Annotated in this window: 134 protein-coding genes, 5 pseudogenes and 1 riboswitch (1 of these 140 only partly in view); of the genes and pseudogenes, 89 read left to right on the forward strand and 50 right to left on the reverse strand. The window is 72.5% G+C overall.

Annotated features, from left to right (window positions below; translation table 11 throughout):
- A protein-coding gene (locus tag ABFY07_RS13900; RefSeq protein WP_346174795.1) for a trypsin-like serine peptidase crosses the window boundary here: on the reverse strand, nucleotides 1-344 show its start. The gene continues 883 nt to the left of window position 1, outside the view; 344 of the gene's 1,227 nt are visible here — the first part of the coding sequence; its start codon is at nucleotides 342-344; its stop codon lies beyond the left edge, outside the window.
- A 236-nt stretch (nucleotides 345-580) separates the two neighbouring features.
- Here ABFY07_RS13900 and ABFY07_RS13905 point away from each other — a divergent pair, with 236 nt between their 5' ends.
- The 3 genes from ABFY07_RS13905 (at nucleotide 581) to ABFY07_RS13915 (ending at nucleotide 5,628) form a co-directional block, all read left to right on the forward strand.
- Nucleotides 581-2,767: an IucA/IucC family protein gene (locus ABFY07_RS13905; RefSeq protein WP_346174796.1), complete on the forward strand. Its 2,187-nt coding sequence runs from the start codon at nucleotides 581-583 to the stop codon at nucleotides 2,765-2,767.
- Nucleotides 2,768-2,816: 49 nt separating this feature from the next.
- Entirely contained in the window at nucleotides 2,817-3,515 is a 699-nt protein-coding gene (locus tag ABFY07_RS13910; protein ID WP_346174797.1) for a GNAT family N-acetyltransferase, read from the forward strand.
- A gap of 112 nt (nucleotides 3,516-3,627) precedes the next feature.
- Nucleotides 3,628-5,628 (forward strand): ATP-dependent DNA helicase, encoded by a 2,001-nt coding sequence (locus tag ABFY07_RS13915; protein WP_346174798.1) that lies wholly within the window; start codon nucleotides 3,628-3,630, stop codon nucleotides 5,626-5,628.
- A 95-nt stretch (nucleotides 5,629-5,723) separates the two neighbouring features.
- Here ABFY07_RS13915 and lexA read toward each other — a convergent pair whose 3' ends face one another.
- On the reverse strand, nucleotides 5,724-6,527 hold the full coding sequence (gene lexA, locus ABFY07_RS13920) for a transcriptional repressor LexA (RefSeq protein ID WP_065965347.1): 804 nt from the start codon (nucleotides 6,525-6,527) through the stop codon (nucleotides 5,724-5,726).
- Nucleotides 6,528-6,958: 431 nt separating this feature from the next.
- Between lexA and nrdR the strand changes: the two genes are divergently transcribed.
- The 3 genes from nrdR to ABFY07_RS13935 all read left to right on the forward strand — a co-directional run bounded on the left by nrdR (nucleotide 6,959) and on the right by ABFY07_RS13935 (nucleotide 11,273).
- A complete protein-coding gene (gene nrdR, locus ABFY07_RS13925) occupies nucleotides 6,959-7,480 on the forward strand; it encodes a transcriptional regulator NrdR (RefSeq protein ID WP_346174799.1) in 522 nt (173 codons plus the stop codon).
- Nucleotides 7,481-7,590: 110 nt separating this feature from the next.
- Nucleotides 7,591-10,458 carry a vitamin B12-dependent ribonucleotide reductase gene (locus ABFY07_RS13930; protein WP_346174800.1) on the forward strand — a complete coding sequence of 956 codons (2,868 nt, stop codon included), beginning with the start codon at nucleotides 7,591-7,593 and terminating at the stop codon, nucleotides 10,456-10,458.
- A 209-nt stretch (nucleotides 10,459-10,667) separates the two neighbouring features.
- The gene (locus ABFY07_RS13935; RefSeq protein WP_346174801.1) at nucleotides 10,668-11,273 is read left to right on the forward strand and encodes a YdbC family protein; all 606 of its coding nucleotides are present in this window, start codon (nucleotides 10,668-10,670) and stop codon (nucleotides 11,271-11,273) included.
- A 46-nt stretch (nucleotides 11,274-11,319) separates the two neighbouring features.
- Here the strand turns inward: ABFY07_RS13935 and ABFY07_RS13940 are convergent, their stop codons facing one another.
- Nucleotides 11,320-11,943, reverse strand: a complete 624-nt coding sequence (locus ABFY07_RS13940) for a TetR/AcrR family transcriptional regulator (protein WP_245738232.1) — start codon at nucleotides 11,941-11,943, stop codon at nucleotides 11,320-11,322.
- A gap of 101 nt (nucleotides 11,944-12,044) precedes the next feature.
- On the opposite strand from ABFY07_RS13940, the gene ABFY07_RS13945 reads away from it, so the two are divergent.
- From ABFY07_RS13945 to ABFY07_RS13965, 5 genes are all read left to right on the forward strand, one after another.
- Nucleotides 12,045-13,655 carry an ABC-F family ATP-binding cassette domain-containing protein gene (locus ABFY07_RS13945; RefSeq protein ID WP_346174802.1) on the forward strand — a complete coding sequence of 537 codons (1,611 nt, stop codon included), beginning with the start codon at nucleotides 12,045-12,047 and terminating at the stop codon, nucleotides 13,653-13,655.
- A gap of 9 nt (nucleotides 13,656-13,664) precedes the next feature.
- Entirely contained in the window at nucleotides 13,665-14,339 is a 675-nt protein-coding gene (locus ABFY07_RS13950) for a histidine phosphatase family protein (protein ID WP_346174803.1), read from the forward strand.
- Nucleotides 14,336-15,226 carry an ADP-ribosylglycohydrolase family protein gene (locus ABFY07_RS13955; protein WP_346174804.1) on the forward strand — a complete coding sequence of 297 codons (891 nt, stop codon included), beginning with the start codon at nucleotides 14,336-14,338 and terminating at the stop codon, nucleotides 15,224-15,226. The genes ABFY07_RS13950 and ABFY07_RS13955 overlap by 4 nt, the downstream gene beginning before the upstream one ends.
- A gap of 182 nt (nucleotides 15,227-15,408) precedes the next feature.
- Nucleotides 15,409-16,110: a ribonuclease HII gene (locus ABFY07_RS13960; RefSeq protein WP_346174805.1), complete on the forward strand. Its 702-nt coding sequence runs from the start codon at nucleotides 15,409-15,411 to the stop codon at nucleotides 16,108-16,110.
- Between the two features lie 60 nt (nucleotides 16,111-16,170).
- Nucleotides 16,171-16,824: a hypothetical protein gene (locus tag ABFY07_RS13965; RefSeq protein ID WP_346174806.1), complete on the forward strand. Its 654-nt coding sequence runs from the start codon at nucleotides 16,171-16,173 to the stop codon at nucleotides 16,822-16,824.
- A gap of 12 nt (nucleotides 16,825-16,836) precedes the next feature.
- Here ABFY07_RS13965 and ABFY07_RS13970 read toward each other — a convergent pair whose 3' ends face one another.
- Both ABFY07_RS13970 and ABFY07_RS13975 read right to left on the reverse strand, forming a co-directional pair.
- Nucleotides 16,837-17,460, reverse strand: a complete 624-nt coding sequence (locus tag ABFY07_RS13970; RefSeq protein WP_346174807.1) for a hypothetical protein — start codon at nucleotides 17,458-17,460, stop codon at nucleotides 16,837-16,839.
- A gap of 218 nt (nucleotides 17,461-17,678) precedes the next feature.
- Complete coding sequence (locus ABFY07_RS13975) at nucleotides 17,679-19,868, reverse strand: RecQ family ATP-dependent DNA helicase (protein ID WP_346174808.1); 2,190 nt, start codon at nucleotides 19,866-19,868, stop codon at nucleotides 17,679-17,681.
- A gap of 109 nt (nucleotides 19,869-19,977) precedes the next feature.
- Between ABFY07_RS13975 and ABFY07_RS13980 the strand changes: the two genes are divergently transcribed.
- The 6 genes from ABFY07_RS13980 to ABFY07_RS14005 all read left to right on the forward strand — a co-directional run bounded on the left by ABFY07_RS13980 (nucleotide 19,978) and on the right by ABFY07_RS14005 (nucleotide 29,262).
- The gene (locus tag ABFY07_RS13980; protein ID WP_346174809.1) at nucleotides 19,978-21,306 is read left to right on the forward strand and encodes a DUF4192 domain-containing protein; all 1,329 of its coding nucleotides are present in this window, start codon (nucleotides 19,978-19,980) and stop codon (nucleotides 21,304-21,306) included.
- A 117-nt stretch (nucleotides 21,307-21,423) separates the two neighbouring features.
- Nucleotides 21,424-22,185: an NUDIX hydrolase gene (locus tag ABFY07_RS13985; RefSeq protein WP_065965359.1), complete on the forward strand. Its 762-nt coding sequence runs from the start codon at nucleotides 21,424-21,426 to the stop codon at nucleotides 22,183-22,185.
- Nucleotides 22,186-22,314: 129 nt separating this feature from the next.
- Nucleotides 22,315-25,107, forward strand: a complete 2,793-nt coding sequence (locus ABFY07_RS13990; protein WP_346174810.1) for an ATP-binding cassette domain-containing protein — start codon at nucleotides 22,315-22,317, stop codon at nucleotides 25,105-25,107.
- A gap of 168 nt (nucleotides 25,108-25,275) precedes the next feature.
- Nucleotides 25,276-26,226: a FadR/GntR family transcriptional regulator gene (locus ABFY07_RS13995; protein WP_346174811.1), complete on the forward strand. Its 951-nt coding sequence runs from the start codon at nucleotides 25,276-25,278 to the stop codon at nucleotides 26,224-26,226.
- Between the two features lie 454 nt (nucleotides 26,227-26,680).
- A complete protein-coding gene (locus tag ABFY07_RS14000) occupies nucleotides 26,681-28,246 on the forward strand; it encodes an RNA polymerase sigma factor (RefSeq protein WP_281182490.1) in 1,566 nt (521 codons plus the stop codon).
- A 185-nt stretch (nucleotides 28,247-28,431) separates the two neighbouring features.
- Nucleotides 28,432-29,262 (forward strand): S1 family peptidase, encoded by an 831-nt coding sequence (locus tag ABFY07_RS14005; RefSeq protein ID WP_346174812.1) that lies wholly within the window; start codon nucleotides 28,432-28,434, stop codon nucleotides 29,260-29,262.
- Nucleotides 29,263-29,447: 185 nt separating this feature from the next.
- Here the strand turns inward: ABFY07_RS14005 and ABFY07_RS14010 are convergent, their stop codons facing one another.
- Nucleotides 29,448-29,678: a DUF7455 domain-containing protein gene (locus ABFY07_RS14010; protein WP_346174813.1), complete on the reverse strand. Its 231-nt coding sequence runs from the start codon at nucleotides 29,676-29,678 to the stop codon at nucleotides 29,448-29,450.
- Between the two features lie 442 nt (nucleotides 29,679-30,120).
- Between ABFY07_RS14010 and ABFY07_RS14015 the strand changes: the two genes are divergently transcribed.
- The 5 genes and pseudogenes from ABFY07_RS14015 (at nucleotide 30,121) to ABFY07_RS14035 (ending at nucleotide 36,688) form a co-directional block, all read left to right on the forward strand.
- Complete coding sequence (locus tag ABFY07_RS14015; RefSeq protein ID WP_346174814.1) at nucleotides 30,121-32,253, forward strand: DNA gyrase/topoisomerase IV subunit B; 2,133 nt, start codon at nucleotides 30,121-30,123, stop codon at nucleotides 32,251-32,253.
- Between the two features lie 211 nt (nucleotides 32,254-32,464).
- Entirely contained in the window at nucleotides 32,465-33,616 is a 1,152-nt protein-coding gene (locus ABFY07_RS14020; RefSeq protein WP_346174815.1) for a sensor histidine kinase, read from the forward strand.
- A gap of 46 nt (nucleotides 33,617-33,662) precedes the next feature.
- Nucleotides 33,663-34,385, forward strand: a pseudogene (locus ABFY07_RS14025) (response regulator); the annotation flags it as partial.
- A gap of 252 nt (nucleotides 34,386-34,637) precedes the next feature.
- Nucleotides 34,638-35,084 (forward strand): DUF485 domain-containing protein, encoded by a 447-nt coding sequence (locus tag ABFY07_RS14030; protein ID WP_346174912.1) that lies wholly within the window; start codon nucleotides 34,638-34,640, stop codon nucleotides 35,082-35,084.
- Nucleotides 35,081-36,688 (forward strand): solute symporter family protein, encoded by a 1,608-nt coding sequence (locus ABFY07_RS14035; RefSeq protein ID WP_346174816.1) that lies wholly within the window; start codon nucleotides 35,081-35,083, stop codon nucleotides 36,686-36,688. Before ABFY07_RS14030 ends, ABFY07_RS14035 begins: the two co-directional genes overlap by 4 nt.
- A 72-nt stretch (nucleotides 36,689-36,760) precedes the next feature.
- On the opposite strand, the gene ABFY07_RS14040 is transcribed toward ABFY07_RS14035, so the two are convergent.
- The 4 genes from ABFY07_RS14040 to ABFY07_RS14055 all read right to left on the reverse strand — a co-directional run bounded on the left by ABFY07_RS14040 (nucleotide 36,761) and on the right by ABFY07_RS14055 (nucleotide 44,071).
- Nucleotides 36,761-37,462 carry a response regulator gene (locus tag ABFY07_RS14040; protein WP_346174817.1) on the reverse strand — a complete coding sequence of 234 codons (702 nt, stop codon included), beginning with the start codon at nucleotides 37,460-37,462 and terminating at the stop codon, nucleotides 36,761-36,763.
- Nucleotides 37,463-37,561: 99 nt separating this feature from the next.
- A complete protein-coding gene (locus ABFY07_RS14045) occupies nucleotides 37,562-39,232 on the reverse strand; it encodes an ATP-binding protein (protein ID WP_346174818.1) in 1,671 nt (556 codons plus the stop codon).
- 307 nt (nucleotides 39,233-39,539) lie between these two features.
- A complete protein-coding gene (locus ABFY07_RS14050) occupies nucleotides 39,540-40,529 on the reverse strand; it encodes a sucrase ferredoxin (protein ID WP_346174819.1) in 990 nt (329 codons plus the stop codon).
- Nucleotides 40,530-41,617: 1,088 nt separating this feature from the next.
- Entirely contained in the window at nucleotides 41,618-44,071 is a 2,454-nt protein-coding gene (locus ABFY07_RS14055; protein ID WP_346174820.1) for a DNA gyrase/topoisomerase IV subunit A, read from the reverse strand.
- Between the two features lie 213 nt (nucleotides 44,072-44,284).
- Here ABFY07_RS14055 and ABFY07_RS14060 point away from each other — a divergent pair, with 213 nt between their 5' ends.
- The 4 genes from ABFY07_RS14060 (at nucleotide 44,285) to ABFY07_RS14075 (ending at nucleotide 49,308) form a co-directional block, all read left to right on the forward strand.
- The gene (locus tag ABFY07_RS14060) at nucleotides 44,285-45,649 is read left to right on the forward strand and encodes a M16 family metallopeptidase (protein ID WP_076970695.1); all 1,365 of its coding nucleotides are present in this window, start codon (nucleotides 44,285-44,287) and stop codon (nucleotides 45,647-45,649) included.
- A complete protein-coding gene (locus ABFY07_RS14065; protein WP_346174821.1) occupies nucleotides 45,646-47,052 on the forward strand; it encodes a M16 family metallopeptidase in 1,407 nt (468 codons plus the stop codon). The genes ABFY07_RS14060 and ABFY07_RS14065 overlap by 4 nt, the downstream gene beginning before the upstream one ends.
- Nucleotides 47,053-47,283: 231 nt before the next feature.
- Nucleotides 47,284-47,481: riboswitch (cyclic di-AMP (ydaO/yuaA leader) on the forward strand.
- A gap of 14 nt (nucleotides 47,482-47,495) precedes the next feature.
- Entirely contained in the window at nucleotides 47,496-48,320 is an 825-nt protein-coding gene (locus tag ABFY07_RS14070) for a M23 family metallopeptidase (protein ID WP_346174822.1), read from the forward strand.
- A gap of 277 nt (nucleotides 48,321-48,597) precedes the next feature.
- Nucleotides 48,598-49,308 carry a GntR family transcriptional regulator gene (locus ABFY07_RS14075; RefSeq protein WP_346174823.1) on the forward strand — a complete coding sequence of 237 codons (711 nt, stop codon included), beginning with the start codon at nucleotides 48,598-48,600 and terminating at the stop codon, nucleotides 49,306-49,308.
- Nucleotides 49,309-49,539: 231 nt separating this feature from the next.
- Here ABFY07_RS14075 and ABFY07_RS14080 read toward each other — a convergent pair whose 3' ends face one another.
- Nucleotides 49,540-49,821 (reverse strand): HPr family phosphocarrier protein, encoded by a 282-nt coding sequence (locus tag ABFY07_RS14080; protein WP_065965382.1) that lies wholly within the window; start codon nucleotides 49,819-49,821, stop codon nucleotides 49,540-49,542.
- A gap of 200 nt (nucleotides 49,822-50,021) precedes the next feature.
- On the opposite strand from ABFY07_RS14080, the gene ABFY07_RS14085 reads away from it, so the two are divergent.
- The 4 genes from ABFY07_RS14085 to ABFY07_RS14100 all read left to right on the forward strand — a co-directional run bounded on the left by ABFY07_RS14085 (nucleotide 50,022) and on the right by ABFY07_RS14100 (nucleotide 55,564).
- Nucleotides 50,022-52,877, forward strand: coding sequence for a bifunctional acetate--CoA ligase family protein/GNAT family N-acetyltransferase (locus ABFY07_RS14085; RefSeq protein WP_346174824.1), 2,856 nt, complete (start codon nucleotides 50,022-50,024; stop codon nucleotides 52,875-52,877).
- 51 nt (nucleotides 52,878-52,928) lie between these two features.
- Nucleotides 52,929-53,525, forward strand: a complete 597-nt coding sequence (locus tag ABFY07_RS14090) for a DUF5998 family protein (protein WP_065965384.1) — start codon at nucleotides 52,929-52,931, stop codon at nucleotides 53,523-53,525.
- Complete coding sequence (locus ABFY07_RS14095) at nucleotides 53,525-54,754, forward strand: alkaline phosphatase family protein (RefSeq protein WP_346174825.1); 1,230 nt, start codon at nucleotides 53,525-53,527, stop codon at nucleotides 54,752-54,754. The genes ABFY07_RS14090 and ABFY07_RS14095 overlap by 1 nt, the downstream gene beginning before the upstream one ends.
- A gap of 93 nt (nucleotides 54,755-54,847) precedes the next feature.
- Nucleotides 54,848-55,564 carry a thymidine kinase gene (locus tag ABFY07_RS14100; protein ID WP_346174826.1) on the forward strand — a complete coding sequence of 239 codons (717 nt, stop codon included), beginning with the start codon at nucleotides 54,848-54,850 and terminating at the stop codon, nucleotides 55,562-55,564.
- Here ABFY07_RS14100 and ABFY07_RS14105 read toward each other — a convergent pair.
- Complete coding sequence (locus ABFY07_RS14105; RefSeq protein WP_346174827.1) at nucleotides 55,561-56,370, reverse strand: VOC family protein; 810 nt, start codon at nucleotides 56,368-56,370, stop codon at nucleotides 55,561-55,563. The genes ABFY07_RS14100 and ABFY07_RS14105 overlap by 4 nt on opposite strands.
- A 275-nt stretch (nucleotides 56,371-56,645) precedes the next feature.
- On the opposite strand from ABFY07_RS14105, the gene ABFY07_RS14110 reads away from it, so the two are divergent.
- Entirely contained in the window at nucleotides 56,646-57,482 is an 837-nt protein-coding gene (locus ABFY07_RS14110) for a sulfurtransferase (protein WP_346174828.1), read from the forward strand.
- Nucleotides 57,483-57,558: 76 nt separating this feature from the next.
- On the opposite strand, the gene sepH is transcribed toward ABFY07_RS14110, so the two are convergent.
- The 3 genes from sepH to ABFY07_RS14125 form a co-directional block, all read right to left on the reverse strand.
- On the reverse strand, nucleotides 57,559-58,647 hold the full coding sequence (gene sepH / locus ABFY07_RS14115; protein WP_428836923.1) for a septation protein SepH: 1,089 nt from the start codon (nucleotides 58,645-58,647) through the stop codon (nucleotides 57,559-57,561).
- Between the two features lie 464 nt (nucleotides 58,648-59,111).
- Nucleotides 59,112-60,437 (reverse strand): D-arabinono-1,4-lactone oxidase, encoded by a 1,326-nt coding sequence (locus ABFY07_RS14120; protein WP_428836924.1) that lies wholly within the window; start codon nucleotides 60,435-60,437, stop codon nucleotides 59,112-59,114.
- A complete protein-coding gene (locus tag ABFY07_RS14125; protein WP_346174831.1) occupies nucleotides 60,391-61,647 on the reverse strand; it encodes an MFS transporter in 1,257 nt (418 codons plus the stop codon). The genes ABFY07_RS14120 and ABFY07_RS14125 overlap by 47 nt, the downstream gene beginning before the upstream one ends.
- 127 nt (nucleotides 61,648-61,774) lie before the next feature.
- Between ABFY07_RS14125 and ABFY07_RS14130 the strand changes: the two genes are divergently transcribed.
- Together ABFY07_RS14130 and ABFY07_RS14135 are read left to right on the forward strand one after the other, a co-directional pair.
- Nucleotides 61,775-62,929: a ferrochelatase gene (locus tag ABFY07_RS14130; protein ID WP_346174832.1), complete on the forward strand. Its 1,155-nt coding sequence runs from the start codon at nucleotides 61,775-61,777 to the stop codon at nucleotides 62,927-62,929.
- A gap of 164 nt (nucleotides 62,930-63,093) precedes the next feature.
- Complete coding sequence (locus tag ABFY07_RS14135; protein WP_346174833.1) at nucleotides 63,094-63,921, forward strand: inositol monophosphatase family protein; 828 nt, start codon at nucleotides 63,094-63,096, stop codon at nucleotides 63,919-63,921.
- Between the two features lie 126 nt (nucleotides 63,922-64,047).
- On the opposite strand, the gene ABFY07_RS14140 is transcribed toward ABFY07_RS14135, so the two are convergent.
- Nucleotides 64,048-64,218 (reverse strand): hypothetical protein, encoded by a 171-nt coding sequence (locus ABFY07_RS14140; RefSeq protein WP_170066589.1) that lies wholly within the window; start codon nucleotides 64,216-64,218, stop codon nucleotides 64,048-64,050.
- Nucleotides 64,219-64,542: 324 nt separating this feature from the next.
- Here ABFY07_RS14140 and ABFY07_RS14145 point away from each other — a divergent pair, with 324 nt between their 5' ends.
- The 4 genes from ABFY07_RS14145 (at nucleotide 64,543) to ABFY07_RS14160 (ending at nucleotide 67,904) form a co-directional block, all read left to right on the forward strand.
- Nucleotides 64,543-65,196 (forward strand): response regulator transcription factor, encoded by a 654-nt coding sequence (locus ABFY07_RS14145; RefSeq protein WP_065965394.1) that lies wholly within the window; start codon nucleotides 64,543-64,545, stop codon nucleotides 65,194-65,196.
- Between the two features lie 6 nt (nucleotides 65,197-65,202).
- On the forward strand, nucleotides 65,203-66,441 hold the full coding sequence (locus ABFY07_RS14150; protein ID WP_346174834.1) for a sensor histidine kinase: 1,239 nt from the start codon (nucleotides 65,203-65,205) through the stop codon (nucleotides 66,439-66,441).
- 438 nt (nucleotides 66,442-66,879) lie between these two features.
- Nucleotides 66,880-67,182: a DUF4193 domain-containing protein gene (locus ABFY07_RS14155; protein WP_065965396.1), complete on the forward strand. Its 303-nt coding sequence runs from the start codon at nucleotides 66,880-66,882 to the stop codon at nucleotides 67,180-67,182.
- The gene (locus ABFY07_RS14160) at nucleotides 67,092-67,904 is read left to right on the forward strand and encodes a hypothetical protein (protein ID WP_428836926.1); all 813 of its coding nucleotides are present in this window, start codon (nucleotides 67,092-67,094) and stop codon (nucleotides 67,902-67,904) included. Before ABFY07_RS14155 ends, ABFY07_RS14160 begins: the two co-directional genes overlap by 91 nt.
- Before the next feature lie 30 nt (nucleotides 67,905-67,934).
- Here the strand turns inward: ABFY07_RS14160 and ABFY07_RS14165 are convergent, their stop codons facing one another.
- Nucleotides 67,935-68,381: a DUF3093 domain-containing protein gene (locus ABFY07_RS14165; protein ID WP_346174835.1), complete on the reverse strand. Its 447-nt coding sequence runs from the start codon at nucleotides 68,379-68,381 to the stop codon at nucleotides 67,935-67,937.
- A gap of 99 nt (nucleotides 68,382-68,480) precedes the next feature.
- Here ABFY07_RS14165 and dut point away from each other — a divergent pair, with 99 nt between their 5' ends.
- The 7 genes from dut to ABFY07_RS14200 all read left to right on the forward strand — a co-directional run bounded on the left by dut (nucleotide 68,481) and on the right by ABFY07_RS14200 (nucleotide 75,686).
- On the forward strand, nucleotides 68,481-68,996 hold the full coding sequence (gene dut / locus ABFY07_RS14170; protein WP_346174836.1) for a dUTP diphosphatase: 516 nt from the start codon (nucleotides 68,481-68,483) through the stop codon (nucleotides 68,994-68,996).
- A 1-nt stretch (nucleotide 68,997) separates the two neighbouring features.
- Nucleotides 68,998-69,786 (forward strand): DUF3710 domain-containing protein, encoded by a 789-nt coding sequence (locus ABFY07_RS14175; protein ID WP_065965399.1) that lies wholly within the window; start codon nucleotides 68,998-69,000, stop codon nucleotides 69,784-69,786.
- Between the two features lie 221 nt (nucleotides 69,787-70,007).
- Nucleotides 70,008-70,874: a hypothetical protein gene (locus tag ABFY07_RS14180; RefSeq protein ID WP_346174837.1), complete on the forward strand. Its 867-nt coding sequence runs from the start codon at nucleotides 70,008-70,010 to the stop codon at nucleotides 70,872-70,874.
- A gap of 219 nt (nucleotides 70,875-71,093) precedes the next feature.
- Nucleotides 71,094-73,679 carry a DUF4118 domain-containing protein gene (locus tag ABFY07_RS14185; protein ID WP_346174838.1) on the forward strand — a complete coding sequence of 862 codons (2,586 nt, stop codon included), beginning with the start codon at nucleotides 71,094-71,096 and terminating at the stop codon, nucleotides 73,677-73,679.
- Complete coding sequence (locus tag ABFY07_RS14190; protein ID WP_346174839.1) at nucleotides 73,676-74,359, forward strand: response regulator; 684 nt, start codon at nucleotides 73,676-73,678, stop codon at nucleotides 74,357-74,359. Before ABFY07_RS14185 ends, ABFY07_RS14190 begins: the two co-directional genes overlap by 4 nt.
- A gap of 88 nt (nucleotides 74,360-74,447) precedes the next feature.
- Nucleotides 74,448-74,858: an OB-fold nucleic acid binding domain-containing protein gene (locus ABFY07_RS14195; protein ID WP_346174840.1), complete on the forward strand. Its 411-nt coding sequence runs from the start codon at nucleotides 74,448-74,450 to the stop codon at nucleotides 74,856-74,858.
- Between the two features lie 3 nt (nucleotides 74,859-74,861).
- On the forward strand, nucleotides 74,862-75,686 hold the full coding sequence (locus ABFY07_RS14200; RefSeq protein WP_346174841.1) for a DUF3159 domain-containing protein: 825 nt from the start codon (nucleotides 74,862-74,864) through the stop codon (nucleotides 75,684-75,686).
- A gap of 64 nt (nucleotides 75,687-75,750) precedes the next feature.
- Here ABFY07_RS14200 and ABFY07_RS14205 read toward each other — a convergent pair whose 3' ends face one another.
- Nucleotides 75,751-76,425, reverse strand: coding sequence for a potassium channel family protein (locus tag ABFY07_RS14205; RefSeq protein WP_346174842.1), 675 nt, complete (start codon nucleotides 76,423-76,425; stop codon nucleotides 75,751-75,753).
- A complete protein-coding gene (locus tag ABFY07_RS14210) occupies nucleotides 76,422-77,090 on the reverse strand; it encodes a potassium channel family protein (RefSeq protein WP_065965406.1) in 669 nt (222 codons plus the stop codon). The genes ABFY07_RS14205 and ABFY07_RS14210 overlap by 4 nt, the downstream gene beginning before the upstream one ends.
- Before the next feature lie 600 nt (nucleotides 77,091-77,690).
- Here ABFY07_RS14210 and ABFY07_RS14215 point away from each other — a divergent pair.
- The 7 genes from ABFY07_RS14215 to ABFY07_RS14245 all read left to right on the forward strand — a co-directional run bounded on the left by ABFY07_RS14215 (nucleotide 77,691) and on the right by ABFY07_RS14245 (nucleotide 85,697).
- Nucleotides 77,691-79,214, forward strand: a complete 1,524-nt coding sequence (locus tag ABFY07_RS14215) for an ATP-binding protein (RefSeq protein WP_346174843.1) — start codon at nucleotides 77,691-77,693, stop codon at nucleotides 79,212-79,214.
- Nucleotides 79,211-79,639, forward strand: coding sequence for a roadblock/LC7 domain-containing protein (locus tag ABFY07_RS14220; protein ID WP_065965408.1), 429 nt, complete (start codon nucleotides 79,211-79,213; stop codon nucleotides 79,637-79,639). Before ABFY07_RS14215 ends, ABFY07_RS14220 begins: the two co-directional genes overlap by 4 nt.
- The gene (locus tag ABFY07_RS14225) at nucleotides 79,636-79,992 is read left to right on the forward strand and encodes a DUF742 domain-containing protein (protein WP_346174844.1); all 357 of its coding nucleotides are present in this window, start codon (nucleotides 79,636-79,638) and stop codon (nucleotides 79,990-79,992) included. Before ABFY07_RS14220 ends, ABFY07_RS14225 begins: the two co-directional genes overlap by 4 nt.
- Entirely contained in the window at nucleotides 79,970-80,581 is a 612-nt protein-coding gene (locus tag ABFY07_RS14230) for a GTP-binding protein (RefSeq protein ID WP_346174845.1), read from the forward strand. The genes ABFY07_RS14225 and ABFY07_RS14230 overlap by 23 nt, the downstream gene beginning before the upstream one ends.
- The gene (locus ABFY07_RS14235; RefSeq protein WP_346174846.1) at nucleotides 80,578-82,062 is read left to right on the forward strand and encodes a cytochrome P450; all 1,485 of its coding nucleotides are present in this window, start codon (nucleotides 80,578-80,580) and stop codon (nucleotides 82,060-82,062) included. Before ABFY07_RS14230 ends, ABFY07_RS14235 begins: the two co-directional genes overlap by 4 nt.
- A 93-nt stretch (nucleotides 82,063-82,155) precedes the next feature.
- Entirely contained in the window at nucleotides 82,156-84,279 is a 2,124-nt protein-coding gene (locus tag ABFY07_RS14240) for an APC family permease (RefSeq protein ID WP_346174847.1), read from the forward strand.
- A gap of 74 nt (nucleotides 84,280-84,353) precedes the next feature.
- Nucleotides 84,354-85,697 (forward strand): class I SAM-dependent RNA methyltransferase, encoded by a 1,344-nt coding sequence (locus ABFY07_RS14245; protein WP_346174848.1) that lies wholly within the window; start codon nucleotides 84,354-84,356, stop codon nucleotides 85,695-85,697.
- Between the two features lie 322 nt (nucleotides 85,698-86,019).
- Here ABFY07_RS14245 and ABFY07_RS14250 read toward each other — a convergent pair whose 3' ends face one another.
- Both ABFY07_RS14250 and ABFY07_RS14255 read right to left on the reverse strand, forming a co-directional pair.
- Nucleotides 86,020-86,244 (reverse strand): hypothetical protein, encoded by a 225-nt coding sequence (locus ABFY07_RS14250; protein WP_346174849.1) that lies wholly within the window; start codon nucleotides 86,242-86,244, stop codon nucleotides 86,020-86,022.
- 35 nt (nucleotides 86,245-86,279) lie between these two features.
- Complete coding sequence (locus ABFY07_RS14255) at nucleotides 86,280-87,992, reverse strand: DUF262 domain-containing protein (protein WP_346174850.1); 1,713 nt, start codon at nucleotides 87,990-87,992, stop codon at nucleotides 86,280-86,282.
- Between the two features lie 302 nt (nucleotides 87,993-88,294).
- On the opposite strand from ABFY07_RS14255, the gene ABFY07_RS14260 reads away from it, so the two are divergent.
- The 17 genes from ABFY07_RS14260 to ABFY07_RS14340 all read left to right on the forward strand — a co-directional run bounded on the left by ABFY07_RS14260 (nucleotide 88,295) and on the right by ABFY07_RS14340 (nucleotide 117,589).
- On the forward strand, nucleotides 88,295-90,571 hold the full coding sequence (locus ABFY07_RS14260) for a hypothetical protein (RefSeq protein WP_346174851.1): 2,277 nt from the start codon (nucleotides 88,295-88,297) through the stop codon (nucleotides 90,569-90,571).
- An 837-nt stretch (nucleotides 90,572-91,408) separates the two neighbouring features.
- Nucleotides 91,409-96,715 (forward strand): hypothetical protein, encoded by a 5,307-nt coding sequence (locus ABFY07_RS14265; RefSeq protein WP_346174852.1) that lies wholly within the window; start codon nucleotides 91,409-91,411, stop codon nucleotides 96,713-96,715.
- A 732-nt stretch (nucleotides 96,716-97,447) separates the two neighbouring features.
- Nucleotides 97,448-99,001 (forward strand): TIGR02677 family protein, encoded by a 1,554-nt coding sequence (locus ABFY07_RS14270; protein WP_346174853.1) that lies wholly within the window; start codon nucleotides 97,448-97,450, stop codon nucleotides 98,999-99,001.
- Nucleotides 98,998-100,284 carry a TIGR02678 family protein gene (locus tag ABFY07_RS14275; RefSeq protein WP_346174854.1) on the forward strand — a complete coding sequence of 429 codons (1,287 nt, stop codon included), beginning with the start codon at nucleotides 98,998-99,000 and terminating at the stop codon, nucleotides 100,282-100,284. The genes ABFY07_RS14270 and ABFY07_RS14275 overlap by 4 nt, the downstream gene beginning before the upstream one ends.
- The gene (locus ABFY07_RS14280) at nucleotides 100,281-104,414 is read left to right on the forward strand and encodes a TIGR02680 family protein (RefSeq protein ID WP_346174855.1); all 4,134 of its coding nucleotides are present in this window, start codon (nucleotides 100,281-100,283) and stop codon (nucleotides 104,412-104,414) included. Before ABFY07_RS14275 ends, ABFY07_RS14280 begins: the two co-directional genes overlap by 4 nt.
- Nucleotides 104,411-105,661 (forward strand): TIGR02679 family protein, encoded by a 1,251-nt coding sequence (locus ABFY07_RS14285; protein WP_346174856.1) that lies wholly within the window; start codon nucleotides 104,411-104,413, stop codon nucleotides 105,659-105,661. The genes ABFY07_RS14280 and ABFY07_RS14285 overlap by 4 nt, the downstream gene beginning before the upstream one ends.
- Nucleotides 105,662-105,932: 271 nt before the next feature.
- Entirely contained in the window at nucleotides 105,933-106,088 is a 156-nt protein-coding gene (locus ABFY07_RS14290; RefSeq protein ID WP_346174857.1) for a hypothetical protein, read from the forward strand.
- A 513-nt stretch (nucleotides 106,089-106,601) separates the two neighbouring features.
- Entirely contained in the window at nucleotides 106,602-107,012 is a 411-nt protein-coding gene (locus tag ABFY07_RS14295) for a nuclear transport factor 2 family protein (protein ID WP_346174858.1), read from the forward strand.
- A 147-nt stretch (nucleotides 107,013-107,159) separates the two neighbouring features.
- Nucleotides 107,160-108,332: an AAA family ATPase gene (locus ABFY07_RS14300; RefSeq protein WP_346174859.1), complete on the forward strand. Its 1,173-nt coding sequence runs from the start codon at nucleotides 107,160-107,162 to the stop codon at nucleotides 108,330-108,332.
- Nucleotides 108,298-108,669: a nucleotide pyrophosphohydrolase gene (locus ABFY07_RS14305; protein ID WP_428836925.1), complete on the forward strand. Its 372-nt coding sequence runs from the start codon at nucleotides 108,298-108,300 to the stop codon at nucleotides 108,667-108,669. Before ABFY07_RS14300 ends, ABFY07_RS14305 begins: the two co-directional genes overlap by 35 nt.
- A 159-nt stretch (nucleotides 108,670-108,828) precedes the next feature.
- Nucleotides 108,829-109,302, forward strand: a complete 474-nt coding sequence (locus tag ABFY07_RS14310; protein ID WP_065965431.1) for a DUF6099 family protein — start codon at nucleotides 108,829-108,831, stop codon at nucleotides 109,300-109,302.
- Nucleotides 109,303-109,320: 18 nt separating this feature from the next.
- Nucleotides 109,321-110,244, forward strand: a complete 924-nt coding sequence (locus tag ABFY07_RS14315) for an LLM class F420-dependent oxidoreductase (protein ID WP_346174860.1) — start codon at nucleotides 109,321-109,323, stop codon at nucleotides 110,242-110,244.
- A gap of 113 nt (nucleotides 110,245-110,357) precedes the next feature.
- Complete coding sequence (mmuM, locus tag ABFY07_RS14320) at nucleotides 110,358-111,284, forward strand: homocysteine S-methyltransferase (protein WP_346174861.1); 927 nt, start codon at nucleotides 110,358-110,360, stop codon at nucleotides 111,282-111,284.
- Nucleotides 111,285-111,464: 180 nt separating this feature from the next.
- Nucleotides 111,465-112,427, forward strand: coding sequence for a quinone oxidoreductase family protein (locus ABFY07_RS14325; RefSeq protein WP_346174862.1), 963 nt, complete (start codon nucleotides 111,465-111,467; stop codon nucleotides 112,425-112,427).
- A gap of 111 nt (nucleotides 112,428-112,538) precedes the next feature.
- Entirely contained in the window at nucleotides 112,539-113,186 is a 648-nt protein-coding gene (locus tag ABFY07_RS14330; RefSeq protein ID WP_346174863.1) for a TetR/AcrR family transcriptional regulator, read from the forward strand.
- A 33-nt stretch (nucleotides 113,187-113,219) separates the two neighbouring features.
- Complete coding sequence (locus ABFY07_RS14335) at nucleotides 113,220-114,893, forward strand: 3' terminal RNA ribose 2'-O-methyltransferase Hen1 (RefSeq protein WP_346174864.1); 1,674 nt, start codon at nucleotides 113,220-113,222, stop codon at nucleotides 114,891-114,893.
- A complete protein-coding gene (locus ABFY07_RS14340) occupies nucleotides 114,890-117,589 on the forward strand; it encodes a polynucleotide kinase-phosphatase (protein WP_346174865.1) in 2,700 nt (899 codons plus the stop codon). The genes ABFY07_RS14335 and ABFY07_RS14340 overlap by 4 nt, the downstream gene beginning before the upstream one ends.
- Before the next feature lie 69 nt (nucleotides 117,590-117,658).
- Here the strand turns inward: ABFY07_RS14340 and ABFY07_RS14345 are convergent, their stop codons facing one another.
- The 4 genes from ABFY07_RS14345 to ABFY07_RS14360 form a co-directional block, all read right to left on the reverse strand.
- Nucleotides 117,659-117,925 (reverse strand): DUF4235 domain-containing protein, encoded by a 267-nt coding sequence (locus tag ABFY07_RS14345; RefSeq protein WP_065965486.1) that lies wholly within the window; start codon nucleotides 117,923-117,925, stop codon nucleotides 117,659-117,661.
- A gap of 75 nt (nucleotides 117,926-118,000) precedes the next feature.
- Nucleotides 118,001-118,549 (reverse strand): phosphatase PAP2 family protein, encoded by a 549-nt coding sequence (locus ABFY07_RS14350; RefSeq protein ID WP_346174866.1) that lies wholly within the window; start codon nucleotides 118,547-118,549, stop codon nucleotides 118,001-118,003.
- 60 nt (nucleotides 118,550-118,609) lie between these two features.
- On the reverse strand, nucleotides 118,610-119,635 hold the full coding sequence (locus ABFY07_RS14355) for a YihY/virulence factor BrkB family protein (RefSeq protein ID WP_346174867.1): 1,026 nt from the start codon (nucleotides 119,633-119,635) through the stop codon (nucleotides 118,610-118,612).
- A 49-nt stretch (nucleotides 119,636-119,684) separates the two neighbouring features.
- Entirely contained in the window at nucleotides 119,685-120,662 is a 978-nt protein-coding gene (locus ABFY07_RS14360) for a GlxA family transcriptional regulator (RefSeq protein ID WP_346174868.1), read from the reverse strand.
- A 72-nt stretch (nucleotides 120,663-120,734) separates the two neighbouring features.
- On the opposite strand from ABFY07_RS14360, the gene ABFY07_RS14365 reads away from it, so the two are divergent.
- From ABFY07_RS14365 to argF, 6 genes are all read left to right on the forward strand, one after another.
- A complete protein-coding gene (locus ABFY07_RS14365; RefSeq protein WP_346174869.1) occupies nucleotides 120,735-122,312 on the forward strand; it encodes an MFS transporter in 1,578 nt (525 codons plus the stop codon).
- A 174-nt stretch (nucleotides 122,313-122,486) separates the two neighbouring features.
- A complete protein-coding gene (locus ABFY07_RS14370) occupies nucleotides 122,487-123,179 on the forward strand; it encodes a Crp/Fnr family transcriptional regulator (RefSeq protein ID WP_065965438.1) in 693 nt (230 codons plus the stop codon).
- Nucleotides 123,180-123,517: 338 nt separating this feature from the next.
- Nucleotides 123,518-125,785 carry a hypothetical protein gene (locus tag ABFY07_RS14375; RefSeq protein ID WP_346174870.1) on the forward strand — a complete coding sequence of 756 codons (2,268 nt, stop codon included), beginning with the start codon at nucleotides 123,518-123,520 and terminating at the stop codon, nucleotides 125,783-125,785.
- Nucleotides 125,786-125,802: 17 nt separating this feature from the next.
- Nucleotides 125,803-126,585 (forward strand): hypothetical protein, encoded by a 783-nt coding sequence (locus ABFY07_RS14380; protein WP_346174871.1) that lies wholly within the window; start codon nucleotides 125,803-125,805, stop codon nucleotides 126,583-126,585.
- A gap of 102 nt (nucleotides 126,586-126,687) precedes the next feature.
- Nucleotides 126,688-127,911 carry an arginine deiminase gene (locus ABFY07_RS14385; RefSeq protein WP_346174872.1) on the forward strand — a complete coding sequence of 408 codons (1,224 nt, stop codon included), beginning with the start codon at nucleotides 126,688-126,690 and terminating at the stop codon, nucleotides 127,909-127,911.
- A 122-nt stretch (nucleotides 127,912-128,033) separates the two neighbouring features.
- Complete coding sequence (argF, locus tag ABFY07_RS14390) at nucleotides 128,034-129,038, forward strand: ornithine carbamoyltransferase (RefSeq protein WP_346174873.1); 1,005 nt, start codon at nucleotides 128,034-128,036, stop codon at nucleotides 129,036-129,038.
- Between the two features lie 25 nt (nucleotides 129,039-129,063).
- On the opposite strand, the gene ABFY07_RS14395 is transcribed toward argF, so the two are convergent.
- Nucleotides 129,064-129,543 carry an ATP-binding protein gene (locus tag ABFY07_RS14395; RefSeq protein WP_346174874.1) on the reverse strand — a complete coding sequence of 160 codons (480 nt, stop codon included), beginning with the start codon at nucleotides 129,541-129,543 and terminating at the stop codon, nucleotides 129,064-129,066.
- A gap of 232 nt (nucleotides 129,544-129,775) precedes the next feature.
- Here ABFY07_RS14395 and ABFY07_RS14400 point away from each other — a divergent pair, with 232 nt between their 5' ends.
- The 3 genes and pseudogenes from ABFY07_RS14400 to ABFY07_RS14410 all read left to right on the forward strand — a co-directional run.
- On the forward strand, nucleotides 129,776-130,603 hold the full coding sequence (locus tag ABFY07_RS14400; protein WP_346174875.1) for an enoyl-CoA hydratase family protein: 828 nt from the start codon (nucleotides 129,776-129,778) through the stop codon (nucleotides 130,601-130,603).
- Complete coding sequence (locus ABFY07_RS14405; RefSeq protein WP_346174876.1) at nucleotides 130,600-132,882, forward strand: bifunctional salicylyl-CoA 5-hydroxylase/oxidoreductase; 2,283 nt, start codon at nucleotides 130,600-130,602, stop codon at nucleotides 132,880-132,882. Before ABFY07_RS14400 ends, ABFY07_RS14405 begins: the two co-directional genes overlap by 4 nt.
- Before the next feature lie 31 nt (nucleotides 132,883-132,913).
- Nucleotides 132,914-133,234: pseudogene (locus ABFY07_RS14410) on the forward strand (mycothiol transferase); the annotation flags it as partial.
- 112 nt (nucleotides 133,235-133,346) lie between these two features.
- On the opposite strand, the gene ABFY07_RS14415 reads toward ABFY07_RS14410, so the two are convergent.
- Both ABFY07_RS14415 and ABFY07_RS14420 read right to left on the reverse strand, forming a co-directional pair.
- Nucleotides 133,347-134,201 (reverse strand): PaaX family transcriptional regulator, encoded by an 855-nt coding sequence (locus ABFY07_RS14415; protein ID WP_346174877.1) that lies wholly within the window; start codon nucleotides 134,199-134,201, stop codon nucleotides 133,347-133,349.
- Between the two features lie 4 nt (nucleotides 134,202-134,205).
- Complete coding sequence (locus ABFY07_RS14420) at nucleotides 134,206-135,876, reverse strand: AMP-binding protein (protein WP_346174878.1); 1,671 nt, start codon at nucleotides 135,874-135,876, stop codon at nucleotides 134,206-134,208.
- 167 nt (nucleotides 135,877-136,043) lie between these two features.
- Here ABFY07_RS14420 and ABFY07_RS14425 point away from each other — a divergent pair, with 167 nt between their 5' ends.
- The 3 genes from ABFY07_RS14425 to ABFY07_RS14435 all read left to right on the forward strand — a co-directional run bounded on the left by ABFY07_RS14425 (nucleotide 136,044) and on the right by ABFY07_RS14435 (nucleotide 139,569).
- A complete protein-coding gene (locus ABFY07_RS14425) occupies nucleotides 136,044-137,168 on the forward strand; it encodes an acyl-CoA dehydrogenase family protein (RefSeq protein ID WP_346174879.1) in 1,125 nt (374 codons plus the stop codon).
- Between the two features lie 104 nt (nucleotides 137,169-137,272).
- Nucleotides 137,273-137,665 carry a RidA family protein gene (locus ABFY07_RS14430; protein ID WP_346174915.1) on the forward strand — a complete coding sequence of 131 codons (393 nt, stop codon included), beginning with the start codon at nucleotides 137,273-137,275 and terminating at the stop codon, nucleotides 137,663-137,665.
- Between the two features lie 248 nt (nucleotides 137,666-137,913).
- Nucleotides 137,914-139,569 (forward strand): N-6 DNA methylase, encoded by a 1,656-nt coding sequence (locus tag ABFY07_RS14435; RefSeq protein WP_346174880.1) that lies wholly within the window; start codon nucleotides 137,914-137,916, stop codon nucleotides 139,567-139,569.
- Between the two features lie 21 nt (nucleotides 139,570-139,590).
- On the opposite strand, the gene ABFY07_RS14440 is transcribed toward ABFY07_RS14435, so the two are convergent.
- From ABFY07_RS14440 to ABFY07_RS14455, 4 genes and pseudogenes are all read right to left on the reverse strand, one after another.
- Nucleotides 139,591-141,726 (reverse strand): UvrD-helicase domain-containing protein, encoded by a 2,136-nt coding sequence (locus ABFY07_RS14440; RefSeq protein ID WP_346174881.1) that lies wholly within the window; start codon nucleotides 141,724-141,726, stop codon nucleotides 139,591-139,593.
- Nucleotides 141,727-141,762: 36 nt separating this feature from the next.
- Nucleotides 141,763-143,076: an McrC family protein gene (locus ABFY07_RS14445; RefSeq protein WP_346174882.1), complete on the reverse strand. Its 1,314-nt coding sequence runs from the start codon at nucleotides 143,074-143,076 to the stop codon at nucleotides 141,763-141,765.
- A gap of 14 nt (nucleotides 143,077-143,090) precedes the next feature.
- Nucleotides 143,091-143,321 (reverse strand): annotated as a pseudogene (locus tag ABFY07_RS14450) (DUF4357 domain-containing protein); the annotation flags it as partial.
- A 25-nt stretch (nucleotides 143,322-143,346) separates the two neighbouring features.
- Complete coding sequence (locus ABFY07_RS14455) at nucleotides 143,347-144,621, reverse strand: tyrosine-type recombinase/integrase (protein ID WP_346174883.1); 1,275 nt, start codon at nucleotides 144,619-144,621, stop codon at nucleotides 143,347-143,349.
- A 468-nt stretch (nucleotides 144,622-145,089) separates the two neighbouring features.
- Between ABFY07_RS14455 and ABFY07_RS14460 the strand changes: the two genes are divergently transcribed.
- A complete protein-coding gene (locus ABFY07_RS14460) occupies nucleotides 145,090-145,260 on the forward strand; it encodes a helix-turn-helix transcriptional regulator (RefSeq protein ID WP_346174884.1) in 171 nt (56 codons plus the stop codon).
- A 158-nt stretch (nucleotides 145,261-145,418) separates the two neighbouring features.
- Here ABFY07_RS14460 and ABFY07_RS14465 read toward each other — a convergent pair whose 3' ends face one another.
- The 8 genes and pseudogenes from ABFY07_RS14465 to ABFY07_RS14500 all read right to left on the reverse strand — a co-directional run bounded on the left by ABFY07_RS14465 (nucleotide 145,419) and on the right by ABFY07_RS14500 (nucleotide 153,444).
- The gene (locus ABFY07_RS14465) at nucleotides 145,419-146,219 is read right to left on the reverse strand and encodes a hypothetical protein (RefSeq protein WP_346174885.1); all 801 of its coding nucleotides are present in this window, start codon (nucleotides 146,217-146,219) and stop codon (nucleotides 145,419-145,421) included.
- 155 nt (nucleotides 146,220-146,374) lie between these two features.
- On the reverse strand, nucleotides 146,375-146,638 hold the full coding sequence (locus ABFY07_RS14470; RefSeq protein WP_160310979.1) for a hypothetical protein: 264 nt from the start codon (nucleotides 146,636-146,638) through the stop codon (nucleotides 146,375-146,377).
- Nucleotides 146,639-146,782: 144 nt separating this feature from the next.
- Nucleotides 146,783-147,031: a hypothetical protein gene (locus tag ABFY07_RS14475; RefSeq protein WP_346174886.1), complete on the reverse strand. Its 249-nt coding sequence runs from the start codon at nucleotides 147,029-147,031 to the stop codon at nucleotides 146,783-146,785.
- 53 nt (nucleotides 147,032-147,084) lie between these two features.
- Nucleotides 147,085-148,212, reverse strand: a complete 1,128-nt coding sequence (locus tag ABFY07_RS14480) for a PD-(D/E)XK nuclease family protein (protein WP_346174887.1) — start codon at nucleotides 148,210-148,212, stop codon at nucleotides 147,085-147,087.
- Nucleotides 148,213-148,763: 551 nt separating this feature from the next.
- Nucleotides 148,764-149,708: pseudogene (locus ABFY07_RS43140) on the reverse strand (ISAzo13 family transposase); the annotation flags it as partial.
- Between the two features lie 22 nt (nucleotides 149,709-149,730).
- A pseudogene (locus ABFY07_RS14490) lies at nucleotides 149,731-150,603 on the reverse strand (IS256 family transposase); the annotation flags it as partial.
- 307 nt (nucleotides 150,604-150,910) lie between these two features.
- Nucleotides 150,911-151,645 carry a DISARM system phospholipase D-like protein DrmC gene (gene drmC, locus ABFY07_RS14495; RefSeq protein ID WP_346174889.1) on the reverse strand — a complete coding sequence of 245 codons (735 nt, stop codon included), beginning with the start codon at nucleotides 151,643-151,645 and terminating at the stop codon, nucleotides 150,911-150,913.
- Between the two features lie 269 nt (nucleotides 151,646-151,914).
- Nucleotides 151,915-153,444, reverse strand: a complete 1,530-nt coding sequence (locus ABFY07_RS14500) for a helix-turn-helix domain-containing protein (protein WP_346174890.1) — start codon at nucleotides 153,442-153,444, stop codon at nucleotides 151,915-151,917.
- A gap of 134 nt (nucleotides 153,445-153,578) precedes the next feature.
- On the opposite strand from ABFY07_RS14500, the gene ABFY07_RS14505 reads away from it, so the two are divergent.
- Together ABFY07_RS14505 and ABFY07_RS14510 are read left to right on the forward strand one after the other, a co-directional pair.
- Nucleotides 153,579-154,547: an SdpI family protein gene (locus ABFY07_RS14505; protein WP_346174891.1), complete on the forward strand. Its 969-nt coding sequence runs from the start codon at nucleotides 153,579-153,581 to the stop codon at nucleotides 154,545-154,547.
- Between the two features lies 1 nt (nucleotide 154,548).
- Complete coding sequence (locus ABFY07_RS14510) at nucleotides 154,549-154,911, forward strand: GntR family transcriptional regulator (protein WP_346174892.1); 363 nt, start codon at nucleotides 154,549-154,551, stop codon at nucleotides 154,909-154,911.
- 15 nt (nucleotides 154,912-154,926) lie between these two features.
- On the opposite strand, the gene ABFY07_RS14515 is transcribed toward ABFY07_RS14510, so the two are convergent.
- Nucleotides 154,927-155,493, reverse strand: a complete 567-nt coding sequence (locus ABFY07_RS14515) for a Uma2 family endonuclease (protein WP_346174893.1) — start codon at nucleotides 155,491-155,493, stop codon at nucleotides 154,927-154,929.
- A 91-nt stretch (nucleotides 155,494-155,584) separates the two neighbouring features.
- Nucleotides 155,585-156,412: a ribonuclease BN gene (locus ABFY07_RS14520; RefSeq protein WP_346174894.1), complete on the reverse strand. Its 828-nt coding sequence runs from the start codon at nucleotides 156,410-156,412 to the stop codon at nucleotides 155,585-155,587.
- Nucleotides 156,413-157,011: 599 nt separating this feature from the next.
- Here ABFY07_RS14520 and ABFY07_RS14525 point away from each other — a divergent pair.
- From ABFY07_RS14525 to acnA, 3 genes are all read left to right on the forward strand, one after another.
- Nucleotides 157,012-157,257 (forward strand): hypothetical protein, encoded by a 246-nt coding sequence (locus ABFY07_RS14525; protein ID WP_065965466.1) that lies wholly within the window; start codon nucleotides 157,012-157,014, stop codon nucleotides 157,255-157,257.
- A gap of 45 nt (nucleotides 157,258-157,302) precedes the next feature.
- Nucleotides 157,303-157,782: a hypothetical protein gene (locus tag ABFY07_RS14530; RefSeq protein ID WP_346174895.1), complete on the forward strand. Its 480-nt coding sequence runs from the start codon at nucleotides 157,303-157,305 to the stop codon at nucleotides 157,780-157,782.
- Nucleotides 157,783-158,244: 462 nt separating this feature from the next.
- Nucleotides 158,245-160,962 (forward strand): aconitate hydratase AcnA, encoded by a 2,718-nt coding sequence (acnA, locus tag ABFY07_RS14535; RefSeq protein WP_346174896.1) that lies wholly within the window; start codon nucleotides 158,245-158,247, stop codon nucleotides 160,960-160,962.
- Nucleotides 160,963-161,085: 123 nt separating this feature from the next.
- On the opposite strand, the gene ABFY07_RS14540 is transcribed toward acnA, so the two are convergent.
- A complete protein-coding gene (locus ABFY07_RS14540) occupies nucleotides 161,086-162,030 on the reverse strand; it encodes an aminoglycoside phosphotransferase family protein (RefSeq protein WP_428836927.1) in 945 nt (314 codons plus the stop codon).
- A 14-nt stretch (nucleotides 162,031-162,044) separates the two neighbouring features.
- The gene (locus ABFY07_RS14545) at nucleotides 162,045-162,932 is read right to left on the reverse strand and encodes a GNAT family N-acetyltransferase (RefSeq protein ID WP_346174898.1); all 888 of its coding nucleotides are present in this window, start codon (nucleotides 162,930-162,932) and stop codon (nucleotides 162,045-162,047) included.
- A gap of 6 nt (nucleotides 162,933-162,938) precedes the next feature.
- Between ABFY07_RS14545 and ABFY07_RS14550 the strand changes: the two genes are divergently transcribed.
- Together ABFY07_RS14550 and ABFY07_RS14555 are read left to right on the forward strand one after the other, a co-directional pair.
- Nucleotides 162,939-164,135: a sulfotransferase gene (locus tag ABFY07_RS14550; protein WP_346174899.1), complete on the forward strand. Its 1,197-nt coding sequence runs from the start codon at nucleotides 162,939-162,941 to the stop codon at nucleotides 164,133-164,135.
- A 125-nt stretch (nucleotides 164,136-164,260) separates the two neighbouring features.
- Nucleotides 164,261-165,292: an NAD-dependent epimerase/dehydratase family protein gene (locus tag ABFY07_RS14555; protein WP_346174900.1), complete on the forward strand. Its 1,032-nt coding sequence runs from the start codon at nucleotides 164,261-164,263 to the stop codon at nucleotides 165,290-165,292.
- Nucleotides 165,293-165,353: 61 nt separating this feature from the next.
- Here ABFY07_RS14555 and ABFY07_RS14560 read toward each other — a convergent pair whose 3' ends face one another.
- Nucleotides 165,354-165,893, reverse strand: a complete 540-nt coding sequence (locus ABFY07_RS14560) for a carboxymuconolactone decarboxylase family protein (protein WP_346174901.1) — start codon at nucleotides 165,891-165,893, stop codon at nucleotides 165,354-165,356.
- A 133-nt stretch (nucleotides 165,894-166,026) separates the two neighbouring features.
- Between ABFY07_RS14560 and ABFY07_RS14565 the strand changes: the two genes are divergently transcribed.
- Complete coding sequence (locus ABFY07_RS14565) at nucleotides 166,027-167,025, forward strand: pirin family protein (RefSeq protein ID WP_346174902.1); 999 nt, start codon at nucleotides 166,027-166,029, stop codon at nucleotides 167,023-167,025.
- Between the two features lie 117 nt (nucleotides 167,026-167,142).
- Here ABFY07_RS14565 and ABFY07_RS14570 read toward each other — a convergent pair whose 3' ends face one another.
- The 5 genes from ABFY07_RS14570 to ABFY07_RS14590 all read right to left on the reverse strand — a co-directional run.
- A complete protein-coding gene (locus ABFY07_RS14570) occupies nucleotides 167,143-168,384 on the reverse strand; it encodes a serine hydrolase domain-containing protein (protein ID WP_346174903.1) in 1,242 nt (413 codons plus the stop codon).
- A 137-nt stretch (nucleotides 168,385-168,521) separates the two neighbouring features.
- On the reverse strand, nucleotides 168,522-169,004 hold the full coding sequence (locus ABFY07_RS14575; protein WP_346174904.1) for a hypothetical protein: 483 nt from the start codon (nucleotides 169,002-169,004) through the stop codon (nucleotides 168,522-168,524).
- Nucleotides 169,005-169,173: 169 nt separating this feature from the next.
- Nucleotides 169,174-171,471, reverse strand: coding sequence for an ATP-binding protein (locus ABFY07_RS14580; RefSeq protein ID WP_346174905.1), 2,298 nt, complete (start codon nucleotides 171,469-171,471; stop codon nucleotides 169,174-169,176).
- A gap of 787 nt (nucleotides 171,472-172,258) precedes the next feature.
- Nucleotides 172,259-172,747 (reverse strand): hypothetical protein, encoded by a 489-nt coding sequence (locus ABFY07_RS14585; RefSeq protein ID WP_346174906.1) that lies wholly within the window; start codon nucleotides 172,745-172,747, stop codon nucleotides 172,259-172,261.
- Nucleotides 172,748-172,761: 14 nt separating this feature from the next.
- Nucleotides 172,762-173,759, reverse strand: a 998-nt coding sequence (locus tag ABFY07_RS14590) for an alpha/beta hydrolase (RefSeq protein ID WP_346174907.1), incomplete at its 5' end; no start/stop codon positions are given.

Raw genomic sequence — 173,759 nt, forward strand, 5'->3', positions numbered from 1 at the left:
TTCCAGAGGTCCTTGATGATCGGGTTGATGAAGTCGCCGGCCTCACGCAGCCAGTCGTCCTTGTCCCACTTGTTCCAGGCGCCGTTCTTCCACTTGTCCAGGTCGATCCCGAGCTCCTTCAACTTGTCGTTGAGGTTGTCGGGAAGGGTGACGTCGGACGCGTTCTGCGACGAGGAGGCGCTCGGCTCGGACCCCGCGTTGTCGTCCGAGGGGCCGCACGCCGTGGCGGTCAGCGCCAGCACCGAGGCAATGGCCGCGGCGGCCAGCACGGGGGAGCCGCTGCGGGCACGCAGCGCCCTCCACCTGGAGCTTGGCCGGGAGGCAGGCTGGCGATTGGGTGACATGGGCGGAACTCCCCCTGACGTTCTGGGCTGCTCTGAGTACTGCTGTGAAATTGTCATGCACCGCCCCGTCGACGGGACGGCCCCCACTATGCCGGTGCCGGCTACGACGGCCGAAGCCGGGTCCATGGTTCCCGGCGGTGTGGATCTTCCGCTTGCCCGTGATCCCGCGCCCCGCCCGTCGTTGGTACGTGCGGGGGACAGGCGAAAGGCGTTCAGCAGCAGGAGGACCGACAGCCGTGCCCGCACCCGACATGCCGCACTCTCCCGGGGAACCCCACCCGCAGCTCCCGCCGGCCCCGCGGCCCGCCGCCGTGCCGACCCGGACCGACGAGCCGGCGGCCGTCCCGCGGCAGGGCCGCCGCGTCGACGACACCCCCGGCGGCCGGACCCCGGCGGACCGCCCGGACCCGCTGGCCGACGCCCCCCGCGCCATGCCGCCCGACGGCCTCGACGCCCCCCTGCACCACCCCACCCGGCTGGCCCACCACGACCCCCTCCACCACCCCAAGCCGCTGGTGCACCCCGGCCCTCAGGCCCATGCCGCTCCCCTGGTCCATGCCGACCCTGTGGTCCGTGCCGATCCTGTGGTCCACGCCGACCCTCTGGTCCATGCCGACCCTGTGGTCCGTGCCGATCCGCTGGGCCACCTCGACCCGTGGGACCATCCGGACCCCTGGACCGCCGCGGACGCCTGCGCCACCGAGAACCTGCTGCGCTGCTGGGTGCGCGAGAGCGGCGCCGTGTCCCATGCCCCCGGCCACGGCACGCTGCGCATCCCGCTCCGGGCCGCCGGCACCGCCCTGTCCGTGCCCGTGCGTCACTGGTCCGCCACTGGATGGCACCGCTTCGGCCGACCCGTGCTCGACGGCGGTCCCCAGGCCGCACCCGCCCTCGACGCGGTCACTCTCGCCGCCCTCCTCGGCCGGGAGGTGGCGCACGGCGCCGAGTGGCCCGGCGCCCCGGCGCGGATCACCGAACTCGTCGGCCGGGTCGCGGACTCCGTACGACGCACCGCCCAATTCCTGTCCCGTCGGCGAGCGGCACCGGCCGACCCCGTGACGGACACCCCCTTTCTGGTCGCCGAACAGTCCCTTCTCCTCGGACATCCCCTCCATCCCACGCCCAAGAGCCGCGAGGGGCTCTCCGACACCGAATCGCCCGTCTTCTCACCGGAGTCGCGCGGCTCCTTCCCTCTCCACTGGATCGCCGTCGACACATCCGTCCTGGCCTGCGACTCGGCCTGGACCGAACGCGGCCGGACCGTGCCCGCCGAGCGGCTGGCCCTCTCGATCGCGGGCCCGGACCCCGAACGGCCGCCCGGTACCGTGCCCTTGCCGCTGCACCCCTGGCAGGCCCGGGAGATCCGGTACCGCCCGGACGTCGCCGCGCTCTTCGACGCCGGGCTGCTGCACGACCTGGGGCCGGCCGGCGAGCCCTGGCACCCCACCTCCTCTCTCCGCACCGTCTACCGGACCGGCGCCCCCGTGATGCTCAAGCTGTCGCTCGCCGTGCGGATCACCAACTCCCGCCGTGAGAACCTCCGCAAGGAGCTGCGGCGCGGCGTCGAGATGCACCGGCTACTGCGCAGCGGCCTGTCCGGGCAGTGGCGCGCGGCCTGCCCGGGGCGCCCCGGCTTCGACGTCGTCCGCGACCCCGCCTGGCTCGCGGTCGACAAGCCCGACGGGACCCCGCTGAGCGGACTCGACGTCGTCATCCGGCACAACCCGTTCGGCCCGGGTGACGAGGCCGTGTGCCTGGCCGGCCTCACCTCCCCGCGCCCCTGGGCGGACCGGAGGACGATGTGCTCACGGCTCGCCCGGATCATCGCCCGGATCGCCGCCCGCACCGGCCGCCGCCCGGCAACCGTCGGCGTGGAGTGGTTCCTCCGCTATCTGCACACCGTCGTCCGGCCCGTGCTCTGGCTGGACGGCGAGGCCGGTATCGCCTTGGAGGCCCATCAGCAGAACACCCTGGTGCTGCTCGACCCCGACGGCTGGCCGGCCGGCGGCCGCTACCGTGACAACCAGGGCTACTACTTCCGCGAGTCCCGGCGGGCGGACCTCGAGCGGCGGCTGCCCGGTCTCGGCGCCCACAGCGACACGTTCGTCCACGACGAGGTGGCCGACGAACGCTTGGCCTACTACCTCGGGGTCAACAACATCCTCGGTCTGATCGGCGCGTTCGGCTCCGAGCGGCTCGCCGACGAGCGCCTTCTGCTGGCCGCGCTCCGCCGTTTCCTCGCCGAGGCCGCGTCCGGCCCCGCGAAGACGCGCTCCACACTGCCCTCCCGACTTCTCGAGACGCCCACCCTGCGCTGCAAGGCCAACTTGCTCACCCGGCTGCGTGGTCTGGACGAACTCGTGGGCCCGGTGGACACCCAGTCCGTCTACGTCACCATCGCCAACCCCCTTTCCGGCCTGTGACGGCATGACATCCACGACGCACCGATAACGACGAGAGGAGAGCGTCGCCATGCCGCCCACCGACTCCGGCACCAGCTCCGGCGCCGAGGACGACACCCTGGACATGCGGCCCTCCGAGGAACCCCCCGCGCGCCTCGCCGAGGAGCACCTCGCCGGGCCCACGGCGCCGGGTCGGCCGGACCTCCTCGACCAGGTCGCCCAGTGGGGGCCCGCCGGCACCGTGGTGGGCGCCTTCCAACTCGTGCCCGTCCACCTCGAGCGCGATGTCGAACTCATCGCCCGATGGATGAACGACCCGGCCGTGTCCGCCTTCTGGGAACTGTCCGGCCCGGACGAGACCACCGCGCGTCACCTGCGCGCCCAGCTCGACGGCGACGGCCGCAGCGTGCCCTGCCTGGGTGTTCTGGACGGGGTGCCGATGAGCTACTGGGAGGTCTACCGCGCCGACCTCGACCCCCTCGCCCGGTACTACCCGGCCCGCCCGCACGACACCGGTCTCCACCTGCTCATCGGCCGGGTGCGCGACCGGGGCCGCGGTATCGGCACGGCCCTGCTGCGCGCCGTCGCCGATCTGGTCCTCGACCGGCGCCCGTCCTGCGGTCGGGTGGTCGCCGAGCCGGATCTGCGGAACACCCCCTGCGTGGCCGCCTTCCTCGGCGCCGGCTTCCGTCTCTCCGCCGAGGTGCGGCTGCCCGGCAAACACGCGGCCCTCATGATCCGGGATCGCACCCTGCGCCACCTCCTGTGATCGGCCGGCGCCTGTTCGCGCCTCTGTCTTCCATACACCGCCCGCCCCGTTCAGGTTCCCGCGCCAGGAGTACGCCCGTGATGTCAGTGCCGCCGCGTAGGCTGACAGTCCTATGACTGCATCGTCCCCGCCTCCACTCGCCGACCTGCTGCACGCCGCCGTCACCGCCGTCGGCGGCACCGAGCGCCCCGGCCAGATCGCCATGGCCGAAGCCGTAGCCGAGGCGATCGACGACAATTCCCATCTCCTGGTCCAGGCCGGCACCGGCACCGGAAAGTCCCTCGGCTATCTGGTGCCCGCCCTCGCACACGGCGAGCGTGTCGTGGTCGCGACGGCCACCCTCGCCCTGCAGCGTCAGCTCGTCGAGCGGGACCTGCCGCGCACCGTCGACGCCCTGCACCCGCTGCTGCGCCGCCGACCCGAGTTCGCCATGCTCAAGGGCCGCTCCAACTACCTGTGCCTGCACCGGCTCCACGAGGGCGTGCCGCAGGAGGACGCGGACGGGGAGGCCGGGCTGTTCGACCCGTTCGAGGCCGCCGAGCCCACCAGCAAGCTGGGCAAGGACCTGCTGCGGATGCGCGACTGGGCCGATGAGACCGAGACGGGCGATCGCGACGATCTGACCCCCGGCGTCTCCGACCGGGCCTGGGCGCAGGTCTCCGTCTCCTCCCGGGAATGTCTCGGCGCGTCCAAGTGCGCGTACGGCGCCGAATGCTTCGCGGAGGCCGCCCGGGAGCGGGCCAAGCTGGCCGAGGTCGTCGTCACCAACCACGCCCTGCTGGCCATCGACGCCATCGAGGGCGCGCCCGTCCTGCCGAGCCATGAGGTGCTGATCGTCGACGAGGCCCATGAGCTCGTCTCCCGGGTCACCGGGGTCGCCAGCGGCGAGCTCACCCCGGGCCAGGTCAACCGCGCCGTGCGGCGCGCCGCCAAGCTGGTCAATGAGAAGGCGGCGGACGCCCTGCAGACCGCCGCCGAGACCTTCGAGCGGCTCATGGAGCTGACGCTGCCCGGCCGCCTCGAGGAGATCCCGGAAGATCTCGGCTATGCCCTGATGGCGCTCCGCGACGCCGCTCGTACGGTCATCTCGGCGCTGGGCGCCACCCGTGACGCCTCGGTCCAGGACGAGGACGCGGTGCGCAGGCAGGCTCTGGCCTCTGTGGAGAACATCCACCAGGTGGCCGAGCGCATCGTCGACGGGTCCGAGTACGACGTCGTCTGGTACGAGCGACACGACCGTTTCGGCGCCTCGCTGCGTGTCGCGCCGCTGTCGGTGTCCGGGCTGCTGCGCGAGAAGCTCTTCGAGGACCGCTCCGTCGTTCTGACCTCCGCCACCCTCAAGCTCGGCGGCGATTTCAACGGGGTGGCGGCGTCGCTCGGGCTCTCGCCCGAGGGCGTCCGGGACTCCGAGGAGGAGGGCGCGGCACCCCCCTGGAAGGGGCTCGACGTCGGCTCGCCCTTCGACTACTCCAAGCAGGGGATTCTCTACGTCGCCAAGCACCTCGCCCAGCCCGGCCGCGAGGGCAGCCGCTCGGACATGCTCGACGAGCTCGCCGAGCTGGTGGAGGCCGCGGGTGGCCGGACGCTCGGGCTCTTCTCCTCGATGCGGGCCGCCCAGGCGGCCGCGGAGGAGCTGCGCGGCCGCCTTGACATGCCCATCCTGCTTCAGGGCGAGGAGACCCTCGGGGAGCTGATCCGTACGTTCGCGGCCGACGCCCGCACGTGTCTGTTCGGCACGCTCTCGCTCTGGCAGGGCGTCGATGTGCCCGGTCCGAGCTGCCAGCTGGTGGTGATGGACCGGGTGCCGTTCCCGCGCCCCGACGACCCGCTGATGAGCGCCCGCCAGAAGGCCGTGGAGCAGGCCGGCGGCAATGGGTTCATGGCGGTCGCGGCGACGCATGCCGCCCTGCTGATGGCGCAGGGGGCGGGTCGGCTGGTGCGCGCCTCCGGGGACCGCGGCGTCGTCGCCGTGCTCGACCCGCGGGTCGAGCGGGCTCGCTACGGCTCCTTCCTGCGCAAGTCCATGCCGGACTTCTGGTACACGACCGACCGCAATCAGGTGCGGCGCTCGCTGGCCGCCATCGACGCCGCCGCCAAGGCGGCCGAGGCGTAGCCGAGCGCGGACACAGCAGGGCCCCGGAACCGGCGCAGTGGTCCCGGGGCCCGGTCGCTGGGCGCGGAGGATCGGCGCGCCTGGAGCCGCCCTGCTCAGATCCGGCGCAGCACCGCGACCACCTTGCCCAGGATGGTCGCCTCGTCGCCGGGGATCGGCTGGTACGCGGCGTTGTGCGGGAGCAGCCACACATGGCCGTCCTCGCGCTTGAAGCGCTTGACCGTCGCCTCTCCGTCGAGCATCGCCGCCACGATGTCACCGTTCTCCGCGACGGGCTGGCGGCGCACCGTCACCCAGTCGCCGTCACAGATAGCGGCCTCGATCATGGAGTCGCCGACCACCTTGAGGACGAACAGCTCACCGTCGCCGACGAGCTGGCGCGGGAGCGGGAAGACGTCCTCGACCGACTCCTCGGCGAGGATGGGGCCACCGGCCGCGATCCGGCCGACGAGGGGAACATACGACGCGGCGGGCTTGCCGGTGGTGTCCGGCGGCTGGGTGCTGGGCTGGTCGGAGCCGCGCACCTCGTACGCCCGGGGCCGGTGCGGGTCGCGCCGCAGGAACCCCTTGCGCTCCAGCGCCATGAGCTGATGGGCGACGGACGAGGTGCTGGAGAGGCCCACCGCCTGACCGATCTCACGCATGGACGGCGGGTAGCCGCGCCGCTGCACGGAGTCGCGGATGACCTCGATGACACGCCGCTGCCGATCGGTCAGCCCGGAGCTGTCCGCCCGGATTCCTGGAGGTCGGCCGGGTAGGGAACGCGTGGGCTTCTGCCCCTCCGGGTTCGTGGCTGCGTCATTCATCGGGTGGCCCTGGTTCATCGCGTGCGTGTGTTCGAGTCGGCTCTGGGAGCGCTCCTGGGCGGTGATGGTGGCGCTCTCTGTGGTGGTTGTCACGACGGCCCCTCTCGAGATGTTCTCCCTAGTAGGGCAACGGTAGTTGCTTTCGAAAGGTTGCGCCAAACACACGTTCGAGTGAAATTTCGCAGATGAGCTGACGTGATCACAAGGTTCGGTGTATGGGGCGGTTGGTTCGGTGGCCTGCGGCGCGGGGCCCAGTGTGTCACCCTCACCCCCGTGGCGCGGCGACCGGTCGGCTTCGCGTAGTCTCGTGCCTGCTCGCGGATCGGGACACGCCGTCGCTGCGGTTGGATGCCAGACACCACATCTAGTGGTTTGATGGATCTCAGCCACCCACAGGTTGTGGTCCTCGGTTATTCAGGGCCGAGCGCTTCGCCTATGCTTGTGGCCGCTTCGAGAAGCCCGCGAGGGCTGGTCGAGGCATGTCAGCCATGCGTCGTTCTTGAGGGTGAGGAGGGTTCGGAGTCATGCACTGCCCCTTCTGCAGGCACCCCGACAGCCGAGTCGTCGACAGCCGGACCACCGACGACGGTTGTTCGATTCGCAGGCGCCGCCAGTGCCCCGACTGCTCGCGCCGCTTCACGACCGTGGAGACCGCGTCACTGATGGTGATCAAGCGGAGCGGGGTCACCGAGCCCTTCAGTCGCGACAAGGTCATCTCCGGGGTGCGCAAGGCGTGCCAGGGCCGCCCGGTCACCGAGGACGCCCTGGCCAAGCTCGGCCAGCAGGTGGAGGAGGCCGTACGGGCCACCGGCAGCGCGGAGCTGTCCACCCACGACGTGGGGCTGGCCATACTCGGTCCGCTCCAGGAGCTCGACCTCGTCGCTTACCTCCGCTTCGCCTCCGTCTACCGCGCCTTCGACTCCCTCGAGGACTTCGAGGCCGCGGTCACGGAGCTGCGCAACCAGCAACGGCCTCCCGCGAACGACCGCGGGCCCGGCGCCGACGGGGACGCGGAGGTCCCCGCGCCCGCCACCGCCGCCGACTGACGCGGCGGTCAAGGCCTGCCGGGGCGCGATGCCCCGGATGAACGACACAACACCGTGCCATGGGAAGAAAAGGGCACATCAGGGCGTTTTCGCCCGTACAGGGAGGCGGAATGACAGAGACGACGAGCGGCCCCGCACGAGGCTCCCGCTCCAAGGGAAGCAAGGCGGCCAAGGGACTGCGTATCGAGCGCATCCACAGCACCCCCGGCGTGCACCCGTACGATGAGGTCGTCTGGGAGCGCCGTGACGTCGTCATGACCAACTGGCGCGACGGTTCGGTCAACTTCGAACAGCGTGGCGTCGAGTTCCCCGACTTCTGGTCGGTGAACGCGGTCAACATCGTCACCAGCAAGTACTTCCGTGGCGCGGTGGGCTCCCCGGACCGGGAGTCCAGCCTGAAGCAGCTCATCGACCGGGTGGTGCGCACCTACCGCCAGGCCGGCGAGGACAACGGCTACTTCGCCTCTCCCGCGGACGCCGAGATCTTCGACCACGAGCTCACCTACGCCCTGCTGCACCAGGTCTTCAGCTTCAACTCCCCGGTGTGGTTCAACGTCGGCACCAAGCAGCCGCAGCAGGTCAGCGCCTGCTTCATCCTCTCCGTCGACGACTCCATGGAGTCGATCCTCGACTGGTACAAGGAAGAGGGGATGATCTTCAAGGGCGGCTCCGGGGCCGGCCTGAACCTCTCCCGCATCCGCTCCTCCAAGGAGCTGCTCTCCTCCGGCGGCAACGCCTCCGGTCCGGTCTCCTTCATGCGTGGCGCCGACGCCTCCGCCGGAACGATCAAGTCGGGCGGCGCGACCCGCCGGGCCGCCAAGATGGTCGTCCTCGACGTCGACCACCCGGATGTCGAGGCCTTCATCGAGACCAAGGTGAAGGAGGAGGAGAAGATCCGCGCCCTGCGCGACGCGGGCTTCGACATGGACCTGGGCGGCGATGACATCACGTCCGTCCAGTACCAGAACGCCAACAACTCGGTCCGGGTGAACGACACGTTCATGAAGGCCGTGGAGTCCGGCTCGAAGTTCGGGCTGCGCGCCCGTATGAGCGGCGAGATCCTCGAAGAGGTCGACGCCAAGTCACTCTTCCGCAAGATGGCCGAGGCGGCTTGGGCCTGCGCCGACCCGGGCATCCAGTACGACGACACGATCAACCACTGGCACACCTCGCCGGAGACGGGCCGGATCACCGCCTCCAATCCCTGCAGCGAGTACATGCACCTGGACAACTCCTCGTGCAACCTGGCCTCGCTCAACCTGATGAAGTTCCTCGACGACGACGGCGCGGGCCACCAGCGCTTCGACGCCGAGCGCTTCGCCAAGGTCGTCGAGCTCGTCATCACCGCGATGGACATCTCCATCTGCTTCGCGGACTTCCCGACCGAGAAGATCGGCGAGACCACCCGCGCCTTCCGCCAGCTGGGCATCGGCTACGCCAACCTCGGCGCGCTCCTGATGGCCACCGGCCACGCCTACGACAGCGACGGCGGCCGGGCCCTGGCCGGGGCGATCACCTCGCTGATGACCGGCACCTCCTACAAGCGCTCCGCCGAGCTGGCGGCGGTCGTCGGCCCGTACGAGGGCTACGCCCGCAACGCCGACGCCCACAAGCGCGTCATGAGGCAGCACTCGGACGCCAACGCCGCCGCCAAGCGCGTGGACGACCTGGACACCCCGGTGTGGGCCGCGGCCACCGAGGCCTGGCAGGACGTGATCCGCCTCGGTGAGAAGAACGGCTTCCGCAACGCCCAGGCGTCGGTGCTCGCGCCGACCGGCACCATCGGCCTGATGATGGACTGCGACACCACCGGCATCGAGCCCGACCTCGCGCTGGTCAAGTTCAAGAAGCTCGTCGGCGGCGGCTCGATGCAGATCGTGAACAACACGGTCCCGAAGGCGCTGAAGCGGCTCGGCTACCAGCCGGAGCAGGTCGAGGCGATCGTCGCCCACATCGCCGAGCACGGCAACGTGATCGACGCGCCGGGCCTGAAGCCCGAGCACTACGAGGTGTTCGACTGCGCGATGGGCGAGCGGTCCATCTCGCCGATGGGCCATGTGCGGATGATGGCCGCGGCCCAGCCCTTCCTGTCGGGCGCGATCTCCAAGACGGTCAACATGCCGGAGTCGGCCACCGTCGAGGAGATCGAGGAGATCTACTTCGAGGGCTGGAAGCTGGGTCTGAAGGCGCTGGCGATCTACCGGGACAACTGCAAGGTCGGCCAGCCGCTCTCCGCCAAGAAGAAGGAGGAGAAGCCCGTCGAGCAGGCCGAGCCCGAGGCCGAGAAGGTCGTCGAGTACCGCCCGGTCCGCAAGCGCCTCCCCAAGGGGCGCCCCGGCATCACGACCTCCTTCACGGTGGGCGGAGCCGAGGGCTACATGACGGCGAACTCCTACCCGGACGACGGTCTGGGCGAGGTCTTCCTGAAGATGTCCAAGCAGGGTTCGACCCTCGCGGGCATGATGGACGCCTTCTCGATCGCCGTCTCGGTCGGTCTGCAGTACGGCGTGCCGCTGGAGACCTACGTCTCGAAGTTCACCAACATGCGCTTCGAGCCGGCCGGTATGACGGACGACCCGGACGTGCGGATGGCGCAGTCGATCGTCGACTACATCTTCCGCCGGCTGGCGCTGGACTTCCTGCCCTTCGAGACCCGCTCGGCGCTCGGCATCCACTCCGCCGAGGAGCGCCAGCGCCACCTGGAGACCGGTTCGTACGAGCCGGCTGAGGACGAGGTGGACGTCGAGGGCCTGGCACAGTCGGCCCCGCGCCACCTGGAGGCCCCGCAGGCCGCCACGTCCAAGCCGCGCGCCGTCGCCCCGGCGCCGAAGCAGGCCCACAGCTCCACGGAGCTCGCCGAGATCCAGTTCGGGCTGAACGCCGACGCGCCGCTGTGCTTCTCCTGCGGGACGAAGATGCGCCGGGCGGGCAGCTGCTACCTGTGCGAGGGCTGCGGCTCGACCAGCGGCTGCAGCTGATCACCGCCCCTCGCGGGTGAGCCCCTGAGGCGGGGTCCGGGCTTCGGCCCGGGCCCCGCCTCTGCCGTTCCCCCTGCGCTGTCCCCGAGCGGGTGCGCGGGGCGTACGGCCGCGCCGGGACTCGAACGTGCTGCCGCGGGGCGACCCCTGCGCGGCCGGACTCCTTCGGCCCGTGATGCGGGCCACCTTCGGGGCCGTACGATAGCGCGGTGCTGGTCAAGTGGATTCGCTGCACCGTGGTGGACCGCCGCGGTTTCGAGCGGGGGCAGCGGAAGTGGGCGGGGTTGCCCGGCGAACCGGGATTCCGGGGGCAGGGCGGTGGCTGGAGCCGGGGGCGGCCGAATGTGGCGCACGTCTTCGCGTTCTGGGAGAGCAGGGCGTTCTACGACTCCTTCATGGCGCGCTCGCACGACCGCCTGGCGGCCGCGCAGTCCGGCACGTACAGAGACATGCAGGTGCGGCTGTTCGAGCACCGCTTCGATGTGAAGGTGGGGTTCCAGCCGCGGTTCACCGACGCGGACGTGGTGCGGGTGGCTCACTGCCGGGTGCACGCGGAGCGGGTGGAGCACTTCACGCTCATGCAGGAGAAGGTGTGGAATCCGGCGATGGCCGGGTCGCCGGGGATGCTGCGCGGGGTGTTCGGGGAGGCGCCCGGCAATGAGTTCCTCGTGCTGTCGTTGTGGGATTCGGCCGCCGAGCACGGCAAGTACCGGGCGGAGCGGGTGGAACGGCTCGCGCTGCGTGCGCAGACCGAAGCGGACGTGGCGGCGATCGCGGGGGACGTGGTGGGGGTCGAGCCCTCCTGGACGGTGTGAGGCGCGACCGGCGCCTGTCGTCGGCGGCCGGGGCCGTGTGGCGCGCTCAGGGGGCGGGGGAGTAGGCGCCCGCCCGGACCGCGGCGGCGACCGCGGCGGCGCACTGGTCGGCCAGCGCCGTGTCGATGGGCTCTCGGGTGATGAAGACCCGGAAGAACAGCGGGGCCGAGACGGCGCGCACGACCGCCGCGGCGTCGGTGTCCGCCGGGGCCTCGCCGCGGTCGACGGCCCGCGCGACCACGGCCGCGCAGCGGGAGAACCGTTCGGCGTAGAAGTCGTGGAGGGCCGCCGCGGCGCGCTCGGACTGGAACGCGGCGGCGATGAAGGCGGAGGGCGCGGCGGCCGACGAGGCGTCGGCGAAGGTGTCGGTGACCTCGCGGGCGAGGGCCCGCAGGTCGCTGTCGAGGCCCCCGGTGTCGGGCGGCGTCCAGGTGTCCTCGCCGGCCAGGTCCAGCGCGTCGGCGAGCAGCTCCTCGACGCTGCCCCACCTGCGGTACAGGGTCGTCTTGTGGACTCCGGAGCGCTCGGCGACGTATTCGACGGTCAGCCCGGGATAGCCGTGCTCGGCGAGTCCGGTGAGCACGGCGTCGCGGACGGCGGCGCGGGTGCGGGCGGTGCGCCCGCCGGGGCGGACGGTGCCGGGGGCGTGGGCGGCGGACTCCGAAGGCAATTGCAACTCCAGTTGTGTTAGTGGGTTTGCTGTGTCATGATCAGGGTAATGCAACTGTAGTTGTGTTTACTTGGGGTGTCCGCCTGTTCGGAGGTTCGCTTTTGCCCACTCAGATCTCGCTGCGCGGTGTGACCCTCTCCCGCGGGGAGCGCCTGCTGCTCGACGGGGCGTCGTTCTCCGTACGGCCCGGTGAGCGGGTCGGCATCGTGGGGGAGAACGGAGCGGGCAAGTCCACACTGTTGCGATTGCTCTCCGGGACCGAACGGCCCGATGACGGCACCGTCGTCACAGTGGCCGACGGCGGGATCGGCCACCTCGCCCAGACGCCGGAGCTGCCCCCGGACCGCACGGTCCGCGACGCGGTGGACGCGGCCCTGGCCGAGCTGCGCGCCATGGAGCGCGGGCTGCGCGAGCTGGAGGAGCGCCTCGACTCGGCCGGACGCGACACCCTCTCCGCCTATGGCGACCTGCTCACCGCCTTCGAGGCCCGTGGTGGCTACGAGGCGGACGCCAGGGTGGACAAGGCCCTGCACGCCCTGGGGCTGGCCCACATCGCCCGGGACCGGTGCCTGGGCAGCCTCTCGGGCGGCGAGCAGGCCCGGCTGGGGCTGGCCTGCCTGATCGCCGCCGCTCCAGAGGTGATGCTGCTCGACGAGCCGACCAACCACCTCGACGACGGGGCGCTCACCTGGCTCGAGGACGCCCTGCGGGCACACCCCGGCACGGTCGTCGCGGTCTCCCACGACCGTGTCTTCCTGGAGCGGGTGGCCACCACGATCGTCGAGGTGGACGCGGACCGGCGCGCCCTGGTGCGCTACGGAGGCGGGTACGCCGGGTTCCTGGCCGAGCAGGCCGCCGCCCGGCGCCGCTGGGAGCAGACCTACGAGGAATGGCGGGCGCAGACGACCGAGCTGGCCGAGGCGGCCACGACCGTCGCCCGGCGCGTGGCCCCCGGCCGGGCCATGAAGGACGGCAACAAGATGGCGTACGACCGGGACAAGGGGCGGGTGCAGTCCTCGGTCTCCAGCCGGGTGCGCAACGCGCAGGAGCGCCTGCGCAGGCTCCTGGCGGACCCGGTGCCGCGTCCTCCCGAGCCCCTGCGGTTCGCGGTCCGCCCGGAGACGGGCACGGCGGAGGGGGTCCTCATCGGCCTCGACCGGGTGCGGGTGGGTGACCGGCTGGCGGTGGACGGGCTCACCGTCGCCGCGGGCGAGCGCCTGCTGGTCCACGGGGCCAACGGGGCGGGGAAGTCCACCCTGCTGAAGGTCATGGCCGGAGTCCTGGCACCGGAGACGGGCACCGTGGTGCGCCGGGGCCGCATCGGCTACCTCGCTCAGGAGATACCCGTCACCCGCCCCGGGGAGCGGCTGTCGGAGGCGTTCGGGCGCGGGATACCGGGGGGTCCCGAGGACCACGCGGCGCTGCTGTTGTCCTTCGGGCTCTTCCGCGAGCGCGACCTGGCGGTACCGGTGGGGGCGCTCTCGGCCGGCCAGCGGCGACGCCTCGCGCTGGCCCGGCTGCTGGCCCGCCCGGCGGATCTGCTGCTGCTCGACGAGCCGACCAACCACCTCGCCCTCGGCCTCGTGGAGGAGTTGGAGCAGGCTCTGGCGGCGTGGACCGGCGCGCTGGTGGTGGTCTCGCACGACCGGCTGCTGCGCCGCCGGTTCACCGGCCGCCTGTGCGAGATACGCGCGGGCAGGCCCGTGGCCTAGGGTGGCCGCATGGCACGACCCCGGCGCATCGTTCTCGTACGGCATGGCGAATCGGAGGGGAACGTCGATGACTCGGTGTACGAGCGGGTGCCCGACCACGCTCTGGGACTGACGGAGGCAGGGCGGCGGCAGGCCGCGGAGGCGGGAAAGCGGCTGCGCGAGACCTTCGCCGACGAGCGGGTCTCGGTCTACGTGTCGCCGTACCGGCGCACCCACCAGACCTTGGAACTGCTCGGCCTCGACCCGGCGCGCACCCGCGTCAGGGAGGAGCCGAGGCTGCGCGAGCAGGACTGGGGAAACTGGCAGGACCGGGAGGACGTCCGCAAGCAGAAGGCCTACCGGGACGCCTACGGCCACTTCTTCTACCGCTTCGCCCAGGGCGAGTCGGGTGCCGACGTCTACGACCGCGTGGACGCCTTCCTGGAGAGCCTGTGGCGCAGCTTCGAGGACCCCGCCCACCCGCCGAACGTGCTGCTGGTGACCCACGGACTGACCATGCGGCTGTTCTGCATGCGGTGGCTGCACTGGACCGTCGCGGAGTTCGAGTCGCTGTCCAACCCGGGCAACGGCGAGACGCGGGCCCTGCTGCTCGGCTCCGACGGGCGCTACCATCTCGACCGGCCCTTCGAGCGCTGGTGCGTCCCCGAGCCGTACGGCCTCACCAGTTGGAGTGCGAGGCGATGACCGGCGACCGATTCCAGCGGGCCCTGCGGAGCCTGCACGGCCTGGCCGTGGGCGACGCCCTCGGCTCCCAGTTCTTCGTGCCCGCCAACTATCCGCTGCTGGGGCGGCGCGAGCTGCCGCCGGGCGCCTGGCAGTGGACCGATGACACCGAGATGGCCGGCTCCGTGCTGGCCGTCCTGGTCGCCCACGGCCGTATCGACCAGGACGCGCTCGCCCGGTCCTTCGCCGAGCACCACGACTTCGACCGGGGCTACGGGCCCGCGGTGAACCGGATGCTGAGGCTGATCAGAGAGGGCGGCGACTGGCGGGAGCTGGCCGCGGGGCTCTTCCAGGGGCAGGGCTCTTGGGGCAACGGCGCGGCCATGCGGATCGCGCCACTGGGCGCCTGGTACGCGGGCGACCCGGAGCAGGCCTCCCACCAGGCGGAGATCTCCGCGTACACCACCCACCAGCACCGGGAGGCCGTGGCGGGAGCGATGGCGGTGGCCGCGGCGGCGGCGCTGGCCGCCGACCCGGCGGGCGCCGGTGGGCCCGAGGCCCTGCTGGACCAGGTGATCTCGCTCGTCCCGCGCAGCGCCGTCCAGGCGGGGCTGCGTCGCGCCCGCGACATGCTCGACTACGCGGACGCGGGGACCGTCGCCGCGGTGCTCGGCTGCGGCCGCCGCACCAGCGCGCACGACACCGTGCCCTTCGCCCTGTGGGCGGCGGCCCGGCACCTCGGCGCCTTCGAGGAGGCGTTCTGGACGACCGCTCAGGTGGGCGGGGACGTGGACACCAACTGCGCCATCGTCGGGGGCGTGATCGCGGCCGGGGCGGGCGGCGCGCCGCCGGGCGAGTGGCAGGACCGCACCGAGCCGCTCCCCGGCTGGGTCCCGACCTCGGGATGACCGGCCCCGACACCGGCTGACACCCCGTGCCACCTCGATCTTCGCCCCGGCGAGCGACCCGTCGGCCGAACCGCTCGACAGCGGTGTCGCGTTGAGCGGGGCGGCCCGCGAAGCCGGTCGCGGGCCGCCAGGCGGAACCCGGTGCACGCGTGGTGCCCGGGCGGCGTAATCTGGTCCTCGCCATGGCCTACGAACCGCCCACTCATCGCGTCGAGCGCTCGCTCCGCGCCACCACAGGAGCCAAGATCGTCGTCGGGATCGACGAGGTCGGGCGTGGGGCCTGGGCCGGCCCGGTGACGGTCTGCGCGGCGGTCACCGGACTGCGGCGGCCGCCGGCCGGGCTCACCGACTCCAAGCTGCTGAGCCCGAAGAAGCGCACGGCCCTCGCCGGTGAGTTGGAGACGTGGGTCACCTCGTACGCCCTGGGACACGCCTCTTCGGAGGAGATCGACGCCCTGGGGATGACGGCAGCCCTCCGGCTCGCCGCCACTCGCGCGCTCGACGGGCTGCCCGTGCGCCCCGACGCCGTGATACTCGACGGGAAGTACGACTACCTGGGCGAGCCCTGGAAGGTACGCACCGTCATCAAGGGCGACCAGTCCTGCGTGGCCGTCGCCGCGGCCTCGGTGATCGCCAAGGTCCGGCGGGACGCGCTGATGGCCGAACTGGGAGCCGCCCACGCGGACTTCCGCTTCGGCGACAACGCCGGGTACCCGTCACCCGTGCACCGCGCCGCCCTGACGAAGCTCGGCCCCACCCCCTACCACCGGCTGTCCTGGTCCTATCTGGACGGTCTGCCCCGCTGGCGGCACCTCAAGCGGGTCCGCAGCGTCCCTGAACCAGCCGACGCGGAGGATTACGCCCAACTCGGCTTCGACTTCTGAACGGACTTTTCCACCCACCCGCCGATGCGACTCGCACCGACGTTTGATAGACATCACCCCATGCCTCTCATCCCCGAGGAGCCTCAGATTCACGAGAGTGTCCCGGGTCCTCGCGCGACACCGGCCGCAGGCCGCACCGCGCCGACCCCTCGTCCCGTCCCTGGTCCCGGCCCCCGGCCCGCCCCTCGGCGGCCCGGCAGCCCCGGGCCCAACCGCGGCTCCGCCGCGACCCCCATGACCCCGGCGCAGCGCACCGCGGGTGACGCGGCGAAGCCCGGCCCTCCCGCCGCGCCCAAGCCCGCCCCGCCAGCCGCCTCCGCGCCGGCCGGTCCGCAGATCCAGCTGATCCCCGCCTCGCCGGAGGGGGCCCTGGACGCGGCGGACGAGGCCGTCGACCTGCTGCTGGACTCCGGCCGCGCGCCCGGCGAGATCCTGGTGCTGACCACCGGGGAGCAGCATCCGTGGGCGGCCCACGAGCTCTCCTTCGGCGAGGCGTCGTACTGGGAGCAGCAGGACGCCGGTGACGACGTCTTCTACGCCGCTGCTACGGCCCGCCGCGTCACGTCCCGCCCGGTCGTGGTGATGGCGGTCAACGGGGGAGCCGACGACGCCGTCGCCCGCGCGCTGCCCGAGGCCACCCGCCGCGCCGGAACGCTGCTGATCGTCTGCGGGGACCCCCAGCGCGTCAACGCCCACATCACCGCGGGCGTCTGACCGCGGGGCCGCTCACACGGCCGCGGAGCGGCGCAGCGCCTCGCGCGCCTCGCCGCGGGGGTGCGGCACGGCCGCCGTGACGCCGTCACCGGTGGCGGTGCCGACGCCGAGGCGGCTGCGGAGGGAGGCGGAGTGCGGCCGGCGGCCGCCCCGCCCCTCGCCGAGCACCTGCCAGCCCGAGCGGGTCAGCGTGATGTAGGCACCGCAGCGCAGGCCGTGCAGGGTGCAGGCGTCGCGCAGGCCCCACATCCAGGCGCCGTCCTCCTCCGTCCACTGGCTCTCGCCCTCTCGGCAGTAGAGCAGCACGGCGGTGCGGACGGGCGTGCGGCGCCGCAGGTCGTGCGGGATGACCCGGCGCAGCTGGGCCAACAGCGCGTTCCGGAATTCCCAGCCGTCGGCGGCCGAGGAGCCGCGCCGGGTGAATGAGGCACTGGCCGCCAGCCGCTCCTCCGGGTCGAGGACCGCGACGACGGCCGTCGACGGTGTCGGCAGATGGCGGCTGTGCAGGCCGGTGACGACCTCACGCGGATTGCGCAGCAGCGGGATACCGGCGGCGGCCCACTCGGCGGGTTCGAGCAGCCTGCCCAGGCGGGAAACGGGGTCGGTGGCCGGCGGCGGAGCGAAGCCGAAGGTCATGGCCCTCCCTTCGTCTGCGCGCCCACGGTCCGTGCGAAGGTCGGGCACGGGCGCACGCCACGACCTGGCTCCGGCGCACCACGGGTGGCCCGGGAGCGGCGAACTGCTTCAATTCTCGCGGTCGTACAGGCGCGCGGCAACGAGCAATTGGCGCGGCTGACCGGTTTGCGCCGGTGCGCGGTCAATATTCCGCGCACCCCTCCCACCTGCGGCGGCGGTCATCCCTGCACGGCGAGAACCAGGGGGAAGACCGCCTCCGCGCCGGCCCGGCGGAGCAGCCGGGCGGCCACCGCCAGCGTCCACCCGGTGTCCGCCATGTCGTCGACGAGGAGCACCGGCCCCGCGGCCCGCTCCAGCGCCGCGGCCAGCGCGGGCGGCACGGTCAGCGCCCCGTGCAGCGCCCGCAGCCGCTGCGCGCTGTTGGTACGCGGCACCCGCGTGTCGGCCCCGGCGTCGACATACGAGACGGCGCCGAGCAGGGGCATCCGGCCGACCGAGGCGATCCGCTCGCCCAGTGTCTGGATCAGCCGCGGGCGGGTGTGCGAGGCCACCGTGACCACGCCGACCGGGCGCGCCGGGGCGTCCGGCGCCCCCGACGCCCAGCCGCCGGGCCCCTTGGCCCAGTCGGCGAGCACGGTCACCACCGCGGCGGCCACATCGTCCGGAATCGGCTCATCCGGATTCTGCGGGGCGAGCAGCGGCCGCAGCCGGTTTCCCCAGCCGATGTCGGAGAGACGGCCGAGCGCCCGCCCCGGAGCCGCCTGCTCGCCCACCGGGATCCGGCCCTTCAGCTCCACACCCACCGCGGGCAGCCCGGTCGGCCACATACGGCGCGGCTCCACCTCGACGCCCGGGCGGCCCAACTCTCCGCGCGCCGCCTCCAGAGACGCGGCGGACACCTCGGCCGTGAACCGGGCCCCCGAGCAGTTGTCGCAGCGCCCGCACGGCGCCGCCGCCTCGTCGTCCAGCTGCCGCCGCAGGAACTCCATCCGGCAGCCGGTGGACGAGGCGTAATCCCGCATCGCCTGCTGCTCCGCCTCCCGCTGCCGCGCCACCCACGCGTATCGCTCCGCGTCGTACGTCCAGGGCTGCCCCGTCGCCGTCCAGCCGCCGCGCACCCGCCGCACCACGCCGTCCACATCGAGGACCTTGAGCATGGTCTCCAGGCGCGAGCGGCGCAGATCGACCTGCGGCTCGAGCGCGGGCAGGGACACCGGACGGTCCGCCGCCGCCAGCACGTCGAGCGTGCGGCGCACCTGCTCCTCGGACGGAAAGGCGAGCGAGGCGAAATACCGCCAGATGGCCTCGTCCTCACGGCCCGGCAACAGCAGCACCTCCGCGTGCGCCACGCCGCGCCCGGCCCGCCCGACCTGCTGGTAGTAGGCGATGGGGGAGGAGGGCGAGCCCAGGTGCACCACGAAGCCCAGATCCGGCTTGTCGAAGCCCATGCCCAGCGCGGAGGTGGCCACCAGGGCCTTGACCCGGTTGGCCAGCAGGTCCTCCTCCGCCTGCTGGCGGTCGGCGTTCTCCGTCTTGCCGGTGTACGAGGCGACGGTGTGGCCCCGCTGCCGCAGGAACGCCGCCACCTCCTCGGCGGCGGCGACCGTGAGGGTGTAGATGATCCCGGAGCCGGGGAGCTCGGGGAGGTGGTCGGCGAGCCAGGCCAGCCGGTGAGCCGCGTCCGGCAGCCGCAGCACGCCCAGGCTCAGGCTCTCCCGGTCCAGCGGCCCGCGCAGCACCAGCGCGGGCGAGCCGTCCGCCCCCGCGCCGTCCCTCCCGGGCCCGCCCGTGCCCAGCTGCTCGGCGACGTCCGCGGTCACCCGGGCATTGGCCGTCGCCGTCGTGGCCAGCACGGGCACGCCCGGCGGCAGGTCGGCGAGCATCGTGCGCAGCCTGCGGTAGTCGGGGCGGAAGTCATGGCCCCAGTCGGAGATGCAGTGGGCCTCGTCGACCACCAGCAGGCCGGTGGCCGCGGCGAGCTTGGGCAGCACCTGGTCCCGGAAGTCGGGGTTGTTCAGCCGCTCGGGGCTGACCAGCAGCACATCCACCTCACCGGCGGCCACCTCCGCCTGGATGGTGTCCCACTCCTCAGTGTTGGCGGAATTGATGGTGCGCGCGTGGATACCCGCCCGCGCGGCGGCCTCGACCTGGTTGCGCATCAGCGCGAGCAGCGGGGAGACGATCACCGTCGGGCCCCCGCCGCGCTCGCGCAGCAGGGCGGTGGCGACGAAATACACCGCGGACTTGCCCCATCCCGTGCGCTGCACGACCAGCGCCCGGCGGCGGTCGGCGACCAACGCCTCGATCGCCCGCCACTGATCCTCCCGCAGCCGGGCGGATCCGGAGGGGTCCCCGACCAGACGGGCCAGGACACGGTCGGCCGCGATGCGCAGATCTTCGTCGCTCATGCCCCCATGCAACCCGATCCCACCGACATCGCGCGAACGGGACCCGGGCCTGTGGATAAGGTTATCCACAGGCCTGGCGGGCCTGGCCGGACTGGGAGACCGTCGGGCCATGACCCGACACAACGAAGCGGCCGGCCTGTCCGGCGATGAGCAGATCACCCTCCGCAGCCCGGCCGAGCTCGCCGACGCCCTGCCCTATGTCCTGGGCTTCCATCCGGACGACAGCATCGTGATGATCGCGCTGCACGGCCCACGCGGCCGGTTCGGCGGGCGGCTCAGGCTCGGCATTCCCGAGGCGAGCGAGGAATGGCCGGAGGTCTGCGACCAGCTCGCCGAGTGCCTGGTGACGGGCAGCGAGCGGCGGGCGGGCCGGCCCGACGGGACGGTGCTGTTCCTGTGCCAGGAGCCGGGCGAGGGCGAATCGGGGCAGGACGTGATGGAGCGCCTGCGGCCGCTCGCGCAGCGGCTGCGCACCGCGTGCGGCGGGCTGGAGGTGCCGGTCTTCGAGGCGCTGTGCATCTCCGACGGCAGGTTCTGGTCGTATGTGTGCCCGGACCGGCGCTGCTGCCCGCCGGAGGGCGTCCCGCTCACCCTGCCCGGCACCTCCGTGATGGCGGCGGCCGCCACCTACGCGGGCGTCCATGTGCGCGGGTCGCTGCGCGAGATGGAGGCGAGGCTGGCGCCGCTCGCCCCGCCCAGGGCCGAGGAGCAGGAGCGGGCGCTGGACACGGCGGGCTGCGAACTCGTGCCGAGGATCCTGGGCGGCACGGACTGCGCCGCGGTGCGCGAGGAGACCCTCGTCCTCCTCGGCGGCATGCTGGCCCGGTTCCGCGCCGCGCCGCCGATCGCCGACCAGGTCGCGGCCGACCTCCGCGACGACGGGCTGATCGGCGACCAGGAGGCGGCCGCGGTCATCGTCGGGCTGCAGGACCGGCTGGCGCGCGACCGGGCCGCGCAGTGGATGGAAGGACCCGACGCGGAGCCGGCCCTGCGGTTGTGGCGCGCCCTCTCCCGCCGCTGCGTCGGCTCGTACGCGGAGCACGCCGCGGCCCCGCTCACCCTCGCGGGCTGGGTCGCCTGGTCGATGGGGGACGAGCCCGCGGCGCGCGTCGCGCTCGGCCGAGCGCTGTCCGCCGATCCCCACTACCTGTTCGCCAGGCTGCTCCACCAGGCGTGCAACGAGGGGCTCGACCCGGAGCTGTTGCGCCGCTGTCTGCGCCAGGACCGTGCCGACCGGGCCCTGCAGACCGCGGTGCGCGGCGAGTTGGAGCGCCTCGGGGCCGCTGCGGCCGGAAGGCCCGGCGGACCCGGGAGGCCGGGGCGAGGGCCCGGCGGGCGGGCCAAGAGCCCCAGCGCGCAGGCGGCCCGGCGGCGTCCGGTCGGCCGGACGCGGGCGCGGCGCAGGCCCGGCCGGCGAGGGGCCCGCAGCCGCCCCTGAGCCGCCATCGAGCCGCCGGGCGCCGGGCCGCCGGGGCGGTTCCGTCGCCCTCCCTCCACCATCGACGATCAACCGGAAGGGACTGATTATCGTCAGGCAGACGACTATGATCGCGGCATGCCCTACGATCCAGCGGCCTTCCCGCCTTTCGCCGTCACCGTGGATCTGGTCGTGCTGACCGTCCGGCGGCACGCGCTGTGCGCGCTGGCCGTCCGCCGCGGCGAGCCGCCCTTCCAGGGGCGCTGGGCTCTGCCGGGCGGCTTCGTGCGGGCCGATGAGGACCTCACGGCGGCGGCCGCCAGGGAGTTGGCCGAGGAGACCGGGCTGCTCGTCCACGACCCCGCGGCTCCGGCCTCTCCCAACGCCGCCCACCTCGAACAGCTCGCCACCTACGGGGACCCGAAGCGCGACCCGAGGATGCGGGTGGTGAGCGTCGCGCACCTGGCGCTCGCGCCGGACCTCCCGGCGCCCCGGCCCGGAGGCGACGCGCACAGCGCGCGCTGGGCCCCCGTCGAGTCCCTGCTCGACCAGGACGGGTCCTTCGGCCGCGACGCCGACCTGGCCGCCCCGCTCGCCTTCGACCACGCCCGCATCCTGGCGGACGGGGTGGAGCGTGCCCGCTCCAAGATCGAGTACTCCTCGCTGGCCACCGCCTTCTGCCCCCAGGAATTCACGGTCGGCGAGTTGCGCCGGGTCTACGAGGCGGTGTGGGGGGTGGCCCTCGACCCCCGCAACTTCCACCGAAAGGTCACCGGAACGCCCGGATTCCTGGTGCCCACGGGCGGCACGACGACCCGTCAAGGCGGTCGCCCGGCCCAGCTGTTCCGGGCCGGGGGCGCGACGCTGCTCAATCCGCCCATGCTTCGTCCCGAGGTGTGACAGCCCATGACACGACGACTCGACAGGGGGTGTAGATACCGACGAAATAGGACATAGCGGGTTACCGTGCTCCGGTACGTCACCAGTCCCCACGTGCCACGAGCGGTTCCATGCCCCGCGGGAGAAGCCATGATTCAGGCCACCGGACTGACCAGCACCCCCCGCCGCAACCGTCCGCCTGTCGTCGACGATCTCACCTTCGAGGCCCCACCGGGCCGTGTGACCGCCCTGTTCGGCGGTCCCGGCGCGGGCAAGACCAGCGCGCTGAGGCTTCTGCTGCAGCTCGACCGGGGCCACGGTGCCGTCTTCTTCCGGGGCCGCCCGCTCCACCGCATCCGGCGCCCGGCCCGGGAGATCGGGGTCCTTCTGGAGGACGTGCCGGGCCACCCCGGGCGCACCGCGCGCGGTCACCTCAGGATGCTCGGGGCCGCCGTCGGGGTACCCGCGGCGCGCGCGGACGCAGTGCTGGACGCGGTCGGCCTCACCGAGCTGGCCGACGAGCGCATCGGGGACCTGGCTGCCGGCATGGAGCGGCGCCTCGGGCTCGCCACGGCCCTCCTGGGAGACCCGCACACGCTCGTTCTCGACGCGCCCACGCGCGGTCTGTCCACCCGGGAGACCGTCTGGATGCACGGCCTGCTGCGGCAGTTCGCCGGGAAGGGTGGTGCCGTCCTCGTCACCGACCGGGACCCGGAGAACGTCACCCGCCTCGCCGACCAGGTCCTCACCCTGGAGGGCGGTCGGCTCATCGCCGACCAGCCGGTCGAGGAGTTCGCGCGCACCCGGCTGCGCCCCCGCGTCGCCGTGCTCTCGCCGGTGGCCGGGCGGCTGGCCGCCGTGCTGGAGGAGGAAGCGGGCGCCGCCGAGCCGGCCGTCCAGCCGCCGTGCCCACCCGGAGCGGAGGCCGGCGAGGCCGACAAGGGGAAGGCCGCTGCGGCGAGCGGGGTGGAGCCGCTGAGCGGTACTGGGGCCGGGGAGGGGTCCGGTCCCCGCGCCCACCGTGCCAGTGAGGCGGGGGCAAGCGTGGAGGGGCCGGAGCCCGAGGCGGCGGCCGGAGGAGAGGCACAGGTCGGGGCGTCGGCCCCGGCGGGGGGTGAGAGCGCCGCGGGGGAGCCCGGTGCCCGGGCTGATCACGGGACCGCGTCGCCCGGTGCGGCAGCCGCTGACGGAGCGGCGGGCGAGGGTGTGGCGGAAGGCGGATCCGGTGTCGCCACCGGATCCGCCCCCCGCAGCGCGCAGTCGCGCGCAGCCGATGCCGCGCCCGTCGCCGGCCCAGCGTCTGCGGGTGGGCCCGCGCCTGCCGCTGCACCGGCCTCCGCCGTCGGCCCCGCGCCCGCCGCTGCATCGGCGTCCGCCGCGGGCCCCGGCTCGGTAGCCGTGCCCGCGCCGGCTGCGGACGCGATGCCGAGTGCCGGGCCCGGGCCCGTGCCTGCGCCCGTCGCTGATTCGGCGCCTGCTGCCACGTCCGCGTGCGCCGCTGCATCGGGGTCCGCCGTGGGTTCCGACTCCGTAGCCGTGCCTGCGCCTGCCGCCGACGCGATGCCGGCTGCCGGGTCCGTGCCTGGTGCCACGTCCGGCCCCGCTACCGGCCCCACCCCCGCCGCTGTGCCTGTGCCTGCCGTCGATTCGGCGCCTGCTGCCATGTCCGCGTGCGCCGCTGCATCGGGGTCCGCCGTGGGTTCCGACTCCGTCCTCGTGCCCACACCCGCCGCCGACGCGATGCCGGCTGCCGGGCATATGCCTGCTGCCACGCCCGGCCCCGCCACCGGCCCCGCGTCCGTCGCTGTGCCTGCGCCTGCCGCCGATCCGGCGGGCGCCGACGGCCCGGCGCCCGCTGCCGTGTCCGCGTCCGCCCCCGGCTCGGCGTCGGCCGGCGGATCCGCCCCTGCCGCCGTGCCCGTGGCCGTGTCCGCGCCTGCCGCTGGGGCCCCGGGGGGTGGGCGGCTGTCGGTGGTGCGGGAGGACGAGACACGCATCTCCGTCTACGGGCTGTCCTGCGCGGCCGTCGGCGAGACCGCGTACCGCCACGGCATCGTCGTGCACCGGCTGGTCGAGGAGACCGCCGACCTCGGTCCGCGGGCCGTGGGCGGGGACACCGCCGCCCGCGATCCCCGGGCCACCCCGCCCCGGGCGCTGCCGAGGCTGCCGCTGCCCGGCCCGGCCTGGCCGCTGCGCTATGAGCTGCGCCGCGCCACCGGCGTACGCACCGGCTGGCTGATCGCCGTCGCGGCCCTCGTGGCCTCCCTCCTGGGCTCCGTGCTGCTCGCCCGGGCGGGCGGGGCGGGGGAGCTGCACCGGATCACCGGCTGGCCCACCGACGTGCCCCTGCCACCGGTGGCGATCGCGGCCGGGCTGCTGGGCGCGCTGTCCTTCGGGGAGGAGTTCCGCTACCCGGCGCTGGCCCCGGCCCGGGACACGGTGCCGCGCCGGCTCGGCCTGCTGATGGCCAAGTTCCTGGTGTGCGCGGTCGGCGCCCTGCTGCTCTGCTTCGCCGTCCTCGCCCTCGACGGTGCGGCGCTCCTGCTGCTGGTCGGCGGGGACGCGGTGCCGCTCCCGGGCGACTGGCCGCTGCTGATGGCGAGCGTGTGCGCCCTGGCGGTCGGCTCGAGCTGGGCCGGGCTGATGGCGGCGGCGGTCTTCCGGTCCACCGCGCTCGGCCTGGCGACGCTGCTGGCGGTGCCCATCCTGGCGGTGCCGGTCGTACAGCGCGCCTTGGCCGAGCCGTCGGTGCGCTCGCTCGTCGGGCTGCCGCACCGGCTGCGGGCGGAGGCGCTCGACCAACCGCACTCCATGGTCGACCGCCTCCTGGCGCTCGCCCTGCGGCTGGCGTCCCAGCCCGTGGGACAGGCGCTCGTGCTCTCGCTGGCCGTGCTGCTGTGCGCGTACGCCCTCACCGGGTTGCGCGGCCGGGCCCGGCAGTAGCGCGGACCCCGCCCCCGACACCGCCCCGCCCGGCGCGGGCGGGGCGGTGGACCAAGCCGGGGGCGGTTCCGCGGGCTCATCGCGGGAAGTGGTCGCAAGTCCCCGAAGGTTGCCGGTTTCTGTCCGATTCAGCGTCAATTATGAGGTAATGGGCGATCACCCTTTCGTGTGCTTTTCACCAAAGACCTCAAGGGCTTCCGGAGCGTCGCCGACAAAGGATGCGTGAGTACCCTTGCGCACACCACGATGACCGCGGCTCGCCCCGCCGATTCCGGCCTCGCCGGCCCGGGCGAGCTTGACCGCTACCCCTTCGCCGACACCCCCATGGGCGACCGCGGCAGCGCCCCCTCCTGGGACGGCGCCGACGCCGAGATCGGCCGAGTGGGCCGACGCGCGGCCGGCAACCGGGGCCGCGGGCTGCACGGCCAACTCGTCCAACAGCTGGGCCAGATGATCGTCTCCGGCGATCTGGGGGCCGACCGCCCGCTCGTCCCCGAGGAGATCGGCCAGCGCTTCGAGGTCTCCCGCACCGTGGTGCGGGAATCGCTGCGCGTCCTGGAGGCCAAGGGCCTGGTCAGCGCCCGCCCCAACGTGGGCACCCGGGTCCGCCCCGTCAGCGACTGGAACCTCCTGGATCCGGACATCATCGAGTGGCGGGCCTTCGGGCCGCAGCGCGACGACCAGCGCCGCGAGCTGTGCGAGCTGCGCTGGACCATCGAGCCGCTCGCCGCCCGTCTCGCCGCCGGCTCGGGCCGGGAGGACGTGCAGCAGCGGCTCGCCGACATGGCCGAGATCATGGGCCATGCGCTGGGGCAGGGCGACGCCCTGACCTTCTCGCGCGCCGACGCCGAGTTCCACGCCCTGATGCTGCAGGTCGCGGGCAATCGGATGCTGGAGCACCTGGCGGGCATCGTCGCCGCCGCGCTGCACGTCTCCGGCGCCCCGGTGACCGGCTGCGACCGGCTGACCGAGGCCGGGGTGGGTCACCACCGCCGGATCGTCGAGGCCATCGGGGCCGGTGACGCCGCGGCGGCGGAGGCCGCGATGCGCCAGCTGCTGACCGTCCACCCCGATCTCGACCACGCCGAGGTGGGGGTGCCCGCGCCGCGCGAGCACTGACCCGCGGACCGCGGCGTACGGCGTACGGGCGCGGCGTCGCCGGAACCCGCCCCGCGGGTTCGGCGACGCGACGCCACGGACGACGCCATGGGTGATGCCGCAGAGGCGATCACGCCGTGACGCCATGGATGGAGCCACAGACGTGGGTGCGGCGGTGCGCGGCGGTGTGGGGCGGTGCGGGAGCGGAGCATGATCAACTGGCGCCGATCTGTCCGTTGGGTAGGCATTACGGCCGTTATGGGGTGTGACTCGGGACACGAGGAATGGGCGTAACGCTCTTTGGGGCAGCGCGATGATTAAAGAGGTGGCAGCCGCAGAGGGAATACCGGCGTCGCTCGCGACGCTGTAATCCACCCGCAGCACTCCGCCCGCGCCGTCGGTTCATCCTGCCGGCGGTCGTCGGCTCCAGTCCCCAGCGGACCGGGCCGGAAGCCGTTTCCATCGTTCCGAGAGGTTGTTCGTGTCGGCCAGCACATCCCGTACGCTCCCGCCGGAGATCGCCGAGTCCGAGTCTGTCATGGCGCTCATCGAGCGGGGAAAGGCTGAGGGGCAGATCGCCGGCGATGACGTGCGTCGGGCCTTCGAGGCTGACCAGATTCCGCCAACCCAGTGGAAGAACGTTCTGCGCAGCCTCAACCAGATCCTCGACGAGGAGGGTGTGACGCTGATGGTCAGTGCCGCAGAGGCGCCCAAGCGCACCCGCAAGAGCGTCGCAGCGAAGAGTCCGGCAAAGCGCACCGCCACCAAGACCGTCACGGCCAAGACGGTCCCCGCGAAGAAGACCCCTGCCGCCGCTCCGGCCGTCCCGGCGGCCGACGCGGGAGACGGCGTGGCCGGCGAGGCCGCGGCGACCCCCGCGAAGAAGGCCGCGGCCAAGAAGGCCACGGCCAAGAAGACGGTGGCCAAGAAGACCGCCGCGAAGAAGACGGCGGTGAAGAAGACCACCGCCAAGAAGGACCCGGACGAGCTCCTCGAGGGAGAGGACGTCCTCGAGGACGCTCCCGGCAAGCCCGGAGTCGAGGGCGCGGAGGGCGAGCCCGAGAACCAGGGCTTCGTGCTCTCCGACGAGGACGAGGACGACGCCCCGGCGCAGCAGGTCGCCGCGGCCGGCGCGACCGCCGACCCGGTCAAGGACTACCTGAAGCAGATCGGCAAGGTCCCCCTGCTCAACGCCGAGCAGGAGGTCGAGCTCGCCAAGCGCATCGAGGCCGGTCTGTTCGCCGAGGACAAGCTCGCCAACTCCGACAAGCTCGCCCCCAAGCTCAAGCGCGAGCTGGAGATCATCGCCGAGGACGGCCGCCGGGCCAAGAACCACCTCCTGGAGGCCAACCTCCGTCTGGTGGTCTCCCTGGCCAAGCGCTACACCGGCCGCGGCATGCTCTTCCTGGACCTGATCCAGGAGGGCAACCTGGGTCTGATCCGCGCCGTCGAGAAGTTCGACTACACCAAGGGCTACAAGTTCTCCACCTACGCCACCTGGTGGATCCGTCAGGCGATCACCCGAGCGATGGCCGACCAGGCCCGCACCATCCGCATCCCGGTGCACATGGTCGAGGTCATCAACAAGCTCGCGCGGGTGCAGCGCCAGATGCTCCAGGACCTGGGCCGCGAGCCCACCCCGGAGGAGCTGGCCAAGGAGCTCGACATGACCCCCGAGAAGGTCATCGAGGTCCAGAAGTACGGCCGCGAGCCGATCTCCCTCCACACCCCGCTGGGTGAGGACGGCGACAGCGAGTTCGGTGATCTGATCGAGGACTCGGAGGCGGTCGTTCCGGCCGATGCGGTGAGCTTCACGCTGCTGCAGGAGCAGCTGCACTCCGTTCTCGACACGCTCAGCGAGCGCGAGGCGGGCGTGGTCTCCATGCGCTTCGGCCTGACCGACGGCCAGCCGAAGACGCTCGACGAGATCGGCAAGGTCTACGGCGTGACGCGCGAGCGCATCCGGCAGATCGAGTCGAAGACGATGTCGAAGCTGCGCCACCCGTCGCGGTCCCAGGTCCTCCGCGACTACCTGGACTGATCCCGCACCGACGGACCGCCGCTGCACGGCACAGCGCGAAGGCCGGGCCCTCCTCAGGGCCCGGCCTTCGCGCTGTGCCGTGCTGTTTGTGGGCGCCGTCCCCGTTCGGCCGCTCCCAGGATGCGGAACGGCGGGAGCTGGGTGACTGTGGGTGTGCGACGCGCTCCTTACGGTCAGGAGGCTGAATGCGTAGGTCGCTTTCCGCCCTGTTCGCCTTTCTCGCTGCCCCGCTGGTCACCGCCCTGGCCATGCTGGTGATCCTGCCTCCCCCGGCGACCGCCGACCGCACGGTGGTCGGCGGTCAGCCCGCCCATACCGCCCTGGCGCCCTGGGCGGTGGCGCTGGGGAGCCGGGAGCGCTTCGGTGAAGCGCGCTCGGGCCAGTTCTGCGGCGGGGTCGTGGTGGGCCCCACCACGGTGCTCACGGCGGCGCACTGCCTGAGCCGCGATGTGCTCGGCGTGGACTGGCGCGAGGTCCATGACCTCCGCGTGATCATCGGCCGGGACGATCTGCGCGGCAGCGGAGGGGTGGAGATGGCGCCGCGCTGGGTCTGGATCAATCCGGGCTACGACCGGATCGGCAGGTCGGGGGATGTCGCGGTGCTCACCCTCCCCAGACGGCTGCCCCGGATCTACGGCATCGCCATGGCACCCGACGGGGACCGGGCCTATGAGCCGGGAGCGCGGGCGGCGGTGTACGGCTGGGGCGATACGCGGGGTAACGGCAGCTACGCCTCGACGCTGCGGGCCACCCGGGTGCGGGTGCTGCCGGACGAGGCGTGCGAGGAGGCCTACCCGGGAGACGTGGAGGGGGAGTACCGCGCGGATTCCATGATGTGCGCGGGGTTGCCGGCCGGCGGCCGGGACGCCTGCCAGGGGGACAGCGGCGGGCCGCTGGTCGCCCGGGGGAAGCTGGTGGGGCTGGTGTCCTGGGGAGGCGGCTGCGCGGAGGCGGGGCGGCCCGGTGTCTATACGCGCATTTCGGCGGTGCTGTCGATGATGACCGCCTCGGGGTGACGCCTGGGGCTGACGCCTCAGGGTGACCTCCTGGGGCTGACGTCTCGGGGTCTCCCCCTCGGGTGATCGTCTTGGCGATCGCCGGACAGACCGAGAGACGAGGACGGGCGGCCTCCCATGGGGGAAGGCCGCCCGAGGTCCCGGCCCTGGGCCGGTGTCGCTCGTCGTCGTTCGGATGTGAGGCGTCAGCGTTCGTCGTCGGACGCGGACGCCGGGACGGCGGTCAGCCGCTCGGTCTCGTCCTGTATCTCCACGGCGATCTTCTTGAGTTCCGGCTCGAACTTACGCCCGTGGTGGGCGCAGAAGAGCAGTTCACCACCGCTTGCCAGCACGACGCGCAGGTACGCCTGGGCGCCGCAGCGGTCGCAGCGGTCAGCGGCCGTCAGGGGGCTCGCGGGGGTCAGAACAGTAGTCACGTCGCCTCTTCTCTAGCTCGACGAGCTGTCGTACCAGGGTCAACATCCAACCAAGCCGAAAACGTTCCCGCTCGTGGCTTTTTCTCAAAAATTGCTTCTGAGTAGACCGGATGGTGACGGTTGGCGGCGAATGAGCCGTATTGCGTGGGTTTACGGTTTCACGTCGCTTGTCGGATTTGTCCTCCCGGCCGGGTTGCCGGTTGTTGGTGAGGACGTGCCCGGAGCCTAAATGGTTCATGCCTGAAAGGGAACGTGATGTTTGTGTCACCCCATCGAGGGATCGAACGTACGAGCGAGAGTCAAGGAGTCTGGACTAGCATGGACGTTCCCATGGGTGGCGGCACAAAGGCTCTATCAGGCCTCGGTACGCTCTGACGGGCGACCCTGCCACCAAGTCGGCCCGCAGCCGGGCCAATCAGAAATTCAGCGAGGAGCGAACCGCGTGACCGCCGACACGTCCGTGCCGTCCACTGCGCTGCTGACCGGAGCAGACCGGGGCGGCTCCAACTACACCGCGCGGCACCTGCTCGTCCTGGAGGGGCTCGAAGCGGTACGCAAGCGTCCCGGCATGTACATCGGCTCGACGGACAGCCGTGGCCTCATGCACTGCCTCTGGGAGATCATCGACAACTCGGTCGACGAGGCGCTCGGGGGCTACTGCGACCGCATCGAGGTGATCCTGCACGACGACGGCTCGGTGGAGGTCCGGGACAACGGCCGCGGCATCCCGGTCGACATCGAGCCCAAGACCGGCCTGTCGGGCGTCGAGCTCGTGATGACCAAGCTGCACGCCGGCGGCAAGTTCGGGGGCGGCTCGTACGCGGCCTCCGGCGGTCTGCACGGCGTCGGCGCCTCCGTGGTGAACGCGCTGTCCTCCCGGCTCGACGTGGAGGTGGACCGGGACGGCAAGACCCACTCGATCAGCTTCCGCCGCGGCGTCCCCGGCATCTTTACCGAATCGGGCCCCGAGGCGCCCTTCGACCCGTCCAGCGGTCTCCTCAAGGGCAAGCGGATCCCCAAGACCCGCACCGGCACCCGCACCCGCTACTGGGCGGACCGGCAGATCTTCCTCAAGGACGCCAAGCTCTCCCTGGAGACGCTGTACGCGCGTGCCCGCCAGACCGCCTTCCTGGTGCCGGGCCTGACGCTGATCGTCCGGGACGAGCGGACCGCAGAGGCCCGCGACGGCGCCGGCGGCCCGTCCGAAGAGGTTTTCCGTTTCGACGGCGGCATCAGCGAGTTCTGCGAGTACCTGGCGCAGGACAAGGCCGTCTGTGACGTGCTGCGGCTGTCCGGGCAGGGCACCTTCAAGGAGACCGTCCCGGTCCTGGACGAGCGCGGCCACATGACGCCGACCGAGATCACCCGGGAGCTCGGTGTCGACATCGCGCTGCGCTGGGGCACCGGCTACGACACCACCGTGAAGTCCTTCGTCAACATCATCGCCACCCCGAAGGGCGGCACCCACGTCGCCGGCTTCGAGCGCTCGGTGACCAAGACGGTGAACGAGGTGCTGCGCGCCGCCAAGCTGCTGCGCGTCGCCGAGGACGACGTCGTCAAGGATGACGCGATGGAGGGCCTCACCGCGGTCGTCACCGTGCGGCTGGCGGAGCCGCAGTTCGAGGGGCAGACCAAGGAGGTGCTGGGCACCTCCGCCGCCTCCCGGATCGTGGCCAACGTGGTCGCCAAGGAGCTCAAGGCGTTCCTCACCTCCACCAAGCGGGACGCCAAGCAGCAGGCCCGCGCCGTCCTGGAGAAGATCGTCGCGGCCGCCCGCACCCGCATCGCGGCCCGCCAGCACAAGGAGGCGCAGCGCCGCAAGACGGCGCTGGAGTCCTCCTCGCTGCCCGCCAAGCTCGCCGACTGCCGCAGCGACGACGTGGACCGCAGCGAGCTGTTCATCGTCGAGGGAGACTCGGCGCTCGGCACGGCCAAGCTCGCCCGGAACTCCGAGTTCCAGGCGCTGCTGCCGATCCGCGGCAAGATCCTCAACGTTCAGAAGGCGTCGATCTCCGACATGCTGAAGAACGCCGAGTGCGGCTCGATCATCCAGGTCATAGGGGCGGGCTCGGGCCGGACTTTCGACATCGACCAGGCCCGCTACGGCAAGGTGATCTTCCTCGCCGACGCCGATGTCGACGGCGCGCACATCCGCATCCTGCTGCTCACGCTGTTCCAGCGCTACATGCGGCCGATGGTCGAGCAGGGACGGGTCTTCTCGGCCGTGCCGCCGCTCCACCGGGTCGAGCTGGTCAACCCCAAGCGGGGGCAGGACAAGTACCTGTACACCTACTCGGACAACGAGCTCCAGGAGACGCTGCTGGATCTCCAGCGCCGGGGTGTCCGCTACAAGGATGGCATCCAGCGCTACAAGGGTCTGGGCGAGATGGACGCCGACCAGCTCGCGGAGACCACGATGGATCCGCGCCACCGCACGCTGCGGCGCATCAACATCAGCGACCTGGAGGCCGCCGAGCAGGTGTTCGATCTGCTGATGGGCAACGAGGTCGCGCCGCGCAAGGAGTTCATCACCAACTCGGCGGCGACCCTCGACCGGTCGCGCATCGACGCCTGACGCACTGTGCGCACCGCCCGACGTGCCTCTCCACCCGAGGGCGGCTCTCCACCCCCGGGTGGAGAGCCACGCTCCACCCGGCCCCGACTCAGGGCCGATCCGCGAGGCACGGCCGTTCCGTAGCGTGTGAGCGGCAGCGCCGTGGGCGACCGGAGCCGGGCTTCGACCCGTGCCCGGCCGACTCGCGCGGGATCCGGGGAGGGGAGGAACAATGCAGCGAGGGACGCGGTGGCCCTCGCGGCAGGCGCTCACGCGCCAGGGCGTACCCCCGGTCCGGCTGCTGATCAACGCGGGCATGGGGATCTTCGGAGCGAGCCTGCTGCTCTGGGACGTGGCGCGTGACGACGCCTTCCCGGGGTGGGCGCGGATCGCCCTGTTCGCGGCCGTGGCCGGCTGCGCGGCCCTGGTGTACGCGTTCCGCCGCGTCACCGTCGACCACCGGCTCGGCCCCGCCCTGGCCCTGCTCGCCCTGCTGCTCGCGGCGGGGGCCGGCCTCCGGGCCGTGGGAGCCGACACCCCGGCGGCCGCGGCGTGGATCGTCGGAGTGATCGTCTCGATGGAGCGGCTGCCGCTGGTGGTCGGCCTGCCCGCCGGAATCGTGGCCTCCGGCTCGTACGCGCTGCTCGGCGACGACAGCTTGCCGGCCGGTCTGGCCATGGGCGCGGGCTTCTTGCTCGTCGGCTACACGCTGCGGCTCGACGAGGAGGCGCGCGGCACCGGCTACCGGCTGCTCGAGCAGGAGCGGGCGGCGCGCCGGGCCGAGGCGCGGAGCGCGGCGCTCGCCGAGCGGACCAGGATCGCCCGGGAGATCCACGACGTGCTGGCGCACAGCCTGTCCGCGCAGCTCGTCCACCTGGAAGCGGCCAGACTGCTGGTCGAGCGCGGGGAGGACCGGGCCCTGGTGCTCCACCGGGTGGTGGCCGCCCGCAGGATGGCCCGCCACGGCCTGGCCGAGACCCGTCAGGCCCTGTACGCGCTGCGCGGCGAGACGGCGCCGGTCGAGGACTTCCTGCGGGAGGCGGCGGCGACCGAAGGGGCGCGGTTCGAGACGGAGGGCGAACGCCGGCGGCTGACCGCCGAGACGGGGCTCGCCGTCCGCAGGGTCGCGCAGGAGGCGCTGACCAACGTCCGCAAGCACGCGCCGGGCGCGCGGGTGACGGTGCGCTTCGCCTACCTGGAGGGCGAGGTGCTCCTCGAGATACGTAACGGCGCGGCGCGCGAGGCGCCCTCCGGCGGGCCGGCGGCGACCGGCGCCGGATACGGTCTGCGGGGGATGCGGGAGCGCGCGGAACTCCTCGGCGGCACGCTGGAGGCCGGGCCAGCCGAGGACGGCTTCCTGGTGCGCCTGCGGGCCCCGGCGTGACGGCGTGGCGGCGTGTCGGCGTACTGACGACTGGGGGACACGGGCGATGGACGAAGGACGCGGGCTCGCCGGCCCGAGGGCGGCGCGGGTGCTGGTCGTCGATGACCAGATCATGGTGCGCGAGGGCATCGTGCTGCTGCTGGGGCTGCTGCCCGGCATCGAGGTCGTCGGCGCGGCGGGGGACGGGGAGGACGCGCTGCGGTTGGTCGCGGAGCTCGCCCCGGACGTGGTGCTGATGGACCTGCGGATGCCCCGCTGCGACGGCGTCGAGGCCACCCGGCGCATCCGCGCCGGACACCCCTCGACACAGGTCGTGGTGGTGACGACCTACGCCGACGACGACTGGCTCTTCCCGGCCCTGCGGGCGGGCGCCCGCGGCTATGTGACCAAGGACGCGGGCGCGGAGGAGATCGCCCGCGCCATCGAGGACGTGGTCTCGGGCCAGGCCGCGCTGTCGCCAGGCGTCCAGCGACGGCTTTTGGAGCGACTGGTCGAGGGCGCGGAGGGAGCGGAGGGCGCCGCGGGCGGCGAGCCCCTGAAGGCCGCGCCCGCGAGGCGCGGCCCGCTGCCCGACGGGCTCACGCCCCGCGAGGCGGAGGTCCTCGCCCTGGTCGCCGAGGGCCTGGCCAACGCGGAGATCGCCCGCCGTCTGCGCATCGGTCAGGCGACCGTGAAGACGCACATCAACAACCTCTTCGCCAAGGCGGGGGTGCGCGACCGCGCCCAGGCCGTGCGCTACGCCTACCGGAGCGGGATCGCCCGGCCGCCCGGCCCCGACTCCGATCCCGAACCTGGCTCCGGACCCGGTGTCGGCCCGGGCCCCGGGCCTGGTGTCAGCCGGGGCCCCGGACCTGGTCTCAGTCCGAGCCACGGACCCGCGACCGGTCCGGGTTCCGGGACGTTCGTCACCTGAGTCACCTGATGGGGTGAAGGTCCGGTATTGAGGGGGCCGGGAACTCCTACGCCGTCCATCCTTGGCACGCGGCCAATGCGGCAGTGAGCAAGGAGTGTTCGGGTGGACATGCAGCACAACGCGCGTGACGCCGGGGCGGTCGAGCTGGGCGACCCCTGGTACGACACGGTCGCCTCCGGCTGGGGCGAGGACGACACCGGCGGCGGCTCCCGGCGCGCCCGCCCGCCCGCCGCCGCGGACGTCTACACCGAGGTTCACGGCAGCGCCGCGTTCCAGGAAGTGCGCAGACGCTACCGCCGCTTCGTCTTCCCCGCGACCACCGTCTTCTTCCTCTGGTACCTCGCGTATGTCGTCGCGGCGACCACCGCGCCCGATCTGATGGGCCGTCCCGTGGTCGGCGCGCTGAATGTCGCGATGCTCGCCGGGCTCGCCCAGTTCGCCACCACCTTCCTGCTGACCTGGGCGTATGCCCGCCATGCGCGGCTGCGCCGGGACCGGGTCGCGCTGGAGCTCCGATGGGTCACGCAGGAGATGATGCGGGGGCACGGCCGATGACCGGCAATCAACAGAGCCTGGCGCTGCTGCTCTTCGGGGTGTTCGTCGCCGCCACCCTCGCCATCACCACCTGGGCGGGCCGCCGCAGGCACGGCTCCCCGGAGGAGTTCTACGCGGGCGGGCGGCTGTTCTCCCCCATGGAGAACGGCTTCGCCATCGCGGGTGACTACATGTCGGCCGCCTCCTTCCTCGGCATCTCCGGCCTCATCGCCCTCTTCGGCTACGACGGCGTGCTCTACTGCGTCGGCTTCTTCGTCGCCTGGCTCGTGGTGCTGCTGTTGGTCGCCGAGCTGGTCCGCAACTGCGGCCGCTTCACCCTCGCCGACGTGCTGGCCGCGCGGATGGGCAGGCCACCGGTCCGGATCGCCGCGGGCGTCTCCTCCGTCACCGTGTGTGTGCTCTACCTCGTCGCCCAGATGGTCGGGGCGGGCAGTCTGATCGCCCTGCTGATCGGCGAGACGGGGCCGCGCGCCCGCGCCTGGACGGTCATCGGCGTGGGCACCCTGATGGTGATCTTCGTGGCGCTCGGCGGGATGCGCGCCACCACCTGGATCCAGATCGTCAAGGCGGTGCTGCTGATGGCCGGGGCGGCCACGCTCACCGCCCTGGTCCTGGTCCGCTTCCACGGCGATGTGGACGCGCTGCTCAGCGCGGCGGCGCGGCACAGCGGACACGGCCGGGACTTCCTCGCCCCGGGGCTGAAGTACGGAGGCGGCTGGACCGCGCGGCTGGACTTCATCAGCCTCGGGCTCGCCCTCGTGCTCGGCACCGCCGGGCTGCCGCACATCCTCTCCCGCTTCTACACGGTGCCCACCGCGCGGGCCGCCCGTCGCTCGGTCATCTGGTCCATCGGACTGATCGGCGGCTTCTACCTGATGACGATCGTGCTCGGCTTCGGCGCGGCCGCCGTGCTGGGCAGCGACGCCGTACGGACCTCCAACCCGGCCGGGAACACGGCCGTCCCGCTGCTCGCGCTGGACCTCGGCGGGGGCGCCGGGTCGACCGGGGGCACGGTGCTGTTCGCCACGGTCGCCGCCGTCGCGTTCGCCACCATCCTCGCCGTGGTCGCCGGGATCACCCTCGCCTCCTCCGCCTCGGTCGCCCATGACCTGTACGCCTCGCTGAGCCGCCGCGCGGAGCGCACGCCGCGCAGCGAGGTCGCGGTCGCGCGGATCGCGGCCGTCGGGATCGGGGCGGCCGCCATCGGGCTCGGCCTGCTCGCCCAGGACCTCAATGTGGCCTTCCTGGTCGGGCTGGCCTTCGCGGTCGCCGCCTCGGCAAACCTGCCGGTGCTGCTCTACTCGCTCTTCTGGCGGCGCTTCACCACGCGCGGCGCGGTGTGGTCCGTGTACGGAGGGCTGCTTCCGGCGGTCGTGCTGGTAGTGCTCTCGCCGGTGGTCTCCGGGGGCCCGGAGGCGATCTTCCCGGGAGTGGACTTCCATGTCTTCCCGCTGGAGAATCCGGGCCTCGTCTCCGTCCCGCTCGGGTTCCTCGCCGGCTGGCTCGGCACGGTCGTCTCACCGCGGGGCGCCGGGGCCATCGGCAACGAGGCCAAGTACGCCGAGACGGAGGTACGGGCCCTCACGGGGGCCGGCGCGGCCTGAGCGGGGCCCCCGGCGCCCGCGGCGCCCGTCCGTCCGCCGGGGCCGCCGCGCTCACCCCCCCGGCGGCCCGCCTCACACCCAGACGTAGCGGTGTTCCGGGCGGCCCGTCTCGCCGTACTTCAGACTGAGCCGGACCCGGCCCGTGCGCTCCAGGAGCTTGAGATAGCGCTGCGCGGTCTGCCGGCTGAGCGATGACCGCTCGGCGACCTCCTGCGCCGACAGCGGGCCCTCGGCACCCCGCAGCACCTCCCGCACCAGGTCGGCCGTGAGCGCGGAGTGACCCTTGGGCAGCTCCGCCGGGCCGGCCGCGGCGCCGCCCAGGGCCCCGAAGATCCGGTCGACCTGGTCCTGACCGGCCTCGCCGCCGCCCTCCAGGGCGCGGCGCAGCGCCGCGTAGCCCTGCAGCTTGGCCCGCAGCCCCGCGAAGGTGAAGGGCTTGACCAGGTACTGCAGCGCGCCGTGGCGCATCGCCGCCTGCACGGTCGCGATGTCGCGGGCGGCGGTGACCATGATGATGTCGGTGTGGTGGCCGCGCTCGCGCAGCCGCCGCACCAGCGCGAGGCCCGTCTCGTCCGGCAGATAGTGGTCGAGCAGCACCAGGTCGACCTCGGCGCGGTCCAGGAAGGCCAGCGCCTCGGCGGCCGTGTGGCTCCGCCCCACGACGCGGAAGCCGGGCACCTTCTCCACGTACGCCGCGTTCACCCGGGCCACGCGCACATCGTCGTCCACGACCAGCACGCCGATCGAGCCGCCCGCGGCGTTCACATCCGTCACCCCCGTCACCTCCGTCCCCTGCGCATCGCTGTCACCCACGTGTCTCTGTCACCCACGTGTCCCTGCCACTTATGTGTCCCCGTCACCTGTGCATCTCCGTCATCGCGGCTCTCCTGTCGCGCTCAGCCGGGCCCTGTCCGGCTGCACGGCCAGGGCCTCGGGCAGCACCACCGTGAACTCCGCGCCCCCGCCGTCCCGGTCGGCCACCCGCACCCTGCCGCCCTGCCGCTCGGCGAGGCGGCGCACTAGGGCCAGGCCGATGCCGCGCTTGCGGTGCGCGGGCGGCTCCTTGGTCGACCAGCCCTCGGCGAAGACGACGTCGCGGCGGTCGGCGGGGATGCCCGGCCCGCTGTCGGAGACCCGCAGCACCACCGTGGTGCCGTCGGCGGACAGCTCCACCTCGATCAGCGGATCGGCCGACCCGGCCGCCGCGTCCAGCGCGTTGTCGATGAGGTTGCCCACGATCGTCACCAGGCCCGGCGGGTCCACCAGCCGGTCGGGCAGCAGCGTCTCCTCGGCGATGCGCAGCGACACACCGCGCTCCGCGGCGACCGTGGCCTTGCCGACCAGCAGAGCGGCGAGCAGCGGGTCGTGGACGCGCTCGGTGACCTGCTCGGCGGTGGCCCGGTGCACGCCGACCGCCTCGGTGACGAACTCCACGGCCTCCTCGTACAGCTCGAGCTCCAGCAGCCCGAGGAGGGTGTGCAGGTGGTTGGCGTGCTCGTGGTCCTGGGCGCGCAGCGCGTCGATCAGCCCCCGGGTGCCGTCCAGCTCGCGGCCCAGCCGCTCCAGCTCGGTGCGGTCGCGCAGGGTGGCCACGGCCCCGCCGTCGTCCGTCGGCATCCGGTTGGCGACCAGCACCCGGCCGCCGCTGACGGTCAGCAGATCCGATCCGGTGACCCGGCCGGCGAGCACATCGGTCGTGCGGCCCGGCGGCAGCACCTCGTCCAGCGGCCGCCCGGTGGCCTCGGCGTGCAGGTCGAGGAGGCGCTGGGCCTCGTCGTTGATGAGCCGGACACGGCCGCGCGCGTCGAGGGCGACCACCCCCTCGCGGATGCCGTGCAGCATGGCCTCGCGCTCGGCGAGCAGCGCGGAGATGTCGGAGAACGCCAGGTCGTGGGTGCGGCGCCGGAGCCTGCGCGCCACCACGTACGCCGCCAGCGCGCCCACCGCGAGCGCGCCGCCCGCGTACGCCAGCAGCCCCGGCACCGCGCCCAGGAGCCGGTCGCGCACGCTCTGGTACGAGATGCCGACCGACACGGCGCCGACGATGCGGCCGTCCTTGTCGCGCAGCGGGACCTTGCCGCGGGCGGACCTGCCGAGCGTTCCGTTGTCGATCTCCATGACCTCCCGGCCGGCGAGGGCGTCGCTGGGGTCGGTGGAGACATGCCGGCCGATCTCCTCCGAGGAGGTGTGGGACCAGCGCACCCCCCGGGTGTCCATGATTACGACGTACTCGGCGCCGGTCGCCCGGCGGATCCGCTCCGCCTGGGCCTGGACCGGGCCGTAGGGGGTGGGGCGGGTGTGCTCGAGCGCCTCGCTCAGGTTCGGGGCGGAGGCCGTGGTCTGGGCGATGGCGAGGGCGCGGCGCATCGCCTGGTCGTCCAGCTGGGAGCCGAGCCGGGCGAGGAAGAGCCCGGTCGCCAGCACGATGACGCCCGTCGCGATGGTCAGCTGCATCAGCAGCACCTGGGAGAAGACACGTCGGGGCCAGCCGATGCGCCACCTCGGGGCCTCGGCGCGCGGCCCCCGGGGTATCGCGGCGCTCATGAAGGGAGGGTAACCAAGCGCGGATGCGCGGCACGGCGGCAGGCCCGGGCGGCAGGCTCCCGGCCGGGCGGTGCCGGGGCCCGGGGCGGCCCGGCCGGGAGGTCCGGGCCCGGGCGCCCCGGCTGCCGGGCTGTGGAGCGGCCGGGGCGCCCGGGTTGTCGGGTTGCTGGTCGGCCGGGCTGCCCGGGGTGTTGGGGTGCCGGGTTGTTGGGCTGCTGGTCGGCCGGGCTGTCCGGGCGGCTGGGCTGCTGGGCGCCCCGGCGGGTGGCTCAGCCGGGCGCCCCGGCGCCCCCGGCGGGGAAGGGGATCAGCCGGGCGCCCCGGCGGCGACGGTCGGGGCCACCCGCTCGGTGCGTACCGCCCGCACGCCGACGACCTCCATCCGGGCCGGGGAACCCAGCGCCGCCCCGCAGCTCTCCGGGCGCGGCGGCGCGGCGGCGACCTGCATGACGTCGACCCGCCAGCGCCGTCCGTCGGCATGCCCGACGGTCACGGTCCAGGCGGGGGCGGCGCCCTCGGCCCGCAGCACGGTCAGCGCGTCGGGGCCCGCCTCGCCGGTCAGCTCGCGGACCGCCAGCTCGGCGGCCTGGCCAGGGCGGTCCCATGTGGACCGGCCGCGGCAGTTTTCGGTGACGACCCGGCCGGCACGCAGCCCGTCCAGGACGTCCCGCACGGACCGCGCGGTGGCCCTTCCGTAGGTGTATCCGTACGGCAGCACCACGAGCGTCGGCGCGAAGCGGTGGCCGCCGAGATGGGTGACCTCCCAGGTGCCGCGCGCGCCGGAGGCGGTGAGCTCGCCGGCCAGCGGTCGGCCGAGGAGGGCGCAGCAGCGGTCGCGCTTGCCGTTGGTGCACACCAGGACCAGGGGATCGCCCGTGTACTCCTCCCACCCCCGCTGTCCCGCCCGGCCGGGGCTCGTGGTGACGGGGCGCAGGCCGCGCGGGTCGCCCGCGCCGAGCGCGGCGAAGTCGAGGGCGAGCAGCCGCTCGGGCTCGGTGAGGGTGGTGGTGCGGATCCAGGAGTCCCCCGGGCGGGTGTGCGCGACGAAGACGCGCTGCCGCGCGGGGGTGTGGCAGTCGGCGTGCCGTCCGGGGCGCCGGATCAGCGCGACCCGGACGCCGGTCCCCTTGGCGGCGCGCTCCAGCGCGCGGCCGACGGCCGGGGCCAGATGGCTGGCGGTCAGCGCCTCGGCGCCCCAGGGGCCGGGCTGCTCGAGCAGAAGCCAGGTGGTGGCGGTGGCCGCCGTCCCTGCGAGCGGCTCGGACAGGTCGCGGGAAGCGGTCGTGCACGAGATCACGAAGGTAAGCCTAACCTCTCCTGCGATCTCTGGCTTCCGGTGGCGCGCGTAGGGAGACGACAGGCCGCCGTGCGCCCCGTACGGGCGGGCCGCGAGGCCGGGGGTCGAGGATGCCCAGCGCCGACGGGGGCTCGCAGGGCCGTGGGGTGAACTCGCGGCGAGCGCGGCTCGGATCGGCGCGGCGGCCTCGCACGACACCTCGGGCGTCCGCCGCACCCGGCACGTACCTGCCCCGCCTGGACCAGCGGCCGTTTCGGGTCGGGGCGCGGGGCGGGCGCGCGGGTTTCCGGGACGGCGCCGACCGGGACGTTGGCTCTCCCCAAGGGCGAGTTCGCGGAGGGCGCGATGCTCAGCGCACGACGCCTCCGGGCGCCGCGCCCGGATTGGCGCCGGTGTCGCCTCCGACCAGCGGCCGGGTCGGGGGCGGGGTGGGTTCTTGCGTTCCTGGGGCGGCGCCGGGCGGGGCGTCACGTGTTCCCGGGAGTGATCCCGCGCTGGGCCGCGCTCGGCCGCGGCGACGACCCGCGTACGACGCCCCAGGCGTTTCCCGACCCCGGATCGGCGCCCGGCGAGTGCCCCGGCCCCTGCCGACCCGTGGCCGGGTCCGCCACCGGCCGCCGGGCGGGGCGGGCGCTCGGGTCTCCGGGGCGGTGCCGACCTGGGCGTCGCGTCGGCGCCTCTGGCGCGTACCCCGTGGCCCTCCGCGACCAACGGCCCGGCCGGGCGCGGGGCGGGCGCTCGGTTTCCGGGGCGGTGCCGACCGGGGCGGCTCGTGTTCCCGGGGGTGATCTCGCCGTGGGCGCGATGCCCGCCGCACCGCGCCCCGGGCGCCGCCGCGCCAGGACCCGTGCCTGGCGCGTACCCCCCCGCCCCGCCCGACCAGCGGCCGGGACCGGGGCGGGGGAGCGGCGCCCGGGTTCCGGGGTGTGCCGTAACGCGGTCACGGCGCGTCGCCTTCCTGCACCGTCACTTCGAGCCGGGGAGCCGAGCCGACGCCCCCCGACAGGCCGGAGCGCCGGGCCGCCGTACGGCGGCGACCCGGCCGCTGGGCGCCGCTCCGCCGCCGTGGCGGGGCGCGGCGGGGCCGGTTACACCGGGCCGGCCACCACCGCGATCTTCTTGGTGAGCGCGACCCCCGAGCCGTCGCGGCGCGGGTCGGGTTCGGGGAGGGGGGCCGGGGTGCCGGTTGCCGTGGCCGCGAGGGCCGGGGTGGCGCCTGCCCAGGCCAGGACCAGGCAGTCCTCGCCCTTCAGGAACCGCTGGCAGCGCACTCCGCCGGTCGCCCGGCCCTTGCGCGGGTACTGGTCGAACGGCGTGAGCTTGGCCGACTGCTGCACCGAGTCGTCGAGCGTGCCGCGCGCGCCCGCGATCGTGAACACCGCCGCCTCCACCGCCGGGTCCACGGCGGTGAACGAGATCACCTTGGCGCCCGAGCCCAGCTTGATGCCCGCCATGCCGCCCGCGGGGCGGCCCTGCGGCCGGACCTGGCTCGCCGGGTAGCGCAGCAGCTGCGCGTCGTCGGTGATGAAGACCAGGTCCTCCTCGCCCGTGCGCAGCTCCACCGCGCCGACGATCCGGTCGCCCTCCTTGAGGCCGATCACCTCCAACTCGTCCTTGTTGGCGGGATAGTCGGGCACCACGCGCTTGACGACGCCCTGCTCCGTGCCGATCGCGAGCCCCGGCGAGGACTCGTCGAGGGTGGTGAGGCACATCAGCTCCTCACCCTCCTGAAGGGACAGGAACTCCGCGATCGGGGCGCCGCCCGCCAGGTTCGGGGCGCCGGCCGTCTCGGGGAGTATCGGCAGGTCGACCACGGCCAGCCGCAGCAGCCGCCCGGTGGAGGTCACCGCGCCCACGTCCCCGCGGGCCGTGGCCGGGACGGCCGAGACGATGACGTCGTGCTTGGCGCGCTTGGCCCGGCCCTCGCCCGGGAACGGCTCTCCGTTGGCCGTGCGGGCCAGCAGGCCGGTGGAGGACAGCAGCACCCGGCAGGGGTCGTCGGCGACCTCCAGCGGGACCGCGGTCACCGGGGCGTCCGCCGACTCCTGGAGCACCGTGCGCCGCGGGGTGCCGAACTTCTTGGCCACCTGGGCCAGTTCCGCCGACACCAGCTTGCGCAGCTCGGCGTCCGACTCCAGGATCCGGGTCAGCTCCTCGATCTCCGCCTTGAGGCGGTCGCGCTCCGACTCCAGCTCGATCCGGTCGAACTTGGTCAGCCGGCGCAGCGGGGTGTCCAGGATGTACTGCGTCTGGACCTCGGAGAGTCCGAAGCGGGCGATCAGGGACTCCTTCGCCCGCGCCGCGTTCTCACTGGAGCGGATGATGCGGATGACCTCGTCGATGTCGAGCAGGGCGACGAGAAGGCCCTCGACCAGGTGCAGCCGGTCCCGCCGCTTGCCGCGCCGGAACTCGCTGCGCCGCCGCACCACGTCGAAGCGGTGGTCGAGATAGACCTCCAGCAGCTCCTTGAGGCCCAGCGTCAGCGGCTGGCCGTCCACCAGCGCGACATTGTTGATGCCGAAGGACTCCTCCATCGGCGTCAGCTTGTAGAGCTGCTCGAGCACGGCCTCCGGGTTGAAGCCGTTCTTGACCTCGATCACCAGGCGCAGGCCGTGCTCGCGGTCGGTGAGGTCCTTGACGTCCGCGATGCCCTGCAGCTTCTTCGCGCCGACCAGGTCCTTGATCTTCGAGATGACCTTCTCGGGGCCGACCGTGAAGGGCAGTTCGGTGACGACCAGACCCTTGCGGCGGGCCGTCACGTCCTCCACCGAGACCGTTGCGCGGATCTTGAAGGTGCCGCGCCCCCTCTCGTACGCGTCCCGGACGCCGCCCAGGCCCACGATCCGGCCGCCGGTCGGCAGGTCGGGTCCCGGCACGAACCGCATCAGGGTGTCCAGGTCCGCGCCCGGGTGCTTGATCAGATGGCGGGCGGCGGCGATCACCTCGCCCAGGTTGTGCGGGGGCATGTTCGTCGCCATGCCGACCGCGATCCCGGACGAGCCGTTGACCAGCAGGTTCGGATAGGCGGCGGGCAGGGCCACCGGCTCCTGCTCGCTGCCGTCGTAGTTCGGGCCGAAGTCGACGGTGTCCTCGTCGATCGACTCGGTCATCAGCGAGGTCGCCGAGGCCATCCGGCACTCGGTGTACCGCATCGCCGCGGGCGGGTCGTCATTGCCCAGGGAGCCGAAGTTCCCGTGGCCGTCGACCAGCGGCACCCGCATCGAGAAGGGCTGCGCCATGCGCACCAGCGCGTCGTAGATCGACGCGTCGCCATGGGGGTGCAGCTTGCCCATGACCTCGCCGACGACGCGGGCGCACTTGACGAAGCCGCGCTCGGGCCGCAGGCCCATCTCGTTCATCTGGTAGAGGATCCGCCGGTGCACCGGCTTGAGTCCGTCACGGGCGTCGGGCAGCGCGCGCGAGTAGATGACCGAGTACGCGTACTCGAGGAAGGAGCCCTGCATCTCGTCGACGACGTCGATGTCGAGGATGCGCTCCTCGAAATCGTCCGGCGGAGGGGTCTTTGTGCTGCGGCGGGCCATCGCGCTTGCGGCTCCTTCAACTGCCGAGGCGGGATCTGACGCCGACCATTGTGGACCGGGCCACCGACAAGTGTGGAACGGGCCACTGACAACGCCCCTCCGAGAGATTCCCCCGGCGGGAACTTCGCCAGATGTCCGTGCGCTTGCATACAGTGACAGGACCGCACTTCAAGCGGCTCGCACGCGCTCCATCACGCGATCGAAGGGACGTACATGCCCATGGGTCACACGGCCACGGAACAAGCCGGCTCCGGCGGCCTGACAGCGACCGAGCACCGGCTGGCCAACGGCCTGCGGGTGGTGCTCTCCGAGGACCACCTGACCCCGGTCGCGGCGGTCTGCCTCTGGTACGACGTCGGCTCGCGCCACGAAGTCAAGGGACGCACCGGTCTGGCTCACCTTTTCGAGCACTTGATGTTCCAGGGCTCGTCGCAGGTGAAGGGCAACGGCCACTTCGAACTGGTGCAGGGCGCCGGCGGCTCGCTCAACGGGACCACCAGCTTCGAGCGGACCAACTACTTCGAGACGATGCCCGCCCACCAGGTGGAGCTGGCGCTGTGGCTCGAGGCGGACCGCATGGGGTCGCTGCTGACCGCGCTGGACGAGGAGAGCCTGGAGAACCAGCGGGACGTCGTCAAGAACGAGCGCCGCCAGCGCTACGACAACGTGCCGTACGGCACCGCCTTCGAGCGCCTGGTCGCCATGGCCTACCCAGAGGGCCACCCGTACCACCACACCCCGATCGGCTCCATGGCCGACCTGGACGCGGCCTCCCTGGAGGACGCGCGCGAGTTCTTCCGCACCTACTACGCGCCGAACAACGCGGTGCTGGCGGTCGTGGGCGACATCGACCCCGAGCAGACCCTGGCCTGGATCGAGAAGTACTTCGGCACCATCCCCTCCCACGACGGCAAGCGCCCGCCGCGCGACGGCACCCTGCCGGACGTGATCGGCGGGCAGCTGCGCGAGGTCGTGGAGGAGGAGGTCCCGGCCCGCGCCCTGATGGCCGCCTACCGGCTGCCGCACGACGGCACCCGCGAGGCCGACGCCGCCGACCTGGCGCTGACCGTCCTGGGCGGCGGCGAGTCCTCCCGGCTGCACAACCGCCTGGTGCGCCGCGACCGTACGGCGGTGGCCGCGGGCTTCGGTCTGCTGCGGCTGGCGGGCGCCCCCTCGCTCGGCTGGCTGGACGTGAAGACCTCCGCCGGCGTCGAGGTGCCCGACATCGAGGCCGCCGTCGACGAGGAGCTGGCCCGGTTCGCCGAGGAGGGGCCGACGCCCGAGGAGATGGAGCGCGCCCAGGCCCAGCTGGAGCGCGAGTGGCTGGACCGGCTGGCCACGGTCGGCGGCCGCGCCGACGAGCTGTGCCGTTACGCGGTGCTGTTCGGCGACCCGCAGCTGGCGCTGACCGCCGTGGAGCGGGTCCTCCAGGTGACGGCCGAGGAGGTGCGGGCCGTGGCCCAGGCCAGGCTGCGCCCCGACAACCGCGCGGTGCTGGTCTACGAACCGGTCCAGGGCGCCCAGCAGGCCGACGACACCGCCGAGGACAACGACGCAGAAGGGGAGTCGGCCCAGTGAGCGACGCCGTCACCACCACCATGACCTTCCACCCGCAGCCGCGGCCGGGCGCCGCCAAGCCGTGGGCGTTCCCGGCCCCCGAGCGCGCCGAGCTGTCCAACGGGCTGACCGTGCTGCGCTGCCACCGCCCCGGCCAGCAGGTCGTCGCCGTGGAGATCAACCTGGCCGCCCCGCTGGAGGCCGAGCCGGCCGGGCTCGACGGCATCGCCACGATCATGGCCCGCGCCCTGTCCGAGGGCACCGACAAGCACACCGCCGAGGAGTTCGCGGCCGAGCTGGAGCGCTGCGGTGCCACCTTGGACGCCCACGCGGACCACCCCGGCGTCCGGGTGTCGCTGGAGGTCCCCGTCTCCCGGCTGCCCAAGGCGCTCGGCCTGCTGGCCGACGCGCTGCGCGCGCCCGCCTTCCCCGAGGGCGAGGTCGAGCGGCTGGTGCGCAACCGCCTGGACGAGATCCCGCACGAGCTGGCCAACCCCGCCCGGCGCGCCTCGATGGCGCTGTCGAAGGAGCTCTTCCCGGCCGAGGCCCGGATGTCCCGGCCGCGCCAGGGCACCCAGGAGACCGTCGAGGGCATCGACGCCGCGGCCGTGCGGGCCTTCTACGAGGCGCATGTCCGCCCCTCCACCACGACCGCCGTGGTGGTCGGCGACCTGACCGGCGTCGACCTCGACAAGGCGCTGGCCGAGACCCTCGGCACCTGGACCGGGGGCGCCGCCGAGCCGCGCCCGATGGCGCCGATCACCGCCGACGACACCGGCCGGGTGGTCATCGTGGACCGGCCGGGCGCGGTGCAGACGCAGCTGCTCATCGGGCGGATCGGCGCCGACCGGCACGACCGGGTCTGGCCCGCCCAGGTGCTGGGCACCTACTGCCTGGGCGGCACCCTCACCTCCCGGCTCGACCGGGTGCTGCGCGAGGAGAAGGGCTACACCTACGGCGTGCGGGCCTTCGGCCAGGTGCTGCGCTCGACGGCCCCGGACGCCTCCGGAGGAGCCACGGGCGCGGCGATGCTGGCCATCAGCGGCTCGGTGGCCACCGAGGTCACCGGCCCGGCCCTGGAGGACCTGTGGAAGGTGCTGGGCACGCTGAAGGAGGAGGGCCTCACTGACGCCGAGCGCGACGTCGCCGTGCAGAACCTCGTCGGGGTGGCCCCGCTGAAGTACGAGACGGCGGCCGCCGTCGCGGGCACCCTCGCCGACCAGGTCGAGCAGCACCTGCCGGATGACTTCCAGGCGCAGCTGTACACCCGTCTCGCGGAGACCGGCACGGTGGAGGCGACCGCCGCGGTGGTGAGCGCCTTCCCGCCCGACCGGCTGGTCACGGTGCTCGTCGGCGACGCCTCGAAGATCGAGGAGCCGGTCAAGACGCTGGGCATCGGCGAGGTGCGCGTCATCCAGGGCTGATCCGTCGGGAGGGCCGCGCGAGCGGGCCGAACAGACCGTGAGAAAAGGGACCCTGGCGCCGTTTCAGGCGCCGGGGTCCTCCTGTTTGCCCGCTTTATAGCAGAGGTCGCCCGTCTGGTCGGGCGTGTCTGTGGGGAAACCAACAAAAGAGTGGAACCGTTTGGCGATCGAAAGTGGTGCCGTTTAGCGTCAGTGCGGTTGTCCGCCCGAGCCACGCCGCACCCGCGGCACGGGCAACCATCGCCGAGTCCCCGTACGGCGCGAGCCAGGGGAGCCGGGGAACCAGCCTCGCCCGGCGCCGTCCGCGGCGTCCGAGGGGCGATTCCCAGGGGTGAATCGGGTGACCTCCCCGCGAGGGACGAGGGGCCCGTAGGAGACCTTCCTGCTCCGAACCCGACAGCTAACCCGGTAGGCGAGAAGGAAGGAAAGGAGTGCGCCACACGATGGCGTTCACCCGTGCCACCGGGAAGCACCGCCGACCCAGTCGCGCCCCCCGCGCCGTCCGCTCCGGCGCGAACCTCGCGGGCATAGCCACCCTTGCCGCCACCGGCGTGGTGGCCGGTCTCGCCGCCCCGGCCCTCGCCGCGACGGACGACGGCCTCACCGCCGAGGACACCGGGCTGCGCCAGGCCGTCGCCATCGGCGGTGAACTCGCCGACCAGGTCGCGGCCCAGGCACAGACCCAGCAGAGCGCCGCCGACGAGGCCGCCGCCAAGGCGGCCGCGCAGGCCCAGGCTCGCAAGGAGGCCGCGAGGCAGGCGGCCGAGGCCAAGCGGAAGGCCGAGGCGGCCGCGAAGAAGGCCAAGCAGGAGCGCGAGGCCAAGGAGCGGGCCGCGCGCGAGGCCGAGCGCAAGCGGCTGAACACGTTCGTGCTGCCGGTCACCGGCTCGTACGTCTCCACCAGCTACCAGTCCTCCAGCGGCCTGTGGTCCTCCGGCAGCCACACCGGGGTGGACTTCCACGCCGCGACCGGGACCCCGGTGCACTCCGTGGGCTCCGGCACCGTCGTCGAGGCCGGCTGGGGCGGCGCGTACGGCAACAACGTCGTGATCAAGATGAACGACGGCACCTACACCCAGTACGGCCACCTGTCGTCCATCGGCGTCTCCGTGGGCCAGACCGTCACCCCCGGCCAGCAGATCGGGCTGTCCGGCGACACGGGCAATGTGACCGGGCCGCATCTGCACTTCGAGGCCCGCACCAGCCCCGACTACGGCTCGGACATCGACCCCGTCGCCTACCTGCGCTCGCACGGCGTCAACATCTGACAGGCGCGCCATCCGCCAGGCGCAGGCCCACCGACGCCACGAAGGCCCCCGGTCCAGCGGACCGGGGGCCTTCGGCATACCCGCCCGCCCTGGCCAAAAAATTTCCATGAAATCCTCCCGCCGGTCGGAAAACGAAGCCGCTTCGAATAGAGTCGCTGAATACGCGTCAATCGGCTGCGTTTCGCGGAGATTAAGGCGGAGGTTCGACGATGCGGGACCGGAAGTGAACGGCGATACGACCGCGATCCAGGGAGGTCGCCGAATTTCGGCGCACGCGGTGTGTACGGCGATCCGCGACGACATCGTCTCCGGCACCTTCGCGCCGGGCAGCCGGCTGATCGAGGACCTCCTCGCCCGGCGCTACGGCGTCTCCCGGGTGCCCGTGCGCGAGGCGCTGCGCACGCTGGAGTCGGAGGGCTTCGTGACCACCCGCAGGCACGCGGGCGCGTGTGTCGCGCAGCCGTCCGAGCGGGAGGCCGCCGACCTGCTGGACATCCGCGCGCTGCTGGAGCCGCTGGGCGCCGCGCGGGCGGCCCAGCGCCGCACCGAGGCGCATCTGAAGGTGCTGCGCGGCCTGGTCCGGCTCGGCCAGGAGCGGGCCCGGCACGGCCAGTTGGGCGAGCTGCGGGCGCTGAGCGACTGGTTCCACGAGACGCTGGCCCAGGCCTCCGGCACCCCGAGCCTGGCCGGGCTGCTGGTACAGCTGCGGCGCAAGATCGCCTGGGTGTACACGGTGGAACCGGCCCGCCGGGCCGCGCCGCCCGCCCCGGGGGGCGCCCCGCGCCCCGACTTCTCGTCCCGGGCCGTCGAGTCCTGGGGCGAGCACGGCGCGCTGGTGGACGCCGTGGCGCGCGGCGACGCCGACCGCGCGCGGGCGCTCGCCGCGGCGCACGCCGAGCGCTCGATGTCGGAATACCGGCTGCGCCGCCCCGCCCCCGGTGTGAGGACTTCGAAACCTCCCGTCAACACGACGGGCCTCCGGAATTAACAGCGGCCCCCTATAAAAATGATGGGGATTACCGCCCCGCATTGTCGGCCTGTATCGCCGGCCTGTATCGCTGCCCCGCATTGCCGTCCCGTGTCACCGTCCCGCATTGGTGCCCTGAATTTCTGCCCCGCTCCGGCGGGCGGCGGAAAGCATGAAAAACGCGGCCGCGGCCACCCGGGACGGGTCACCGCGGCCGCGCCGCGCGGAGATGGCGAGGAAACGCGCCTTCGCTCAGACGGTCTCCGGAAGCTCCTCCAGCCCCTCCGCGACCAGCTTGGCCAGGCGGTCGAGCGCGACCTCGGCGTCCTCGGCCTCGGAGGCGAGGACGACCTCCTCGCCGCCCTGGGCGCCCAGGCCGAGCACCGCGAGCATGGAGGCGGCGTTCACCGGGGCGCCGCCGGCCTTGGCGATCGTGATGGGGACGCCGGCGGCGGTGGCCGCCCGGACGAAGATCGACGCGGGGCGGGCGTGCAGCCCCTCGGCCCAGCCGATGTTGACGCGGCGCTCAGCCATGGTGTTGCCCTTCAGGTGCGGGGTTGCTGTTGTCTAGACCAATATCACACGAGTGTCGTTGTCTTATTATGCCCGAACGGTGCCCGAGTGAGTCCGGGCGTGCCCGTACGGGCCCGATACGGACCTTCCCCCGACACCTCCTCCCCACGCAAGGGCGTCCACCATTCGGACCCCCGTCCGACGGCCGTAGGCTGGCCCTCATGCGGCTCCCGTCCGACACCCACGCCTACCCGGCCCACTGGGAGGCCGACGTGGTCCTCCGCGACGGCGGCACCGCCCAGATCCGCCCCATCACCCCCGCCGACGCGGGGCGCCTGGTCAGCTTCTACGAGCGGGTCTCCGACGAGTCCAAGTACTACCGCTTCTTCGCGCCCTACCCCCGGCTCTCCGACCGCGACGTCCACCGCTTCACGCACCACGACTACGTCGACCGGGTGGGCCTGGCCGCGACGATCGGGGACGAGTTCATCGCCACCGTCCGCTACGACCGGATCGACGGCGGGGGACTGCCCGCCACGGGCCCGGCCGACGAGGCCGAGGTCGCCTTCCTCGTCCAGGATGCTCACCAGGGGCGCGGCGTGGCCTCCGCCCTGCTCGAACACATCGCCGCCGTGGCCCGCGAGCGCGGGATCCGCCGCTTCGCCGCCGAGGTGCTGCCCGCCAACACCAAGATGATCAAGGTGTTCACGGACGCGGGCTACACCCAGAAGCGCAGCTTCGAGGACGGCGTGGTCCGCCTGGAGTTCGACCTCGAACCCACCGACCGCTCGCTGGCCGTCATGCGCGCCCGCGAGCAGCGCGCCGAGGCCCGCTCCGTACACAGGCTGCTCGCCCCGGGCTCGGTCGCCGTCATCGGCGCCGGCCGCGCCCCCGGCGGCGTCGGCCGCGCGGTGCTGCGCAACCTCCTCGACGACGGCTTCGCCGGGCCCCTGTACGCCGTCAACCGGGCCTTCCCGCAGGGCCAGGAGCGGCTGGACCCCGAGGGCGTCCCCGCCCACCGCTCGATCCGCGAGATCGACGGCCCGGTCGACCTCGCCGTCGTCGCCGTCCCTGCCGACCAGGTGCCCTCCGTGGTCGCGGACTGCGGCGAGCACGGCGTCCAGGGCCTCGTCGTGGTCTCCGCCGGCTACGCCGAGAGCGGGCCCGAGGGCCGCGACCGGCAGCGCGAGCTGGTCCGCCAGGCGCGCACCCACGGCATGCGGGTCATCGGCCCCAACGCCTTCGGCATCATCAACACCGCCGACGGCGTGCGGCTGAACGCCTCCCTCTCACCACGGCTGCCCGCCCCCGGCCGGCTCGGCCTGTTCACCCAGTCCGGGGCGATAGGCATCGCGCTGCTGTCCGGTCTCGACCGGCGCGGGGCGGGCATCGCGGGCGTCTCCACCTTCATCTCCGCCGGCAACCGCGCCGACCTCTCCGGCAACGACCTCCTCCAGTACTGGTACGACGACCCGCGGACGGACGTCGCCCTGATGTACCTCGAGTCCATCGGCAACCCCCGCAAGTTCACCCGGCTCGCCAAGCGCACCGCCCAGGTCAAGCCGGTCGTGGTCGTCAAGGGCGCCCGGCACAGCGGCAGCGCCCCCACCGGCCACGCCGTCCCCGCGACCGGCATTCCGGACGCCACCGTCTCCGCCCTGCTGCGGCAGGCCGGCGTCATCCGCGTCGGCACGATCACCGAACTGGTCGACGTCGGGCTGCTGCTGTCCTCCCAGCCGCTCCCCGAGGGCCCGCGCGTCGCCATCCTGGGCAACTCCGACTCCCTGGGGCTGCTCACCTACGACGCCTGTCTCACCGACGGGCTGCGCCCGCTGCCGCCACGCGACCTGACCACCGCCGCCACCCCCGACGACTTCCGGCACGCCCTCGCCCAGGTGCTCACCGACGACGCGTGCGACGCCGTGGTCGTCACCGCCATCCCCTGGGTCGGCGACGCCGCGGCGGCCGAGCTGGCCGGGGCCGTGCGCGGGGCGGCCGCCGAGGCCGCGGCGCGCGGGGCGGCCAAGCCGGTGGCGGTGGTCCACCTGGAGATCCCGGGGCTGGCCGAGGCCCTGGCCGCCCCCGCCCCCGCCGCCCCCGATCCCGGCGCCGGTCCCGGCGGGGACGGCTGTGATGGTGGCGACGCGCCCTTCCCGGCCCCGCGGATCCCCGCCTACCCGGCCGCCGAGCGGGCCGTACGCGCCCTGGCCGAGGCCGTCGGGTACGCCCGGTGGCGCCGGCAGGCCGAGGAGCCCGGGCGGGTCCCCGAGTACGAGGACATCGACGAGGCGGGCGCCGCGGCCGACATCGACGTGCTGCTCGCCCCCGCCGATGACCTCCCGCCCGAGCCCCCGTCCGGCCTCTCGTCCGACGTCCCCCCGGCCCCGCACCCCGTCACCCTCTCCGCCCCCGACGCGCAGCGCCTCCTCGCCCGCTACGGCGTCAGCGTGCTGCCCGCGCTCCCCGCCCCCGACCCGGACGCCGCCGTACGGGCCGCGACCAGGCTCGGCTTCCCCGTCGCCCTCAAGACCACCGCCCCTCACCTGCGCCACCGCGCCGACCTCGGCGGTGTACGGCTCGACCTCGGCGGCGAGGCGGAACTGCGCCGCGCCTACGCCGAATTGACCGGCTACTTGGGCGCCCCCGAAGAGCTGCGGCTCGTCGTGCAGCGGATGGCCCCGCGCGGCGTCGACACCGTCGTACGGGCCGCCATCGACCCCGCCGCCGGGGCGGTGCTCTCCTTCGGGCTCGCCGGAGCCCCCTCCGAGCTGCTCGGCGACACCGCCCACCGGCTCGTCCCGGCCACCGACCGGGACGCCGCCGAGCTGGTCCGATCCATCAGGACCGCGCCGCTGCTGTTCGGCTGGCGCGGCTCCCGGCCCGTCGACACCGCGGCGCTCGAAGAACTCCTGCTCCGCGTGTCCCGCATGGTGGACGACCATCCCGAGGTGGTCGCCGTCGACCTCGAACCGGTCGTGGTCGCCCCGCGCGGCCTGTCCGTGCTCGGCGCGGCCGTCCGGCTGGCCCCGCCGCCCCCGCGCACCGACCTCGGCCCCCGCCACCTGCCCAGCTACTGACCCCCCGCCGTCGTGGGCGCCGGTGTCGGTGCGGGCCCGTAGGATGGGGACATGGCGAAGACCGGTACGACGACCCAGGGGCTGCGCGCGGCGATCGAGCGCAGCGGCTATTACCCGGCACTCGTGGCCGAAGCGGTGGAGGCCGCGGTGGGCGGCGAGCCGGTCGTCTCGTATCTGGTCCACCAGGAGACCACCTTCGACTCCAACGAGGTCCGCCGCCATGTCACGGTCCTCGTCCTGACCGGCACCCGTTTCATCGTCAGCCACACCGACGAGCAGGCCGCCGACGGCACCTCCCCGTCGCCGTACGCCACGACCTCCACCGAGTCCGTGAAGCTCCAGCGGATCTCCTCGGTGGTGCTCAGCCGGGTCGTGGCCAACCCCGAGTCGTACACCCCCGGCACGCTGCCCCGCGAGGTGGTCCTCACCATCGGCTGGGGCGCCGTCAACCGCCTGGATCTCGAGCCCGCCGCCTGCGGTGACCCCAACTGCGAGGCCGACCACGGCTACACCGGCTCCTCCACCGCCGACGACCTGAGCCTGAGGGTCAGCGAGGCGGGCGACGGCCCCGACAGCGTCCGGCAGACCCTCGCCTTCGCCCAGTCGCTCTCGGAAGCCACCGCGGACACGCCGGACGCCGGCCGCTGATGTCCGACTCCACCGCCGGCTCCGCCACCGCCTCCCGATGGCATGAGCCCGAGCCCGTGCCGCTCGACCCCCGCTCCGCCCCCGTGCCCCGCTACGGCACGGGCTCGCTCGCCGATCTGCTGCCCGCCGTCGCCGCGGGCCAGGGCGTCCCCGGCCTGACCTCGGGCCTGGCCCTCGCGCCCGCCGACCGCGTGTGCGTGTTCCTGATCGACGGCCTCGGCTGGGAGCTGCTGCGCGCCCACCCCGCCGAGGCGCCCTTTCTGACCTCGCTGCTGGCCGGCTCCCTGGGCGGCACCGGCGCGCCCCTCACCGCGGGCTTCCCCTCCACCACCGCGACCTCGCTGGCCTCCGTCGGCACGGGCCTGCCGCCCGGCGCCCATGGCCTGCCGGGCTACACGGTGGCCGACCCCGCCACCGGGCAGCTGATGAACCAGCTGCGCTGGCAGCCGTGGACGGACCCGCACGCCTGGCAGCCGTACCCCACCGTCTTCCAACTGGCCGACGCGGCGGGCGTGCACACCTGCCAGGTCTCCGCGCCCACCTTCGCCGAGACCCCGCTCACGAAGGTCGCGCTCAGCGGCGGCACCTTCCACGGCCGGCTGACCGGCGAGGAGCGCATGGACCTCGCGGCCGAGCAGCTGGCCGCCGGCGACCGCTCGCTGGTCTACACGTACTACAGCGAAGTCGACGGCAAGGGCCACCGCTTCGGCGTCGACTCCGACGAGTGGCGTGCCCAGCTGCGCTATGTGGACGGGCTCGCCCAGCGCCTCGCCGAGCAACTGCCGCCCCGCGCCGCCCTGTACATCACCGCCGACCACGGCATGATCGACCTCCCCTTCGACCCGGAGTCCCGGATCGACTTCGACGAGGACTGGGAGCTGCGGGCCGGCGTCGCCCTGTTGGGCGGCGAGGGCCGCGCCCGCCATGTGTACGCGGTCCCCGGCGCCGCGAGCGATGTGCTCGCGGTGTGGCGCGATGTGCTCGGCGAGCGGATGTGGGTGGCGAGCCGGGACGAGGCCATCGAGGCCGGCTGGTTCGGGCGGCCCGGGGACGGCGGCGGCGTCGATGAGCGGGTGTACCGGCGGATCGGCGATGTGGTGGCCGCCGCCAGCGCGGACGTCGCGATCGTCGCGTCGCGGACCGAGCCGAAGGAGTCGGCGATGGTGGGGCTGCACGGCTCGATGACCCCCGTCGAGCAGCTCGTCCCGCTCCTCGAAGTACGCTCCTGAACCGTCCCGCCCCCGCCTGTCCTCCCGGCCCGGCCCGTTCCTCCTGTCAGCCCGTCCCTCCCGTCCGCCCTGTCCGAAAGGTCTCGCCGCCCCATGCCCGAGCTGGTGTTCTTCTCCGGAACCATGGACTGCGGAAAGAGCACCCTCGCTCTGCAGATCGAGCACAACCGCTCGGCGCGCGGCCTGCAGGGCATGATCTACACCCGGGACGACCGGGCGGGCCGGGGCAAGCTCTCCTCGCGGCTCGGGCTGGTCACCGAGGCCGTGGAGGCCGGCGACGACCTCGACTTCTACGCCCATGTGGTCGGGATCCTCACGGCCGGGGGCCGCGCCGACTATGTGATCGTGGACGAGGCGCAGTTCCTCGCCCCGTCCCAGATCGACCAGCTCGCCAGCGTCGTGGACGACCTGGGGCTCGACGTCTTCGCCTTCGGCATCACCACCGACTTCCGCAGCAAGCTCTTCCCCGGCTCGCAGCGCCTGGTCGAGCTCGCGGACCGGATCGAGGTGCTCCAGGTCGAGGCGTTGTGCTGGTGCGGGGCCCGCGCCACGCACAACGCCCGGACCGTCGGCGGCCGGATGGTGGTCGAGGGCGCGCAGGTCGTCATCGGCGATGTCAACCGGCCCGGGGCCGAGGTGGGTTACGAGGTGCTGTGCCGACGCCACCACCGGCGCCGCATGACGGCCGCCGCCGCTCGCGCCGCCGCGCTCTCGCCGGACGTCCTCCCCGTCGACCCGGCGACCTCGCCCCCCGCCCCAAACGCGCCCGCGCCCCGCGACTCCTCGGACACGCCCCAGGCCGCTCCCTAGCCGGCCTTCACCCCGTCCGTGCCCACCAGGGTGAAGGCCGCGCCCTCGGGGTCCGTGACGGTGGCCGTACGCCCCGTCGCGCCGTCGCGCGGCGGGAGGACCACGTAGCCGCCCAACTCGGCGACCTGGCGGGCCGCCTTGTCCACGTCCGTCACCGCGAAGCAGGTCCGCCAGTGCGGGCCCCGGTCGCGCGGCAGCGCGCCGCCCACGCCGTGGATCGCGGCCACCGGCCGCCCCGCCACCCGCAGGGTCGTCACATCGGATCCGTGGTCGTCGGCGGCCGGTCCGGGGCCTTCCCCGGACCAGGGCTCACTGTCGCAGCCGAAGACCGTGTCGTAGAACTTGCTGACGGAGGAGTCACGGGTGATCAACTCGTGCCACACGGGGGAGCCCGGCGCCCCGATCTCCTCGGCGCCCAGGTGCTCCCGCGCCTGCCACACGCCGAAGGTGGCGCCCTCCGGGTCGGCGGCGAGGGCCATCCGGCCCGCCTCGCCCGCGTCCAGCGGGCCCACGGCCACGGTGCCGCCGCAGGCGCGGATCAGCTCGGCCGTCTCGTCGGCGTCGTCGGAGGCCAGATACATCGTCCAGGCGACCGGCAGGTGGCGCTCCGGCGGCATCTCGCCCAGTCCGGCGACCGGCAGGTCGCCGATCCGCGCGCGTACGTACGGTCCCAGGTGCTGCGGCCCCGGGCTGAACTCCCAGCCGAACAAGGCGTGGTAGAAGTCCTGCGTCGCGGCCAGGCTGTGCACCATCAGGCTCGTCCAACAGGGCGTGCCCGGTGGGCGCCGAGTCGCTGCCTCGGTCATCGTCACTCTCTCCTCGGACCAATGTGGTGTCCGTGCGGCTCCGGCCGGCGCGCGGGTGCGCGGGGGCGGTGGTGGGGGGCGCCGGACAGATATTCGCACCACCTGTCGCAACGCGCGCCCGGGCCGCGCCGCAATTCGCGGCTCCCAGCAGGACCATGCCCGCTTTTCAGCCCCGCATCCGTATCCGGGCCATGGCCAAGAGATGTCTGTCAGCTGTACGACGGGTGATCGGGTGGGTCAATCGTCGGAGACGCGTCTACGCAAGGATGGTGCCCATGAATGCCATCGTCACCGCATCCGATCTCATGGACGAACTGGCGGGGGAGCGGCCCCCGCTCCTCCTGGACGTCCGCTACCAGCTCGGCGGCCCGCCCGGCCGCCCCGCCTATGAGGCCGGGCACCTCCCCGGCGCGGTCTATGTCGACCTGGAGAGCGAGCTCGCCGCCCCCCCGGGCCCCGCGGGGCGCCATCCGCTGCCCGAGCTGTCCGTCTTCGCCGCCGCGATGCGCCGGGCCGGGGTCCGCGGGGACCGGCGCGTGGTGGCGTACGACGGCGGGCAGGGGTGGGCCGCGGCGCGCGCGTGGTGGCTGCTGCGCTGGGCCGGCCATCCGTCCGTGCGCGTCCTCGACGGCGGCCTGGCCGCCTGGACCGAGGCCGGCGGTCCGCTGACCACCGAGGCCACCGCGCTCCCCGAGGGCGACTTCGAGCCGCGCCCCGGGGCCCTGCCGCTGCTGGACGCGGACGGCGCGGCGGCGCTCGCCCGGCGCGGGCTGCTGCTGGACGCGCGGGCGGCCGAGCGGTACCGGGGCGAGGTGGAGCCGATCGACCCGGTGGCCGGCCACATCCCGGGGGCGGTCTCGGCGCCGACCACCGAGAACGTCGCCCCGGGCGGCCTGCTGCTGCCCGCCGAACAGCTGGCCGAACGCTTCGCGGGCCTCGGCGCCACGGCGGACGCCGAGGTCGGCGTCTACTGCGGTTCCGGCGTCTCGGCGGCCCACCAGGTGCTGGCGCTGGCGGTCGCGGGCATCCCGGCCGCCCTGTACGTCGGCTCCTGGAGCGAGTGGACCGCCGACCCCGCCCGCCCCGTGGCCACCGGCCCCGACCGCGGCTGACCTCGCCTGCCGACAGGGCTGGGCCCGGCCGTCGCAACCGACGGCCGGGCCCAGCCCCGAGAAAGGCCTGCGGGCGCTACTCCTGTTTCTTGCGGCGGGTGCCGAAGACGATCTCGTCCCAGCTGGGCACGGCCGCCCGGCGGCCCGGGCGTACCCCGTCGGCCTCCGCCTGACGGTCCGTCGTGCCGGTCAGCCGCTCGCGGTGGCCGGCGACCGAACGGGGCATCAGGACGTCCGCGTACGCCGAGCCGGCGCTGGCCGCGGGCGCGGGGGCCGGGGGCTCGACGGGCTCCGGCTCCTCGGCGGGCTCGTCCGCCCCGGAGGAGCCGCCCGGCGACTCCGGCACGATCATGTCGCCCCGGAAGTTCGGCACGGCCTCCAGCAGGCTGGTGAGCGAGTCCCGCTCGCCGCCGAGGCCGTCGTCCACCGAGGCGGACGCCGACGAGGAGTCGGCCTCGCCGTCGCCGCGCTCGGACAGACCCTGCCGATCCCGGTCCCGGTCACGGTCGCGCGGCAGCCGGGCGATCCGCGGCACGAACGGGAAGCTCGGCTCGGGCGTGTCGTCGGCCTCGCCGATCAGCGCCCGGGCCTCGTCGTCCACGGCCTGGACGAGTCGCCGGGGCGGGTCGTAGGTCCAGCTGGCCGAGTGCGGCTCCCCGGCCACGCGGTAGACCAGCAGCACCTCCCAGGTGCCGTCGTCGCGCCGCCAGGAGTCCCACTGCGTGGTGTCCTTCTCCGCGCCCCGCAGCAGCAGCCGCTCCGCGACGGCCTCGCCGAGCTGGGGCCCGGCGTTCTCGCCGGGGCGGCGCACGGGGGTCTTGCGGGCGCGCTCGGCCATGAAGGCGCGCTCCGCGAGCACCGGACCCTCGAAGCGGCGCACGCGGTCGACGGGGATGCCCGCCATCTGCGCGACCTCTTCGGCCGAGGCGCCGGCGCGTATACGGGCCTGGATGTCGCGCGGCCGCAGATGGCTCTCGACCTCGATCTCGATCTGGCCGAGCCGAGCGCGGTCGTTGCGCACCGCGGCGCGCAGACGCTCGTCGATGGGAAGTGTGTACTCCGTGCTGTCCGCAGCCTTGAGCACCAGCCGTGTGCCGTCGTTGCTGACGGCCACGACACGCAGTTCGGGCATGGGGACCTCCCGGGTGGTGCCTGCCGACGTCACGGTTGCGTCGCTGCTCTCCCGCTAGACGAGTGTGGCCTGCCCGGGTGCAGCCTGCCACAACTTTGCCGAGTTGCCCGGCGTGTCGGGCCTGCGCCCCGATCCGCCGTTATGGCACGGTGACCTGTTTGCAGCCCAAAACGACGGCGCCGTCGCTCGGGGCAGCGATCCCCATGTCATGTCGCGGCGCCGCCGGTTGAGTTGCCGCCTTTTGGCCCCTCCCGTTGGGTCCGGGCGGCCGGACGGGAAAGCGGGGCCAGGGATCGCCACAGTACTCCATTCGGGCCGCTCAGGTGGAGCGGCGCGCCAGCCAAGTTCTCGTCGCGGGGGCCTTGTGGACCTTGAACCGGGCGGCGGCGGGCGTGATGTGGGTGGCAAGTTTCACATGATCGACAGAAACGGAACGATCTACTTCGTTTTTGCTCGCTTCCCTTCTGGGTGGGGCGCGGAGGGGAACGAATGTGCGGTCAGCCTCCCAGTACCCGCCGCAGATAGTCGTTGCCGAACAGCCGGTCCGGGTCGAGCCGGTCGCGGATCGCGGTGAACTCCCCGAACCGCGGGTAGACGTCGGCCAGGTACGCGGCGTCACGGCTGTGCAGCTTGCCCCAGTGCGGGCGCCCGCCGTGCGCGGTCATGATCTGCTCCGCCGCCGTGAAGTACGCCCGGTGCGGGGTGCCCCGGTACAGGTGCACCGCTATGTAGGCGGTGTCCCGGCCGGAGGCGGTGGACAGCGGGATGTCGTCGGCCGGCGCGGTCCGCACCTCCACCGGGAAGCTGACCTTCAGACCGGACCGCTCCACGGTCGCCTTCAGCTCGCGCAGCGCCGCGACCGCGGCCTCGCGCGGCACCGCGTACTCCATCTCCACGAAGCGGACCCGGCGCGGACTGGTGAAGACTTTGTAAGGGATGTCCGTGTACGTGCGGGCCGACAGCGCGCGGCTGGAGATCTTGGCGATGCCGGGGATGGCCGCGGGGACCGCCCGGCCGACCGTGCAGGCCAGCTGGAAGACGCCGTTGGACAGCAGTTCGTCGTCCACCCAGCCGCTCACCCGGCCGAGTGGGGCGGCGGGTCCGCTGGTGCGGTTGTTGCGCTTGGTGTTGCAGTTGCTGGTGTGGGGGAACCAGTAGAACTCGAAGTGTTCGTTCTCCGCTACGAGTTGGTCGAACTCCGCCATGACCCGGTCGAACGGCATGGGTTCCTCGCGCGCGGTGAGCAGGAACTCCGGCTCCACGGCGAAGGTGATCGCGCTGACCACGCCCAGCGCGCCGAGTCCGATCCGGGCGGCGGAGAAGACCTCCGGGTTCTCCCGGTCCGAGCAGCGCAGCACCGAGCCGTCCGCGGTCACCAGCTCCAGACGTCTGATCTGGGCGGCGATCGAGGCGCTGGCACGGCCGGTCCCGTGGGTCCCGGTGGCGGTGGCCCCGGCCACCGTCTGCTCCATGATGTCGCCCATATTGGTCAGCGACAGGCCGTGCGCCGCCAGGGTCTGGTTGAGCTGCCACAGCGGGGTGCCGGCCGCCACGGTGACCGTGCCCGCCTCCCGGTCGATCTCCCGGACCCCGGCCAGCCGCTCGGGACGTATCAGCAGCCCGTCCGTGGCGGCCGCGGCCGTGAAGGAGTGGCCGGTGCCCACCGCCTTCACCCGCAGGCCCTCCTCGGCCGCCCGGCGCACCGCCTCGGCGAGCTCCGCGGTCGACGAGGGGGCGATGGAGCGGGCCGGCCGGGCGACCACGTTCCCCGCCCAGTTACGCCACACGCCGTTCCGGTTGGTCCTCATGGTCCCTACGGCCATCCGTACCCGACCCCTCCCGCTGTGGCGCCGGCAGCAGCCGGCGGTACCCGAGGAACGCCACCGCCGCCGCGGACGCCCCGGCCACGGCCGGCACCGCGTACCCCGCGCGGGCCCCGGCGGCGTCGACCACCCATCCGGCGGCCGACGAGCCGAGCGCCACCCCCACCGAGAGCCCGGTGCTCACCCAGGTCATGCCCTCGGTCAGTTTCGCGCGTGGCACGAGCTGTTCGACCAGGGCCATGGTGGTGACCATCGTCGGTGCGACGGCCAGGCCCGCGACGAAGAGCGCCACGGCCAGAAACGAAAGGTTCCCGACCAGTTGGAGGGGGATCATACTCACGGCGATCGCACAGACACCCAGCAGCCACCTCCGGGGCGCGGAGCCCGTGAGGCGCAGCAGCCCGAAGACCGCGCCGGCCAGGCAGGAACCCGCCGCGTAGATGGCCAGCACCACGCTCGCCGCCGCCTTGTGGCCCTGCTCCTCGGCGAAGGCCACCGTCACCACGTCGATCGCGCCGAAGAGCGCGCCGACCGCGGAGAAGGCGGTCACCAGCGTCAGCAGGCCGACCGAGCGCAGCGCCGAGCCGCCGGTGTGGTGCTCGCGCGGATGCGGCACCGGCTCGGTGGCGCGCTGTGCGGTCAGCGCCAGCACCCCGACCGCGAGGAAGCAGCCGGCCAGCAAGGGGCCCGCCTCCGGGAACCAGGCGGTGGACAGCCCGACGGACAGGATCGGGCCGACGATGAAGCAGACCTCGTCGACGACGGACTCGAAGGCGTACGCGGCGTGCAGCCGACTCGGGGCGTCGCGGTAGATCGCCGCCCAGCGGGCCCGCACCATCGCCCCGACGCTCGGCACACAGCCGGCCGCCGCGGCGAACGCGAACAGCGTCCAGTCCGGCCAGCGCAGATGCGCGCTCAGCAGCAGCCCGGTGATGGCGATGAGCGCGACGAGCGTGGCCGGGCGCAGCACCCGGCGCTGGCCGTGCCGGTCCACCAGCCGGGAGACCTGGGGGCCCAAAGCGGCCGAGGAGATCGAGAGCGCGGCCGAGACGGCGCCCGCCAGCCCGTACCGGCCCGTGATCCCGGAGATCATGGTGACCACGCCGATGGAGGTCATCGAGATCGTCAGCCGGCCCGGGAACCCCGCGGCGGAGAAACCCTTGGTGCCGGGGGCGGAGAAGATCGCGCGATAAGGGCCGGGACTGGGCACGGGTGGGCTCCGCGGGGCATGCAGACGGGCGGGTAAGGAACGTAGACGCTGAGACAGATTACGGCCATCCACAGGGCGGCGCAGGTGCATTTCCCGCCGGTCAGTGCCGGGTGGCAGGATCGGGGACATGCCGGAACAGTCAGCTCAGCCATCCTCCGCCCGGTCTTCCGCTCCGTACGACGCACTGCTGCTGCTCTCCTTCGGCGGCCCGGAGGGCCCCGACGACGTGGTGCCGTTCCTGGAGAACGTGACGCGAGGCCGCGGCATCCCCCGCGAGCGCCTGAAGGAAGTGGGCCGGCACTACTTCCTCTTCGGCGGCGTCAGCCCGATCAACGCGCAGAACCGCGAGCTGCTCCAGGCGCTGCGCAAGGACTTCGCCGAGCACGGCCTGGACCTGCCGGTCTACTGGGGCAATCGCAACTGGGCGCCCTATCTGACCGACACCCTGCGCGAGATGGCCGCGGACGGTCGCCGCCGCGTCCTGGTGCTGGCCACCAGCGCCTACGCCTCGTACTCCGGCTGCCGCCAGTACCGCGAGAACCTCGCCGACGCGATCGCCGCGCTCGAGGCGGAGGGCCTGGAGCCGCCGCGCGTCGACAAGCTGCGGCACTACTTCAACCACCCCGGCTTCGTGCGGCCCATGGTCGACGCGACGCTGGCCGCGCTCGCCGAGCTGCCCGAGCCGGTGCGCGCGGGGGCGCACCTCGCCTTCACCACCCACTCCATCCCGACCGCCTCCGCCGACACCTCCGGCCCGCCGCGGGACCACGGGGACGGTGGGGCGTACGTCGCCCAGCACCTCGACGTGGCCCGGCTGGTCGCCGGCGCGGTGCGCGAGGAGACCGGGGTGGAGCACCCCTGGCGCCTGGTCTACCAGTCGCGCAGCGGCGCCCCGCACATCCCCTGGCTGGAGCCGGACATCTGCGACCACCTGGAGGAGCTGCACGGCGCGGGCGCCCCCGCCGCCGTGATGGTCCCGATCGGCTTCGTCTCCGACCACATGGAGGTCAAGTACGACCTCGACACGGAGGCGGCGGCCAAGGCCGAGGAGCTGGGGCTGCCGGTCGCGCGCGCCTCGACGGTGGGCGCGGACCCGCGCTTCGCCGCGGCGGTGCGCGAGCTGGTGCTGGAGCGCGCGGCCGCCGAGCGCTTCACCGCCGGGCTGGAGGCGGCGCCGCCGACGCGCTGCGCGCTGGGCGCGCTCGGCCCGAGCCACGACCTGTGCCCGGCGGGCTGCTGCCCGGCCCGGGCGCCGCGGCCCGCCGCCGCGGGAGAGGACTGAGCCGCCACCGCCCCGCCCCCGGAGAGCGGCCGAGCGTGTCCCGGGGGCACCGCGCGGGCCCTGCCGCGCGGCGCGAGAGGCAAGCCCGCGCACCGCAGCGCGCCAAGCCCGGGGCGGGGACGGCACGGCCCGCCCGCCTCAACCCGCACGCCCTAAGGAGCACCATGACCGACCCGCTCACCACCGAACTCCTCGATGTGGCCCTGGAGGCCGCCCGCCGGGCAGGAGAGCTGCTCCGCGACGGCCGCCCGGCCGACCTGGGCGTGGCCGCCACGAAGACCAGCCCCATCGACGTGGTCACCGAGATGGACCTGGCCGCCGAGAAGCTGATCACGGACTTCCTCGCCGAGCGCCGCCCGGACGACGGCGTGCTGGGGGAGGAGGGCGCGAGCACCGAGGGCAGCAGCGGGGTGCGCTGGGTGATCGACCCGATCGACGGCACGGTCAACTACCTGTACGGCCTGCCGTCCTGGGCCGTGAGCATCGCCGCCGAGCGGGACGGCGAGACGGTCGTGGGCGTCGTGACCGCCCCGATGCGCCGCGAGACGTACCACGCGGTCCTCGGCGGCGGCGCCTACCTCGGCGTGCCCGGAGGGGAGCGGGAGGAGCCCCGGGAGCGGCTGCGCTGCCGCCCCGCGCCCGCGCTGGACCAGGCGCTCGTCGGCACCGGCTTCGGCTACCGCACCGAGCGGCGCGTCGGCCAGGCCGAGGTGGTGCGCGCGCTGCTGCCCACGGTGCGCGACATCCGGCGCGGCGGGTCGGCCGCCATCGACCTGTGCGATGTGGCGTGCGGCCGGCTCGACGGCTACTACGAGCGCGGGCTGAACCCGTGGGACTTCGCGGCCGGGGTGCTGATAGCCCGCGAGGCGGGCGCGCTGACCGGGGGCCGCCCGGGGGTCCCGGCGTCGGGCGAGCTCACCGTCGCCGCGCCTCCCGGCCTCTTCGAGCCGCTCCAGCGGCTCCTGGACGAGCTGGGCGCCTGGCACGACTGACGGCGGGTGGCGAGAGCGCCCGCCGATCCCGGTCCGCGGCGCCCTCTCGACAGAGCGGCGCCCCGGTGCCACAAGGGCAGCCGGGGCGCCGCGGGTTCGGTGAGCGCGGGTGCCGGAGGACCGCCGTCAGGCGATCGCGCCGACCTCCACGCCGTGCTCGGCGGCCAGTCGGCGGAGGTCTTCCAGCTCCGACAGCTCGACATCGGCCAGGAAGTCGTCGCCCGTCTCACGGGCGCGGGTGAGGTCGGACTTGGTGGTCTCTATACGCTGCAGAATGCCTGCGGTGAACGCGTCCATGTGCGCCCCCTCGTCGTGGGTCGGTGGCACGGGGGTGTGCCGACGGGTGGACGATCACGTGCGTGGTCCCTGTCGATGGCAAAGAGGTTTGCGGGGTGCCACATACAGGGCGTGATCGGGTGTGCAGTCGTCCTCCCCACCCCCCACCAAGCGGAAACCTCCGCCGAAAAAGAATCTTGAACAGTCCCCTCCGAATCCCCCTTACCGCCGGTTTATGAGACTTCGAGGCAGGATGGAGGCGCCGGGCGCCGACCGAGCCCGGCCGGACCGCGCCCCCAGGGCACCGAGGCAAGGCCCAGGGCACCGAGGGAAGGACTCACGAAAGTGCGTGTACTCGTCGTCGAGGACGAGCAGCTGCTCGCCGATGCGGTGGCCACCGGACTGCGCCGGGAGGCCATGGCCGTCGACGTCGTGTACGACGGGGCCGCCGCGCTGGAACGCATCGCGGTCAACGACTACGACGTGGTCGTCCTCGACCGCGACCTGCCGCTGGTCCACGGCGACGACGTGTGCCGCAAGCTGGTCGAGCTCGGCATGCCCACCCGCGTCCTGATGCTCACCGCCTCCGGTGACGTCAGCGACCGCGTCGAGGGCCTGGAGATCGGCGCGGACGACTACCTGCCCAAGCCCTTCGCCTTCAGCGAGCTGATCGCCCGGGTGCGGGCGCTCGGCCGCCGTACCACCGTCGCCCTGCCGCCCGTCCTGGAGCGCGCCGGGATCAAGCTGGACCCCAACCGCCGCGAGGTGTTCCGGGACGGCCGGGAGGTGCAGCTGGCGCCCAAGGAGTTCGCGGTGCTCGAGGTCCTCATGCGCAGCGAGGGCGCCGTCGTCTCCGCCGAGCAGCTGCTGGAGAAGGCCTGGGACGAGAACACCGACCCGTTCACCAACGTGGTCCGGGTCACGGTCATGACGCTGCGCCGCAAGCTCGGCGAGCCCGCGGTGATCGTCACCGTGCCCGGCTCCGGCTACCGGATCTGACCGGGCATGGCCACGACCCCACTCCCGCCCAGCGCACCGCCCAAGCCCAGCTGGGACCCGCGGCCGCTGTCGAGCCCGCGGCCCTGGCTGCGCCCCACCATCCGGATACGGCTCACCCTGCTGTACGGCGGGATGTTCCTGATCGCCGGCGTGGTACTGCTGACGATCATCTACCTGCTGGCGGCGGACGTCCTGCAGGGGAGCAGCAAGCTCCCTTTCCAGATCATCAAGATGGACTACACCCTCACCGACCGCACCTGTGATCTGCCCAGCCAGGGCAGCACCACGCTGTTCAACGAGGCGGTGACGCGGTGCATGAACCACCAGCGCTCCCTCGCCCTGGACGCGCTGCTGCGCCGGTCGCTGCTGGCGCTGCTGGGCCTGGCCGTGCTGGCCTTCGCGTTCGGCTATGCCATGGCCGGGCGGGTGCTCTCGCCGCTGGGCCGGATCACCCGCACCGCGCGCCAGGTCGCGGGCTCGGACCTGTCGCGCCGGATCGAGCTGGACGGCCCGGACGACGAGCTGAAGGAGCTGGCCGACACCTTCGACGAGATGCTGGAGCGCCTGGACCGCGCGTTCACCGCCCAGCAGCGGTTCGTCGCCAACGCCTCGCACGAGCTGCGCACCCCGCTGGCGATCAACCGCACCCTGCTGGAGGTGCAGCTCTCCGACCCGCAGGCGTCCCCCGAGCTGGCCCAGCTGGGCAAGACGCTGCTGGCCACCAACGAGCGCAGCGAGCAGCTGGTGGAGGGCCTGCTGCTGCTCGCCCGCAGCGACAACGAGATCGTCGACCGCAAGCCCGTGGACCTCGCCGAGGTCGCCTCCCAGGCGCTGGAGCAGGTGCGTACGGAGGCGCAGGACAAGGGCGTGACGGTGCGGGGGGTGCGCGCGCCCGTGGTGGTCCAGGGCAACGGGGTGCTGCTGGAGCGGATCGCGCTGAACCTCATCCAGAACGCGGTGCGGTACAACATCTCCGAGGACGGCTGGGTCGAGGTGACCACCGAGGCGCGGGAGGGGCAGGCGGTGCTGGTGGTGTCGAATACCGGCCCCGTGGTCCCGGCGTACGAGCTGGACAACATCTTCGAGCCCTTCCGCAGGCTGCGCACCGAGCGCACGGGCAGCGACAAGGGCGTCGGCCTCGGCCTGTCGATCGCCCGCTCGGTGGCCCGCGCCCACGGCGGCCGGATCACCGCGGAGCCCCGGGAGGGCGGAGGCCTGGTCATGCGCGTGGTCCTGCCGCTCTGAGGTCCGGCGGAACCGGGCTTCGAGGTCCGGCGGAACCGCTGGAGAAGATCCGTGGCACGACCGCGCGCTTGTTCGCTTTGGGAGGAATTTTGGCGATCCGACCCCCGCCTGTATCCTGTGTGATCGATCACATGGGCGAATTTCAAGCCATATACGCACTGTGATCGTCGCGACTGGCGGAAAGCCGGGAAAGTCCGGGTTTCCGGGGGTCGTGATCACGGGAAGTACACGTGAGGGCGCATGTGCGTGCGACTTCCGGACCGTGTACGGTCCCGATCGCCATCCAAGCCGATCACCTCTTCAGGGGTGCGGTTGGGTGTCGATTGAGTAACAGACCTTGATGTGAGGCAAAATCTCCGCCTCGGGTCGGGCACAAGTCCGGCCTCTCACGCGTTACGTGCGCTGAGACACCACAGACACCCAGAGGGGGAGAGCGACATGGCAACGGATTACGACACCCCACGCAAGACCGATGACGACGTCAACGAGGACAGCATCGAGGAGCTGAAGGCCCGGCGGAACGACAAGTCCGCGTCGACGGTCGACGTGGACGAGTTCGAGCAGGCCGAGGGCCTGGAGCTGCCCGGCGCGGACCTCTCCAACGAGGAGCTGTCCGTGCGGGTGCTGCCCCGCCAGGCCGACGAGTTCACCTGCATGAGCTGCTTCCTCGTGCACCACCGCAGTCAGCTGGCCACCGAGACCAAGAACGGCCAGCCGATCTGCCGCGACTGCGCGGCGTAAGCCGCGGGTCCGGCGTGGAAGCGGAGCACGGCGACGTGACCGACGCGCACGTCGAGCGAGGCCGGATGGCCTCGCTCGCGGCCGCTGTCGGCCGGAGCGCACGCAAGGGCGGCGAGCGCGCGAGAGCGGGGGTCCACGCGGTCGCCGATCGGATCGTCGCGAACGCTCCGCGGATCCCGGTCCGCGACCTCGCCGCGCTGCGCGAGCAGTTCCCTGGGCTCGGCCCGGAGGAGATCGCGGACAAACTGGTGGCCGGTGCCGCGAACGGCACCTCCACCGTGGGCGCGGGCGTCGGCGCCGCGGCGATGCTGCCGGCCCCGCCCGCCATGCCCACCGAGCTGGCCGCCGAGATCATCGGGGTCGCCTCGATAGAGATCAAGCTCATCGCCGAGCTGCATGAGGTCTACGGGATGCGCGCGCCCGGCACCGTCCGCCAGCGCGCGATCGCCTACCTCGGGGCGTGGGCCCAGGAGCGCGGCATCGACGCCGCCGTACCGGCGACTGTGAACACCGCGCTCGGCGTCCAGATGAAGCGCGAGCTGCGCCAACAGGTCCTCAAGCGCAGCTTCCGCAATCTGCCGTCCCTCGCGCCCTTCATGATCGGCGCGGCCGTGGGCGCGGCGCTGAACCGGCGCGACACCCACAAGCTCGCCCGGAAGATCCGCAAGGACCTGCGCACCCGCCAGGTGCCCTGGGGCGCGCTCCCACCGCTGCAGGCCTAGCCTGCCCCGGACTTGCCGGCCCGTCCCGGCCTACTGGGCCCGTACGGCCCCGAGCGCGGCGGCCAGCGCCTCGGGATCGCGGGTCGAGAGATAGACGTACGGCGTCGGGTCCTCGGGGTCGGTGACCTCCACCCGCAGCGCCGTCGGGATGTAGCTGCGCAGCAGCATGAACGCCCGCGGATCGGCCTTGTAGGTGCGCCAGGCGGCCGCCTCGTCGCGGTCCAGCACATGGGCCGTCCCCAGTGCCGACACGGGGATCTTCGCGTCGCCGGCGACCAGCGAGCCCGCGACCACCCGGACCCGCACCGAGCCGTAGGCGCTCACCACGACGGCCGCGGCCGCCGCCCCGCCGATCAGGCCCCCGAGCATCGGCAGCGTCCCGAAGGGCAGCAGGATCAGCGCCGTCGCGACCCCGACCAGAAAAGCGATGAACCACCATGAACGGGGTGCGGTCAGGCGTTCTTCGTAAGGCTGCATGGGCTCAAGCTTGGCATGGCCGCCGAACGGCGCCTCGCGCGCGGGTAAGGTCAGCCGTTGCGAGAAACGAACGCGATGGTGAAGACGAAGGGGCAAGGCGTGACCGTGACGCCCGTAGATGTGTTGATCCGCAGGGTGGATCCCGAGGTGCCGATCCCCGTGTACGCCCACCCCGGCGACGCGGGTGCCGACCTCGTCACCACACAGGCGGCGGAGCTCGCCCCCGGAGAGCGCGCGGTGCTGCCGACCGGAGTGTCTATCGCGCTCCCCGACGGGTATGCCGCCTTCGTGCATCCGAGGTCCGGACTCGCCGCCCGCTGCGGAGTCGCCATGGTGAATGCCCCCGGGACCATCGATGCCGGGTACCGTGGAGAAATCAAGGTGATCGTGGTCAACCTGGACCCGCGCGAGACCGTGCGGTTCGAGCGCATGGACCGGGTCGCCCAGCTGATCGTCCAGCAGGTCGAGAAGGTGCGCTTCCACGAGGTGGCGGAGCTTCCCGGTTCGGCGCGGGCCGACGGGGGCTTCGGGTCCACCGGCGGCCATGCCGCCGTGGACGGTTCAACGGGTGGGAATGGATACGCTTCGGTCGGTTCCGACCGGGAAGGACGATGACGTGTTCGGACGTCGCCGCAAGCGCAAGGAGGACGTCGAGCCGCTCGACGTGGCCTCCGACGAGTTGGCCGAAAACGCCGAGAACGCCGAGGACGCGGACGCCGCGGACTCCGAACCGGACGCCGTCGCCGAGAGGGTGAGCCTGCCCCCGGCGCCGCGCCCCGACGGGCCGTGGGACGTATCCGAGGTGCGCGAGCCCGGCGAGGGCCGGGTGGACCTGGGCGGCCTGTTCGTGCCAGGTGTGGAGGGCATGGAGCTGCGGGTGGAGGTCGCGGGCGACGCGATCGTCGCCGCGACCGTGGTCCTGCGGGACAGCGCCGTTCAGCTCCAGGCGTTCGCCGCCCCCAAGAAGGAAGGCATCTGGGCCGAGGTGCGCGACGAGATCGCCACCGGCATCACCCAGCAGGGCGGGGTCGTCGACGAGGTCGAGGGGCCACTCGGCTGGGAGCTGCGCGCCCAGGTGCCGGTGCAGCTGCCGGACGGCAAGAACGGCGTGCAGGTCGTCCGCTTCGTCGGCGTGGACGGCCCGCGCTGGTTCCTGCGCGGTGTGATCTCCGGGCAGGGCGCGGTGCAGCCCGAGACGGGCAGCCTGCTGGAGGCGATCTTCCGGGACACGGTCGTGGTGCGCGGCGAGGGCCCGATGGCCCCCCGCGACCCGATCGTCCTGAAGCTGCCGGAGGACGCGCAGATGGTGCCCGACGGGGTGCAGCAGGAGGAGGCGCAGGGCTCGCGGTTCGCGGGCGGCGCCGACCGGCTGCAGCGCGGGCCGGAGATCAGCGAGGTGCGCTGAGCGCCCGCCGCGCGCACCCGTCGCCGTCCGAGCCACAAGACATCCCTCAGGGGGCCCGGGAGCCTGGCTCCCGGGCCCCCTGGAGTTTTTCCCGGAACTCGTTGAACACAGCCGTCACCCCACCCGTACTGAGGGGCGCGAGACCTTGCGCGACCCGGAGCAGGGGCAGGACGGGGCGCGACCAGTAGACCGTGCTGTTTGTGACCTCACGAGGTGATCAGATGTCCCGTGGCCTTCCGTTACTGCACCGTCGGCGAGTCCTTGCCGCCGGTGTGATCGGCGGTATCACCTGCACGGCCGTCGCGGTGGGAGCCGCCATGGCCGGGCAGGACGGCTCGGGAACGAGCGACAAGGCGAGCACCAAAGCCGCGTCCACCATCAGCTGCCCCGAGGTGACGGGCTCCCTCCCCGAGATCCCCGCCCAGGCGAAGGCGGAGGTGGACCGCAACCTGGCCCTGCTGCAGACGCAGCTCGACGAGGCCAACAAGCGCCTGGCGACCTCCCAGGGGCAGGGCGGCCCGAACTTCGTCCAGAACGCGATCCTCGGGCCGCTGAAGGACAAGCGCAAGTCCACCCTGGACCGCATCGCGATCTCCATCGGCCGCCATGCCGGGAAACCGCAGGGGCTGGACGCGCTCGCCGCGTGCTCCCTGGGCACGGGCGCGGGCTCCGGCACGGGCGCGGGCGGCTCCGCCCCGGCTACGGCCGCGCCCTCGGCGCCGGGCTCCGGCGGGGAGGGCGGCGCGCAGGACGGTTCGGGGGCCGGCTCGGGGGCCGGGTCGGGCTCCGCCCAGTCGATCAGCTGCCCGGACGTCGCCTCGAAGATCGGCGCGGTGCCCGCGGCCGCCCAGGCCGAGGTGGACCGCAACATCGCGCTGCTGCAAACCCAGCTCGACGAGGCCAACAAGCGCCTGGCCTCCTCCGTGGGCCAGGGCGGGCCGAACTTCGTCCAGAACGCCATCCTCGGGCCGCTGAAGGACAAGCGCGCCTCCACGATCGACCGCATCCGCATCTCGATCTCCCGCCAGGGCGCGACCGCCCCCTCTGGTCTCGACGCCCTGGCGGGCTGCTCGCTGGCCTCCGGCTGAACCCAGGTCGTCGGCACAGCCTGAGCCAGCGGCGCCGTGGGCCGCGCTCCCTCTCCCGGAGCGCGGCCCATCGGCCTTCACGGGGTCGGGCGCGTTCGCCGGTTCGCGCGCAAAAAATCGGCCTCCCGCGTAAAAGAAGCGTCAACAGCATGGCCCCGGCCGTCAGGGAGCCGTCAACGCGGTCCGCGGGGTAACCGGCGCACCGGGGAAAATGGGGCCATGAAACGCGGCAGGCTTCGGATCTACCTCGGCGCGGCGCCGGGCGTCGGCAAGACGTACGCCATGCTGTCCGAGGGGCACCGGCGGGCCGAGCGCGGCACCGACCTCGTCGTCGGCTTCGTCGAGCACCACGACCGCCCGCGCACCCAGGTGATGCTGCGCGGCCTCGAAGAGGTGCCCCGCCGGGAGATCGAGTACCGCGGGGCGCTCTTCACCGAGATGGACGTGGACGCGGTGCTGGCCCGCCGGCCCGCCGTCGCCCTCGTCGACGAGCTCGCCCACACCAACGTCCCCGGCTCCCGCAACGCCAAGCGCTGGCAGGACGTCGAGGAGCTGCTGCGGGCGGGCATCGACGTCGTCTCCAACCTCAACATCCAGCACCTGGAGTCGCTGGGCGACGTGGTCGAGTCGATCACCGGGGTGCGGCAGCGGGAGACCGTGCCCGACGAGGTGGTCCGCCGCGCCGACCAGATCGAGCTGGTCGACATGTCGCCCCAGGCGCTGCGCCGCCGCATGGCGCACGGCAACATCTACAAGCCCGACAAGATCGATGCCGCGCTCTCCAACTACTTCCGGCCCGGCAACCTCACCGCGCTGCGCGAGCTGGCCCTGCTGTGGACGGCGGACCGGGTCGACGAGTACCTCCAGCAGTACCGCTCCGAGCACAGCATCCGCTCCACCTGGCAGGCCCGTGAGCGCATCGTCGTCGGGATCACCGGTGGCCCCGAGGGCCGCACCCTCATCCGCCGCGCCGCCCGGATGGCGGCCAAGGGCTCCGGCAGCGAGGTCCTCGCCGTCTACGTCGCCCGCAGCGACGGCCTGACCTCGGCGTCGCCCAAGGAGCTCGCGATCCAGCGCACCCTCGTGGAGGACCTGGGCGGCACGTTCCACCACGTCATCGGCGAGGACATCCCCAGCGCCCTGCTGGACTTCGCGCGTGGGGTCAACGCCACCCAGATAGTGCTCGGCTCCAGCCGCCGCAAGACCTGGCAGTACGTCTTCGGGCCGGGCGTGGGCGCCACCGTGGCCCGCGACTCCGGGCCCGACCTGGACGTGCACATCGTCACCCACGACGAGGTCGCCAAGGGCCGCGGTCTGCCGGTGGCGCGCGGCGCCCGGCTCGGCCGCACCCGGCTGATCGCCGGCTGGCTGACCGGGGTGGCCGGGCCGGTCCTGCTCACCGTGGCGCTCACCCACACCGGCGGCGCGCTCGCCACCGACGGCGGGCCGGGCTTCGCCAACGAGGTGCTGCTGTTCCTGTTCCTGACCGTGCTGGCGGCGCTGCTCGGCGGGCTGCTGCCGGCCCTCGCCTCGGCCGCCGTCGGATCGCTGCTGCTCAACTACTTCTTCACCCCGCCCACCCACACCCTGACCATCGCCGACCCCCAGAACATCCTCGCCATCGCGGTCTTCGTGGCCGTGGCCGTCTGTGTGGCCTCCGTCGTGGACCTCGCCGCGCGCCGTACCCACCAGGCCGCCCGGCTGCGCGCCGAATCCGAGGTGCTGTCCTTCCTCGCGGGCAGCGTGCTGCGCGGTGAGACGAGCCTGGAGGCCCTCCTGGAGCGGGTCCGCGAGACCTTCTCCATGGACTCGGTGGCGCTGCTGGAGCGGGAGAGCGACGTCGCCCCGTGGACCTGCGCGGGCAGCGTCGGCGGCACCGGGGGAGCCCCGCCCGCCGAGCGGCCCGAGGACGCGGACGTCGACGTGCCGGTCGGCGACCACATGGCCCTCGCGCTCACCGGCCGGGTGCTGCCGGCCGCCGACCGCCGGGTGCTGGCCGCCTTCGCCGCCCAGGCCGCGGTGGTCCTGGACCGGCAGCGGCTTGCCCTCGAGGCCGAGCGGGCCCGTGACCTCGCCGAGGGCAACCGCATCCGCACCGCGCTGCTGGCGGCCGTCAGCCACGACCTGCGCACCCCGCTCGCCGGCATCAAGGCGGCCGTGTCCTCGCTGCGCTCCGACGACGTGGCCTGGTCCCCGGAGGACGAGGCCGAGCTGCTGGAGGGCATCGAGGAGGGCGCCGACCGCCTCGACCACCTGGTCGGGAACCTCCTCGACATCTCCCGGCTGCAGACCGGCACCGTGACCCCGCTGATCCGCGAGATCGACCTCGACGAGGTCGTCCCGATGGCCCTGGTCGGCGTCCCGGAGACCGGTGTCAGCCTGGAGATCCCCGAGGAGCTGCCCATGGTCGCCGTCGACCCCGGCCTGCTGGAGCGCAGCGTCGCCAACATCGTGGAGAACGCCGTGAAGTACAGTCCGGACGGCAGACCCGTGCTGGTGTCGGCCAGCGCCCTGGGCGACCGAGTGGAGCTGCGCGTCGCCGACCGCGGGCCCGGTGTCCCCGACAGCGCCAAGGACCGGATCTTCGAGCCCTTCCAGCGGTACGGCGACGCCCCGCGCGGCGCGGGGGTCGGCCTCGGCCTCGCGGTCGCCCGCGGCTTCGTGGAGGCGATGGGCGGCCGGCTGACCGCCGAGGACACCCCCGGCGGCGGCCTGACCATGGTGCTGAGCCTGCGGGCCGCCGCCGGCCGCGGGCCGGGTGCGCCTCAGGACCGCGACGACACGAAAAGGCAGGCCGTCAGATGAACCGGGTGCTCGTGGTGGACGACGAGCCGCAGATCGTGCGCGCCCTCGTGATCAACCTGAAGGCGCGCAAATACGAGGTCGACTCCGCCTCGGACGGCGCCACCGCCCTCCGGCTCGCCGCCACCCGCCACCCCGACGTGGTCGTGCTCGACCTCGGCCTGCCCGACATGGACGGCGTCGAGGTGATCAAGGGGCTGCGTGGCTGGACCCGGGTCCCGATCCTGGTCCTGTCGGCCCGCCAGACCTCCGACGAGAAGGTCGAGGCCCTCGACGCCGGGGCCGACGACTACGTCACCAAGCCCTTCGGCATGGACGAGCTCCTGGCCCGGCTGCGCGCCGCGGTCCGCCGCGCCGAGCCCGTCGGGGCGGGCGGGGACGCCGCGGTCGTGCGGACCGAGGGCTTCACCGTCGACCTGGCCGCCAAGAAGGTCACCCGCGACGGCGCGGACGTCCGCCTGACGCCCACCGAATGGCACCTGCTGGAGGTCCTGGTCCGCAACACGGGGCGGCTGGTCAGCCAGAAGCAGCTGCTCCAGGAGGTCTGGGGCCCGTCGTACGGGACGGAGACCCACTACCTGCGGGTCTACATGGCCCAGCTGCGCCGCAAGCTGGAGGCCGACCCCTCGCACCCGCGCCACTTCGTCACCGAGCCGGGCATGGGCTACCGCTTCGAGCGGTGAGGGCGGTGAGCGTGGTGCGAGCGATGTGAGCGGTGCGAGCGCCGCTTCGAGCGGTGAGGGCGTCCGGGGTCCCCGGTACGCTGGCCGTATGAGTGCCGTAGATCAGCCCTCTGGCAAGTCCGACAAGCCGGCCGGCCGCTTCCGGCGGATGCTGGACCGGCTGTCGAGCTCCCAGGAGGAGCTTCACTCCGCGGAGCTGCAGCAGGACGCGGAGGCCGCCGGCTGTACCAAGATCGGTGATTGCGGTGACCGCCAGATCGTCAAGGTGACCGGTACACTGCGCACGGTCACGCTGCGGCCACGGGCCGGGGTGCCCGCGCTGGAGGCGGAGCTCTTCGACGGCACCGCCGCCCTGGACGTGGTGTGGCTGGGCCGCCGCTCGATCCTCGGGATAGAGCCGGGCCGCAGACTGATCGCCAGCGGCCGGATCTCCATGAGCCAAGGCCGCCGGGTGCTGTTCAACCCCAAATACGAGCTCCGACCGCTCGGACAGGAGTAGCCGGTGACGGAAGACGACAAGCCGACCTCGGCCGAGGAGGATTCCGCCGCCGACCGGAGCAGAGCGGCGGCGGACACCGCGCTCCTGGAGGCGTTCGGCGGGGTGTGGGGCATGGTGGACACCACCGTCCCGGGACTGGTCTTCGTCCTGCTCTACACGATCAACCGCGACATCCACCTGGCGGCCCTGGTGTCGCTGGGGATCACGGTGCTCCTCGCACTGGCCCGGCTGATCCGCAAGGAGACCCTCAAGCACGCCTTCAGCGGGGTCTTCGGGGTCGCCTTCGGCGCGGTCTTCGCGATGATGTCCGGCGACGCGAAGAACTTCTACCTGCCCGGCATGCTCTACACGCTCGGCCTGGCCATCGCGTACGTGCTCTCGGCGGTCTTCCGCTACCCGCTGATCGGCGTGCTGCTGGGGCCGATGCTCAAGGAGAACCTCTCCTGGCGCACCCGCAACCCCGGCCGGTTCCGCGCGTACACCAAGGCCACCTGGGCCTGGGGCCTCATCCTGCTCGCCAAGTCCGCGATCCTCTTCCCGCTGTACTGGTGGGGGGACGCCACCCAGCTCGGCTGGGTCAAGGTCGCGCTCGGCATTCCGCCGTTCCTGCTCTGCGTCTATCTGACGTGGATATTCCTGGCCAAGGCCCCGCCGCCGATCGACGTCATCGCGGAGATGGAGGCGGAGGAGAAGGCCGAGCGCGAGCGGGAGCGGGCGAAGGCCGAGGCCGAGAGGATCGGCGAGCCGCTGCTGGCGGAGTGGGCCGACCAAATCGTCGACGAGGCCCAGCAGGAGCCCGCCGACCGGCGGTACCCACCGCGCCCCTGAGCCCCTGCGAAAGCGCCGGGCGGGCCGATGCGGCCCACCCGGCGCTTCGTCGTGTACGGGGGCGCTAGAAGGCGTCCGCGCGCCGGACGGACAGCAGTTGCTCCAGCTGCTCCTCGCGGGCCTGGGCCGCGACGAACAACAGCTCGTCGCCCGCCTCCAGGACGTCGTCCTTGGCCGGGGTGAGCACGCGTGTGCCCCGGATGATGGTGACCAGCGAGGTGTCCTCGGGCCACTCCACGTCCCCGACCCGGGTGCCGGCCAGCGCCGCCTCCGGCGGCAGCGTCAGCTCCACCAGGTTGGCGTCGCCGTGGCTGAAGCGCAGCAGCCGCACCAGGTCGCCGACGCTCACCGCCTCCTCGACCAGCGCCGACATCAGCCGGGGCGTGGAGACCGCGACATCGACGCCCCAGGCCTCGTTGAACAGCCACTCGTTCTTGGGGTTGTTGACCCGGGCGACCACCCGCGGCACCCCGTACTCGGTCTTCGCGAGCAGCGAGACGACCAGATTGACCTTGTCGTCACCGGTGGCCGCGATCACCACGTTGCAGCGCTGCAGCGCGGCCTCGTCCAGCGAGGTGATCTCGCAGGCGTCGGCCAGCAGCCACTCGGCCTGCGGCACCCGCTCCACCGAGATGGCCGTGGGGGCCTTGTCGACGAGCAGCACCTCGTGCCCGTTCTCCAGCAGCTCACCCGCGATGGAGCGCCCCACGGCGCCCGCACCGGCAATAGCCACCCTCATCGGCCGGCCTCCTCAGGTCCCTCGTTGAAGGCCGCCTCGACCTTCTCGACCTCGTCGGTGCGCATCATCACGTGCACCAGGTCGCCCTCCTGCAGCACCGTCTCCGAGGTCGGCAGCATCGCCTCGCCGAGGCGGGTGAGGAACGCGACGCGCACGCCGGTCTCCTCCTGGAGCTTGCTGACCTTGTGGCCGACCCAGGCGGGGGAGGTGTGCACCTCGGCGAGCTGCACTCCGCCGCTCGGGTCCCGCCACAGCGGCTCCGAGCCGGACGGCAGCAGCCGCCGCAGCATCTGGTCCGCGGTCCACCGCACGGTGGCCACGGTCGGGATGCCGAGCCGCTGGTAGACCTCGGCACGGCGGGGGTCGTAGATGCGGGCCGCCACGTTCTCCACGCCGAACATCTCGCGCGCCACCCGGGCCGCGATGATGTTGGAGTTGTCGCCGCTGCTGACGGCGGCGAAGGCACCGGCCTCCTCGATGCCCGCTTCGCGCAGGGTGTCCTGGTCGAAGCCGACGCCGGTCACCCGGCGTCCGCCGAACCCGGCGCCGAGGCGGCGGAAGGCGGTCGGGTCCTGGTCGACGACGGCGACGGTGTGTCCCTGCCGCTCCAGGGTCTGGGCGAGTGCCGCACCCACCCGGCCGCAGCCCATGATCACGATATGCATGCGACTACCCCGCACTCCTCACTACCGTGCTGAACCGCACAAACACCCTTCTCACATCTTCCTTCCGGGCCTACGGGGCGACAGCGGGGAGGTGCCCCGGTGCCGAGGCCGCGGGGCAGCGGAGGGCTGTCCGCCACGGCGTCTGTCACCACCGTATCCGTACTTGTGCGACTCGCCCGAGTCCCCTGCTCGCCTCCTGGTGGAGGGCGGTGTTGTACGACGTACAGCGACCCGGAACCGGGACCGCCGCTTGCGAACGTTCGGTCGTGTCTCCGGGGTCCCGCCGCGCGTCCGCGGCCCCCGTCGGGGGGGTGTGCCGCGCGGGCGGCGGGCTCGGGACGGAGGGCATCGGGGCAAGATGGCGGCGTGGTCGCATTTGTCCCGGCCTGAGGCATCGCCACCTTCCCGCCGCCTTCCCGATCTTCATGGGATCTTCACCGGAAAAGGCGCGCACGCCTTGATAGTTCGAATCTTGCCGCGCGCATCGGACGCCCGCTCACCGGCGTGGCTAAGATGATCGCCGTATTCCGTTTCCTGGACGGGACATCAGGGCACTGAACCGTTCCTTCCGCGCCCGCGTTCTCCTGCACGAGGTTTCTGATGACAGATCACATATCGGAGGCGGTGAGCTGGTGCCTGGCCGTCGTCGTGCTCGTCGTCTTCGTCCTGCTGATGCGCCAGCGCACGATCACCGCCGGCGTGCGCAGGCGTAACGCCACGCTCGAGGACAGCCTGAAGGCGCGCGACGAGGAGCTCCAGCACCTTGTGGAGGTCCGCCTCCCGGTCATCGCGGACGCGCTCAGCCAGCCCTCCCCGCTGCCCGGACTGCGGGACGAGAAGCTTGCCGGGACCGCCTTCGCGCAGAGTCTGCACGGGGTCGTGGAGCTGTTCACCCGCGCGGTGGACAAGGCGCAGGCGAGGGCCGACGCCTCGGCGAAGGCGGCGCTCAAGGCCTCGATGCGCGCCATCCAGGGACTGGCCAACGAACAGCAGCTGTCGATCTCCCAGATGCAGGAGCGGCACGACAACCCGGATGTGCTGCGGGACCTCCTGGAGATCGACCACGCCAACTCCCAGTTCGGCCGCCGCGCCCAGGCCATCGCCGTGCTCTGCGGCTCCTGGCCCGGCCGCCAGCGCGTCGCCTCCTCGCTGACCGACGTGGTACGGGGCGCCAAGTCGCGGATCCGCGACTACCGGCGGGTCCAGGTGCACGCCCTGGTCGACGTCGCCGTGGTGAGCCGGGCGGTGGAGCCGGTGGTGCTCGCCGTCGCCGAGCTGCTGGACAACGCCGCCCGCCACTCGCAGCCCAACACCAATGTCGAGGTCAGCCTCCAGCCCGTGCACAACGGCGCCTGCATCGTGATCGACGACGCCGGCGTCGGCATGGACGGCCAGGAGGTGCAGCGCGCCGCCGCGCTGCTGTCCGGGGAGCGCGCCGTCGACGTCGTCCGGCTCGGCGACCCGCCCCAGTTCGGCTTCGCCGTCATCGGCCTGCTCGCCGCCCGCTACGGCTTCAGCGTCTCCGTGGACACCAGGTCCCCGTACGGCGGTGTGCGCGCCGTGCTCTTCCTGCCCACCGAGCTGCTCACCCACGTCGACGCCGAGGAGCCGGGCGGCCGGGCGGCCGTGGGGCAGGAGCCACGGCAGTCGGGCCTGCACACCCTCCCCTCCCTCCCGACCCGCAAGACCCGCGCCCGCCGGTCCGAGCCCGCCGCGGAGCAGGCGGGCTACCAGCAGGCGGCCTATCAGCAGGCGATCCCTCACCAGCAGGCGGCCCCCTACCAGCAGGCCCCGCACCCGCAGGCGGCACCCCAGCCCGCAGCGCCCGCCCCGGCGCCCCAGGCCCCCTCCGCGCCGACCCACCCGTCGGCGATCGAGGAGGCGTCACGTACGTACGGCTCGACGGCAGGCGGACTGCCCAAGCGCCGCCGTCGGCAGCCCGTCGCCCAGTCGGCGGACGACTGGACCAGGGCCACCCCGGAGCCCGACACCGGCTCCCACCGCGCACGTTCGGCCGAGGAGACGGCCCACCGCATGGGTGCCTTCGCACGCGGCACCCGCTCGGGCCGGGCCGGAAACCAGGACGCCGTCCCCCAAACCGAAGAAGGGAACCGCCAGGCATGAACGACCACATAAACAACGAGCTGGGCTGGATGCTCGACGAGGTCGTGAGGATGCCGGAGGCGCGCCACGCGATCCTGCTCTCGGCGGACGGGATGCTGCGGGCGCACTCCGAGGGCATCGCGCGCGACGAGGCGGAGCGCCAGGCCGCCGCCCTCTCCGGCCTCCAGTCGATCAGCCGCTCCACGGCCGAGTTCTGCGACCGGGAGGAGACCCCCTGGCAGCAGACGCTCGTCGAGTTCGTCGGCGGCTACGTCTTCCTGATCGCCGCCGGACCCGGCGCCTACCTCGCGGTCTCCGCGACCGAGAACGTGGACATGGAGGCGGTCAGCTACCGGATGCAGAAGCTGGTCGACCGGCTCGGCAAGGAGCTGACCAGCCCGCCCCGCCAAGGCGCCCCCCGGCAGGGCATCGGCAGCCCGGCATGACCCCCGGCAGGCGCGAACGAGGACTGGTACGGCCGTATGTCGTGACCGACGGCCGTGCCTATCCGACCCGCAACACCTTTGACCTGGTGACCCTGGTCATGGCCCACCCCGACCGGCCGCTCGCCGGGCTCAGCCCCGAGAAGCGCCGGGTCATGGAGCTGTGCCTCGGCGGCGCCCTCTCGGTCGCCGAGGTCGCCGGGTACCTCCAACTCCCGGTCAGCGTCACCAAGGTCCTGCTCGGCGACCTCGTGGACAGCGGCCACATCTCCACCCGGTCGCCCATCCCCGCGGCCGAGCTGCCCGAGATCCAGCTCCTGCAGGAGGTGCTCGATGGACTCCGCGCTCGCCTCTGACAACGCGGTCTACCTGCCGACGACCGTGCGAACGGCGGTGAAGCTGCTGGTCGTCGGGCACTTCGCGGTCGGCAAGACCACCTTCGTCGGCTCGCTGTCGGAGATCAAGCCGCTGCGCACCGAGGAGACCATGACCCAGGCCGGCGCGTTCGTCGACGACCTGAGCGGCACGGAGGACAAGACCACCACCACCGTGGCCATGGACTTCGGCCGCCTCACCCTGAGCGAGTCGCTGGTCCTGTACCTGTTCGGCGCCCCCGGCCAGCAGCGCTTCACCCGGCTGTGGCAGGACATGACGCGCGGGGCCCTGGGCGCCCTCGTCCTCGCCGACACCCGGCGGCTCGAGCAGTCCTTCCCCGTCATGGCCATCCTCGAGGAGCACGGGCTGCCCTACGCCGTGGCCGTGAACCACTTCGAGGGCGCGCCGCGCTTCGCCGAGGCGGAGGTCCGGGAAGCGCTCGACCTGCTGCCGGAGACGCCGCTCGTCACCTGTGACGCCCGGGACCAGGTCTCCTCCACCCACGCGCTCATCGCCCTCGTGCAGTACCTCCAGAGCCGTCACGCCCAGACCAGCCAGGAGCCTGTGTGACCTACCGCCCCGCCGTCGAGGCCGGAGCCGGAGCCGTGCCGCCCCCGGGCTGCCCCGCGCACGCGGGGCGCCCGGGGCCCGGCAGCCCCGCCCGCCCCGCCGCCCAGGGCCTGCCCCTGTACGGGCCGGACTTCGCCGCCGATCCGCACGCCTTCTACGAGCGGCTGCGCCGGTTCGGGCCGATCGCCCCGGTGGAGCTTTCCCCCGGAGTCGAGGCATATCTGATCACCAGCTACTCCCTCGCGCTGGACGTGCTCCGGGACACCGAGCGGTTCGCCAAGGACCCCCGCGGCTGGCGCGCGCTCAACGAGGGACGGATCCCCCCGGACTGCCCGGTGGGCCCCATGATGATGTACCGGCCCAACGCCCTGTTCAACGACGGGGAGGCACACGCCCGGCTGCGCGGAGTGATCACCGACAGCCTCACCCGGCTGGACCCCTACGCGCTGAGCGAATACGTCGAGCGCAGCGCCGAGACCCTGATCGACGCCTTCGCCGACAAGGGCGAGGCGGACCTGCTGGGCGAGTACGCCGCGGCCGTCCCGCTGCTCGTCTTCAACCGGCTCTTCGGCTACCCCGCCGAACACGGGCTGCGCCTGGTCTCCACGATGGCCAGGCTCTTCGACAGCGGCGAGGACGCGGCGGAGGCCGACCAGGAGCTGCTGGACTACATCGCGGACCTGATCACCACCAAGCGCCGGCGGCCCGGTCCGGACATCACCTCCTGGATGCTGGCCCACCCCGCCCAACTGACCGAGGACGAGCTGAAGCAGCAGCTCATGCTGATCCTGGCCGCCGGCACCGAACCCCAGCTGAACCTGATCGCCAACGCGCTGCGCCTGCTGCTCTCGGACGACCGGTTCGCCGGTGAGCTGTCCGGCGGCAGCATGCCCGTCCAGGACGCCATCGACGAGGTCCTGTGGACCGATCCGCCGATGGCCAACTTCGGGACCCGCTTCGCCCGCCATGACCTGGAGCTGGCGGGCGTACGGATCCGCCGGGGCGAGCCGGTGCTCACCAGCTACGCCGCCGCCAACACGGACCCCGAGCTGACCTCCGGGGGGCGGCTCGGCAACCGGGCCCACCTCGCCTGGAGCATCGGCGCCCACCGCTGCCCCGCCGAGAGCCCGGCCCGGGTGATCGCCTCGGTGGCCATCGAGAAGCTCCTCGACCGGCTGCCGGACGTGCGGCTGGCCGTGCCGGCCGACCAGCTGGCCTGGCGTCCCGGCCCCTTCCACCGCGCGCTGGCGGAGCTGCCGGTCCGCTTCCCCGTCAGCACCGTGGGCCCCGGCAGCACCGTGGGTCCCGCCCGTACCACCGACCCCGCCCGCTCCGCCGAGCCCGCAACGGGCCCCCGGCCCCCGGCCGCGGCCGCCCCCGCGGCCGTCCCGCAGCCGACCGCGCCGAGCCGGACGGAGCCCGGGCAGGCGGCCCAGCGGCGCCGCTGGGCCGCGCTCGCGGCGTGGTGGCGAGGCCAGTGAGCGGGCCGGGCCCGGGGCTGCCCGGCTGACCGCGCCGCCGCCCTCCCCGGGGGGACTGGGCGGCGGTACTGGCGACCGCTTACGATCCTCTCCGTGTCCAAACTGACCGACGTCCCCAAACGGATCCTGATCGGGCGGGCGCTGCGCAGCGACAAGCTGGGAGAAACCCTCCTCCCCAAGCGCATCGCGCTCCCCGTCTTCGCCTCCGACCCGCTGTCCTCCGTCGCTTACGCGCCAGGGCAGGTGATGATCGTTCTCTCGGTGGCGGGTGCGTCGGCCTATCACTACAGCCCCTGGATCACTGTCGCGATCATCGTGCTGATGTTCACGGTGGTCGCCTCGTACCGCCAGAACGTGCACGCCTATCCCAGCGGCGGCGGGGACTACGAGGTCGCCACCACCAACCTCGGCCCCCGGGCGGGCCTGACCGTCGCCAGCGCCCTGCTCGTCGACTACGTCCTGACCGTGGCGGTGTCGATCTCCTCGGGCGTGGAGAACCTGGGGTCCGCCGTCCCTTTCATCGTCGAGCACAAGACGGCGTCCGCGATCGGCATCATCCTGCTGCTGACCCTGATGAACCTGCGCGGTGTGCGCGAGTCCGGCAAGCTGTTCGCGATCCCCACCTACGTCTTCGTCGCCGGCGTCTTCATCATGATCGCCTGGGGCGCCTACCGGGGGCTGATCCTCGGCGACGACATGAAGGCGCCCACCGCCGGCTACGAGATCAAGGCCGAGCACACCGGACTCGCCGGCTTCGCGCTGGTCTTCCTGCTGCTGCGGGCCTTCTCCGACGGCTGCGCCGCGCTCACCGGCGTCGAGGCGATCAGCAACGGCGTGCCGGCCTTCCGCAAGCCCAAGAGCCGCAACGCCGCCACCACCCTGGCGCTGATGGGCGGCCTCGCCGTCACCATGTTCTGCGGGATCATCGCCCTGGCGCTGACCACCGATGTGAAGATGGCCGAGAACCCGGCCAAGGACCTGCTCAAACAGGGCGTGGCGCTCGGTGAGAACTACACCCAGGACCCGGTGATCACCCAGGTCGCGGCGGCCGTCTTCGGCGACGGCTCGCTGCTGTTCGTGGTGCTGGCCGCGGCCACCGCGCTGGTCCTGTTCCTGGCCGCCAACACCGCGTACAACGGCTTCCCGCTGCTCGGCTCGATCCTCGCCCAGGACCGCTACCTCCCGCGCCAGCTCCACACCCGCGGCGACCGGCTCGCCTTCTCCAACGGCATCGTGCTGCTCGCCGGGGCCGCGGCCGTCCTGGTCTACATCTACGGGGCCGACTCGACCCGGCTGATCCAGCTCTACATCGTCGGCGTCTTCGTCTCCTTCACGCTCAGCCAGACCGGCATGGTGCGGCACTGGAACCGCCACCTGGCGACCGAGCAGGACCCCGCGGTGCGCCGCCGGATGCTCCGCTCGCGCGCGATCAACACCTTCGGCGCCTTCTTCACCGGCCTGGTGCTGGCCGTGGTGCTGCTGACCAAGTTCACCCACGGCGCCTGGGTCGCCCTGCTCGGCATGGTCTTCTTCTACGGCGTCATGACCGCGATCCGCCGCCACTACGACAGCGTCTCCGGCGAGCTGTCGGCCTTCGAGGAGGACGAGTTGGAGACCGTGCGCCCCTCCCGGGTGCACTCCATCGTCCTCGTCTCCAAGATCCACAAGCCGACGCTGCGCGCCCTCGCCTACGCCAAGCTGATGCGCTCCCACAAGCTGGAGGCGCTGAGCGTCAGTGTGGACCCGGCCGAGACCAAGGCGCTCCAGGAGGAGTGGACCGAGCGCGGCATAGACGTGCCCCTGAAGATCCTCGACTCGCCCTACCGCGAGATCACCCGGCCGGCCATCGACTACGTCAAGAGCCTGCGCCGGGAGAGCCCCCGCGACGTGATCTCCGTCTTCATCCCGGAGTACGTGGTCGGCCGCTGGTACGAGCACCTGCTGCACAACCAGAGCGCACTGCGCCTCAAGGGCCGGCTGCTGTTCACCCCGGGCGTCATGGTGACCTCGGTGCCCTGGCAGCTGGACTCCTCCGAGCTGGCCCGCAAGCGCGCCCGCAAGCGGGCCGAATGGCATGCGCCGGGCGCCGTGCGGCGCGGGCCGGTGGGGCCGCCCAAGGGCGAGAAGGCGGGCGCCGCAGCGCGGCCGGACGGCGTCAAGGAGCGGCCGGACGGCGCCGCACCGCGGCCGGACGGCGTCACGGAGACGAGGGCCTAGACTGGTGGGCTGGCGCCCCACCCGGGCGCGCCTCCTGACAATCCCCCCGCCCCGACCTCTGGAGCCGAGCCGCCATGCACCGTGAACCCAAGGCGTCGCTGGTCGGCGAGGAGTACGAGGTCGAGGTCGGGCCCGTCGCGCACGGCGGCCACTGCGTCGCCCGCACCTCCGAGGGCCGGGTGCTGTTCGTCCGGCACGCGCTGCCCGGCGAGCGCGTCGTCGCCCGGGTGACCGAGGGCGAGGAGGGATCGCGGTTCCTGCGCGCCGACGCGGTCCGGGTGCTGGACGCCTCCAAGGACCGCGTCGAGGCCCCCTGCCCGTTCTCCGGCCCCGGCCGGTGCGGCGGCTGCGACTGGCAGCACGCGGCCCCGGGCGCCCAGCGCCGGCTGAAGGCCGAGGTGATCACCGAGCAGCTGAGCCGGCTGGCCGGGCTCAGCCCCGAGGAGGCCCGCTGGGACGGCACCGTCGAGCCCGCCCCCGGCGACAAGGTCGCCCGGGGCGAGGTCCCGGCCTGGCGTACGCGCGTCCAGTACGCCGTGGACGAGCAGGGACGCCCCGGCCTGCGCCGCCACCGCTCCCACGAGGTCGAGCCCATCGACCACTGCCTGATCGCCGCCCCCGGCGTCAGCGAACTCGGCGTCGAGAAGCGCGAATGGCCGCAGATCGCGACCGTCGAGGCGATCGCCGCCACGGGCTCCTCCGACCGCCAGGTCGTCCTCACCCCGCGCCCCGGCGGCCGGCTCCCCCTGGTGGAGCTGGACCGTCCCGTCTCCGTCCTGCGCATGGGAGAGCCCCAGAGCCGCGAAGGCACCCGTGCCGTGCACCGGGTCCACGGCCGCCCCTTCGTCCGCGAGCGCGCCGCCGGCCGCACCTGGCGGGTCGGCGAGGGCGGCTTCTGGCAGGTCCACCCCAGGGCCGCCGACGTGCTCGTCGAGGCCGTGATGCAGGGCCTGATGCCGCGCAAGGGCGAGACCGCGCTCGACCTGTACTGCGGCGTCGGCCTCTTCGCGGGCGCCCTCGCCGAACGGGTCGGGGAGCGCGGCGCGGTGCTGGGCATCGAGTCCGGCAAGCGCGCGGTGGAGGACGCCCGCCACAACCTCCGCGACCTCGACCGGGTCCGGATCGAGCACGGCAGGGTCGAGCAGGTCCTGCCCCGCACCGGCATCACCGAGGCCGACCTGATCGTCCTCGACCCGCCCCGCGCCGGCGCTGGCAAGGAGACCGTCACCCGCCTGTCCTCCCTCGGCGCCCGCCGCATCGCCTATGTCGCCTGCGACCCGGCCGCCCTGGCCCGCGACCTCACCTACTTCCGCGACGCCGGCTACACCCCGCGCCGGCTGCGCGCCTTCGACCTCTTCCCGGTGACGCACCACGTGGAGTGCGTGGCGATTCTGGAGCCTGCCGGAAAGAGGCGCTGACCTGCGGTTTGGCGTAGTCCATGCTTCATGCGGATCGCGGCGGCCACGTCGAGGTGGTGCGGGTCCTGGTACGACGACGGCATGCGGACAGGGAAGGACGGCACCACCTCCGGACGGCCCGGAGACCCGGCCAGGACGACGAACTTCTGGCTTCCGTTCGTCCCCTTCTCGGTCAGCAGCCGTCCTCGGGCCTCGGGGCCGCCGCCCGGCAGGCGCAGGCGGAACTCCGGGTACTCGTGGGCCATGGATCGTCCTTTTGCCTGGTCAGGTCGGGTGGGCAGTGTAAGGGGCGGCACTGACCCCGCCAGCCGGCCGATCGCCGTCAGGTGCCCCTGAGCAGACGTTGGGCGGAGCTGTTGATCCACGCCCCGATGGTCTTGCGCAGGCTCTGGTTCTCCGAGAGGTGCGCCTCGTACTGCGGCCAGTGAACGCGGGTCCGCTCGATGGTCTGCACGGTCTCCTGGCGCAGTCGGGCGTCGGTTGTCCCGAATCGGCGGTCAAGGGAGTGCAGGAGTACGGCGTAGTACGTCTCCGGGAGCCTGGTCATGCGGGGTGGTGTCCTGTTCGCGGTGAGCGGACCGGTTAGAGCAACTCTTCGGGCTCGTCGAGTTCATCGAGGGCGTCGAAGTCCAGTGAGTCCAACGAGGGAGTGTCCTCGTAGTCCCACTCCGCCATGCGCCCGAGAAAGTCGTTAAGGTGCTGCTGGATGATCTGCTGACGCAACTGGAGGAAGCCTTCGCGATCTCCCTCGGCGAGGGCCTGACTTGTCTGTCGGCTCATGGTGTGCGAGGCCAATACACGGTCCCAGGTCTCCTCGTCCAGATGGTCAGGACGGTGAGCGAGCAGCGTCGTGATCTCCGAGACGGGGTCTTCCGTGCTGGGCAGGAACAGGCGGTTGGCGGCGTACAGAACCTGCTGTGCGGTGAGCCCGCGAGGAAAGATCACATGGGCCACCGTGGCCGCGGTCTTCTGATCGGCGAGCAGCGTCGAGAGGCTCTGGAGATCGACGGGCACAGCGGTGACCAGGGAGCGGGGGCGCAGGGACCACCAGGAGCTGAGGATGATCTTCGCGGCGGCCTCGTTGGTCCGGAAGCGCTCGATGGTCGGGATCGACGGCTGGGCCTCGGCCATGGCGTCCATCAGCCCCATGATCGAACCGCGCTCGTCACCCTTGCGGATCCGGGCGCACAGGACACGCGCCACTTGCGTGAAGCTGCCCTTGAAAACGGCGGGTCCGGACACGGCCACTCGCCAGTACAGCCGTCGCAGCAAGCGGCGGGTGTTGGGCTCGGGGTCGGGGAAGTGAGCGAAGAAGCGGGTCAGGACGACGAGCAGCGCGCGATAGACGAGCAGTGCGATGTGCGGTACCTCGGCCTCGGCCTGCAGGAAACCGATGGCGCGCACCAGCGCCTCTTCGCCCTCTCCGTAGGCGGCGTACTGGTCCTCGTCCTCGAACTCCGGGGCGGTCCGGCGGCTGGTGGAGCTGAACTCGTTACGGATGTCCCGCGACGGGTCCGGCCCCCGGCGGGCGAGAATCGAGGCGAGGACGGTGTCCGTGTCGATGGTGCCGAAGCCGGTCCTGGCGGCGATGCGGTCGGCGATGCGGGAGAGGTTGAGCCGCTCCGCGGCTCCTTCTTCGGGGCCCGCATAGAGCGCGGAGAAGATCTCCGCGCGGTTGAGGCGCTTCCCGTAGTTGTTCATCCGGTCGAAGATGTCGGTCAGGATGTCGAGATCGTCCTGCCGTACGAGATAGGCGGGCACCTTGTACTGGCGCAGTGCGGTGGCCACCCGATCAGCTTCGTCGAAGAGCTCGGCGACCAGCTCACCCTCCGTGCGGAACCACCCGAGGAGCTTCTTCAGGTCGAAGAGGACGGGCAGTGCGATGTGCTGGGGCTCGCGCGTCTTGGGCTGGGCGATGAACCGCTTCTCCCTGAGGTCGTAGTAGATGGAGAAGGGTTCGTGCAGATGTCCTTCGGGGCTGAGCGCGTTGGCGAGGCTGGTGATGCGCTGCTGCCCGTCCACCACCCAGAAGGCATCCGGAGAGGCCGGCGCGTCGATCTTCAGCTGGCCCAGGGTGAAGGAACGCGCGGGCGTCTTGCGAACCCAGAGGAGCAGGTTTCCGATGGGATAGCCCTTGACGATGCTGTCGAAGAGCCGGAGTACGTCGGTGGTGCCCCAGCGGAAGTCGCGCTGGAAGTGGGGGACGTGAATCCGGCCGCTCCAGGCCTGGGCCACGAGGTCGCCCAGCTCGTACGTGGTGGCGCTCGGCTGCGTTTCCAGGCCTGCCGTGGTCATCTTCGTGTTCCCCTGATCGATGGGTCCCGTGCCGTACACGCTACGACGCACGGCGTCTTCAGTATGACGTGCGCTTGTTAGCAATGTCTACGAGATTCCCAGCGATTCGGTCTGTTGACGTCATCAACACCTTGGTCTTACGGTTCTCGTGAACATAGTGGTGGAATCAATCGTCGTGGGCCATCGCAAAGTGATGAAAGTGCCACAGGAAACCGAAGCGTGGGCATACTCTGCGGGAATCACCGCAGGCGGGCCGGGGCGACCTGTAGTGCGGCGGAGGTGTCATGGGTGGGGACCCGTATGTGTCAGCAAAAGGGGCCGGAGAACGCGAGCGGACGGGGGTGCCGGATCCGTACGGTGACTGGGCTCTCCTGACCTCCGCCATGACGGAGGGCTACGACGCCGTTCCCGACCGGGAACGCAGTCGGCTGCGAAGCTATCTCGAAGCGGTTGTCGCGACCCGTCCGGCGCCGGTGCACACCACCGTCGCCTTCAACGCCGTGTACTTCGGGTACGACCTCGGTGGCGACGGCTACGGCGGAAGCCCGCTGTGCCTCGACGACTTCCCCGTGATCACCTTCGGCGAGTGCGCTCCCGTGCTCCCGGTCGGTGCCATGGTGTGTGTCGCCACCGGGTCGGACCCGCTCTACGCCGAGATCGTCTACCGGGAGGGCGCCCACCCGGAGGTGGGCGCGCTCGGTGACGTACCGGCCTGGGTGTCGGGAGCGCCCGCGGGTGCCGAGGGCCCGGGGAGGCCGGGGGCGGACGCCGCGCCACGGCGCAGGGAGCTACTGCTCCCGGACCTCCACGCCTTCGGGCCGGCCCTGAGCCTGTCACCGGCCCAGCTTCATCGATTACGCACGCGCGGGCGCTGGATCAATGAGGACGGGCATGTCGTCGTCGACGTGTGCTATCCGTCCTCGGAAGCAGGCCGGCGCGACGATCTGACGGCTTACGCGGACCATCTCCTGACGACGGCACGGGAGCAGCTGCTCAGCCCCTTCGTCCCCGTGTCCCTTGCCGCCCTGGTGGGCGGCACGCACGACGACGACCTGCGGGCAGGACTGCTCGGTCTCCTCGACACGGTGCGGGGTGTCCTCAACTCCAGTTCCCTGTTGCGAACCTGGGGTCATTACGCCATGACCCGTACCTCCCTCGCGGACTGCTGGCGGGACACCGGACCGCTGGGCGGCAACGATCTGAGGTCTCTCGTGGCCGCGGTGGAGCGCGCGGCCACCCCGACGAGGCGGCGACACGGCCTCGTCGCTCCGGTCACTGTGTACACAGCGGTCGGACCACGGATTCGCGGTTTCCCCGGGGCGGCGGAACGGCTCAGAGGAGCGGGGTACGCCGCTGCGGTGTGCCGGGCGAACGTGGCGCTCGCCGACGTGGTGCAAGGGGACAGCGACCAGGGTCTGTTCGGGAACGGCTCCCGGATCACCCTCGACGACGCCTTCGAGGGTGGAGGGGTGTGGCGGTCCCATCATCCCGGTGACGCGGAGGCACCCGGAGACCCCCTTGTCCCGGCCGGACGTGGCTGGAACTCCACACTGCCCGCACCGTCAGAGCCGGAAGCAGAAGAGGAGCTGGAACCGGTAGATCTGCCCCTCGCCGACGACGCCTCCCTCGGCACCGGCGAGCTCCTGCGGAGCGACGCGCAGGAAATCGTCTGGCGGGCGCCCCTGCGGCTGGCCCATCTCATCGACGGTTGGTTCCCCCTGCACCCCTTCGTTGCGGAGGAGTTTTGCCAGTCGCACGGCGCGCCCCCCACGCTGCGCCTCGAACTCAACCACGCTGGTGAAGCATTGGACGAGAAGGAGGCGGTTCAGGATGTCACGGCCGAACTCGGCGACCTCTCGGGTCGGTTGACGGGAATCGTCTGGCCCTGCGACTTCTTCCCTGGCCTGACGCTGGAGCTGCGTCGGCTTCGTGGCGACACGGTGATCCGCCTTGCGACGACGCGGCTGAAGGAACGGATCCAGGTCGGCGACCGTGAGACGGGGCACTGTTACGACCCTCGTGTACTCACCAGGGAGGACGTGCCGGGCAGCAGCCGCCATGGCGACAGCTCGGCGGGACTCGGTCCCCGGCAGCTGGTGATGCGCACTGTGCGCCGTTGCGGTCTGCTCACCCTGGACGGCCATGCCCTGATGGACCGCTCGGTCCTGCCGAACGCGGTCTATGGGCGCCTACCGGCCCGGTCACAGGCCGCCGCTCTGGACGCGGCCCTCGCGGAACTGCTCGCGGAACGTCTTCTGGAGCCGGCCCTCGGCAGCCGCGACGCCTGGGGGCAGCCGCACTTCCCGCCGCGTGACGGACAGCGGACCATCCCCCTCATCGGCTACCGCCCCGCCCGGCCGCGGGTGATACGTCCGTGGGACGGTGGCGAACCGGGCGGTGAAGGACTGCGCGGCGGGCAGGTCGTCCCAGGTCATCTGCGCCGCCTGCGGCCGGGGTGTTCGCCCAGCGATGTGCAGCGCGCGGCTTTTCGGGAGCACTGCCGCAGGCTGGGCAAGGCGGACGGCTGGGAACTGCCGTACGGCTACACGTTCGTGACCGAGCACACGCGCGGCGGTTGACCCTTCACCGCTGTCGCGCGTGCATGCCTTCGCCCCTCTCTTCTTCCCGTCACCCACAGAAACGGAGTGCGTGTACATGCAGGACCGCTACCGCGTCGTCACAGGGCCGCCGTGGTCCCCGCCGAGCGTCTCGGCCGAGGACCTCGAAGGCCTGGCCGCCGCGCTCAACGCGTTGGAGTCCCCGGCCGTCGCCGCCTTGAACGACCTCACGGCGGACATGGTGGAACTCGCCTTCAACTCCCTGCGGCCCAAGCATCGCCAAGAGTTGCTCACCAGGCTGGGCATCCGGATGTCGGCCCCTCGACGGGTGAGCAGTGCCCTGTGCCGGGATGTTCTCACCAGGCTGCGGCGCGAGTCGCGGCAGCACGCGTGCACATGCGGGGTCAGGGGACTTACGGTCACCGTGATGAACCAGGTGGGCAACTTCGTCCTGGCACAGGACGGGGAGATGGTTCCCGACCCTGTTGCTCGATGGGGCGCGACGCTGGTCCGGGCCACCGTGTTCGCGTGGTGCAACGCCTCCGTCACCGACGCTCACATCCTTGCCTGGGCGGCGGACCAGGACTGGTTCGGGGCGGCGGCCGGTGACGAGGAGACCGCTCGGCTCGCCGCCGTCGCTGCCGCGGCGCGGCCCCTCGTAGAGGCGTACCCCGACTTCGCCTCCGGAGCGGCGGAAGACGACGAGCTGGCGCTCGCGGAGGACGGGAGACCCGGCGCGCCGACGTCGCCGACCGGCCGGGCACCAGTGCCACCGCGCCGGAGTCCGCGGCAGCGGTCCCCGGCACCTCGCACGAGGAGACCGCTACGGCGTCCGAGGGCGCCGGGACCGAGGAAAGGATGGCTCCGGAGGCGGCTTGTCGGCAGCTGGAGTCCGCCCTCGCGGGGGCCCGCCAGGCCGCGGAGATGGTCACCGACGCGGTCATGGACGGCCGTCCTCCGCAGGACGAGGACCTGGCCTCGCTCGTCGCGCTGGGCACCGCCTTCGATGGCGTGGAGATGGTGTTCCGGGCCGCCGGGATCGAGGGGGTGCCTCGTCGCCTGGAAGACATGACGCGCGCCGCACGCGCGCACCGGACAGCACAGGAGCGTGACCTCCAGGCCCGCGAGCTGCTGCGGGAACTGCTGGATGTCGCCTGCCGCCCGGACAGCTCCGCCGCTGCCGCCGCTGCCGCCGAGGCCGTGCGCGGGGCGGCCCGCCGCCTGTTGGACATGCCGGTGTGGGAGCAGTCGCAACGCGAGGAGAGCGCCGCGCTCGCTGCCCTGGCCCGCCTCATCAGGCTGGGGCGGCAGGCGGATGCCGCGACGGAGATCCTGGCACTGCAGGCGCAGGTCGTACGGGTCCTGCCAGCGTGTGCCATGGCGGTGCTGATCGCTCCTGAGCTGACGCTGGACCAGCCGGTGGACGGTGACCCACACCCCGCCGGGGCCGAGGCGCACGGCACCGCCAAGCCCGCCGACGCCGAGACGACCGCAAAACGCGGAACCGTACAGTCGGCCGCACCGTACGAGGAGACCGCCCCCCAGTCCGCCTCCGAGCCGGAAGCCACGACGACCGCCGGGCCGATCCACGCCCCGGACGCACACGCCGCGCCGGCCGCCGACAGCGACCCGGCGCCCCCCACGTCCGCTGACGCGTCCGTCCAGGCGCCCGCCGAACCCACGGTCTCTCCCGCTGAGGAGACGCCCGTCCGGGAAGTGGCCCCGGCCGCGGGTGACGACTCCGACGACTCCGACGAGTCCGCGGCCGAGCGGGCCCTGGCGCAGCTGGTCGTCGAGCGGCGCTTCGGACTCGCCCACCATGTGGCGAGGGCCGCCGGACATCCCGGGCCCCAGGTGGCGGCGCTCCGCCTGGCCGGTGCCGCCGCGCTGCTCACCTCCGGGGACAGCCAGAGTGCCCGGCTGACCGCCGACCTGCTCCAGGAGTACGGCGGATACGCGGGTCAGGACACCGAGGGCAGCGAACTCCTCCTGCTGCCTGCCCTGCTGCGTACCGCGCTGATCACCGGCGACCACGCTGCGGGCGCTCAGCTCAAGGCGCTGGTGCCCCGGCTCCCGGACCGGCTCGGGGAGGCGGCGACCGACGTCGCCGACCGTGCCCTCAGCGGCGCCTTGATGATCGCCTCGCCGCTGGTCGCCGACGTCTCCGAGACGGAGGCCCGGCTGCGGGAGCTGCGCGAGCAGAGCCGTGCTCTGCTTGCGCCGCAGCGGCTGCGTTTCGCACGGGCGACGGAGATCGCCAAGCGCTGGCTCGCCCCCGACGACGGAATGCTCGGATCGCTGCTCACGACCGTCGCCGGTGACAACCGCGACGCGCTGCAGCAGGTGCGGGACCAGGCCGACCGGCTGTCGAAACTGGCCGAGGTCAACAGTGAGATCGACCGTATGGACCGTAAGTACCGCTCGTCCAGCGGCAAGCCGCTCCAGGGTTCCGGGCGGCAGGACCTGGTGCATCTGGTGGAGCGGGCCGTCAGCCTGGTCAAGGAGTGGTGCCTGGCGGTCGACGGCGCCCGTCGCGGCGACCGTTCCGACGGCAGCCGGGCGGTCAAGGAGATCTCCTCCCTGCGCCAGTCCCTGCTGGACGGCAGGGAAGCGGCGCTGAGCGAACTGGAGCGGTTGGCGCGGCGCCCGGACGCCCTCTCGGGCGCTATGGCCTGGGCGGCCCACGCCTCGATGGGAGAGTTGTTCGCTCTGCTGGCCGGCGACACCGTGACCACGCGTTCCGGCGGTCCGTTCGACTCCGAACTCGTCCTCGATGCGGAGCTGTTGAAGGTTCAGGACACCCGAGACGGGCAACCGTCGCTCGGCGAGCTGCTGATCGCCGTCGAACGGAGCTGGCAGGTCGCCATCGACGAGCGGCTCTCGCACGACGCCTTCACCGCGGCCCGTGACATCGTCGAGCTGGCCGGACGAGGGCTGCTGCCCGCTGCCCGGGCCGGGGAGTTCGTCCCGCCCACGGAAGCCGAGATCGGTGACAGGGAGACCGCCCGGCGCCTGCAGCTGCGGAAGGCACACGGCGAACTCGTCGCCGAGCTGCACCGCGCGCAGGCCGACGGCGCCGTGACCGAGGACCAGGATCTGGGCCTTCAGGAGCTGCTGGCCGACGCCCACAACCGCCTCGAAGGTGCCGACGGGGACGCCCTGTTGCACGTGCGGCGGGCGCTCGACACCGTACGGAGCGACCTGCCTGCCTTCCGGCAGCAGGCGGCGGACCGGATCCGGGCCCGGCTCGACGCCCTGGACCCCTCCGGGGAGGAGCGGGCCCAGGTCCTGCGACGCCTGGAGACGAACGACCTGGCCACTGCCGCCGACCTCGTCTACTTCCTGGAGATCGGCGAACCCGTCCCGGAGATCGAGGGCGGCGAGTCCCATCTGACCGAGTTCTTCCCGGCCGTGCCCGATGGGCTGCCCGGAGGCATCGACCACGACCTCGTGGAGATGGTCCGGTCCGGCGGCAAGCATCCGATGGTCCCCGTCCTGGACTACGGCGGCCTCTCCACCGACGAGGCGGCGCTGGCGGCCGGTGCTCTCGACGAGTGGCGCGCGCTCGCCGCCACCGAGCGGAAGGACCGGCTCCAGGTGGCTCCGACACGGCAGGTGCCGCCCCTCCTCAAGCTCCTCGGCTACGACGCCAAGAGCGCCAGGCCGCTCGACGACCGGTCCCAGCACCGGCGGGAATACCGTCTCTTCGAAGCGACCGGGGTGGAGATCAACGGCAGGGCGAAGGCGCCCGCGTTCGGGTCGCAGATCACGGAGCAGGGCGGCAACCTGCGGGTGATGATGGTCTGGGGCAGGCCGCCCGCCAAGGTCGTCATGAGCTGGGCGGAGCGCGACACCAGTGGAGCGAGCCTTCTCGTCGTCTACTTCGGCACGCTGAGCCGTGAGGCCCGCGTCGAACTCGCCGTCGGCTCCGACCGGTTGCAGCCGCTGCTGGTCGTGGACGACGCCGCCCTCGCCTATCTCGCGGCCCGCGGCGACCGCCAGGTCAGCACCGCCACGCAGACCCTGCTGCCCTTTTCCGGTGTCAACCCGTACATCAGGGAGAAGCGCGGCCGGATCGGCGGCGAGATGTTCTACGGCCGCGACGCCGAACGCAAGAGCATCCTCGATCCGCGCGGCACCCAGGTCATCTACGGCGGCCGGGGCCTGGGTAAGTCGGCTCTGCTCGCCGACGCCGGGGAACGGTTCACGGAACAACGTCCCGGCTATCAGCAGGCGGTGTACGTCAACCTCGACCAGGAGAACATCGGCAAAGGCAGCTCGCGCGGGCCGGAGGCGCTGTGGAGCGTCCTGCTGCGGGAGCTTTCCGTGGCACAGGTACTCGACGACCGGTCGCAGGGGCGCGGAAAGCGGCAGGAGATCTCGGAGCGGGTGCGCGCCGGCATCCGGGCATGGCTGGACGGGGACTCGCGGCGCCGTCTGCTGATCCTGCTCGACGAGTGCGACCAGTTCTTCGAGGCCGACGCCCCGCGCTTCGACCAGACCAAGAAACTAAAGGGCCTCGGGTCCGACACCAAGGACCGCGCCAAGGTCGTCTTCGCCGGACTGCACTCCGTTCAGCGCTTCTCCAAGCTCGCGAGCAACGGGCCGTTCGGCCACCTCGCTCAGACCCCGAAGGTGATCGGCCCGCTGGCTCCCCAGTCGGCGGCGGAGCTGCTGGTCGAGCCGATGAGGGCGCTCGGGTTCGAGTTCAAGGACCTGGATCTCGTCAATCGTGTGCTCGGCTACTGCTCCTACCAGCCTTTCCTGCTGCAGATGTTCGGGCACCGGCTGGTCGAGCTGATGCACCGCAAGCGGGCGCGGCGCGGAGCCGAGGGACCTCCTTACGAGGTGAAGGTGACCGACATCGAGGTCGTGGAGTCGGACGCCGCGCTCCGGGACGGCATCTCGGCGGCCTTCAAGGACACGCTGAGCCTCGACCACCGCTACGACGTGATCGCCAATGTGATGGCGTACCACGCCCGGCATCACGGACTGGAGGTGCGGCTGAGCGACACCGAGCTGCGCGAGGAGTGCGAGACGTATTGGCGCAAGGGGTTCGAGCAGCTCGACACCGAGGGTTTCCGCGCCTATCTCTCCGAGATGGTCGGTCTCGGCATCCTCGCGCCCAACCACGACGGCCTGGGCTGGCATCTGCGCGGTCCCAACGCCCTGCGCATGATCGGTACCTCCCACGAGGTGGAGGCCCGTCTGCTCAGGGCCGAGCAGGACTGTGAACTCCAGGAGAGCATTGTGCAGGAGGGTCGCCCCGAGCTGCCCGACGGCCGGCCTGCTCCGCTGACCAACACCCAGCTCGACGACCTTCTGGGCGAGCGGTCCAATCGGACCAGGGTCGTCCTCGGCACCACCGCCACCGGAGTCACCGACGTCGCCCGCACCTTACGTACGATCGCCGGACCGATCGACGGCTGGACACTGCCGCCCGTGGGCAAGCCCAGCGTCTACAAGCAGGAACTCACCGGCGGACGCCCCCGCGAACGACGGGTCGTCATCAGCGACTTCGTCAACTACCGGGACCCTGTCCGGCCCGAGACCTGCCGTGAAGCCGTCGACCTGGCCAAGACGTTGTTGCCCGCCACCCCGGGGGTCACCCGAGCGGTCGTCCTCGTCACCGACCCAGCCCAGCTCGCCCTGTGGCGCTCCCTGCTGACGGGAACCGAACCCATCTCGGCCGCTCCGGTGGTGCTGCGTCGCCATGATCGCCGCAGCCTGCGCGGCTGGACCCAGCGCGTCAACATGTTCCATACGGAGGACCGTCTGGACCGTCTCCACGAACTGACCGGCGGCTGGCCGCTCCTGGTCGTCCGAGCCCACCGCCTGTACGAGGAACTGAGCGACCCCGACGAGGTGTTGCGCCGCCTGGCCGGCCTTCGCTCGGACCGGGCCGAGGCCCGCGACTTCGCGGAGGCGACCGGCGTGTACACGGACCCGCTGCTGACTGCCGGGTACCGCGCCCTCGACGACGAGTTCAGGGACGGCCTCTTCGACCTGGAGGGCGCGGTGACCGCTGTCGCGCTCAAGATCGATGACGAGGACGAGGCCCGGTGGATCGTCACCTGCCTCGACGCCCTCCAGGTGTTCGACCGCGAGGACACCCAGATGCGCCTGGAACCGGTGCTCCGGGAGTGTGTGGCGCTGCGCGGGTGAGACCGGCTGACAGGGTGTGACACCGTACCGGCCGCCCGGGCACCCGGGCGGCCGGTACGTGTGTACCTTCACGCTGCGACTACGGATGCGTGTGGAGCGTTCCCGAGGCGTTTCCTCGCTTGTCTCGATCCCCATCACGACGCTGTGACCCACTCGGGCGCGCTCCAGGCTGCACCAGTTCCGTGAACTGTGAACTGACGAGGTATCGGCCCATGCGTTTCGTAGCTGATGATGCGGCCGTTCTTCGGTCCGCATGTGCAGTCGTCACTGAGAAGAACGCGGGCGTAGGAGAGAGGGGGATACGTCCGTGCCCACTCGGCACTCCACCGGGGTGGCATTGACGTTGACGATCTCGAGGCGGCGCCCGGTGGAGTCCTCCAGCACCTGAGTGTCGCATCGCACGTTGTCGAGCCTGCGCCAGTCATCGAACAGAGGTATCACCTCACCGAGGCCGGCTCGTACGTCGTGCTCGATCAGACTCTGCCCGACAGGGTCTCGGATGAGACCGATACGGGTCGTCCCGTTCAGCAGGTCTTCAAACCGATGTATCCCGCGCTGTCGGCGAGAGCTCGCTCCAGGTGCGCTCGGTGGGCCGGAGGCAGTGAGGCGAGGATCGGATGCTGTCGGTGTCGGCGGGGGACCAGTTGGCCGGGACTCCCTCCGGAACGTCGGAGCCGACCACTACGGTGGAGGGTCCGGATGCCGCCGAGGTGCTGGGGAGGGGGCGCGGGCATGCGCAGGGTGCCACCGGAGATGTTCCGGTTCACGACGGTGGAGAGGTCCGACCTGTACGGGGCGGTGCTGGAGGCCTTCGGCGTGGCCGGCGAGCACCTGGAGACGGCGCTGGGGCTCGACGCGGTGCGCGAGCGGCTGCGCGCGGTGGGCTGGGCGGCGGCAGTCGAGGACGAAGAGCTGCACGAGGCACTCAAGAAGCTCGTGCAGTGGGAGCTTCTGGACGTCGTGCACAACCACGCGGAGAACTACCGCACGGCCGAGGAATACGAGCGTCGCAACCTCCAGTACTCACTGACCCGTCGGGGCGAGGCCGCCCTCGCCGGAGTACGGCACGCGCTGGAGGTGCTGGCCTCCACGGGGGCGCTGCAGACGGCCGTGCTGGAGGCCATCGCCGACCGCCTGGACGAGCTCTGCCTGCTGTCCGGCGAACCCGCCTCGGCCGACCGCCGGATCTTCACTACCTTGCGCGAGCTGGAGGGACACTCGGAGGCCCTGGTGGAGAACACCAAGGCGTTCAACGCTGAACTGCAGCGCCTGGTGCGCGCCGAGGGCGCGGATCTGGCGGTGTTCCGCGAGGTCAAGGCCGCGACTGTCGCGTATCTGCAGGAGTTCCTGGTCAACCTCGACCGGCGCGGGCAGGCGGTCGCCGCCGCCGTGGCCCGGGTGGAGGAGCGGGGGACCGCCGTGCTGCGCGAGCGGGCCCTGCGCGGGGCCGAGCTGCCGCCGGTGGCCGGTGCGAACCCCGCGGCCGGCTGGCTGGAGAGCAGGCGGGCGCGGTGGGCGGGTCTGCGGGCATGGTTCCTGCCGCACGACGGGACACGGCCCCGGATCGAGCAGCTGCACGACATCGCCCGGCGGGCCATCGTCTCGCTCCTGCAGGTCCTGGAGCGGATCAACGAGTCACGGCGCCGTTCCTCCAGCGCGGTGCAGGACTTCCGGGAGCTGGCGCGCTGGTTCGCCGGGGCGCCCGCGGAGGAGGACCTGCACCGGCTGTGGTCGGCGGCCTTCGGGCTCGGCTCGGCACGTCACGCCCACCTCGCCCACCCGGATCCGGAGTTGATCCCGTCGTCCCAGTCCTGGTCAGAGGCCCCGCCCGTGGAGGTGTCGGCGCTGCTGCGGACCAGCGGAAGGACGGAGCGCTTCACCCGCACGGCCAAGGTGCGGGACGTCGCGGCGGTCAGGGCCGAGCGTGCGGAGCGGGCCCGCGCGGAGCGTGCGGAACTCGCGCGCGCCTGGGAGGCGCTGAAGACGGACGGTCCCGTACGCCTGTCCTCCTTCGGCACGCTGGAGCCCGCCGTCTTCCATCGGTTGCTCGACCTGCTGGGCCGGGCCCTGTCCGCCCGCCCGGACGCGAGCGGCCTGCGGCGCGCCATGACGGGGGACGGCCGGGTGGAGATCGCGCTGTCTCCGTCTCCCGACGAGCGCACCGCCGTACTGCGCACGACGAAGGGCACCCTGACCGGACCGGACTACGTCGTCCACTTCACGGCGGTGGGCGGAGCGAGCGCCGTTCCGCGCGTCCGCGGCGCGCGGCAGGAGGCGGCCGGATGAGTACCCTCGCCAACCAACTCGCGTCCGCGGAACGGGAGGAAGTCGCCCGCGCCATCCGTATCCTGCTGGCCAGACCCCTGCTGACCGAGGCTGCCGACCCGGCCGGCTTCGAACTCGTCCGCCGCCGACGCGAGCCGCTGGCCCAGTGGTTCGACTACACCTGCGGCTGGAGCCTGGTGGTGGAGCCCCGCCGAGGGTACGCCCGCCTCACCAAGGTCCGCGCCGACCCGGACGGCTCCCGTCCGGCCCGCAGGGCGCGCACCGGCCGGGCCCCGTTCGACCGCCGGCGTTACGTGCTGCTGTGCGTGACCGCCGCCGAGCTGCTGTCGATGCCGATGACGACCATCGGCATGCTCGCCGACCGGGTCGTTCAGGCCACGGCGGCCGACCGGGCGCTGGCCGCATTCGACCCGGTTCACAAGCCGGAGCGGATGGCGTTCGTCGACGTCCTGAAGCTGCTGGAGTCGTACGACGTGCTGCGCGCGGTCGACGGCACCACCGAGGCGTACGTCGAGTCCGCGGAGGCCAAAGTCCTCTACCGCGTGGACACCACGCTGCTCATGCGGCTGCCCGCCGCGCCCGTCGGCGCCTCCCGGCTCGCCGTACCCCCGGACGAGGTGCCGATACGGTTCGAGTCCCTCCTCATCGGTCTCGTACGGGAGCGCCGTTACGGCGGGTCGCTCGCCGAGGGGACGACGGACGAGGCACACGGCGAGACCGCCGCCACGGACACGCAACGCAACCTGAAGCTGCGCCACTCGGTCCTGCGCCGCCTCTTCGACGACCCCGTGCTCCACCGGACGGACCTCACCGACGACGAGCTGGCGTACGCCACCTCCCTGACCGGACGCCAGATCCTGCGCCGTTCGGTCGAGCAGGCCGGCTTCCTCCTGGAGGAGCGAGCCGAGGGCTTCCTGCTCGTGGACCCGGACGGGCTCGCCACCGATATCCGCTTCCCCGACGACACGTCGACTGCCAGGGTCGCCGCGCTGCTCCTCCTGGAGCCGCTGTGCGCCGCGCCCGCCGGACTGCTGCCCGAGCAGCTCGCCGAGGCGGGAGCGAATCTGCTGCGCCGCTTCCCGCGCTGGGCCAAGGCGTATCAGTCCGAGGACGGCGCTGCCCGGCTGGCCGACGACGCCGTACGCGTCCTGCGTGACGTCGGCCTGGTGCGCCGGGCCAGGGGTCGGGTCGTCGCGTGCCCGGCCGCGTACCGCTACCGCCTGACGGAGACGGCGAGTCCGGATCCGGAAGGCAGTGAACGCAGTCAAGGAGAACAGCAGTGAGCGTCACAGAGCTTCCGCTTCCCCGGCGGCCGGAGCCCACCGAGCCGGACGAGGCACCTGCGACGGGCGACGCCGTCAGCCGATGGCAGCCGCACCGGGCGGGCATCCTCAACGTCTGGCGCTACTACGACGAGACGTTCACCTTCCACCGGGGCCGCCTGCTGCTGCGCGGCCAGAACGGTTCGGGCAAGTCCAAGGCGCTGGAGCTGCTGCTGCCCTTCCTCTTCGACGCCAGTCTCCGCCCCAACCGCCTGTCCACGTTCGGTGGTTCGGAACGCACCATGCACTGGAACCTGCTGGGCGAGGGCGCCTCCGGCAAGACCCGCGTCGGGTATGTGTGGATGGAGTTCCGTCGGGTCGGCGACGACGGCACCGAGCGGTGGTTCGGCTGCGGGGCGCGCCTGCAGGCGAGCGTACACACCAGCACGGTGCACGCCGACTACTTCACCACCCGCTCCAGAATCGCCGACCCCGAGGGTGTGCTCCTGGTCAACGAGGCGGGACAGCCACTGACCCGGGCCGCCCTCGCCGAAGCCGTGCGTGATCGCGGAGAGGTCCATGCCTCGGCCACCGACTACCGCACCGCCGTACGGCGTGAACTCTTCGCCGGCATGGGGGAGCAGCGTTACGAGTCACTGCTGTCCGCCCTGCTCCAGCTGCGCCAGCCCAAACTGTCCGAAAGGCTCGACCCGTCCCTGCTCTCCACCCTGCTGTCCCGCGCTCTGCCCCCGCTGGGCGAGGGAGAGATCGCCGAACTCGCCGAGGGATTCGAGCGGCTGGACCGGCAGCGCGAACACCTCAAGCGGCTCGACGAGGAGGTGACGGCGGCCGAGACCGTCGCTTCCCGGCAGCGCGCCTACGCGCGACGGGTCCTGCGCGCCGGTTCCGCCGCGCTGATCTCGGCCACCACCGAGATGGACAACCTCACCCGCGTCGCCCGCCAGAGCGCCGCGCAGCTCGAACAGGCGCTGACGGAGCGGGAGTCCGCGCAGGGCCGGCGTGAGGAACAGGAGCTGCGCGCACATGCCCTGGAGGAGACCATCGAGGGCCTGCGCGAGAGTGACGCGTACAAACAGGGCGAGGAACTCGACCGGCTCCGCCGTCGTACCGAAGACGCGACAGGAACCGCCCGGCGGCGACGAGCCACCGCCCAGGACGCTCAGCACCAGGCGGAGGAGGACCAGCGGCACGCCGACGAGGCGGCGAGCCAGGCCCGCACGCTCGACGAGCACGCGCGCGAGGCCGCCGCGGACGCACACCGGTCGGCTCGGGCAGCAGGGCTGGAGTCCATCCACCACGAGACGAGGACGATCCTGGACGCGGATTCCGGGATGGCCCTGCCCGACAGCACGGGACGCGACCAGGACTCCCCTGGCCCGCGCACGACTGCCGAGAACGGGGCGCGCCAAGCCCGTCGGCTGCTGCGCGGCGCGGTCACCGCCCGACGGCAGCAGGTCACCCTCGTCACCACGGCGATCGACGAGCACGATCGCGCGGTACGCGACCGACGCGCCGCCGAGGAACTGCTGGACGAGGCCCGCAACCGGCTCGCGCAGGCGATCGCCCGGCGGGACGAGGCGGCCGCCGCCTGGGACGACGCCCTCGCCGCGCAGGCGGAACGGCTGCTCGCCTGGGCCGAGGGCTGCGCTGAACTGCGTATCACCGACTCCGAGGAACTGAGGGTCAGAGCGGCGGACGAGGCCGCGGTGACCGCCCTGACCGAAGCCGCCGCGCGTCCGCTGGAACAGAAGATCGCCACGGCGGAGGCCACCACCCGAGCCGCACGTCAGAGCCTGCGGGACGAGCGTGGCCGACTGGCGGAGGAAGTACGACGGCTCAGCGGCGAGACCGACCTGCCGCCGGTGCCCCCGCCCACCCGCACCACCGTCCGCACGGCGACGGCGGGAGCACCCCTGTGGCGGTTGGTCGCTTTCCGCGAAGGCTTCCCACTCGCCGGGCAGGCCGCCGTAGAGGCAGCACTGGAGGCGTCGGGCCTCCTGGACGCCTGGGTCAGCCCCTACGACGGGATCACCCTGCCGGGGCACGACACCCGCGCCGAGGCGGCCCTATCCGTGACCGCGCCGGGGCCCAGCCTGCTGGAGGTGCTGGAGCCCGAGGCCGACATCCCTGTCCCGGCCGACACCGTGACCCGCATCCTCGCCGGTGTCGCGTACGGGACGACGCTGCCGGGCGGGCACCCCGCGGCCGTCTCCGCCGACGGCGCCTGGCGTCTCGCGCTCGCCACCGGTACATGGAGCAAGCCGGAGCCGACCTACATCGGCGCCCTCGCACGGCAGCGGGCCCGACAGCGCAGGATCGGCGAACTGACCGACCGCATCGCTGAGACCGATGCCTCGCTCGCCACCTTCGACGACCAGCTGCGCGGCCTCGCCGCCCGCCGCGCCCGGCTTGACGCCGACCGCGCCGCCCGCCCCGACCACCGGGAACTCGACGCCCGACGGCGTGACCGGGACCGAGCCGAGGAGAGGGTGGCCGCTCGGGACGACGCCGTGCGCGACGCCGCGGGGCGTCTGGCGCGGTGCGAGAGCGAGGTGGCGGGTGCTCTGCGCACGCTCGACCGCAGTGCCGCGGAACACGGGCTGCCCACTGACCGCGACCGGTTGCGCGAACTGTCCTCCGCCATCGACGAGTTCCGGGACACCGCCGACAGCTGGGTGGACGCCCGCCTCGCCGCGACCGCCGCCGCCGACCGGGCCCACCAGAGGGCCGTACAGGCAGACCGTTCGCGCCGGACCGCCGAGGCACGGGCCGAGGACGCGGGCGCCGCAGAAGCGGAAGCGGCGGGGCTGAAGGCGCGCCTGGACGCGGTGGAGGCCACCGTCGGCGAGGACTACCGGCAGATCGTCGCACGCGTCGCCGAGGCGCGCGCCGAGCTGCGCCGCTGCCGTGAGGAGGTCCGCCGGGCGGCTGATCTCCTGTTGCGCCTGGAAGGACGTATCGGAGAACTTCGGGCCACCAGCGCCCAGGACGCCGAAGGACGGGAACGGGCCGTCGCCACCCGGGACGCCGCGGCAGAGCGATTCCGGCACCTGTGCCTGGCCGGGCTGGCCGAGGATGCCGGCATCACACCCGAACTCGATGCCGCGGACGGCACGAAGGCCACCCTGGAGGCCGCCCGCGCCACAGCCGCCGAGTGGGCGAGCATCCCGCACGCTCCGCGGAACCTGGGTGATGCCGCGAGCCGCCTGTCCGAAGCGGTCCACGAGGCCCGCCAGCGCCTCGGCGCCCGCGCCGACCTGGACCTGGAACCGGACGACGACATCCAGCTCTTCACCGCCACTCTGGACGGCGTACGCGTGGGAGCGACGGGCATGCTCACCGCGCTCACCCAGGAGCGCGACCGCAGCCGGGACGACATCACCACCGCGGAACGGCGCCTGTTCGACCAGATCCTCACCGGCGACATCCGCCGCCACCTCGCGGCGCGCATCCGTCAGGCCGGTGAACTGGTCGACCGGATGAACGGACACCTGGAGCGGGTCCGCACCGCCTCCAACGTCGCCGTCCAACTCGTGTGGGACGTCCGTCCGGACCTCCCGGACAGCACCCGCACCGCCCGGCAGCTGCTGCTGAAGGACCCCGGCCGGGTCACCGAGACCGACCGGGAGGCCCTGCACGCGTTCTTCCGCGCCCGTATCGAGGAGGCCAAGGGCAGCGAAACGGCCGCGAGCTGGGAGGAGCAGCTCGGTGAGGTGCTCGACTACACGGCCTGGCACCGCTTCACCGTCCGCCTCGACCGGGCGAACGGGTCCGGGTGGCAGCCCCTGACCAAGAAGCTGCACGGCGCGCTCTCCGGCGGAGAGAAAGCCATCGCCCTTCACCTGCCGCTGTTCGCCGCCGTCGCCGCCCACTACGAGGCAGTGCCCCTCGCACCCCGGCCGATCCTGCTGGACGAGGTCTTCGTCGGCGTCGACACGGTAAACCGCGGACAGGTCTTCGCGCTGCTCACCGCACTCGACCTGGACCTCATGGTCACCTCCGACCACGAGTGGTGCACCTACGGCGAACTGCCCGGCATCGCCGTCCATCAACTCCTCACCGACGCGGCCGACGACGCGGTCACCAGCGCGCGCTTCGTGTGGAACGGCACGGACCTGGAGGCAGGATGACTCGCCCGGATCCGGCTCCGGGCGAACGCACCCTGCGCCGCCCCGAACTCCGCTCGCTCTGGCACACGGTCCACGACCGCCTGTCCTCCGGCCGCCCTGTCACACGCGTTCGGCTCGGACCGCTCGACGAGGCCCAGCGCGAAGCCCTGGCCGACCTGCTCGGCCTCGACCGGCTGCCGGACGCCCGGCCCTCCGTCGCTCTGGCCCGGCTGGAAGAAGCCGTCACCGAGCTGTGTGGCCGTACCGTCAGGGAAACCGTCACCGAACTCGTCGGCCCTCTCGGTGACCGAGCGGGCGAACGGCGTCGCCTGGAGGGCGAGCGCACCAGGCTGTGGACCTGGCTGGCCGGCCACGACACCGTGAGGGCCCAGCCCGCGCTGTCGGACTGGGTTGCCTCCTGCCGAGCCGCCGGGCTGGTCGGAGCCTCACCGGAACACACCCGAGCGCTGCTCACAGACGCGCTCACCGTGCTCGGGGAGCTACCTGCCCGCGCGGAGCCACTGCCCGTCTTCGCCGCCCGAGTCCTGAACGGTCACTCACACGCACTTGACGACGGCACTCCGCTGTCGACCCTCGTCCTGCGCGCCCTGGCAACCCTTTACGACACCGCCGTGCCGCAGTCCGCGGCGGAACGGCGTGCGTTGTGGGCTCGCGCGGGTGTCGCCGATGACGACCTGTCCGCCACCGTCCTCGTCGCCGGTCTGCGCCCGTTCGGCGACGGTCCGCTCGCCCGTGTGTCCCGAGTGTGCGCCGAGGCTGGACAGGCCGCCAGCCTCACCCTCGCCCAACTGCGCACCCCAGGCGAGTTCACGCTGGCCCTTGCCCCCACGCCCGTCGTCCACGCCGTGGAGAACCCCAGCATCCTGGCTCTCGCGGTGCGCCGCTTCGGCGCGGACTGCCCGCCGCTCGTGTGCACGTCCGGCTGGCCCAACAGCGCGGCCATCCATCTCCTCCGCCTTCTCGCGGACCAGGGCGCCGCCCTCCGGTACCACGGCGACTTCGACGGAGAAGGCGTTCGCATCGCCGCGTATCTCCTGGACAAGACGCCGGTCCAACCCTGGCGCATGACGGCCGCGGACTACCGTGCCGCGGTCGCGCGCACACCGAAGGGCCCTCAGCCCGGCCGACTCACCGCGGCACCCTGGGACCCCGAACTGACGCGCGCCATGACCGAGCATGGCACCGCAGTGGTCGAGGAACTGGTGGCCGACGTCTTGTTGGCAGATCTCGCTGCAGCGGTTCGGTAAGGATGCCGGCTGGTCGCTCACGCTCGTTTGACGCTCTGGGTACCCAAGGAGCCCCTTTGCGGCGACGCAGTTCGATGCTTGTACCGCCGCAGCGGGCGCACTTCGGCGGACGGGGCGTCCCGCAGAGCCTCCAGGGTCGCGTCCGCCTGTACACCGTACGGCGTGGCGATGCCCGTCTCCTCGCCCTTTCCGCGGTGGCACTACACGAGGGCTCTGGCGATCAGTGCGCCGGCCGGCCACCAGCCGCTGCGGCGGCCGGTCAGGTGAGGCCGTGTGCCGTTTTACCGACCTGGACGGAGAAACATCCACCTTCGACCTGCACGCCCGGTTCACCACGGGGGCCGGCCGCATCCACTTCCGCCTGGTCCCGGAGGAACGGACGATCCGCCTCGCTCACATCGGCAGCAAGATCCGTCCGGACCTGTGATCCTCCTCAGCCGACCCTGTGGCGATGTCAACGGCGGACCAGCGGCGCGGTGGGGCCTGCCTGCGCACAGCGGTGGCGCGTCGCGGGTTGTCAGCCGCGGCCTGAGACGTGCCCATAGTGTGCGATTCAGGTCCGCGGCCGCTCGACGTCCGCGCGGATCGCGCGCATGATCGGGGCGACCTCGGCGGCGGTGAAGCCGACCTTGGTGCTGGTGCCGTCGCCCTTGATGACGAGGCTGATGCCGGCGGCGGTGGTCGGGGTGAACCAGGAGCAGCGAGGGCGACCTCAACCGCCTAGGCTGTTTTCTGGGTGCCGGAGCCCGGGCGCCGGTCGACGGGGGTCCGGACGCGGGCCACCTGTCGGGCATCGCCACCGCCGAGCGCCTCGGCGGCCGCGTGGCGTGGCAGACCGCGTACCTCCTCGCCGGGCGGGCCAGCCGCGAGGCCTGGCACCGTCGCGGTCTCACACCGGGCCCTCTTCCGCGTCCGCCGTTGTTCTCGAAGGAGCGCCTCCATGTCCGCCTCCGACAGCATGTCCGCATCCGACAACATCGCCCTGGTCCGCAGGCTCTACGAGTCCCAGGCCGCTCCGGCCGTCCTCGAGGAGGTCATCGACCCGGACATTGTCTGGGACATCACGCCCGGTTTCCCGGGTGGCGGTGTGTACAAGGGGTTCGAGAGCGTGGGCCGGGATTTCTTCGGCCCGCTCTTCGAGCGGTTCGACACGTTCTATCCCGTGGGTGAGGAGTACTACGCGGACGACGACGGCCATGTCTTCGTCCTCGGCCACTACCACTGCGAGACCAGGCAGAGCGACCGAGTGGACGCCAGGTTCGTCCACATCTGGACCGCCCGCGACGGCAGGCTCGTCAAGCTGAGGCAGGCCGCCGACAGCCTCGTCGTCGACCGGGCGCTGAACGGCTGACACGGTCCGGAAGCGAGCGTCGACGCTCCCCGGGGCGTCGCGCCGGTCGTCCTCGGGGCGGCCACCGTCCCCCGTTCGTAGGAAGATTAGGAAGATACGGAAGACGGAACGGTTCGCCGGTGCGGCGCGGGAGATACGTTCCGGGGCATGAGCGCATCCGGACTGCGGCCGGTCGTCACGGAGTTGAGGCTGTCGGCCTTCAAGACGCACTGCCGCGCGGCCTTTCCCCTGGGGCCGCTGACGTTGATCGCCGGACCCAGCGGAAGCGGTAAGTCCGGTGTGTTGGAGGCGTACACGGCGCTCGCGCGCCTGGCGGGCGGACAGCGGTTGGAGGAGGTGTTCCGCGATCCGGCGGGGTACGTCCCGCGGCGGGCGCGGCCGGACGGGCAGGGGCGGCGGGGGTTCCGGATCGGCTGCACGGTGGACGGCCCGGTGGGGCCGGTGCGGCTGGATGTGGCCGTGCAGGCGGAGCCCGAGCTGCGGATCGTGGGCGAGCGGATGACGGGCGCGGGGGAGACCCTGCTGGAGACGGCGCTGCGCGACCCGGGGCGGCGCCGGGTGCAGGCCGCCTGGCACACGGCGGGGGCGGTCGCGGTCACCCGGGCCCCGCTGCCCGACGACCGGCTGGCGACCGCGCTGCTGCCGCTGCGGGTGGCGGGCAAGACCGAGGGGCAGCGGCTCGCGCTGGCCGCCGCCGAGCAGGTGGTCATCGCGCTGCGGTCCGTCTTCGCGTGCGACCCGCGGCCGGAGCGGATGCGGGCGCCCGCGCCGCCGCGGGACGGGCGGCTGCGGGGCGGCTGCGAGAACCTCGCGGCGGTGCTGCGGCGCACCAGCCGGGAGTGCGGCACCCGGCACGCGGCGCTGGTCAGGGCGGTCCGGGCGGGCTGCACCGGGCCGGTGGAGGACCTGGTCACGGCGGAGTGCCCGGCGGGCGGGGCGGTGCGGGCCCTGCTGGCGCAGGGGGAGCTGGGGGCGATGCCCGTCGAGCGGCTGGGGGACGGGGAGCTGCGCTACATCGCGCTGGCTCTGGTGCTGCTCACCGGCCCGGGCGTGCTGGAGATGGACCCGGTGACGGATGTGCTCGCGGCGCGGCAGGTGCTGACGGTGCTGGCCGACGGGTTCGACCGGTGCCTGGACCGGCGGCAGGCGCGGGCGCTGCTGGGGGTCGCGGCGCGGATGTGCGCGCGGGGGCACATCCGTCTGGTGGGGACGGTGGCGGAGCCGCCGGTGGCGGACCTGCCGGATGCGGAGGAAGGCGCCGGGGCGACAGTGGTACACCTGGGGTGTGAGCGAGGCACGAGAGTACCCACAGCCGGATGAGTCGCAGGGCCAGGAGCGGGACGTGCGGGCGCTGCAGCGCCGGCTCGCAGCGTTCGCCGCGGCGCGCGACTGGCAGCCGTACCACACGCCCAAGAACCTGGCCACGGCGCTGAGCGTCGAGGCGTCGGAGCTGGTGGAGATCTTCCAGTGGCTGACGCCGGAGGAGTCGGCGCGGGTGATGGAGGACGAGAAGAGCGCGGCCCGGGTGGAGGACGAGGTCGCCGACGTGCTGGCGTATCTGCTCCAGTTCTGCGAGGTGTTGGGGATCGACGCGCTGGCGGCTCTCGCCGCCAAGATCGACCGCAATGAGGTCCGTTTCCCGGCCGCCAGGCGGTAAGGATCTTCGTTTTGTCACTCTGAGTAGTGACGAAGTTATCCACAACGCAACTGTTGTCAACAAATTCCTGAATTCCCCTAGCTTTTCGGCCTGTTAGTCATCACTCTGGGTAGTGGAGGAGTGACGGGTGCGGGAAGTCCGTTGAGAGGGGATCGGGGCATGGACGCGATGCGGCTGATCGGTGTCACTCGGCACGCCCTGGCGCAGGCCGGGACCGTGCATGACATCGTGGCCGAGGCCTGGCAGATACAGGCGCTCGCGGAGGCGATCGGTGGCCACTTCGTGGTCAGCGGTCCGGTGGCCGCGCGCGCGGAGGCGCGTGGCCTGTGCGAGGCGGGGAGCAGGGCGCGCGGGGTCCTGTTCCGCCCCGCGCTGCACTACCCCGCCCGGCGCGGCGGGGGCTTACGGGCCGCCGAGCTGTCGGAGGTGCGGGATCCGAGGGGGGTGCTGCTGGCCCTCGGCGATCTGCTCGCGGAGGCGGGTTTCGCGCTGGTCGGCGTCGCCTCCAACACGGACGAGGAGGCGCTGTACTGGCAGTGTGTCGAGGCGATCGACGCGGCGGACGAGGCGCGGGACCGGGTGCACGGGATGCTCCGGCACCTCACGGTGCTGGAGTGGGGTGGCGCGGCATGACAGTGCAGGATGGGACGCATGGATCTGCGAATCTTCACCGAGCCCCAGCAGGGGGCGAGCTACGACACCCTGCTCAGCGTCGCCAAGGCCACGGAGGACCTCGGCTTCGACGCCTTCTTCCGCTCCGACCACTATCTGAGCATGGGGGATGCCGACGGGCTGCCCGGCCCCACCGACGCGTGGATCACCCTGGCCGGGATCGCCCGCGAGACCCGGCGGATCCGGCTCGGCACGCTGATGACGGCCGCCACCTTCCGGCTGCCCGGCGTGCTCGCGATCCAGGTGGCGCAGGTGGACCAGATGTCCGGCGGCCGCGTGGAGCTGGGCCTGGGCGCCGGCTGGTACGAGGAGGAGCACCGGGCCTACGGCATCCCCTTCCCGGCGGAGAAGTTCGCCAGGCTGGAGGAGCAGCTGGCCATCGTCACCGGCCTGTGGCGGACTCCGGTCGGCGAGACCTTCGGATACGAGGGGACGTACTACCAGCTCGCCGACTCGCCCGCGCTGCCCAAGCCCGCGCAGCAGCGGGTGCCCGTGCTGATCGGCGGCCACGGGAAGACCCGCACCCCCCGCCTCGCGGGGCAGTACGCGGACGAGTTCAATATGCCGTTCGCCTCGGCGGAGGACAGTGAGCGGCAGTTCGAGCGGGTGCGCGCGGCGGCCGAGGCCGCCGGCCGCAAGGGCGACGACCTGGTGTACTCCAACGCGCTGGTGGTCTGCGTGGGCAAGGACGACGCCGAGGTCGCCCGGCGGGCCGACGCCATCGGACGCCAGGTGGACGAGTTGAAGGAGAACGGTCTGGCGGGCTCGCCGGCCGAGGTCGTCGACAAGATCGGCCGCTATGCGCAGGCCGGCTCGTCCCGGATCTATCTCCAGATTCTGGACCTCGACGACCTCGATCACCTGGAGCTGATTTCATCCCAGGTCCAGGCCCAGCTGGGCTGAGCCGCCCGCCGAGCACGCCCTGGGCCATGAGAGGCCCCGGGCCGTGAGCACGACCCCGGGCCGTGAGCACGACCCCGGGCCGTGAGCACGACCCCGAGCTAGGAGCACCCGTGATGTCTGCCCGCCGTACGCCACTGGCCGCCGCCCTGGAGGAGGGGCCGCTCGTCCTCGACGGCGGGCTGTCCAACCAGCTGGAGGCCCAGGGCTGTGACCTGTCCGACGAGCTGTGGTCGGCCCGGCTGCTGGCCGACGACCCGCGGCAGATCGAGGCGGCCCACGCGGCGTATGCGCGGGCGGGCGCGCGGGTGCTGATCACCAGCAGCTATCAGGCGACCTACCAGGGCTTCGCCCGTCGCGGGGTGACGGAGAAGGAGGCCACGGGGCTGCTGGAGCGCAGCGTGGAGCTGGCGCGCCGGGCCGCCGAGGGCGCGGGCGGCGGCGTGGACCGGCCGGTGTGGGTGGCCGCGTCCGTCGGCCCGTACGGGGCGATGCTGGCGGACGGCAGCGAGTACCGGGGGCGCTACGGGCTGAGCGTCGAGGAGCTGGAGCGGTTCCACCGGCCGCGGATCGAGGCGCTGGCCGCGGCCGGGCCCGATGTGCTCGCGCTGGAGACGGTGCCGGACGCCGACGAGGCCGAGGCGCTGCTGCGGGCGGTCGACGGCTGCGGGGTGCCGGTGTGGCTCTCGTACAGCATCGCGGGCGAGCACACGCGGGCCGGGCAGCCGCTGCGCGAGGCCTTCGCCCTGGCGGCGGGGAATGACCAGGTGCTGGCCGTGGGCGTCAACTGCTGCGAGCCGGGCGACGCCGACCGGGCGGTGGAGATCGCCGCCGAGGCCACGGGCAAGCCGGTGGTGGTCTATCCGAACAGCGGCGAGGAGTGGGACGCCAGGGCCCGCGGCTGGCGCGGTCGGTCGACGTTCGACCCGGCGCGGGTGAAGGCGTGGCACGACGGGGGCGCGCGGCTCATCGGCGGCTGCTGCCGGGTGGGGCCGGACCGGATCGCGGAGCTGGCGGCCGTGCTGACCGACGCTCGGAAGTGAGGGGTGGGTGCGGCTCCGTCCGGAGTCGCGCGCGGCCCGGACACACCTGAAAGTGAGCCCGGGTCGCATCGACAAGGCAGGACCTTTCTGGACTTGCCGGTCCATTTTTGAGTCCCTACGGTGCACCACGTCGACGCCTTCGGACTGGGCTCGGCGACCACTCAGGGAGAGGCAACCGCCATGCACGCGATCCACATCCGGAACCACGGCGGTCCGGAGGTCATGACCTGGACCGAACGTCCCGATCCAGCGCCGGGCCCCGGGGAAGCGCTCGTCCGGCTCGGCGTCGCAGGGGTCAACTACATGGACGTGGGCGCACGGTCGGTGGGCGGCCCGGGCTGGGCCGCCCCGACGGTCCTGGGCGTCGAGGGCATGGGCTACGTGAGCGCCGTCGGTGACGGGGTCGACGACCTGGCCGTGGGTGACCGGGTGGCCTGGTTCTACCACCCGGGCAGCTACGCGGAGGTGCTGTCCATCCCCGTGGACTCGCTGGTGAAGGTCCCGGACGAGGTGCCGGACGAGACCGCGGCCGCCGTGATGATGCAGGGATTGACCGCGAACCACTTCACCACCGAGACCTACGCGATCAAGCCTGGGGACACGGCCGTGGTGCACGCCGCGGCCGGTGGCGTGGGTCTTCTGCTGACGCAGATGATCAAGGCCAGGGGCGGCAGGGTGATCGGCCTGGTGTCGCGGGAGGAAAAGGTGGCCGTGGCCGAGGAGGCCGGAGCGGACCACGTCCTGGTGTCGGCCGGGGGCGGGTTCGAGGACCGGGTGAAGGAGCTGACCGGCGGCGAGGGCGCGCATGTGGTGTACGACGGCGGTGGCACCTCCACCTTCCGGTCTTCCCAGCTGTCCCTGCGGTTGCACGGTGTGCACGCCTACTACGGACCCTTCATGGGCGTCCCGTCGATCTCCGTGACCGATCTGCCGAAGAGCACTCTGCTGACCTATCCGGTCGTGCACCACCACGTGCCCACGCGGGAAGCCCTGGTCGAGCGGAGCGCCGAGGTCTTCGACATGATCAGGAAGGGGCAGGTCACCCCGCGCATCGGAGGGCGCTACGCCCTCTCGGAGGCCGCCAAGGCGCACGCGGACCTCGAGTCCCGCAGGACGACCGGGAAGCTGCTGCTCATTCCCTGAACACGCGGGTAGGACAGCGAATCCGAGGCAGCGAATCCGAAGCAGCTAATCCCGAGCAGCGAGTTCGAAGCAGCGAATCCGAAGCAGCGAGTTCGGAACAGGGAGGATCTCGTGGCGTTGACGCGCAAGGGCGCCGCCACCAAGCAGCGCATCATCGAAGGCACCGCCTCGGAGATCCGGCGGCACGGCGTGTTCGCCATGACCCTCGACGACGTCATGGAGCGCACGTCGACCAGCAAGAGCCAGCTGTTCCACTACTTCCCCGGCGGGAAGGAGGAACTGCTGCTGGCCGTGGCCCGCCATGAGGCGGCCCGGGTGATCAGCGACCAGCAGCCGGAGCTCTCCGCCCTCACCTCGTGGTCCGCCTGGCAGGACTGGCGCGACAAGGTGGTCTCCCGCTACCGCGAGCAGGGCAGGGACTGTCCGCTCCAGGTGGCCGTCTCCCAGGTCGGACCGGCCACGGAGGGCGCGCAGGCCGTGGCCACGGAACTCCTTGAGCAGTGGCAGCACGAATTGGCCACGGGCATCCGCCATATGCAGGGCCTCGGCGAGGTGGACACCGATCTGGACGCGGACCACAGCGCGGCAGCGCTGCTGGCCGGTATTCAGGGCGGAGTGCTGATCTTCATGTCGACGGGTCGGCTGACACATCTGGAAGCCGCCCTGGACCAGGGCATCGCTTCCCTGCGGCGCCGGGCCACTTCCCGAAGGTCCCGAGCGGTCGTCCCGCACAACCCGTGGGCTGGACAAAACGATTAGGAACGCGGGGGTGGTCCGGCGATACTCGGACGGGTGTTCCTGACGATATCCACCACCGGCACAGCCGAGCGCCCCGCGACCGACCTCGGGTTCCTGCTGCACAAGCATCCCGACAACGCGCAGCGGTTCTCGACCTCCCACGGCACGGCCCACGTCTTCTACCCCGAGGCGGACAGCGAGCGCTGCACGGCGGCGCTGCTGCTGGAGGTGGATCCGGTGGCGCTGGTGCGGCGGGGCCGGGGGAAGGGCCGGGGCGGCGCTCCGGACGCGGCCCTGGGGAACTACGTCAACGACCGCCCCTACGCCGCCTCGTCGCTGCTCGCCGTCGCGCTCAGCAGCGTCTTCTCCAGCGCCCTCAAGGGCCGGTGCAAGGCGCGGCCCGAGCTGCCCGAGCGGACCATGCCGCTGCGGATCGAGGTGCCCGCCCTCCCCGCGCGCGGCGGCGCCGAGCTGGTGGTGCGGCTCTTCGAGCCGCTGGGCTGGGCGGTGACGGCCGAGCCGGTGCCGCTGGACCCGCGGTTCCCGCAGTGGGGCGACTCCCGCTACGTACGGCTGGTCCTGGAGGGCGAGCTGCGGCTGGCCGAGGCGCTGCGCCAGCTGTATGTGCTGCTGCCGGTGCTCGACGACGCCAAGCACTACTGGGTGGCCCCGGACGAGGTGGACAAGCTGCTCGCCTCCGGCGAGGGCTGGCTCGAACACCACCCCGAGCAGCGGCTCATCACCAGCCGCTACCTGGCCCGCCGCTGGTCGCTCACGCGCAGCGCGCTGGAGCGGCTGGAGCTGGTGCGGCTCGCGGAGGCGGACGACACGGAGGTGGAGGAGATCGACAACGCCGTCGACGAGCGGCACGACACCGAGGAGAAGCCGGTGCCGCTGGCCGTGCGGCGGCGCGAGGCGATCCTCGACGCACTCCGCTCGGCCGAGGCCGCCCGGGTGCTCGACCTGGGCTGCGGGCAGGGGCAGTTGGTGGGCGCGCTCCTCAAGGACCCACGGTTCACCGAGATCGTCGGCGTCGACGTGTCGATGCGCGCGCTGAACGAGGCGGCCCGGCGGCTGCGCCTGGACCGGATGGGTGAGCGCCGCTCGTCGCGCGTCAAGCTGCTCCAGGGGTCGCTGGCGTACACCGACGGCCGCCTGCGCGGATACGACGCGGCGGTGCTCAGCGAGGTGATCGAGCACCTGGACCCGCCGCGGCTGCCCGCCCTGGAGTACGCGGTGTTCGGCGCCGCCCGGCCCCGCACGGTCGTGGTGACCACGCCTAACGTGGAGTACAACGTGCGGTGGGAGACCCTGCCCGCCGGGCGGGCGCGCCACCCCGACCACCGCTTCGAGTGGACGCGGGAGGAGTTCCGCGGCTGGGCGCGGGCCGTCGCCGCACGCCATGGCTACGCCGTGGAGTTCCGGCCCGTCGGCCCCGACGACCCCGAGGTCGGCCCCCCGACCCAGCTCGCGCTGTTCCGCCTCGGCACAGAGACCGGCACAGGGACCCGCACGGAAACCAGCACAGGGACCCGTACAGGGACCCGTACAGGGACCAGCACAGGGACCAGCACAGGGACCAGCACAGGGACCAGCACAGGGACCCGTACGGAAACCAGCACGGAAACCAGCACGGAAACCAGCACGGAAACCAGCACGGAAACCCACAGCAGCACCGGCACCGACACCACCACCGGCACCACCACCGCGAAGGAGACGGCCGCATGACCACCGCCAAGCGCGGCCTCGCCGTGCCCGACCTCTCCCTCGTGGTGCTCATCGGCACCACCGGCTCCGGCAAGTCCACCTTCGCCCGGCGCCACTTCCTGCCCACCCAGATCGTCTCCTCCGACGTCTGCCGGGGTCTGGTCGCCGACGACGAGAACGACCAGAGCGCCACCCCCGACGCCTTCGACGTGCTCCACTACATCGCGGGCAAGCGGCTTGCCGCCGGGCGGCTCACCGTCGTCGACGCGACCAACGTCCAGCCCCAGGCCCGCCGCAGCCTGATCGAGCTCGCCCGCGAACACGACGTGCTGCCCGTCGCCATCGTCCTCGACGTGCCGGAGGGCGTCTGCGCGCGGCGCAACGCCGAGCGGCCCGACCGGGCGGACCTGCCCGCCCATGTCATCCCCCGCCAGCGGCGCGAGCTGCGCCGGTCGCTGAAGTCCCTGGAGCGCGAGGGCTTCCGCAAGGTGCACATCCTGCGCGGCGAGGAGGAGGTGGCGGCCGCCGAGGTCGTCACCGAGCGCCGCTACAACGACCTGCGCCATCTGACCGGGCCGTTCGACATCATCGGCGACGTCCACGGCTGCCGCTCGGAGCTGGAGACCCTGCTCGGCAGGCTCGGCTACGTACTGCGCCGCGACCCCCTCGGCCGCCCCGTCGACGCCACCCACCCCGAGGGCCGCACGGCCGTCTTCGTCGGCGACCTCGTCGACCGCGGGCCCGACAGCCCGGGCGTGCTGCGCCTGGTGATGGGCATGGTCGCCTCGGGCGCCGCGCTGTGCGTGCCCGGCAACCACGAGAACAAGCTCGGCCGCTACCTGGGGGGCCGCAACGTCCGGAACACCCACGGCCTGGCCGAGACCATCGAGCAGCTGGAGAAGGAGGACGCCACCGACCCCGCCTTCCGCGAGCGGATGCGGGAGTTCATCGCCTCGCTCGTCAGCCACTACGTGCTGGACGGCGGCGCCCTGGTGGTCTGCCACGCCGGGCTGCCCGAGAAGTACCACGGCCGCACCTCCGGCCGGGTCCGCTCGCACGCGCTCTACGGCGACACGACCGGCGAGACCGACGAGTTCGGCCTGCCCGTGCGCTACCCGTGGGCCGAGGACTACCGCGGTCGCGCCGCCGTCGTCTACGGCCACACCCCCACCCCGCGGGCGTCCTGGCTGAACAACACCATCTGCCTCGACACCGGCTGTGTCTTCGGCGGCAGGATGACCGCCCTGCGCTGGCCCGAGCGCGAGCTGGTGGACGTCCCCGCCGAGCGGGTCTGGTACGAGCCCGTCAAGCCGCTGGCGACCGAGGGCCCGGGAGGCGCCGACGGCCGCCCGCTCGACCTGAAGGACGTGCACGGCCGCCGGGTCGTCGAGACCCGTCACATGGGCCGCGTCGCCGTGAAGGAGGAGAACGCGGCGGCGGCGCTGGAGGTCATGAGCCGCTTCGCGATCGACCCCCGGCTGCTCCCGTACCTCCCGCCGACCATGGCCCCCTGCGCCACCTCGCGCGAACCCGGCTACCTGGAGCACCCGGCGGAGGCGTTCGCCGCCTACCGGGCGGACGGGGTGCGCGAGGTGGTGTGCGAGGAGAAGCACATGGGGTCGCGTGCGGTGGTGCTGGTCTGCCGCGACGAGGAGGTGGCGGGCGAGCGCTTCGGCACGCCCGAGGGCGTGTCCGGCGCGCTGTACACGCGCACGGGCCGGCCGTTCTTCGACGACCCGGCGATGACCGAGCGCGTCCTGCGCCGGCTGCGCGCCACCATCGGCCACGAGGGCCTGTGGGAGGATCTGGACACCGACTGGCTGCTGCTCGACGCCGAGCTGATGCCCTGGTCGCTGAAGGCGGAGGGGTTGCTGCGCAACCAGTACGCGGCCGTGGGCGCGGCCGCCGGCGCCGCGTTCCCCGGGGCGCTGGCCGCCCTGGAGTCGGCCGCCGCGCGCGGCGTGGAGGTGACCGCCCTGCTCGGCAAGCAGCGCGAGCGGGCCTCGGACGCGGCCGCCTTCACCGAGGCGTACCGCCGCTACTGCTGGCCGGTCGGCGACCCGCGGCGCGGCTGGCCGGGCGAGGAGCGGGAGACCGGCCGCCGCGCGGTGGGGGCGCGCGGCACGGACGGGCTGGACGGCATCCGGCTGGCGCCGTTCCAGATCCTGGCGGCGCGCGGCCGCAGCCTCGCCGCGCTGCCCCACGACCAGCAGCTCGCGATGATCGACCGGCTCATCGAGCGGGAGGAGCTCGACGTCTACGCCAACAACTCCATCTGCGCCTTCACCCCGAAGTATGTGAACCGGCTGCTCGCCCCCACCCGCCGGCTGGTCGTCGACACCGAGGACGAGGCGTCGGTCGCCGAGGGCGTGCGGTGGTGGCTGGAGCTGACGGAGGCCGGCGGCGAGGGCATGGTGGTCAAACCGCTGCAGGGGCTCGTCCGCAAGGGAGACGGCCGCCTGGTGCAGCCCGGCGTCAAGTGCCGCGGCCGCGAGTACCTCCGGATCATCTACGGCCCGGAGTACACCCGCCCCGAGCACCTGGACCGGCTGCGGGAGCGGCACCTGGGCCACAAGCGGTCGCTCGCGCTGCGCGAGTACGCGCTCGGGCTCGAGGCGCTGGACCGGCTGGCGGACGGGGAGCCGCTGTGGCGGGTCCACGAGGCGGTCTTCGGCGTGCTGGCCCTGGAGTCCGAGCCGGTGGACCCCCGGCTGTAGCCGGGCCGGCCGCACGGGGTGCCGGTGTCCGCCGGTGTCCATGCCGCACCGGCACCCCTCGCGGGCGCGTCAGCCGGGCCAGGTGCCGGTCAGACGGCGCACGGCGGTGGCCCCGGCGCGGTCGACGGCGGCCTTGACCACGGAGAAGATGGCGCCCTGCAGCGCGGTGGCGAGCAGTACCTCACCCCAGGCGCGTTCCTCGTCGGTGGCGCCGGGGGCGTCATCCTCGTGACCGAGCAGTTTCCAGGTCTTGTTGAACACCGCTCTGGCGGCCATCCCGCTGACCGCGCCCAGGACGAAACCCACCGGCTTGTATGCGATCTTCGACGCCTTCACCCGGCGCACCCCTTTCCATGGCGTTCGTGCTCGCTGATCGGGCGAGTACCCACAACGGCCCACTTCAGGGCGGGGCTACAGCAGGCGCCGCAGCAGCAGCCCCGGGGCGCGCCGGGTGAGCCAGGCGCTGAGCAGGCCGATGGCGGCGCCGGTGGCGACGTCGCTGGGGTAGTGGGCGCCCGACTGGACCCGCTCGACGGACACCATGGCCGCCGGCACGGCACAGGCGACTCCGGCGGCCGGCCAGGTGGGCGCGACGGCGGCGGTGAAGGCGACCGCGGCCGCGGTGTGTCCGGAGGGGAAGGACGAGGAGTCGGGACGGTCCTCGACCTCGTCGTGCGGAAACCACTCCTTCGGCGGCCTCGGCCGGTCGGCGACCTGCTTGCACAGGCCGTTGGAGACCAGCTGGGCCATCGTGAGCGCGGCTACCCCCGCGGCCGCCGCCTTCCGGCCCCGCCACCCGCCGAACGCGGCCATCGCCGCGGCGGCGCCGCACCACAGTTTCGCGCTCTCCGCCGCCTCCTCCACACCCGACAGCACCCGGCCGACGCCGCTCGGAACGCGTGAGCCCGTCCGCCGCGCCACGACCCGGTCGGTCTCGTGCAATTTCTCCAGCAACCTCATGAGCTGCGCATATCCCAGTGACGGCCGGTACACACCCGCCCATTCCCGCCGTGCCACGTGCTACTCCAGCCGGCGGCGGTCCTCCTCGTCCCACGTGCGGACATCGCGCGGCTCGACGTACGGCTCCTCGTGGGGCGGGTACCCGCCGACGACGGCGCGCTGGCGGGCGGCCTCGGCGTCGAACTCCAGGCCCAGCAGGATGGCGATATTGGTGATCCACAACCACACCAGGAAGACGATCACACCGGCGAAGGTGCCGTAGGTCTTGTTGTACGAGGCGAAATTCGCCACGTAGGAGGCGAACCCCGCCGAGGCGAGCATCCAGATGACCAGGGCGAGGAAGCTGCCCGGCGTGATCCACTTGAAGCCGCGTACCTTCGCGTTGGGGCTGGCCCAGTACAGGATCGCGATCATGAGGATGACCAGGAGGATCAGGACCGGCCACTTCGCGATCGACCACACGGTCAGCGCCGTGTGGCCGACCCCGAGCAGGTCGCCGGCGCGGCGGGCCAGGGGTCCGGTGAAGACCACGATCAGGGCGCTGATCACCGCGAGGACCATCAGCGCGACGGTGAGGGCCAGCCGCAAGGGCAGCACCTTCCACATCGGGCGGCCTTCCGGTATGTCGTAGACGGCGTTGGAGGCGCGGATGAACGCGGCCACGTAGCCGGAGGCCGACCAGATGGCCAGGGCCAGGCCGACGACCGCCATGACGGACCCGACGCCGGCGTTGCCCTGGAGCTGCCGCACCGCCTTGCGGATCACATCGCGGGCGGCGCCCGGGGTGAGCTGCTGCACGTTGTCCAGGACCGCGCTGGTGGCCGACTGCCCGGCGACGCCCAGCAGGGAGACCAGCACCAGCAGCGCGGGGAACAGCGCCAGGATGGCGTAATAGGTCAGGGCCGCCGCACGGTCGGTCAGCTCGTCGTCCTTGAACTCCTTGAACGTTCCGCGCAGCACCGCCCACCACGACTTCTTCGGCATCTGGGCCGGAGTGTCCGGTGCCCTGCGCTCCACCGCCGGATCCGGACCGAAGTCCTCCGGCTCCTCCGCCCGCTTGCGTCCCAGTCTCTTGAACTTCGCCATGAGCAGGCGGGTAACCACAAAAGGCCCAGTCACCCGGTGTCGGCCCCGGTCACCTCTGGGCGACGGCCGCCGGGCGGCGGGCGCGGAAGGCGCGGCGGTAGTCGTGCGGTGGCACTCCCACCGCGCGGGTGAAGTGGCGCCGCAGATTGGCCGCCGTGCCCAGGCCGCACAGCTCCGCCACCCGGTCCACCGGCAGGTCCCCGCCCTCCAGCAGCTCCCGGGCCCGTGCGATGCGCTGGGCCTGCAGCCAGCGCAGCGGCGTGGTGCCGGTGGCGGCGTGGAAGCGCCGGGCCAGGGTGCGGGGGCTGGTGTGGGCGCGGCGGGCCAGGTCGGCGACGGTCAGCGGGGTGTGCAGGCGCTCGGTGGCCCAGTGCAGCAGCGGGGCGAGCGAGTCGTCGGTGCGCTCCGGCAGCGGCGCCTCGATGTACTGGGCCTGGCCGCCCGGCCGGTGGGCGGGCGCGACCAGCTGCCGCGCCAGGGCGTTGGCGGCCGCGCTGCCGAAGTCCTCGCGCACCAGGTGCAGGCACACGTCGATGCACGCGGTCGACCCCGCCCCCGTGAGCACGTCGCCGTGGTCCACGTACAGCACGGAGGGATCGACTCGCACCGCCGGGTAGCGCTCGGCGAGCAGCGCCGCGTACATCCAGTGGGTGGCGGCCGTGCGGCCGTCGAGGAGTCCGGTGGCGGCGAGCGTGAAGGCGCCCGAGCACAGCGACACCACGCGGGCGCCGCGCCGGTGGGCCTCGCGCAGCGCGTCGACGAGTTCGCCGGGCGGGTCGCCGCGCACATCGGCGGAGGCCGGGACGATCACCGTGTCCGCGGTGATCAGCTCCTCGATCCCGTACGGCGTGTGCGCGGCGAACCAGGATCGGGTGGCGACCGGACCGCTGTCCGGGCCGATCCCGCAGACCCGCAAGTCGTACCAGCCTTCGGGCAGTTCGGGGCGGTCGGTGCCGAAGACGTGGCAGGGCACGGCCAGATCGAAGATCGGCATACCGGCGGTGACGGCGAGGGCTATGGAGGGCATGGCAGAAATGTAGCGGGTGCTGTCACTCTTGCCACTCGTGAGCCCGTGCCGCGCCGTCGATGCTGGATGGGCATGAAGATCCCTTCCACCAAGGCACAGGGGAGCGGTGTGCCCCCCGCCCCCCTCCCCGGCCCCGATCCCGATCCCCGGCCCGAGTCCGGTACTGTCCCCGGGGCCGATCCCGGCCCCGAACCCGATCCCCGTCGCTGGCTGATACTCGCCGTGGCGTCCACGGCGCAGTTCCTCGCCGTGCTCGACCTGATCGCCGTGAACATCGCCTTCCCGGCGATCGGCGCGGACTTCCGCTCCGCCGCCACCGCCGAGCTCTCCTGGGTCCTGAACGCCTACACCATCGTGCTGGCGGCGCTGCTGGTCCCGGCGGGCAGGCTCGCCGACGAGACGGGCAGGCGCCGTTCGTTCCTGCTGGGCATGGCCCTGTTCGGGCTGGCCTCGATCGGCTGCGGGGCGGCCCCCGGCCTGGGCTGGCTGATCGCGGCCCGTGTGGTGCAGGGCGTGGCGGCGGCGGTCGTGGTGCCCACCTCCCTCTCGCTGGCGCTGCCCGCCTTCGCGCCGCGCGAGCAGGCCACGGCCGTGGGGGTGTGGACCGCGGTCAGTGCGGTGGCGGCGAGCTCGGGGCCGGTGGTGGGCGGGCTGCTCGCGGCCCTCGACTGGCGGTGGATCTTCCTGATCAACGCCCCGGTGGTGCTGGGCGCGATAGCGGCGGGCCTGCGCCTCCTGCCCCGCACCGAGCCCGTACGGCCTGGTCAGGCCGCCGAGCCCGTACGCACCGAGCCCGTACCCGCCGAGGGCGTGCGGGCCGAGCCCGTACGCCCCCGCGCCGTCCGCCGCCTCGATCCGCTCGGCACCCTGCTGGTGCTCGTGGCAACCGGCTCCCTGACCACGGCGTGCGTCCAGGCGCCGGAGTGGGGGTACGCCGCGCCCGCCACCCTCGCCTTCCTGGGTGCGGGCGTCGTGGCGGGCGCGCTGTGCGCGGCGCATGCGCGGCGGCACCCGGACCCGGTGGTGGACCCGGCGCTGTTCCGCACGCGGGGGTTCACCACCGCCGCCCTCGGCCTGCTCAGCTACTTCCTCGCCTATTCGGCGATCCTGCTCGCCGCGACCTGGATGTTCTCCGGCGTGTGGGGCTACTCGACGCGCCGCGCGGGCCTGGCCGTCGCTCCCTGGCCGCTGACGGTGCTGGTCGTCTCCGCCTTGTCGGGCCGGATCGTCCGGGCCCTGGGGGAGCGGCGCGGGGCCGTGCTGGGGGCCGTCGCCTTCACCGCAGCGCCGCTGTGGTGGCTCGTCGCGGCGGGCCCGTCCGGCGACGGGGCGCACTACGCGGCCGGCTTTCTGCCGGGTCTTGTGCTCGCCGGGATCGGTGCGGGCCTGTACCAGCCGGTCATGTTCGCCGCGGCCGGGCTGCTTCCCGCCCGGCGGCTGTCCGTGGGTTCCGGCGTGCTGATGATGTCGCGGCAGGGCGGCACCGCGCTGGGCGTCGCGGCCCTGGTGGTGGTCACCGGCGGCGCCCGGCAGCCCGGCCTGGCGGACCTGCGCGCGGGCTGGGTCTTCGCGGCCGTGGCCGCCGCGGTCGCGGCACTCGCGGGCGCGGTGTTCCGCACCGCCGACGACAAGGCGGCGAGGCGCCATTGACGTGCCTGTGACAGGTGCCTAACGTTCTGTCGCCCATGTCGGTCGCGGGGCTTCCGCACCACCCGCCCGCCGTGCCATGACGGAGCGGACCCGATGTGAGGGTGTTCTCCGCGAGCCGGACGACGCACGTATCGATACGCGGCTCCGCCGCGTGGCACCGAGCGGGGAGGGCGGATGAGTCTCTTCGAGGGCGGCAGGCCGTTCCTGCACGCGCTCCCCGCCCAGGACCGGCGCGCGCTGCTCGCGCTCGGCAGACGCCGCACGTACGAGCCCTCCCAAATAGTGCTGCGCGAGCACGACCGCACGACCTTCGTCGTCGCCATCACCTCCGGCTGGGCCACCGTCTCGGTGGAGACCGAGCGCGGCGTCCGTCTGATACTGGCGCTGCGCGGGGCGGGCGAGGTGGTGGGCGACCAGGCCGCCGTGGACCACGGCTCGCGCAGCGCCACGGTCACCGCGCTCGGGCGGCTGGAGGCGGTCGTCGTCTCCGGTGACCGCTTCCGGGCTTATCTGGCCGCGCGCCCCGCCGCCACCGTCCTGATCATGCGTCAGCTCAGCTCCCGGCTGCGCAGCTCCGACGGCGAACGGCGCTCCCTGGCCTCCGAGAAGGTGCTCCAGCGGCTGGCGGCCCGCCTCGTCGAACTCGCCGAACGGACCGGCCGCCCGGAGGCCGACGGCGCCATCTCCGTGGATCTGCCCCTGCCCCAGCACGACATCGCCGCCGCCGTGGGGTCCACCCGGGAAGCGGTCGCCAAGGCGCTGCGCCTGCTGCGCGACCAGGGCGTGGTACGGACCGCCTCGCGTCGCTTCGTGGTCATGGACGCCGGGCTGCTGCGCCTGCTCGCCGAGGGGCGCGCGACGGGGTGACCGGCCGCGCCGGGCCCGCCAACGGGCGCCCGCGCGTGAGCCCCCGGACAATCTCCGCCGACTGTGTAAACGGCTACAGCCGCTCGGGCCCCGGGCCGCGACTCTGAAGAAGGCGCGGGGACGGGACCGTGTGCGACGGGGGTGTACGCGGCCCAGCGCCCGGCACCGGAGCAGGGCGGCGGAGCGGAGCACGGGGGCAGAGCCCCGCCGCCGGCTTCGGCCACGGGAGCCACCCACCCCACCGGCACCTTCGGACCCGACCCCCTCGGAACCACCACAGCCACCGGACACGGACAACATCGGGCACGTACGGCATCGGGCACGAAGGACGGCGGGCGATGAACGGCGGGGCGACGAACGGAACGGAAGCCGACCTGGCGGAAAGCCGGACACTGCGGATCACCCCGCGGCAGGAGCGGCAGGAGCGGCAGGAGCGGCAGGAGCGGCAGGAGCGGACCGGCGCGCGGCTGGACCTCCCCGCGGACAGCCCGCTGGGCACCGTCGGCGAGGCGGGCGGCGCCCGGGCGGCCCGCGAGGCGTGCGCGCATCTGCACCCCGCCACGCACCCGCAACCGAGCCCCGCCACGCCCCTGCACCCCGCCACGCCCCCCGCCACGCCCCCGCGCCCCGCCACGCCCCTGCACCCCGCCACGCCCCCCGACCCGCACCCCGGCGCGCATGGGCCGTACCCCGCACACCCCGCACGCCCCCCGGCCGAAGCACCCGCCCCCGGTCCGCTCCCCGAGGGGCGGGTGCCCCATGACGAGCTGGCCCGTCTGCGCCGGGTCCACCGGCGAGGTCCGAGCTACGCCGTCATGCGGGAACACCTGCGCCGCGGCCACCTCCTGGCCCTGTGCGGCGAGCCGGGCTCGGGACGCGGCTGGACCGGCCTCGCGCTCCTGGCCGAGCTGACCGAGACCACGGGCGGCGGCGTGTGGCGGCAACACCTTGCGCCGGTGGGGGAGAAGACCGAGCGGGGCCACGGCTATCTGCTCGAACTGCCCGCCGGTCCCGCCTCCTCCCAGCCCGCGGCCCCGGGCCCCGAAGCGCTGCTGGACCGGTTGCGCGCCCACTTCGCCGAGCACGAGGCGTTCTGCGTCGTCCTCGTTCCCGGTGGCGAGGCGGCCGACCGACTGCTGCGCGGCCGCCGGCACGCCGTGCCGTACGAGCCCCCGGCCGCCGCCGACGTACTCGAGGCGCACCTGGCCGATCTGCTGGCGCACGAGCGGCCGGAGCTGCTCCTCCGGGCGCGCGCGACCGCCGCGCGCCCCGAGGTGGCGGAGGCCCTGGGCCTGGAGGAGCCGCTGCCGGGGGAGGCGGCCCGGCTGGCCGGCCATCTGGCCGAGCACGCCCGGGGCGAGCTGCCGGAGGCGGAACTGCTCGCCCGCTGCCGGTCGTTCGCCCCGCGCCAGGCGCGTGCGTGGTTCGCGGGCGCGGGGTGTCCCCGCACGCTGCCCGCCGCGCTGCCCGCCCTGCGCCGGGCGGCGCTGCGCATCGCCCTCGCCGTCTTCAACGGCTCGGCCCACAGCCTCACCGCCGAGGCCGCCGAACTGCTGGCCTGGGAGCTGGCGGTCACCCTCGACCCGCAGTACGCGCCCGGGCGCCCGCCCTTCGCCGCGCCCGCCGACACCCTGCCCGCCGCCGCCCGCGCGGTGCTCGGGGAGGGCGTGGAGGACCTGGGCGAGGCGGCGGTCCCGGTCCGCACGGTGCGGTTCCGGGGCCGTCGGCTGGCGCCCGCGGTGCTCTTCGAGGTGTGGGACCACCACCACAACGCCCGCGGCCCGATGGCGCGTTGGCTGCGCGGGCTGTGCGACGACCCGCGCCCCCAGGTGTGGGTGCGGGCCGCGGTCGCGGCGGGCGTGCTGAGCGCCCGTGACTATCTGTACGGGCTCACCGAGCTGCTGCTGCCGCTGGCCCGCGGCGACAGCCCGGTGCAGCGCATGGCGGCGGCGACCGCGCTCGCCGAGGCGTCGCGCGGCGCCGGCGTGCGCCCCGCCGTGGCGGGGCTGCTGAGCGGCTGGGTCGCGCGCGGCGACGAGCGGGAGCGGGAGACCGCCGCGCTCGCCCACGGCTACGGCCTGGTGGCCGGCTCGGTCGCGGCCTCCCTGGAGGAGCTGGGCCGGATCGCCGCCACGGACGGCTGCGGCACCGCGTCGTACAGCGCGGTGCGGCTGCTGGCCGGGCCGGAGCCCGAGACCGTGCTGGAGCTGCTGACCCTCTGGCTGCGCGACCCCCGCCGCTCCCGCCGCGACCTGGCGCTGCTGACGGCGCTGCGCGCGGTGCGGACCCGCGCCTCGCACCTGTGGGGGCTGCGGGAGGTGCCGGAGCTGTCACCGTACGCCGCCTGGCCGCTGGCCACGGCGCTGGCGGCGGCCCGCCCCGGGTGCCGCGCGGCGCTGGCCGAGCTGTTGCGGGCCGCGCTGACCTGGCCCCGGTCGGCCGAGGCGGCCGAGGAGGCGCTCGTGGGCTGGATGCGGCGGGCGGCCGGGGACGAGCGGCAGCTGGCGGTGTTGTGCGAGGTCCTGCCCCTGGTGGCGCAGGACGGCGACGAGCCCCTCGACGCGCGGGCCGCCACGCGGATCCGGGAGGTACTGGAAGCGCTGTGAGAAGGAGACGAACGGCCATGGTGGAAGAGGCAGCCGTGGAAGAGACAGCCGTGGAAGAGACAGCCGAGGCAAAGGCGGTCGTGGAAAAGGCGGCCGTGGAAGTGGCGAACCACCTCCCGACGGTAGCCGGGGGAGCGCGGCAGCTGCGCGAGGCGCTGCGGCAGGGCGGCGAGGCGTTTCCCGTCGCGCTGCGCGAGGCCGACGACGGCCTGCTGCTGAGCGCGCTCGACGAGGGGATGCCCGCCGAGCGGGCCACCCGCGTCGTCGTGGAGCTGGTGCGCCGCGCCTCCGAGCGCGGCCCGGAGCTCGCGGACGCGGTCTGCGAGAAGGTGCTGCTGGCCAGGCTCTATCTGGAGGCCCCGGCGTCGTCGGGCGCCGACGACCGGCTGCGGGTGCGCAACGCGCTCATGCTGTACGACGGCCTGGTACGCCCCTGCGCGGAGCGCGGCGGCACCCCCGGACTGCTGGCCTGCGTGGTGCCCGCGCTGTGGGCGGCGCGGGGCGGCGCGGGGCGTGAGGTGGTGCGCCGCATCGTGGACTCGCGGCAGCCCACGGGGTTCGGCGAGCGGGCGTGGAAGGAGCTGTTCACCTGCGCCGCGGAGGAGTGCCGCGAGCGCGAGGACGCGGCGGCGGCCGTGGCCCGGCGCGGGGCGCGGCGCTGGTGGTCGCGGCGGCTGAGGCCGCGCCGGGGTGGGGACGGCGGCCGGATCGAGCTGCAGCCCGGTCAGCTGTGGGTGTCCATCCTCCTGGGGCTGATCTCCGTCGGCCTGGTCCTGATCGTCGTCCTGGCCGCCCGATAGCCCGGCCCGCCGCCCGCCCGCCGCCTGTCCACGGACTGCCGGAACACCGGCAGCACGGCCGTGCGGCCTTCCCCGCGGGCCCGTAGCGACGAAGATGGACGCATGGGATTCCATGTGGACTCCGAGGCCGGGCGGCTGCGCCGCGTCATCCTGCACCGCCCCGACCTGGAGCTGAAGCGGCTCACGCCCTCCAACAAGGACGCGCTCCTCTTCGACGACGTCCTGTGGGTGCGCCGGGCCCGCCAGGAGCACGACGGCTTCGCTGACGTGCTGCGCGACCGCGGCGTCGAGGTGCATCTCTTCGGGGACCTGCTGGCCGAGAGCATGGCTCTCCCGGAGGCGCGGGCCCTGGTGCTCGACCGGGTCTTCGACGAGAAGGAGTACGGCCCGCTGGCCACCGACCACCTGCGGGCGGCCTTCGACGAGCTGGGCGGCCCCGAGCTGGCGGGGGCGCTGATCGGCGGCATGACCAAGCGGGAGTACCTGGAGCGGTATCCGGAGCCGGTCTCGATCCGCTTCCACACCATGGAGCCGGACGACTTCGTCGTGAACCCGCTGCCCAACCACCTCTTCACCCGGGACGCCTCCGCCTGGGTGTACGACGGGGTGTCCATCAACGCGATGCGCTGGCCCGCCCGCTGGCACGAGACCGTCCACTACGAGGCCGTCTACCGCCACCACCCCCTGTTCGCGGACGGCGGCTTCCACGTCTGGTCGGAGGGGCAGGCGGCCTATCCGTCGACGATCGAGGGCGGCGACGTCCTGGTGATCGGCAATGGCGCCGTGCTGATCGGGATGAGCGAGCGGACCACGCCGCAGGCGGTGGAGATGCTGGCACGCGGGTTGTTCGCCGCCGGTTCCGCCCGGACCATCGTGGCGCTCGACATGCCCAAGGGGCGGGCGTTCATGCACCTCGACACCGTGATGACCATGGTCGACGGGGACACCTTCACGCAGTACGCGGGGCTGGGGATGCTCCCCTCGTACACCATCGAGCCGGGCGGCGCCGGACAGGAGCTCAAGGTCACCGACCACCCGCCGGAGCACATGCACCGGGCGATAGCGGCCGCGCTCGGCCTGGACGCCATCCGGGTGCTCACGGCCACGCAGGACGTGCACGCGGCCGAGCGCGAGCAGTGGGACGACGGCTGCAACGTGCTGGCCGTCGAGCCGGGGGTGGTCGTCGCCTACGAGCGGAACGCGACCACCAACACCTATCTGCGCAAGCGCGGGATCGAGGTCATCACGATCCCGGGCAGCGAGCTGGGGCGGGGGCGGGGCGGGCCGCGCTGCATGAGCTGCCCGGTGGAGCGGGACCCCGTCTAGGAGCAGGAGCAGGAGCAGGAGCACCTGAGGCTTGAGGCCGGGACGGCGGGGGCTTCCGTATATATACGGTCCTTCGTATAGACTTCCAGCATCCCTTGTGATCGCACCCTAGGAGCCCGAACATGGCGACAGACCTCACCGGCCGCCACTTCCTCAAGGAGCTGGACTTCACCGCCGAGGAGTTCCGTCATCTGGTCTCCCTGGCCGCCGAGCTGAAGGCGGCCAAGCGCGCGGGCACTGAGGTCCAGCACCTCAAGGGCAGGAACATCGCGCTGATCTTCGCAAAGACCTCCACCCGCACCCGCTGCGCCTTCGAGGTCGCCGCCGCCGACCAGGGCGCCTCCACCACCTACCTGGACCCGTCGGGCTCGCAGATCGGCCACAAGGAGTCGGTGAAGGACACCGCGCGCGTGCTGGGCCGGATGTACGACGCGATCGAGTACCGCGGCAGCGGCCAGGACGTCGTCGAGGAGCTCGCCGCCCACGCCGGGGTGCCCGTCTACAACGGCCTCACCGACGACTGGCACCCCACCCAGATGCTCGCCGACGTGCTCACCATCACCGAGCACAGCGACAAGCCGCTGGAAGAGGTGACCTTCGCCTACCTGGGCGACGCCCGCTACAACATGGGCAACTCCTACCTGATCACGGGCGCGCTGCTGGGCATGGACGTGCGGATCGTCGCCCCCCGGAGCCTGTGGCCCGACGAGGCCGTCGTGGAGCGGGCGCGCGAGCTCGCGAAGGACTCGGGCGCCCGGGTCACCCTCACCGAGGACATCGCCGAGGGCGTGGCCGGCGCGGACTTCGTCGCCACCGACGTCTGGGTGTCGATGGGGGAGCCCAAGGAGGTCTGGGACGAGCGCATAGCGCTGCTCGGCCCCTACGCGGTCACCATGGACGTGCTCCGCGCCACCGGCAACAAGGACGTGAAGTTCCTCCACTGCCTGCCGGCCTTCCACGACCTGGGCACCGCCGTCGGCCGCGAGATCCACGAGCGGCACGGACTGACCTCGCTCGAGGTCACCGACGAGGTCTTCGAGTCCGCCCACTCCGTCGTCTTCGACGAGGCGGAGAACCGGATGCACACCATCAAGGCGGTGCTGGTCGCCACGCTCGGCCGGTCCTAGGGTCTGTCGTCAGCCGCCCCGCGGGTCAGTACGCCTGGCGCGCCGCGGCCGGGAGGGTGAACCAGACCGCCTTGCCCTCCGGGGTGGGGCGGTAGCCCGCCGCGGCGCTGAGCGTCCGGAGCAGCTGGAGGCCGCGCCCGCGCTCGGAGACCTCACGCGGGTCCTCGCCCGTCTCGGCGGCGCTCGGCGGGCGCGGCTCGCGGAGGGCGGCGGGCGGGCTGGGGTCCTGGTCGTGCACCTCGACCTGCCAGTCGCCGGACGGCGCCAGCTCCAGCACCAGCTCTATGGGCTCGTCGCCGTCCGTGTGCTGCACCGCGTTGGCGACCAGCTCGGCCGTCAGCAGCTCCGCCGTGTCGCCGTCCACGGGCGCGCCGGTGTCCGCCAGGGTGTTGCGGACCAGGGCGCGGGCCAGGGGGACGGCGACCGTGGCGTGCGGCAGGGCGAAGCGCCAGGAGGCGGTGGCAGTGGCGGGGCCACTGGTGGCGGCGGGGGCGGGGTCGGGCACGGCTCGGTCCAGTCGGTGGCGAAAGCTCCCCCCAGCGGTGGCCGGCGGAGGTATGAAGCGGACGATAGCGCCGTAAGAGGCGGTGGACCACTCGTGAGGTGATTTATGACTACTCACTTACCCGATGAACGGCGTTCCCCGACCTTTATCGCGTACTCGTGACGACAGTTACACAAGAGTGATAACTTCGGAGGGCAGGCACCAGCCGTCCGGCTGAAGGAGACCCTGGCCCATGAGTCCGTTCACCGGCTCCGCGACCGGGACCGAGGAGTGGCGGCATCTGCGCCTGACCCTCGACTCGGGTGTCGCGACCGTCACCCTCGCCCGCCCCGAGAAGCTGAACGCCCTCACCTTCGGCGCCTACGCCGATCTGCGCGACCTGATCGCCGAGCTGGCCCGCGAGGGGTCCGTACGGGCCCTGGTGCTGGGCGGGGAGGGCCGCGGCTTCTGCTCCGGCGGCGATGTCGACGCCATCATCGGCGCCACCCTCGCCATGGACACCCGCGAGCTGCTCGACTTCAACCGCATGACCGGACAGGTCGTGCGCGCCCTGCGGGAGTGTCCCTTCCCCGTCGTCGCCGCGGTCCACGGGGCGGCGGCGGGCGCCGGCGCGGTGCTGGCCCTGGCCGCCGACTTCCGGGTCGCCGACCCCTCGGCGCGCTTCTCGTTCCTGTTCACCAAGGTCGGGCTGTCCGGCGGCGACATGGGCGCCGCGTATCTGCTGCCGCGTGTGGTGGGCCTCGGGCACGCCACCCGGCTGCTGATGCTCGGCGAACCGGTGCGCGCCCCCGAGGCCGAGCGCATCGGCCTGATCAGCAAGCTCGTCGACGAGGGCCGGGCGGCGGCCGAGGCGGCCGCGCTGGCCCGCCGCCTCGCCGACGGGCCGGCGCTGGCCCTCGCGCAGACCAAGGCGCTGCTCACGGCGGAACTCGACATGCCGCTGGGCGCGTCGATCGAGATGGACGCGGCGACGCAGGCGCTGCTGATGAACAGCGCCGACTACGCCGAGTTCCACGCCGCCTTCACCGCCCGCCGCCCGCCCGACTGGCAGGGGCGATGACCCCCCAGGGGGAGCGCCCCCTGCGGATCGCCGTCGTCGGCGGCGGCCCCGGCGGCCTCTACGCGGCCGCGCTGCTGCGCCGCCGGCTCACCCCCGGCCCCGAGGTCACCGTCTGGGAGCGCAACGCGCCCGACGACACCTTCGGCTTCGGTGTCGTCCTCTCCGACGAGACCCTCGGCGGCATCGAGCACGCCGACCCCGCCGTCCACGCCGCCCTGCGCCGCGACTTCGTCCGCTGGGACGACATCGACGTCGTGCACCGCGGCCGGACCCTGACCTCGGGCGGCCACGGCTTCGCCGCGCTCGGCCGGCGCCGCCTGCTGGGGATCCTGCACGAGCGCTGCCAGGCCCTCGGGGTCCGGCTCCGGTTCCGTACGCAGGCGCCGCCCGCCGCCGAGCTGGCGCGCTCGTACGACCTGGTGGTCGCCGCCGACGGGGTGCACAGCGCGACCCGCCGGGCCCACGCCGACGCCTTCCGGCCCCGGCTGACCACCCACCGCTGCCGCTACATCTGGCTCGCCGCCGACTTCGCCTTCGACGCCTTCCGCTTCGAGGTGGCCGAGACCGAGCACGGCGTGGTGCAGCTGCACGGCTACCCCTACCGGCCCGGCGCCAGCACCGTCATCGTCGAGGCCCGCGAGGAGGTCTGGCGCCGGGCGGGCCTGGACCGGCTGGACGAGCGGGAGTCCACGCGGTGGTGCGCCGAGCTGTTCGCCGACGCGCTCGCGGGCCGCCCGCTGCGCGGCAACCGCTCCCAGTGGACGGCCTTCCGGACGGTCGTCAACGAGCGCTGGTGGCACGGCAACACGGTGCTGCTCGGCGACGCCGCGCACACCGCCCACTTCTCGATCGGCTCCGGCACCAAGCTCGCCATGGAGGACGCCGCGGCGCTCGCGGACCACCTCGCGGCCCACCTCCGGGAGCGCACCCCGGTGCCCGAGGCGCTGGCCGGGTACGAGGCCGAGCGCCGGCCGGCCGTCGAGTCGACCCAGCGCGCCGCCCGCGCCAGCCTGGAGTGGTTCGAGAACCTGGCGCTGTACGTGGACCAGCCGCCCCGCCGCTTCGCCTTCAACCTCCTCACCCGCAGCCGCCGCGTCACCCACGGCAATCTGCGGCTGCGCGACCCCGCCTTCGTGAGGGCGGTCGAGCGCGAGGCCGCCCTGCCGCCCGCCACCCCGCCGATGTTCACCCCCTTCCGGCTGCGCGGCCTCACCCTGCGCAACCGCGTGGTCGTCTCGCCCATGGACATGTACTCGGCCCAGGACGGCACGCCCGGCGACTTCCACCTCGTCCACCTGGGCGCGCGGGCGCTGGGCGGCGCGGGACTGGTGATGACCGAGATGGTGTGCGTGAGCCCCGAGGGCCGCATCACCCCCGGCTGCACCGGCCTGTACCGCGACGTGCACGAAGCCGCCTGGCGCCGGGTCGTGGACTTCGCGCACACCGCGTCCCCGGGCACGGCCATCGGCGTCCAGCTCGGCCACAGCGGGCGCAAGGGCTCCACCCGGCTGATGTGGGAGGGCATGGACGACCCCCTCCCGCGGGGCAACTGGCCGCTGTCCGCCCCCTCCCCGCTGCCCTACCGCCCCGGCGTCAGCCAGGTCCCCCACGCCCTGGACACCGCCGGGCTCGCCGAGATCCGCGCACAGTTCACGGCCGCCGCGCGGCGCGCCGCCCGGGCCGGCTTCGACCTCCTGGAACTCCACTGCGCCCACGGATATCTGCTCTCCAGCTTCCTGTCCCCGCTCACCAACCACCGCGCCGACGCCTACGGCGGCACCCTCACCGCCCGGCTGCGCTACCCCCTCGAAGTCTTCGACGCCATACGGGAGGTGTGGCCGGCCGACTCCCCGATGACGGTCCGTATCTCCGCGACCGACTGGGCCCAGGGCGGCACCACGGCGGACGACGCGGTCGCCGTCGCGGCGGCCTTCGCCGCCCACGGCGCGGACGCCGTCGACGTCTCCACCGGCCAGGTCGTCCCCGACGAGCGCCCCGACTTCGGCCGCTCCTACCAGACCCCCTACGCCGACCGGATCCGCAACGAACTGGGCGTCCCCGTCATCGCGGTCGGCGCCATCTCCTCCTGGGACGACGTGAACTCCCTGCTCCTCGCGGGCCGCGCCGACCTGTGCGCCCTGGGCCGCCCCCATCTCTACGACCCGCACTGGACCCTCCACGCCGCCGCCGAACAGGGCTACACCGGCCCCGGCGCGCCCTGGCCGCTCCCGTACCGGGCGGGCAGCAGAACACCCCCGACGGGCCGCGCCGATCGGTAAATGATGCGCCGATCGGTAAATGATGGTCGCCATGACGAAACGCAGAAGGGGCGATCTGTTCGTCCCCGAGGAACAGGACCGACGGCTCGACGCCCCCACGACCGGTGACGAGCGGGGCATCCTCACCGGCGCCCTGGCGGCCCAGCGCAGCACCCTGGAGCTGAAATGCGCGGGGCTGGACGGGGAGTTGGCCCGGCGCTCCGTGGAGCCCTCCACGCTCTCGCTGCTCGGCCTGGTCCGGCACCTCGCGGATGTGGAGCGCCGCTGGTTCCGTCGCGTGCTGGCCGGGCAGGACGTGCCGCTGCTCTTCTCCACGGACGAGGAGCCCGACGGGGACTTCGACGGCGCGATCGGCGTGTGACGCCGGCCGCCGGGCCCCGCGTCAGAGCGTCAGGCCCGCGTCGGCCCGGTGTCAGAGCGTCAGGCCCCGCGTCGGCTCGGCGTCAGAAGTTCAGCCCCCGGCCTCAGGCCGCCACCACATCCCGCACGTACGCCGCGCCCGCGTCGCGCAGCCGGTCGTGCAGCGCCGCGAACACCTCCGCCGCCCGGACGCCGGGCCAGTCGGCAGGCAGCAGCGCGGCGGGCAGCCCCGGGTCGGCGTAGGGGAGGGCGCGCCAGGAGTCCAGGGCGAGGACGTAGTCGCGGTAGGCGTCCTCGGGGTCCGGCGTGCCGCCGTCCGACCAGCGGGCGAGCACCGGCTCGTGGGCGTCGAGGAAGGCGCGGTGCAGCTTCGCCAGGTGTTCCAGGTCCCACCAGCGGCGCACCGCGCGGGCCGTCGGCTCGAAGCCGGCGTGGGCGCCGCGGAAGAGGTCGACGTACGAGGACAGTTCGAGGCGGGCCAGGGTGTGCCGGGTCTCCTCGTAGAGGTGGTCGGGGGCGACCCACACCCCGGGCGCGGCGGTGCCGAAGCCGAGCCGGGCCAGCCGCGAGCGCAGCAGGTGCCGCTTGTGGCGCTCGTGTTCGGGGACCGAGAAGACGGCGAGCAGCCAGCCGCCGGTGTCCCCGCCCGCGCCCGGGCGGCCGTAGATGCGGCGGTCGCCGTCCTCCAGCAACTGGCGCGCGTCCGGGGACAGGGCGTATCCGGCCGCCCCGGCCCGCGTGCGGTCGGCGACGAGCAGCCCGCGCCGCTTGAGGCGGGAGACGGCGGAGCGTACGGAGGGCGCGTCCACGCCCACCGCGCCCAGCAGCCGGATCAGCGCGGCGACGGGGACGGGGCCGGGCGGGCGGTCGTCCGGGTGCCCGCCGGCGTGGCCGTCGCCGCGGCCGTAGGCGCCGTAGAAGGTGACGATCAGGGAGCGGGGCGTGTGCTGGCCGGTCACGCGCTTACTGTAAGCCGCCGCTCGCACCCCGCTTGCCGCGCTCCGCCGTCCCGTCCCGCAGGCGGTAGCGCTGGAGCTTGCCGGTGGGGGTGCGGGGCAGGGCGTCCAGGAAGACGAACTCGCGCGGGCACTTGTACGGGGCCAGTTCCGAGGCGACGAACTCCCGCAGCGCCGCAATGGTTTCGTCCGTACCCGCGACGCGCGGCCGCAGCACCACATGGGCGACCACGACCGCGCCCCGCCGCTCGTCCGGCCGCCCGGTCACCGCGGCCTCCACCACGTCGGGGTGGCGCAGCAGCGCGTCCTCGACCTCGGGGCCCGCGATGTTGTACCCGGCCGAGATGATCATGTCGTCGGCGCGTGCCACATAGCGGAAGTAGCCGTCCGGGTCGCGGATGTAGGTGTCCCCGGTGAGGTTCCAGCCGTCCCGTACGTACTCGCGCTGCCGCTCGTCCGCCAGATAGCGGCAGCCCGTGGGCCCGCGCACCGCGAGCAGCCCGGGCCGGCCGTCCGGGACCGGCCGCAGCCCGGCGTCCGTGTGCTCCACCACCCGCGCCTCGAAGCCGGGCACCGGAACGCCCGTCGCGTCCGGCCGGATCGCGTCGTCGGCGGCGGAGATGAAGATGTGCAGCAGCTCGGTCGCCCCGATGCCGTTGATGATCCGCAGCCCGGTCGCCCGGTGCCACGCGTGCCAGGTGGCCGGGGGCAGGTTCTCCCCGGCCGAGACGCAGCGGCGCAGCGAGGAGATGTCGTACGCGTCGCCGCCCGCCAGCCGGGCCAGCATCGTCCGGTAGGCGGTCGGCGCGGTGAACAGCACGGAGATCCGGTGGCGCGCGATGTCGGCCAGCAGCCGCTCGGGCCCGCCCCAGTCGGCCAGCAGCGCCGACGCGCCCGCGCGCAGCGGGAAGACGACCAGGCCGCCGAGGCCGAAGGTGAAGCCCAGGGGAGGGCTGCCCGCGAACACGTCGTCGGCGCGCGGCCGCAGCACCTGCGCGGAGAAGGTGTCGGCGATGGCCAGCACATCGCGGTGGAAGTGCATACAGCCCTTCGGCCGCCCGGTCGTCCCGGACGTGAAGGCGATCAGCGCCACGTCGTCGGCGGAGGTCGGCACGGCCTCGTACGACGCCGGCGCGGTGGCCGCCAGCCGCAGCAGGTCCCCGGGGCCGTCCCCGCCGTAGTACGTCGTCCGCAGCCCCGGCACCGCGGCCTTCTCCAGGTCGTCCGCGCACCGGATGTCGCACAGCGCGTGGCGTATCCGGGCCGCCTCGCAGATCGTCGCCAACTCCCGGGCCCGGTGGGCGGCCAGCACGGTCACCGCGACCGCCCCCGCCTTCATCACGGCCAGCCAGCACGCGGCCAGCCACGGCGAGGTGGCGCCGCGCAGCAGCACCCGGTTGCCGGGCACCACCCCGAGCGCCCCGGTGAGCGTGTGCGCGATCCGGTCGACATGCGCGCGCAACTCCCCGTACGTCCACACCTCGCCCGTCGCCGAGCGCACCGCGACCCGGTCCGCGCCGCACCGCTCGACGGTGGCGTCCAGCAGCTCGGCGCCGCAGTTGAGCCGGTCGGGGCGGGGCGGCCCGGGCAGGCCGAGGAGGAAGGCGGGCCACTGGCCGGCGGGCGGCAGATGGTCCCGGGCGAAGGTGTCGGTGTGCGCCGAAGGCCTCAGCTCCATCGCGAACGCGCCCCCTATGCCCGGCCTCATGCCTGCCCTGTGCATGCCTCTGTGCCCGCACATGCCCTGCCCGAAGTCGCCTTGTCAGCGTAACGTGATGGTGACGACAGTCAACAGATCGCGATAAACGCCCCCGAAGGAAAACCGAGTTGCTGGGAGGGTGACCGGTGCCGTCGTTCGCACTCGATCCGAAGCAGCGGCGCTGGTGTGCCGAAGTGCGCTCCCTCGCCCGCGACCTGCTGCGCCCCCTCGCCGACAGCGGCCCGCCCGGCCGGGTCAACCGGCCCCTGACCGCCGCGCTCGGCGAACTCGGCCTGCTGCGGCGGCTGTTCCCGGACGACGGGCCGGTGCGCGCCCTGGATTTGTGCCTGCTGCGCGAATCGCTCGCCCGGGAGTGCACCGAGGCCGAGACCGCGCTCGCCCTCCAGGGCCTGGGCGCCTACCCGATCGTGCTGTCCGGCGGCCCCGAGCAGTACGCCCGCTGGATGCCCGAGGTCCGGGCCGGCCGCGCGGTCGCGGCCTTCGCGCTCAGCGAGCCGCAGGCCGGGTCCGACGCCGCCGCGCTCGGCCTGCGGGCCGACCCGGACGGGGCCGGCGGCTGGCGGCTGACCGGCGAGAAGTGCTGGATCTCCAACGCCCCCGAGGCCGACTTCACCGTGGTCTTCGCCCGCACCACCCAGGGCGCGGGCTCGCGCGGCGTCACCGCCTTTCTCGTGCCCGCCGACCGGCCCGGGCTCAGCGGCGAGCGGCTGGAGATGCTCAGCCCGCACCCCATCGGCAGCCTCGTCTTCGACGGCGTCCCGGTCACCCGCGAGGACGTCCTGGGCGCGCCCGACAAGGGATTCGGCGTCGCCATGCGCACCCTCGACCTGCTGCGGCCGAGCGTCGGCGCGTTCGCCGTCGGCATGGCCCAGGCCGCGCTCGACGCCTCCGTGACCCACGCCGGCCGGCGCACCGCCTTCGGCGGCCCCCTGAAGGACCTCCAGGCCGTCTCCCACCAGCTCGCCGAGATGGCCACCCGCACCGAGGCCGCCCGCCTCCTGGTCTACGCGGCCGCCGCCGCGTACGACGAGGGCGCGCCCGGCATCGCGGGGAGTTCGGCCATGGCCAAGCTCCTGGCCACCGAGACCGCCCAGTACGTCGTGGACGCCGCCGTGCAGATCCACGGCGCCCGGGCGCTGCGCCGCGGCCACCTGCTGGAACACCTGTACCGCGAGGTCCGCGCGCCCCGGATCTACGAGGGCGCGACCGAGGTCCAGCGCACGATCATCGCGAGGGAGCTGTACCGATGACCCGCCCCACAGAGCACACCGGCGACACCGAGCGCCCCGCCCCCGCCGACACCGGGCACACCCGGCCCCCGGCCGCGCCCGCCGAGCCTCCCGCTCCGCCCCCGCTGCTGCGCGTCAACCCGCCGCAGCTCTCCCCGCCCACCGGCTTCAGCCACGCCGTCACGGCCACCGGCGGCCGGCTGGTCTTCCTGGCCGGCCAGACCGCGCTCGACGGCGCGGGCTCGATCGTCGGCGCCACGCTCCCGGACCAGTTCCGGCGCGCCCTGTCCAACCTGCTGGCCGCCCTGGCCGCCGCCGGTGGCGCACCCCCGGACCTGGCCCGGCTCACCGTCCACACCACCGACGTCGCGGCGTACCGCGCGTCCGCCCCCGAACTCGGCCGGATCTGGCGCGACCTCGCGGGCCGCGACTACCCCGCGATGGCGGTCATCGGCGTCGTACGGCTGTGGGACGAGGCGGCGCTGGTCGAGCTGGACGGCATCGCGGTGGTCCCGTAGGAGCCGACGCGCCCGCCACGGCCGGCGCGCCCCGACCGCCGCGGACACCCCCGATCACAAAGATGTTCTTCTCGCCCACCGGGTCCTGCCTCCTCGACGACGCCGTTTCCGGGTGCCCGGGTACCCGCCGGCGGATCAGCCGTCCCCTTGTGTCCGATTGCGGCGGCATTGCCGACAGTAACGGTATGTGTACATTGTCAACATAGTGCACCCTGGAAAGCGGGTAACACTCCGTATACGCTGAAGCTATGACGGAGAATGCCGCTTCACCGGTCGGCCCACTGGTCACCGGCGCCGAGATCGCCCGGCTGGCCGGAGTCACCCGGGCCGCTGTCTCCAACTGGCGTCGGCGCTACGACGACTTCCCCGCGCCGGCGGGCGGTGCCGCGAACAGTCCGCTCTACGCGCTCGCGGAGGTCCAGGAATGGCTGGACAGGCAGCGCAAAGGCCAGGAGGTCTCACCCGAGGTCGAGTTGTGGCAGGCCATGCGGGCCGTGTACGGGGAACAGATGATCGCGGGCTTGGCCCAGGTCGCCGCGGTGCTTGCCGGAGAGGCCGCGGCGGGAGTGCCGGAAGACGTCACCACCCGTGTACAGGGGCTCGCCCGAACCGAAACGCCCGCAGACGTCGTCAACGGACTGACGGAACGGTTCATGGACTCCGCCCGGCGCGCCGGGTCCGACCAGGTGACGCCGGAGCGCGTGGTGCGCGCCGTGTGCCACTTCGCTCCCGAGGTGCCGGCCGACGCCACCGTCTTCGACCCCGCCTGCGGAATCGGGGTGCTGCTCCTGTCCGTCGCTTCCCGAGCCGGGGCGCGCTGCCGCGGACAGGAGCTGGACGCCGACAGCGCCCGCTTCGCACAGCTCCGCGCCGACCTCCTGGGCCGGTCGGGCGTGCGCGTCGTGGCGGGTGATTCCCTGCGCGCGGACGAGTGGTCGGACCTCAAGGCCGATCTGGTCGTCTGCGACCCTCCGGCCGGCGTGACCGAGTGGGGGAGGGAGGAACTGCTCCTCGACGCCCGCTGGGACCTCGGCACCCCGTCCAAAGCCGAAGGGGAACTCGCCTGGCTCCAGCACGCTTACGCGCACACGGTGCCCGGCGGCCACGTCCTCATGGTCATGCCGGCCTCGGTCGCCTACCGCAAGGCCGGCCGCCGCATCCGGGCGGAACTCGTACGCCGGGGCATCGTGCGGCAAGTCGTCGCCCTGCCGCCGGGTACGGCGACCTCGCACGCCCTGCCCGTCCATCTGTGGTGTCTGCGGCGCCCCGAGAGCACGGGAGGCGTGGACACGAACCACACCGTGCGCATGGTCGACCTGACGGACAACAGCCCCGACAGCAGTCTGGAACCACGCCCCGACCAGGTCGCCGACGTGCCGCTGATCGAATTCCTCGACGACACCGTCGACCTGACACCCGGCAGCCACCTCCGTTTCCGGCACCGCGACTACCCCGGTGAGTACGCCGCCCTGCGCGAGGAACTGGAGGACCGGATCCGTCGACTCGCCGCCCTCCTGCCCGGGCTCGCCGCAGGCGGCGGGCCGGGCTCGCTGGACGGCGCCACCACCAGCGTCGCGGACCTCGCCCGTGCCGGGCTCGTGGCGTACGACGGCCAGGAGCCGGTCTCGGCCAGCGATCAGCTCGACACCGACTATCTGCGGGGATTCCTGCGCAGCTCCGCCAACGCCCGCAGGTCCACGAGCGCGAGCGGAACCTACCGCTTCGACGGCAGGGGCTCACGCATCCCCCGTATGGGCATCGATGATCAGCGCCGGTACGGCTCCGCCTTCCGGGCGCTGTCCGCGTTCGAGGAGGGAATGCGCAAGGTCGACGAGCTGAGCCGGCGGCTCGCCGAGGTCGCCCGGGACGGTCTCGCCACGGGCGCCCTGGCACCGCGGGAATGAGCACGGAGCCGTTGCGGCCGGTCAGACGGAGTGAGGAAGGAAGGGGCTCGCGGTCCCGCTCCAGGTCACACTCAGGGTCTCGCGAGCCCGTGTGCACGCGACGAAGAGCAGACAGCGCTCACGGAGCAGGTCGGCGTCATGCTGGAGCGGGTCGGCCTCACGCGGGGTGATCTCGCGGGCGAACGGGACGGCGCCCTCGGCGGCACCGAGCACGGACACCGCCCGGAACTCCAGCCCCTTCATCGCGTGCATCGTCGCCAGCCGTACGCCCTCGGCGCCCTGCGCCACCCGGCCTTTGACCCGTAGCACCGGGATGCCGGCGGCGTTCAGTTTCTCCTCGGCCGTGTCCAGGGAGAGGTTGAAGCGTGCGCACACACCGATCTCGTGCGGCGCGAGGCCCTCGGCGAGCAACGTCCGGACCCGCTCCACCAGGGCCTCGGTCTCCTCCTGCCGGGTCGCGTACCCCCGCACATGGGGCCGGCGTCCGTGGAGCAGGGAGCGGTACCCGGCCAGCGAGTCCGGCTCCTCTCCCTCGAGCGTGTCGACGGTGACGGGTGCGAGGAGGCGAGCCGACCAGGCGAGTATCTCCTCCGTGGAACGGTAGTTGACCCGCAGCCGGAAGCTGCGGCCGGTCGTGGTGATGCCCAGCGACCGCAGCGACACCCGGGAGTCGTAGATCCGCTGATGCGGGTCGCCGGTGACGAAGAGGTCGTCGGGGCCGGGGGAGACGGCAGCGCGCAGCACACGCCACTGCGCGGGATGCAGGTCCTGCGCCTCGTCGACCACCACATGGGCGTACGGAGCCGGCCGGTCGGCGAGGAGTTCCGCCGCGCGGGCGCAGATGCGCAGGTGGGTGGTCTCGCCGCGGTCGCGCAGGAACTGCTCGAACCGCTCCACGCCGCTCCACACCTCCCGGCGGCGCGCGGGACCGAGACCGGAGCCGCGGCCGCGGCGGCTCGCGGCGAGGTAGGCGTCGAGATCGCGCAGGTTCTGGCCGAGGACGACGTGCCGGTACTCCTGGGCCAGGAACCGGGCGGTGAACGGCAGATCGAGCTGCTTGACCGCCTTCTCCCACAACTGCCGCTGCTCCCGGTCCCCGATCGGATGGCACACGGCGGCCGAGCCGGCGCGCACGACGCCGTTCGCGAACGCGTCGACCGTGGTCACGTCCACGCGCGCCAGCAGCTTCTCGTCCTCGTCGAGGAGCAGACCGAGCAACTCGCGCAGCCCGGCCGCGAGCGCGTTGGTGTACGTGGTGAGCAGGACACGGCCGTCCTCGGAGCGGCCGAGCAGGTGCTTGACCCGGTGCAGGGCGGCCACCGTCTTGCCGGTGCCGGGTCCGCCGGTGACCTGGACGGGGCCGCCGTAGGAGGTGCGGTAGGCGACGCGCCGCTGGGAGGGGTGGAGGAAGACCCTCCAGGCCGCGAACGGCTTCTCCAGCATCTCCTCCAACTCCTGCGGCCCGCTGACCAGCCGGATGCGCGCGTGGGTGTTGGAGATCACCGTGGCCAGGTCCTCGACCGGTTCGGCGGGGGCGTCGGCGGGCCGGCGGACGGCCACGACGTCCCGGTAGACCTCCTCCGGGCTGAACCCTTCGGCGAGGTACTGCAACACCTCCAGCTGGTCCTCCGGCAGGAGCGTGGCGAAGGCATCCAACTGGGCCTTGTCCACCATGGAGCGCGCGGCGCGCAGCACCTGGTCGTCGATCCCGAGTTCACGCAGCGTGCCGTCGGAGACATCCGCGAACAGCAGCCGGGGTGCCGTGCGCGCGGCCGTCTCGTACAGCGGTGTCAGCTCGTCCAGGGCGACGGCGTCGCGCACCTCGAGGGCGCGCGTCGCGGAGTTGGCGCTGTACAGACGCTTCGCAGCCCAGGTGTAGGCGTCGTCGTGCGGCAGGACGTTGACCAGCAGGAACATATCGCTGCCGTCGTCGGGCGCGAGCACGACGCCCCGCCAGAAGTCGGTGATGCGGATGGTGCGCATCCGCGGGTCACGGGCGTTCTCCACAGACTCCAGATGCAGTCCCTTGTCCGCGTTGAGCGCGGCGACGCTCATGGCCTGGAATTTCGCCATGGCCTTGCGTACTCCGGCTCGGACCGGCTTCTCGAGGGTGTCGTAGCCGTCCCAGAAGCTCTGGGCGAAGGCGAGCCGGGGCATGGGGTCTCTTCCTTTCCGCCGGGCGGTTTTTCGTGATCACGCATGGGGAACGTCCCCGGCCAGCCGTCCGGCGAGCTGTCCCAGGGCCGCCAGGAGTTGTTCCGGTGGGCGGGAGAGATCGAGACTGTGCTGGTAGAGGCGCACTCCCCGGCCGTCCGGCCCCGCCTCCGTTCCCCGCACCTCGTGGAAGCGCTCGGGCCGGCGCCCGGCCGCGTACACCAGGTGTGCCTCGCGCAGCCCGAGCACGGTGGCGTAGGTGAGGGCCTGGTACAGGTCGGCGTTGGGGAGTCCGTCGGCCTTCTCCACCTTGTACTTGGCGTCCACGACGGCGAGCGGGGTGCGGCCGTCGCCGGTACGGACGACGAGGTCGGGGCGCATCCGTACGAGACCCGCGAGGTCGAGGTGGTGGGGATCCTGGAGGCGCGCGGTCAGGCCGCGCTCCCGAAGGGCCTCGCGCAGGGCGACCGTGACGAAGTCCTCGAACAGCTTGTTCATGTCCAGCAGGAAGCCGTCCACGGCGAGCGGGTCGGCTCCGGCCGGACGGTGCTCGGGCGAGGTGCTGCGCAGGACGGCCTCGGCGAGCCGCAGCGCGGGCTGATAGCGGGAGTTCAGGCGTGAGGGCTGCCAGCGCGGCAGTTCCTGCCCCCGTATCAGCGGCAGGGCGTCGGCCAGGCGTACGCGCTGATGAGCGAGGCGCCGCCGGACGGGCCCGGGAACGCCCGGCAGCCGCAGCAACCGCTCGGCGGCGGCGCGCAGGATGCGGTTCTCCGCGGTGTCGGCGGTGTACGCGTCGTAGGCGATCTCCACGGGCGGCGTACGGCCGAAGTGCCGCCGGATCTGCTCGGCCTCGCGCAGGCGCCCGCGCACGACCAGAGCGGATTCCTCCACCTCCCGGTAGCCCTGGAGGACCCCCCGCCGCAGTGCCGCGTCGATCTGCCGTTCCACGGCGTGCGCGAGCGCGGGGACGACGTCGTCGTACGCGCCGGTGTCGATGGTGCCCTCCCCGCTGTCACGCCAGGCGCGGGCGGGGTCGAGGCTGAACCCGAGGAGGAAGAACAGCCGGCTCACCGGGGTCTTGGGCATGATCCGTACGACCGGACCGCCGGGTGTGCGCACGGCGCCGACCCGGTTGCCCGCGCGCAGCAGCCAGTGTCCGGGCCGGCCGGGGTCGGGGGTCGCGCTCCGCAGGATGCCGGAGGCGGCCAGCGCCCGGCCGGCCTCGGCGCCCAGCGGGACGGAGACGGCGGGCCCGTACTCGCGCAGCGACACCTCGGACACGGACGCGGGCACGGACGCGGGCACGGACGCGGGCACGGACGCGGGCACGGACGCGGGCACGGACGCGGGCACGGACGCGGGCACCGTCACGGGAGCTGCCCGCGCAGCGAGTCGAGGCCGTAGCGGGCGTTGACGTCGATTCCCTCGCCGTAGTGGTGTTCCTCCAGCAACGGCAGGATCTTCGTGCGCCAGGTCCGTTCGAGGCCGCCCTCGCGGTACACGCCCCGCTTCATCAGGTACGAGGGGCCGATGGCGAAGTCGGCGTCGTCGATACGGGCGTTGAGGGCGTCGAGGAGGCGGGCGGGCTCCAGGTCCTGTTGCACAAGCTGAACGGAGCAGGACTCACGCGGCCCCGGTGTAGGCGCTCCGGACCGCGATGCGGACCTTGGAACCGGCTCCCACGACCCGGTGCACGTATTTACGCAGGGTAAACGCGGGATCGGCGTGTCCGAGTCGGTCCGCGAGCGTGTAAACGTCTACCCCGCCGTTGATCATCATCGACGCGTACAGGTGTCGGAGCGCGTGCATCATCACGTCGCGGGACTTCTCCCAGCGTCGTCCCTTCGCGTCGGGCTCAAGGGGCTTGATGAGGCCGGCCGACGCCAGGGCGGGCTTCCAGCGGTAGGAGTTGAACCAATTCGACTGAATGGCGGTCTTCTCCCGGGTGTAGAAGATCAGCCGCGCCGTGACCGGGGAGCCGCCTTTGCTGCCCCACGGTCGGGTCACCTCGACCGGCGGGTACTTCTCCATGTGCTCGCGCAGGGGGATGGCCACGTCGTCGGTCAGCTCGACCCACCGGTCCTTCGGGTCTTCGTCGTCTCCGCCCTTGGGGAGGGCGTATACGAGGAACGAGCCGTCGTGGACTACTTGCCGTTGCACGTGCACCATGGCGCCGTCTGGATGTGCCCAGTCGATATCTTCTGGTGACAGGCCGAATATCTCACCTTGCCGCAGACCCAGGCCGCGACCACAGTCAACAAGTGCTTTGTAGCGGTCGGGAAGTTCGGCGCGGATCTTCTCGGTGTCCTCCCACGTTAGGGTCAGATCTGCCCGGCCGCCACCTCCTCGCTTCGGCTTGGCGTCCTGCACCGACTTGGCGAGGCGCGGATTTTTGTGTATCAGGCTGTCGTCCACGGCCAGGTCAAAGACAGCCCGAAGATTGTCGAAGACCAGGCGCAGCGTGGAACTTTCGAGCAGCCTGCGACGGTCGTGCAGCCAGTCCAGCAAAGATGAGGCGTTCACGTCCTTTACGCGCATCTTCCCAACTGCGGTAGGAACGACGTGCAGGAGAATCCGCTCCTTGTGGCGTCGGTAAGTCCGTGGATTCTTGTGTTCGTGCCCCTTGAGCCACGTAAGGGCGAGTTCACTGACCCTGACCTCCCCGGCGCGAGGGTTGATGTACGAACCGTCGTCCACTCCGGACCGCATCTTGGTCTCATGCCTGCGGGCTTCGACCTCGGTGCGGAACAGCTCTGTCTGCTGTACGTCTTCCCTGTTGCGCCATCGGGCCTGCCACCGCTTCCCCGTCCCGTGATCCCGCGTCGGAACTTTGCCGTGTTCCTTGCAGGTCGACTCCCCGTCTTTCGGGCGCGACTTGTGCCAGCGGTCGTACGGCATCGGTTCAACTCCTAGTTTCCAACGGCCCTTTGAGTCTATTTGTGGACTCTTTTCAATCAGGGTCATCGTCGACGGCGAGACTGTGCGCCCTGTGTGAATTGGATGTTGATCCAGCAGAGCTGAAGATGTCAAATGCATTCTTGGGGTCTTCGCGACAAAGGGCGCAGAGTGGTAGAGAAGATTTCACCTAGACGAATGCTCGCTGAGGGTTCGACGAGGGCTCGACGAACCCTCAGCGAAGATTCGTCTGTGTCCTTCGAGAGTTCGCAAGAGTCGTAGGCATTTCGTCGAAAGGCCCTCTGTTTGGTCCGGCCGGAATTCAATGCAAACGTTCCGCCCACCACCACGGCGGGGTGCCGCTCACGTGGTTCTTTCCTGCCCGCTTCGAACCGTTTTGGAGTGCCCATGCGTCGAACCACTGCCTGTGCGGAAGATGCCGCCAGTGGCGCGGGGGACCGTTGTCCCTTGATGAGCGCGGAGGAGCTGGCCGACTTCCTGGGCGTACCTCTGAATACGGTCTACATATGGAATCACCGACACCAGGGGCCGCGAGCCCACAAGGTCGGCCGCTATTTGCGCTACCGCTGGCCGGAGGTAGAGGCATGGCTGGAAGCTCAAGCGGTGAATCGCGCGACCTGATCGGCCATGATTGGCTGGTGCCCTTGTCCTTGGTCGGGCGACAGAACCCGGCGTACAGCCCGACTCGCCTGACGCCACCAGCGGCTTTGCCTTGGAGAGGGCCTCCGACGCAGGTCGGAGGCCCTGTCTAGTGATGCGCCATCCGAAACGGCACGGCTCTACGCCCGGTCGCGCCTGAGAGTCGTCTCGCTGAGCCCCAGGGCCATGCTGCCCATGAGCTGACGAGCGAAGTCCTCCAGAATCGAGGGGTTGGTAGCTAGGAACTCCATGACCCGCTCAGTTCGCTGCTCAGTCGAAAGCTCTTTCAGTTCCTGCTGCCATGCCAGGGTGGCAGCACCGCCATCCTCGACCTCGGCATTCACGATGAGGCTCCAGAGTGCCTGCTGGGCGTCCTCACGAGCGAGCCAAGTCGTGAACATCTGCTGGAACTGCTCGCTCGTCACAGTGACCTTCGGGTCGCTGGGCGCGGTGGCCAGATCTTGGGAAGGCGCGTCAGCCTCGACCCCCGGGACGGCAACGGGAGGTGCCGTCGTGGCCCCGGCCCGCAAGGCCTTCTTCTGGGCTCTGCGGGCCTGCTGCTTCAGCACCAAGGCTTCGCCCTTGGCAACGAGGACCGGCACGGCCTGGGTATGCCACCAGTGGGCAACGCGAGGTTTTGCGATCTCTACGAGATCACCGATGATCTGGCCCGCGATGTCAGCCACGACCTGTTGGCCGGGGGTGAGCTGAGGACGCTGATCCGCCACGTACTCGGTGACGTAGACGATCTCGGGCTTGTCTGTTGAACCTGACTCCTTTTCGGCCTTCAGGCGGATCTCGACGTGCTCCGGCCCCTTGTCACTCGTCTTGGGAGTGAACCCACGCTTCCAGCCTTCGCTCTTCCGCGAGTCGGCGAGGTGCTCGCCCTTGGGGACACGAACAACTGCGTCGACCTCGTCGTACTCCTGGTCCTCGGCCATGCGTCCTCGTCAGTACTCGGGTCCTCCTCGGCGCTCAGTCGACGAGGAAGTCGCGGTAGTAGAACCTCACTCCTGACCGTAGCTGCAGCGTCCGACGATTTGGCAGGTTCGGCGAGCATCGCATCAGCCGCCACAGAGCCGCAGGTCCAAGGTTGTCACCAGTCCCCTTGCCGGATCCGCTCGTCGGACACGATCCCGTAGACGTACCGCCCTGAACGTTCGGGGCATCGTGGAATCTCCGACGGCCCCGCGATCGGCCATGCCTCCAGCGCTGACCTGATCTCGTGCCACTGCACGTTGCGCCGGCTCTCGACGATGACCAGGGTGTAGTGGTTGGTCCGGTAGGTGAAGGGTTTGCCGGTCTTCGTGTAGAAGACCTCGCCCTGGTGCTCCTCGATCCGAGGCCTCGCTGTCTCCATGTTGGGACCGACCGGCACCGGCTCGGGCGGAGGTGGCGGTGGCACTGGATGCCCTGCCCACCGGAGCCGTTCCTCCGGCGTTGGCTCCCGGCTACTTCGATGCCAGGATGCGCTCCCCGGCATGGTGGTCGAGGTGACTGCCAGCTATGTTCCGTCCGGCAGCACCCCACGGCCAGGCTCTCGGTAGGGCTCCGCAATCATGATGTCACGCCGCTCATAGCCGAGCCTGCTGGCAACTGACTCCAGGGTCCCCATCTGAGTGTTCCCGACGTACGACAACTGGTCCTCGCTCGCATCGTCCGAGAACTCCACGACGCCGACCAGGTAGACCCCGTTCTCGTTCGGGTCGCCGAAGAGCTGCCGCAAGCGGTCGGGTCCAAAGTCGCCCATCATCTATCCGTCCACCCCTGCATCGCCGCTGTCAGATTCTCCGTCGATTAATGCGATCACAGTCTCCCTTGCGGCTGAGTCGCGTGCTGTGCCATCCGGGACCCGATCACAGCCACCCTGCTGAGCACCTCGGTGGCTTCCTTGAGTGTGGTTGAGGGCGGCAGCACGAAGCGCGCGCCGAACTCCACTTCACCGCTGAGCTTGGCCTGCTTCTCGCCGTAGCCAGCGCCGAGGAACGCTGGAGCGCCGAGCGCCTTGAGTCTAGCCACGCCATCCTTCTCCCATTGCAAGGTCTTGCGCGGCGGATGGGGTCTCCACGGAATCCAGTCCTCTTGGGCGAGGTACTCCTGCCAGAGCAGCGCCAGGTGATCCCAGTCGTAGGCCTTGGAGGAGGTGACTCGCTGCTGCACGAGGAAGAAGCGGAAGTCGACCCTGCGAAGCCCGCTGCTGTCGACGAGCTTGCCAACGTCCTTAGTCGGCAAGCTTTCGGTGGCTTCCCAGCGGACGGTGTAACCGCTGCTCGGAATCGGGGCGTCCACGATCGTGACGTACAGGCCACCGGAGCCGATCTCCTGGATGGACTTCGATGAGCAGCCGGGCAAGGCGACGTTGTCGTACATATAGGCAGCACGAAGTCGGAGAGCGAGGTACAGGTCGATACCGTCGATCTGATTCCAGACGGTGTGGCCATTCACCTCCGGCACCTGGGATTTGATGTGGCTCGTCCAGGCTGTGGCTGTCGTCGCGGCCCACGGCACCGGGGACGAGGCGAAGGGAGCGATGATCTCCTCCCAGGTGAGGTTCTGCCAGTCCTGGGCATGGGTGGTGTCGAGGCGGATGCGCTGAAGTGAGACCGCCACGAACTGGCAGTCGTTTCGCTCATCCTCGGCGACGTATTTGTAGTACCGCTCCAGCTGTTCAATTCCGAGGCCGGCAAGCAGCTTCACTTCGACGACAGCGACAACCTGACCGTTCGCCTCCACCACCAGGTCGGGTCGATCCGATGCCTTCCGGCCCCGCGACTTCGAGACCTCCCGACGAATCTGGAGCGGGCCAACAGCCTCGATCCCGAGCACGGAGCGGGTGATCGCCTGGTCGGCATTCATGAGGGTGGCGAGCAGATCGCTCCACGCGTTCTCGCTGTTGATCGAGAGCAGGAAGCGAAGATCCGGGAGACTGCTCACTCGCTGCCCTCTCCCAGCTCCGCGTCGATGTTGAGCACGCGGATCCCGGACTGCGACTGCGCGAGGAGCACCGCAGCGTTCTCGGCAAGGCGACGGGCGGACTTGAGCCGCAGGTCCAGCTCGACATCGTCACCCCAGCGGACTGACGTTGCGATGGCGAATGCGATCGAACCACCGGACTCCAAGTGGCCGACGATCTCCTTGTGGATGCGGCGGCTGGTGCGCTGACGAGAGCGATCCGTCTTGGCGTTGCGGTAGTTGCCGGCTCGCCTGGCCAGCTCCACGGACTCCCCGATGTAGATCACTTGGATGCCGTCGTCGTCCACACCGAAATCGTAGCGGTAGAGCCCTGGCGCTCGCGGGAGTCCGGGAAACCTCGGCAGGCCGGCTTCGTCCAGCGTGATCGGGCCCGCGCTCAGCCACGAGAACGCAACGCGGACGTCGAGCGCCTCCAGTTCCCTGAGCTGGGACTCGTCGAAAGGCCCACGACGAGTCGCGCCGGTCAGCCGCGGGATTGAGCCGCTCTCGGTGGCCGAGGATCCGGCACCGATCAAGAACCCGAGGTTCTGCAGCCACCGCCGAGAGGCATGCGACTGAAACCGACTGCGCTTGGCACCTGTCGTAAGGGAGATGACCTGCTTGACCGGCCAATGCACACCATCTACCTCGACCCAGTACTCGCGGATCTCCTCGGGCACGTGACCAGCGAGACGCCTACGAACAAGCGTGGACGTCAGCTCGAGGGATTCGCCATCGAGGATGAACTGCATGGAACGGAGGTTAGGATCGTAGATGCCATACGGGATCGCCGCTTCGCCCGTCGGCCCGGAGAAGAAGCTGTGGTCGTCGACCCGGACCGGGTCGCCCTTCGGGCGCCACTGCCGTCCGGGGTCGGGCAGTCGGCCGATCATCTCCTTCTTCTTCGTGTCCACGCTGATGACCGGCTCGTCGTCGGCCTGATGCTGTTTGACCTGCTCGTTGAGGTAGCGGAACTGGGCGTCCCGGTCCGGGTGTTGCTCGCCCTCCAGAGTCTTGGCTTGGGCCTGGAGGCTGAAGCCGCTGTCCTTCAGCAGCCGGCCCACCGTCGTCGCGGAGACCGGATGTCCCTGGCGCGTCAGCTCGTCAGCGAGGTTCCGCAGCGACTTTGTCGTCCACCGCAGCGGCGACATCGGATCGCCCCGCTCATCCGGCTCGACCAGTGCCATCAACGCAGGCAGCAGAGCCGGATCGACCTCCTCGGCCCGCTTGCGGCCCCCGCCCGGCCTGCGAGTTCGGCCTGCAGGCGGTGGGGCCTCGCCCGCTTCCAGCTCGAAGACACCCCTGCGGACCGTGGTCTCGCTCACCCCCGCAACCCGTGCGACGGCCCGGATGCCGCCATGCCCCAGCAGCCTCGCCTCGGCCGCCAGCAGCAGACGCCGCTGCCGCTCGTCCAGATGCGGCAGCAACACCTCGAACCGCACGGCGAGTTGACCGTGCACCCCCTCCGAAAACGCCATACCAGGTCAACGAGACACGCCACCGGAAGCGACACCTTGTTTCCGTACGGCTCCGGTGGACCACGCAGGTCTGCACGATGGTGCGAGGCCAGACCGTCTCCACCGCCTCGGGCAGACCCTTGAGCCCGTCGCAGACCAGCATCAGTACGTCGTTCACGCCGCGGTTCTTGATCTCGGTGAGGATGTGCAGCCAGTGCTTGGCGCCCTCACCGCCGTCGCCGGCCCACAAGCCCAGAATCTCCCGCCGGCCCTCGACGGTGACGGCCAGGGCCACATAGACGGGACGGTTGGCAACCGCGCCGTCACGGATCTTCACGTGGATGGCTTCAACGAAGACCACCGGATAGACGAGGTCGAGAGGGCGGCTCTGCCATTCGGCCATGCCCTCGAGGACCTTGTCGGTGATGGTGGAGATGGTCTGCCGGGACACCTCGGCTCCGTAGACCTCCGCCAGATGGGCCTGGACTTCACCGGTGGTCAGGCCCTTCGCAGCCAGCGAGATCACCATCTCGTCAACGCCGGTCAGACGCTTCTGCCGCTTCTTGGCGATCTTCGGCTCGAACGAGCCGTCCCGATCGCGGGGCACGGCTATCTCCACCGGCCCGACCTCGGTCAGGACGGTCTTTGAGCGCTTGCCGTTGCGGGAGTTGCCCCCGTCCTTGCCCGCCGGATCGTGCTTGTCATAACCGAGGTGGTCGGTGATCTCGCCCTCGAGGGCGGACTCCAGCAGCCGCTTGGTCAGCTGCTGGAGCAGTCCACCCTCACCGGTCAGCTGCAGGCCCTCTGCCTGAGCCCGGCTCACCAGCTCGTCGATCAGCTGGTCGTCCACGGCCTTCGCCGACACAGCCGCTGCCAACTCGACAGCCTCGTGCTCGGCCACGTTGTCACTGGTCATCGATGCATCTTCCATGATCGCGAGTTACACCAAACGATTTACAGTCCCTCCGCTGCGGCTGGCGTGCCGGGTTTCACAGGGCCAACGCGCTCGTTGAGCGGAATGCGTGCGGGGTGGGCCGACAGCGGATGAGTTCTCCTGGTGTCATGCCTCCAGGATCTTGCCGAACGCTGTCCGTGCCGCCTCACCTCGATTGTTCGTCCGCAGTGATCGAGGACGGGAGAGGGGCACGAGTGCCGAGTGGGCGCACATCGCATCGGCGGTCTCGTTCGGGACGTGACCGCTGAATGCCGGGTTCGCGGGGTCGTCAACAGCGAATCAAGTCGCCTTGTTCATGAAGGGCTGCAAGGTGAGCACGGATGGCCCTCGGATGCGGGCCGCCTCGCAGGAGGATGCCGCACTCGAGATTGGTTTCCATGGCCGCGCCCGTGATGTTGGCGCTGCCGACGAGAGCTGTGGATCCGTCTGTGACAAGGATCTTTGCGTGGAGTGACGTGTGGCGAGCTGAGCGCCGGGCCGCTGGCCATGCCAGTCGAGTCGCATCCAGGTGGGGAAAGGGGATGCCGCGAAAGCTGTAGGAGGGGTTGTCCGTGTTGCGTTCCAACAAGAGTGTGATCTGAATGCCGCGCCCTGCCGCTGCCTTGAGCGCAGCGGTGATTCTTGGCTCAGTGTGCGTGGCATAGCTGACGAGCCAAATCTCGTGCCGCGCCTCGTCGATGAGAGTGGTGATGCTGTGCGCTGTCAGCCGACTGGATGTGATCCGCGTGTGGGGCCCCGTCCAGACGACGTCGATGGCCTGATCCTTGCGCGAAGTATCCGCTGCGGCTACCGCAGCGAGAGCCCCTGCGAGGTAGTCAGGGGAGCAATGAGCAAGGCAAGCAATGAGTTGACTGCATGCGCGCCGGATTATGTTCGAGGACGCCTGGGCTCGGAGGTCCCTCAGCCTATCGATGCCTCCGCCTGCGGCAACTGAGAGTGCATACAGGTCCTGGCTGGGAAGTTCACGTGCGAGGGCCTGCACTGTGGTGATCGGATCGGTCATCGGGGACTCCGAATCTTAGGAACGCCAGTGGCACCGTCGGTGCGGAGATCGCGAGGCCCTTGTGGCGAGCACTCTCCGTGAAGGCTGACGGCCACTCAGGTATCCCTGACGCCTCATCACCAATTCAAGATCATCTTGCACGCACGTTGCACAAGACGATGAAAAACAGCGATGATCAATGGAGGGTCCCGCAAGTGTGTAACAGCAGGTCAGCCGGCATTTAGGAGTGTCGTGCCGCTCATCTCCTAGGGGCGCGACACTCCTACCGGTCAGATGTCGCGGAAGGTCTCGATCTGCGCGCCGATCGAGTTCAGCCGCTCCGCCAGGTCCTCGTAACCCCGGTTGATCACATACACGTTGCGCAGCACCGAGGTCCCCGGCGCCGCCAGCATCGCCAGCAGGACCACCACCGCGGGCCGCAGCGCCGGGGGGCACATCATCTCGGCCGTGCGCCACCGGGTCGGGCCCTCCACCAGGACCCGGTGCGGGTCGAGGAGCTTGACGTGGGCGCCCAGGCGGTTCAACTCGGTCAGGTAGATGGCCCGGTTGTCGTAGACCCAGTCGTGGATCAGCGTGGAGCCCTGCGCGGAGGCGGCGATGGCCGCGAAGAAGGGCACGTTGTCGATGTTGATGCCGGGGAACGGCATCGGGTGGATCTTGTCGATCGGGGCCTGGAGCTTGGAGGGCCGCACGGTCAGGTCGACCAGCCGGGTGCGGCCGTTGTCGGCGGTGTACTCGATGCCGCGCTCGTGGTCCAGGCCCATCTCCTCGAGCACCGCCAGCTCGATCTCCAGGAACTCCACCGGGACCCGCCGGATCGTCAGCTCCGACTCCGTGACCACCGCGGCGGCGAGCAGGCTCATCGCCTCGACGGGGTCCTCGGAGGGGGAGAAGTCCACGTCCCGGTCGATGCGGGGGACGCCGTGCACGGTGAGGGTGGTGGTGCCCACTCCCTCGACCTTGACCCCCAACTCCTCGAGGAAGAAGCACAGGTCCTGGACCATGTAGTTGGGGGAGGCGTTGCGGATCACGGTGACGCCGTCGTGGCGGGCCGCGGCCAGCAGGGCGTTCTCGGTGACCGTGTCGCCGCGCTCGGTCAGCACGATGGCGCGGGTGGGGGACACCGTGCGGTCGACCCGCGCGTGGTACATCCCGTCCGTGGCGGTGACTTCGAGGCCGAAGGGGCGCAGCGCGGTCATGTGCGGCTGGACGGTGCGGGTGCCGAGGTCGCAGCCGCCCGCGTAGGGGATCTTGAACTGTTCCATGCGGTGCAGCAGGGGGCCGAGGAACATGATGACGCTGCGGGTGCGGCGGGCGGCCTCGGTGTCCATCGCGTCGAGGTCCAGCTCGGCGGGCGGCACGATCTCCAGATCGGCCCCGTCGTTGATCCAGCGGGTGCGGACGCCGACGCTGTTCAGCACCTCCAGGATCCGGTAGACCTCCTCGATCCGGGCGACCCTTCTCAGCGTCGTACGGCCCGAGTTGAGCAGCGTGGCGCACAGCAGGGCGACGCACGCGTTCTTGCTCGTCTTGACGTCGATGGCGCCCGAGAGGCGGCGGCCGCCGACGACCCGCAGATGCATCGGCCCCGCGTAACCGAGCGAGACGATCTCGCTGTCGAGCGCCTCGCCGATCCTGGCGATCATCTCAAGGCTGATGTTCTGGTTGCCGCGCTCAATACGGTTGACCGCGCTCTGGCTTGTGCCCAGAGCCTCCGCGAGCTGCGACTGGGTCCAGCCGCGATGCTGGCGGGCGTCACGGATGAGCTTGCCGATGCGGGAGAGGTAGTCATCAGTCATACGGGAGAGGCTATCTCAGATATGAGATGCAGGCGTGACGGGGGTGGCGATCGGGTGAGGGGGGTGCGAGGCCCTGCCCGGCCGGGTGATTGCGCGTGATTGTTCTACTAGTATGCGAACAATAGGAGGTGCTCGTGAATCAGTCCCCGCGCCGCACGCTGGTCGTCGTCCTCCCCTTCGCCCTGGCCTGCGCCGCCGTCGTCACCACGTACGCGGCCCTGCGCGACCGGCTTCCGGACCCGCTCGCCACCCACTTCCCGGCGAGCGGCAGGGCCGACGGGTTCTCCGGCGCGGGCTCCTTCGTCGGGGTGGCCGTCGCGCTCCTCGCGGTCCAGGGGGCGGTCTTCGCCGTGCTCGCCCACCGCACGAGCCGGAGCCTGGGCTCGCTGCGCCCGCTGATCGCCTGCGCGTACGGCGAGTCGGGGCTGCTGGGCTACGCGTTCCCCGCCACGCTCTTCGCCAACGCCGATGTCCCCGACGCCGCCGATGTCCGCTTCCCCATGTGGCAGCTGGCCGTGGCCCTGGCCTGCGCCCTGCCCGCCGGCGCGGTCGGCTGGCTCCTGGCGGGCGCGGACGCGCGGTCCGCCGACCGGCCCGCCGGCGAGCCGCACCGCCTGCCGCTGGGCAAGGGCGAGGTCGCCAGCTGGTCGCGCACCGTCACCTCGCGCGTGCTGCTGGCGGTGGGGGTCGCCCTCGTCGGCGCGGGCGCCATACTGGCCTTCGCCGTGAGCCCGGGGAGCGGGCTGCCGATGACGATCATGGGGGTGATCGCCGTGCTCCTGTCCGCCTGCCGGGTGACCGTCGACCGGCGCGGCCTGACCGTGACCCCGCCCGTCGTCCGGCTGCCCCGGCTGCGGGTGCCGCTCGGCCGCATCGAGGAGGCCACGAGCCGCCCGGTGGACGCCTTCGGCGACTTCGGCGGCTGGGGCTACCGGATCCGGGCCGGGCGCAGCGGCCTGGTCATGCGCTCGGGCGACGCGCTCTGCCTGCGGCTGACCACCGGAAAGGAGTTCGTGGTGACGGTGGACGACGCCCGCACCGCCGCGGCCCTGCTCAACACCCTCGTCGACCGCGGCGCGGGCCGCCCGGCGGACGCGGGCTGACATGCTGTTCACGGTCGACCCCGGCTCCCCGGTCCCGCTCGGCGACCAGATCGCCTCCTCCGTACGCCGCGCCATCGCCGAAGGCACCGTCCACCCCGGCGAACGCCTCCCCGCCGCCCGCGCCCTCGCCGACTCCCTCGGCGTCAATGTGCACACCGTCCTCCGCGGCTACCAGCGGCTCCGCGAAGAGGGCCTGATCGAACTCCGCCGCGGCCGCGGCGCGGTCGTCACCGGCGCCACCACCTCCCCCGGCCGTGCCCGCCTCGTCGAGGAGGTCCACGGCCTGGTCGCCCGGGCCCGCGCGATCGGCCTCTCGGACGACGAGCTCCTCGCCCTCGTCCGCACCCGCCTCACGGGCGGCTGAGCCCGCCGGCGGCCGTCAGAACTCCGAGGTGTCCAGCTCCAGGTCGAACGGCTCGGGGAGCCGGATCGGTGTCCCGAACGGATGCGGGCCGTGCACCTCGGTGTAGCCCAGGTCGCCGGGCTCGCTGTAGAGCGTGCTGGTGCGCTCCTGCCGGTCGACCAGCAGATACAGCGGGGCGCGGTACTCGGCGTAGCGGCGGCGCTTGACGATCCGGTCGGTGTCCCCGTTCGAGTCCGAGGTGACCTCGACGACCAGCAGTGTCTGGTCGGGCAACAGTGCTCCGGCGCCCTTGGCCAGATCTCTGGGGACAACAGCGAGATCTGGCACGAACCAGTTGGTCGTGCCCGGGAGATCGAGATCTCCCGACCCCGACAAGCACCCCAGCTCGTCGACTACAGGGCCGATCTGTCGGCGGATCTTGTCAACGGCCTTTTCCTGATCCCACGACGGCACGAGGGGTTCGATGACCCCCTCGACGATCTGCACCCGGTCCCCCCGGACGTGCTGGATCGCGTACTTCAGTGCAGTTTCGGGGTCGTCGGCCACGTACGAAGCCGTATCCGAATGGGGTTGCGCGCTCATCGGTCCTCCGCCAGGGCGACGTAATTGCAGCATGACGACTGCCGAAGGTCTATCGCAATCCTTCACGACGTGGGGCGTTCCGCCCCGGCGATCACTCGCCCGGGTGACCGGCCGCCCCCGACCCCGCCCCCGCCCCGTCACCCGCCGACAGGCCGGCGAGCCGGGCGTACCACGCGGAGGTGGCCACCAGCTGGCCGATCGCGAGGCCCGCCACCACGATCAGGAACATCACGATGAGCCAGGACAGCAGCGTGAACACGGGACCGAGGGGGCCGAAGTCGCCGAGGCTGCGGTTCATGGCGAAGGGCATGAGCAGACGGGAGGCGTAGCCCAGCAGCACGGTGCCGGTGCCCGCGAGGACCGCGCCGGGGAGCAGGAGCAGCCACGGGACCCGGCCGCCCAGCAGCAGGTGCTGGGTCCACCACCACAGCAGGACGGACGACAGCAGGGACAGCACGAGCCCCGAGACGATCCCGGTGCCGAAGCCCCTGCGCAGCGGCGCCTGTACGAGCAGCACCGCCAGCCACACCAGCAGCCACAGCAGCCAGCGCCACGCCACCACGCGGAGGCCCGCCCTGGGCAGGTTCCAGCACCGCTCGCAGACCGCTTGCAGGGCGCGGCTGAAGGCCGTCGCCGACACCAGCGCCACCACGATGCCCACGGCGCCCGACGGGGTCCTGGTGGTGCCGGACGCGGCGAGGGCCCGGCGCACCTGGTCCAGCGCCTCGCCACGCACGCCCACGACGGAGCGCACGGAGTCCGTCAGCAGGCCCTTCAACCCCTGGGGGGCGAACGCCGACACCGCCATCAGCAGCGGCAGCGCCGTCAGGAACGCCTGGGCGGCCAGCCGCATGGCGGCCTCCACGGTGTTCACCGCCAGCAGCCGTTCGGCCAGCCCGGCGACCGTTGGCGAGCGCACCGCGGCCAGGACACTCCGGGCTCTGCCGAACCGGGGTGGCCGGTGTTCGTCTCCGCCGGAACTCACCGCCTGCCTCCTGCGTTCCAGGCTGCCACCTCGGACGGTGGGGCCGGTTCACCGCTGCCGCCGCCACCGATAAGGGGCTCTCCGCCACCGATAAGGGGCTCTCGTGACGTTCGCCCGCCGCCGCAGCGAGGATGCCGAGCAGCACCAGGACGAGGACGACCACGCCCAGCACGAGCGCCACGGACGCCGGGGTGGGGTGGTTCCACAGGACGAGGGCGAGCGCGCCGCCGGTGATGACGACCCCGGTGGTCCAGGCGCGGTGGGCGTCCAGCCAGCGGCCCGTACCCCCCGTGCGCGCCCCGGCGCGGGCCAGCGCCCGGCCGGTGGCGCCGGTGGCGCGGGCGGCCCCCGAGCGCACGGCGCGGGCGCCGCGCCCGGGGCCGTACAGATAGCCGGACACCACGGTGATCACCGCGATGACCAGGATCGTGCGGGTGGACTCGCGCAGGAAGCGTACGAAGGTGTCGTAGATGGTGGCGGCGGCGTCGGCGGGCAGCGTGGTGGGCGGGACGGAGCCCAGATAGACCTGGCGCATGACGGCGAGGCCGACGAGCAGCACCAGCATCATCACCGCGACGCCCACGCCGACGCTCATCAGCGCCACCCGGTGCGCGGGGGCCGTCCACACGGCGAGCGCGGCGAGCACGATCGCGGCGACCGGCAGCCACAGGCCCAGCACATCGAGCAGCCGCATGGCGTTCTGCGCCTTGTCGAGCTTCTCGACCCGCAGCAGCGGGACCGTACGCTCCACGGTGGGGATCTTCGCGGCCTTCTCGTAGCCCGCCTGCACCAGCCGGCGCTTGACGTTGTCGATGAGGGTGCCGATGTCCAGGACGACGGTGTTCCCCCTGGCCTGGACGGCGCTGGGCCCCTCACCGGTGAGGACCTTCACCACGGCGGCGTGCGCCCGGCGGTTGGCGGCGGTCCACACCTGGGCGAACTGGTCGCTGCGCACCACCTTGGCCACCACGTCGTGCACGCCCGTGGTCAGGGCGGTCTTCAGCGGCCCGGTCAGCAGCCGGGCGCTGTCGGCCACCCGGGGCGGGGCGCCGACCCGGTCGAGGGCCCTGGAGAGGGCGGCGGTGAGACCGGCCACGTCCACGTTGTCGACCACGCGCTCGGTGAGCCGGTCGGTCACCGCGTTCTGCACGGCGGGCTCGGAGGCCAGCGGGGCCACGGTCTGCACGTACCGGTCGGTGTCGGCGACCTCCTCGTGCGTCCAGGTGGCCACCACGGCGAGCGGGGCGAGCAGCACGGCCAGCACCAGCAGCACCGACGCGGCGGCGTACCGCAGCCGGCGGTGACGGACGGCCGCCGCCTTGCGCAGCCGTTCGTACTCCTGGCGCTCGACGGCGCTCAGCGGTCGCTCGGAGGGAGCCCCGGAGGAAGATCCGGAGGAAGCCCCGGAGGGAGATCCGGACGGAGGTTCGGAGGGAGATCCGGACGGAGGTTCGGAGGGGGGTTCCGAGGGAGATCCGGAGGGGGGTTCCGAGGGAGGTTCCGAGGGGGGAGTGCCCGAGGAATCCATGAGGTCCTCCTTCGCCTGGTCCTCATGGTGAGCAAAGGCACAGTTGATCGCCACGCGAGCCCCCTGTGCGGCGGCCCATGTATTAGGGTTATCTTGACATCGAGATATCCGCCGGAAGGCGCACCGCGGCCGCACTGGTAAGGCTTGCCTAAGTAAGTCTGGCCTTAGCTGATGGGCGAGGGCATGTGACGGCAGGATTGCGGTAGTACGCGCGAGATCATGCATGAAGGAGACAGTCGTGTCGGCGAACAGCTTCGACGCCCGCAGCACGCTGCAGGTGGGCGACGAGTCGTACGAAATCTTCAGGCTCGACAAGGTGGAGGGCTCCGCCCGGCTGCCGTACAGCCTGAAGGTGCTGCTGGAGAACCTGCTCCGCACCGAGGACGGCGCGAACATCACCGCCGACCACATCCGCGCGCTGGGCAACTGGGAGCCGAGCGCCCAGCCCAGCCAGGAGATCCAGTTCACGCCGGCCCGTGTGATCATGCAGGACTTCACCGGTGTGCCCTGTGTCGTCGACCTCGCCACCATGCGCGAGGCCGTCAAGGAGCTGGGCGGTGACCCCGCGCGCATCAACCCGCTCGCGCCCGCCGAGCTGGTCATCGACCACTCGGTCATCGCCGACCGCTTCGGCACCCCCGAGGCGTTCACGCAGAACGTGGAGCTGGAGTACGGGCGCAACAAGGAGCGCTACCAGTTCCTGCGCTGGGGCCAGACGGCGTTCGACGAGTTCAAGGTCGTCCCGCCGGGCACCGGCATCGTCCACCAGGTCAACATCGAGCACCTGGCCCGCACCGTCATGGTGCGGAACGGACAGGCGTACCCCGACACCCTGGTCGGCACCGACTCGCACACCACCATGGTCAACGGCCTGGGCGTGCTGGGCTGGGGCGTCGGCGGCATCGAGGCCGAGGCCGCGATGCTGGGCCAGCCGGTGTCCATGCTGATCCCGCGCGTCGTCGGCTTCAAGCTGACCGGCTCGCTGCCGACCGGCACCACCGCCACCGACCTGGTGCTGACCATCACCGAGATGCTGCGCAAGCACGGCGTGGTCGGCAAGTTCGTCGAGTTCTACGGCGAGGGCGTGTCCTCCATCCCGCTCGCGAACCGCGCCACCATCGGCAACATGTCGCCGGAGTTCGGCTCCACCGCCGCGATCTTCCCGATCGACGGCGAGACCATCAACTACCTCAAGCTCACCGGCCGCAGCGAGCAGCAGCTCGCGCTCGTCGAGGCGTACGCCAAGGAGCAGGGCCTGTGGCTCGACCCGGCCGCCGAGCCGGACTTCTCCGAGAAGCTGGAGCTCGACCTGTCGACGGTCGTCCCGTCGATCGCCGGCCCCAAGCGCCCGCAGGACCGGATCATCCTGGCCGAGGCCGCCGAGCGGTTCGCCCAGGACGTGCGCAACTACGTCTCGGAGGACGAGGAGACGGGCAAGGAGTCCTTCCCCGCCTCCGACGCCCCGGCCGTCAACCACAACGGCGTGCCGACCAAGCCGACCCCGGTCATCGCCCCCGACGGCAGCCAGTACGAGATCGACCACGGCGCCGTCACCGTCGCCGCGATCACCTCCTGCACCAACACCTCCAACCCGTACGTCATGGTCGCCGCCGCCCTGGTGGCCAAGAAGGCCGTGGAGAAGGGCCTGACCCGCAAGCCGTGGGTCAAGACCACCCTGGCGCCCGGGTCCAAGGTCGTCATGGACTACTACGACCGGGCCGGCCTCACCCCGTACCTGGACAAGCTGGGCTTCAACCTGGTCGGCTACGGCTGCACCACCTGCATCGGCAACTCCGGCCCGCTGCCGGAGGAGGTCTCCAAGGCCGTCAACGAGGCCGACCTCGCCGTCACCTCCGTGCTCTCCGGCAACCGCAACTTCGAGGGCCGGATCAACCCGGACGTCAAGATGAACTACCTGGCGTCCCCGCCGCTGGTCGTCGCGTACGCCATCGCGGGCTCCATGAAGGTGGACATCACCAAGGACGCCCTCGGCACCGACCAGGACGGCAACCCGGTCCACCTGGCCGACATCTGGCCCTCCGAGAAGGAGGTCGAGGAGGTCGTCGCCTCCGCGATCGGCCAGGAGATGTTCGCCTCCAGCTACTCCGACGTCTTCGCGGGCGACGCGCAGTGGCAGGCGCTGCCCATCCCGACCGGCAACACCTTCGAGTGGGACCCGGAGTCCACCTACGTCCGCAAGCCCCCGTACTTCGAGGGCATGACCATGGAGCCGGCCCCGGTCCAGGACGTCACCGGCGCCCGGGTGCTCGCCAAGCTCGGCGACTCGGTCACCACCGACCACATCTCCCCCGCCGGTGCCATCAAGGCCGACACCCCGGCCGGCAAGTACCTCACCGAGCACGGCGTCGAGCGCCGGGACTTCAACTCCTACGGCTCGCGCCGCGGCAACCACGAGGTCATGATCCGCGGCACCTTCGCCAACATCCGCCTGCGCAACCAGGTCGCGCCGGGCACCGAGGGCGGCTACACCCGCGACTTCACCCAGGAGGGCGGGCCGGTCTCCTTCATCTACGACGCCTCGCAGAACTACCAGGCCGCGGGCATCCCGCTGGTGATCCTGGCGGGCAAGGAGTACGGCTCCGGCTCCTCCCGCGACTGGGCCGCCAAGGGCACCGCGCTGCTCGGCGTCAAGGCCGTCATCGCCGAGTCGTACGAGCGCATCCACCGCTCGAACCTCATCGGCATGGGCGTGCTGCCGCTCCAGTTCCCGGAGGGCGCCTCGGCGCTGTCGCTGGGCCTGACCGGTGAGGAGACCTTCTCCATCACCGGCGTCACCGAGCTGAACGAGGGCACCACCCCGCGCACCGTGAAGGTCACCACCGACACCGGCGTCGAGTTCGACGCGGTCGTCCGCATCGACACCCCCGGTGAGGCCGACTACTACCGCAACGGCGGCATCATGCAGTACGTGCTGCGCTCGCTGATCCGGAAGTAACCCCAGCGGTCACCCGTACGGACGGGCCGCACCCCCGGCGCGGGGGTGCGGCCCGTCCGCGTGTCCCCGGCGCGGGGGCCCGTCCCCGTGTCCCCGGCGCGGGGGCGGCAAGTCCGCGTGCGGTCAGGGGCTCCGCAGCGCGCGGGCGATCGCGGCCCGCACCGGATCGACCGCCCGCGCGCCGCCGGCCACCTCCCACAGCGTGTTCTGCAGCACGCGCCCGAGCGTCCAGGCCCGCGCCCGCCGCCGGTCCAGCCCCAGCACCTCGGTCATCACATCGAAGCGGCGGCGCACCGCGCGCGGCACGTCCCCGGTCGCGGTGATGTCGTCCCAGCGGTTGTACAGGGCCGGGAAGATCTCGAAACCCGGGTCGCCCACCAGCGGCTTGGGGTCGATGGCCAGCCACGGGCCACGCCCCTCGGCGCCGGCGCCGGCGTCGGGGGCGCGCGGCGCCAGGACGTTGTCGTAGTGCAGATCCCAGTGCAGCAGCCGGTCGCCGGGCTCCTGGGCCACCTCCCGTACGGCGGCCGCGCAGTCGCGGACCAAGCGGGCGTCCTCCGGGTCGCCGAGGACGGCCGCCGCCCCGTCCGCCCGGTCGAGCATGGCCGCGGCGATGTCCCCCAGACGGCGCAGGCCGGGCGGGCCCGGGGTCCGGGACAGCCGGGCCAGCAGCCCGGCCAGGACCCGCGCGGCGGACATGTCGTCGGCGACGGCGGACAGCGAGCGGGCGGGGTCAAGACGCTCCAGCAGCATCGTGCCGGTGTCCGGGTCGTCCCGCAGCAGGCGGACCGCGCCCCGCCCGCCCCAGGCCCGCAGCGCGGCGGCCTCGCCGGCGCTCTCCTCGGTGAGCAGCTGCAGCTTGAGCACGGCCGGGGTGCCGTCCGCGCGGACGACCGGCAGCACGAGGGCGCAGACGCCGTGCATCGGCGGCCCGTCCGGGCGCAGCTCCCACCGGTCCAGATACCCGGCGGCCAGGCCGGGCAGCGCCGCGATCCAGGCGCGGCCGGCGGCCCCCTCGTACCTGCTCTGCGAGGCGGCCAGCGCCCGCGGCACCTCGATGTTCACCATCACAGGCCTCACCATCACAGGAACGTACCGGACGGGATGTACGGGGCCGGGGGCCGCATCCCGCGCAGGCACACATAGCCCCTGGTGGACAGCTCGAGACCGGCCGCCAGGCCCACGTCCACCGCCCACTCCTGCTCGGCCGTCAGGCTCGGGACCCGGGCCTCGGTGCCCTCGGGGAGGCTGAGCAGCGCGGCGGTCAACAGCCGCTTCGCCAGCCGCCGCGAGGTCGCGGCCAGCAGCTCCACCGTGCCGTCGTCGCCGACGTAGCAGTAGCCGCTGCCCGCCAGGTCGTCCGAGACGAACAGCCGGCGCTGGCGCAGCAACAGGTCGTGGTCGGGCCCGTGCGCCCCGCCGCGGGTGCGGCGGTCCACGGAGTCCATCATGTCCCGCTGCCTGGCCCCGCCCTCGAACACGGCGCCGTCCAGCGGGGGCAGCCGGTCCTTGGCCACCTTGTCGACGACTCCGCGCATCCGGATGGCCGGGTGCAGGGTGAAGCCCGCGCGCCGGTAGGTGGCGGCCGCGCGCGGGTCCTCGGAGCCCACGATGATCCCGCGCAGGCAGGCGCGGCCGTACGCGAGCGTCGCGGCCAGCAGCTCCCGCCCGAGGCCGCGCCCCTGCGCCCGCGGCAGCACCGCCAGCATCGCCAGCCCCCAGGTGCCCTCGCGCCGGGTGGACAGCGCCGCGCCCACCGGCATCCCGGCGTCGTCCACGGCCAGCCAGCAGCCGCCCGGGTCGGTGCGGGCCAGGTGGCGGTTGCGGCCGTGGGCGAGGGCGACGCGGCGCGGCGGCCACTCGGCGTCGGGCGCGCCGGGGAGGGTGCGGGAGGCGCCGAAGGTGGCGGCGGACACGGTCCGTACCGCCTCGGCGTCCTCCTCGGTGTCGCGTAGCCGACGGAGGATCATGTCTCCATGATGGCGGTCGTGTTGCCGCCGTCGACACCCTTGCGCCCCGGTCGCACCTGGGCCTTTACTGATCGCTGCCCGGCGGCCCGCGCGCGGCCGCCGCCCCGCCGCCGTACCCCGCGGCGGGCCAGCACCGGAGGTGGACCCATCAGCACGCGGCCCCTGACGTTCGTCGTCGGCACCGGACGCAGCGGCTCGACGGCGCTCTCGCACGTCCTGAACCTGCACCCCGGCGTCCTCAGCGTCAACGAACTCTTCACGTCCCTCGGCGCCGAGCCCCACCGGCACCCGCTGCCCGGGCGGACCTTGGGCGGCGCGGAGTTCTGGCAGCTCATCACCCGGCCGAACGAGAACTTCGACCGGATGATCCGCAGCGGCATCCCGGCGCCCGAGTTCCTCTACCCCCGGCGCCCCGGGCGCTTCTCGGCCGAGACCACCGGCATCCCCGCCCTGTGCATGACGGTCCTGCCGCACCTCACCGACGACCCGGACGGGCTCTTCGACGAGCTGGCGCCGCGCGTCTCGGCGTGGCCCGGCCGCCCTGTCGCCCGCCACTACGGGGCGCTGTTCGAGCTGCTGGCCGACCGGTTCGGCCGCGGCGTGGTCGTCGAGCGCTCGGGCGGTGCCCTGGCCTGGGTGCCCTGGCTGCGGGAGGCGTTCCCCGGGGCCCGGTTCGTCCATCTGTTCCGGGACGGGCCTGACTGCGCGCTGTCGATGAGCCGCCACCCCGGCTTCCGGATGATCCTGCGCACCATGGACGCCAGGGCCGCCTCAGGCGCGGGTCCGCTGACCCGGCTCACCGAAGAGCACCTGCGGTCCCTGCCGCCCGACCTCGCGGGGCTGTTCGCCGAACGGTTCGACCCCGCGCTGCTGCTGGAGGCGCCCGTGCCGGTCGCCCGGTTCGGCGCGATGTGGTCGCGGCTGATCACCCGGGGCCTGACCGCGCTCTCCCGGGTCCCGGAGGGGTCCCGGACATCCCTGTCGTACGGGGAGCTGCTCGACGCGCCCCGGCGGGAGCTGACCCGGCTGGCCGGGTTCATCGGCGTGGAGCCCACCCCGGACTGGCTGGCGGCGGCCGAGGCCACGCTCGACCACGGCCGGCGCGGCGCCTCCCTGGGCCTCCCGCCGGAGGAGCTGTCGGCCCTCCGGGAGTCCTGCGCCCCGGGTACGGAGGCGCTGCGCGCGGCCTTGGCCGGGGCGTAGCGGCGGGTTGCCTCACCGCCGGTTCGCGCCGGGCGCGCCTGCCCAGGGCGTGTCCGCTGTGAGCGTATTCGCTCAGAGCATGCGGCGATTCCGCGGACGCCGCCCGGCCGGGCAGAGTCGCCGCCATGAGACTTCTGCTGCTGGGCGGTACGGAATTCGTGGGGCGGGCCGTGGCCGAGGAGGCGCTGGCACGCGACTGGCAGGTGACGGTGTTCAACCGGGGGCGGCACGAACCCCCGGCGGGCGTGGCGGCCCTGCGGGGCGACCGGAGCGCCGCGGGCGGCCTGGCGGCCCTGGAGGGGGCCGGCGCGGGGGAGTGGGACGTGGTCGTCGACACCTGGACGGGCGCGCCGTCCGCCGTGCGGGACGCGGCCCGGCTGCTGGCCGGGCGCGCCGGGCACTACGTCTACGTCTCCAGCCGGTCCGTCTACGCCTACCCCGCCCCGGCCGGGCTCGACGAGGACGGCCCGCTGGTGGAGGCCTCGCCGGACGCGGGCGAGGTCGAGTACGCCGAGGCCAAGAGGGGCGGTGAGCTGGCGGCCGAGGCGGCGTTCGGGGACCGGGCGCTGCTGGCCCGGGCCGGGCTGATCCTGGGCCCGTACGAGAACGTCGGGCGGCTGCCGTGGTGGCTGGCCCGCATCGCGGGCGCCGCGCGGGGAGGGACCCTGGGCGGCCGGGTCCTGGCTCCGGGACCGCGCGATCTGCCGCTGCAGTACATCGACGTACGAGACCTGGCCGCCTGGCTGCTCGACGCGGCCGAGCGCGGGCTCGGCGGCCCGTACAACCTGGTGAGCCCGCCCGGCCACGCGACCTTCGGCGAGCTGCTGGAGGCGTGCGTGGCCGCCACCGGGTCGGACGCCGAGCTGTGCTGGACGGCCCCGGAGACGGTCCTGGCGGCCGGTGTCGAGCCGTGGACCGAGCTGCCCATCTGGCTGCCGCCGGGGGAGCTCTACGACACGATGCACCAGGGCGACGTGTCCCGGGCGCTGGCCGCGGGGCTGCGCTGCCGCCCCGTCGCCGAGACCGTGGCCGCCACCTGGGAGTGGCTGTGCGCGCTTGGCGGCCGGGCGCCCCACCGCCCGGACCGGCCGCCGGTGGGGCTCGACCCGGAGCGGGAGGCGAGGGTGCTGGCGGCGTCGGCGGCCGGGGCGCCGTAGGCACGTTTCCGAGGTGGTCCTCCCGATGGCCCCCGGCCGGCGGGGGCCGTCGGGAGGCGGGCTATTCCTGTGCGGCAGCGGCCGGCCGGGGCGCGGGGACCGGGCGTACGGGGTGCTTGCTCATGATCGAGATCCGGTTGAACGCGTTGATGGTGATCGCCACCCAGATCACCGCCGAGATCTCGTCGTCGGTCAGCACCGGGCGCGCGACGGCGTAGGCAGCCTCCTGGGCGGCGGCGTCCGCGGGGCTGGTGGTCGCCTCGGCGAGGGCGAGCGCGGCCCGCTCCCGGGGGGTGAACACCTCCGTGTCGCGCCAGGCCGGCAGCACGCCCAGGCGCTGGGTGGTCTCGCCGGCGCGCAGCGCGGCCTTGGTGTGGAGGTGGAGGCAGTACGCGCAGCCGTTGATCTGGGACACCCGGAGGTTGACCAGTTCCACGAGGATCCGGTCGAGCCCGGCCTCGGCGGCGACCGCGCGGACCGCCTCGGCGGTCTGTGCCAGGGCACCGTAGGCCCGCGGGCTCTGCTTGTCGACGAAGACCCGCTTGCCCCGCCCCCCGGCGGAGGTCACCTTGTCGACGGAGGTCGCTGCCGCGTCAGTCACCTGATCTCCTTCACCGGGCCGCATGGGCCACACTTCTCGAGAGGTCTCGCACCTCAGCGAGGTGTGGACCTATCATCCATGATTGTTGAGCATAAAACTATCCCGCACTATCCCGCCCGGGAGGCGTCGCCCCATGAGCAACACCGAGACCCAGCCCGCCGTGCAGCGCTGCGGCGCCTCCCCGGACGAGGAGACCGGCGCCCCCCGGGTGGAGGTCCTGACCCCGCGCGACGTCCCGCTGGGCGGCCCGCGCGCGATGACGGTACGACGCACCCTGCCACAGCGGGCCCGGACGCTGATCGGCGCCTGGTGTTTCGCGGACCACTACGGGCCCGACGACGTGGCCGCCACGGGCGGGATGGACGTCGCCCCGCATCCGCACACCGGGCTGCAGACGGTGAGCTGGCTGTTCAGCGGGGAGATCGAGCACCGCGACAGCCTGGGCAGCCACGCCTTCGTACGCCCCGGCGAGCTGAACCTGATGACCGGCGGCCACGGGATCAGCCACTCCGAGGTCTCCACCCCCCGGACCACGATCCTGCACGGCGTACAGCTGTGGGTGGCCCTGCCGGAACAGCACCGGCACACCGCCCGCGACTTCCGGCACTACGTCCCGGGCCCCGTCGCCCTGACCGGCACCCCGGCGGGGGACGGGTCCGCCGGTGAGGCCAGGGTGTTCCTCGGCTCCCTCGCGGGCGACACCTCACCGGTCCCCACCTTCAGCCCCCTGCTGGGCGCCGAACTCGTCCTGGAGCCGCACGCCACGGTCGGCCTCGACATCGACCCCGCCTTCGAGCACGGCCTCCTCCTCGACCGCGGCGAGGTCCGCATGGCCGACACCCTCCTGCGCCCCGCCGAACTCGGCTACCTCGCCCCCGGAAACCGGACCCTGGAGCTGACGAACACCACGGACGCCCCCGCCCGGATGGTGCTGCTCGGCGGGACGCCGTTCGGGGAGCGGATCGTGATGTGGTGGAACTTCATCGGCCGCGACCACCAGGACATCGCCCAGGCCCGCGAGGACTGGATGACCGGCTCCCGCTTCGGCGAGGTCAAGGGCTACGACGGTGACCGCCTGCCCGCCCCCGAGCTGCCGAACGCGCCGCTGAAGCCGCGGGGGAACGTTCGCTGACCCGGAGGACCGAAGGGGCGGGGTGACTCGCGGAGGAGGCGCTGCGCGTCGTCCGGCCAGACGGCGTCGAGGGCTTCGGCGATCTTGCGGGTCATCTCGCCCGTGGCGGGGTCGGTGTCAGTCGTCGATGGCCTGGTAGACCGTGGTCCAGAAGTCGTGGATGAGCCGCGCCGAATCCGGGACTGACAGCCCGACCTGGGTGAGCAGGATTCCGGTGAGCTGGTTGTCCGGGTCGGCGTAGGTCGAGGTGCCGCTTCCGCCGTCCCAGCCGAACTGGCCGATGGGCGCGTAGTCGCCGCGGTAGGTGCGCACCGCCATTCCGAAGCCCCAGCCGCCGTGCTGCCCTTGGCCGAACGACACATGGACGTTGTCGGTGGCCATGGCGGTTCGGGCGGCTTGTTGCTCGGGGGTGAGGCGGTTGGTGGTCATGAGCTGGACTGCGGGCCGGGACAGGATGCGTTCGGTCCCGTGCATCCCGTGGTTCAGCAGCATCCGAAAGTAGGCGTGGTAGTCGTCGACGGTGGAGACCAGCCCGCCGCCACCGCCCTGGAACGCCGGAGGCCGGCTCCAGCGTCCGCCCTCGGCCTCGTCCCACACGTTGAACTCTCCGGTCTGCGGGTCGGGGGCGTAGAGGGTCGGCAGCCGGTCGATCTTGTCGGCGGGTACGTGGAAGCCGGTGTCCTTCATGCCCAGGGGGGCGAAGATGCGTTGGCGCAGGAACGTCTCGAACGACTGGCCCGTGACCCTGGCGACGAGCACACCGAGCAGATCGTTGCTGATGTGGTACTGCCAGCGCTCTCCGGGCTGGTGCATCAGCGGAAGCGTGCCCAGGCGGCGCATCCACTCGTCCGGCTCGGGCATCGGCACCGGCAGATCGGGCGTGAGCCCCTGCTCGAAGATCGCGTCCATGACCGGAGTGCCCAGCGACGTCATATCCATGCCGAGCCCGAACGTGGAGGTCAACAGGTCCCGTACGGTGACCGGCCGCCGCGCCGGCACGGTGTCGTCCAGCGGGCCGTCGATCCGCTTCAGCACCTGCCGGTCGGCGAGCTCGGGCAGCCACGGCTCCACCGGGTCGTCCAGTCGCAGCCTGCACTCGTCGAGCAGGACCATCGCCGCCGCCATCGAGACCGGCTTGGATGTCGAGGCCATCCGGAAGATCGTGTCCCTGCGCATCGGCGCGCCACCGTCATGACGCATCGTCCCGACCGCTTCGACGTGCGTCTCGCCGCCCCGGCCGACCAGGGCGACAAGCCCGGGAACCTTCCCGGACTCGACATGCCGTGCCAGCACCTCGCGCAGTCTGCGCAGCCCTGCTTCGGAGAAGCCGGTGTGCCGGTCGGTGAGGGTGATGGACATGGTTGTGTACTCCTTCGATTGAACGGATGGCTGGTGGAATGCGGTCCTGTTGGCGCCCGGGTATCCGGATCGCTGCGATGGGGTCGCGTGAGAGGATCTCCCGTTCGGGCGACCCGGCCTCGGAGCGGAGTGGGTCGTCAGCAGCCGAGCCGGTCGGCGATCACACCCAGCAATCGCCGCAGATCGCGTGACATGCGGGCACGCAGGCCCAGCTCGGCGATCCCGGCCGCGAACCCCGGATGGTGGGGAATGACCCGGTGGACGCGATGGGTCACCCGGGTGCCTGCGGGGCAAGCGGTGACGGCGTGCACCCCGGCGTACCAGCTCTGCACCGCCAACATGGACCGGGCCCGGTCCACCTGGATCTCCACCGGCTCCACCGGCCCGGCGAGCTCGGCGCGGTAGGCGTCGGCGCCGGACCCGTCCACGACGGTCATCGCCCCCTGCCGTGCCGCCGAAGCCCTGGCCAGCACCAGCAGGTTGTCATCGCCGACCCGGCCCTCGGCGACGGTGAGCAGGAGCGCGGCGACCGGTGCGACAGGAGCGGCGAGGGTCCCTTGCACTTCCCACAGGGCGGGCAGCGCGTCGAGTTCAGCGAGCAGCGAAGGCGTCGTGTGCATGGCCAAGAGCTTCGACGCGGCGGCCTGTGCACGACAGCCCATGCCGCGCCTTCCGGGACGCGGGACAACCCGTCGATACCCGGCTGAGCTGTGCTGTCACTCCAACGGGCGGCTGTCGCTCGGGTGTCCCGGGACGGGACGGGACACCCGCCCCACCCCTGGGACGGGCTCAGGACACCAGGGCCAGACCCGCACGCGCCGCGGACACCAGGTAGTTGATCCCGTGCGCGGTGGCGATCTCCAACGCCGACCGGAAATGCCGCGCCGCGGTGTCCCGATCGCCCGCGACCCGGCATGCCTCCGCATACGGGAGGAGACTGCGCACCATCCGATGCGGCTCACCGGCCTGTTCGAGAAGCCGCATGGCCTCGGCGTGCCTGGCCGTTGCCTCCTCGGCGCGACGGAGGTGGCACAGGGCGACGGCGGCGTCCGTGAGGCTGGCCGCCTCGAAGACCGGATGGCGTGTCGCCCGACTGAGCCCGACGGCCTGCTCTGCGAAATCGAGGGCGGCCCGGGCGTCGCCCAGGCCGAGTGCCGCCCGGCCGAGCACGTCCAGGCACATGCGCTCCGTTTGCCGGTCCAGCCCGCGCGCGGTCTCGATCACCTCCGAGACGACCTCGTGGGCCTCGCCGTACCTCCCCAACTGCACCAGAGCCTGGCCGAGACCGGTGCGCACACGCACGCCGGCGGCGGCCTCGTGGGGTGGCAGCAGCGCGGTCGCCTGGCGCAGCAATCCGACGGCGACTTCGGCGTCGGCGGCATACACCCGGATCTCCGCAAGCTGCAGGAGGGTGATGGCCTCGCCGACGATGTCGCCCTCCGCGGCCATCAGCACGCGGGCCGCCTCGAGCTCCGGCACCGCCTCCTCCAGTCGGCCGACGCGCATCAGCGCGGCGCCCAGCAAATACCGGTGCGAGGCGAGCACACGGCACTCGCCGAGCCTTTCAGCGGCGGGCAGGCTGACCTCGAGCCCGTGGCGTAGCTGCGCCATGCCACCTCGTCGCGCGTGGGAGATCAAGGCGAGCTGTCCCAGCCCGACCGCGGGCGCGTCGATGCGCAGCTCCACGGCGAGCGAGAACGTCGCGACGAGGTTGACCCACTCGGTGTCCATCCAGTCGACGGCTGTGTCGTAGCCGGAGAGGTCGGGAAGCGCGGGAGGTGGCTGCGACACCATGACCGGCAGGGGGATGACGATCTCGACCAGCCTTTTCACGGCCAGCATGCCGCTCAGGTAGTAGTCGCCCAGCCGGGCGATCGCCAGTACGGGGTCGGCTGCGGCGTCGTCGGCGCGGGCGGCCTGCCGCAGCAGGTCGTGCATCCGGTAGCGACCCGGCGCCCGCTCCTGGACCAGATGGACGTCGACCAAGTCCTCCAGCAGGGAGCGGGCGTTGGCCAGCGGGATCCCGGCCAGGGCGGCCGCGCCGTAGGCGTCGATGTCCTCGCCCGGCACCAGCCCCAGCAGCCCGAACATCCGCCGCTGGGCGGGGTCGAGCTGTCGCAGCGACATCTCGAACACGTCCGACACCGCCAGTTCGCCCTCGCGCAGCCGTTCCACCAGGGTATCGAGCGTCCACGCGGGACGGTGCCGCAGCCGTGCGGCGGCCACCCGGATGGCCAGCGGCAGGTTCCCGCATCGCCGCAGCACCTCGCCGACGTCACCGGGCCGAGCCCCGCCTGCGGATTCGACAAACAGCTCCGCCGCCTCCTGAGTCGGCAGGACGTCCAGCGAGATCGGCTGGACACCGTCCAGCTCAACCATCCGCCGGCGGCTGGTGATCATTACGAAGCTCTGGCCGGCGCCGGGCAGCAGATCGCGCACGTGATCGGCGTCGGCGGCGTTGTCCAACAGCACGAGAGCGCGCCGCGCCGCCAGCTCCGACCGCCACAGCGAGGCCCGCTCGGCGACCCCGTCGGGAATCGTGCCGGGTGGCAACCCGAGCGCGGCCAGCAGCACACGCAGCGCCTCCGCGGGCTCGACCCGCCCCCGGCCCGGAGTGAACCCGTGGAGGTCCACGTAGAGCTGGCCACCGGGGAAGTCGACGGTCAGTAGATGCGCGGCGTGTACGGCCAACGCGGACTTGCCCACCCCGCCCATGCCGTCGATCGCCACCACCGGCGTGTTCCGTACCGACGTGTTCCGCGCGGCGCCGAGGAGGGCGTCCAACTCCGCCCGGCGCCCGGTGAAGGCGGTGATGTCGTGCGGCAGGTCATTGCGCACTGGCAAAGTGGCAGCCGTGCTCGTCCGGGGTCCGTCCTTGGCCCGCTCCCACACGTCCCGCAGCGGCCTCGGGTCACGACCGGCCGCCTTGCAGAGCGCCACCACCGTCGGCCAGGGTGGAACGGCCTGGCCGGAGAAGTAGCGCGACAGTGAGGAGCTGCTGACGTGGATGTCGCGGGCGAGCTCGCGTAGGCTCCGCCCGGTCAGGTCACGCAACTGCCGTAGCCGCCCCGCCAATTCCTCGCGCACTCTTGCTCGGCCTTTCTCCAGCTTCAGGCGCTGATCCTAGACGGAGGGAGGCGGGCCGAGGACAGGGACTTTTCGCCCGCCCCTCATGCGCGAGGCGACCGCCGGCCGCATGGACACCGACCTGCTTACCCGGTGAGCTCTCCGCCGGTGTCGGCGTCCGGGCCGACGCGGGCGGCCTGAGAGCCGTCAAGTACGGCGTCACCCGCAACGACGTCACTGGTCACCTGCCAGGCCCTTCGCGCGGCCGTTGCCGTCGTTTGCCGCGCCGCCGATGTCGTTCTTCAGGATGTAGGAGTCATCCGCAGCGCCTCCTCGGCGGCGGTGAAGGCGGCAAGATCACGGGCGAGGCGTAGCGTTCCGACGATCGCCGGAGAACTCCTCCGGACCGGCTCTTCAGCAGGGCCGACATCCCGGGTGCACAGGCTCGGGTATCAGAGCCGCGTCAAGGATGCCTACCGCCGCGTAAGGGCGGCGTCAGGGCCGGCCCGTGGCCGGGCACGGTGCCGCGCGCTGTGCCGCGATCGCGCAGTCAAGCGCGCGTGGCGGCCAGGGCGTGCGGGCGGCCGGGCAGGTTCTCGTAGGCCGCGACGGTGATCCAGGAGGCCGAGTGCTGCGTGGTCATGACGCCCATGATGCCCGAGCCGCCACCCCGGCCCCGAGCGGCGGCCCCGAGCGGTGGCGCCGGTCGCCGGAAGACCCGGCCCCGGGCGCCTGGATGACCATGGTGACCGGGGCCGGGCCCACCTCGGGGCTCGGCGCCCGTGGCCCGGCGCCCGCGGCGGGGGGCTCAGTACTCGTCCACCGTGGTGCCCTCGGGCACCCGGAAGCAGGCGGACACGAGATGGAACATGATCCCGGGCTCCGCGCCGCTCCTCTTGGCGTCCCGCTCGGTCGGGATCAGCAAGGTGGCCTTGAGGGTGAACTTCTTCCGGGTGGAGTCGGCCATCACGTACGGGGACGCGGCGACGGTCGGCTCCCGCCCCTCGTGGACGACCTCCCAGCCGTGCCGGGAGAGATCCTCCGTGAGCCCCTGCCAAGCGGCTTCGAGGTCCCCGACCGGCACGCCGTACACCGACCACAGATGGCGGATGACATAGAACGTCTCGGGGTCCAGCTCGCCGCACACGTCCACGCCCGGTCCGGGCGCGGTCGTCTTCCCCTTCACCCGCAGCAGGTCGTACAGCTCGCTGGAGAGCGCCCTGGCCTCCTCGCGGGGCGCGGAGACCTCCCGCACCTCGGGCGTGTAGCCGAGGCCGGGGTCATCGGCGTCGGACATCGAAAACCACCCCGCTATTTCAACCGGACCTCGTCATAGCGTCCCACCACGACTCTGGCCTGGTTCTCCAGGCTCTCCGAACCGGCCAGCCAGTAGTTTCCGTGCCCGTGGGTGTCGGTGGCCATCTGCTTGGCGCCGAAGACGGGATCGCTGGGGGTGATGAACTGCGTCAGTCCCTCGTGGTGCCCATGCGTGGGTGCGCCCCACTTGGGCACCCAGTCACCCTCTGCCTTCTGGTTCCACACATGCCCCTCGGGCACGTCCAGGTCCTTCGCCCGCCCGACCTGGACGCCGGGGCTGCCGCTGAGCATCACGTCGTCCGCCTCCAGGGTGCCCTGGCGCGCGGCGGAGCCCACCACCACGGTGCCGTAGCTCTGTGCCTGCACCGACAGGTGGTCGTTGGCCGACGGGTCGTGGGAGACGTGCAGCCCCGACAGGAATTGATTGAGGTCCGGCCCCCCTTTGTCCGCGTACTTGTCCTTGATGGCCTCGGGGAAAAAGCTCTGCGGAGCGTCGTAACCGTGCCAGGTGATGGTCGAGACCTTGGGCTCGCCCGGCATCGCGCTGGCGGCCTGCCAGAGGTTGGTGCCCGCGATGACGGGCTTGTTGATGCCGCCGAGTGTGCCGTTGGTGCCGCCGACCATCACGGCGGTGTGATCGGCCGTGTCCGGGTTGCCGTTAGCGATGATCGCGCGCCCGTTCTTCTCGGGGTCGAAATCGAGCAGGTACGCCGGGGGAAGTCCACTACCGGTCGGCTTGTAACCGGAAGGCCGGGTGTTGTCGAAGGCGTCGACCTTCCCCGTGTCGTCGAAACGCATCTGAATGCGCTTCATGCCGTTGAGGGAGGACTGCAGATGCTTTTTGTGCTTGTCCCACTCGGTCCATTCCGGATTGAGCACCATGACCCGTCCGGCCGCCATGTACTTGGGCTTCGGCTCCGGTGGCAGGTTGTCCAGCTCGGTCTGGTACTTCGCCCGCTGCTCGTTGAACCAGACACGGTTCGCCTCGTCGC

Source organism: Streptomyces sparsogenes subsp. cuspidosporus (genome assembly GCF_039532705.1).
GTDB classification, from domain to species: Bacteria; Actinomycetota; Actinomycetes; order Streptomycetales; family Streptomycetaceae; genus Streptomyces; species Streptomyces sparsogenes.

Coding starts and splice junctions, on each gene's coding strand:
- ABFY07_RS14150 (WP_346174834.1), top strand. CDS start 65,203: ATGGCCACGACCCCACTCCCGCCCAGCGCACCGCCCAAGCCCAGCTGG.
- ABFY07_RS14550 (WP_346174899.1), top strand. CDS start 162,939: ATGATGGCGGTCGTGTTGCCGCCGTCGACACCCTTGCGCCCCGGTCGC.
- ABFY07_RS13955 (WP_346174804.1), top strand. CDS start 14,336: ATGACCGGCGACCGATTCCAGCGGGCCCTGCGGAGCCTGCACGGCCTG.
- ABFY07_RS14045 (WP_346174818.1), bottom strand. CDS start 39,232: ATGAGCGCCGCGATACCCCGGGGGCCGCGCGCCGAGGCCCCGAGGTGG.
- ABFY07_RS14440 (WP_346174881.1), bottom strand. CDS start 141,726: ATGCCCCGGCTCGCCTTCGCCCAGAGCTTCTGGGACGGCTACGACACC.
- ABFY07_RS14300 (WP_346174859.1), top strand. CDS start 107,160: ATGAGCGCATCCGGACTGCGGCCGGTCGTCACGGAGTTGAGGCTGTCG.
- ABFY07_RS14220 (WP_065965408.1), top strand. CDS start 79,211: ATGAACGACCACATAAACAACGAGCTGGGCTGGATGCTCGACGAGGTC.
- ABFY07_RS14180 (WP_346174837.1), top strand. CDS start 70,008: ATGTCCCGTGGCCTTCCGTTACTGCACCGTCGGCGAGTCCTTGCCGCC.
- ABFY07_RS14525 (WP_065965466.1), top strand. CDS start 157,012: ATGACGGCGAGGCCGACGAGCAGCACCAGCATCATCACCGCGACGCCC.
- ABFY07_RS14070 (WP_346174822.1), top strand. CDS start 47,496: ATGGCGTTCACCCGTGCCACCGGGAAGCACCGCCGACCCAGTCGCGCC.
- ABFY07_RS14265 (WP_346174852.1), top strand. CDS start 91,409: ATGGCTCCGGAGGCGGCTTGTCGGCAGCTGGAGTCCGCCCTCGCGGGG.
- ABFY07_RS14105 (WP_346174827.1), bottom strand. CDS start 56,370: ATGACCGAGGCAGCGACTCGGCGCCCACCGGGCACGCCCTGTTGGACG.
- ABFY07_RS14380 (WP_346174871.1), top strand. CDS start 125,803: ATGGTGGAAGAGGCAGCCGTGGAAGAGACAGCCGTGGAAGAGACAGCC.
- ABFY07_RS14385 (WP_346174872.1), top strand. CDS start 126,688: ATGGGATTCCATGTGGACTCCGAGGCCGGGCGGCTGCGCCGCGTCATC.
- argF (WP_346174873.1), top strand. CDS start 128,034: ATGGCGACAGACCTCACCGGCCGCCACTTCCTCAAGGAGCTGGACTTC.
- nrdR (WP_346174799.1), top strand. CDS start 6,959: ATGCACTGCCCCTTCTGCAGGCACCCCGACAGCCGAGTCGTCGACAGC.
- ABFY07_RS14420 (WP_346174878.1), bottom strand. CDS start 135,876: ATGGAGCTGAGGCCTTCGGCGCACACCGACACCTTCGCCCGGGACCAT.
- ABFY07_RS13930 (WP_346174800.1), top strand. CDS start 7,591: ATGACAGAGACGACGAGCGGCCCCGCACGAGGCTCCCGCTCCAAGGGA.
- ABFY07_RS14500 (WP_346174890.1), bottom strand. CDS start 153,444: ATGACTGATGACTACCTCTCCCGCATCGGCAAGCTCATCCGTGACGCC.
- ABFY07_RS13965 (WP_346174806.1), top strand. CDS start 16,171: ATGCCTCTCATCCCCGAGGAGCCTCAGATTCACGAGAGTGTCCCGGGT.
- ABFY07_RS14365 (WP_346174869.1), top strand. CDS start 120,735: ATGAAGATCCCTTCCACCAAGGCACAGGGGAGCGGTGTGCCCCCCGCC.
- ABFY07_RS14185 (WP_346174838.1), top strand. CDS start 71,094: ATGAAACGCGGCAGGCTTCGGATCTACCTCGGCGCGGCGCCGGGCGTC.
- ABFY07_RS13985 (WP_065965359.1), top strand. CDS start 21,424: ATGCCCTACGATCCAGCGGCCTTCCCGCCTTTCGCCGTCACCGTGGAT.
- ABFY07_RS14130 (WP_346174832.1), top strand. CDS start 61,775: ATGCCGGAACAGTCAGCTCAGCCATCCTCCGCCCGGTCTTCCGCTCCG.
- ABFY07_RS14310 (WP_065965431.1), top strand. CDS start 108,829: ATGGACGCGATGCGGCTGATCGGTGTCACTCGGCACGCCCTGGCGCAG.
- ABFY07_RS14135 (WP_346174833.1), top strand. CDS start 63,094: ATGACCGACCCGCTCACCACCGAACTCCTCGATGTGGCCCTGGAGGCC.
- ABFY07_RS14510 (WP_346174892.1), top strand. CDS start 154,549: ATGCTGTTCACGGTCGACCCCGGCTCCCCGGTCCCGCTCGGCGACCAG.
- ABFY07_RS13910 (WP_346174797.1), top strand. CDS start 2,817: ATGCCGCCCACCGACTCCGGCACCAGCTCCGGCGCCGAGGACGACACC.
- ABFY07_RS14190 (WP_346174839.1), top strand. CDS start 73,676: ATGAACCGGGTGCTCGTGGTGGACGACGAGCCGCAGATCGTGCGCGCC.
- ABFY07_RS14460 (WP_346174884.1), top strand. CDS start 145,090: ATGAGCGCGGAGGAGCTGGCCGACTTCCTGGGCGTACCTCTGAATACG.
- ABFY07_RS14100 (WP_346174826.1), top strand. CDS start 54,848: ATGCCCGAGCTGGTGTTCTTCTCCGGAACCATGGACTGCGGAAAGAGC.
- ABFY07_RS14255 (WP_346174850.1), bottom strand. CDS start 87,992: ATGACCACGGCAGGCCTGGAAACGCAGCCGAGCGCCACCACGTACGAG.
- ABFY07_RS14120 (WP_428836924.1), bottom strand. CDS start 60,437: ATGGCCGTAGGGACCATGAGGACCAACCGGAACGGCGTGTGGCGTAAC.
- ABFY07_RS14465 (WP_346174885.1), bottom strand. CDS start 146,219: ATGGCCGAGGACCAGGAGTACGACGAGGTCGACGCAGTTGTTCGTGTC.
- ABFY07_RS14475 (WP_346174886.1), bottom strand. CDS start 147,031: ATGATGGGCGACTTTGGACCCGACCGCTTGCGGCAGCTCTTCGGCGAC.
- ABFY07_RS14215 (WP_346174843.1), top strand. CDS start 77,691: ATGACAGATCACATATCGGAGGCGGTGAGCTGGTGCCTGGCCGTCGTC.
- ABFY07_RS14455 (WP_346174883.1), bottom strand. CDS start 144,621: ATGCCGTACGACCGCTGGCACAAGTCGCGCCCGAAAGACGGGGAGTCG.
- ABFY07_RS14530 (WP_346174895.1), top strand. CDS start 157,303: ATGTCCAGGACGACGGTGTTCCCCCTGGCCTGGACGGCGCTGGGCCCC.
- ABFY07_RS14035 (WP_346174816.1), top strand. CDS start 35,081: ATGACCGGCAATCAACAGAGCCTGGCGCTGCTGCTCTTCGGGGTGTTC.
- ABFY07_RS14080 (WP_065965382.1), bottom strand. CDS start 49,821: ATGGCTGAGCGCCGCGTCAACATCGGCTGGGCCGAGGGGCTGCACGCC.
- ABFY07_RS14005 (WP_346174812.1), top strand. CDS start 28,432: ATGCGTAGGTCGCTTTCCGCCCTGTTCGCCTTTCTCGCTGCCCCGCTG.
- drmC (WP_346174889.1), bottom strand. CDS start 151,645: ATGACCGATCCGATCACCACAGTGCAGGCCCTCGCACGTGAACTTCCC.
- ABFY07_RS14540 (WP_428836927.1), bottom strand. CDS start 162,030: ATGGTGAACATCGAGGTGCCGCGGGCGCTGGCCGCCTCGCAGAGCAGG.
- ABFY07_RS14570 (WP_346174903.1), bottom strand. CDS start 168,384: ATGTCCATCACCCTCACCGACCGGCACACCGGCTTCTCCGAAGCAGGG.
- ABFY07_RS14325 (WP_346174862.1), top strand. CDS start 111,465: ATGCACGCGATCCACATCCGGAACCACGGCGGTCCGGAGGTCATGACC.
- ABFY07_RS14030 (WP_346174912.1), top strand. CDS start 34,638: ATGCAGCACAACGCGCGTGACGCCGGGGCGGTCGAGCTGGGCGACCCC.
- ABFY07_RS14295 (WP_346174858.1), top strand. CDS start 106,602: ATGTCCGCCTCCGACAGCATGTCCGCATCCGACAACATCGCCCTGGTC.
- ABFY07_RS13960 (WP_346174805.1), top strand. CDS start 15,409: ATGGCCTACGAACCGCCCACTCATCGCGTCGAGCGCTCGCTCCGCGCC.
- ABFY07_RS14340 (WP_346174865.1), top strand. CDS start 114,890: ATGACCACCGCCAAGCGCGGCCTCGCCGTGCCCGACCTCTCCCTCGTG.
- ABFY07_RS14470 (WP_160310979.1), bottom strand. CDS start 146,638: ATGGAGACAGCGAGGCCTCGGATCGAGGAGCACCAGGGCGAGGTCTTC.
- ABFY07_RS14285 (WP_346174856.1), top strand. CDS start 104,411: ATGACTCGCCCGGATCCGGCTCCGGGCGAACGCACCCTGCGCCGCCCC.
- ABFY07_RS14370 (WP_065965438.1), top strand. CDS start 122,487: ATGAGTCTCTTCGAGGGCGGCAGGCCGTTCCTGCACGCGCTCCCCGCC.
- ABFY07_RS14405 (WP_346174876.1), top strand. CDS start 130,600: ATGACCCCCCAGGGGGAGCGCCCCCTGCGGATCGCCGTCGTCGGCGGC.
- ABFY07_RS14585 (WP_346174906.1), bottom strand. CDS start 172,747: ATGTCCGACGCCGATGACCCCGGCCTCGGCTACACGCCCGAGGTGCGG.
- ABFY07_RS13980 (WP_346174809.1), top strand. CDS start 19,978: ATGACCCGACACAACGAAGCGGCCGGCCTGTCCGGCGATGAGCAGATC.
- ABFY07_RS14350 (WP_346174866.1), bottom strand. CDS start 118,549: ATGAGGTTGCTGGAGAAATTGCACGAGACCGACCGGGTCGTGGCGCGG.
- ABFY07_RS14275 (WP_346174854.1), top strand. CDS start 98,998: ATGAGTACCCTCGCCAACCAACTCGCGTCCGCGGAACGGGAGGAAGTC.
- ABFY07_RS14195 (WP_346174840.1), top strand. CDS start 74,448: ATGAGTGCCGTAGATCAGCCCTCTGGCAAGTCCGACAAGCCGGCCGGC.
- ABFY07_RS14515 (WP_346174893.1), bottom strand. CDS start 155,493: ATGAGCGCGCAACCCCATTCGGATACGGCTTCGTACGTGGCCGACGAC.
- ABFY07_RS14555 (WP_346174900.1), top strand. CDS start 164,261: ATGAGACTTCTGCTGCTGGGCGGTACGGAATTCGTGGGGCGGGCCGTG.
- ABFY07_RS14360 (WP_346174868.1), bottom strand. CDS start 120,662: ATGCCCTCCATAGCCCTCGCCGTCACCGCCGGTATGCCGATCTTCGAT.
- ABFY07_RS14060 (WP_076970695.1), top strand. CDS start 44,285: ATGCCCATGGGTCACACGGCCACGGAACAAGCCGGCTCCGGCGGCCTG.
- ABFY07_RS14245 (WP_346174848.1), top strand. CDS start 84,354: ATGCACCGTGAACCCAAGGCGTCGCTGGTCGGCGAGGAGTACGAGGTC.
- ABFY07_RS13950 (WP_346174803.1), top strand. CDS start 13,665: ATGGCACGACCCCGGCGCATCGTTCTCGTACGGCATGGCGAATCGGAG.
- ABFY07_RS14225 (WP_346174844.1), top strand. CDS start 79,636: ATGACCCCCGGCAGGCGCGAACGAGGACTGGTACGGCCGTATGTCGTG.
- ABFY07_RS14140 (WP_170066589.1), bottom strand. CDS start 64,218: ATGGACGCGTTCACCGCAGGCATTCTGCAGCGTATAGAGACCACCAAG.
- ABFY07_RS14155 (WP_065965396.1), top strand. CDS start 66,880: ATGGCAACGGATTACGACACCCCACGCAAGACCGATGACGACGTCAAC.
- ABFY07_RS14020 (WP_346174815.1), top strand. CDS start 32,465: ATGCAGCGAGGGACGCGGTGGCCCTCGCGGCAGGCGCTCACGCGCCAG.
- ABFY07_RS14435 (WP_346174880.1), top strand. CDS start 137,914: ATGACGGAGAATGCCGCTTCACCGGTCGGCCCACTGGTCACCGGCGCC.
- ABFY07_RS14565 (WP_346174902.1), top strand. CDS start 166,027: ATGAGCAACACCGAGACCCAGCCCGCCGTGCAGCGCTGCGGCGCCTCC.
- ABFY07_RS14355 (WP_346174867.1), bottom strand. CDS start 119,635: ATGGCGAAGTTCAAGAGACTGGGACGCAAGCGGGCGGAGGAGCCGGAG.
- ABFY07_RS14575 (WP_346174904.1), bottom strand. CDS start 169,004: ATGCACACGACGCCTTCGCTGCTCGCTGAACTCGACGCGCTGCCCGCC.
- ABFY07_RS13915 (WP_346174798.1), top strand. CDS start 3,628: ATGACTGCATCGTCCCCGCCTCCACTCGCCGACCTGCTGCACGCCGCC.
- ABFY07_RS14315 (WP_346174860.1), top strand. CDS start 109,321: ATGGATCTGCGAATCTTCACCGAGCCCCAGCAGGGGGCGAGCTACGAC.
- ABFY07_RS14165 (WP_346174835.1), bottom strand. CDS start 68,381: ATGCAGCCTTACGAAGAACGCCTGACCGCACCCCGTTCATGGTGGTTC.
- ABFY07_RS14230 (WP_346174845.1), top strand. CDS start 79,970: ATGGACTCCGCGCTCGCCTCTGACAACGCGGTCTACCTGCCGACGACC.
- ABFY07_RS14055 (WP_346174820.1), bottom strand. CDS start 44,071: ATGGCCCGCCGCAGCACAAAGACCCCTCCGCCGGACGATTTCGAGGAG.
- ABFY07_RS14545 (WP_346174898.1), bottom strand. CDS start 162,932: ATGATCCTCCGTCGGCTACGCGACACCGAGGAGGACGCCGAGGCGGTA.
- ABFY07_RS14210 (WP_065965406.1), bottom strand. CDS start 77,090: ATGCATATCGTGATCATGGGCTGCGGCCGGGTGGGTGCGGCACTCGCC.
- ABFY07_RS14375 (WP_346174870.1), top strand. CDS start 123,518: ATGAACGGCGGGGCGACGAACGGAACGGAAGCCGACCTGGCGGAAAGC.
- ABFY07_RS14270 (WP_346174853.1), top strand. CDS start 97,448: ATGCGCAGGGTGCCACCGGAGATGTTCCGGTTCACGACGGTGGAGAGG.
- ABFY07_RS14110 (WP_346174828.1), top strand. CDS start 56,646: ATGAATGCCATCGTCACCGCATCCGATCTCATGGACGAACTGGCGGGG.
- ABFY07_RS14090 (WP_065965384.1), top strand. CDS start 52,929: ATGGCGAAGACCGGTACGACGACCCAGGGGCTGCGCGCGGCGATCGAG.
- ABFY07_RS14205 (WP_346174842.1), bottom strand. CDS start 76,425: ATGAGGGTGGCTATTGCCGGTGCGGGCGCCGTGGGGCGCTCCATCGCG.
- ABFY07_RS14085 (WP_346174824.1), top strand. CDS start 50,022: ATGCGGCTCCCGTCCGACACCCACGCCTACCCGGCCCACTGGGAGGCC.
- ABFY07_RS13970 (WP_346174807.1), bottom strand. CDS start 17,460: ATGACCTTCGGCTTCGCTCCGCCGCCGGCCACCGACCCCGTTTCCCGC.
- ABFY07_RS13990 (WP_346174810.1), top strand. CDS start 22,315: ATGATTCAGGCCACCGGACTGACCAGCACCCCCCGCCGCAACCGTCCG.
- ABFY07_RS14250 (WP_346174849.1), bottom strand. CDS start 86,244: ATGACCAGGCTCCCGGAGACGTACTACGCCGTACTCCTGCACTCCCTT.
- ABFY07_RS13975 (WP_346174808.1), bottom strand. CDS start 19,868: ATGAGCGACGAAGATCTGCGCATCGCGGCCGACCGTGTCCTGGCCCGT.
- ABFY07_RS14095 (WP_346174825.1), top strand. CDS start 53,525: ATGTCCGACTCCACCGCCGGCTCCGCCACCGCCTCCCGATGGCATGAG.
- mmuM (WP_346174861.1), top strand. CDS start 110,358: ATGTCTGCCCGCCGTACGCCACTGGCCGCCGCCCTGGAGGAGGGGCCG.
- ABFY07_RS14400 (WP_346174875.1), top strand. CDS start 129,776: ATGAGTCCGTTCACCGGCTCCGCGACCGGGACCGAGGAGTGGCGGCAT.